Source organism: Streptomyces sp. NPDC088116 (genome assembly GCF_044741745.1).
Classification (GTDB): Bacteria; Actinomycetota; Actinomycetes; order Streptomycetales; family Streptomycetaceae; genus Streptomyces.
Map to the genome: position 1 here is coordinate 918,095 of NZ_JBIUTF010000003.1, position 176,851 is coordinate 1,094,945.

Here is a 176,851-nt window from a genome sequence, read left to right on the forward strand (position 1 = left end):
GGGGGGGGGGGTTTTTGGGGGGGGGGGGGGGGGGGCCCCCCCCCCCCCCCGCCCCCCCCCCCCCCCCCCCGGGGGGGCCCCGCCCCCCCCCCCCCCCCCCCCCCCCCCACGACCGCACATGCGTCACCACATGCGTCACCACACGCGTCGTTCAGAGCACCGAGAGCAGCTCCGTCGTGAACTCCTCGGTGCTCGCCGTGCCACCGAGGTCGCCCGTACGGACCGTGGACTTGGCCAGTACGGCCGCGATCGCGTCCGTGACCTGCGCGGCGGCCTCGGGATGGCCGAGATGGTCGAGCATGAGGGCCGCGGACCAGATGGCGCCGAGCGGATTGGCGACGCCCCGTCCCGCGATATCGGGAGCCGACCCGTGCACGGGCTCGAACATCGAGGGGAAATCGCGTGTGGGATTGAGATTCCCGGACGGGGCGATACCGATGCTGCCCGCCACGGCGGCGGCCAGATCGCTGAGGATGTCGCCGAAGAGATTCGATCCGACGACGACATCGAACCGCTCCGGTTGCAGCACGAACTTGGCGGCGAGCGCGTCGATGTGCTCCTGGTCCCAGGACACCCCCGGGTGGTGGGCGGCGCGCTCGGCCACCAACTCGTCCCAGAACGGCATTGTGTGCACGATGCCGTTGGACTTGGTCGCCGAGGTGAGCCGGCCGCCGCGACGGGCGGCGAGGCCGAACGCGTAGTCCAGCACGCGGTTGACCCCGACGCGGGTGAACACCGCCTCCTGCACGGCCATTTCCTCCGGCAGGCCGCGGTTCATCCGGCCGCCGATCTCGCTGTACTCGCCCTCGACGTTCTCCCGGACCACCACGAAGTCGACGGCACCGGGCTCGGCCGTGCGCAGCGGGCTCCGCACCCCTTCGAAGACCCGGATGGGCCGCAGATTGACGTACTGCTGGAAGCCGCGGCGGATCGGGATGAGCAGGCCCCACAGCGAGGCATGGTCAGGGACGCCCGGGTAGCCGACCGCGCCGAGGAGGATCGCGTCATGCTCGCGGAGCTGATCGAGACCGTCGTCGGGCATCATCGCGCCCTCGCGCAGATAGCGTTCGCAGGACCAGTCGAAGGACCGGTAGGTGAAGGTGATCCCGTGCCGGGCACCGACGGCGTCCAGGACACGGCGGGCCGCCGGTACGACTTCGGTACCGATGCCGTCACCGGGGATCAGGGCAATGCGATGGTTCGTCATGTCCCGTATTGGAGCAACCGACCCCGTGCCGCGTCCAAGACGCAGAACGCATATGTCTTATAGGGGTTCGTTATCCGTCCCGCGCGCCGCAGTGGGCCCCGTTGGCCGTGCCCGTCGCGCACTCCAGGAACGCGCGGGCGGCGGGAGTGAGTGTCGTACGCCTGCTGACCAGGGCGATCCGCAGGCCGGTCGCGGGCTCGATCTCCAGCACCCGTGCGCCGGCCTGCTCCGCGAAGCCCCGCCAGGCGTCGGCGACCACGGTCATCCCCACACCGCTCAGCACCAGCGGCAGAATCGCGATCCGGTGCTCGGTCTCCACCACGAACGTCAGGTCCACGCCCGCCGCGCGCAGGCCGTCCACGTACGCGCGCATCCCGCTGCCCCGCTGGCCGACGATGAGCCGCTGCCCCGAGAGCTGTTCGTGCCGTACCACCGAACCGGGCGGGAACGGCCCGTCCGGGGGAGTGAGGAGGACGAACCTCTGCTCCGTGAGGGGATACGAGCGCACCTCGCCCTCCGGCAGCGGTCCCGGCGTGGCGACCAGCCCCAGCTCGGACACGCCCGTGCGCACCATGTCGGTCACATCGCGCGGCGTGAAGGCCGCCTGCACCACCACCGACACCGCCGGATGGGCCCGTGTGAAGCGGTGGATCAGGCCCGTCAGAGGCTCGATCGCCTGGGAGGGCGAGGAGGCGACATCGACGCGCCCGGAACGCAGCCCGTGTACGGACTCCACCCCGGCCCGCGCCAGCTGGAGACTCCGTACGGCGTTGCGGGCGGGCTCGATCAGGGCCGTCCCCGCCTCCGTGAGAACGGCACGCCGGCCGATCCGGTGGAACAGATCACTGCCCAGGTCGCGCTCCAGCGCCCGGACGGACTGGGAGAGGGACGGCTGGGAGAGATGGAGCGCGGTCGCGGCCCGGTTGAAGCCGCCGTGGTCGACCACGGCCAGGAAATACTCCAGCTGCCTGACATCCACCGCACGGCCTCCCGGCACACTGATCCGACACCTTCCCCCGGGCACCCTCATAGGACATGCCTATATGCATGGTCGTCAATCCGTCTTGGACGCGCCAGGCCGGGGCTGCTGTGATCGCTCCATGAGCGATCTGCTGCCCGCCACGTTCTCCCGCGCGACCGTGGACGCCGACGGTGTCCGGATCCACACCCGTGTCGGCGGCGAGGGGCCGCCCGTCCTGCTGTTGCACGGCTATCCGCAGACGCATCTGATCTGGCACCACGTGGCGCCGCTGCTCGCGGCCACCCACACGGTCGTCCTCACGGATCTGCGCGGATACGGCGACAGCGACAAGCCCCCGTCCGGTCCGGACCACGAGGACCGTGAGGACCACGCGGCCTACGCGAAGCGGACGATGGCGCGCGACCAGTTGCTGGTGATGCGCGAACTGGGCTTCGACCGCTTCGCCGTCGCCGGTCACGACCGAGGAGGCCGGGTCGCCCACCGTCTCGCGCTGGACCATCCGGAGGCCGTCACGGCCCTCGCCGTCCTCGACATCGTGCCGACGCGCCATGCCTTCCGTCATGCCGACGCCGACTTCGGGCGTGGCTACTACCACTGGTTCTTCCTGGCCGCCGGCAACGGCATCCCGGAGCATCTCATCGGCCAGGACCCGGACTTCTGGGTCCGTACGCGGATGGGCGCCCGCCACCGCGGCGGTACCCCGTTCACGCCCGCCGCGCTCGACGAGTACGTCCGCTGCTTCTCCGACCCGGCCGCGATCCACGCCTCCTGCGAGGACTACCGCGCCGCTGCCGGCATCGACCTCGCGCACGACGACGAGGACGCCGCCGCAGGAAGGCGGATCGCCTGTCCGGTGCTGGCGCTGTGGGGTGGACACAGCTTTGTCGGGCGGCACTACGACGTTGCGTCCGTCTGGCGTGAGTACGCCGACGACGTGCGGGGACACGCGCTGCCGTGCGACCACTATCTGCCCGAGGAGGCTCCCGGCCCGACCGCCGAACACCTCGCCGCGTTCCTGCGCGATCCGTCCAGGACGGCCACCGGGCCCGCCTGACCGGCGTGCGCCCAGGGTGGCTCAGAGGCCGGCCGGCTCCACCTCCAGGAACCGCCGTCGCCGCGGGCCCCGGTACAGCAGGGCCTCCCATCCCAGGCGGCCCAGCGCGGCGGCGCACGCGGTCAGGGCCCGCTCCTCCTCCTGGGCGGCGCCGCTGCCGTGCGGGCCGAGCCACTCCACCCGGGCGGTGCCGGTCTCCTCGCCGGGGCCGACGCGGAACCCGGTGGCCGTCCGCCGCCCCGAGGTGTCCACGGCCGACGGCGCCATGCCGGACGCCTCCAGCGCCAGCGCGACGGCCCGTACCGGACGCTGCCGCTCCCAGGGGGCCGGTACGGACGCCGGGTCACCGGCGCCGGTGTGCGTCAGGCGCCGGATCTGCAGCAATCCCTCGAAGGCCACCCGGACTTCGGCCGCCCGCGCCTGTGGCGTCCCTGCGGCCGCCGGGCCGTCACCTGTGGCCGCCTCGAAGCCGCCGGGCCGTTCCGTCTCGTCTCCAGCCGTCGTCATCCGCGCCGCCGTCGCCTCTCCGCCGTGTGCCCGACTGAGCTGTGTGCCCGACCAGGTCGTGTGCCCGACCGGGCCGTGTGCCCGGACCGACAGGAGACCCCGACCGGACGGGGGGCGCCGGTCGGGGTCGTCGAAGGGAGAGTGCGGATGGCGGTCGCCTCGCGGCGGTAGGCTCCATGGGGCTTCAGCCGAACGATCTTCCCCATGGGCGATTCTCATATGGGGCCCGGGGACTCAGTTCCATCCACACCCTCACTGAGTCCAACGGCTGCCCACCGGCGAATGTTCCCGGCCCGGACGATCAGGTCGGAAGGACCCAGATGGGGTTCGAGTAGAACCAGAGGTCCTTCCACGGGTCGGCGTCCCCCGGCACATCGGCCGCGGGACCCACCGGGTCGACCTTGGCACCGTTCAGCCCCACCGCGGTGCGGTTGCCGTCCGTGCCGCGCAGCCGGACGTACAGCGGCCCGGAGACCCGGCCGAGCCGGTAGGTCAGCCGGACGGTGCCCTTCGACTTGTTGACCTCGAAGGACTTGACGACCCCGGCGGTCGGCGCGGTGAAGGTGTCCCGGTCCTCGACCGGCCCGGTGACCTGGCCCTGGATGACGTCGACCCGGGCCAGTGTCGGTATGAACTGCGCCCAGTTGGCCCCGTTGGCCAGTGCGATGCCGATGCTCAGCTCGACCTCCGTACCGCGCTTGACGCGCAGCGCTCCGCCGAGCGTGGCCCAGCGTCCGCCGCCCTGGAGACGGGCGTCCAGGCCACTGATCAGGCCACCGTGGTCGACCCAGATCCGGCCCGCCCGCATGGCGTCCATGACCGCCGCGTACGAGAACCGCTCGGCGCCGACATGCGTACGGCTGTAGTGGCCCGGCCAGTAGTCGTTCTGCGCGAGGTCGAGCCCGTCGCCGTACACCGGTTCGGCGTGCTTGCCGTTGGCCGCGAAGTCGTCGTCGGGACCCACCACGGAGGGCTCGGCGTAGACGTTGTGCGAATCGGAGTTGGCGGTGATCCACCAGGGCTTTCCCTCGGCCAGGAGGCTGTCCCAGAGGCCGCCGACCGTCGAGGTCATCCAGTCGAAGCCGCCCCAGGTGCGGTAGCTCTCCGCGGGGTAGGCGGCGAAGGAGTTGGCGCCGGGACCGTTCCCGTAGAGGCCGCGGGCCCCGCCGCTGCCCTTCGGCTTGGGCAGTCCGCCCGCCTGGTGCCCGGGGGCGCCTTCCATGCCGATCGCGATCCGGTGGCCGTCCGAGGTGGCGTCGCGCCAGCCGCGGATCTCGTGGGGCGAGTCGATGCCCTGGCGGGCCGGGTGGTTGGCGAGCATCAGGATGTCGTCGACCTTGCGGCGGCGTACCTGGTCGGCGAGGAACCGCAGGCCGGAGATGGCCAGGGCCTCGTTCGTGGGAGCGGACGTGCTCGGGTGGAGGCTGCCGTCGTAGTCGGTCTCGAACTTCTTGAGCACCTCCACCTCGCCCTGGCCGGGATGCACGAAGACGGTGGCGTGCTCGGCGCCTGGGATGTTCCACTCCAGGCCCTGGAAGACGAGCTGGTCCCGGTGGTCGTCGCGGGCTTCCTTGATGTCGGGATTGACCTTGTCGACACCGATCTTGGCGTGTGTCTCGCTGCCGTGGTCGGTGATGACCATCCAGTCCAGTCCGTGCCGCGCGCCCTGCCGCACCTGGTCGGCGACGCGGTACTTGCCGTCACTGCTGTACTGCGTGTGGATGTGGTGGTCGCCCGCCAGCCACAGGAAGCCGTTGCTCCTGCCCCGGCCGCCGGCCCCGCCCGGACCGCTCGTCTGCGCGGCGGCGGCCGCGGAGGCGGCGCCGCCCAGCACGCTCGCCCCCGCCAGGCCCGCGCCGAGAAGACCGGCGCGGCGCACCATCGAACGGCGGGAGAGCTGGCCGGGGGACAGTTCGCCGTCCGGCACGCTCAGGTCGAGGGCCGGGGGCAGCGGTTCCGCGTCCGCCGGGGTGTCGTGCGTGTGGTGCGTGTGACCGTGCGGGTGGTGATGGCCGTGGCCCATTTCCTGCTCCTCGCCGATGCCAGTGATGCCCAGCGGGACAGATGTTCGAGTGGCGGGGTGAAGGCCCGGTGAAGGCAGTGTGTACGAGGAATGTTGAATGCGGTACGAGATGCCGTGCGGCCGGGCGGAGTGGCGGCGGTGATGGTAAAGCCGCGACGGTTCCTCGGAGTTGGCGACAGGGCGGGACGGTACGGCCGGCCTCGCGGCGGGTTCCGTGATGGGCGCGGACGCCTGAATCCGCGCAGCTATACATCACATGTATACGTGGTGTGTATAGTGCTTCGCATGTCACTCGGCCATGCCCTGTCCGGGCCCTCGCGTCCGGAGTTCCGCGCGACGTAGCGACCGAACGGTCCTCGTTCGCCGCCTTTCCCGACCCGCCCTTTCCTGACCCACGCGTTCCCGACTCCCGCGTTCCCGACCCACGCTCACGCCACCGGTGCCCGCCGCGTGCGCCGTCCCCGGGTGTGCCCCGGTGCGGCTCGGTGTCGATCCGCCACGGCCCCTCCAGGGGCCGCTCACCCTCAGGTAGAGGGATTTGTCATGCCATGGAACATATCGAGACTCGGCTCGCGTACGGCCGGCACCCTGGTGGCGGTCGCGTCGCTCGGCCTGATGGTCGGCGGCTGTACCTCGTACGACACCTACTCGGCCGCCGACGTCAGAAACGGGGCCGAGGACGGGGTGAAAATCAAGGCCGGGGTGAAGGCCGAAGCCGGTGCGGTCGACTGCGGGAAGGCGAAGTGCATCGCCCTTACGTTTGACGCCGGCCCCTGCGAACACACGCCTCGGCTGCTGGACATCCTCAAGAAGGAGAAGGTGCCCGCGACCTTCTTCCTGCTCGGCAAGAACCATGTCGACCGGTACCCCGACCTCGTACGCCGCATCGCGGACGAGGGCCACGAGGTGGCCAACCACACCTGGTCGCACCAGATCCTGACGGACCGTAGCTCCGCCGAGGTGCGCGAGGAACTCTCCCGTACGCAGAACGCCATCGAGAAGCTCACCGGCAGGAAGCCCACGCTGATGCGCCCTCCGCAGGGCCGTACCGACAACGATGTCTCGGATGTCAGCCGCGAACTCGGTCTCGCGCAGATCATGTGGAGCACCACCGCCAAGGACTACTCGACGACGGACTCCGCCCTCATCGAGGAGCGCACTCTCGACCAGGCGGACCGGGACGGCGTCATCCTGCTGCACGACATCTACGACGGCACCGTGCCCGCCGTTCCCGGGATCATCGGGGAGCTGAAGAGGCGCGGCTACACCTTTGTGACGGTTCCCCAGCTGATGGCGCCGGGACGCGCCGAGCCGGGAAAGGTCTACAAGCCCTGAGGGCGGGTGCCGCGGGCGCCCCGGTCGAGAGCGCTTCGCCGTGTCCCGCGCACCGTCGCAGCCAAGGGGCATAGGCCAGGAGGACCGCCAACGGTCAGTGGCTGCCCGTCAGTTCACCGCTGAGTGTCTTGTGCAGTCGCTCGCTGGGCTGGTTCAGCCCGGTGATCTCGACCGTCTTGCCACGCTGTGCGTACTTGGCCGTGACGGTGTCGAGCGCCGCGACGGAGGAGGCGTCCCAGACGTGGGTGGCGGAGAGGTCGATGACGACCCTCTGCGGGTCGTTCGCGTAGTCGAAGCGGGTGACGAGCTCGTTGGAGGACGCGAAGAACAGCTCACCGGTGACCGAGTACACGACCGACTTCCCGTCGGGGTCGGTCACGGCGGTGACATCGGCTGTACGGGCGACCCGCCTGGTGAAGATGACCATGGCGGTGACGGTGCCGACGACAACGCCGATGGCGAGATTCTGGGTGGCGACGACACAGACGACGGTGACCAGCATGACCGCGATCTCACCGACGGGCAGGCGCTTGAGTGTCCCCGGTGCGATCGAGTGCCAGTCGAACGTGGCGAACGAGACCATCACCATGACCGCGACCAGGGCGGCCATCGGGATCTCGGAGACGACCGGCCCGAACACGATGCACAGCACCATCAGGAACGCGCCGGCGAGGAAGGTCGACAGCCGGGTGCGCGCGCCCGACACCCGGACATTGATCATCGTCTGCCCGATCATGGCGCAGCCGCCCATGCCGCCGAAGAAGCCGGTGACGATATTGGCGATGCCCTGCCCGACGGACTCGCGGGTCTTGCTGGAAGGGGTGTCCGTGATGTCGTCGACCAGCCGCGCGGTCATCAGGGACTCCATCAGCCCGACCAGGGCCATCGCCAGCGCGTACGGCGCCACGGTGGTGAGTGTGTCCAGGGTGAAGGGAACATCGGGCAGCCCCGGCACCGGCAGGGACGAGGGCAGCGCGCCACGGTCCCCGACGGTGGGGACCGCGATACCGGCGGCGAGAGTGATCGCCGTCAGGATGACGATGGAGACCAGCGGCGCCGGGACCACCTTGGTGACCTTCGGCAGGAGCGTCATGAGCGTCAGTCCGCCGACGAAGAGCGGGTAGACCGCCCAGGGCACGTCACGGAGTTCGGGTATCTGCGTCATGAAGATCAGGACGGCCAGCGAGTTGACGAAGCCGACCATCACGCTGCGCGGTACGAACCGCATCAGCCTGGCGACGCCCAGCGCCCCGAGCGCGATCTGGAAGACACCGGCGAGGATGACACAGGCGATCAGATAACCCAGTCCGTGTTCGCGGTTGAGCGGTGCGGTGACCAGGGCGACGGCGCCGGTCGCCGCGGAGATCATCGCGGGGCGCCCGCCCACGACCGCGATGGTGACGGCCATGGTGAACGAGGCGAACAGGCCGACGCTCGGGTCGACGCCGGCGATGATCGAGAAGGAGATCGCCTCGGGGATCAGGGCCAGTGCGACCACCAGTCCGCCCAGCACCTCCGTACGCAGCACCTTGGGTGAGCGGGACCAGGACGGGCGGAAGGCGCGCAGCCGCGCGGCGGTGGACGGTACGGAAGTGGACAAGGGAGGCAACCTGACGTGTTCGCGCTGTACGTGCTGTGTGTGGTGTTCGGCAGCGGCACGGCGTGGCTGCCCCCGGCCCGGCCGACTCTACCCTAACGTTAGGGTAGAGATGAGTGCGGGCCGTACCGGCCGGGCGGGCGTCGGGCCGTACCGGCGGCGCGAGCACAGGAGCGGAAAGGGTCGGGATCCCAGGCGTGGACTTCGAACACATCATGCGTATCGGCGAGGTGGCCGCGCGTACCGAACTGTCCCTGCGGACCATCCGGCACTACGAGGAGACCGGGCTCGTCACCCCCTCCGCCCGCTCCCAGGGCGGCTTCCGTCTCTACACGGACTCCGATGTGGCCCGGCTGATGGTGATCCGCCGTATGAAACCCCTGGGGTTCTCGTTGGACGAGATGCGCGCGCTGCTCGCCGCCACGGACCGGCTCGACGCCGACGAGCCGCTCACCCCGGCCGAGCGCGACGAACTGCTGTCGCGCGTGGGTCGGTTCGAGCAGGTCACCGCCGAACGGATGGCCGACCTGCGGACCCAGCTGGCGCGGGCCGAGGAGTTCGCCGCCACGCTGCGCGAGCGGACCGCGCCGCGCGACGGCTGACCGCGCGACGGTTGACCGCCCGGCGTACAGGCCGGACAGAGGGCCGGTCAGGAGCAGGTCAGGACGGGAACTCGTCCGCCGGTACCTGACTGGTCGTGGCGTTGCCGCCGATCGTCTTCTGCAACGAGAAGGTCAGCACGGTGTACTGCGTGCCGCCGGTGACCTGGACGGTTCTGAAGTTCGCCTTGTCGTCGAACTTCTCGAAGCTGCAATCGCGGGTGAAGGACCTCTTCGCGGAACTCCAGTCCTCGCCCGCGCTGAAGTACACCGTGTACGTGCCGTCGCCGACGCGCCGCACCGTCGTGCTGGATCCCTTGCGGATGTACACGGTGAAGGTGGCCCGCTTGCCGCGCGTCAGGGACACCACCGCGTCGGAATCGGTGCCGTTGTCGATGGTCAGCCGGCCCAGCCCGCCTCGCCAACTGTCCTTCACGAAAGACCCGTTGCCGAGCCGGCGCTTTTTCGGCTGCTCGGTCCGGGGCAGCTTCAGGTGTACGGGATAGCCGAGGCCGTCCAGGGTGCTTCCGGCGTCCCGTACGGGCTGGAGGCCGTCGGCCGCGCCCAGTTCGACGCGTGGCGAGGTGGCGCACCGGCCCTCGTCCGCCTGCGCGTCGGTGAGACTCCGCCCCAGGCCGCGCAGCGAGGCGGCGAGATCGGCGTTGCCGGTGAGGGCGTCGTCCGGTGTCTCGGTGGTGTCCAACTGGGCGGCGGCGGTGACCGCTGCGGTGGCGGCCGTACCGAGGGCCTTGTTGAGCGCACCGCCCTCGTGCGCGCGGTCGACGGCGCGCAGGGCCTTGTCGAGCGGGCCGAGGGTGGTGTCGAGCGCGCGCCGGTACGCGACGGGGTCGACGGACGGCGTCGGGCTCGGCGCGGGAGCGGACGTGCTCGCCGAGGCCGGAGAACCCTGGCCGCCGTTGTCACCCCCTGAACCGCCCGAGTCGCACGCGGTCAGTGATAACGCGAGTGTCACGACCACGCTCAACGCGGTGGCCTTTCCCGATGCGCGCGCACACGAATGTCTCACCCTGGTGCCCCCCGATCCCCCGTCGGCACCGGTGGAGTGCCGAATGTCCAGACTTCTCCGATGTGTGAGGACTGTCAAGATGCCCGGACGGCGGCCCCGCCGCTTTCCGCCGGAGACGAGGCGGTGGCAGCGACGGCGACGGTGGCAGTGGCGGGGGAGGAGGACCGGTCGTACCGTGAAAATGCGACTGACTCGAAATGACCTGCGGTCGGACGGGCGGCGGCGTTATGGCGAAGAGCGATGAGGGCTTCGGGGGGATCATCTGCAGTCATCTGGCGGATGTCGAGATGGTGACACCGGACAGCGAGGACAGCTGTCCCGAATGCGTCGCCCTCGGCGACAGCTGGGTTCACCTGCGGGAATGCCAGGGCTGCGGACACATCGGCTGCTGCGACTCGTCCAAGAACAAGCATGCGACCGCGCACCATGCCGCGTCCGGTCACCCGCTCATCCGGTCGTACGAACCCGGTGAGGGCTGGTGGTGGTGCTACGAGGACGAGGTGGTCTTCGAGGTCGAGGGAGTTCCGCCGGTGCGGCCGGCCTGACACGGGCGCTCCGCGTGAGGCCGGCCCGGCGCTCCGGAGGCGAGGACGCGGCTCAAGATCCTTGGGTTCGTCGAGCCCGCTAGCCCCGCCTCAGTACGTTCGGTTCGTTCAGCCCGGTGTCACGGTGAACAGCGCCCCGTCCGGGTCGCGCAGCGTCGCCTCGCGCAGGGCGGGTGAGGCGTCCGGCGGGGAGACCAGCGAGCCGCCGCCGTTCAGAGCCGCCGAAACGGAAGCGGATACCTCGGGCACGCGGTAATACACATGCCACCGGGGCCGGATCTGCGGGTCGGGGGTGGCCCGCACACCGCCGTCACGGATCTTGGCGACCACCTGGTCGTCCTGCCGCAGCACCGCGTGATCCTCTTCGTGTACGAGTGTGAAACCGTCCTCCGTCTCGGGCGCCCAGCCGAGTACCTGGCTGTAGAACCGGGCGGCGTCGGCGGTGTCGCGCGTACGCAGCTCCAGCCAGGCGGGCGCGCTGCCGCGGCCCACCGTCCAGTCGGACCGTACCGCCCCTTCCCAGATGCCGAAGGCAGCGCCGTCGGGGTCCGTGGCCAGGGCGGCCCGGCCCGAATGGAAGGCGAGTGGCCCCACCGCGACGGTGGCGCCCCGTTCCCTGATCCGGGCCGCAGCGGCGTCCACGTCGGACACGGCGAAGTACGGCGTCCAGGAGACGGCGACCTGGAGCGAGGAGGCCAGCGCCCCGATGCCCGCGACCGGCAGACCGTCGGACAGGGCGACGCAGAAATCGTCCCCGAGTCCCGCGCGCCGGTAGGTCCAGCCCAGGACATCGCCGTAGAAAGCCTGGGAGGCGGACATCTCACGCGACAGAAGGGTCACCCAGCAGGGAGCCCCCGCCACTGTCCGCGAGTCCATTTTTTCCTGCTGCACACCGTTCACTCCGCCCACGTCCGACTCTCGATTGTCCAAGGTCCTGTCCGGCCGGTCTCCGCCGGCCGGACAGGACCTTGGCTGTCACTGTCACTACGTGTTGCCGCTGATCGTCGTCTCTACTCTGCCAGGCCGTGCACTGTTTCGTTTCTGTGCGCAGTCGTAACGGCTCTGTCCGTAGCCGACGGAGCGAGGGCGAACGGCCACGGCGGCCGTACATCCCTCTCAAGGACGTACGGCCGCCGTGATGTTCCGGTAAGCGGCCGGCTGTGGACCGCGGCCGGGAGGGTCAGCGCGTGGCGGCGGCGAGGGCCGCGTCCGCCTTCGCGCGGGTGGGCTGCCACAGCGTGGTGACCGGCTCCCAGACCTCGATGCCCCCGGGCGATCCCAGCGAGGCCCCGTCGAATCGTGTGCCGTGGTGCGACGGGTCGCCCGCGACCGTCAGGTGGGCGACGGTACGGGGAGCCTCGGCCGACGGGTCGACCGTACGCACCGAGGCGTACGCGGACCCTCCGGCGGCGAGCCGGTAGGGCGAGCTCTCCACCGGCGGTACGGGCTGGGCCGCGCCGTCCAGGTCTCCGAAGGTGACGGTCGGAATGCGGTCGACGACGCAGGCCCGGCCGCTCTTGTTGGTGACGCTGATACGGACCGTATCGGCCGCGTCGGACCGCGTCGCCGTCACGGTGACCGAACCCTCGCCGCAGGTGGCGGCCGCCGGGGCGGAGAGGGAGTCGGGCGCGGAGACGGCGGCCGAGGCGCCGGTCGCGGTCAGGAGCACGGTGAGAGAGGCTGCCGCGGCGGCGAGAGCAGGACGCGTACGCATGGATGGTTCCCCGTTTCGGTGTTTCGGTGACCCGTCGATCGAAGGACTGCTGGGTCGGCGGGTCGGCGGATCGGTCGAGCGCGGCGCAGCGCCGGACGCGGGTGCCTCCGGCTGTGGTCGTGCTGTGCCGTCTGCCTGAGATGACCAGCGGACGGGCCTGGTGGTTGTACGGAGCGGCGGTATTCGATCAGGGGATTCCGGCAGCCACGTCACGCCCCTCCGGCGTCGTCGTTCCGCCGGTCGTCCCGTCCGGTGTTCCGCCCCGTGTCCTGTCCGGTGTCCTGCTCGGCGCCGGTCGCCGAGGTGGCGGCGTGCGCGGGCGCGCGCTCCCGGCCACCGGGATGACGATCCCGCCAGAACCAGAAGACGGCGGTGGACACGAGGGCCCAGCCCGTCAGGACCAGGAAGGGGAACACATGCTGTGCGCTGCCGAAGTACACGGCGGTGTGCTGGGCGTTGACCGAGGCTCCCGGCGGCAGCCAGCGTCCGATGTGGCCCAGCAGCGACGGCAACAGCGGCCAGGAGACGGCACCTCCGGAGGACGGGTTGCCCAGCAGCACCAACAGCCCCCAGGTCGGAAGCATCGCCCACCGCCCCATCAGGGTGTTGAACATGGTGAAGACCATGCCGGTGGTGAACATGGTGAACGCCAGGATCAGCCATGACTCCACGAACGGGAGATCGAGCGCGCCGAGCCACCAGTCCACCACCGCGGCGATGGCGAAACCACCGAGCAGCGCGTAGGCGACGATGAACGCGATCCGCTCCGCCGGATCGAGGCCGCGCGCGTGGATGCTCAGCTGAATGGCGCCGAGGAAACCGATGACCACGGACGCGAGCGAGATGTAGAAGAGCGCCAGCCCCCGCGGATCCCCCTCCGGGAGAGGCTTGATGTCGCGGATGGTCAACGGGACGTGCACGGCCTTGGCCACCGCGGAAGCCGTATCCGTCAGCACCTGCGCCACGGAGGCCCCGGCGGCGCCGGCCACGTCGAACCCCGCACCGCCCTCGCGGAACGTCAGGATCGCGAAGACTTCCTGCTGCTCCACCCCGCGGCGCGCCGCCGTGTCCGTCGCGTAGCGGCGGAGTTCGAGCGAGGCCTTGAGCTCCTTCTCCATGCCGTTCACAAAGGCGATGGCACCCGGTGTGCCGGTGGGGCCGACCACGGCGGCGGGGATACGGCGGGGCGTCGGATTCGCCATGTTGTACGTGTACGAACCCGCGAAGAGTCCGGCCGCCGCGGCGAGGATGAACAGCAGGACGGTCGCGGGGAGGAAGGGCGACGCGGTGAAGGCGGCCCATCGGCCGGCCATGGTCGGGTGCCTGCCGTGGGCGCCGCCCGAGTGCGGACGGCCTTCATGATCCGGGTCCATGGAGGCACCGTAAACCACGCATATCGGGAATTCCGCCGGACAGGCGCTAGCGCAGCAGCAGTTGAAGTCCGCCCAGGACGGTCGCCGCGATCACCAGCCGGTCGAAGAGCCGTTGGTCGATCCGGTCCACACAGGCCTTGCCTATGAGCGCACCCGGGAGGACGAAGAGCACGAGGGCTGCGTCCAGCAGCAGGGACCGGGCATCGATCAGGCCGAGCCCCACGCTGAACGGCACCTTGGACGTGTTGACGATCAGGAAGAACCACGCTGATGTGCCGAGGAAGCCGAGTTTCCTGAAGCCCGCGGAGAGCAGATACAGCGACAGGACGGGGCCGCCCGCGTTGGCGACCATGGTGGTGAATCCGCCGAGCACACCGTACGCACGGGCCTTGAGCCGCCCGCCGGCCGACGCCCCGGCGTCGTCGCTCTCCGCGGGCCCGGACATGTCCCGGCCGTCGCTGTTCCCGGCCTCCTTCGCCTCGCTCGCATCCTTTGTGCCCGTGGCTTCCTTCACGCCGCGACGGCGCCACATCGTGACACCGGCCATCAGCAGCAGGATCGCCCCGATCGAGGTGCGGACGGCGGCGTCGTCGGCCCAGAACAGGAACACCGTACCCACGACGACGCCCGCGGCCACTGCCGGGAACAGCCGCCACAGGGTCGGCCAGTGCGCGTGCCGCCGGTAGGTGAGAACGGCCAGCGCATCGCCGAAGATCAGAATGGGCAGCAGCACGCCCGTCGACTCACGGGCCGGCAGAACGGCCGCGAATACGGCCAGACTGACCGTATTCGCGCCGCTCACCGCGGTCTTCGAGAAGCCGACGAGCGCTGCCGCCGCGGCGAGCGCGGCGAATCCCCACCATGTGATGTCCATGCGACAACCGATGCTAAGCCCTGCTGTCGGCGCGGGATCGGGCAGGTGCTTCCAGCCGACCAGCGGGCCGTGAGCCGTTACGGCGGAAAATCAATCCTGGTGACCCCACCCGGGTCCGTAGACTCCGCGACGCCGTACGACACGTCGTACGGGTCGCACACCACGAGTTGACGGGTTGGGAGAACGACATGCGGGCCACCGGACGACCGATCATCGACCTGCTGTCCCGGTACCGGCCGCGGGACCCGGCCGAGGCCGCCGACATCCTCCGCGTACGCGCACTCGCGGAGAGCGCCGCCGATCCGTGGTCCCGCTCCATCCCCCTTCACACGACGGCGTCCGCGCTGATCGTGCACCCCGGGAGCGGACGGGTGCTGATGCGCTGGCACGCGCGGCAGAAATCCTGGCTGCAGGTCGGGGGCCACGGCGACCCGGGAGAGAGCGATCCGCTCGACATCGCGCTGCGCGAGGCCCGCGAGGAGACCGGTCTCGGCGACCTCGTTCCGTATCCCGACGGGTGCGCCGTGCAGGTGGTGATCGTGCCGGTCGCCGCGGGCGGTGACGAGCCCGCCCATCAACACGCCGACCTGCGCTTCGTCCTGTCCACGGCGGAACCGGACGCGGCCCGCCCGGAGAAGCCGGACGCCCCACTGCGCTGGATGACCCCGTCCGAGGCCCGGGAACACACCGCCGAGCCCAATGTCCGCGAGGGACTGCGGCGCGTGGAGCGGCTGTTGGCGCAGGCGGAGCACGGCTGACGAGCCGGAGGACGGACGAGCGGGCACAGACGTACGGTACGGACCGGCCCTGCTCACACCGGGGAGGCGTCCGCCACCGGCGCCAGCGCGAAGAGGCACGCGGCGCCCGCCACCAGCACGGCCGCCAGGCCGACCACCCCCGCCAGTGTCACCTGGAGCAGCAGCGCTCCGGTGGCCGCTCCGGCGAACATGGCCAGCAGCGAACCCACCTTGCGGTGCGGCTCGGTGCCGGTCCCCGCCCCGAGCACGCTCTGCGCGGTGAGGGCGGTGAGGGTCTGCGTGAGCACGGTCGTCGTGAGATCCCGTGGAGCCAGCAGACGCACTGTCGCGTTCTGGAGACCGCAACAGGCACCCAGCAGGGCGATGATCACCAGCAACAGCCGCCCCTCGGGGCGCAGGACACCGGTGCCGAGCAGCAGCGCCGTCAGGGTGAGCCCACCGGCCTGGCCGGCGAAGGCGCCACCGAGCCAGAGCCGTGGCCTCGCGCCGAGGAGCTTGCTGAGCTGGCCACCGAGGAACGCCCCCAGCACGAAGGTCACCATCGCCACGATCGGCGCCACCACCGGCAGCCCGTATCCGTGCGCGACGGAGAACCCGAGAAAGACGACGTTGCCGGTCATGTTGGCGACGAAGACATGCCCCAGCCGCAGAAAGCTCACCGCGTCCACCAAGCCGGTCGCGAACGTCATGACCAGGAGCGCCCCCACGGCCCATCGTCGGTCGACGGGAAGTTCCTCGGGCACGGCGACACCTTCTTGCTTTCCTTCGGGGCTCAAAGCAGCCCACACCCTAGCTCCGGCGCGGCGGCCCGCTCGTTGTCACCACGCAGGTCGCCGCTGTCGGCACATGAGGTAGGAAGAACGCGAGCGGGTATGGCCGCCATGTCCGAACGCAGCGAAGGAGAAACTCCGTGCCCCACACACCTGGACGCCCCGATGCCCCCGTCGCACCAGATGCTCCCGCCGCCTCCGCCGCTCGGGTCGCTCCGGTGATACGGAACTGGGCCGGCAACATCACCTTCAACGCGGCACGCGTACACACCCCTTCGTCCGTCGAGCGGCTGCGGGAGATCGTCGCCGGGAGCCGTTCGGTGCGCGCGCTGGGCAGCGGCCATTCGTTCAACACCATCGCGGACACGCACGGTGATCTGGTCTCGGTGGCCGCACTGCCCCGGATCGTGGAGGTGGACGAGGCGGCGGCCACGGTCACGGTCGGCGCGGGCCTGCGCTTCGCCCAGTTCACCGGTGCCGTACACGAAGCGGGTCTGGCGCTGCACAACCTCGGCTCGCTCCCGCACATCTCGGTCGCCGGAGCCTGCTCCACCGGAACCCATGGCGGGGGCCTCGGCAACGGCACGCTGGCCTCGGCGGTGCGTGCGCTGGAACTCGTCACGGCTGATGGCGAGTTGCTCCGGCTCGACCGGAGCGATGCGGACTTCGCGGGAGCCGTGGTCGCCCTGGGCGCGGCCGGAATCGTCACCCGTATGACGCTCGACCTCGTGCCGGGGTACGAGATCCGGCAGTGGGCGTACGAAGGGCTCGCGCACGGGCAACTGCGCGAGCGGTTCGACGAGGTACTCTGCGCCGCCTACAGCGTGAGTCTCTTCACCAGCTGGCGGACCGCGCGAGTGGAGCAGGTGTGGCTGAAGCAGCGTGTCGGCGACGGTGATCCGGGGCCCGCACCGGTCAACTGGCTCGGCGCCACGCTCGCGGACGGCCCCCGCCACCCGGTCCCCGGCATGGACCCGGCGACCTGCACCGAGCAGTCCGGTGTTCCCGGGCCCTGGCACGAACGGCTGCCGCACTTCCGGCCCGAGTTCACGCCGAGCAGCGGCGAGGAGTTGCAGAGCGAATACTTCGTCGCGCGGGAGGACGGCCTCGCGGCCTTCGACGCGCTGACCCGGATCGCCGAGCGCATCGCGCCGGTCCTCCAGATCGGGGAGATCCGGACCGTCGCGGCGGACACCCTGTGGCTGAGCCCGGCGTACGGACGCGATTCGGTGGCCTTCCACTTCACCTGGGTCCCGGACACCGCCGCCGTGACGCCGGTGCTCGACGCCATCGAGGAGGCGCTGGCACCGTTCGGCGTGCGACCGCACTGGGGAAAGCTGTTCACGATGGGCCCGGAGCGGGTGAGAGGGCTGTACGAGCGCTACGCGGACTTCGAGGCACTGACGGCGAGGCTCGATCCCCGGGGCACCTTCCGCAACGACCTGGTGGACCGGTACTTCCCCGGCGGCCGTGGATGACACCGAGTGCCCGGAGGCCGGCGCCCCCCAGTGACGGCGCCCGGCGGATCCGGACGTTCAGCGCTCCGCGAAGCGTGCCAGCACGGTCATCGTCGGGCGGAGATTCCGTACGCCGGGGATGAGGCGCCCGACCGGGGCCATGGCGCCGAAGTACACGCCCTGGCCCCGGGGGAGCGGGACTTCGCGTACGTCCCTGATCCGGGGATGGGCGCCGTACACCTTGTGCAGCTCACCGGCGTTCATGCCCCACGGCATCGGGGGTGTGGTGTATCCCTGGGCGTTCCTCATCGCGCCGTTCACAGTGGCGGCGCTGAACCACCTCGGCACCGCGTCGAAGACGAGTGACCCACCGGCGAAACGCTCCGCGCAGGTGGCGATCAGCTCCCGGACCTCCGGAGGCCGCAGGTACATCAACAGACCCTGGGCGGTGACCAGTACCCCCTCCGCCGTGCCGACCTCGGCGAGCCACGCCGGATCGAGCACGGAGCAGGCGAGGGTACGGCGCCGCTCGCCGTCGGGCAGCAACTGCCGCCGGACGGCGACCGTTTCCGGGAGGTCGATGCCGATCCACCTCATCCGGCCGTTGTCCACGCGCCAGAACTGGGTCTCAGCCCCTCGCCCAGGGCGACGACCGTGCCGGCCGGATGTTCGGCGAGGAAGTCCCGCACCACGGAGTCGAAGGTACGCACGCGCAGCGCCTGTCCCTGGGCGAGGAAGGGGCTTGCCGGACCGAAGGTCTCGGCGAACGGATAGCCGACCGTGCCGACGAGTTCCACCGCCTTGGGATCCTGGAGCACCGGGGCCGGCTGCCGCGCCGCGAACGCGCGATGGTAGAGATTCCACAGCAGTGTCTCGGGGACACCGGTGAGTGTGACGGCCTGCTTCTTTCCGTGGTCCATGGCGGGATACTCCCGTACTCGGCTCTCTCGTGCGACCGTTCGGGCCCCGTACGGATCGCAGCGGCCCACGTGCCGGGCGACGGGACGGCGGGGACGACCGGGTGCGGACGGGCCGAAACATGGCCGGATTTACCAGGGATAATCCTTGTATCGAAGCCTCGGAGGCGGTGTCGATGAGGCAGTCTGCTCGTGTGAGCACGAACTCAGAAGAGGCAGCGGACGAGGCATTCGACGACGCGGCGGCCCGGCGGCTGCTGGAGCTGGGACAGCGCGAGGAGGCGCTGCGGCGCGAGTACCCGGTGGACGGCCCGGCGTGGGAGCGTACGGCGGTCTCGCACTACACCGCGTACGCCGCGATGCTCCACGAGGACCGGGGCTGGCGGCAGCTCTTTCCGGCCCTTCCCACCGAGGACGAGGCGCGGACGGATCTCCGTGACGTCCTGCGTGTACGGGCCCTGGACGGGGGCGAGTTGGGCCCGCGCTTCGAGCGAGCGGCCGAGGCGGTGGCGGACGGCGAGGACCAGGTGATCATCGGTGACGACGTGTACCGGCTCGTACGCGTCGAGGAGACCGTGATCATGACCGACCACGGTCCGCAGACACCACAGCGGCATGACCGGGAGTTCCCGGCGATGCTCGACGAGCGACCGGGGCCCCGGGGGCCGGGACGGCCTCTGGACCGCTGACCGCGCGCGACACCGGCGTGGTGCCCGTCCCACGGCGCATCGGCCGTCGGGACTCTCCGCCGACGGTGGGCGGCGCGGTCACCGTGTCCGTCCACGATGACCGCTGCCCGGCGTGCGGCACCCGACAGGACACGCCCTACCGGGCGGACCGGATCGGGATGCGGGCCGCCGAGAACTGCACGGGCAGGGAGACCGGGACCCGGGTCCAGGGCGACAGACGCCAGGCCACCTTGTCGGCCGGGATGCTGAGCATCATGTCCGGCAGCAGGTGCAGAGCGGTGTTCACCGCGGTACGGGTGATCAGCCGCGCGGGCACCTGCGCCGGGCATACATGAGGGCCGGCCGAGAAGGCCAGATGCGCCCGGTTGCCCGGGTCTCCCGCGCTGTCCTCGTCGGGCCGGATCGCCGGATCGTCGTTGGCGGCGGCGATCCCCAGGATCAGTACGTCACCGCGCCGGATGAGCCGGCCGCCCAACTCCGTGTCGCGCAGCGCGTACCGGGCCGGCATGTTGTTCATCGGGGGATCGCGCCACAGCGCCTCGTCGAGTGCGTCGTCCACACCGAGCCGGCCACCGTGCAGCCGGGCGGCGAACCGCGGGTCGGTGAGCATCAGCCGGAGCGTGTGGGAGATCCAGGCGTTGACCCCCTCGGTACCTGAGGAGATCATCACCACCATCGACTGGAGGCGTTCCGCTTCGCTGTTGAGATTCGGGTGGTTGATGAAGGCCGTGGTGAGATCGTCGGTCGGGTTGTTCTGCCGCTCGCGCAGCGTGTCGATCAGGATTTCCTCGAAATGACGGTTGCCGTCCTGCGAATCGCCCGCGCTGCCGAACAGCGCGATGAGCGCGCGCCGAAGCTCCTGGCCCTCGGTGCTGTCGAGCCCGAACAACGACGCGATGGACAACAACGGCACGATCGTCGCGTACTCGCTCACCAGGTCCGCCCGGCCGTGCTGGGAGAACTCCGCGATCAGCTCCGTACACACCGACTCGACCTGGCGGCGTGCCCTGCGCTGGTCGATGCGTGCGACCCCGTCGTCCAGCGGCTGACGCAGCCGGCGGTGCTCGGGGCCGTCGGCCCCGACCACATTGGCCCGCCAGGCCATCATCGGGAGCAGTCCCGAACGCGGCGAGACCACACCGTCTTTGAGATCCCGCCAGTTACGGGCGTCGCGGGAGTAGACCTGCTCCTGGCGGGTGATGGTCAGCAGTTCCCGGTAGCCCATGACGAGCCAGGCGTGTACGCCCGGCTCCAGCTCCACCTTGGCCACATTGCCCCAGTCCTCACGCAGCCGGCGGTAGACCTCGCGAGGCTCGGTCGCACCGGTCGCCGTGGACAGGGGCAGCAGGTCCGTACCGTAGTCGTGCACGGGACATTCCGGCGGCGGGGAGTGCGGGGAGACACTGTTCATGAGGCGGTCTCCCTGGCCCGCACGGCGCCGACGTTCAGTACGTATTCGACCAGGCTGATCAGCGAGTTCACCGACGGGGTGCGCTCCCGTGCGTCGCACATCACCACGGGTGTCGTCGGCAAGAGGTCGAGCGCGCGCCGTAGTTCCTCCGGTCCGTACACCTCACTGTCGGGGAACTGGTTGACGGCGACCGCGAACGGCAGCCCGCGCAGCTCCAGTTGTTCCAGGACGTCGAAGCTGTCCTCCAGCCTGCGGGTGTCCACGATCACGAGCACACCGAGAGCGCCCTCCGCGAGCCCGTCCCACAGATCCCAGAACCGCCGCTGCCCCGGGGTGCCGAACAGGTAGAGGACGAGGCGGGAGTTGAGGGTGATCCTGCCGAAGTCCATGGCGACGGTGGTGGTGGTCTTGGTGTCCGTGCAGGCCAGGTCGTCCACGCCGACACTGGCCTCGGTCATCACCTCCTCGGTGCGCAGCGGTTCGATCTCGCTGACAGAGCCGACCAGTGTGGTCTTCCCGACGCCGAACGCGCCCACCACGAGGATCTTGACGGCCTGCTGGACAGTGTCGGGCAAATAGCGGTCAGCGGAGCCGACGGAGACCATCCAGTACCTCCTGAAGCAGTTGCGATTCGGGCAGAACAGCCTGGGGAATGCTGGAACGCGCCGACAGATGACCGCTGTCGACGAGATCGGATGCCAGCACCTTCACCAGGCTGACCGGCAGTTCGAGATGGGCGGCGGCCTCCGCGAGGGACAGCAGCCGCTCGCACATCCGCACCAGCGCGCGTTCCTCCCGTGTCGCGGAGACCGGCAGCTCGGGCACGGGATCCGCCGCGATGAGGAGGGCCTCGATACCTACGGTGTTACTGCTGGGTCGGGAGCGCCCCTTGGTGATGACATAAGGACGTAACGCACTGGCCGCGTATTCACCGTCCGGCCCACTCACCGAGCGGATTCCCGTCGGGGCGGACTGCTCAGGTTCCCGGCACCGATCTTCATGACCTGCGCCTGCATCTGCCGGGCGACCAGTTTCGGATCCACCACGGGGCCGGTCACCACCCCGAGATGGGCGCCCTTCGCGCTCCGCATGAACAGAAATCCGCCGTTGAACTCCACCATCTGCTGACGGACGGCTCCGCCCTCCTCACCGAACTCCCGTCCCAGGCTGCGCGCGAGGGACTGCAGGCCCGAACAGTTCGCCGACAGACGGTCGGCGGAGTCCCGGTCCATCCCCTCGGAACTGGCCAGGAGCAGACCGTCCGCGCTGAAGACGATCACCTCTCGTACCCCGGGCACCGCGGCGACCTCAGCGATCATCCAGCCGCGCTGCTCCGGGTTCTCCACATAACTCATGCTCAGCTCTGTCCTTCCGGGGAATCGGCGGTGGGGGAGGAAGGGCCGTCCTGGCCCTCGTACAGAACGGAGCCGGACGGCGGGGCGGACTGGCCGCCCTCGAGGAACTGCTCCATCCAGTCACCGGCCTCCTCCGGTGTGCCCGGCGGTGTGACGGCGGTGGGAGCCGCCTCGACCGCGGGAGCGTATTCGTCGCGTCGCGAACGGCGCTGGGGCAGCCGGGGCACGGCCTGTCCGGGATCTGACGGCGCCTCGGGTCCCGCGGTGCCCAGGATCACCGAGCCGGCGACCGGCGGTACGGCGGCGGTCACCGCCAGGCGTCCGGTGAGAGCCGGTCCGAACGGGGTACGGACCGTGTCGGGCGGAGAAGCGGGATGCGGTAACCGGGGCGTCGGGGGCGCGGACCGGACGGGCGGCGCCGTACCGGCGGGGGCGAGCGTCTCCAGCGCGTGCGCCGGGACCAGGACCACGGCGCGGATACCGCCGTACGGCGAGGGCCCCAGGTCCACGTCGAAGCCGTGCCGGTCGGCGAAGCGGCCGACGACGGCGAAGCCGGTCTGCGGGATCTCGCCGACCTCGCCGACGCCCAGGAGGCGGCGGCCGGAGACGATTTCGCGTGCCTCGGACAGCCGGTACTCGTCCATGCCCAGTCCACCGTCGTCCACTTCGACGACCGCGCCGCGCTGCACCGTACGCACGGTCACGGGCACACCCGTGCGTGGCGGTGAGTACTCGGTGGCGTTGGCGAGCAACTCCGCCAGGAGGTGGATGAGCGGTTCGACGATCGACGGTGTGACACCGACGTCCGGGTCGCCGGTGACCTCGATACGGTTGAAGGCCACGATCCGCCCGGAGGCGGCCCGGACCACGTCCACCATCGCCAGCGGCTTCTGCCACTGCTGTCCGGGCCACTCGCCGCACAGCACCTTGAGGCTCTGCGCGTGCCGGGCCTGCTGCGTCGCCGCGTGGTCCACGCGCATCGTGGTCTCGAGGAGATCGGCGTCGCCGGGGTGGCGGTCGGCCAGTCCGGTCACCGCGGCCTGGATCCGGTGGGCCGAGGTCTGGACCCGGCTCGCCAGCTCGACCAGCGCCAGCCGCTGCGACTCCTCGCGGTTGTCGACCGCCTCGGAGACCTCGGTCAGGAGCCGGTCGAACCACTCCGCCACCGCCTCGCCCAGCCACTCACCGCTGTGTACCGGTGCGGGAATCTTCGTCCGGGTGAGCGCGGCGGGAAGCCGCTCCTTGACGAGATGTTCCACTTCCTCCCGGACCACTTCGGTCTGCTGATGGGCGCGTTGCTCGAGATACGACCGCCAGCCGGCGTCGCGCCGGGCGGCGTCGGCCTCCCGCCCCCGGATCTCGTCCCGGTAGCGGGCCACGTCGGACTCGGCGCGCTGGTGCTGTGCGCGCAGGCTCGCCAGAGCGATCAGCACGAGCAGGGCAACCACGCCGTACGCCACGGCCGCACCGGCATCGAAGTGCGCGATGGGCACCACTGATCCGGAGAACGCGGCGAGGGCGACCACCAGTACGGTCGGCCAAAGCCACTGCGACCTGCGGGACTGAGGAGAGGGCGCGGGGGAACGTGCCATGGAAAACCTTCGAGTTGGCTGAGAATCATGGTCTGGCGGATATCACCCGGAAGTCGTCACGGGGAGCGAAGGCGGCGCGAGGGCAGTATGACTGCCGGGTGCGAGGGCATCGGGCAGTGGGCTCTGTCGGTTTCACCACGGCCTTGTGACTTGATCATGAGATCAACTATCTCTTCACCAGATGTTGTTGGCAGAGCGTATCCCCGACCGGCCACCACCGGCGGCACATGAATAATTCGGAGAAGCGGGAAACCATGCCGCGAGACTCACCTATTCGGCTTGGTACTCGGGGTGATTCGCGGGGGGTCGCGTTTTTGTTCCCAGGGTGACAGGGAGGGGAATGGTTGACGAATGAGCAAAGAAAAGGCAAAAGCGGCAGAGGTGCTTCCGGATAATACGCGGAAGAGACGCAACACAAGAATCACAGGAAGCGCGTGCGCAACAGAAATCACATGGAGAGGAAAGGGAAGGACACCGGCATGGTGAGCGCCCGCCGGCGGTCCCGTGCGGGCTTCGCGTGACCTCGTGCCGCCTCCTGCGGCTGATCGGGGCGGCGGGTGATTCGCGGGCCGGACGAGAGGCGCGATCACTTACGGTGAGAGCCTGCCGGGCCCTTGGGTGACGGCCGCTCAGGACGCCGACGGGTAACCGCTGGGGGACGTGAGGGGCCCGCGGGCGCCGGGTGCCTGGTGGTACAGGAAGGAATGGGTCGCCAGTGGTTCTGAAGACGTTCAGGTGGTCGTTCGCGGTCACCGCCGCCGGCCTCGCGGTCGGGGGACTCTACGACGGCTGGGCCGCATTGGGGATCGTCGCCGTCCTGGCGGTCCTGGAGGTCTCGCTGTCCTTCGACAACGCGGTGATCAACGCCGGGATCCTGAAGAGGATGAGCGCCTTCTGGCAGACCATCTTCCTCACGATCGGCGTGCTGATCGCGGTCTTCGGCATGCGGCTCGTCTTTCCTGTCCTGATCGTCGCGATCACCGCCAGGATCGGCCCCGTCGAGGCGGTCGAACTGGCGCTGAACGACAAGGACAGGTACCAGCAGCTGGTGACCGACGCGCATCCGTCGATCGCCGCCTTCGGTGGTGTCTTCCTGCTGATGATCTTCCTCAACTTCATTTTCGAGGACCGCGACATCAAGTGGCAGGCATGGCTGGAGCGGCCCCTGGCCAAGCTCGGCAAGGTCGACATGCTCGCGGTCTGCATCGCGCTGGTCGTCCTGCTCGTCGCGTCGATGACGGTCGCCACCCACGCCCATCAGCACGGCGGTGAACACGCCGACAAGGCCCAGACGGTACTGACCTCCGGCGTCGCGGGCCTCATCACCTATCTGGTGGTGAGCGGTCTCTCCAGCTTCTTCGAGAACCGGATCGAGGAAGAGGAGGAACGCGGGGACGAGGCCGAGAAGGCCGCCGAGACAACGGCCGCCGCGAGGAACGGCGCCGGGAGCGGTTCGGTGGCCGCGCTGACCGGCAGGGCCGCGTTCTTCACGTTCCTCTACCTGGAGGTCATCGACGCGTCGTTCTCGTTCGACGGTGTCATCGGCGCCTTCGCCATCACCAACGACATCGTGCTGATGGCCCTCGGCCTGGGCATCGGCGCCATGTACGTCCGGTCGCTCACCGTCTACCTGGTCCGCCAGGGGACTCTGGACGACTACGTCTACCTGGAGCACGGAGCGCACTACGCGATCGGCGCGCTCGCCGTGATCCTTCTCGTCACCATCCAGTACGAGATCAGCGAGATCGTCACCGGTCTCGTCGGAGTCGTCCTGATCGGCTGGTCCTTCTGGTCCTCGGTCCGCCGCAACGCCCGCCACACGCGCGACGCCGCACCACACGATCCGGCAGAGCGCGACACCCCGTAAACGGTCCGCCCGGGTCTCCGATCCGGCGCCGGGGCCGCGTCAGGCGGTCGTGACGGTGAACAGGCCGCCGTCGGGGTCACGGACCGTGACCTCACGCCCGCCGCGGGCGGTGACCGGTGAGGCGAGGACGACGCCTCCGGCGGCGCCGGCCGCCCCGGCCGCCGCGTCCACGTCGGCCACCCGGAAGGACACATGCCACCGGGGCCGGACCTGCGGGTCGGGGGCGCTCTCGACCGCCCCGCCGCGCAACGCCGCGACCATGTGCGTACCGTCGCGCACCAGCACCTGCTCGTTCTCGTACCGGACCTCGCAGCTGTCCCGTTCCTCCGACCCCCAGTCGAGGACCTGCCCGTAGAAGATGGCGGCGGCGAACGCGTCCCGGGTCCGCAGTTCCAGCCGGGCGGGCCCACTGCCCTGCCCCACGGACCAGCCGGGGATCGTCCGTCCTTCCCAGAGCCCGAACACGGCGCCGTCCGGGTCGGCGGCGAGAACGGCGCGGCCGGTGTTCATGGCGAGGGGCCCCACGGCCACGGTGGCGCCTCGCTCCCGGACCCGGGCGGTGGTCGCGTCGGCGTCGTCCACCACGAAGTACGGAGTCCACGCGACGGCGGCCTGAAGGCTGGAGGCAAGCGCTCCCATACCCGCGACGGGCTCCCCGTCGGCGAGCGCGACGGAGAACTCGTCGCCCAACGACGTGGGCCGGAAGGACCAGCCGAGGACCGCACCGTAGAACTCCTGGGAGGCCTGGAGATCACGGGCCATCAGACTCACCCAGCACGGGGCCCCGGGCACGGGATGACGTGACGCCGGCATGCTCTGGTCCACACTCCTTTCGCGTCGTGGGCGGGACGGACCTGGTCCGGCCCCCGTGGTCATGCTTCCCCCGGCCGTGCCACCGCGCATGTCGGCACGGCCGGAGACGGAGCCGGGGTCCCGAGGTTTCAGCCCATGGCCCGGTCGAGGTTGATCGCCGAGCTGATCAGGGCGAGATGGGTGAACGCCTGCGGGAAGTTGCCCAGGTGCTCACCGGTGAGCCCGATCTGCTCCGCGTACAGGCCCACATGGTTGGCGTAGGTGAACATCTTCTCCAGCGCCAGCCGTGCCTGTTCCACCTCGCCGCTGCGGGCGAGCGCCTCCACCCACCAGAACGAGCAGATGGAGAAGGTGCCCTCGGTGCCGTCCAGGCCGTCGGGGGCCTGCTCAGGGTCGTAACGGAACACCAGGCTGTCCACCACCAGCCGGCCCGCGATGGCGTCGACGGTGGACAGGAACCGCGGATCCACCGGCGAGACGAACTTGACCATGGGCATCAGCAGCAGCGAGGCGTCCAGGATGTTCTCGGGAGGAGTGCCGGCGTCCGCGGACAGGCGCTGGACGAAGGTGCACGCCTGCGGATCCCAGCCACGCGCCATGATCTGGTGGTAGATCTGGTCACGGACGGAGGTCCAGCGGCCCAGGTCGCCGGGCAGGCCGCGCTGGCGCGCCATCCTGATCATGCGCTCGACCGCGACCCAGCACATGAGCCGCGAATAGGTGTGGTGCTGCCGGCCGGCCCGGGTCTCCCAGATGCTCTGGTCGACGCTGTCCCAGTGCTCCAGCAGCCAGTCCAGAATGGCGCAGAGATCCGTCCAGCTCTCGTGCGAGATACCCGCGCCGTATTTGTTGAACAGGTAGATCGAGTCGATCAGTTCGCCGTAGATGTCCAGTTGCCGCTGACCGCTTGCGTTGTTCCCGGTACGGACCGGGCGCGAGCCCCGGTAGCCCTCCAGATGCTCGAGCGTCTCCTCGGGGAGATCGGCGTTCCCGTCGATGGAGTACACGACGCGCAGCGGGCCCTCGCGGCCGTCGGTCGCCGAGCGCAGGCGCTCGGTCAGCCAGTCCATGAACCCCTGGGCCTCCTGGGTGAATCCCAGCCGCAACAGCGCGTACAGCGAGAAGGCGGCATCGCGGATCCACACGTACCGGTAGTCCCAGTTGCGCGCGCCGCCCACCTGTTCGGGCAGTCCGAGAGTGGGCGCGGCGACGATGGCACCGGTCGGCTCGTGGGTCAGCATCTTGAGGGTCAGCGCCGAGCGGTGGACCATCTCCCGCCAGCGGCCGGTGTACATGGACTGGCTCAGCCAGCGGCGCCAGAAGGCCACGGTGGCTTCGAAGAGCTCTTCGGCGGTCTCGGCGTCGACCGTGCCCGTACCGGAGCCCTCCGGGCCCGAGAAGTCCGAGGCGCCGGGGCAGCCGGAGGCGTCGGTCGTTTCGAGGACGAACAGCGCCGTCTCGCCCTCGGACAGGTCGAACTCCGCGTGGGCGTCGGTGTCGTCGAGGTCCAGCCCGACGGACGCCCGCAGCAGGAGAGTGAGGGACTCGCCGGTGAACCGCACGCCGTCGGGTGTCCGGTCCAGCCGGTGCCGGTCCCGGCCGTAGTCCATGCGCGGTGCGATGCGCACGGCCAGCCGCATCCGCCCGCGTACGTTGACCACCCGCCGGACGAGCCGCTGCCGGTGCCCGGGGTCCCGCTCCCGCCGGATCGGCATGAAGTCCTGGACCTCCACGATGCCGTCGGGGGTGAGCATCCGGGTGATCAGGATGTTGGTGTCGGGGAAGTAGAACTGGTCACAGGTGGCGCTCTCGTACATCGGCTCCATGGTCCAGAAGCCGCCCCGCCGTGCGTCGAGCAGAGCCCCGAAGACACTGGGGGAGTCGAAGCGGGGCACGCAGAACCAGTCGATACGGCCGTCGGTGCCCACCAGGGCGGCGGTGCGCAGGTCGCCGATCAGGCCGTGCCCGGCGATCGGCAGATACTCCTCGCCCCACTCGCCCCGGGGCCGTGACGTCGTCTCCTGATCGTCCTGGTTCATCCCGTCGAGTCTCGCGCACGGGCGGTGTGCCCGCACGCCGGTTCACGTCGTCGTACGGCCCCGGGACGCCGTGCCGGTCCGGTGTGTCACGCGGATGTCTGCCCGTGGCCGGGTTCACCGCCGGCGGTGCCGTTGATCTTCTCGATCGCCTGCCGCGCGTGCTCACCGGGTGTGCGGGCCGTCAGGGACGAGACGCTGGAGGCCGCGGCGGGCGGCGCGGCGGTGGGCAGCGCGGCGGACGGTGTGGCGGCCGGTGCGGTGGCCGGCCAGTCCTGTGCGGGCTTCGCGTGGTGGGCGGTCCGGGTGCGCAGCCGGTGGCTCGCGGCTTCGTCGAGGCTGACGGGACGCTTGATCTGGGCGGCGAGCCGGCTGGCCTCCTGTCCCAGCGCGGCAACGTCCTCCCACGCCAGCCGCACCACCAGACGGAGTTCGGCCTCCCCGCCGGGGAGAGCGTGGAGCGGGGCGTTGACGGGGTCGTTCATGAGCGGGTCCTCCGGGTCTCGGGCGGGCGGACCTGGCGGGGAAGGCCGCGCACCGGAACAGATACGGGTACGCAGAGGGATACGGGCATGTCCCCCGGCGCGTTCACCCGCCGCGGCGATGATCCGCGACGGGCCCGCGAAGCCGGTGAGAGGTCGGCGTCAGCAGGTCCGCAGCAGGTCGGGTGCGTCATTCGGGGGCCGGCGGGGCAGGACCGGCCCGGCGCCCCCGTACCCGCAGGAGCATGAGGACGGACGCCAGAGCCGCGAGGGCGCACCAGGTGGAGATGAACTCCAGGCGCCACAGCGCCGCGCAGAGGACCGCGCCGCACGCCACGACCACGCCCAGCAGCCGTACCGCCGGATCAGCGCCCAGGAGCAGGGAGCCGACGGTGGCCAGGAGGTAGCCCACCACGACCAGGGGGGCGTACGGCACGTCGAGGGCGTATCCGACGGTGTGGCCCCGGACCTCGGCTGTGACCGTCCGGGTGGCGAGACAGTACGCGAGCCATGCGGCGGTGACGCACCCGGCGGCCACCGGGACCAGCAGCCGGCGCCGGGCCTGTGGCGGGGCGGCGAGCAGCACGCCGAGCGGCACCCACACCGGCGGCAGGGGCAGGGCGACGACCGCCCACGCGAGGGTGGCCGGGCCCGCGCCGCCGCCGGAGCGCCACACGACCGACTCGACGATCTGATGGGCGCCGAGGAGCAGCGGCAGCGCGGCGAGCGGCAGGTCGCGCGCCCGGCGCACCCGCGCGACGCAGACCACGCCGATCGTGGCGATACCGGCGCCCGCCACGAGATCGGCCGTCGCGCTCCAGCACATGAGGCCACCCAGAAGCATCGGCAACGAGGAACCATCAGATAACGCGTATCGCGCGCCCTGCGCGACCCGGTGCCCGGACGCGGTGTTCGTGTCGGCCGTGGAATCCTCCGTGTGAACCTCCGGCTCCAGTGCGCGGAAATCTGGTCCGCCGGTCACAGATATACCTCTCCTGGGAGGGCAGCGTTTCCGCCGGTTCCCGGATATCTGCGTTCGCCGGTGCAGAATTCAGCCCGAAGTGCGGTGAGGATTTATGCCGTGACAGGTGGAGCGATAACACCAGCCGTACCCGCCCGCTTGCACCGTGCTACTGTTGATCTCAGTTGCGTTTGTGGTTCCCAAAGACTTCAAGTGCTCTTACCGGCTCAATGTGCTGGTGGGTGCGCTTTTGTATTTCCGGTGTTGTTTTCCGGACGGGGTAATCATCGCGGCGATGCGGGGTTCGCACAGTGCGGGCCCCCGGGCAATGCCCCGAAGGAGATTTCAGACATGGCCAGTGGCACCGTGAAGTGGTTCAACGCCGAAAAGGGCTTCGGCTTCATCGAGCAGGACGGCGGCGGCGCCGACGTCTTCGCGCACTACTCGAACATCGCGACCCAGGGCTTCCGTGAGCTCCAGGAAGGCCAGAAGGTCACCTTCGACGTCACGCAGGGCCAGAAGGGCCCGCAGGCGGAGAACATCGTTCCCGCCTGACGCCGGTCGAATGACGTAGCTGGGGCCCGCACCTTGAGATGCGGGCCCCAGCTCGTTGCTTTGTACGGAGCGCGCCGACGTGGCTCCGTTTCGGTATGCAATCCGGCTCGTTCTTGCGATTCTTCGTGCGGTTGTTTCCTGCCAGGAATTCTCGATACGTGCCGCATCGAGAAAGGTTCTGAATGAACCGCACAGCACGCACGAACGACCGTTACTCCCGTACGCGTACGGGTGGACCCGCCGGCTCAGGTTCGAGCAGGGGCGGCCGATTCGGTTCGCAGGCTCCGAACCGGTCGGGTTCGCAGGGCCGTTCGGGAGCCCCCGGCCGTTCCGGCGGCTACGGGCGCAGGTCCGCGGCGCCGAAGGAGTTCGCTCTGCCGGTCACCATCACCCCGGCCCTGCCCGCGGTGGCGTCCTTCGCCGAACTGGACTTTCCGGCCGAGCTGTTGGGGGTGCTCACCGGCCTCGGGGTCAACGAGCCCTTCCCGATCCAGGCGGCCACGCTGCCGAACTCGCTGGCCGGACGTGACGTCCTGGGCCGGGGGCGTACGGGATCGGGCAAGACCCTCGCATTCGGCCTGGCCATGCTCGTCCGCACCGCCGGGCAGCGCGCCCAGCCCCGCCAGCCGCTGGCCCTGGTCCTCGTCCCGACGCGGGAGCTGGCGCAGCAGGTCACCGACGCGCTCACGCCGTACGCCCGTTCGCTGAAGCTGCGGCTGGCGACGGTCGTCGGGGGCATGTCCATCGGGCGGCAGGCCAGTGCGCTGCGTGGCGGGGCCGAGATCGTCGTCGCCACCCCGGGGCGTCTGAAGGACCTGATCGAGCGTGGTGACTGCCGCCTGGACCGGGTGGCCATCACCGTGCTGGACGAGGCCGACCAGATGGCCGACATGGGCTTCATGCCCCAGGTCACCGAGCTGCTCGACCAGGTGCGCACCGACGGGCAGCGGATGCTGTTCTCGGCGACCCTGGACCGTAACGTCGACCTCCTGGTGCGGCGCTACCTGCACGACCCGGTGGTCCACTCGGTCGACCCGTCGGCGGGGGCGGTCACCACGATGGAGCACCACGTCCTGCATGTGCACGGCGCGGACAAGTACGCGACCACGACCGAGATCGCGGCCCGTGACGGGCGGGTGCTGATGTTCCTGGACACCAAGCACGCCGTCGACCGGCTGACCGAGCACCTGCTGAACAGCGGTGTACGGGCTGCCGCGCTGCACGGCGGCAAGTCCCAGCCCCAGCGCACCCGTACCCTGACCCAGTTCAAGAACGGTCATGTCACGGTGCTGGTGGCCACCAATGTCGCGGCACGCGGTATCCATGTCGACAACCTCGACCTCGTCGTCAACGTCGACCCGCCGAGCGACCACAAGGACTACCTGCACCGGGGCGGCCGTACCGCCCGCGCGGGCGAGTCCGGCAGTGTCGTCACCCTGGTGCTGCCCAACCAGCGCCGCGAGATGAGCCGTCTGATGGCGGACGCCGGCATCACTCCGCAGACCACCCAGGTCCGCTCCGGCGAGGCCGAGTTGAGCCGGATCACGGGTGCCCAGGCGCCCTCGGGTGTTCCTGTCACCGTGAGCACGCCGGCCCCCGAGCGGGCCAAGCGCGGTTCCGGCCCGTCGCGTGGCCGTGGCGGCCGGTCCGGCAGTCAGGGCCGCCGTTCCTCCGCGTCCGCCAAGGGACGTACGGGCACCTCGCCGGGCCAGTCCTCGCGCGGCAACGCCGCGTAGGCATCGGCGCGTTCGGGTCCTTCGGACCGCGCCGCGAATCACGGAAGAGCCCCGGTACCAGTCGGTACCGGGGCGGGGTGAGCGGATCGACGGGGTGCCGCGGCCGGTCTCAGCCGTCGGAGTAGCTGAAGTCTCCTGCCGTCCAGGCGCTCACGTCCTTGATGGCGATGCGGTACATCCCGCCGGTCTCGGGGATGCCCACACTGCCCTGAAGAATGCGCGCGACGTGGAAGTGCAGATGGGTGGGCGGTTCGTCCCGCTGCCGCGAGCGGGCGCGGGCACGGGCCGATGTGAAGATGGCGGCGAACGGGCCCAGTTGCGCCGAGTCCGCCAGCACCTCGGCCACGCGCTCCCTCCAGACCACTTCGGGAGCCAGCCGTCCTGTGATGACGGCTCCTTGGACGACCACGGTGAGAGACATCTGATTGCTTTGCTCGGACTCCACCGTGGCGGCGATGTCAACAAGCAGATGATCAGGCTTCGACATGGGCGCCGACTCTACTACGCGGGCGTGCCGGTGGGGCCGGGCCCCGGCCGGTCAGGGAAGGTGTTTCGCGCGGGTGATCCGCGTCAGGTGGTAGTAGTCGGCGACGCATTCGGCCGGCCACGTCCGGTGTCCGCCGCCGAGGAACGGCTCTGTCATCCCGCCGACCGACAGCGGTTTGTACGGGAGTACCCGCGCGCCGTGCGCCGCCCGCATGCGCAGCCACCGGTCCTGGTGGTCCCACTGTTCGGCCCGTACCCGCATGTCGTGGCCCAACCGGTCCAGGGGGACGGTCAGTTGGGCGCAGGTGGCCACGCACACCACCACCGCGGACGCGGTCACCAGGCCCGTATGCCGGGCGCGGCGTCGTAGCGCGCGGCCCAGAAGGGCTCCGGCGCCGGTGAGCAACAGGACGTACAGCAGGAGGTAGTCGTTCCACGTCCGTGACGCCTGCACCACCCCGGCACCGAAGAGGGGATAGGTGATGACGGTGCAGAGACAGCCGGAGACGAGGAAGGTGAGGGCGCCGGCGGAGATCAGGAGGAGCGGGCGGCACGGCAGCAGCACCGGCGTACGCGCCCCGGGGCTCTGCTCCTGGCCCGGCTTCCGGTTCCGGTCGGCCCGGCTCCCGCCGCGGACCGGCAGCCCCAGCAGTCCCAACAGCACTCCGGCCGCGAACACACCGGCGTACTGCCAGGTCGATGCGACGGTCCCCAGGATCTCCGTGAAGGCCCGCAGGGATCGCCCCAGCGAGTCGGGCGCGAACATGGAGATGGTGCCCGCGCCGTACCGCGCACGCCGGTTGGCCGACCCCGGCGAGGTGAGCAGGACAAGGGTCCCGACGGCGATCCCGGCCATGCCGGTCAGACACCAGGCGCGCGCGTAGGCCCGTACGGGCGCGGTGAGGGTTCTGCCGCTGAGGAGAACCACCGCGCAGAGCACCACCAGGGAGACGGCCGAGGTCTCCTCCGAGAGTGTGCCGATGAAGCAGCCTGTGACGAACGCGGCGGTGAGAGCCGCCGTCCTGCCGCCGCGCGAGCGGGCCCACCGCAGAGGAAGCGCGCAGGCGCAGGCCAGTACGGGGGCCATGGTGTGCGAGACGGATGAGGCGGGCCAGTAGAACGTCTTGTAGGTGTTGGGTGTCGCGAGGAGAAACACCGCTGTCATCAGGGACGCGACGAGCAGCGGGAAACCGTGTGGCACCGTCCGGCCGGCCAGGCGCAGGAACAGAAGGGTCACGGACCACAACAGACCCAGCATCAGGGCGCCGCTGACCAGCCCGAACCACTGGTGGCCGGCGACCCCGGACTTCGCGTACAGCCCGACCAGCAGACCGTTGCCGAGGCGGCCGTTGTCCGTGAGGTAGAACCGCCCCACCAGACCGGCGATGCCGTGGTCACGCACACCGGGCAGAAAACACCACTCGTCCGCGCCCGGACGGACGTGCCGGCCGAGCCATGAGGCGCGGCCGAGGAGGCCGAGGGACAGCAGCGCGAGCCCCAGTGTCCAGAAGGCCGCCCCTGAACGCGTCCTTCCGTCACGGCTGTTCCGCCGGCCCGGTGGGAACACCGGGGAAAGGGCGGACTTCATGACTCCGAACGCGCTTGCCCGACGGACGACGCCGACGGACCGCCGGACGGCAACGGGGCCGGGGACGCGTCCGTTTCGCGGACGACATAGTGCGGGCGGTGTTTTGTCTCGTGATAGATCCGGCCCACGTATTCCCCGATGACGCCGAGCGTGGCGAGCTGGATTCCGCTCAGCCCCACGATGCCGGTCATCAAACTGGTGTAGCCCGGTGCGTCGACACCGTTCAGGGCGACATTCGTGATGATCCACAGGGCATAGGCGAGGGCGGAGAGGAAGAGCCACAGACCGGTGTGGATCGCCAGGCGCAGCGGACGGCTGTTGAAGGAGAGCAGCCCGTCGATGCCGTAGTTGAGCAGATTCCGGCCGCCCCACTTGGAATGCCCGGCCGCGCGTCGGACATTGCGGTAGGTGAAGCCGGCCGTGTCGAATCCGATCCAGGAGAAGATTCCCTTGGAGAATCTGTTGCTCTCCGGCAGGGACAGCACACTGTCCACCGCGTGACGCGACAGCAGCCTGAAATCACCGGCCCCGTCGACCACTTCCACGTCCATGCAGCGTCGCACCAGCTGGTAATAGACCCTGCTCAGCACGGTGCGCAGGACGCCCTCACCCGTGCGGTCGCGTTGTGCCACGACCTGGTCGTAGCCGTGCCGGTGCAATTCCAGCATGCGGGGGACCAATTCGGGCGGGTGCTGGAGGTCGGCGTCCATGAGAACCACCGCCTCGCCCCGGGACATCCGCAGTCCGGCGAGTATGGCGGCTTCCTTGCCGAAATTGCGGCTGAACGAGGTGTAACGGACCCGCGGGTCCGATCGGGCGAGCTCCCGCAACTGCCACCGGGTCCGGTCGCGGCTGCCGTCGTCCACGTAACAGATCTCAAACGTCTGCCCGGTCGGTTCGAGGGCGGTGACCAGCGCGGCGTGAAAGGCCTCGATCACCTCGGTCTCGTTGAAACACGGTACGACGACTGAAACCTGAAGCATGGTCATCTCGCTCCACGTGCCCGTGCCAGTTGGCATTCCCAGGGTTGAGAGGGTGTCCGGCGTCGCTCGCACCATGATCCGGATCTGTCACGGAATGAGGTGGGCGAGTCTTCGAAGTGCCTGGGGATTCACCGCACGCGTATCGGTGCCGACGGAGTGCGTGTCCGTGGAAAGAGGGGTGATGGATTCTTCCTCACTCTTCTTCCTCCGGTTTCGTGCCGTATATCCGATGCCGTGGCAACCATAGGATTTATCGATCTTCCGCTCAAGTGTCGCGGCGGCATGGCGCGAAGTGGCTGGAACGTTGCCTCGGGAGCGCGTGGTGGTGTGGGGGGTGGTGGTTTGTCCGACAACAGGCCGACCGTCGTCGGATGGGTGGTCAGGGCGTGTTGTCGTTGGTCTGGGTGGGTACGCCTGGCATGCGGGTGTACGTGAGAGGGTCTCTGCCGCACCGACGGGTGCGCCAGTGGGTTTGTCACACCGTGTAGGCGCTTCCGGGCGGACGCTCGCATGGGGCATCATGGTTGCTGTGACCTTGAGCACAGTCCTTGCTCCGGGGGAAGACTTCGCATTTCACGGGCATGTCGGAGCGATATCCCACGCGTGATGCCGGGATGTCGGAGCTGGAAAAGGTCCGTTTACTGCCCGCTCATTAAATATCGCCTGCTACGGATTGTGTACCGATAATCGGCGGATCGTAACTTGTCGCGGAGCGTGACCAGTTGACCCTGAGCGAGCACAGCCAGTTGACTACCGACCAGTCAACTTCCCCTCGATTCGGGAGACGTCATGCGGATGCCGGGATCCGGCGAGCCCCTTGGGATCGTGTTGCCGAAATCGGTCATCGCGGTCAATCCGCTGCACCGTTCGTCACCACGTCTGACGGCTGTGGCCGCTCGTGCCGGGGCACTGAGTGTGCTGGAACTGCCTGTTGGCGACCCCAGGGGCGTCGCCGACACACTGGAGCGGACCTGCCGCTGGTCGACACTGCCGTTCGGCGTCCGGATTCGGCCCGGCTGCACTGCCACCGTCGCCGACCTGCCCGATCTCGTGGACACGGTCCTGCTCGCGGACCCCGGGCGGTCGCCCGAGGAGTTCGCCGGCCGACGGGTTCTGGTGGAAGTGACCGACCTGGCGGGCGCGCTCGACGCCTCCGGGACGGGAGCCGGGGACGGGCAGGGCGGCGGAGCCGCCGGACTGATCGTCCGCGGCGCCGAGAGCGGGGGCCGGGCCGGTGAGCTGAGCACCTTCGTCCTGCTCCAGCAGGTGCTGGCCAACTCCTCCGTCACACTGCCGGTCTGGGCCTGCGGAGGCATCGGGCCGCACACCGCCGCCGCCGCTGTCGCCGGAGGCGCGGCGGGCGTGGTGCTCGACACCCAGCTCGCGCTGTACGACGACGCGGGCCTGCCGACGGAGATCACCGGAGCGCTCACCGGCCTCGACGGCTCCGAGACCGTGCTGCACCACGGGATGCGGGTACTGCGCCGGCGTGGCCCCGGTGCCCCCGAACTCCCGGACGACGCAGGGGAGTTCGCTGCCATGATCGGCGGCGACGATCTCCGGACACAGTTCCTCCCCGTCGGCCAGGACGCCTTCCTCGCCGCCACCTTCACCAGTCGCTGGGCCACGGTGGGGGAAGCGGTCCGGGGCATCCGCGCGGCGATCGCCGCCGCGGTCGAGGACGACGCACCCGCCGCCGCGCTGGCCGCCGGATCGGCGGGAGCCCAGGCGCTGGGCACGCGGCTGCCGATCGCCCAGGGGCCGATGACCCGGGTCAGCGACGAGCCCGACTTCGCCGCGGCCGTCGCGGCCGGGGGCGGGCTGCCGTTCCTCGCGCTGGCCCTCGCGAGCGCGGACCGTACCCGGACGATGCTGGAGCGCACACGCGACGCCCTCGGGGACGCCCCGTGGGGCGTCGGTGTGCTCGGCTTCGCCGACGAGGAGATCAAGGCCGCCCAACTGGAGGTCGTACGGGAGCTGAGGCCGACCCACGCGATCATCGCGGGCGGCAGGCCCGCCCAGGCCGCGGCCCTGGAGGCGGAAGGCATCACCACCTTCCTGCATGTCCCCTCGCCGGGACTGCTGCGGCAGTTCCTCGCGGCCGGCGCGCGCCGGTTCATCTTCGAGGGCGCCGAGTGCGGCGGCCATGTGGGGCCGCGCAACAGCTTCCCGCTGTGGGAGGCCCAGACCGACATCCTGCTCGACTTCATCGCGGAAGCCGGCGCGGAAGCGGCCACCGGACTGACGGTGCTGTTCGCGGGCGGTATCCACGACGAACGCTCGGCAGCCATGGCCGCCGCCCTCGCCGCCCCGCTGACCCGCGCCGGAGCCGGCTTCGGCGTGCTGATGGGCACCGCGTACCTCTTCACCGAGGAAGCGGTCGATGCGGGCGCCATCCAACCGCTCTTCCAGCGGCAGATCGTCGACGCCGAGCGGACCGATCTGCTGGAGACCGCGCCGGGCCACGCCACCCGCTGCGCGCACAGCGCCATCACCGAGGACTTCGCCGGTCGCAAGGACCAACTGCGCGCACAGGGCGTGCCCGACCGCGAGATCTGGGAACACCTGGAGAAGTTCAACGTCGGCCGGCTGCGCCTCGCCAGCAAGGGGATCGAACGGGTCGGCGACGAACTGCGGCCGGTCGACGAGGAGCGTCAGGCGGACGAAGGCATGTTCATGGCGGGAGAGGTCTGCGTGCTGCGCGACTCCCGCACCACCGTCGCCGCGCTCCACACGTCCGTCGCCGACGGGGCCGCGGGATGGCTGCGCACCCGGGCCGCCGAACTCCGCGGCGAACTGGGCCTCGACACCGACAACACCGAGGAGCCCGCCCCCGAGCCGCTGCGCGTCGCAGTGGTGGGCATGGCGGGCATGTTCCCCGGCGCCCCGGACGTGGCCGAGTTCTGGGCCAACATCGTCGCGGGCAAGGACTGTGTGACCGAGGTCCCGGCCCACCGCTGGGACCCGGAGCGGTACTACGCGCCGGACGGCGACGGCGAACGCACCCCGTCGCGCTGGGGAGGCTTCCTGCCGGAGATCCCCTTCGACCCGCTGCGCTACGGCATACCGCCGGCCTCGCTGGCCGCCGTCGAACCCGTACAGCTGCTCGCGCTGGAGGCCGCGCGGCGCGCGCTGTCCGACGCGGGCTACGAGGGCGCGGGCACGGACCACGCCCGTACCTCCGTGGTGTTCGGCGCGGAAGCGGGCAGCGACCTGTCCAACGCGACCACCCTGCGCACCGTGCTCCCCGGCTATCTCGGCACCATCCCGCCCGCGCTCGACGAGCAGCTGCCCCGGCTGACCGAGGACTCCTTCCCCGGGATGCTCGCCAACGTCATCGCCGGGCGGATCGCCAACCGGCTCGACCTCGGAGGCGCCAACTACACCGTCGACGCCGCCTGCGCGTCCTCGCTCACCGCCGTGGACGTGGCCTGCAAGGAACTGGTCACCGGCACCAGTGACCTGGTGCTGTGCGGCGGCGCCGACCTGCACAACGGCATCAACGACTATCTGCTGTTCTCGTCCGTGCACGCGCTGTCCCCGACAGGCCGCTCCGCCACCTTCGACGGCGACGCCGACGGCATCGCGCTCGGCGAGGGCGTGGCCTGTGTGGTCCTCAAGCGGCTGGCCGACGCCGAGCGCGACGGGGACCGGATCTACGCCGTGATCGACGGTGTCGGCAGCGCGAGCGACGGCCGCGCCCTGGGGCTGACCGCGCCCCGGCCGGCCGGACAGCGCGCCGCGCTCACCCGTGCCTACCGCAACGCCGGGATCTCCCCCGCCGACGTGGGCCTGGTCGAGGCGCACGGCACCGGTACGGTAGTCGGCGACCGCACCGAACTGACCACGCTGACCGAGGTGTTCACCGAATCCGGTGCCCGGCCCGGCAGTTGTGCGGTCGGCTCGGTGAAGTCCCAGATCGGTCACACCAAGTGCGCGGCAGGACTGGCCGGACTGATCAAGACCACACTGGCGCTGTACCACGGGGTGAAACCGCCCACCCTGCACCTGCGGCAGCCCAACGCGGCCTGGGAGGGCGAGAGCAGCCCCTTCGCCTTCCACACCGCCGCCCGGCCGTGGGCCGCCGAGCCCGCGGACCGCATCGCCGGTGTGAGTGCCTTCGGCTTCGGCGGCACGAACTTCCATGTGGTCCTGCGCGCGTACGACCAGCCGCCGCCCGCCCACACGCTGGACGCGTGGCCGGCCGAGCTCTTCACCTTCCGGGGCCGGGACGCCGAGGCGGCCCGGCGGGCCGCGCGAGCCCTGCTGGACCTCGTACAGCGCGGCGGACAGTGGCGCCTGCGGGACTACGCCGCACACACGTCCCGCCGCAGTGACCAGGCCGCCGTCCGGGGTGAGCGGGTACGGATCGCCGTGGTCGCGGACAGCCTCGCCGGGCTGCCGGAACTGCTGCGCCGGGCGGCCGACGGAGAGCACGACCCGGCGAACGGCATCCACGCCGCGACCACCGAGGACACGGGCACCGGCGAGGACACCGGCACCGGCGAACTGGCCTTCCTCTTCCCCGGACAGGGCAGCCAGCGCCCCGGCATGCTCGCCGAACTCTTCGTCACCTTCCCCGAGTTGCAGCGCTACCTCCAGCTCGGCGCGCGCTGGGCGGACGCCCTCTACCCTCCGGCCGCCTTCGACGAGCAGGGGAAGGCCGGCCAGCTGGCCCGCATCACCGACACGGCCGTCGCCCAGCCCGCGCTCGGCGTGGTCGAACTCGCCTCGGCGGAGCTGCTGGCCACGCTGGGCGTACGGCCGGCCATGGCGGCGGGACACAGCTACGGCGAACTCGTCGCGCTCGGTGTGGCCGGCGCGCTCGCGCCGGGTGACGTCCTCAGCGCCAGCGCCGCGCGCGCCGAGGCCATCCTGGCCCAGGTCGAGGGGCGCGACGCCGGCACGATGGCGGCCGTCACCGCCACGCCCGAGCAGGTCGAGGAGGTCCTGCGGCAGGCCGGACTCGCCGAGGACGTCGTCGCCGCCAACCGCAACTCGCCCCAGCAGACCGTCATCTCCGGACCGACGCAGCCGATGGACGCCGCGGTGGCACGACTGCGGGACGCCGGTCACCCGGTCAAGCAGCTCCAGGTGGCCTGCGCCTTCCACAGTCCGCTGCTGGCCGGAGCGGGCGACGCGTTCGCCGAGCGGCTGGACGGCATGACCATCTACGAGCCGGGCTTCGACGTCTGGGCCAACCGCACGGCCACGGCGTACACGGCGGATCCCGCGGCGGTGCGGGCCGGGCTCGCCGAGCAGATCGGCGCGCCCGTACGGTTCACCGAACAGATCGAGGCCATGTACGCCGCGGGCGCCCGGGTCTTCGCCGAGGTGGGGCCGGGCCGCGTGCTGACCGGGCTGGTCTCCGCAGTCCTCGGTGACCGCCCGCACCAGGCGATTCCCCTGGACGGCGGCCGGGGAGCCGGACTGCCCGGCCTCCTCACCGCACTGGCCCGACTCGCCGTCAGCGGTGTCGACGTCCGCACCGGCCGGCTCTTCCAGGGCCGGGACGCGGTGGACCCGGAGACCACGGTCCCCGAGCGGCCCGCAGGCTGGACCGTGGACGGCCAGCTCCTCCGTCGCGCCGACGGAACGATTCCCCCCAACGCCCTGCACCCCGCCCGACCCGTTACGGAGCTGATCGTGCCGGAGAACCACACCCCCCACGGCGCGCCGGCGTCCGGCCCGGACGCACTCGTCGCCGAATTCCTGCGCACCAGCAGAGACTTGGTCGCGGCACAGCGCGATGTGATGCTCAGCTACCTGGGCGGCCCCGTGGCGGCCCCGGCCGGGCAGCCCCTCGCGCCCCTCGCCCACGCCGCCGCCCCGATGGCCCTCCCGGCCGCGCCGCTCTCATCCGCCCCGGGGACGGCTCTCGCCGTGCCCACCGCCGAGGCCGCGCCCGTGGCGGCTGCGGTGAGTGCCGCGCTGGACCGTGAGTCGGTGCTGGCGTCGGTGTTGGGTGTGGTGGCGGAGCGTACGGGTTATCCGGTGGACATGATCGAGCCGGATCTGGATCTGGAGGCGGATCTGAGTGTGGATTCGATCAAGCGGACGGAGATCGCGGGTGAACTCGCCATCCGTCTGGGCCTGCCGATGGACGGCGGCGCGGATCTGGACGGGCTGAGCGCCGCCCGTACCGCCTCGGGCATCGCCACACTGCTCGTCACCGCGTTCGGTGAGCGGGCCACGCCGGTGCCGGTCGCCGCGCCCGTGGCGGCTGCGGTGAGTGCCGCGCCGGATCGTGAGTCGGTGCTGGCGTCGGTGTTGGGTGTGGTGGCGGAGCGTACGGGTTATCCGGTGGACATGATCGAGCCGGATCTGGATCTGGAGGCGGATCTGAGTGTGGATTCGATCAAGCGGACGGAGATCGCGGGTGAACTCGCCATCCGTCTGGGCCTGCCGATGGACGGCGGCGCGGATCTGGACGGGCTGAGCGCCGCCCGTACGGCCTCGGGCATCGCCACGCTGCTCCTCACCCGGCTCGGCGGCCCGGCCGCCGGCCCGGCGGATGTCTCCCCGGGAGGCGCCGTGACCACGGCCCCCGCGCCCGGCGGGCCCCAGGCCGAGATCCTGCCCCCGCAACGGCTGGAGTTCACCGAGGCCGAGCTGCCCGAGGTGACCGGCACCATCGAGAGCGGGAGTACGGTCCTGCTGCTGGGCGGCGGCGAACTGGCCCCGGTCGTGGCCGAGCGGCTGCGCGCCGCCGGTGCCAGGCCCGAACTCGTACCGGCCGGAGAGCTGCCCGGGACGGGAACCACCGCCGACGCCGTGGTTCACCTGGACGCGCTCGATGCCGACGACGCCCCCCTGCCCGAAGCGTTCCCGCTGTTCCAGGCCGTGCTGGCCGGCGCTCCCCGCCGGCTGCTCGCCGTCGAGCGCAGGACCGAAGGCGCCGCCAGCGGACTGCGCGGCTTCTTCCGCAGCGTCGCCCGCGAGTACCCGGACCTCACCGCGACCGTGGTCGAGGTCGGGGCGGACGCCGGCCCGGAGGCGGTGGCCGAGGCACTCGTCACCGAACTCGCCGCCACCGACCGCGAGCCCGTCGTCCTCACGGACGGGGGCGCCCGGCGTGCGCTGCGGCTGACCCCCACCGACCTGGGGCCGCTGGCCGCCACCGGCGCGGGCCCGGCGGGTGACGGTGTGGCGGAGGCCGAGGCGGCCGGGCTCGACCGCGACTCGGTCGTCCTGCTGGTCGGCGGCGCCCGTGGGATCACGGCGCGGTTCGCCCGTACGATCGCCACCGTCAGCCGGTGCCGGATCGAGCTGATGGGCCGTACGCCGGTGCCCGCCCGCACGGAGGACCCGGCGACCGCCGGGGCCGTGGACCGGAACGGGCTGCGAGCGGCCTTCCTCGCCGCCGGGCTCACCTCGCCCGCCGAGGTCGAGCGCCGGGTGTCCGCCGTACTCGCGGAGCGCGAGGTGCGCGGCACGCTCGACGGGCTGCGGGCGCTCGGCAGCGAGGTGCGTTACCACTGCGTCGATGTGCTCGACGCGGAGGCGGTAGGGGCCACGGTGAAGGACATCCACGCCGAGTACGGCAGGCTCGACGGTGTCGTCTACGCGGCCGGAGTCATCGAGGACAAGCTGATCGCCGAGAAGCCGGTCGACTCGTTCCGCCGGGTCTTCACCACCAAGGTGGGCGGCGCGCGGGCGGTGCTCGACGCCGTCGACACACTGCCCGACGGGCCCCGCTTCGCGGTCCTGTTCGGCAGCATCGCCGCCGCGCTGGGAAACCGCGGCCAGTGCGACTACGCCGCCGCCAACGACGCGCTGGAAGAGCTGGGACGGCGCTGGTCCACCGAGGAGCGCCGGGGCCTCACCGTGCACTGGGGGCCATGGGCCGCGGCCGAGACCAACGGCGGCATGGTGACGCCCGAGCTGATGCGCTCGTACGCGGCCCGTGGCATCAAGCTGATCGACCCCGAGGAAGGGCCGCTGAGTCTGCTGCGCGAACTCGCCTGGGGCGCGCCCTCGGTGCACGCGACGGTCTACACCGCGTCGGGCTGGTGACCCCGGTGGACTCCCGTACACCGGCGAACGCCCGTCCCCCCGCCGGCTCGACCACGCCCGTCGCCATCGTCGGCATGGATGTGTTCTTCCCGGGCGCCAGAGACCTGGACAGTTACTGGCACAACATCGTCAACGGTGTCGACTCGATCACCGAAGTGCCCGCCGACCGCTGGGACGAGGAGTTCTACGCGCCCGACGGGCCCCGGCGCAGCGACCGGATGTACTGCCGGCGCGGCGGGTTCGTCGACCAGGACGCCGAGTTCGACGTCACCCGGTTCGGCATCATGCCCACCTCCGTACCGGGCACCGAGCCGGACCAGCTGATCGCACTGGAGGTCGCCCACCGCTCTCTGGTGGACGCCGGAGGAGACCCCGCGCTCCCCACCGACCGGGAGCGCGTCGGGATCGTCCTGGGCCGGGGCGGCTATCTGACGCCCGGCCTGGTCCGGCTCGACCAGCGGGTGCGCACCGCGAACCAGCTCGTGCGTACGCTCCGTGAGCTGGCGCCCGAACTCGGCGAGGACCGGCTGGAGGAGGTACGGACGGCCTTCGCCGGACAACTCGGCCCGGAACGGCCGGAGTCGGCGATCGGTCTCGTACCCAACCTGGCCGCCTCGCGGGTCGCCAACCGGCTCGATCTGCGGGGTCCCGCCTACACCGTGGACGCCGCCTGCGCGTCCTCACTGGTGGCGGTGGACCACGCGGTACGTGAACTGGCCTCCGGGCGCTGTGACGTGATGCTGGCCGGAGGTGTGCATCACTGCCACGACATCACGCTGTGGAGTGTGTTCAGCCAGCTCGGGGCGTTGTCGCCGAGCGAGCGGATCCGGCCGCTGCACCGGGACGCCGACGGCGTCCTCATCGGTGAGGGCACCGGCGTCGTGGTGCTCAAGCGGCTGGCGGACGCGGAGCGCGACGGCGACCGGATCTATGCCGTGGTGTCCGGCACGGGGGTGGCCGGGGACGGCCGCTCGGCCAGCCTGTTCAACCCCGACCCGGGCGGCCAGGTCCGCGCGGTCCGGCAGGCCTGGAACGCGGCGGGCCTCGACCCGCGCGCGGCCGACGCACTCGGACTGCTGGAGGCGCACGGCACCGCCACCCCGGCCGGTGACGGCGCCGAACTGACCACGCTGGCCGAGGTGTTCGGACCGGCCGCCGGAGACGAACGGGCCGCCATCGGCTCGGTGAAGTCGATGATCGGCCACACCATGCCGGCCGCCGGGATCGCCGGACTCATCAAGGCGGCACTCGCCATCCACCACGGTGTGCTGCCCCCGACCCTGCACTGCGACGAGCCGAACCCCGCGCTCGACGCCACCCGGTTCGCCCCGCTGGCGACGGCCCGGCCGTGGGCGAGTCCCGCCACCGGTGTTCCGCGCAGGGCGGGTGTCAACGCCTTCGGCTTCGGTGGCATCAACGCCCATGTCGTCCTGGAACAGTCGGCCACCTCGCCACTCCCGCGCACCGCGCGCACGGTCGTGACCGAGCCGGAACGGGTGCTGCGGCTCGCCGCACACCATCCCTCGGAGCTGGCCGCGCTGCTGGCCGCCGACGACGCGGCGGTCCTGGCGGGCGGACTCGACGAGCGCGCGGACCCGGCGGCGGCCGGCCCTGTCCGCCTGGGCATCGTCGACCCGACCGCGCGCCGGCTGAAGCTGGCGCGCAAGGCCGTGGGCAAGGGCGTCGCCTGGCGCGGACGCAGCGATGTGTGGTTCACCCCGAGCCCCCTGCTCGGACCGGGCGGCGGGCGGACCGCGTTCGTCTTCCCCGGGCTCGAAGCCGAGTTCGAGGCCCAAGTGGGCGAACTGGCCGAGCGGTTCGGCCTCGCCTGGACACCGGGCGAGGACGCCCGGGTCGGCGATGTGGGGCGGCACGGTGCCGCGGTGTTCCAGCTCGGACGGCTGCTCGACACCGCGCTGCGCAGGCTCGCCGTGGTCCCCGACGCGGTCGCCGGGCACAGTGTGGGCGAGTGGACCGCCATGGCCTGCGGCGGCATCCACGCGGCGGACGAGGTCGACACCTTCCTCGCCGGATTCGACCCGGACGCGCTGCGCGTGCCCGGCGCGGTGTTCGGCGTGCTCGGCATGCCCGCCGAACAGGTGCTCGCCGAACTGGCCGACCGCGACGATGTGGTGCTCTCGCACGACAACGCGCCGAACCAGTCGATGATCTGCGGTCCCCAGGAGGCCGTCGGCGACCTCGTCCAACGGCTGCGGCAGCGGGGTGTGATCGGCCAGGTGCTGCCGTTCCGCTCCGGCTTCCACACTCCGATGCTCGCCCCGTACCTGGCCCCGATCCGGCAGGCGGCCGAGACGTACACCCTGCACCCGCAGACCACGCCGGTGTGGTCGGCGACGACCGCCGCGCTCTATCCGGCCGAACCCGGTGCCGTACGCGAGCTGTTCGTCCGGCACCTGCTCGAACCGGTGCGGTTCCGGCAGCTGATCTCCGCGATGCACGACGCGGGGTACCGCGCGTTCATCCAGCTCGGCGCCGGTCAGCTCGGCTCGCTGATCGACGACACCCTGGCCGGCCAGGACCGGCTGGTGGTCTCCGCGCACTCCACGGCACGGGACAGCCTGGCGCAGCTGCGCCGGGTGGTCACCGCGCTGTGGGTGGACGGCGCGGCGCCCGACGTGGGCCCGCTGCTCGGACGCACGGCGGATACGGCCGCGACGACCGCCGCCGTGAGCGTCCGGCCGTCGCGTCCGGGCGTACGGCTCGACCTCGGCGGGGCGTTGGTGTCGCTGCCGGAGGAGACCCGGAAGGCGTTCGCCGCGATCGTGCCCCGGCCGGCCGTTCCCGCTCACGTTCCGGCTCCCGCCGCCGCTGTCGCCGACGGTGGGGCACTGGAGCTGCTGGAGCGGGCGGGGAGCAGGTTCCCCGTCGCGGCCGAGCTGTCCGCGCTCCTGAACGACACGGCCTCCGTGGCGAACGAACTCATCGACGCCGGCGCCAGGGCAGGTGCCGGTGCCACGCCCCGCGCCCTACGAGCGGCGGCCCCACCGGCACCTGTACGAGTCCCGGCACCCGTGCAGGCGCCCGCCGCCGCTCCGGCCGAGGTTCCTCAGGCGCTGCGCGTGGACGTCGCCGAGATGCCGTACCTCCTCGACCACTGCTTCTTCCGGCAGCGGCCCGGATGGCCCGACGAAGCCGACCGCTGGCCGATCGTGCCCGCCACCACGGTGATCGGGCACCTCATGGAGATCGCCGAACGGGCCGTGCCCGGCATGCGCGCGGTCGCGGTCCACGACGTGCGGCTGCTGAAGTGGATCGAGGCCATTCCGGCCGCCGATGTGCCGGTGGCGCTACGGCAGTTGGCCCCCGACCGGGTCGAGGTGAGCCTGACCGGCTTCTCCCGCGCGGTGGTCGAACTGGCGGCCCGTCACACTCCGCCGCCGGATGCCTGGGCGGTGGACCCGGCCACCGAGCGAGTGCCCGCCCTGCGGGCCGAACAGCTCTACAGCGAGCGGTGGATGTTCCACGGCCCGCGCTTCCAGGGCGTCAGCGAACTGACCGCGATCGGTGACCGGCATGTGCGGGGCATCCTCACCGCGCCACAGGCTCCCGGAGCCCTGCTGGACAACGTCGGTCAGCTGCTGGGCTACTGGATCATGGCGACGCTCACCGAGCGCACCACCGTCTTTCCCATGGGGATGGAGCACATCACCTTCCACGGCCCCGCCCCGAGGCCGGGGGAGCGGCTGACCTGCACGATCCGGATCACCGATGTCACCGACACCACGCTCGCGGCGGACATGCAACTCGTCCACGCCGGCCGGGTCTGGGCGGAGTTCACGGGCTGGCAGGACCGCCGGTTCGACACCGATCCCACCATCCGCGCGGTGGACCGTTTTCCCGGTGAGAACACACTGTCCGCGCAGCGGCCCCAGGGCTGGACGGTGGTGCACGAGCGCTGGCCGGACCTGGCGACCCGTGAGCTGATCATGCGCAATATGCTCGGTGGCGCCGAACGCGCCCGGTACGGCGAGCTTCCGCCCGTCCGCAGGCGCCAGTGGCTGCTCGGCAGGATCGCGGCCAAGGACGCGGTGCGAGGATTGTTGTGGCGGGAGGGCGCGGGCGAGATCTACCCGGCCGAGATCGCCGTACGCAACGACGACGACGGGCGTCCCGTGGTCGAGGGGGTGCACGGGCGCGAGGTGGGCGAGGTGACCGTGTCGATCGCCCACCGCAACGAGATGGGTGTCGCCCTCGCCCGGCGCGGACCGTGCGGCATCGACATCGAGGAGATCGCCGAGCGGCCGAGATCCACCGCCGCGATGGCGTGCGACGCGCCTGAACTGGCCCTTCTCGACCAGATGGTGGCCAAGACGCCCGGCAGCGGACCGGTCTGGTTCACCCGGTTCTGGGCGGCCAAGGAGGCCGTCGCCAAGGCACGGGGAACCGGCCTGCGCGGCCGGCCGGCGGAGTTCCGTGTGGTGGCCGCCGACACGGACCGGCTGCGGGTGGAGACCCAGGGCCGGTCGTACGAGGTGAGCGTGCAGGAGGTGGCCAATCCGGACGGGCTGCCCGAGCGGCGGTACATCGTCGCCTGGACCGACGGCGAGGAGACGACCGGTGACACACGTGATGTGACCTACGCGAGTGACGCGACGATCAGTGACACGGAGACCGGTGACACCGGACCCGGCACCACGACGACAGGAGAGTTCTGATGAGCACTGAGGCGATCGAGTTCACGGCGGCGGAACCCCTGGGGGTTGACGGCGCGGCCGTGCTGGCCGACATCACGGACATGCTGCGGGAGCTGCTGGAGGAGGGCGGTCTCGACGACGTCGAGATCGCCCGTGAGACCACCTTCCACGACGATCTCGAACTGGAGAGCATCGACCTGGTGACGCTCGCCGGCGTACTGCGCGAGCACTACGGCGACCGGGTCAACCTCGCGCTGTTCATCGCCGATCTCGAACTCGACGAGATCATCGCGCTCACCGTCGGCGAGCTGGTGGACTATGTCGTGGCATCGCTGCGCGCCACCGCCACGGCCGACACCACCGCCGCCGGTGCCGACGTCCACGGGCAGGTCTGAGCGATGGCCAAGATTCGTACCGGCGAGATCACCACCCATGTGCAGCGGCTCCCCGCCGCCACCCGGCCGGCGGACGGGAGTGAGCCGTCGGTCGTGGTGTTCGTGCACGGCCTGCTCACCGACAGCCTGGCCAGTTACTACTTCACCCTCGGCCCGGCCTTCGCCGAAGCCGGCTTCGACGTGATCATGTACGACCTGCGGGGGCACGGCCGCAGCGACCGGCCGGCCGCCGGCTACCGGCTGGAGTCCTTCGTGGGCGACCTCGTCGGGCTGCTCGACGCACTGGGTGAGACCCGCCGGGTGCACCTGGTCGGCAACTCCTTCGGCGGCACGATCGCGGCCGGAACCGCCGCATGGCACCCCGACCGGGTCGCCACCGTCACCATGATCGAGTCCGAGCCCCCCGTCGAGGAGTGGACCCGGCACATGGCCGCCGGTCTCGACGACGCCAAGAGCCAGCTCTGCCGCGAGGATGTCATCGGCTGGATCTCGGACCACCACGGCGCGCACACCGCACGCCTCTCCCGGGGCGCGAGCCGTATCCTGCGGACCACCACACTCGCCGAGGACGTCCCCGCCGGCCGTGTCATCGACGACGATCTCTCCGCGCTCGGCTGCCCCGTCCTGGCGATCTTCGGAGACGAGTCGGGTCTGAGCGGACAAGTACCGGACCTCGAACGCAAGTTGCTCTCGTGCCGCACGGTGGTCCTGACCGAGCAGGGGCACTCCGTGCTGGTCGAACGGACCGAGGAGACCCGGGACCTGGTCCTGGAGTGGGTACGCGAACACACGCTCGTAGAGGCGGTGCGGTGACCCGTTTCCTGCTCGTCGTCCCCCCGCTGGTCGGGCATGTCAACCCGCTCGTGGCGGTGGCGAACGAACTCTCGGGCCGGGGCCACCAGGTGGCGTGGGCGGGCCACGCCGACCAGATCCACCGCCTCGCGGGCGCAGACGCCACGGCGTTCGACTGCGCGATGCCCTCGGACGGACTGAGCAGGCCGCCGGGTCTGACCGGGCCCGCCGCGTTCCGGTTCCTGTGGGCGGAGTTCTTCGTCCCGCTGGCCGATCTGATGGCGCCGGGCATCGACGCCGCGATCGACGCGTTCCGGCCGGACGTGATCCTCACCGACCAGCACGCCGTGGCGGGCGCGCTCGTCGCCGAACGCCGGGGCATTCCGTACGCCACCTCCGCCACCACCTCGGCCGAACTCATCGACCCACTGGCCGGGATGCCCAAGGTGGGCGCCTGGCTGAGCGAGCTGCTCGGCGCCCTGCGCGGACGGATCGGAGACCCGGCGCGGACGGCGGACCCCCGGTTCTCCCCGTACGGTGTCATCGCGTTCACCGGACGCGAGCTGCTGGGCGACGCGCCGCTGCCGAACGAGCGGGTGCACCTGGTCGGACCGTCCATCGCGGCCCGCGCCGGGCATGGGGACTTCCCCTGGGAATGGCTGGACCGCGAGCCCGCCCCCGACCTCGGCACGGTGCTCGTCTCGCTCGGTACGGCCAACGCGGACGCGGGCGGCCGGTTCCTCACCGAGGCGGTCACCGCGCTGGACCGGCTCGGCGACCGGGTGCGGGCCGTGGTGGTCGACCCCGGCCGCACGCTCCACGAGGCCTCGGTGCCGGTGCCGCCCAACGTGCTCGTACGCGAGCATGTGCCTCAACTCGACCTGCTGGAAAGGGTCGACGCCGTCGTCTGCCACGCGGGACACAACACCGTGTGCGAGACGCTCTGGCACGGGCTGCCGCTCGTACTCGCCCCGATCCGTGACGACCAGCCCATCGTCGCCCGGCAGGTGGCCGACGCGGGCGCGGCCGTGCGCGTCCGTTTCAGCCGGGTGGACGCCACCCGGCTGGGCGCGGCGATCGAGACCGTACTGGACGCGAGCAGCGGGCACCGGGCGGCGGCCGAGGCGCTCGGACGCTCCTTCCGCGCCGCGGGCGGCCATGTGGCCGCGGCCGGGCACCTGGAGCAGCTCGCCGCGCGGCACTCGGACACGCACGCGGATGCGGACACGCACGCGGATGTGGATGCGGATACGAGTACGGACACGTACGCAGCCGCGCACACCGGCACACGCCCGCACGTGCCCGAGCCCCACTGAACACCTCCTGACGGGACCTCTCCCGACCGGACGCCTCCCCCCGACCGGCCATCTCACGATCCGCGACCCCGGGACCTCCCATGACAACGGCTCCACAATCCTCCGAGGCGGCCGAGCCCTCTCCGCCACCCGTCACCGCCCCACTGCGCGTGCTGCTGCGCTACGCCCGTCCGCACCGCAAGGTGCTGGCCGCCACCCTGCTGCTCGTCCTGGCGGCCAGCGGCGCCGGGCTGGTGCAGCCACTGGTGGCGCAGCACGTTCTCGACGGGCTGAGCGACGGGAGCGGGGTACTCGGCCCGGTGCTGCTGCTGGCAGCACTGGTCGTCGTGGGCGCCGGGCTCACCGGTCTCCAGTCGTGGTGGCAGCAGCGGACCTCGGAACGGGTGGTCCGGCAGATCCGCCGCGACCTGGTGTTCCGGCTGATCCGGCTGCGCGTGCCCGAACTGGACCGCCGCCCGCCCGGCGACCTGATCTCCCGGGTCACCTCCGACAGCGCCCTCGTGCAGAACGCCGCCACGGAGGGGCTGGTGATGGTCGCCAACGGGGTGCTCAGCATCCTGGGCGCGGTGGTCCTCATGGGCATGCTGCACCTGGGACTCCTCGGAGTGACCGCCGGGGTGCTGATCGCCGTCGCCCTGGTCATGCTGCTCATCCTGCCCCGTATCCGGGAGGCGGTGGCGCGCGCCCAGGAGTCGGTCGGCGCGGTGGGCGCCGCGCTGGACCGCACGCTCGGATCCGCCAGGACCGTGAAGGCCAACGGCGCCGAACACCGCGAGACCGAACGCGCGGGAGAGGCGATCGAGGGCGCGTACCGGGCCGGTCTGTACGGCGCCCGCTATGTGGCGCTGGTGAAGGTCCTGTCAGGGGTGTCCATCCAGGCCGCGTTCCTCGCCGTACTGGGGGTGGGCGGGGCGCTGGTGGCCGCCGGTGAACTCGACGCGTCCGCGCTGATCGCCTTCCTGCTGTACGTGTTCTACCTGGCGAGCCCGGTCGGCTCCCTGGTGGCCGGACTGAGCATGCTGCAACAGGGGCTCGGCGCGGTCGGCCGTATCGAGCAGGTCAAGCACATGCCGGTCGAGGACGACGTCGACCCGCCGGGACCCGGGACAACCGCGCGGGCCGACGGAACCGTGGGAGCCGAGGAAACGCGTCCGTCCGGCGCGCCACCGGTCGAGTTCAGGGACGTACGGTTCTCCTACCCCGGCCGGGGCCCCGCCCTGCGCGGGATCTCGTACACCGTCGCGGGCGGCACCCAGACCGCGCTGGTCGGACTGTCCGGCGCGGGCAAGACCACGATGTTCGCCCTGCTGCAACGCTTCCACGAACCGTCGGGCGGTCAGATCCGCATCGGCGGGGTGGACATCGCCACCCTGCCCCGGGCGGAGGTGCGCCGGCGCATCGCGTACGTGGAGCAGGAATCGCCGGTCATGGCGGGCACCATCGAGGACAACCTCCGCTACGCGGCGCCCGATGTGTCGGGGGAGGAGATCGCGGAGGTCCTGCGGCAGACCCGTCTCGACCTGCTGATCGAGCGTCTGCCCGACGGTCTGCGCACCGAGGTGGGCAACCGCGGCGTCACCCTGTCGGGCGGCGAGCGGCAGCGGCTGGCCATCGCGCGCGCCCTGCTGCGCCGGCCGGAGGTGCTGCTGCTCGACGAGGCCACCGCCCAGCTCGACGCGAGCAACGAGCAGGCGCTGCGGGAGGCGGTGGACCAGGCGGCCCGGCGCTGCACGGTGATCCTGATCGCGCACCGGCTGTCCACGGTGACCGGGGCGGACCAGATCGTGGTGCTCGAACACGGTCTCGTGCGTGCGGCGGGATCCCATACGGAGCTGGTGGAGAGCGATGTGCTGTACCGCGAACTCGCCTCCTCCCAGATGCTGGTCAGCGAATCGGATGAGGGCGTGAGGGACATCGGCGAGATCGGTTCGGCCGGCGACGTGGACGATGTCGGCGAACTCGCCAGGGCGCCGCGCTGACACAACGCGGTGCCCTGGCGCCGCGCTGACACAACGCGGCTGACAAGTGGCGTGGCATGAGTGAGGGCGTTCCGCTTTCTTTGCGGAACGCCCTCACCTGTCAGTTGTGGCCCCGGATCAGCCGGTCAGGGCGTTCAGAGCGGGCAGGTAGCCGTCGCGGTGGCCCGCGGCGTTCGGGTGGTAGGACTCGTTGATCTTGTCCCACTCGAGGCTGGTGACCCAGGTGGGGCCGCTCGAGCAGATGGAGTGGGCGTCGAATGACGACCGCGGGTCGAGAAAGGTGAATCCGGCCTCGGCCGCACGGGCGGACGTGACATCCGCCAGCGTGTCCGCCGCCGAATTCATGGCCGAGCGTTCGGCGTCGCTCAGGCCGAGTATTCCGCAGGAACCCTGAAGGGTATAAAGCCGGGGATAACCGACGACAATGACTCTCGCCTGGGGTGCGGCGGCACGCACCGCCGCATAGGTCTGGGTGAGCGCGGGGGACAGGGTGGTCCCCGCGGCCTGCTTCGCGGTCTCGACGCTGTTGATGCAGTCCTGGTCGTCCAGGGTGAGGATGCACTGGGTGAGGATGTCCACGAAGCCGACGTCGTTGCCGCCGACCTGGATCGTCACCAGTGTGGTGTCGGCGGTGAGTTGGGGCACCTGCGAGGCGAGGACCTCGGCGGTGGTCGCGCCGGAGCAGGACGCCTCCACGAAGGCGACCGAGGAATGCTGGGCCGCCCACAGGCGCGGGTAGGCCAGCGGACCCCGGCGGCACGCGTCGCCGGGGTTGTCGTACGTCCGCGTGCCGGGGGCCGTCGCGTAGGAGTCCCCCAGGGCCACGTATTTGCCGTCGGCCGCGTGTGCCGACGGCGATATCGTGGCGGTCAGGAGAAATGCTGAGAGAGCGGCCAAAAGTACCTTGTGTGTGCGCACGGAAAGACTCCTCCAAGGGCGCGGGAATGGGGCACCACTTGGATAGCAGTTCAGCGCGTCACATCGATGCTTCGGTCAATGAATAACTGATGACGACTCAAACTGTATGTGAATGGCGGTGGCCACCAGGCCGCGCTCGGCGATCCAGCGGCCCGAAAACGTGTCGAAACGCCGCCCTCCCACGACCGGGCCGGGTACCAGGAGCCGGGCGTGGAAGGTCCGTTCCGCCGGATCCATGTCGATATCCGCCTCGCTGAAGTCGAGTTCGAGTCCGGTGAGCGGATACCACACCTTGAAGACGCTCTCCTTGGCGCTGAAGATCAGCCGGTCCCAGCTGACTTCGGGGTGACGTGCCGTCAGGGAGGCGATCCGGGTGCGTTCGGACGGGAGCGTGATGGTTTCCAGTACTCCCTCCGGCAGCGGCGCGTTCGGTTCGGCGTCGATACCCAGCGCCGCCGTCGCGGCGGACTTGGCCACAACGGCGGCGCGGTACCCGTCGCAGTGCGTCATGCTGCCGACGATGCCCTCGGGCCACTGCGGCGCGCCACGCCGGTTGGGCAGGAGCGGTACGGGCGGCTGCCCCAGGCTGCGCAGCGCGCGCCGTGCCAGGATCCGTACGGTCGTGAACTCCCGCTGCCGCTTCGGAACCGCCTTCGCGACCAGGGCCTTCTCCTGCGGGAACATCTCGTCGCCCGGCTCCGGGGCGTGTTCGCCGTAGGCCACTTCGGCCGCCACCTCGGCGGGCAGTATCCGCTCGATCATCGGGTGCTCCCCGCGGCCGGCTCGGGCAGGATCTGTCGCAGTGGCTGTCGCGGTGGCCGTTTGCGCCATTCGCGCGGATAGCCGATCGAGACCTCTTCGAAGCGCACACCGTCGTACGTCGTGACCCGCGGAATGTGCAGATGGCCGTAGACCACGGCGGCGGCCCGGAAGCGTACGTGCCAGTCGGCGGTCAGCTCCGTGCCGCACCACTGCGCGAACTCCGGGTAGTACAGCACCCGGGTGGGCTCACGTACCAGCGGCCAGTGGTTGACGAGGACCGTGCGCAGGGACGGGTCGACGGCGGACAGTCGCCGTTCGGTCTCCGCGACCCGGGCCCGGCACCAGTCGTCCCTGCTCTCGTAGGGGTCCGGGTGGAGGAAGTACTCGTCGGTGCAGACCACACCCGCCTCGGTCGCCACTCGCAGCGACTCCTCTTTGGTGGTGGTACCGGGGGCCCGGAACGTGTAGTCGTAGAGCGCGAACAGGGGAGCGATCACCACGGGTCCTCCGGCGCCCGTCCATACGGGATAGGGGTCTTCGGGGGTGACGACCCCCAACCCCCGGCACATCTCGACCAGTTGCAGATAGCGCTTCTCGCCGCGCAGTTGGCACGGGTCCTGGGGGTGGGCCCACAGTTCGTGGTTGCCGGGAGTCCAGATCACCTTGGCGAACCGGTCGCTGAGCAGACGCAGCGCCCATTCGATGTCCTCGAACTTCTCGGCGACATCACCCGCGACGATCAGCCAGTCCTCGTCCGACTCCGGTCGCAGTGTCTCGATCAGCGCGCGGTTGTCGGCGTGGACGACATGCAGATCGCTGACGGCCAGGAGTTTTCCCTCGGGCACAATTCCGTCCTTCTCACTCGGGCTCGAACGCCGACCCGGCCGGTCCTGCGGTGCGGGACGCGACGCGGGTCGGTGCGGTGCGGGTGCGGTGCGGGTGCGGTGGTGCGGGTCGGTACGGGCGTACGGGGGCGGTGGTACGGGCGCGGCCCGCGGGGAGTCAAGGCTTGCAAAGGCCCACGGGCGGGCGTCGCGCTTCCTGTGCGTGGATCAGTTCGCCGTGAGTGCCTCGCTCGACCGTACGTCCGGATTGCATGACCACGATGATATCGAGGCAGCGAAAGGTGAACAGTTCAGGTGGTGTGCGACCGTGAATCCGGCCCTGCCCAAGGGATTCAGGGGATGTGGTGCGCGCCGTATGTCCGTTCCGTCGCGCGGGCATGGCGCGCAGTGGCCTTTGTCTCCCCCGGGGCATGCCACTCAAGCGCGGTCAATCACGCGGAAATGGGCGCGGCAACACCCTCATGTGTGACAGACGGGCCGGTCCCGCCTTGACCCCTCCGGTTCACTCCAACAAGGATGTCGTGTCATGACGACGTCCACTGAAGAGAGCCTTTGGTCACGGTGCTTCCACCCCGCACCGGACAGCCCGAGGCAGGTTTTCTGTTTTCCGCACGCAGGCGGCTCGGCGTCCTTCTACTTTCCGGTCTCCGCCCAACTGTCCTCCGTGGCCGAGGTATTCGCGGTGCAGTACCCGGGCCGCCAGGACCGGCGCAACGAGAAAAGCCCCGACGACATCGGGGTCATGGCCGACCGGATCTACGCGGCACTGCGCAAGCGGCTCCACGAGCGCCCGACGACGTTCTTCGGCCACAGCATGGGCGCGGTCCTCGCGTTCGAGGTCACGCGGCGGTTCGAGGCCGACGGTGGTGAGCTCTCGCATCTGTTCGTCTCTGGCCGGCGCGCGCCGTCGCGTCACCGCGACGAGACGGTGCATCTCCGCGATGACAGGGGGATCGTCGCGGAGCTGAAGGACATGGCGGCCACGAACGTCGCGCTTCTCGACGACGAGGAGATGCTGCGCATGATCCTGCCGACCGTACGGAGCGACTACCGGGCCATCGAGACCTACCGGTGCGAGCCGGGGGCGGTGGTCCGTGCCCCCGTCTCCGCGCTGACCGGTGACAGCGACCGGAAGACCTCGCTGGACGAGGCCGAGGACTGGCGTGCGCACACCACGGGAGCGTTCGACCTGAAGGTCTACCCCGGCGGTCACTTCTACCTGAACTCCCAGGCTCCCGCCGTGATCGCGCTCCTGCGCGCACACCTGTCGACGGGCGGTCGCGCCCCGGAAGGCCAATCCCTGAGCGGCTGAACCCGGGCGGCCCGGCTCTCGGACTCCCGGACTCTGCGACAACCGGACTCTGCGACAACCGGACCGACGGTGACTGTGTCACCGTCGGTCCGTCCACCGTCCCGGAGCGGGCGGACACCCGGTACGCCGGCCGCGTGCGGTGGCCGGTGGCCGTACCGCTCAGCTCTGAGGAGCCTGGTAGAGGCCGCGGCCCGCGCGGTGGGCGCGTGAGGTGCCGACCAGACGGTCGAGCGTGCTGCGCACGGCGTTGATGCTGCCGGGCGTCGCGTCGCGTCCCAGGGCCGAAGCCACATCGCGGGCCCGGACAGGGGTGCTGCCGGACCGGGCCAGGATCTCCAGGATCTGCTCGGTGAGGCCGCCGGCCTGCGTGTCACCGTCCTGCTGTGCGTCGGCGGTCCCCTTGGCGGCGGTCTTCTTGCCGTCCGTGGTCTTCTTGCCGTCCGCCGGCTTGTCCGTGACGGCGGTGGCAGCCTTCTTCGCCGTGGCGGGCTTCGAGGACTTGGGTGTCGCGGCCTTCTTCGCCGGGCGCTGCTTCGCCTCCTTGGACGCGCCGGTCTTCGTGCCCCGGCTCGTGCCCGCCGCGCGCTCCGACCCCGTGGCCGCCTTGGTGGTCTTGGCGGCCTTGCCACGTACGGACGGGGCCGTCTCCTCCTCGGAGCGCGGCTGCGGTACGGCCGCATCGGCGGCCGCGGCCGGCTCACTCGCGACGCCGGTCTCGTCCGGTGTCCCGGCGTCCGGTGCCACCGTCGTTACCCCCGGGTGCGGGCCGAGGGACAGTGCCTGGAGAGCACCCAGTGCGGTGCGTACCGACTCCAGCCGCTCGGTGACGGTGGCCAGTTCCTTCTCAAGTGACTGCTGCTGTGCTTCGAGTTGAGGGAGCTCGCCCTGGAGCAGAACAGTGGTCGATTCGATGCTGCTCGGGCTGTCGGATACGGATGTCATGGTGAGTGTCGCCCTTTCATTCCGGGCCACCACTGTTGACCCTGTCGGTGGCCGCTGTACAGCAGACTAGAGTCTGTTGCGTTGTGGCTGGTAACGAGTGGCGACTTCTCTTTGGTGCCCCACAGCCCCGATTCCGGGGGATTCCGGTGCACGACGTGTCATGTGACATAGCGTCAGAAACTTTTGGCGAAGACCGGTGCGTGCCCTGCGACGGCTGGAGGGCGCTGCCATGGACACCGTTGTGAAGTGACGTCGATGCATGGCCTGATAGCTCAACTTGCCTATGGATAAAGGCTGTTGAAATTCGACGGCACTGTGTGACGGTCGCACCTCGGAGCCGGATCGTGCTCGCTTCCACCGCCCTTCCGCTCCAGGCGCGTGGTGATCCGTCCGGGTGTCCGTCCACCGAGGGAGTCGCGCGCGCGGGTCCGATGTCTCACGGTGCGATATTCCGGTGACGTCCGGAATACATACGGACATCTGCGCGTAATGGAACTGCAGCTCGAATGACAACCAGGACTGTTACCGTCGAAGGGCGCGGTCGCCGCTGCCCGCCGGTCTGATGTGTTCACTCTCTGTGACCGGTCGCACAAGGAGGCCTGTGTACGCTTCACGCTTCGCCCGCCGATTCCGTTCCGCCCGTCGTCCCGTGCCCGCCTGGCTCGCCCACCCGCTCGGCTGGCGTTCGGGCCCCATTCCCTGGACGGCCGTACTGCGCGGTGCCATGAGCGCGGGGCCGCTGCTGGCTCTGGGGTCCATGACGGGCCGGCCGGGCTTCGGTGTCCTCGCCGGGCTGGGAGCGATGCTGGCCGGTGTCAACGACCGACCGGGCACCCGCCGCACCGGCGTGGTGCACATCGGCCTGCCGGCGGCCGCGGGCTCCCTGGGCCTGCTGTGCGGCAGTCTGCTCGAGGACTCCGGGAGCCGCTGGGCCGCCGTGCCCGCGCTCTTCGTCGTGGGCTGGATCTCGGGCGCGCTGAGCGTGGGAGGTCCCGTCTGGTCGGCCGCGTGCATGCAGATGCTGGTCACCGCGGCCATCGGGGCCGGAATGCCGATACCCGGCCCCGCCTGGCTCAAGGCCCTGTGCTACCTGGGCGGCGCCGGCTGGCTCCTGCTGCTCCGGTTCCTCCTGCGCGCCCCGCGCTGGAAGGGCACCTGGCGCGTTGGCGAGCGGGAGGCCGTCGCCGCGGTCTTCGACGCGCTCGCCGACGCGCTCCACGCCCTCGGTGGACCGGACGCCGAGCCCGCCCGCCGTCGGCTGACCGCCGCCCAGCAGCGCGCCGACGAGGCGCTGCGGCTGATGCGGCTGCTGTCCTGGCCGAGGTGGCGCCGCGGCTCGGGCGCCACCCAGGCGGACATGATCACAGAACGCTTCGGCGCGGCCACCGCACTGTGCGAAGCCGGGATAGCGCTGCTGTGGGAGGGCAGGCCGCTGCCCCACCAGGTGGCCGAAGGGCCCCGCCGGCTCGCCGCGGCCGTACGGGAGGACTCCACCCCCGGCGCGCTGTCGAGCCCCGCCTCCGACTCGGTCCAGCGTGGCGCGTTCGACCAAGCCCTGCTGGCCGTCGCGGTGACCTTCGACCGTACGGTCCCGGGCCGTGAGCCGGCCCCGGACCAGGACGACTCGCTCGCGACAGCGCCGGCGCCGCCCCAGGCCGACGAGCGGGACGCGGACCACTCGGGCGCCCGGCAGACGGCGCCCGGCACGGTCCGTACGCCGATGTTCCGCACGCCGACGTCCCGGCCGTGGCGAGGGCGCCTGTTCGCGCCCGCACGGCGGGAGTACGGGCTGCGCGTGGCGTTGTGTGTCTCCATCAGTACCGCCGTCGCGCTCACCCTGCACCAGGTCCACTGGTACTGGCTCCCGGCCACCGCCGCCTTCCTGGTCAAGCCCGACATGGGACCGCTCTTCTCCCGGGTGGTGAACCGCGTCGCGGGCACCGCCATGGGTGTCCTCGCGTTCACCCTGGCCATGGCGGGTCCCGGTGGCACCTGGTGGCTGATCGCGGTGGTCGTGACCGGCGGCGCCATGATCCCGGTGGCCACGCGCCACTTCGGGTTCCAGACCGCGGTGATCACGCTGCTGGTGCTGTCGTTCCTCTACGCGGTGGGTGACACCGAGGCGACCTGGTCGCGGCTGCTGGACACGGCACTGGCCTGCGGTGTCGTGCTGCTCGTCGGCCATCTCCCGCACCTGACGGATCCGGGCATACGGGTCGGCCACCGCTTCGCCGTCGCCCTGCGCTGCACGGAACGGTATCTGCGCCACGTACTCGACGGCCCGGCGACGCCCGGCGCCCCCTCCCTGCCTCGCGGAGCGGACGCCCAGGCCATCGCGTTGCGGCACGCCGCGTACCGCGCGCTCGCCGAGGCGCGGGCCGCCGCGGAGACGGCCGGGGCCGAGTGGCCGGGCCCGCGCCGCACGCACCGGCACGACTGGCTCGCCGTGATGGCACGGGCGGAGCGCATCGTCGACGCCGCCACGGTGTGCGCCGTACGCGTCGAGCACGGGGTGCCGATGCCCTCACCGGCCGAGGTACGCGGTGTGACCACGGCGCTGTCCGAAATGGCCGACATCCTGGAGAGCGGCCGCGTCACGGAGTCCATCACCCTGCCCGAGACCCCGCAGGACTGCCGGTCGCTGCGGGACGTCATGACGCATCTGGACGGCATCCGCGCCCTGACGACCGCGGCCTGAGGCCGCCGGGAGGCGGCACTGCACCCACGGCACTGCACCCACGGCACTGCACCCACGGCACTGCACCCACCGCGTCCCCGCCGTGTCAGGCCGATGCGCGGCGGACCAGTTCGGTGGGGAGGATGACCGTGGACGCGTCCTCCCCACCGATCTGGGCGAGCAGCACCCGTACCATCTCCGCGCTGATGCGGTCCCAGGGCTGGCGGATCGTGGTGAGCGGCGGCCTGGTGTCCAGGGCGGCGGGCGAGTCGTCGAAGCCGCCCACCGCGACATCGTCGGGTACCCGGCGCCCGGCGTGGTGGAGCGCGGTGAGAACACCCTGCGCCATGAGGTCGGACGCGACGAACACCGCGTCCAGGTCAGGGGCGCGCCTCAGCAGTTCCGCGGTACCCGACTCGCCACTGGCCCGGCTGTAGTCCCCGGAGACGATGAGCCGCTCGTCGGGTTCGATGCCGGCCTCGGCGAGGATCTCCCGGTAACCGGCCAGCCGCTCGGTGCCGCCCGGGGTGTCCAGCGGCCCGGTCACGGTGGCGATGCGCCGGCGTCCGGTCCGCACCAGATGGCGCACCATCTCCCGCGCGCCGTCCCGGTCGTCGGCGGCCACGTAACCGACCTTCGAACTCTGCCCGAGCGGTTTGCCGCAGGCGACCAACGGAACGCGTGCCGCGCGCAGTTGCTCGGCGACCGGGTCGCCCCAGTGGCTGGACACCAGCAGGACACCGTCCACATGACCGGAGGTGATGTACCGCGTGATCCGTCGCCGTTCGTCCTTCGTACCCGCGATCATCAGCAGCAGCGGGATGTCGTGGCGGGCCAGCGCCTGGGTGCATCCGCGCAGCAGCACATTGAAGTTGGGATCCTCGAAGAACCGCTCCTGCGGCTCGGTGAGCAGGAACGCGACCGAGTCCGAGCGGCCCGTGATCAGGCTGCGCGCGTGCCGGTTGACGACGTAACCGGTTTTGCGGATGGCGGTGTTGACCGCTTCCTCCGCCGACGGACTCACATAGTGGCCGCCGTTGAGTACGCGCGAGACGGTGCCCCGGGAGACACCGGCCTCCCGTGCCACGTCGTGGATCGTGGGCGGCTTGCGCCGGCCGTTGCTGCCCGTACGGCTCATACCTGCTGTTCCCTCGTGATCGTGCCTGTCGCGTCAGGACTTTACGGCCCCGGACAGCAGATCCAGGCTCCAGAACCGCTGGATGACCAGGAACAGCGCGATCAGGGGCAGCACCGCGAGCAGCGCGCCGGTGATCACCAGAGTGTAGAGGGCAGGTGTGTTGGAGCCCTGTTGGAGCAGGGTGTACAGGCCGAGTGTGACGGGGAACTTCCGGTCGTCGCCGAGCATGATGTACGGCAGCAGGAAGTTGTTCCAGATGGCCACGAACTGGAAGAGGAACACCGTCACCAGTCCCGGCAGCATCATCGGCAGTGCCACCGACCGGAAGATCCGCCACTCGCCGCCCCCGTCCATCCGGCCCGCCTCCACCACATCGGGCGGTACGGCCGCGGCCGCGTAGATCCGGGCGAGGTAGACGCCGTACGGCGAGAGGATCAGCGGGAGCAGTACCGACAGATAGCTGTCGGCCATGTCGGCCTTCGCCATCAGCAGATACTGCGGTACGGCGAGGATCACCGGCGGCATCAGCACACCGGCGAGCAGCACGTTGAAGATGCCCTCCCGGCCGCGGAAGCGGTAGACCGCGAGCGCGTACCCGCTGAGCGCGGACACCCCGGTCGACAGCAGGGCGCCGAGCCCCGCGTAGAAGAGGGAGTTGAGCATCCACCGCCAGTACACACCGTCGCGGTACGCGGACAGGTCGGCGACGTTGTCGGCGAAGCCGGTGCCGGGCAGGAGGGTGAAGGTCGAGAACAGCTCCCGCCCGGACTTGGTGGAGGCGATCACGATCCAGACCACCGGCAGCAGGCAGTACAGGGCACCGAGCAGCAGTGCGATGGTCGGTACCCAGGCGATACGGCGCCGGTCGGTTGCGCGGCCGGGGCGCCGCGGCTCCGGCCGTGTAGCCGGGGTGGTGCCGGCGGCGGACGCGGTACGGCGGGTGGTGAGAGCGGTCATGGGGTCTCTCCCCGGTTCGAACGGGAGCCCACGGTCCTGAGGAAGCCGAAGGACAGCACAAGGGTGATGGCCGCTATGACCACCGAGGTGGCGGCCGCCGAGTAGATGTCTCCCCTGACGAAAGCGTCCTGGTACACCTTCATCAGCGGGGACCAGGTGGTGGACAGCGAGTTGGTCAGCGGTTTGAGCGTGGTGGGTTCGCTGAACACCTGGAGGGTCGCGATGATCGAGAAGAAGAAGGTCAGCACCAGCGACGGGGCGACGATCGGGATCTTGATCCGCAGGGCCGTCTGGAACTGTGAGCACCCGTCGAGCCTGGCCGCCTCGTAGATCTCGGCGGGTATGGAGCGCAGCGAGGTGTAGATGACGATCATGTTGAAGCCGGTGCCGCCCCACAGAGCGATATTGGCCAGGGCCACGAAGAGCGGCCCGCCGTCCAGCAGATCCGGTTGTGGCAGCCCCGCCCTCTGAAGCAGGTAGTGGAACGGGCTGACGTCCGGCAGGTAGAGGAAGCCCCACATCAGCGCGGCGATCACCCCGGGGACGGCGTACGGCAGGAAGATCGCGAGCCGGGAGAAGCCACCGAGCCGGGTGCGCTCGGCGTCCAGCATCAACGCCAGGACCAGGGCGAGTCCGAGCATCGAGGGCACCACGATCGCGCCGTAGCCCAGCACCCGCAGGGAGCTGGCGAGCAGTTCGGAGTCGGACAGCGCGCCGGTGTAGTTGGACAGCCCGGCCCACACCTCCTCGCGTGCGCCCCGGCCGAGTCCCAGCCCCTTCACCTCGACCTTGCGCAGGCTCAGATAGAGGGCGTAGCCGATGGGCAGGGCGAAGAAGAGCGCGAACAGGACGAGGGCGGGGAGGAGGAACGCGTACGGGGCGCCGCGTACCCTCCGGCCGGCGCGTCCCCGGCCGACGGGAGCCGGTGGGGCCTGAGAGGTTCCGGATGCGCCCGGTGCGCGGCCGGAGCCGGGCACCGGGCGGGTGTCTGCGGCCTTCACCCCGTGACCTCGAAGCCCTGCTTCTCCAGATCGCCGACGGTGGCCCGCTGCATGGTGGCGAGGGCCCCGGGGAAGTCCGACCTGTTCTTGGCGGCCTGCGCGAAGGAGTCGCGGAAGACGGTGTACGCGACGTTCACATTCGGGCCCCACGCGGAGGGCGCGGTGGTCTTCGCGATCTCGGCGGCCTTCGCGTAGAAGTCCGGCTGGTTCGGGAAGAAGCCGGGGGCCGCGCTGAGCGCGCCGCCGGTCTGGGCGGCGGTGGCGGCCGGGTAGATGCCGCCCTCCTTCACCAGTGCGGCCAGCGCCTCGCTGTCGGTGTTCAGCCAGCTCGCGAACCGTGCGGCGGCCTTCTTGTGTTTCGAGTCGGTGGTGACACCGGTGGACGAGCCGCCCCAACTGCCGGTGGCGTGCTGTCCCTTGCTCCACTGCGGCAGTGGTGCCATGGCCCACTTGCCCTGGGTGCCGGGCGCCGCTGTCGTCAGGGTGCCCGGCGCCCACACCGCGCTCACCCAGGCGATCTGCTTGCCCGTGTCGAGCGCCTTGTTCCAGGCAGGGGTGTACATGGGCTGGTTGTCGATGGCGCCCTCCGCGACCAGATCACCCCAGAAGCCCGCGACCTTCTTCGTGGCGGCGTCGTCGATCGCGACGTTCCAGGTCTCGCCCTTGGTGGTCCACCACCGGGCGCCCGCCTGCTGTGCGAGACCGGCGAAGAGGCCCGCGTCGTTGCTGGAGAACGTGGTCAGCGCCTTGGACGGGTCCTTCTTCTTCAGGGCGCGCGCGGTCTTCGCGAAGTCGTCCCAGGTCTCCGGGACCGTCAGGCCGTACTTCTTGAACAGATCCTCGCGGTAGTAGAACATCATCGGCCCGGAGTCCTGCGGGACCGCGTAGACGGCGTCGGTGCCGAGAGTGGTCTGCTGCCAGACGCCCGGAGCGAACTTCCCCTCGACGCCGGAGACTTCGGAGGAGACGTCCGCCAGCACATCGTTGCTGACGAGGGTCGGCAGCGCCTGGTACTCGGCCTGCACCAGATCCGGGGCCTTCTTCGCCTTGGCCGCGGTGATGATCTTGGTGACGAGGTCGTCCCCGGAGGCCTGCTTCTTGACCGTCACCGTGATGCCGGTCTTCTTGCCCTCCGTCGCGTTCCAGAGGCCGGCGACCTTGTCCATGCCGGGTGCCCAGGCCCAGTAGGTGAGCGAGGCGGGACCACTGGACTCCGCGTCGCCGTCGTCGCCCGAGCCGCAGGCGGCGAGGGTGGTGACGCCGAGCGCGAGGGTGAGGGACGTGGCCACGAGGCGCCGTCGCGTCGTGAATTGCATGGTGTTACTCCCCTGACGAAGGTCTCCGCGATGAGTGCGACCGACCGGCCATGCTCTGTGAGCGTTCACAGTAGAGAAACTTTCCGGACACTTGTCAATGGTTGTTCCTGTGCGCTTATGTTGGCTCTGCGTCGCCGCCTCAGTGTGTGCACGTTCCCAGACCGTGTATCAACCGTCCCGTTGCAGTACAGGAGGCATCCATGCCGGATACCGCGCCCGAGGGCCTGGGAGGACTCGCGTTCGGCGGGGACTACAACCCCGAACAATGGCCGGAGGACGTCTGGTCGGAGGACGTCCGTCTCATGCGCGAGGCCGGCGTCACCCTGGTGAGCATCGGGATCTTCTCCTGGGCCCTGCTCGAACCCGAGCCGGGCCGCTACGACTTCGGCCGGCTGGACCGGATCGTCGCCCTGCTGCACGAGAACGGCATCCGGATCGACCTCGGCACCCCCACCGTCGCCCCGCCCGCGTGGTTCTACCGCGCCCACCCGGAGGCGCTCCCCGTGAGCCGGGAGGGCATGCGGTACGCGTTCGGCTCGCGCGGCGCGATCTGCCACAGCTCGACGGCGTACCGCACGGCCGCCGCGGCCATCACCGAGCAGCTCGTCCGCCGCTACGGCAGCCACCCGGCGCTGGCGCTCTGGCACGTCCACAACGAGTACGGCGTCCCCGTCAGCGCCTGCTACTGCGAGAACTGCGCCGCCCACTTCCGCCGCTGGCTGTCCACCACGTACGAGACCGTCGACGGGGTCAACGAGGCATGGGGCACGGCCTTCTGGGGCCAGAGCTACGGATCCCTCGAGGAGATCGAGCCGCCCCGCGCCACCCCCACCGTGTGCAATCCCGCGCACCTGCTCGACTACGCTCGCTTCGCCGACGCCACCATGCGGGAGAACTTCGTACGGGAACGCGACATCCTGCACCGGCTCTCCCCGGGCATCCCGGTCACCACCAACTTCATGACCGCCCTCAGCCAGTGCGACTCCGTCGACTACTGGGCCTGGGGGCGGGAGGTGGACCTGGTCACCAACGACCACTACCTCATCACCGACGGCCGGCGGACCCAGGTGAACCTCGCCATGACCGCCGACCTCACCCGCTCCGTGGCGGGCGGCGCCCCCTGGCTGCTGCTCGAACACTCCACCAGCGGAGTCAGCTGGCAGCCCCGCAACCCGGCCAAGGCCCCGGGCCAGATGGCCAGGAACAGCCTCGCCCATGTGGCCCGCGGCTCCGACGGCGCGATGTTCTTCCAGTGGCGCCAGTCCCGGCGCGGCGCCGAGAAGTTCCACTCGTCGATGCTGCCGCACGCCGGCACCGACAGCCGTGTCTGGCGCGAGGTCGTCCGTCTCGGCGCCGACCTGGACAGTCTGGCGCCACTGCGGGGTACGAGAACGGTCGCCGACGCCGCCATGCTCTGGGACTGGCAGTCCTGGTGGGCCCAGCGGCTGGAGTGGCGGCCGAGCGAGGACCACGACGCCCGCGAACGGGCCGACAGCTTCTACGAGGCGCTCTACGACCGGCATCTCACCATCGACTTCGCCCACCCGGAAGCCGATCTGTCGGCCTACCCGCTCGTCGTGGTGCCCGCCCTCTACCTCGCGAGCGAGGCCACCGGCCGCAATCTGCGGACGTACGTCGAGAACGGCGGCACCCTGGTCGTCTCGTACTTCTCCGGCATCGTCGACGAGCACGACGCCGTCCACCCCGGCGCCTACCCGGGCGTCCTGCGGGACGTACTCGGCCTGACCGTCGAGGAGTTCTCGCCCCTCGGCGAAGGCGAGCGGGTCCGGATCACCGCGGCCGACGGCTCCGAACTGACCGGAGACGTCTGGAGCGAGTTCGTGGTCCCGCGCGGCGCCGAGACGCTCTGGACGTACGCGGACGGACTCGCCGCCGGTCAACCGGCCATCACCCGGCACCGGCTGGGCCGGGGGACCGCCTGGTACATCTCCACCCGGCTTGCGCCCGGCGCCCTCGACACGGTCCTCGGCCCCGCCGCGGAGGACGCCGGCCTGGCGCCGCGCACCGATCTGCCGCGCGACGTCGAGGTGGTGCGGCGCTCCGGCGAGAGCGGCGAGTACGTCTTCGTCGTCAACCACACCGGGACGGACACCAAGGTGCCCCTGCCCGGCCACGGAACCGAACTCCTCACCGGCGAACGGGCCGCGGGCCGGCTCGCGCTGCCGGCCGGAGCGGTGGGTGTCGTGCGCCTCGACAGCTGAACCCCACCCGTCCCACCCCTGACCTCCCGGGCCGCGCCTGTCATTTCGCGGCGCGGCCCGGGAGCACCACCGTTTCCCCCGCATACGGTCGAAGGGACATCGACGATGCACTCCGCACACCGCCCATGGCGCAGACCGCTCGGAGCCATGGCCATATCCGCGCTCGGCGCGCTGCTCCTGACCGCCCTGCCCGCCCACGCACAGGCACAGCCGCCGGCGACGCCACAGGCCAAGGCCGCCGCCACCCTCACCAACGCCGGATTCGAGACCGACGGAACCGGTACGAGCACCCCGTCCGGCTGGAGCACCTACTCGGCGGGCGGCCAGAACACCGCCTCCTTCACGGAGGCCGGAGGCTACAGCGGCAGCCACCGGCTCACCCACTGGTCGGCGTCGGCCTACAAGGTCGAGACGTACCAGTACCTGACCGGACTGACCGACGGGAACTACACCCTCAGCGCCCGGGTCCGCTCCAGCGGCGGTCAGAACGCCACCTACATCGCCCTGCGCGGCTGTGGCGGCACCGAACAGCGCACCGATCTTCCGCCGACGCCGAACGGTCAGTGGATCCGCCTCGTGACCTCGGTGAACGTCCGTGGCGGGGCCTGCACCATCAGCCTCAACTCCGATGCCCACGCCGGGGAATGGGCCAACTTCGACGATCTCACCCTCACTCCGGGATCGACGGGCCTGTCCGTCAAGGGCGGTGACCTCTCGACACTCGCGAAGAACGAGGCCTTCGGAGCCGCCTACCGCACCGCCGACGGTACGAGCGGCAACGCCCTGGGCATACTGCGCGGCGCCGGAATGAACTACGCGCGGCTCAAGGTCTGGGTGAACCCGGCCGACGGCTACAACGACAAGAAGCATGTCCTCGCGATGGCCACGCGGATCAAGGCCCAGGGGATGAAGCTCCTGGTCGACTTCCACTACTCGGACCGCTGGGCCGACCCCGGCCAGCAGAACAAGCCGGCCGCCTGGGCCTCGCACTCGTACAGCCAGCTGCGCACCGACGTCTACAACCACACCTTCGACGTCCTGAACGCTCTCAAGGCGCAGGGCACCACCGCCGACATGGTCCAGATCGGCAACGAGACCAACGCCGGCATGCTGTGGCCGGAGGGTTCCACCGACAACTGGACCCAGCTCGCCGGTCTGCTCACCTCGGGCGCCCAGGCGGCGAAGGCCGTCTCCTCCGCCACCCAGGTCGCCCTGCATCTGGCCAAGGGCGGCGACAACGCCGGCACCCGCTGGTGGTTCGACCAGGCGGTGGCGCGCGGTGTGCCGTTCGACGTCATCGCCCTGTCGTACTACGGCTACTGGCACGGGCCGCTCTCGGATCTTCAGACGAATCTGGACGATGTGTCGGCGCGCTACGGGAAGCCGGTGCTCGTGGCGGAGACCGCCTACGCGCACACCCTCGCCAACGACGACTTCCTGGCGAACAACGTGTCCTCGGCCGGTCAGCTGCCGGCCGGCTACCCGGCGACACCGGCCGGTCAGGCGGCCAACCTCCGGGACGTGATGAATGTCGTGGAGGCGGTCCCGGGCGGCCGTGGCCTGGGGATCGTCTACTGGGAACCGGCGTGGACGGCGGTCCGGGGGAGTGGCTGGGACCCGCAGGACCCCGCCTCCGGAAACGCCTGGGAGAACCAGGCGCTCTTCGGCTACGACGACAGACTGCTGCCCGCGGCGGGCTGGTTCGGACACCGGTAGGAGGAGCGCGCGGCAGCGGCTGGTGCCCCTCCCGGCGAACACCGCCGGGAGGGGCACCGGCGACGACACGTCCCCCGGCGGACCGGAACAACCGGATCCGCCGGGGGACGCATCAGTGTTCCCGCACGGTGAGTTGACGTGACGTCAGTTGACGAAGATGCTCGGGCTTCCGGACTGGCCGGTGTCCTTGACCGGTCCGTACTTGGCGGAGAAGTAGCTGGACGACGGGCAGGTGATGGGCCCTCCCGACTTGCTGAACAACTGGTTGGCGAACGTGATGGAGTTGTCCGTGTTCGATGTGGTGCCGTTGAGACCCGTCGAGGTGTAGGTGCAGGTCGTCAGGCCGAGCAGGGTGTTGAGCTTGACGGTCGTCTGCACCCCGCCGCCGACCCCCACCGTGAGCGGCCCGCCGGAGGTGACCGATGTGACGGCCGGCAGTTTCTCGACCGTGATGCTCTGGACCCCGGTGGTGCCCAGGATGTTGGACGTGCAGCCGCCGAAGGTCTGTGCCGTGAGTGACTCGGTGGCGGTGCCCGGGGCGGCCGGATTGTCCGTCACGGTGGCGGTGAACCCGGAAGCGGTGCAGGTGATGCCGGTGGTTCCGCCGACGGCGGTGCGGATCGCGACGGTCGTACCGGCGCTCAGTGACGAGCTCAGCACGTCCCCGACGGCGACGGCCGGACCGGCGGCGCTGCCGTAGGTGAGTACATTGCCCGCGGCGGGCGCGGCCCCGGTGGCGAAGGCCTGCCCGGCGGCGAGGAGAGCGGCCGCCGCGGTGAAGCCGGCGGTGGCGAGAACAGTGCGTCGTGCACCCATACGAAGTCCCTTTCGCGAGTGGAGGTGTTGGCGTGCGCGCGGTGGCGGGCCCGGGGACGGCCGGGCCGGACACGATGTCCGGCGCGGTGTGACCCACTGCGGCTCTGCCGTGGGTCACACACCCGCCGCGGCTGCGCCGCGCGCGTCGTCAATGGCGCAGGACGGTGGAGGCCGGGATCAGCGATGAGGGCGTTCAGCGCCGGTGAGGCGCTGGTGACGAAGAGAGAAGGTCTGCCCTCGGTGGCCGGGACGGCGCATCCACCTGGAGGGTGTCCGGGTCCTGGAGCACGGGGGAGGAGCGGAAGTGGAACAGGCCCGGCGCCACGGACCTGTTCCACGCCACGGACGAGTGCGGCACAGAAGGAAACCCAAGAGGGTTGTAGACCTGTCCGACGGATGGAGTCAAGAGTCCGAGAGCAAAGTGACCGAGGGAAGTTACCCGCGGTACTCAGACGTCAGAGGCGCTGTCATAAGTACACACATGATCAACACCCAATATTCACAAGGTAGTTGACCCCGTCCATACCTGGGAGTAACTTTCGGGTCGACTCCCACGGCCGCGCCGGTGACACACCCCGAGGGACCCTGTCGGCGCCGGGAGCTGTCCGCGCCAGGACTTCGCCGCTCAAGCTCGTTCCGGTCACCACATCTTCAGGAGCAGCTCATGGCCACGTCCGAAGTCACCGGCGGTGAAACGCCGGAGACAACACTACGGCGGGGGAGAGTGCGGTTCCGCCGCGCCGCGCTCATGGGCGTACCCGCGCTCGCCGCGGCCGCCACTCTCGTGATCCTCACCGCGCAGGGCGCGATCGCCGCCCAGTTCGCCATCTCCGGCATGCCCTTCACCGTCACCGCGGACCGCATGGACGGCAAGGGCTTCGAGCAGTTCGGCGGCATGGACAACATGGCGGAGGGGAGTCCCAACGCCGGCGACACCGGCGGGCAGGTCCTCGTGGTGGTCTCCGCCATCAAGACCGCCAAACTGACCAAACTGTGCCAGAGCGTCGAACTCGGCGGCACCTACCTGCACATCACCGCGGGCGACAAGGGCACGCCCGTGACCGCGACCGATCTGACGACCGACTCGACCGTCCTCACGGGCGACACCGCGGACTTCGACAACATCGAGATCGGCGGGGACGCCAGCACCTTCGACAAGGCGGGCGTCAAGGGACCCCTGGGTGTCTTCGGCCAGCAGGCCGACACGGTCACCATCACCAAGCTGCGGCAGACCAACTGGGCGACCACGGCTGCCAAGTTCCGGCTGCCCAACCTCCACCTCGGCTTCAGTTCCAAGGGCTGCTGAGCGTGGATCCTCGCGAAACGGATCCCCCGGCCGGGACAGCCGTTCCGGCCGGGGGCCGCCGCCCCGTGCGCTCCTTCAGGGCCTGGCGCAGGCGCCGCCCCTTCTGGGGCGGACTTCTCCTGCTGCTCGGCGGCGGTGAGATCCTGCTCACCGAGCAGGCATCCATCTCGGTCGTCCTGCAAGCGGGCGCGGGAGGCATCGCGGCCTATCTGCTCCCGCTGGTGATGGCCGTGTGCGGACTCCTCGTACTGCTGAACCCCGCCCAGCGGCTGTTCTACTCGGTCGTCGGCGTCCTGGTCTCGCTGGGCACCTGGGTCACCTCCAACCTCGGCGGGTTCTTCGTCGGTCTGCTGCTCGGCCTCATCGGCAGTTCTCTGGCCTTCGGCTGGCTGCCCGACCAGGAGCCGCGCCACTGGAGGCGACGGTCACACCGCGAGACGGTGTGACACCTGGACCGTCCGGCTTCCGGCGCCGGGTCAGCGGTCGCTCGACGAGGTAGTGGGAGGCGAGGGCCGCGGCGAAACTGGCGGCGACGGTGGCGGGCCCGTGCCAGGCGGCGTCCACCCCCAGGTCGGAGATGAGCCGGCCGATCGGGTAATGCCACAGGTAGAGGCCGTAGCTGAGGTTCTGTCCGATCCAGACCAGCGGCGCCAGGGACAGCATCCGGGACATCCGGGCGCGCGGCCGCAGTTCCAGCGCGGCCACCACCGTGGCCGACAGGACGGCGGCCACCAGGAAACCGACGGTGTACCAGGGCATCGACCAGGCGCCGGACCCGGTCAGCGGCACCTGCCAGACGATCAGGGCCAGTACCGCGAGCGCGGGCCAGGCCAGCCGGCCCGACCACCGCGCCAGCGCGGCGAGCCGCCGGTCCTCGCTGTGCAGCCGGGCGACCACCACGGCCAGCAGCGCACCGACCAGCAGTTGGTCGGCGCGGGTGTCCATCCCGTTGTAGATACGGTGTGCCGCGCTCGGGCTCCACAGGACGAAGCGCCACACCAGGGGCAGCAGGCACAGCGCCGCCGTGCAGAGCAGCACGGTACGCGCCCCGACCCGGCGCAGGAGCAGCAGCAGAATCGGCGGCCAGAGCAGATAGAACTGCTCCTCCACGCTCAGCGACCAGGTGTGGGAGAGGAGCGAGGTGTCGCTGGAGTAGGCACCGGGCTGCGCCGCCCGGACGATGTTCATCAGGAACGTGGCGGACAGGACGACGGCCGCCCAGGCGTTGTCGAAGCCGGGCAGCCGGGTGGTGAGGGCCAGTACGGCGCACACGGCGCAGACGGCCAGCAGGGCCGGGACCAGCCGGAGCCAGCGTCGCCAGTAGAAACCGCGCAGGGCGACATCGCCGGTACGGGCGAACTCCGCCAGCAGCAGCCGGGTGATGACGAAGCCGCTGATGGTGAAGAAGACATCCACACCGAGGGAGCCACCCGGCAGCAGGTCCGGCTCCAGGTGGTAGACCATGACCAGCGCCACGGCCACCGCCCGCAGCCCGTCCACCCCCCGCACCCGTCGGCCGCGCAGCGCGGAGGGGAAACCTCGCCCGCCCCGGTCGGGGCGGCCTTCCCGGTACAGCCGCCCGCCCACGCGTACCGGGATGAGGTCCCACGCGAGAGAGGGCCGGACGCCTTCGCGACCGGCCCGTTGAGGCAGTTGCAGGGTGCTGCCGCCCGGTCTGTCCGGGCCGCTCGCGCTCTCCTCTTCCGTCGCTCCGGGCACCGCCGTCCCAGCTGTCGCTTCCGTCGTCCGAGTGCTGTCCATCTACAGCCCGTGCCCGCAAAGCGAACGGGCACGCGGGAGTTCATCGAATCCTCAGAAAGCGCGTACGTGCCCGACCCGGACGCACTGTACGGTTCGGCTTCGGCGGCGGCGCGGACGCGGTTCTACTTGAGCGGCTCCGCGAACAGCGGGACGACCTTCTCCAGCGCGTACGCCACCGAGAGCACCGAGTCCGTCGCGAAGGCCGAGCTGAGGTTCTCGTCGTCGAACACCACGGAGCGGCCGGCCTTGACGGACGGGACCGCCTTGTACAGGGGATCATCGCTGATCTTCTTGGCGTCGACCCCGATGGGGGCCATCACCGTCAGATCGGCGTCGAGCAGGTCGAGGTTCTCGCGGGAGACGGTGATGGAGAACGAGTCGTCGGCCTTGGCGTCGACAGCGGGGCTGTTCGTGAAACCGAGGCGTTCGACGAAGTCGACACGGCCCGTGCCGCGCACATAGGCGCCGAACGCGCTGCCGGTCCGGGAGCCCAAGGCGATCGTCTTGCCCTTGAACTCGGGGTGGGCCGCGACGGCGGCCGCGAACTTCTTCTCGGTCGCGGAGATGAGCCGCTTGCCCTTGTCGGCGACGCCGAGGGCGGCCGAGATCATCTCGGTCTGCTTCTCCCACGAGATCTTGTACTGATCGCCGCCCTTGGGGACGCCTATGGTGGGGGCGATCTTGCTCAGTGTGTCGTAACGCTCCTGCGCACCACTGGACTTGGTGTCCAGGATGAGATCGGGCTCGAGGGCCGCGATCTTCTCGAACTCGGGCTCCAGTGTGCCGATCATCTGCGGGCTCTTCTTGTAGAGGCCCTTGGCCCACGGGCCCGTCCCGTCGCCGCCGAACGCCAGCCAGTCGCTCGCTCCGACGGGCCGCACCCCCAGCGCCAGGGTGGCTTCCGCGTCGCCCCAGCCCAACGCGACGACACGCTTGGGCTGCTGCTTGACGGTCACGTCACCGAACTTGGTCGCGATCGTGACGGGGAACGCGCCCGACGCCGCGCCCGACGCGCTGTCCGGCGAGGTGTCGTCCGACGACGACGTACCGCAGGCGGTCAATCCCAGGACGAGGGCGGTGAGAACGGCCCACAACGCCACAGGGGCCGGACGCGAACGACGGACCGGGGCAGCGGAGTGAACAGAGGGAGCTGGAGACATTCTTCGCATTCGCATGTATTTAGGTTAGCCTAACCTGGGTTACTTCAAGGCTGCGGGGCTCCGCTCTTGCGGCGTCTCGCCGATGATGTGGTGACGACCGATGGGCACGATCATCGGAGTTCCCGAGGCGGGATCCTCGGTGACCGAGCACCGCATCCCGAACACGTCGGAGACCAGCTCCGCCGTCACGGTCTCCGTCGGAGCCCCCTGCGCCACGATCCGCCCGTCCTTCATGGCGATCAGGTGATCGGCGTAGCGGCAGGCCAGATTGAGGTCGTGCAGGACCACCACGGTGGTGGAGCCGTACTCACGGTTGAGGTCGGTCAGCAGGTCGAGTACGTCGAGCTGGTGGCTGATGTCGAGATACGTGGTCGGCTCGTCCAGCAGAAGGATGTCCGTACGCTGGGACAGCGCCATGGCGATCCACACCCGCTGCCGCTGGCCGCCCGACAGTTCGTCGACCGGCCGCGCCGCGAGCTCCAGCACATCGGTGGCCAACAGGGCCTGCGCCACCGCCGTGTCGTCCTCGGCCGTCCAGCGCCGGAACCATCCCTGGTGCGGATACCGGCCCCGGCCCACCAGATCGCTCACCGTGATGCCGTCGGGCGCCACCGGGCTCTGCGGCAGGATGCCGAGGACCGCGGCGACCTCTTTGGTCGGCATCTCCTGGATGCTCCTGCCGTCGAGGAGCACGCTCCCCGAGGAAGGCGCCAGCAGCCGGGCCATCGAGCGCAACAGGGTTGATTTCCCACAGGCGTTGGGGCCGACGATCATGGTGATCCGGCCCGGCGGTATGTCGACACTCAGCCCGCTGACGACCTCACGCCCGTCGTAGCCGAGCCGGAGGTCCCGCGCCTGGAGAGTGTGCTCCGCACTCATGTGCAGATCCTTCCGTTCCATCATTCATCCGCCCCTGCCCACCCGGTTCGCGCGGGCCAGAAGCCACAGCAGATACGGCGCACCGATCACACTCGTCACCACACCCACCGGGAACTGGGTGGACCCCAGCAGGTGCTGTGCGGCGAAGTCCGCGACGAGCACGATCAACGCCCCGGTCAGGGCGGCGGGCAGCAGCGAGGCGCCCCGGCGCGGTACGAGTCGCCGGGCGATCGGCGCGGACACGAACGCCACGAAGGCCACCGGACCGGCCGCGGCCGTCGCCACCCCGGTGAGCGTCACGGCGCAGGCGAGCAGGACCAGCCGACCGCGCTCCACCCGGCTGCCGAGCCCCACCGCCGTCTCGTCGCCCAGTTGCAGCGCGCGCAGGGAACGCGCCGCGAGGAATGTCAGCGGTACGAGCACCGCCATGGCTCCCACGAGCGGCCACAGCTGGTTCCAGGAACGGCCGTTGAGGCTTCCCGTCAGCCATGCCAGCGCGTTCTGCGCCACGGCCACGTCGGAGCTGGTCATCAGGTGCGAGATCATGCTGGACAGTGCCGCGCCGACGCCGATGCCGATCAGTACGAGCCGGTATCCGCTCACGCCTCCGCGCCACGCGAGCGAGTAGATCGCCGCGGCGGCCAGTACGGCCCCGAGCAGAGCGGCGGCCGAGAGCGCGTAGCCGCCGGCGCCGAAGGCCACACTGGCCAGGACCGCGGCGGCGCTGGCGCCCGAGCTGATACCGATCACATCGGGGCTGGCCAGCGGGTTGCGCAGCAAGGTCTGGAACACCATGCCCGAGAGGCCGAACGCGGCTCCGACGAAGATCCCGATCAGCGCCCGGGGCAGCCGCAGTTCGAGGATGACGAACCGTGAACCGGCGTCGCCTCCGCCGAACAGGGTGGCCACCACATCGGCCGCCGGGACGACCAGGTCTCCGAAGGCCAGGGTCGTGCACAGGGCGGCCAGTACGGCGGCCAGCAGCGCGACGGTGACGGCGGTGGAACGGGCCCGGCCGGCCCGGCGAACGCGGGCGACCTCCCGTACCGCGCCGGCCAGCCGGTCCTCCGGCGACCCGCCGGCCGCAATCCGGCCCTGCGGCGATCCGCCGTCGGGGCTCCGGTCCTCGCCGGTACGGCTCACGGCTTCCTGGGGCACCGGCCCTGCCAACTCCCTCACAGCTCAGCCAGGTTGCGACGACGCACCAGGACGATGAAAGGCACGGCGCCCACCACCGCGGTCACGATCCCGACCTGTACCTCGCCGGGCCGGCCGATGAACCGGCCCGCGACATCCGACACCAGGATCAGCGCGGGCGCCAGCAGCGCGCTGTACGGCAGGATCCATCGGTAGTCGGGGCCGGTGATCATCCGGGACGCGTGCGCGATGACGAGGCCCACGAAGCCGATGGGCCCGGCGATCGTGGTGGCCGCGCCGCACAGCAGCACCACGGCGGCGGCCGACAGCAGCCGGGCCACGCCCACCCGCTGCCCCAGCGCCCGCGCGATGTCGTCCCCCAGTGACAGGGCGTTGAGCTGCGGCCCCAGTGTGAGGGCGAACAGCACTCCCACCGCGATGAACGGCGCCGCCTGCCACAGCACTTCGGCATCCCGGCCGGACAGCGAGCCGACCTTCCAGAAGCGGAACCGGTCGAAGACCTCGCGGTCCGTCAGCAGGATCGCCGTGGTCAGCGAGGTGAGGACGGCGGTGGTCGCCGCCCCGGCCAGAGCGAGTTTCACGGGCGTGGCGCCCTCCCGGCCCAGCGAGCCGACGCTGTACACCAGTACGGCGGCGACGAGCGCGCCGATGAATCCGAACCAGATGTACTGGGACGGAGACGTGAAACCGAGTATCCCGATCCCGAACACGACGGCCACCGAGGCGCCCGAGTTGACCCCGAGGATGCCCGGGTCGGCCAGCGGGTTACGGGCGACCCCCTGCATGACCGCTCCGGCGAGCCCCAGGGCGGCTCCCGTCAGCAGGCCCGCGACCGTACGCGGAATACGCTCCTCCCGCACGACCAGTTGGGCCCTGTCGGACAGGTCCGGGTCGAACACCGCGCGCAGGACGTCGTTCACGGTGATGTGTTCTGAGCCGAACAGCAGGCTGGCCCAGCTCGCGGCGACGAGCACCAGCGCCGTCAGCAGCAGGCCCACGGCGAGCCGGGGACGACCGCGGGCCGGGCGGCGGGGCCCGTGTGCCGGCGGATCCGACGGCCCGTCCGTCAGCGTGCCCGTCCGGGACTGCGCGCTCACGCCCCGCCGGCTCTCGAATAGAGCGCGCCACCGTGCATCTGAACTGCCCTCACTGTGCATTTCCGCAAGCGGGTGCCCGCCGCACGGAGCCCTCTGTCTCTCGTAAGTAAGGGGAGCCTAACATCGCTGACCCGCTCTTCTGCCACCCCTGTTCAGGAGAAACCGTCGTACCGGACGGCGCGGCGGTGCGGGAACGGAACCGCCCACCCGGCCGATGGCGCGCGACGGTACGGACCCGCCGGACGGCCGGCCCGGGAGCGCCGAGGGCGCCCGAGGTTTTTTCCGCGAGGTTCCGAAGTTTTTGTTATCCGGCCCCGCCGCGCCACGTCTCCCAGAGGAACGCACACCCCACCGCGACAGGAGCGCACCTCATGGGCCGCGACAACAAGCACAGGATCAGCCGCCGCAGCATGCTCCAGATAGCCGGCGGACTGGCCGTGGCCGGAGCCGCGGGCGGCGTCACCGCCGCCATGACGGGAGACAGGGCCGACGCCGCGCCGACGACCTTCACCCACCCGGGCATGCTGCACGCCCACGGGGAACTCAACCGGGCCAAGGTCAGGGTCAAAGCGGGCTCCCAGCCCTGGACCGCGGGCTGGAACCGGCTCGTTGCCAACACCCACGCACAGAGCACCTGGACGCCACGGCCGACCGCCACGATCATCCGAGGCGGCGCCGGCCAGAACTACCCGCAGCTCTACAACGACATCCACGCCGCCTACCAGAACGCGCTGCGCTGGAGGACCGCCGGAACCACCGCACACGGAGACACCGCCCGGGACATCCTCAACGCCTGGTCGGCCACCCTCACCACACTGACCGGCAACGCCGACCGCTTCCTGGCCGCGGGCCTCTACGGCTACCAGTTCGCCAACGCCGCCGAGTTGATGCGCGACTACCCGGGCTTCGACCTGAAGCGCTTCCAGCGGATGCTGCTCGACGTCTTCTACCCGCTGAACGACCAGTTCCTCAAGGGACACAACGACGCCTGCGTCAGCAACTACTGGGCGAACTGGGACCTGTGCACCATGAACTCGATCCTGGCCATCGGCATCCTCTGCGACGACACCGCCACGTTCGACCAGGCCGTCGACTACTTCAAGAACGGCGAGGGAAACGGCTCCATCAAGAACGCCGTTCCCTTCCTCCACCCCGACGGCCTCGGCCAGTGGCAGGAGAGCGGACGGGACCAGGGCCACACCGTGATGGGCATCGGCCAGATGGGCGCCTTCTGCGAGATGGCCTGGAACCAGGGCGTCGATCTGTACGGGTACGACGACAACCGGTTCATGAAGGGCGCCGAATACGTCGCCAAGTACAACCTCGGCCACAGCGTGCCGTTCACCACCTACACCTGGGGCACCGGCACCAACTGCGCCCGCCGGGAGCAGACCGTCGTCTCCCCGGCCGGCCGCGGCCAGATCCGCCCGGTGTGGGAGCTGCTCCACAACCACTACGCCAAGCGCCGTCGGCTGTCCGTCCCCCACATCACGGCGAGCGCGGCGGCCGTGCGTCCCGAAGGGGGCGGCGGTGACTACGGCTCCACCAGCGGCGGCTTCGACCAACTCGGCTTCGGCACACTGCTCTGCTCCCGCTGAGCGTCCGCCGGATCTCCGTTGTCCGGACGGACCCTGACGTCTCCCGTCCGGCATGATCGACTGAGGGCACGAGGTACGGAGCAGGTGTGGACGACCGTCAACGGCGAAACAGGGTCAGCGCGGCGCGGGCCGGGGACCGGCAGGCTCTCGACGACCTCATATCGGAACATCTGCCCCTGATATACAACGTCGTGGGGCGTGCGCTGGTCGGCCACGCGGACGTCGACGACGTCGTACAGGAGACGATGCTCCGTGCCGTCGACGGCATCGAGGGACTCCGTGACCCCGGCAGCTTCCGGTCCTGGCTGGTGGCGATCGCCATGCGGCAGGTACGGGACCGGGCCCGCAGCCGGGCGACCGCGCTGGCGCGCAGCACCGAGCCGCTCACGGCGGAGCGCGAACCGGCCGACGCCGGCTCCGACTTCGTGGACCTCACCGTCCTGCGGCTCGGTCTGGACGGACAGCGCAAGGAGGTCGCCGAGGCCACCCGCTGGCTCGACGCCGACGACCGGGAACTGCTCGCGCTGTGGTGGCAGGAGGTCGCGGGGGAGCTGACTCGCCGCGAACTGGCCGAGACACAGGGGCTGACCAGGCAGCACGCCGCCGTCCGCGTACAGCGCATGAAGGCACAGCTGGAAACGGCGCGCGGGGTCGTCCGCGCGCTGGACGCCGATCCGCGCTGCCGGGGGCTGGCCGACCTGCTCCTCGGCTGGGACGGCCTGCCCGGCTCCGTATGGCGCAAGCGGATCGCCCGGCATCTGCGGGAGTGCTCCGCGTGCGGCGGCAGCCGGCCCGGACTGGTGCCCGCGGAACGGCTGCTGGTCGGGCTCGCCCTCGTACCGCTGCCGGCCGGATTCGCCCTGCACGCCCTGCCGGGGCTGCTCGGCGGGGGAGGGGCCGCCGCCATGTCACCGGTGGCCCTGGCCACCGACCCCGTCGGGTGGCCGACGCAGCTGGCACGGACCGTGCTGGACCTGATCACCAAACCGGCTGTCGCGGCGACCGCCGGAGTGACCCTGGTGGCCGGGGGCGCGTACGTGGTGCGGGACCACGACCGGCAGCCCCCGCAGGCCGCGCCCACGGCGACCCCCGTCCCCACTTCCGAGACCCGTACGCAATCTCCCGCACCCCGGCCGTCCTGGACGGCCGCCCCCTCACCGACCGCTTCCCCGTCACCGTCGCCCCGGCCCTCACCGCCGCCCGGGTACGGATCCACCGTGGACGCCGCGGACCCGGCACCCGATCCGCTCCGGGCCCCGGGCCCCTTGCCCCGCCGCCCCGAGAGCGGTATCCGCAGCTCGGCCGGTGCCAAGGCGGTGATGGTGCACAACGGCGACACGGTGACGCTCAGCGGCAGCGGATACTTCCTGGTCCGCTGGCAGATCATGCCCGGCCAACGCGCCGGCGCGCTCACCATGCCCACCTGGACCGGCCTGCGGGGAAAGCTCTTCCACGCCGCCTCGGGCGGCGGCAAACGGATGGACGACGAGCAGCCGGGCCAAGGGGCCGGCCCGCACACCGCGATGGGCAGCCCGGCCACCGGCTTCGCCGTCCTGCCCGCAGGCGCCCAGCAGATGTGGCAGAACGAGTACTTCTACGTCGACGGCTCCGTCACGCTCCACCAGAACGAGAGCCAGGCCGACTACAACCTCATCGTCATGCCGGCCTCCTGGGATTCGGTGACACAGGACATCCAGCAGCCACCGGGTCCGGGCGGCCCGCTGCGCCACGGACTGGTGCGCGACACCGGAACCGACACCGCGCCGGTCCCGCAGTACCTCACCCGCGCGAACCCGCCGAATCCCGGCGACGTCCCGCGGCAATCGAAGGTCGACTAGGTCCTGTCGGGCCGGCCCGGGGCGTCCGGGGCGGTGGATCGCAAGGCGCCGGGGCGTCCGCGGGGTGGTTTCCGGTGGGCGTTTCGGCAACGCGGCGAGGTGCGCGCCGGGCGTTGCGGGCGGTGCGCGCCGGCGTTCCGGGCCCGGCGAAGATCGACCGGACAGGACCCAGGTGTATTGATCAGGGCCTGGGCCGGCTTCGACCGGGCGGCGGGGCGGTGTCCCGTACGACGACATGGGTGCCCAGCATGATGTGCTGGGCACCGGTGTACCGGTCGCGGTCGAGCGCGAGGCGGACCGCGGTGCGCCCCAGTTCCTCCTGCGGCACATGCACCGTGGTGAGGGCGGGAAAGAGGTCGGAGGCGAGCGGGATGTCGTCGTACCCCACGAGCGCCACGTCCTCGGGGACCCGCAGCCCCGCCGCGCGCAGTCCGTGCAGGGCTCCGGCCGCCACGACATCGGTGGCCGCCATGACCGCGGTGAACCCGGCCTCGCGGCCGAGGAGTTCACGTACCGCCCGGCGACCGTACTCCCGGCTGAACTCTCCCGGCAGAATCAGCGCCGGATCGGGCAGGAGTCCGTACGCCTGGTGGGCCCGGGTGAAGCCGTTGAGGCGCTGACTGCTCGTCACCAGCCCCTTAACCGCGCCGAGATAGGCGATCCGGCGGTGGCCGGAGGCCAGCAGATGGCTGGTCGCCGCGTACGCCCCGCCCTCGTTGTCGTACTCCACGACGGTGGCGGGGGCGTCGACGGCGGCCAGCGGCGGCCGGCCGACCAGCACCAGCCGCGACCCCGCGCGGTCCAACGCACGGGCGTAGTGGGCCAGCCGCCCCTCGTACTCCTCGTTCTCCCACGCCCCGCCGACGACGATGACGGCGTCGGCGTTCTGCTCCCGCATGAGCTCGATGATCAGGAACACCTGGTCCGGCTCGGCGTCCGTCGTGCAGAGCATGCACAGCCGGCCCTCGGCCTTGGCCTGCTGCTCGACACCGCGCGCGATATGGGCGTAGAAGGCGCCGGTGACATCGTCGACCAGGAAGGCGACCGACTTGGTGGCTCCTCCCGACAGCGCCCTGGCCTGGGCGTTGACGACGTAGTCGAGTTCGCGCATCGCGCGCAGCACCCTGGTCCGGGTCGCGGAGGCCACCGGGTACGTGCCGCCGAGAACCCGGGAGACGGTCGCGGGGGACACTCCCGCGCGTGCGGCGACATCCCGTACCGTCGCGCGTTCCGCGTTGTCGGATGTCAGTTTCCTGCCCAAATCAGCTACTCTCCCGCGCCACGCACCCGACAGTGCGCCCACGATAGCGCCAGGCGCGGCACGTCAGCCGGTCGCGGCGGGCGCGAGGGGAGGGAGGGCGCCTGCCGAACGGCGCACCTCGGTACGGTCCGAGGCCACCGCCGCGCGGGACTCCCCAGGGGGCCCGCGCTCGCGTCGACTCCAGGGTTTTATCCGCTGGTACGACACCAGTACCCCCACTAGTATCTGCGGGTCACGCACACGGAAGGGCGGGGGCACGGGTGCCGGGGATCGTACGCACGCACAACGGCGACGTCCGGGAACGGCTCGACAACGACCCGGACACCGACTCATCCTCGCGCCCGCGTCGACGCGGCGGCGCCCGGCCTTGACAACGAAAGCAGGAGAGTACGTTGAAGAAACCGCCCTATCTCGCCGCCGACCGTCGCTACGCCGATATGCGGTACGAGCGCAGCGGCCGCAGCGGAGTGCGGCTGCCGGTGGTCTCCCTCGGCCTGTGGCACAACTTCGGTGACACCGCTCCGCTGGAGAACCAGCGAGCGGTGCTGCGCCACGCCTTCGACCGGGGCATCACCCACTTCGATCTCGCCAACAACTACGGCCCGCCGTACGGCGGCGCCGAGGCGAACTTCGGCACGCTCTACACACAGGACTTCCGTCCGTACCGCGACGAGCTGTTCATCTCGACCAAGGCGGGCAACGACATGTGGCCCGGCCCGTACGGTGAGTTCGGCTCGCGGAAGCATATGCTGGCCGGCCTCGACCAGTCGCTGGCCCGGATGGCCCTCGACTACGTCGATGTCTTCTACTCCCACCGCTACGACCCCGACACTCCGCTGGAAGAGACGATGGGGGCGCTGGACTCGTCCGTACGGCAGGGCAAGGCCCTGTACGCCGGTCTCTCCAACTACCCGCCGGAGCAGATGCGGCAGGCGGCCGAGATCCTCAAGGGCCTCGGTACGCCGCTGCTGATCAACCAGCACGCGTACAACATGCTGAACCGCGAGATCGAGCACAACGGCCTGATCGCCGCCTCCGCCGGGGTGGGGGCCGGAGTCATCGCGTACTCACCGCTCGCCCAGGGGCAGTTGACGGATCGTTACCTCAACGGGGTGCCCGCCGACTCGCGGATGGCCGTCGGCCACTTCCTCAAGCGGGACGAGCTCAGCGACGAGAAGCTCACGCTGCTGCACGCCCTGAACAAGGCGGCGGGGGAGCGCGGCCAGACGCTGGCCCAGCTGGCGCTGGGCTGGGTGCTGCGCGACGCGCGTGTCACCTCGGTGGTCGTCGGCGCCAGCAGTGTCGGGCAGCTGGAGCAGAACCTCGAGGTGCTGGACGCGGCGCCACTCGAAGAGCAGGAACTCGCCCGTATCGAGGGCCTGTTGGCCGACTTCGAGGCATCCCTGGCATAGTTCCGGGCACGGGCGGTGGCGACGAGAGACCCGCCGAGCCCGACGTCCGCTCCGGTGGCCCTTCCGCATGTGACATCCGTGCGGGAGGGCCACCGTCGTGTGTGCCGCGAACGGGCAGGCGAAATTCTCGGATTCGGTGTCCGCCGGAGACAGCGCGCTGATGTCCGGGCATCATGGATACCGGTTTCTATCCCCCCACGGCGCGCACCCGGGACACCGTCCAGCCGCACAGGGACGGCGGCCGTTCTCCCGGCAAGCGACCGCGCGCTCTCGATGGATCCGAGTCCTCGGACACCCGCCCGATCGGAGAGAAGATCTCAATGAGCCGCAGCAGTGCACACGGAACGAGCCGTCGCGCGATACTGAAGGCCGCGTCAGGAGTCGCCCTGGCAGGGACGGTGGGCTCACTCGCCACGGCCGCCCTCGGCGGTTCTGCCCAAGCCGCCCCCGCCGTCTTCACGCACCCCGGCATGCTGAACGCCTTCGGTGAACTCAACCGGGCGAAGGTACGGGTCGCCGCCGGGAACGACCCCTGGCTGGCCGGCTGGAACCGGCTGACCGCCAACTCGCACGCACAATCGGGATGGAGGGCCAGGCCCCAGGCCACGGTCGTCCGCGGCGGCACCGGCGAGAACTACGGAACCCTGTACAACGACATCCACGCCGCCTACCAGAACGCGCTGCGCTGGAAGATCGGCGGGACCGGCGCACACGGTGACACGGCCCGGGACATCCTCAACGCCTGGTCGGCCACCCTCACCATGGTCACCGGCAACGCCGACCGGTTCCTCGCGGCCGGGATCTACGGCTGGCAGTTCGCCCAGGCCGCCGAACTGATGCGCGGCTACTCCGGGTTCGACCTCGACCGCTTCCGGCGGATGATGGTGAACGTGTTCTACCCGCTCAACAACCAGTTCCTCAACCAGCACAACGACGCCTGTATCACCAACTACTGGGCCAACTGGGACCTGTGCAACATGGCCTCGATCATGGCCATCGGCATTCTCGGCGACGACGGCGCCAAGTACGACCAGGCCGTCGACTACTTCAAGAACGGCGCGGGCAACGGCGCGATCCGGAAGGCGATCCCGTTCGTCTACGACGACCAGGGACTTGCCCAGTGGCAGGAGTCCGGCCGGGACCAGGGGCACACCATGATGGGCATGGGCCAGCTGGGCGCGATCTGCGAGATGGCCTGGAACCAGGGTGACGACCTGTACGGCTACGACGGCAACCGCTTCATGAAGGCCGCCCAGTACGTCGCCACGTACAACCTCGGCCAGGACGTCCCGTTCACCAAGTACACCTGGGGCAGCGGCCAGAACTGCGCGTACAACGAACACACCGCCCTCTCCTCCGCGAGCCGGGGCCAGACACGGCCTGTATGGGACATGCTGCACTACCACTACGCGCGCCGCCGCGGCCTGTCCGTCCCGTACATCACCGCCATGGCCGAACTCGGCCGTCCCGAGGGCGGCGGCGGGGACTACGGTTCGACCAGCGGCGGCTTCGACCAACTGGGCTACGGCACGCTGCTGTACGCCAAGTAGCCGGACGGCGCCGTGCGGGGGCGCCGGAGCGCGGAACTCCCCGGCCCCCGCATGCCATCCGGAGCCCGGGGCACACCTCGACAGCGGCCGGTCAACTCCCTCCAGCAGGAAGGGCGTTGTTCAGAGCACGTCCGCCAGCGGGCCCCGCAACCGTTCCCGGACGTGCAGCGCTGTCCGCGCGGCATCGCGCCCGCCGACGTCCACGACCACCACGTTCCACGGTGTCGTCGCCAGCAGACGCAGGCTCAGCTCCGTTTCGCGGCGCAGATGGTCGGCCGCCGACGCCAGATCCGTGACGGTATATGTCCCGGGGGAGCCGCTCAGCCTGCCGACGTACCAGTCCGCCCACGACGGGCCTTCCCGCTCGACCGCGCGGCGCAGCGCGGTCTCCGGGTCGTCCCGCAGATACACCACGGTCACCCGGGTCGGCTCGACGGCCTCCGCCACCTCGTGTACGACCCGGGCGATCGCCGTTTCGTCGTGTCCCCAGGCCATCAGGGACGGGATGTACGGCAGCAGGGCGTCCGCCACCACCACATCCACACCGTCCGCACGGGTCTGTTCGGCGTAGATCCGGGTGGCGTCCACCAGCGTCCGGGGCCGCACACTGCCACTGCCGCCCGAGAACTCCCCGGCCACGGCGCGGAATGCGGCACGGGTGAGGATGTCCGCCTCCCGGAAGTGGTCGACGAGGGCCCCGCTCTCGCCGATCCAGCGCGCCAGCTCGTCGCAGAGGGTCGACTTGCCCACGCCAGGACTGCTGCCCACCACGGAGATCAAATGTTGTGACATGGGAACAGCCTCGCACGGGGCGAGGGCTGTCCGGGCCGGTGAGGCGGGACCGTAACGGCAAACGCCACGCACGCGTGTGCGGGCGGCAGCGGTCGGCATTCAGCCAATGTGGAATCGTCCCTTGTCTCCCCTTCCATCCCCACGCAGAGCGAGTTAGCGTGACGGTGAGTTAATTGCTTTTGTTAGGTAACTCGTGTGCCCAGCCACTCCCGTCCGCCCGGCTGGCCCTCTCCCGTGGAACCTCGCCCGCCGTCAAGCGCGAAGGAGACCCTCCGGTGACCGTCACCGAACACACCCCGCACCTCAACGCGCCCGCCACTCGCGGCAGTTGCCCCTTCGCCCCGCCGCCTGCCTACGAGCAGGCACGCGAGGAGTCCCCCATCACCCGGGTGACGCTGTGGGACGGCTCCCAGTGCTGGCTGATCACCCGTTACGAGGACGTCCGGGCGGTCCTGGGTGATGCGAGGATCAGTTCCGACGCCACCCGGCCCGGATTCCCCTTCCTCAGCGCCGGCCGCAAGAAGGTCGCGGCGCTTTCGGGGCCGGGCAGCTTCATCAGGATGGACGACCCGGCCCATGCCCGGCTGCGCCGCATGCTCACCGCCGACTTCATGGTCAAGAGGATCGAAGCGATGCGCCCCGAGATCCAGCGCATCACCGACGACCTGCTGGACCGTATGACCGAGGGCCGCAGCTCAGCGGACCTGGTGTCGGAGTTCGCGCTGCCGCTGCCGTCCCTGGTGATCTGCCGGTTGCTGGGCGTGCCCTACGAGGACCACGCGTACTTCCAGGCGCGCAGCCAGGTCCTGTTGGACGAGCGTTCGGCGCCGGAGGAGATGAGCGAGGCCATGGACGACCTCGGCGAGTATCTCAGCCGGCTGGCGAAGGAGAAGGAACGCGAACCGGACGACGGCATCATCGGCCGGCTGATGGCCCGGGGTGAGCTCAGCGCCGCCGACGCGGCTTCCATGGGGCGGCTGTTGCTGATCGCCGGACATGAGACCACCGCGAACATGACCGCCCTGTCGGTGCTCAGCCTGCTGCGCGAACCGGACCAGCTGGCCCGGCTGCGGGAAGACCCCTCGCTGATCAAGGGCGCGGTGGAGGAACTGCTGCGCTACCTGAGCATCGTGCACACCGGGCTGCCCCGCGCGGTCACCGAGGACATCACCGTGGGCGGCCGGACCATCCGCGCGGGGGAGGGGGTGCTGTGCGTCATCAACGTGGCCAACCGGGACGAGGACGTCTTCCCCGCCGGGGCGGACCTCGACGTGGAACGCGACGCGCGCCGCCACGTCGCGTTCGGCTTCGGCGTCCATCAGTGTCTCGGCCAGCCCCTCGCCCGTGTCGAGCTGCAAGTGGCCCTGGAAACAGTCATCCGCCGCCTGCCGGAGCTGCGGCTCACCGTGCCCTTCGAGGACATCCGTTTCCGGGACGACATGCTCGTGTACGGAGTCCACGCGCTCCCGGTGGCCTGGTGACCGCCGACGAGGGGAGGGGAATCGTGCGCGTCGACCTGGATCAGGACAAGTGCTGTGGAGCGGGCCAGTGCGTCCTCACGGCCCCCGAGGTGTTCGATCAGCGCGACGACGACGGAATCGCGTTCGTCCTCACCGAGCGGCCGCCGGCCGCACTGCACGAGCGGGTACGGGAGGCCGCGCTCCTCTGCCCGGCGGGCGCGATCCAACTGGCGCCGCAGTGAGCCGAATCCGTCGGACACCCCGCTGACGGCGCCTCAACCGCCCAGGCCCGGTACGCCCCCGGACATCGCCGGGCCGTACCGGGCCCGCGCCGTCGGCCGCCCCGCCGCGCCCGGTGAGACGATTGGCCCGGGAGGCATCATGAGTGATGAAGAAGGCGACCACGACGTACCGCGCCTGCGGCTCAACCTCTACATCGAAACGCTCAAGGCCCGTATGCCGGCGGCCCAGTACACGCTCCTCATGGACATCATCCGCATGTGGGCCGAGCACGGCGGCGGCACGATCCGCGTGCGGATGGACGATGACGAGAAGGAGTTGTTCACCACCGAGGTGAAGCGCGAGATGCTCACGCTCATGGGGCTGATCGGAGCCCTGGAGCCCGGCCACGAAGACCGGGCCGACCACGTCGTCGCCGACCTGGGCGACGGTGAACACACCAGCGGGGCGCTGACGCTGGTGCCCGCCGACGTGGCCGCCGACCCCGAGCGGCTGCGCGCGATGCGTGAACAGCTCGACGCGCGGGCGGGCCGGCGCGACAGCGACACGGCAGAGGTCGAAGCCATCGCGCGGGCCAGCGGAATGCTGCCCGACAGCGAGACCTGAGCGGGCCATTCGGGAAACCCCTGAACTGCTGCGCCCTCATGAGGTAATGCACCGCTCGGCACTTATGAGGGTCCGCGCTCGGCACTTATGAGGTTCCGCACCGCTCGCCGGCCCGGCCCACCGGTCGCCGCACATCAAAGGGAACCTCAACAGACGGTAAATCCCGGACAGGGCCGCCCAGGAACGCCTTCCGGGGAATTTCCGCGCGCGCATTCCGGGACCGTGGAGCAGTCGCCGGAACACCTCGGCGACCAGCCCTGACGGCTGACCGATCCAGGGCGGGGAATAGCGCAATCCCGCCTGGGTATGCGAACCGCCGGCCGGGACCGACACGCGGTTCCCGGCACTGTTCACGTCGATATGGATCAGGCAGGGGAATAATGCGTCACGCCAATTCCGCCCTGCGGACGGGATGAAATGAGGACTGGACCCCGGAAGCGCTCGGCCCCACGAAGGGGCAGGCCGCAAGGCGTCGGAGGCAATACCGCGAGCGACCGTCTGCTCCGCATCCTGGTACGGCGGCGCAAACAGTCGCTGAGCGCCGAGGATGTGACGATCACAGACAAGCCCGAAGTGCGCCGGGCGGTGTCCGCCGCAGCGCTGGGCAACACCATGGAGTGGTTCGACTTCGGCGTATACGCCTATCTGGCAGGCACCCTCGGAGAAGTCTTCTTCCCGTCGAGTTCGCCCGCGACCCAGGTCGTATCCGCTTTCGCCACCTTCGCCGCGGCATTCCTCGTCCGGCCGCTCGGCGGACTGGTATTCGGCCCGCTCGGCGACCGTATCGGCCGTAAACGCGTACTCGCCGCCACCATGATCATGATGGCGATCAGCACCTTCGCCGTCGGTTTCCTGCCGGGCTACGCCACCATCGGCTTCGCCGCGCCCGTCCTGTTGCTGGTCTGCCGTCTCGTACAGGGCTTCTCCACCGGCGGTGAATACGCCGGCGCCACCACGTACATCGCCGAGTACGCACCGGACAAGCGGCGCGGATTCCTGGGCAGTTGGCTCGACTTCGGCACCTTCGTCGGCTATTCGCTCGGCTCGGGCATCGTCACCGTACTCACGGCCGCCCTCGGCGAGGACGGCATGGTGGACTGGGGCTGGCGGATTCCCTTCCTGATCGCCGGGCCGCTGGGCCTGATCGGCCTGTACATGCGGCTACGGCTGGAGGAGACCCCGGCCTTCCAGCGGGAGGCCGAACAGGCCCGGCGCGAGGCGGAAGAGAGCGGCGGCGACGAGGACCCGACGGAGGCGGCCCGGCAGTCCGGCCAGGGCCGGCTGAAGGAGATCTTCACCCGGCACTGGGAGGCCGTGCTGATCTGCATGGGCCTGGTGCTGCTCTACAACGTCACCAACTACATGGTGACCTCGTACCTGCCCACCTTCATGACCGAGACCCTCGGCCAGGACGCGCTCACCGCCCAGTTGCTGGTACTCGGCACGATGATCGTGGTGGCGCTCACCATCACGGTCGTGGGCCGTACGTCCGACCGCTGGGGCCGTCGGCCGGTCTTCATGGCGGGCAGCGTCGCGCTGGTCGTGCTGGCCGTGCCCGCTGTCCTCCTCATCCGGGCCGGTGGCATCCTGCTGCCCGCCTTCGGCTGTCTGATCCTCGGACTGCTGCTGGTGTGCTTCGCCGGTACGTCGGCGTCCACCCTGCCCGCGCTCTTCCCCACCCGGCTGCGCTACGGGGCCCTGTCGATCTCCTTCAACATCTCCGTGTCCCTCTTCGGCGGCACGACACCGCTGTTCGTCTCCGGCCTGGTGGAGTTGACCGGCAGTGAGATGGTTCCCGCGTACTACCTGATGGCCGCGGGGGTCATCGGCTTCATCGCCACGTTCTTCCTGCACGAGACGGCCGGCAAGCCGCTGCGGGGATCTGGCCCGATGGTGGAGAGCACCGAACAGGCGCAGGCGCTGGTCGCGGACAGCCGCGTCGAGGCCAGGCGCCGGGCCCGGGACGTCTGGATCCGGCTGCGGCACCCATGGCCACGCCACGACGACAAGGAAGAGCAAGCACGGTGACGCGCGCGGGATCGCGCTCGTACCGGACGTGAGCGACCCCGCGCCAGGTGCCGAAGGTGGCACCCGGCGCGGGGTCGTATACGGAGTGTTTCCCCGCCCAATGCCCGGGGAACATACGGCCGTCGGCCGTTCAGCGATCGCCGGACACGGAGGCCGGCTCCGGGGGCGTCTCGGCGCCGGCGGACTTCGTGAGGGCGGCAGGCTGTCCGGCGGCGGGAGTCGCGGGCGGTTCGGGGGTGTCGGAGTCCTCGTGCCCGGCGAGCACCCGCTTGGCCTTCGCCGTGTCCAGCGCGCCTTCCCACCGCGAGACGGCGAAGACCGCGACACAGTTGCCGAGCAGGTTGGTGACGACCCGCATCGAGTCCATGATCCGGTCCACACCGAGCAGCAGGGCGACCGCTCCGGCCGGGATGACGCCGAGCGCCGAGGCCGTCGCGGACAGTGCGAGGAACGCCGAACCGGGCACCCCCGCCATGCCCTTGCTGGTGAGCATCAGCACGAGCACCACCGTGATCTGCTGTCCGATGCTCAGATGCACGTCGACGGCCTGCGCGATGAACAGGGTGCCGATGGAGAGGTAGATCGACGCGCCGTCGAGGTTGAACGAGTAACCGGTGGGCAGCACGAGCCCGACCGCGTCGTCCCGGCAGCCCGCCGCCCGCAGCTTCTGCATCATGCGCGGCATGACGGTCTCGCTGGAGGCCGTACCGAGAGCGAGCAGCAACTCCTCGCGGGTGTAACGGACGAACTTCCACAGGCTCAGCCCGGTGACGGCCTTGAGCGCGACGGCCAGCAGCACCAGGAACAGCATCGCGACGCCGTAACAGACCGCGATCAGTTCGCCGTATGTCGACAGAGCCCCGAGGCCGTACTCGCCGACCAGGTGGGCGGCGGCGCCGAAGACGGCGAGCGGTGCGAGCCGCATGACGAACCCGACGACCGCGAAGACGACCTCCTGCGCCTGCTCGATGGCCGGGAGGATGGCCGGCACCTTCGTCTTCCCCAGGTGCAGCACGGCCGCGCCGACCAGGCAGGCCAGCACCAGGACCTGGAGCAGTGAGTTCTCCGCGAAGGCGCCGATGGCGCTGTCCGGCAGGGCATCCAGGATGAACTGCGTCGTCGACGGCAGCTGGCCGCCCTCGGTCTTGCCCTCCACCGCGGAGGCGTCGAGCGAGGCCGGGTCGACATGCATGCCCGTGCCGGGGCTGGTCAGGTTGGCGGCCAGCAGCCCGACGAGCAGCGCCAGTGTGGTGGCCACCTCGAACCAGATCAGCGCCTTGAGACCGATCCGCCCGAACGCCTTGAGGTCACCGGCTTTGGCGATGCCCGCCACGACGACGCAGAAGACGAGCGGGGCGATCATCGCCTTGATGAGCCGGATGAAGCCGTCGCCGAGCGGCTGAACGGCCGTCCCGACGTCCGGCCACAGCCGGCCCACCGTGATTCCGAGCACAAGGGCGCAGACGACCTGCGTGAACAGCGAGATACGCAGCAGCCTGGCAGCGCGCCGGGCCAGAGATGGGGCCACCTGCGGCACAGTTACTCCTCCAGTCAAAGGTTCTGTCATGCGGAAGATCTTTTCCGACCAGCGCCACTATGGACGGAAGAGAATTTCCGGAGAAGTGCTCCGTGTTACAAGCAGGAAAAAGATGGGGCCCGTCGAGCTGCTGACGCGGTGGGGTGGGCGGCTCGTACGGCCGACTTCCGCCGTTGACATGTACGTTACGAAACGCAATATTGAGAGCGCTCTCAAGCACGCTCAGGCACTCTCAGCCGTCGTAACCGTGTGAACGGTGTGAAGGGGAACAGAACCATGTGGGACATCAGCCGTCCGAGGCGGACGCCCGCGAGACACCGGCCCGCCAAATGGCTCGTTCGCGCCACCCCACTGGCCGCCGCCGTGATGACCCTCGTCCTGGGCGCCTCCTCCGCCGTGGCCGCCCCGGTGACCGAGGAATGGACGGGAAGCTCGCCGTACTTCCGCCAGACATCGGCCTCCGGCGGCACGGCGCGGAACGTGTCCGTGACCGGAGCCAACGACGGCAAGGCGCTCGAACTCCGGCTCAACGCCCGCCCCGGTACCGGCCCCGGCAACGGTGTGGAAATCTCCAGCAACAGCGCCACCTATCAGTACGGCACCTACGGCACCCGCATCAAGACGGCGGACTGCACCGGGCTGGGCCGGGTGGGAGTGGTCACCGGTACGTTCACGTACTCCACCGACCACTCGGACGCCAACGGCAACGGCCTGCCGGACAACGACGAGATCGACGTCGAGGTGCTCTGCGCGCAGCCCAACGTCGTCTGGCTCACGCTGTGGACCGACTACAACGACGCCAACGCCGCGGTACGGAAGATCTCCCGCGCGATCGACATGCGCACCGGCAGGGTGCTGTACAACTGCTACGTCGAACAGCTGGGCGGCGACTGCCGGCCCGAGCAGGCCGGGGAGAACAGCCCCGCGAGCGTCACGCCCGTGCCCGGCTTCGACTCCTCGACCCAGTTCCGTACCTTCATGTTCGACTGGCAGGCGGACCGGGTGACCTTCTGGAGCTACGACAACAGCGGCAACCGGATCACCCTGTGGGACTACAGCGGGCCGACCGCGCGCATCCCGCACAAGCCGTCGGCCTTCATGCAGAACGTCTGGCACACCGGCGACTGGGACCCGCTGGACGGCCCGGCGCACAATCAGCCCCAGACGGCCGTCCCGGCCTTCGTCGACTCCACCACCCTGCCGCGCTGACAAGCCGGATCGCCGCCCGGCCTGCCAGGCCGGGCGGTGGTCACTTGCTCAGCACGTTCGCTCCCACGATGCACAGCCCGAGGAGCACGTCCACGCCACCGGCCCGGCAGGACGCCGCCCAGCCCCGTCCCGCGACGCGCGACGCCCACAACCCCCAACCGAACAGCGCCACCGTGTTGAGGGTCAGGGCGACATCGATCGCCGTGTCCTCGTCCCACCACCCCGCGTACGCGCCGAGCAGCAGCGCCACGGTCGGGAGCACGGCGGCCACCAGCGGCCATTCGGTCAGTACCGACCGTACGGTGGCGGCCATGACGCGAGCGCTGTCGGCGGTCTGGTGGACGATGGCATGGGCATAGCCGTGCGCGGCGGCCGACGCCACCGCCGCCAGCAGCACCCACACCGCGTCGTACCCGGGATCCTGCGCTCCGCCGTCGTGCCCCAGGGCCGCCGCGAGCACACTGGCGAGCACCGTGCCGTACACGCCGCCGAACAGCAGCCGCTGCAACGGTCCGGCGAACCGGCCGGGGCGCGCGGGCGCAGGGGCAGGGGGGTTGTCGGGCACGGCGCCGCCTCCCGGGACGAAGAGATCATTCCGCTCCGGGAGATGTAACAGCATGCCGGGCGGATCCTCTCGGACCTACGCCGACGGCGCCCTTCGAAGACGAGTGCTACGCCCGGAGCCAGTCGGCCAGGAGCCGGTTGACCTCGTCGGGGCGCTCCTGCTGGATCCAGTGCCCGCAGCCTTCGAGGATGTGCGAGGAGACCAGGCCGGGCAGGGTGGTCGGATAGTTCTTGATGGCGTCGGCCATCCATGTGGTGGAGGCGTCGCGGTCCCCGCCGATGAACAGCGAGCGCTGGGTGAGGGGTGTCCCGTCCCACGCGGCGAGATCCTCCCAGTCCCGGTCCACGTTGCGGTAGCGGTTGAGCGCTCCCGCCAGTCCCGTCCGCTCGAACTCCTCGGCGTAGAAGTCGAGATCGGCCTCGGAGAGCCAGGAGGGGAGGACCTCGCGGGGGAAACGGTCGGAGAGTCTCCCACCCGCCGGGACGGTGAAAACGCTGCCGTTGTCGGGCGGCGGGGGCGCGTCGCCCGAGATCCCGGCGTAGAACCCCGCGAGCCACGCGCGGACATCGGGCTCGATCTCCGCCTCGGCACGGCCGGGTTCCTGGAAGTAGCCGACGTAGAACTCCTCGGCTCCTCCGGCGTGGGCGAACGCCTCGGTCGGCCGTGGGCCGCCCCTGGGTGTGTAAGGGACGCTGAGCAGCGCCACGCCGGTGAAGACGTCGGGCCGCAGCAGCGCCGAGTTGGCGGCGATGGGGGAGCCCCAGTCGTGCCCCACGATCGTCGCGGTCCGTTCGCCGAGGGCCCGCACGACTCCCACGTTGTCGGCGACATGCGCCAGCATCCGGTACGCCTCCACCTCGCGGGGCTTCGACGAACGTCCGTAGCCGCGCACGTCGATGGCCACCGCGCGAAAGCCCGCCGCCGCTATCGCCGGGAGCTGGTGGCGCCACGAGTACCAGGACTCGGGAAAGCCGTGGACCAGGAGGACCAGGGGGCCTGTGCCCTGTTCCGCCACATGGATACGGCCACCGGGAACCTCCACCAGCCGGTGCTTCACATTCAGTGCCGGGGCGGACGCCCGTGCTCGGTCCGCCTCGGGGTGCCCGGACGAAGGCGTGGGCCCAGGCGAAGGCGTGGACTCGGACATGGATCCTCCTCGATGATCCCAACGGCGGTCGTGCCGGTGGTGTGCGGCGGCGGGCCAACTGTCCACCCGTACGCGCGAGGCCGCGACCGGTGCCCGCGGCCTCGCGGCGGGCACACGGTGATCATTCGCCGGTGGGCAGCTCCGGGACAAGATTCTTTGCCGGTACGGCAAACCGAGGCGCCCGCGCCACCCTTGCGTCCTTCACGGCAGAGGCATGTCCTCGCCGAAGAGCCGGCGGAAGGTGGCGCGGTGGTTGGCCCGTACGTGCGCCAGGGCGCTCGCGCGCGCCCGCTCGGCGTCGCCGGAGGCGATGGCCTCGTACAGCGCCCGGTGCTCGTCGAGGAGTCTGGGCCACTGTTCGTTGCGCCGGTTGAGCCAGCGCAGCCGCCCTTCGACCGGTTCCATGACGGAGATGAGCAGACTGTTGCCCGCCATGGCCAGGACGCGGTCGTGGAAGCGGGTGTTGATATCGGTGATCCGCTCGGCGTCCCGGGTCCGGGTGGCGGTCGCCGCGTGATCGAGCAGTTCCGCCAGCTCGGCGAGGCTGTCACGGTCCGCACGGGCGGCGGCCAGTCCGGCGGCGTAGACCTCCAAGGCCTCACGGAGTTCGAAGAGTTCATTGACGTCGGCGGGGGTGAGCCGGCGCACCACCGTACGGCGCGGGGTCTCGAACAGGACGAAGCCTTCGGCGACCAGCGCCCGGATGGCCTCGCGCACCGGGACCCGGGAAACCCCGAAGCGGTCGGCGAGTTCGCGTTCGACGAGCCGGTCACCGGGGCGCAGCAGCCCGGCGATGATGTCCTGCCGCAGTGTGGCGAGCACGCGCTCGCGTACGGCCCCCAGAGGTTCGGCGGTGGTCATGTCTCCCATGATCCCCGACTCGGCGGGTGTTTTACCGAGCCGTAACGGCCGGGACATGGCGTGCGGTGCTCGGAAGGCGGAGCATGATTGCGCGCTTGGTATACCAAACAAACTCGGCGTGCCGCCGAGCCGTGCCGTACAACCGCCCCGCCCGAGCGCGCCGTTCTCCGTCCCCTCACCGGGAGGCTCCTCCGTGTCCCTCGCAGACCGTGCCGAAGCCGTCGGCACCACCGTGTCCGCTCCCGATCCCCGGCTCACCAACGAAGACCTGGCTCCCGCCACCACGCGTAAATGGAAGGTCTTCGACCTCTTCGCGCTGTGGATGTCCGACGTCCACAACCTCGGCAACTACACCTTCGCCGCCGGGCTCCTGGTGCTCGGCATGAACGTCTGGCAGATATTCACCTCCCTCCTCGTCGGCTTCGTCCTCATCTACGCCGGGATGAACCTGATGGGCCGCGTCGGCCAACGGCACGGCGTCCCCTTCCCCGTGGTCAGCCGCATCAGCTTCGGTGTCTGGGGCGCCAACATCCCCGCCCTGATCCGCGCCGTCATCGCCATCATGTGGTACGGAATACAGACCTATCTGGCTTCCGTCGCCGTCAATGTGATGCTGCTCGCGGCGATACCGGACCTGGTCTCCTGGACGGAGCACTCCTTCCTCGGACTCGACGCCCTCGGCTGGACCTCGTTCCTCGTTCTCTGGGTCGTCCAGGCGCTCATCATCAGCCGCGGCATGGAATCGGTCCGCAAGTTCCAGGACTTCTGCGGTCCAGCGATCTGGCTGGTGATGATCGTGCTCGCCGTGTGGATCCTCTCCAAGGCCGGCTGGACGATATCGCTCACGTCCACGCCGAACCCGGTCTCCACCGGGGAGCAGTTCCGCCAGTGGTTCGGCGCGATCGGTCTGATTCTCGCGACCTACGGGACGCTCATGCTCAACTTCTGCGACTTCTCACGCTTCGCGCCCGACTACCGCACCGTCAAACGCGGCAACTTCTGGGGCCTGCCCATCAACTCGACGGCGTTCGTCATCGTTTCCGTTATCGTCACGGCCGGGTCCATCGAGGTCTTCGGGGAGGCGATCACCGACCCCGCCCTGCTTGTCGCGAAGGTCGGCAACACATGGGTACTGGTGCTGGGCGCACTCACCTTCGCCATCGCCACCATGGGCGTCAACATCGTCGCCAACTTCGTCTCACCCGCGTACGACCTGGCCAATGTCTGGCCGCAGAAGATCACCTTCAGGACCGGCGGAATGATCAGCACGGTCGCCGCGCTGCTCGTCACCCCCTGGAACCTCTACTCCAACCCCGATGTCGTCAACTACTTCCTCGGTGGTCTCGGCGCCTTCCTCGGCCCGCTGTTCGGCGTGATCATCGTCGACTACTACTGGGTGAAGCGTGGCCGCGTCGACGTCGGCCAGCTCTTCGACGCACGGCCGGAGTCCCGCTACTACTACCGCAAGGGCTTCAACCCCAAGGCCCTCTGGGCGTTCCTGCCGACGGCCCTCGTCGCCGCCATGTTCGCGCTCGTACCGTACTTCGGTGACATCGCGCCGTACTCGTGGTTCATCGGCACGGTCGCGGCCGCCGCCCTCTACTCGGCACTCTGCCGGGCCGAACGCGCGCAGGCCCTCGCCGACGAAACCCAGGCCGTCGCCGACGAAACGGCGGAGGCCTGATCGGGGTGCGGATCGTCGTCACCAACTGCAACACGACCCGCGCCATGACCGACGAGATCGTACGGGGCGCCCGAGCGGCGGCCGGCGCGGACACCACCGTCATCGGACTCACCCCCACCTGGGGGCCCGAATCCGCGGAGGGCTGGCTCGACAGCCATCTGTCCGCGGCGGCCGTCCTCGAGGCCTTGCACCGATACCAGGAGCCGTACGACGCCGTGGTCATGGCCGGGTTCGGCGAGCACGGCCGCGAGGGTGCCCGCGAACTCCTCGACGTGCCCGTCGTCGACATCACGGAGGCCGCCGCCCACCTGGCCTGTCTGCTGGGGCGGCGGTACGGGGTGGTCACCACCCTCGACCGGACCCGCGGCCAGATCGAGGACAGCCTGCACACCGCCGGCGTCGCCGCGCACTGCGCCGCCGTGGTCGGCACCGGCCTCGGGGTACTGGACCTCGGCGACGAGGAGCGCACCACGCGGGCATTCCTCGCCGCCGCCGAGCGTGCCCGGGACGCGGGCGCCGAGGTGCTCGTGCTCGGCTGCGCGGGCATGACCGGGCTCCAGCGCACCCTGGGGGACCGGCTGGGCATGCCGGTCGTCGACGGCGTCGCCGCGGCCGTCAAGCTCGCCGAGTCGCTGGTGGCGCTGCGCCTTCGCACGAGCCGTGCGGGCAGCTACGACCGCCCCCGCCCCAAACGGCGCACCTGGCCCTCGCCCGCGCCTCGGTGACCCGTACCAGATGGTGATGGCGGGGGATCGGGTGGGACAGCCGGTTGGGCCGGTCGGGTCAGGTGGTGGTGCTGAAGGCGTCGACGCCGGTGAGCTGGGCGGAGAGCGCCCACAGACGGGCGGCCTCTTCGGGGTCGGTCGCCCAGTCGCGCACGCCGCTCGTCAACACGGCGTCGCCCGTGGTGCGTTCCGCGATGTCGCAGTCCTCGCAGTAGACACCGCCCCTGCCCGCCAGATGTGGGGAGGTCGCCGCCCAGACATGGGTCGCGGCGCCCTGTGCGGGCGTCTTGATCGTGGGGTCCATCGGGTTGCCGTTCTCGTCGATCCAGCCGGCGGCGATCATCTCCTCCCTGGGCACATGGCGGCCCAGGGAGGTGAGGATGACACCGGGATGCAGCGAGAAGGCCCGGACTCCGGAATCCCGGCCGAGCGCGTCGAGTTGTACGGCGAACAGCGCGTTGGCCGTCTTCGCCTGGCCGTAGGCCTGCCACTTGTCGTAGCCACGCTCGAACTGGACATCGTCCCAGCGGATGCCGGAGAGCTGGTGGCCGTTGGAGGACACCGAGACGACGCGGGCCCCGCCGCGCGCGAGCGCCGGCCAGAGCCGGTTGGCGAGTGCGTAATGGCCGAGGTGGTTGGTGGCGAACTGTGCCTCCAGCCCGGCGCCGACACGGGTCTCGGGGCAGGCCATGATGCCCGCGTTGTTGATGAGCAGGTCGACATCGCGCTCCGAGGCGAGGAACCGCTCGGCGAAGGAGCGCACGCTGCCCAGATCGGCGAGGTCGAGGTCGTCCACCTCCACGCCGTCGATACCGTCGACCGCCTCCTGGGCGGCCGCGCGCCGCCGTGCCGGTACGACCACCCGCGCTCCGGCGCCGGCCAGCGCGCGGGTGGTCTCCAGGCCGAGGCCCGAGTGGCCGCCGGTGACGATCGCGAGCTTCCCGGAGAGGTCGATGCCGTGCAGGACGTCGTCTGTCGTGGACCGGGCGCCGAATCCGGATCCGAGCCTGTGCTGTTCTGTGTTCATGCGTCGGAGGCTACGAATGGGAGCGCGCTCCAGGGCAAGCCGACGCGGGCCGGAAAGCTGTGCTGTACGGAAACCGTGTGCCGCGCTGGGCCGGGTGGCGCTGACGGCGGTCGCCGCGTGGGCCGCGTACACCCGCGGAGCCTCCGGCCTCCCGGCCTCCCGCGCCGGGGGACCTCCGTTACGAGGGTCCCGCTGGAGGGCGGACACGGATCCATTCCCTCTCACACCACGACCGGCAGTGCTTCCAGCCCCCGGATCACGAAGTTCGGTTTGCGGACCGGCTCGGCGGCCGGGCTCAGCCCCGGGGCCAGGTCCAGCAGCGCTTCCATGGACGCGGTCAGTTCGATACGGGCCAGTGGGGCACCGATGCAGTAGTGGATGCCCGCGCTGAAGGAGATGTGCGGGTTGTCGCGGCGGGCCAGATCCAGGACGTCCGGGGTGGCGAAGGCCGACGGATCGTGGTTGGCGGAGCCGAAGAGCAGGGCGACCTCGGATCCGCGCGGGACGGTCGTCCCACCGATCTCGATCTCGTCGAGGACCCACCGTTCGAACAGCTGGAGCGGTGTGTCGAAGCGCAGCAACTCCTCGACAGCCGTGGGCAGCAGGGCCCGGTCCGCACGCAGTGCGGCGAGCTGCCCGGGATGACGGAACAGCGCGTGCCAGCCGTTGACCGTGGCGTTGACCGTCGCCTCGTGTCCGGCGTTGAGCAGCAGCGCGCAAGTGGCGACCATTTCCGCCCCGGTCAGCTTCTCGCCCCCGTCGACGGCGGCGATCAGCCCCGAGATCAGGTCCTCGCCGGGCTTCTCCCGCCGTACGGCGATGAGTTCACGCAGATACGCGGAGAATTCCCGCGACGCGGTGACCGCGCGGCGGGCCGTCTCCTCCCGCGGGTTCAGCTCGTACATCGCGCAGATCGCCGCCGACCACGGTCGCAGCAACGGCCGGTCCGCCTCGGGGACACCCAGCATTTCGGCGATGACGGCGACCGGCAGCGGCTCGGCGACGGCCGTCAGCAGATCACCCCCGCCCTGCTCCACGAGCCGGCCCGCCAACTCGGCCGCCAGCCGCCGTACATACGGCTTGAGCCGTTCGACCGTACGCGCGGTGAACGCCTTCGACACCAGACGCCGGATACGGGTGTGGTCCGGCGGTTCCAGCTCCAGCATCCCGTGGTCGTTCAGCTCGTGGAACGGCTCATGGCCGGGCTCAGGGGCGCTCTTCCCGAACTCCTCGTGCGTGAAGCGGTGTTCGTAAGAACGTCCGAGCCGCCGGTCCCGCAACAACGCCGACACGTCCGCGTGGTGCGGCACGAGCCACTGATCACTCGGCTCGTAGTAGAGCACCCGGCCACGGCCCCGCAGCTCGGCGTAGGCCGGGTAGGGATCGGCGAGGAACGCGGGCGAACGAGGAGCGAAGCCGGAGTCGGACACCCCAGGACGGTAACCGGCGGCGGGGCGGGGATCCAGAGGGCAGGACAGCGCATACGTCGAGGAGCGCGGACGCTTCGACCGACACGCGGCGGCGTGCGTGTCGATGGCGGCAGGGGGCCCGGCCCGGCGTCGGGCCCCGGTGCCCGCGCGACGGCGCGGGGCACCGGGGACATCGGACGGCTCCGGGGCCGGGTCGCCCGGTGGTCAGAGCGAGAGGGCGGCCAGCCGTCGCCGGTCCTGGGGGGAGGAACGCCGGTCCAGCCGCTCTTCCAGACGATCCCGGGCCGCGTCGTAGCGGTCGGCGGAGACGAGTGCGTACAGCAGGGTCTCCTCGACGATCTCGCGCTGCGCGGCGCTGCCGCCGACGCTCGGGAGCCGCGGCAGGAGGCGCTCCAATCCCTGTGCCGCCTCGGTCCAGTGCTCTTCGAGGATGTCTTCGAACGCCACGCACAACGGGGCGATGACGCTCCGTTGCACCTCGTCCGCGCGCAGGGCGTGGACCCGCAGTCGCCGCAGCCCCGGCAGGTCGCCCGCGGCCGTGAAGGCGATGGCGGCGTGCAGGGCGACGAACGCGTTGGCCGGACGCTCCAGGACGTCCGAGGGAGCCGTGTCCAGGATGTCGCCGATCGGGAACGGGCCCTGCCACGCGCCCGCCAGCCGGGCCCGCCACAGTAGGGAACCGGAGTCGACCAGCGCACGGACCCCGTGCACCTTCCCGGGAGACAGCTGCTCCGCCCACCGGCGGCGGACCGCCGCCTTGTCCCCGAGGGCGAGTTCGTGCAGGGCGGCGTGCCAGGAGAAGTGCGCCCGGTGTGTCCCGCCCCGGCCCTGATGGGCCAGCCATCGCTCGAGTCGCTCACGGCCCGCCTCGTGGTCGCCGCGCTCGTAGTGCACATGGGCCAGCGCGTGCATCGCGTGCCCGGAGGCGGGTTCGTCGGCCAGGGCCTGCGTGGCCAGGGCCCCGGCTTCGTCGTAACGCCCCTCCTCCTGGCGCATGAACGCGAGCAGCGAGGTGTGGAACCACCTGCCCCCGTGGGCCGGAGCGGTCCGCTCGAGCACGCGGAGCGCCGCGGTGCCGTCGAGATCGCTCAGACCGGAGAAGGCGATGGTGGGCACCGCGACGGCGAGCGCCAGCACATCACCCGGGTAGTCCTCCAAGTGGCGCAGCAGGGCGGCGTCACCGTCCGCGGGCGTGTGCAGGACACGGCGGGAGACGACGTCCACGAAGGAGCGTTCGTAGTCGTCGGCCCGCTCGCGCACCGCGCGCCGGGCGTCGGCCAGTGCGCGCGAGACGTCGACATCCGCCCCGCACTCATGCCCGACGAGCGCGAGCGCCGCGTGGGCGAGGGCGAATCCGGGGTCGAGCGCCGCGGCGCGGCGGAACGCCTGCGGGGCCCCGGCCCGGACCTTCAGCAGCCGGTCCGTTCCCAGGCGGTAGGCGGCCGCTGCGGCCGCGTGGGTGCTGAGCGGGAAACCCGAGGCGTCCGCGGGCCGACGCGTTGGGCGCCGGGCGCGGCCGCCGGCGGTGGTGAAGGCGGGGGCGGGGGCGGTCCACGGGCCGAGGGCGTCCTCGGCGACGGCGGCGGCCTGTACACGGATCTCCGGGATGGCGGTCGTCTCCCACAACTCGCCGCGCCGGGGAGCGCCGAGGGTCCACAGGGCGCGCGTGGCGCGGCCGTCGGCACCCCGCAGCCGTCCGTGGTCGGTGGAGACCCCCATGTTCAGCGGGCCGAGCACCGCGGCGCCCTGGTCGAGCAGGCTTCGCCACAGCGGGTCGGCCGTGTCGGACAGCCGCAGGCCCGGCCCCGTACAGTCCACCACCCAGCCCACGGACAGCGTTCGCGGGCCGTCGCCGGTGGTGAGGGAGACCGTCAACGACCCGTCGGGCCGCACCGATGCGGAAGTGAGCTGCCCCTGGTACGTCCGCATCCGCCGGGTGCGGCGCATGCGCCCCACCGCCTCCGCGGTGGCCGGGGGCATGCGGTGGCGGTGGGTGTTCCACAGGGAACCGTCCCGCTTCACGAACTCGGTTCGTTCCATGGCGGACATCGCTGCCCATATCTCGGTCGTGACCGGACGCAGCCCGTCCACCGCGGGCCGCCAGTCGCCGTGGGTACGCATGACTCCGCCGATGTGCCGGCGTACCGCGGCCCGCAGCCCGGTCAGGGACAGGCCGTGGAGCGGCGTCTCGCACGCGGCGGCGGGCAGCGGGTTCACCGCGTGCGCCTGCGGCAGCCTTCCGCCACGGGACACGGCGTGCACCGCGCGGCCGGGACGGTCGAGCAGCAGGGCGATGTCCACCGAGGTCAGCCCCGTACCCACGAGGAGTACGTCCTCCTTGCGCCCCGGACGCAGCGCGGCCTCCAGCGCGCCCGGCGCCCAAGGGTCGGCGATGAAGCGGTCGTTGCCGCGCAGGCCCGGCGGCGCCCACTCGGCGCTCGCGCCTGTGGGTCCGGTCGCCAGCACCACGCGATGGGCGACGACGGTGCGCCCGTCGGCGAGTTCCAGCCGGGCCGACGTCTCCCCGCCGGGGCTGGTGGTCCAGTTGCAGCCGGTGGCCCGGGTGCGCAGCCGGCGGACGGTGACGACACCCTGCGCCGCCATGATGGCTCGTCCGAGGGTGTCGGCGAGGTAGGCGCCGTAGCGGTAGCGCTCCGCGAAGTCGGTGCTCCGCACGCCCGGTTCACCGTGGTGGCACAGCCACCGCACGAAGTGCGCCGGATCGTCGGGGTAACAACTCATGTTTCCCGCGGGCACATTGAGGCGGTGGCGCGGATCGAGGGTGGAATAGGCGGTGCCGCGACCTGCCTCCGGGGCCGGGTCGATCAGCAGGAGTTCAAAGGGTATTCGGCGGCGTGCGGCGGTCTCGCAGAGCTGGATCGCCACCAGCGCACCGGCGGCACCCGCCCCCACCACGGCGATGATCTTCTTACCCGGCTCTGACGGTGTACACGGCCCTGGCGATGCCATGTGATGCCTCCTGCCCTCCCCGGAGCCGACGGCCGAGCCGGAACGGATGCTCCGTGTGCGCCCCCGCGCGGGTGCGCGGTGGGCTCGCCCGCCGTGCGGCCCTGGAGGCCGTAGATGGATGTGACGCTCACGCACGCGGTACCGTACTCAACTAAGTTCACCAATTCAATAAACAATGTGAACTGGTGAGAAAACACTGAGGACCTCTTGCCGACACTGGTTCCGCGCCCGAGTCGGTGGTATGGGGCCCGGCCGGTGACCCGGACGTGCGTGATACGTTGCCGTGGTGCGGATCACAGCCAAGTCGGACTACGCCGTCCGTGCGATGGCCGAATTGGCGGCTGCGGAGGGCTCTCCTCTGACTGCCGAGCAGGTGGCGACCCGCCAGGACATTCCCTTGCGTTTCCTCTTCGGCATCCTGCGAGAGCTGCGCTTGGCTCACCTGGTGCGCAGCGTGCGGGGCCCGGAGGGGGGATACCTTCTGGCGCGTCCGGCGAAGGAGATCACCCTCGCCGACGCGATCCGCGCGGTGGACGGCCCGCTGGCCAATGTGCGCGACGTGGGCCTGAGCGGTCTGGAGTACCCGGGAGCGGCGGCCGTGCTCCCGGATGTGTGGCGCGCGGTGCGGACGAGTCTGCGACAGGTGCTGGAGAAGACCACGTTCGCGGACCTGGCCGCCGGTGAACTGCCCCCGCTGGTCCAGGCGCGGGCGCGCGAATACCGCGACGACGTCCGCCACTACGACACGTGAGCCGGGCGGCGCGTCGGTCGCTGAACGCGATCGCGTCGACTGCGCCCGCGCCGCCCTTTTGATGCCGAGGCCGACGACTGTCACGTGCTGCGGGGCGTGAACGGCTTGCGCTCCACCAGGTCCTCGGGTCGATGGCGGCTGCCTCGGCCGAATATTACCTAGCGCCTGCAAATATTGCTGTAGAGTCTATTGCGCTTGCGCAAGCGCAATGTCCGGAGAGTGAAGCAGAGCAGGAGCACGATGATGACTCGTACACCCCAGGAGATCTTCGAGGACCACGGCCGCCGGCTCGGCACCGGCGACCTGGACCTCATCAGTGGCAACTACGCGCAGGACGCCGTCCTCATCACCCCGGACGGCATCCTGCGGGGTCGGGAAGGGGTCAAGCGGGGTATCGGCAGGCTCCTGGCCGATCTCCCCGATGCCGACTGGGACTTGAAGCCGCAGTTCGCCGACGGCGTCCTCCTCCTGGAGTGGTCGGCTGCCGGTCCCACGGCCAGGGTGGATGACGGTGTGGACACGTTCGTCTTTCGGGACGGGGCCATCCAGGCCCAGACCGTCCGGTACACCCTGAACACTCCGTAGCGCACCACTGCGCCGCCAGGCCGGCGGACCGGTGTGCGGAAGGGGCGCCGACCGGTCCGCGGCCGAAGGCGGAATGCGCCACCACGCTGAGTGGGCGTCAGGTACTTTCGGTGTCCGCTGCGAGGATCAGGTGGTCGGCGCCTTCTTTGATGACCAGGTCCATCAGGTGGGGGAAGCGCCGGTCGAGGTCGTCCTTGCGCAGTGTGTTGACGCGAAGAGTGCCGGCGTCGTGCTGCCGGATGAGGCCGGCCTCGCGCAGGTACTTCCCCTCCCCGTGGCATTCTCGTCCTCGGAGTACCTATACGAAGGCGTATACGGGCGAGTTGAGCGAGGAGCACACCACGGTGCGAGTGTTGTTCGCCGGCCCTGGTCAGGCCGGTCACCTTTTCCCGATGATTCCCACCGCCCAGGCGCTGCGTTCGGCCGGGCACGACGTCCTGTTCGGTGCCTTGCCTCCGGTCGACCTGTTGCGGCCGGCCGGGCTTCCCGCGGTCGAGGTGGGTGACGGATCGACGCTCATGGACGCCTTCCGCCAGGAGTTCGACGGCCCCGTCCCGTACGTGGACGAGGGGCAGCCCCGGGAGGAGAGGATGCGGATCGCGGTGCGCGGCTTCGTCCGGCACGGCAGGACCGCGGTCCCCGGTCTGCTGCGGCTGGCCGAGGCGTGGCGCCCGGACATCCTCGTGCACGACGCGTTCCATGCCGGCGCCCCGCTCGTCGCGGCGGCGCTGGGGATCCCCACCGTGGTGCACAACTTCGGTGTCACATCCGGGCCGGCGCCGGCCGGTCTGATGGCTGCCGAGTTGGCCGACGACTACCGGGCCCACGGAGTGACCGCACCGGCCGACCGTACCGTCCTCGACGTGGTGCCGGCCTCGCTCGGCGGCGACGGCACCGGCTGGCGAGTCCGATACGTCCCGTTCAACGGCGCCGGCGTGGTCCCGGCGGACCTGGCCGGTGGCCGGGGCGGAGAACGGCGGCGGGTCGCGGTCACGCTCGGCACGGTGTTGACGGAGATGGACGGCGTACGGTCCATCGTCCGGCTGATCGAGCACGCGGCGGCGGTCGACGCGGAGTTCCTGCTCGCCATCGGCGGCGCCGACCTCGCGCCGCTCGGCACGCTGCCGCCGAACGTACGGCCGCTGCCGTGGGTTCCGCTCGCCCAGTTGCTGGAAGCCTCCGACGCCATCATCCACCACGGCGGTTCGGGGACGATGATGACGGCCGCATCCGTCGGCACCCCGCAACTGATCCTTCCGCAGGGCGCCGACCACTTCGAGAACGCCGCCGTGGCCGAGGCGTCGGGCTTCGCCCTGCGCGCCACCGCCGACGCCGTGGACGGTGATCTGCTCGACACTCTGCTGAACGACGACGGTCTGCGAAAGGCGGCCGTCGCCCTGCGCGCCGAGATCGAGGCCCTTCCGTCGCCCGCGGCGCTGGTCCCCGACTTCGAGGCCCTGGCCGCCGCCCGCTGAGCCACCGCGGTCGGCCCCGGCGGTCCGGCGTCGCAGAGACGTCGGCCGCCGCGTTCCTCGACCGGGGCATGGGTGTGCGGTGTCGCGTGAGCCGGACCGCCCGGCCTGGTGCGATCACCGACGCGGATGCGCATGCCGCCACACCGCCGGCCGCCCGCAGACACGGCAGCGCGGCGCCCGTCGCGGACGCCGGAGCCGTGGGTGGGTGCCGGACTCCCAGGAACGCGGTTCCTGAGAACATCGTGGCCTGGTCCCGCGTACGTCGGGGCGCGACCGTGGAGCCATGAACACGAACGCGACACCGCACCCCTTCGTCGGCATGTGGGTGACGGCAGACGGCCACATCCGTCAGGAGCTTCTCCCGGACGGCCGTTACGACGAGGCCCGTGGCAACCGGCGGAGCGCCTACACCGGCAGCTACACCGTCACCGGCAACCACATCGACTACGTCGACGACACCGGCTTCACCGCCACCGGCGACGTCCGGGACGGCGTGCTCTTCCACGAGCACCTCGTCCTCCATCGGGAGGACGCCGACCGGCCGATGACCTCGCGGTAGTCAGCGCCGGGCCCGGCACGAGGGCGGGCCCGCCGCCGGTGTGGAAACCTCTCCGTCCCCTGTACGGGGCTCCTCCACGTCTGCCGCGGCCCCCTGCCCGCCCCGGGTTCCTCGTATCCGATCGCCTACGTCACCGTGAAGGCCGCTCGAGTGTCCGGCCGTACGCACAGCAGAGGTAACCGACATGGAGAGCCTGGAACTGATCGTTGTCGTCGCCGTCGGTGTCCTGGCGACGGGCCGGCTCTCGCGCCGTACCGGCCTGAGTGAACCCCTGCTGCTGCTCGGCGCGGGCTGCCTCGTGGGGCTGACCCCGTCCTTCGCCTCGTTCACGCTGTCCCCCGAGGTCGTACTGTTCCTCTTTCTGCCGGCCCTGCTGTACTGGGAGGCACTGACCTCCTCGGTGCGCGAGATCCGCTCCAACTTCCGCAGCATCGCCCTGCAGTCCACCGGGCTGGTCCTGGCCACGGCCGTCGCCGTCGCCGCCGTGGCCCACGCGTGGGGCTACGGCTGGCCCATCGCCTTCGTACTCGGCGCGGTCCTGGCTCCCACCGACGCCGCGGCCGTCGCGGCCGTGGCCAAGGCCATGCCACGCCGCATCCTGACGGTGCTGCGCACCGAGAGCCTGCTGAACGACGGGACCGCTCTGGTGCTGCTCGCCGTGACCATCGAGGTCGTCACCGACGAGCAACCCTTCTCCTGGTCCGGTACGGCCCTCGCCCTCGTCGAGTCCTACGCCGGCGGAATCCTGATCGGTGCCGCGGTCGCCCTGCTCCTGATCCCGGTCAGGCGCCGGCTGCCCGAGCCGCTGCTCCACAGTGTGCTGAGCGTCGCCACCCCCTTCCTCGCCTACCTGCCCGCCGAACTCCTGCACGTGTCCGGCGTCCTCGCCGTCGTCACCTGCGGCCTCGTGACCACCCGGTTCGGCCCTCGCGTCATCGGTTCCGACGCCCGCATCCAGGCCGTCGCCTTCTGGGAAGTGGCCAGCCACCTGCTCAACAGCGCTCTGTTCATCCTCGTCGGTATGCAACTGCCCGGCGCGGTCGGGGCGTTGACCTCGGTCTCCCTGGTGCGGGCGACGGTCGCCGCGGTCGCGGTATGCGTCGCCGTGATCGGGACACGGCTGCTGTGGTTCTACTCGGTTCCCTACCTGGTCAGGTTGCTGGACCGGCGCTCCCAGCAGCGTGAGCGGCGCATCACCGCCCCTCAGCGACTGCCACTGGCGTGGGCGGGGATGCGCGGAGCCATCTCACTCGCCGCGGCGCTGACCGTGCCCGCCGTGAGCGCCGAGGGGCATGCCGTCGGACAACGCGACGCCGTCGTGTTCATCACGACCGTCGTCATCGTCGTCACCCTCGCGTTCCTCGGTCCCACGCTGCCGACAGTGGTCCGCCGGGCCGGCTTCCCCGAGGACGACGGCGAGGCCGCGGAAGTCGGCCTCGCCCGGCGCCACATGAGCAGTGCCGCCTTGGCCGCGCTGCCGGGGTTGGCGCGGCGGTTCGGGGTCCCCGAGGCGGACACCCTCCGCATGGTTCAGGACATCGAGGAGCGTACGGTCCCCGCTCCCGGCTCCGCACGGCGCCGCGAGAGCGTGCGGCGCCTCGAACTCGCCCTGCTTCGGATCAAGCGGGACACACTCACGGACCTGCGTGACGCCGACCGTATCGACGACATCGTCCTGCGCACCGTTCAGGAAGTGCTCGATGCGCAGGAGGTCCGTCTAAGAAGACCGTGACGAACGGCCCGTCCGAGACCGGGCGTCGGCCAGTCGGAGCGAAGACGAACCGCGGGCGGGCCATGGGTGCGCCGCACCTAGGGAAACCGCGGCCTGGTTCCCGCGCGGGCACGGATCGAGTCTTGGACCAGAACCGCCTTGGCCGCCGAAAGCAGTTCGGCCCGGTCTCGACTCCACCCGAAAGGCCCGCCATGAACACCGACGACACCACCGGCGCCGGACTTCTGGAGCTACTGCGACGCCAGTCCACCGACCCACGTCGACGCATCCTGTTCACCGGCGCCACCATCGTCACGATGGACCCGGCCGTGGGCATCCTGCGCAACAGCGACCTGCTCGTCGAGGGCGAGGCCATCGCCGCGATCGGCCCGAACCTGACCGCGGACGGAGCGGTGACCATCGACGCCTCCGGAACGATCCTGGCCCCCGGCCTCGTCGACACCCACCGGCACGCCTGGGAGGCCCAGCTGCGCCGGATCATGCCCGATGTCGACGACCTCGGCGGCTACGTGATGGCGACCCTGGCCGGCTACGCCACCGTCTACCGGCCCGAGGACATGTACATCGGTACCAGACTGGCGGCGCTGACCGCGATCGACAGCGGCATCACCACCATGCTCGACTTCTCGCACAACTCCCGTACCCGCGAGCACTCCGACGCGGCGATCGAGGCCCTGCGGGACACCGGTATCCGCGGGGTGCACGCCTCGATGGGACCGCACTTCGGGGAGTGGGACCGTCAGTGGCCCGCCGATCTTACCCGCCTCAAGGACGAGTACTTCAGCGGTGACGACCAACTGCTCACCCTCCGCCTGGCGGCACTGGCCACCGACGAGATCGCCGGCCCCGCCCTCGCCTACGGCCCTGAACTCGCCCGCACCGCGGCCGACCTGGGGATCGGTGTCAGCGTCGACGCGGTCTTCGGCGCAACTTCGTCGGAGGCCGTGTTGTCCTGGGAGAGGAACGGCATCCTCGGCCCCGATGTCACCCTGATCCACGCCACCGGCCTGACCGCCGAGGCATGGAAGGCGATGGGGGAGTCCGGCACGACGGTCGCCCTGGCGCCCACCTCGGACGCGCAGATCGGTCTGGAAACAGCGATCCCCGCGGTGGACGAGGCGCTCGCCGCCGGTATTCGCCCCGGCCTGAGCATCGACGTCGAAGTCGCCCTCGCCAGCGACATGTTCACGCAGATGCGCGCCCTGCTCGCGATCCAGCGGATGCGTGCGGTCAACGCCGCCTACGCAACCGGCGGTGCTCTCTCCCGTATCACCACGCACGACGTCCTGGACTTCGCCACACTCCAGGGCGCGCGCACCAACGGCCTCGGCGACGTCACCGGCTCCCTCACCCCGGGCAAGAAGGCCGACCTGCTGGTCGTCCAGGCCGAGGACCTCAACAACATGCCCCTCAACGACCCCGTCGGCACCCTCGTGCTGGGCTCCGACGCACGCAACATCACCGCCGTCCTCGTCAACGGCCGGCCCCGCAAGTGGAACGGCCAGGTCCTCGACGTGAACCTCCCCGCACTGCGCGGCGAGGTCAACGCCTCGCGCACCCATGTGCTCGACACACACGCAGGCCGCCCGCGGTGAAGTCCGCGATACGGCCTCGGGCGCACTGCCGGTGATCCTGGCACGGTCGGTGAGGGAGGTCCGTCTCCGCGCCGACGCGTCATGGCGGGGGAGGAACAGCCGAGCGCTGTTCTCCCCCGCCATGACGGGACGGACTTCAGATGGCCTGGGCGGTGGGCAGGATGGTGATCTCGGTGAGGTTGACGTGGCGCGGCACGGCGGCCATGAAGGCGACGGTCTCGGCGATGTCGGCGCTCTGGAGGACATCGATGTCGTGGATGAGGTCGGCCATCAGCTTGGAGGCGTCCGGGTCGGTGACGTGGTCGGGGAGTTCGGTGTCGACCATGCCGGGTTCGATGGTGGCGACGCGGACCATCTTGGGACCGAGTTCGACGCGGAGCAGCCGGGTGAGGTGGCTGATGTAGGCCTTGGTGCCGGAGTAGACGGAGAACTTCGCAAGGATGCGGGTGGCCGCGATGGACGAGGTGTTGATCAGGTCGGCGGGCCTGCCCTGGGCGGCGGAGTCCGTCAGGTGGGGGAGGAACGCGGAGATGACGTTCATCAGGCCGGTGATGTTGAGGTCGATCTGGCGCTGCCATTCGTCGACCTTCAGCTCCTCGATACCGGAGATGAGCTGGACGCCGGCGTTGTTGAACACGAGGTCGGCCTTGCCGAAGCGTTCGGCGACCTGCTGGGCGGCGGCTTGGACGGCGTCGCGGTCGGTGACATCGACGGCCAGGGCGAGCGCGGTGCCACCGGCGGCCTCGATGTTCTCGACCAGGCTGTCGAGGCGCTCCTTGCGCCGGGCCAGCACGACCACCGTGGCGCCGAGCCCGGCGAGGCGTTCGGCGGTGACGGCACCCATGCCGCTGGAGGCGCCGGAGACGACAGCGACACGGCCGGCGAGGGGAGTGCCGGTGAGCAGAACAGCAGACATCACGAAACCTCAATCTCTTCGATCGGAAGGTGGGGGAGAGCTCTTTGAACGGGAGGCGGGGAGAGGGGGATCGGGGCGATGCCCGGACGGGCCAGGTCCTCCCGCCCGGCCGGGCATCGCCCCGAGAAGGCCGCGGGCGCCGAACACGATGGCGCCCGGCGGTTGCGTCAGGCGGCGTCGCCGTGTGCGGTGGCGGCGGACTTCTCGCGCCACGGAGCGAGATCGTCCTGCGTCTGCTGGTGCTTGACCTCGAGCCGCTCGATGGTGTCGCGCCCGAGGTAGAGGTGCGTGGGCAGCTTCTCGGTGGAAGCGACCTCGACGATGAGGGCGGCGCCCTTGACCGGGTCGCCGAGCTGCGCGTGGTTGGCCCGGTCGATCCAGTCCAGCGTCACGTGCGCGGGAGTGTCGTCATAGTCGGCGATACGGTTCGCGGCGACCGACAGGGAGCTGGCGTCGAGGAAGTCGGTGCGGAAGACTCCCGGCTCGACCACCATCGACTGGATCCCGAACGGGGCCATCTCGGCGGAGAGCGCCTCGCTGATGCCGGCGACGGCGAACTTCGACGCGCAGTACAGGCTGACACCGGGCTCCCCCTCGAATCCCGACCGGGAGCCGATGTGCACCAGCCGGCCCGATCCCTGCTCGCGCATGACGGGCAGTACGGCGCGGGTGACGTTGATCAGGCCGAAGACATTGAGGTCGAACAGCGACCGGGCCTCCGCGTCGGTGATCTCCTCCAACGCGCCGAGCAAGCCGCGGCCGGCGTTGTTGACCAGGACGTCGATGCCACCGAACCGGTCCACGGCGGCCTCGACCGCCTGCGGGATGCTGTCGTTGTCCGTGACGTCCAGGGCGACAGCGAAGACCCGGTCGGAGTTCTTCAGATCGGCCGGCACGCGTTCCGGGTTTCGGACGGCGACGACGACGTTGTGACCGCCGGCCAGAGTGGCGCGGGCGATTTCGGCACCGATTCCGCGGGAGGCACCGGTGACAAACCACGTAGCCATGGGGAAAACCTCTTTCGTTGCTTCCCCTTTTCGGGGATTTCCTGTTGCCGTATGTGAGTGTGCCTGTCGGCTTCGGCGCTATGAAGGCCGCGCTTTTCCTGGGAGTCCCACACCCAGGAAACGAGGCGGGCCCGGAAAACCCGCATGTCAATGACCTCGTCATGGCGACAACCTCGTACGGCGAAGGCATGCCCGAACCGCGACGGGTCGCTCCCTGTCATGCCTGTGTCCGGGCGAAGTGCCGGGCACCGAGCCGTGAACTCCGACGCTCCTCGGCGAGGTGCGCCTTTTCATTGACCTTATGGACCGAATTCTGGGCGCCGTCGAAAGGAATGCGCGGTAACGGCTCGGTTCTTCCCGCCCGCGCGTCCTGCCGGGGCGCGGGCGTGTCCCGGCGAAGACGGTCTTCCTGCGGCCCTCCGGCTCAGGCGTCGTGTGCGGGATCCTGCTGGTGAGGCACTTCGGGCGCGCCGATGGAGCCCAGCAGGGCCAGGCCGTCGGCGGAGGGGGAGCCGGGCTCGGCGTGCAGGACCACGAGTTGCTGTCCCGGAGCACTGCGGATGTCGAGGACCTCATGCCGTAACTCCAGCTCTCCCACGCCGGAGTGGTGCACCTGCTTGACGTCGTAGGCCGGGACCCGGGCGTACTCGCGTGCCCACAGGGAACGGAACTCGCGGCTGCGCACCGACAGTTCGCCGACCAGCTCCAGCACGCGGGGATCCTCGGGGGCGCTCGCGGCAGTTTGCTGAAGGCCGGCGACCGCGCGAAGCCTGGCCCGCTCCGCGTTTCTGTAGAAGGCCTTCGCCGCGGGGTCCAGGAAGAGCATGCGCAGTACGTTGTCGCGTTGCGCGAAATCACGGTAGAGAGCATTGGCCAAGGCGTTGGCGACCAGCAGATCCTGCGCGTGCCCGAGGACGAAGGCCGGCGTCCCGGTCCAGCTTTCGATCAGTTGCCGCAGGTGCGGGCGGACACGCTCGACCCGGAAGGGGGACTTCGTACGGCGGGTCGCCGGCCGGGCCAGCCGGAAGAGTTCCCGCTTGTCCGCTTCCCCGAGCCGCAGCACACGGGCCAAGGCCTCCAGTACCCGGAGCGAGGGGCTGATTTCCCGGCCCTGCTCGAGTCGGCTGTAGTAGCTCGGGCTGACACCCGCGAGCGCCGCGACCTCGTCGCGTCGCAAGCCGGGCACTCGTCGCCGTCCGGCACTGGGCAGTCCCGCGCCCGCGGGGCTGAGGCGGTCCCTGTGGAAGCGGAGGAACCGACCCAGCCCTTCTGCCGGGTCAGGGCGCGTATCGCTGCACATACTGCCGAGGTTAGGCGGACAACGCCTGGAAGAGTTCTGACGACGGTGGGTGCATTGCACCCAGGAATGCCGCACCTCGGATGTGCGGGAAACGAAGGAGGAGGGAGTCACACGGCCCGGAAAATCCCACTGCTCAAGCCCCGCGAACTACTCTGTGTGAAAGGCGTGCGACGTGGAGCCATGCCACTCGACCACCACTTCTCATCGACCGAGAACCCTCTAGTATTGCACTATGAGTAAAGGGACGCCTTTGGGTGATTTCCTCAGAGCCCGCCGAGAAGCCTTGAAGCCGTACGACGTCGGTCTCCCCGAACACGGGCGACGCCGGGTGCCGGGACTGCGCAGAGAGGAAGTCGCGCTGCTCGCCGGGGTCAGTTCCGACTACTACATCAGGCTGGAACAGGGGCGCGAGAACAGTCCGTCCCCGCAGGTGCTCGACGCCGTGGCGCAAGCGCTGAAACTGGACGCACAGGCCACCGACCATCTCAACCGCCTCTGCCTCACCGCCTCCCAGCGCCCACGCGACTGGGGTGGCACGGACGTCGGGCAACAGTTGTTGCAGCTGATGGACGGATGGGAGCACACGCCGGCCTTCGTGGTCGGCCCGGCCCTCGACATCATGGCGGGCAACTCCCTTGCCACGGCTCTGCACAGCGGGTTCGACCAGTTCGACAACCTCGCCCGCATGGTGTTCGTCGACCCGGCGGGGCGCGACTTCTACCAGGAATGGGAGCGGGCCGCGCACTCCTGTGTCGCCGAGATCAGGGCAGCCTACGGCCATGATCCCGAGTCGGCCCGCATCGCCGAGGTCGTGGCGGAACTGTCCGCCCAGAGCGAGGAGTTCGCCGAGATCTGGCGCATGCACGAAGTCAAGAGCAAGTCCCAGGAAGGCAAGCATCTCAAGCACCCCCTGGTCGGAGACCTGCACATCAAGTTCGCGGCTTTCACGGTCAACGGGGCGTCGCATCAGCAACTGGTGGTCTACCAGGCCGAACCGGCCAGCCCGACGGCGGCCGCCTTCGAGACGCTGAGGGCGGCCGCCGCTGTGCCCAGGCAGGCCGAGGCGGCTGTGTCCGTGGCCGACTTCACCGTCAGGGAGCGGTAGCGGCGAACGTGGCCTGGTGAGACCGGGGCGGGGGCTGGTCCGGCCCGCACCCAGCAACAACGCGGCCGCACCGCTCGTGGCCGAATCCTCCGCCAACTTCGAGTGCGGCGTCGCCGACAGCGGCCTCATGGCCCGTACCGCCTCTTTCTTGCGGCAGGCGGCTCCCCTGGACGGGCGCGTATGCACTCCTGCCGCAGTACGAGTCGACCGTCCGGTCACGCGTCGAGATTCGAACGTACGCAATGGGTACGCACAATGTGCGTGATTCATACGTGAGATGCCTGTTTCACGGTACGGTGAGGGGAGGAGGTGTTCCATGTCGGAACTGTTCGACGCGGTCGACGCGTTGATCGCGTCCGCGTCCCCGCTGCCGCCGCCCGCGGAGCGCAAGCGGCTGCGTGCCGCGCACGGACTGACGCTGGAACAGGTGGCCGGTGCACTGAAGGTGCGGCGCGCGACCGTCAGCGGCTGGGAGAGTGGCAAGACGGAACCGAGGCCCCCGGAGCGCGAGGCGTACGCACGTCTGCTCAGGCAACTCGCCGAGCTTTACCCCGCCTCCCAGGCCCGGAGGGGGGAGGACGTCGAAAACGTCACCACGGCTGCGAAGATCGCCGTCGCTCCCCAGCCGCCGCAGGCTCCGGCAGGTCCCCCGCCTCACGCTGCGGCACCCGGCGAGGACACGGCGGCGCCCGAGGCGCCCGCCGCGCCCGCGCCGCGCGAGACCGAGCCCGCCGACGCGCGAACACCGCCCACAGGTCCGGCGCCGGGCGATGCGACCACGGCCGCTGGACAGAACACCCCGCAGCGCTCTGTACGCTCCACCGCGTCCCGTCCGGCGGCCCCGGCCAGGCCGTCGTGGACGTCGCGGCGTCCCGGTGCCAAGAAGGCCGCGACGAGGCCCGCGGCCCCGGCCGCCGTCGACCCGCGCTTCGAGAACGGCCCGCTCGCGGTCGTCGACGTCGCCGACGGGAAGGTCTCCGCGTACTGCGTCGGCGGTCTGGTCCTGGACGTGCCCGCCAAGTCGATTCCCGCTCTGGTCGACTGGACCCTGTCCGAGGCGAAGCTGGGCGCGCCCAAGCTGAGCGGGCCGGGGAAGGACGCGGACCCGCTGCTCGTATTCACCGAGGCAGCGTGCGACCGTTACGGGCTGCCGCTCCACCTCACCGCGGACGAGCAACTCGCCGGGCGGCTCCCTGCGGACCACAAGGTCATCGCACAACTGGTGCGCGCGGACTGGAAACTGACCAAGCGCGGGTTCGGGCCGTGGGCCCGGATCTACCGCCCGGCGCAGGGAGCGGAGCGCTCCTGCGTACAACTGTGCATCCCGTCGTGGCAGGCGCTCGCCAGCCGCGACTGGGGCGACGCGGGGCGGCTGCCGCCGGCAGAACTGGCCCGGCTCCTGGGGGTGTACGCGACCCGGGTGATGACACCGCGCGGATCCACCGCAGTGACCGGCCTGGAACTGATGACCGCGCTGCACCCGCCGACCAGGGCGAGCGAGCCGGACGGTACGGGCAGGCGGCACTCCGAGCACAACCCGGGCTCTCTGGGCAAGGACCCCGTGGACTGCGCGCCGTGCGAGGCCCCCGACGGACACCCGCTCCTCAAGGACCTGCCGCGCTTCCACCGCCGTACCCCGGCGGAGGTCCTGGCGGAGGAGGCGTACGACTGGGCGCGTCCCCTCACCGACGAGGAATGTCTGCGCCCGCACCTGGTGGGCATCGACGTGAACATGGCGTTCGCCGCCGGGGCGAACGGACTGATCGTCGGCCTCGGCGCGCCAACGCACGTCAAGGAACCGGTGTTCGATCCGAAGCTGCCCGGCTCCTGGCTGGTCGACCTGAGTCACGTCGACCTGTCCCGGGTGAAGCAGGGCAAGGAATGGGTGGAGCTGGACGGATCGCTTCTGCCCAGCCCGTTCACGCCGAAGGGCGAGCGGCCCGAGGGTCCGGCCTGGTACGCGACGCCGACCGTCGCCTACGCGGTGGAGCTCGGCTACGACGTCACGCCGAGCGAGGCGTATGTCCGCTACGACAACGGCCGCTACCTGGACGGCTGGTACAACCGGCTGCGCGATGCCTACATCGACACGATGGCCGATCTGGGCGTGGGCGCGGACCTGGCGCCGCGGGAGTTCCTCGCGGCGCGGGCCGGCTACCGCGAGCGCGACCCGGAACTGGCGATCGTCGTGGACGCGATCAAGGCGACGATGAAGCACGGCATCGGCAAGTTGCGCGAACGGCCCCGGGGCGAGGGCTGGCGCCCCGGCGAGCCGTGGCGGGCCCTGTCCCGGCCCACCTGGCGCCCGGACATCCGCTTCGCCGTCATCGCCCGCACGCGGATCAACATGCACCGCAAGCTGGTCAAGCACGCGGCGTTCACCGGGCAGTACCCGGTCGCGATCCTCTCGGACTGCGCCGTGTACGCGGCCGGCGGCCCCTCGCCGCTCGACTTCCTGCCCTACCGGGAGGGCAAGCCGCTTCCGGGCGGCTGGCGGATCGGCGTCAGCCCCGGGATGGTCAAGCACGAGGGCACCCAGACCACCCTGTGGGGCGAGGGCGTGCGCGAGCAGTTCGAGGCTCCGGAGCTCAACCTCGCCCGCTACATCAGGGACGGGCAGGTCACCAACAAGGACGACGGAGAGTAGCGCGCGATGAGCATGTTCGGGGACAGCCTGGACAAGGCGGTGCAGAAGGCGTTCACCCGCCCGATCCCGAAGTCGGCCGGCGCGCAGATGCGGTACCTGGTCAGGCAGTTCAAGGGCACGAAGGCCGTCGCTCAGCTTCTGCGGGTGTCCCAGCGCACCGTGGAGCGGTACGTGAAGGACCAGATCAGGAAGCCTCGCCCGGACCTCGCCGCGCGCCTGGAGCGCGAGGTGAAGGCCCGGTGGCAGCCACGGATCAGGGAGAAGGCCAAGCAGAACGCGGCGGCCACCGGGGGCATCGTCATCGACACCCGCGCCCGGCTCGGCTACACCGCCCCCATCGGCACCACCGACCAGGACCGGATCCGCCACCTCACCGTCGCCCTGCCCCCGCACCACGCCGCCCGCCTCTTCGACGCCCAGGCCCGGGGCGTGGGCGACGAGGACCTCCGGAAGATCGCCGCCGAAGCCCTCAAGGAGGTCTACTTCCAGGACGACGGCCGCCGGGCCGGGAGCCTGGAGGAGGTCCGCTTCACCGACCTACAGCACCTCGACTTCGACCTGTAGGTCACCGAACAGCGGTGAGGGACCCGATCGTCGTGGTGGTCGGGGATCCCCGCCAACCGGTCGGGGATCCCGGGCGGTTCCGGCATGGCGCCAAGTCGAGGCGCGTTGCGCCCGGATGCGGTGGCCGACTGCCTGTCGACGACGCCCCTGTGGCTGCCGGCGTACGCGGTCGGGGCGGCCGTACTGGTGGCTCTGGGCGCGTGGTGCCTCGACCGAGCCCGGGTGAGGAGAGAACTGGCCGCGGCCGGCCGGAAACCTCCACGTCAGGGCTGAGCGGTCGCCCGAACACGACAGAACGGAAATGACCGACCGTCGGAGCGCACCCCTTCCTGGCGACGGCCACGCACGCGACGGTGCCCGTGGGCTACCGGGCGACGCGGCCAACTCGACTGCCCAGTGGCCGGTTGGGGCGCTCGGTCACACCGCCTGTGGCTGACACGCGGCCGGCCCGACGCGTCGGCGACTGCCAGACTCGCCCCGTGCGGATGATCATCGAGAACATGGCCGACAGCCTGGCCGAGGTGCCCGGCGTGGTCGGAGTGATGCTCGGCGGCAGCCGGGCACGCGGAGAGCACCGGCCGGAATCGGACTGGGATCTGGGCGTCTACCACCGTGGCGGGCTCGATCTCGCCGCGTTGCGCGCGTTGGCCGGAGACGAGGTGGAGGTGGCCGGCCCGGGTGACTGGGGGCCCTGGGTGAACGGTGGTGCGTGGCTACGGGCCGACGGCGCGCCGGTGGACTGGATCCTGCGGGACCTGGACCGGGTCGAGCGGGTGTGGGCGGACTGCCGCGCGGGCCGGTACGAGGTGGGCGTGCAAGCGGGGCATCCGCTCGGGTTCTGGTCGCCGTGCTACGCGGGCGAGGTGGCGCTCGGCCAGGTGCTGACCGACCCGAGCGGCGAACTGACGGACCTTCGGCGCCGGACCACGACCTACCCCGAGCCGCTGCGCGAGGCGTTGACGGCGGGGGCCTGGGAGGCGGAGTTCCTCGTCGACGCCGCGGCGAAGGGCGCGGACCGGGCGGACACGCTCTACGTATCGCTCTGCCTGTCCCGGGCCGTGGGCGTTCTGGTGCAGGCGATGTTCGCCGAGGACCGGCGTTGGTGCCTCAACGAGAAGGGCGCGCTCGCTGTCGCCGAGACGATGCCGGGGCGCCGACCGGTTTCGGCCCGCGAGTCCGCGGCTTGCTGGGGGCGCCCGGCGAGAGTACGAAGTCGCCGGCCGCAACGGTGACCGAGGCACGGGCGCTCGTCGAGGAGGCCCTCCCCGAGCTGAGGCGCCGCACCGAGTAGCGACAGCCCTCGTGCCCAGGACTCCCGCACACCGCGGAAGCACCCTGCGCCAAGACCTACCGTGGGAACCATGCTGAACCGCGTAGCCGTTCTGTCGGACATCCACGCAGTCCTGCCGGCCTTGGAGGCCGTACTCTCCGAACCGGACGTCGCCACCGCCGATCGCATCGTACTCACCGGCGACATCACCGCCGGCCCGCAACCGACCGAGGTTCTCGACCTGTTGACCGGTCTCGGCGACCGTGCCCTCTGGATCAGTGGCAACGCTGACCGGGAACTCGTCGAATACCGCCGTGGGCAACGCGACACGATCCCCGACCCGATCGCACCCTGGGCGGCCGAGCAGCTCAGCGAGGACCATCTCGACCTTCTCGGCTCGTTGCCACGATCGCTCTCGCTGCCCGTGCGTGGCCTGGGGAACGTGCTGTTCTGCCATGCCACCCCCCGTGACGACGCGGAGGTCGTCCTGGTCGACTCCCGACTCGACCGCTGGAAGGAAGTCTTCGGCGGACTCGCCACCGACATCCGTACCGTGGTCTGTGGCCACACCCACATGCCGTTCGTCCGTCTCGCGCACGGCCGACTGGTGATCAACCCCGGGAGTGTCGGGATGCCTTACGGGAGAACCGGAGCGCACTGGGCGATCGTGGGTCCGGGTGTCGAACTGCGAACCACGAACTTCGACATCGAGGCCGCCGTGGCCCGGGTCAGCCGGAATTCGTCGTACCCCGAAATCACCGAGTGGGCCGACTACTTCCTGCACGCTCGCGCCACCGACACAGACGCCCTGGAAGCCTTCGCCCCACAGGACGGGCGCGACCACGCACCATGACGGCCACCCCCGTCCATGACAGCGCCCAGCTGCTCCCTGCCGGCCCCGATCCCGCAAGGGAGGCCGGCGGAGAGCATGAGCCGTACACGAACATGAACGGCCCCCGGAGGCCCGGGAGGCACCCCGATCCCTCGATCGCTATCGGACGAGAGTCTCGGACAGGGCCCACAGCCGGGCCGCGTTGTCCCGGTCCAGCGCGTACGGCGCGACGCCGGTGACGGCACCGGCTCGTTCGGCGACGGGCTCGGACTGCGCACAGTCCTCGAAATAGCGGCCCGTGATGCCCTCCACCGTCGGCGAGGCGGCCAACAGCACCGAGGTCGCGGCGCCCTGCGCCACAGACTTCTGCGGTGGCAACGCGATGTCGCCCGAGGCGAGGAAGTCGGTCACCTGCTGCGGGTCCATGTGCCGGGCCAGGGACGTCCCGCCGACGTTGCCCGGCATCAGAGCGTTGGCCGTGATGCCGTCGTCGGCCCATCGCTCGGCGGCAGCGACGGCGAACAGGATGTTCGCGCTCTTCGACTGTCCGTAGGAGGTCCATGGGTCGTAGGGGCGGAAACGGTAGTCCAGGTCGTCGAAGACGACCGGCGAGAAGAGGTGGCCGATGGAACTCACCGAGACGATCCGCGCGCCCTCCGCCGCTGTGAGTGCCGAGTGGAGGCCGACGGTGAGGGCGAAATGGCCCAGGTGGTTGACGGCGAACTGCGTCTCCCGGCCGTCAGGTGTGCGGATGAGTTCCGGCGGGGCCATCACTCCGGCATTGTTGACCAGGATGTCCAACGGGCCGCGCCAGGCCGTCACGAACGCCGCGACCGTCGACCGGTCGGCCAGGTCGAGCTGCCCGACTGTCAACTGTCCTGATGTGGAAGGCAGTTCTGCCTTCAGGCGCGCCGCCACGCGGGCCCCCGCGTCGGTGTCCCGCACGGCCAGGGTGACGTCCGCGCCCGCCGAGGCGAGCGCTCGGGCCGTCTCCACGCCGATTCCGGAACTGGCTCCGGTCACCACGGCCCGGCGGCCGTGCAGGTCGACACCGTCGATTACCTCGGCGGCGGTGGTGCTTGCCCCGAACGGGTGAGAGGTCTGAGGTACGGACATGAGGTGGGTCTCCTGCACTGGTGAGAATGGTGGGCCGCAATGTGTGCGGCTGACTTGTCGATCGTGTTCGGCGCCCCGGCGACGAGTGTTGGTCGTAGGGCACGGCCGGGTCGCACCCGGGACGGCGTGTCCGCCCTCTCTCAGCCGTTGAGCGTCCCCATCGGCTCGGGTGCGTGGCGGTCGCCGTTGACGACGCCGGCGGCCCGGTGGAACGCGCTCATGCCCGTGCGGCCGAGGCCCTGGGCTGCGACTGTCAGGCCGTGGCTGCCCCGTGCGAGGTGTTCCATCAGGGTTTCCTTGGTCCGTAACTAACTGGATAGATACATACCTTAGGTCTGCTGGTTCGGTCATGTCAATAACTAGATAGTTACTTGTTAGGATGGCAGGCATGCCACGGGACTCCAGCGCCACCAAGACCCGGCTGCTCGACGCCGCCTTCACCGAATTCGCCGCCCACGGCATCGCCGGTGCCCGGGTGGACCGGATCGCGGAGGCCGCGGGGGCGAACAAGCGGCTGATCTACGTCTACTTCGGCAACAAAGAGCAACTGTTCGACGAGGTCCTGCGACGGGCACTGAGGGCGGGCGCCGAGTCGGTGCCGTTCGGCGTCGATGACCTGCCCGGATACGCAGGTGCGATCTTCGACCACCTCATCGCCCGGCCGGACCTGATGCGCCTGCGCCTGTGGAAACTGCTGGAGCGCCCCTCCGTCATCGGACTCGAACAGGACGCCTTCCAACGTAAGACCGCCGAAGTGGCCGACGCGCAGCGACGTGGCGAGGTCGCCGAGGAGATGGAGCCCGTCGATCTCCTGACGATGGTTCTCGCCGCTGCGCAGGCGTGGTTCTGGGCCGCGGAGGGCACCGCCCCCGAGGAGGTCAGCCAATCCTGGTCGCCCCAGCGGCTGGCCCTGCACCGCTCGGCAGTCGTCGAGGCCGCCCGCCGGATGAGCGAGCCGAAGACCGCCGGCGGATAGCAACCCCCTGGGGCACGCGCTCACGGCGTACGGCGGGTCTGCCCCGGTGCCGTCGCATGTGGCGCGGCAGCGGGACTTGGCGGAGAAGCGGCCTCGGAAGCCGCTGCAGAGCTCGCTTCGCCACCACGGCTGCGGCATGGACGCGGTCGAAGGTCACATGCCCCTTCGCCTCACTCCGCCGGATGGCCTGGACGAGCCCGGCGGTGGCACGCGCCAGTGCGTGAGGTCCTCAAGGGGGCCGCTTCGATGCGGGTTCATGTTGCCCTGTTGCTCGGCCTCACCGGGCGGAGTGCCGACCGGACAGGACCCAGTCGGCACCCGCGTCCCTGCGTCAGCCGTGTTGGGCCCGGTCGTACACCTGCTCGGCCGTGGCTCCCAGCACTTCTCCCTGCATCTCGGTCGGTGTCAGGGAGTCCAGCGAACTGTTGACCGAGACCAGGGTGCCTTTGCCCGTGGTGGCGTTGAAGTCGGCCAGCCACGGGCCGCCGCTGGAGCCGCCGCTCATGTCGCAGGGGATGGCCTGCAGGCCGCTCTGCTTCTTCGCCGTACCGACGCAGTGGAGGAGTTCCTCGCCGAGCTGCGGGCGGGTGGCGGAGTAGCCGAAGGAGGAGATGGTGCCGCCGACGGGACGGTTGAACGCGATGTCCTGGCCGCCCACGACGTCGGTGAGCTTGCGTCCGCTCGCGTCGGCGTCGACGACCAGCGCGGACAGATCGTCGGTGGACTCCGTCTCCCAGCTGTGCGGGGTCGCGGCGGTGCGGACCGCGAACGCGCCGTACGGCTTACTGCCCTTGTTGTGGCCGGGGACGAACACCATCGAGAAGTTGGTGTTCCCGGGGGAGGAGCCCCGGCGCACGCAGTGTGCCGCGGTCATCACGGTGGAGCGGTTGGCGCTGTTCACGGCTGTGGCCGTGCACCAGGTGTCGGCGCCGTTCGCGTTGACGAAGAAGAGCCGCCCCACGGTCTTCAACGCGGTGCCCTTCCACGGCTTGGCCTTCGGTCCGGTCGGACCGAGGTCCACGGACTTCCCGACGGCCTTTATACGGGCGGGAGTCCAGTAGGCGAGGGCTTCCTGGCGCTCCTTGGTGGTGTAGGACATGACGGAGACCGGGTCGGCCGAGGCGGCACGGGCCTGGCCGGCCGCGGCCGTCGCCGGGATCGGGGCGGCGAGGACGAGTGCCGTACCGGCCACGGCGAGTCCCGTGGCCCGGCCGCGAAGGCGCCGGATCGCGGAAGTGGATGTCTCGGGCATGGCGGATGGTCTCCTCGGCGGGTGCGGGCTGGGGCTGTCGGTGCGCTCTGCAAGAGAGGAGATCCCGTCCGTTCGGTTGCGCTGTCGACGATCTGTGACACAAGTGCGCGAATACGCGACGTGCGCGTGGCTGTGGACCCACCGGCGTTCTGGAGGCCGCCGCCGCCCATGTCGAAGCTCTGCCATGGTTGGATCGCACGACGATGGCGACCCAGGTAGAATTGATCGGTGACCAAGAAACAAGCCGCCGCTGCTCGAACCAAGGTCGGCATCACGCTCGATCGTGTTGTCAGGGCCGCATTCGATGTCCTGCAAAGAGACGGCATTGCCAAACTGTCCACTCGGGCGATAGCGGCCGAACTCGATGTCAGGATGAATACGGTCATGTGGCACATCCGGACGAAGGATCGGCTGCTTGACCTGATGGCGGAATCCATCATGGGTGAGGTTGACCTGGAAAACCTGCATGGCGGGTGGCGCGAGCAAGTGGCAGAATTGCTCGGCCGCTTGCGGCAGGCAATGCTCGGACACCGGGACGGCGCCTTGATCGTCGCTGGAACTTTTCCCGTCGAACCGAACACGTTGGCCTTTTCCGACCGCCTGGTGACCGTTCTCTTCGACGGTTGTCCCACGCGGGAGTCGGCCGCATGGACATCCTGGAGTCTTTTCTATTTCACGCTCGGCCTCGTTCAAGAGGAGCAGGCGACACCGACCGCGCTCCACGATCGCCTGCGGGAATCGGTGAATGAGCAGAACTTCCCAGGTCTTCATTCGGTGCTGGAGGACTACATTTCCATCGATTACAACGAGCGCTTCAATTTCGGAATCGAGCAGATCCTTCAATCGGCTCCGACGACCAAACCGCGAAGCCGTTCAGAGAGCTGAAGGTGTGGGGCCGACCCGCTCCCTGACCTTGCCGGCGCGATGTCTCGCCAAGGTGAGGCCGGTCTCGGCGAGGCATCCATCGACGAGCTCGCTGCGGCACTGGATTGTCCGGCGACGGGGGAGCGAGGGCGGGGGAGCGAGGACGGGAGCGTCCCCACCCCGGACAAACGGGGGTGGGGACGCTCCCGTCCCATGTGCGGGCGGTGGGCGGAGTCATCGAGAATCCGGCCCACGTCCTCGTAAGCGCCGTCGTGCCTCAGGACCCGAACGCGATCTTGGACACGTTGTCCCAACGCTGCCACTCGTCGAGCCGCGCCTCGTACTCCTTGGTGATCGCCTCCAGCGGCCCTTGACCGAAAAAGATCCGCAAGGGCGGCTGCTCCGCATCGACCACCGTAAGAATCGCCGCCCGCGTCGCACTCGGATCGCCGCGCCGTGCGGATATCCGCGTCATGCCCGCACGGAAATCGTCATACGCAGGAAGACGCTCGGACTGCACTGCGGAAGGCCCCGCCCAGTCGGTGGCGTACCCGCCCGGCTCGATCAGGGTGACCTTGATGCCGAAATCCTTCACCTCGGCGGCGAGGCTCGCGGTGAAGCCTTCCAGGGCGAACTTGGACGCGTGGTAGATGCCGAGACCGGGCAGTGACAAGACGCCCGCGATGGAGGACACCTGGATGATGTGGCCGGATCCGCGGGCGCGCAGGTGCGGCAGTACCGCCTGGGTGACCCACAGTGCGCCGAACAGATTGGCCTCCATCTGGTCGCGGGCCTGCTGCTCGCTCACTTCCTCGATCATGCCGAACAGGCCATAACCTGCATTGTTGATGACGATGTCAAGACCGCCGAACTTGTCGATCGCCTGCTGCACGGTATTGAACACCGCCGCGCGGTCGGCAAGGTCGAGTTGCAGCGGCAGGACCGCGTCGCCGTACTTCTCGACCAGGTCTTCGAAGGCGGATTCGGAGCGGCTGGTCGTGGCGACCCGGTCGCCACGTTCGAGCGCGGCTTCCGCCCATTCCCGGCCGAATCCCTTCGAGGCTCCGGTGATGAACCATGTCTTCGGCATGTCTTTTCTCCTGGGGTGAATCTCTGACGACTTGACTGATCAGGACGGATCTGCTGAAAGGCGAGGCCTTCGATTTCGATGTGGCGATCCGGTCCCCCCTCGACGCACTGGGCATCGTGCGTGTGCTCGCGGTAGGGGATCGAGTTGTTCCGAAAGGTCGAAAAGTTCCCCGCGGAGACAAACGCACCACGTATGGAGCGCCACTGCCGCCTATCGGCCGCCGACCCCACGTGCTGCGCCTGGAGCCCGAGATCGACGCGCAGGGGCTCGGACTGCTGTCGCCTCTTGATCGATGACCAACGAGTCCAGTGAACTTGGTCGGCGACCAAGATGTCAACCCGTGTGGGCGGGCTGTGCGCATCGACCCCGTCGGGCTCCCGATTGCCGGATCCGCGACGCAGGGGCGCACGCCGGCCGGTGTGCGGAGGCCGTGCCTGTCGGGCGCACTCCCCGCGTGGTCGCGGTGGTGCCCGCAGGCTGTTCTTGTGCAGCGACCAAGAGTCGCGGTACGGTTCTTGTGCAGCGAACAAGAAGCCTTTTGAGATGGAGATCGATGAGATGGGCGTAATCGAAAAAGACGTCGTCATCGTGGGGGCCGGAGCCGTCGGCCTGAGTCTTGCCGTGCAGCTCGGTCGCCTGGGTGTGTCCTGCCTGGCGGTCGACCGGCGCGAAGCGACGAGCGATCACCCGCGAGCCCGTGGCGTCAACCCCCGAACGGCCGAACTGATGCGTCAATGGGGCATGGAGGACGTCATCCGCCGCAACGCGTTGCCTTCGGAGGATTTCTCCTTCTCCTACCGACGCGGAACACTGCTCGGTTACGAGTACGGCCGGACGGTCACGGACGACGGGTCCGATGTGCCGAGCCCGATGCCGCGGCTCTTGGTTCCGCAGGACATCATCGAAGATGAACTGCGGTTGCGTGCCAGGGAGTCGGCCGAGGTGCGCCTACAGGCCGAGGTCGTGGACTTCGAGGAGAACGCGACCGGCGTGCAGACCACCATTCGCGATCTGCGCACTGGCGAAATCCATCAAACGCGCAGCCGCTACCTGATCGGCGCCGACGGCGCGATGAGCATGGTGCGTCAGCGACTGGGAATCGAGATCGAGGGCAACCCGCTGCTTGGCTACTGGCTCGGGATGTACTGGAAGAGCACGGACCCCCGTCTGTGGGAGGCCTACCGTGAGCGCCCCGGCATCGGCATCTACGCGATTGATGCCGATGACGTCGTTGCCTTTTCCGTGGTCGACCGAACGGACCGGTGGCTGACGTTCAGGGTCCTGCCGCCGACGGAGACCCGGCCGGCGGCGCCGTCGAACGAGGAGGCCCTCCGCATCATCCGAAAGGCTGTCGGCTACTCGGACCTCGACCTGAACCTGATCAACGTGGCGGTCTGGCGAGTGAGTGCCCAGATCGCGCAGTCCTACCGGCAGGGCCGTGTCTTCCTCGCGGGCGACGCCGCACACCTGCTGCCGCATACCGGCGGGCTCGGCATGAACACCGGGATTCAGGACGCCCACAACCTCGCGTGGAAGCTCGGACTGGTGCTGCGTGGGTACGCCGACCCGTCATTGCTGGACACCTACGAGGCCGAACGCCGGCCGGTGGCGCAACAGAACGCCGACTGGTCGATGGGAAACAACGACACACTCAAGCGCATCATCTCCTCGGCCCTCGCCGAGGACCAACCGGCTGTCACGAAGGCAATCGACGCCGAGAACGCACACATTCGTCAGGAAGGCGCCGAACTGGGTTTCGCTTATGCCTCCCGCGCGATTGTCGGCGATGGTTCGGTCCCGCCGGCCCCCAGTCAGACCGTGTACACGCCCACCGCGGTGCCCGGTTGTCGTGCGCCGCATGTGTGGCTCGACGATCACGGCGTCCGGATGTCGAGTATCGATCTCCTGCACTCGCGATTCGTCGTTCTGGCCGGGCCGGAAGGGCGAGCGTGGACTGACGCCGCGGCCGTGATGGCCGACGGCACGGACGTGCCGATCATCGGCCGCACCATCGGGCGGGACGCCGACCTCACCGACACCGATGGCGATTTCCTCGAAACGTACGGCATCTCCGCCAGCGGCGCCGTGCTTGTCCGCCCGGATGGTCACGTCGCCTGGCGTGCCTCCGCCATCGACGGTACCGACACGGCTCCGCTGGCCGAGGCCCTTGAGCTGGTTCTCGGAAGGCCGGTCCGCGCTTCGGTGGTTTCGAGCCACGGCTCGATCACGGTGGGACGGAACGTGCCTGATCCGGTGGCTCGGTGAGCCGCCGACTACCCCCTGAGGAGGACGTATGCGTGCCGTACGAGTGAGACAACCTGGCGGTCCCGAGGTCATCGAGTTCGTGGAGACCCATGACCCGGCTCCCAGCAGCGGCGAGTTGCTGGTCTCGGTCGCCCTGGCGGGGGTGAACTACGTTGACACCTACTTCCGTTCCGGCGTCTACCCGAAGGCCCCGCCGTTCGGACTCGGCACCGAGGGCATCGGCACCGTCATAGAAGTAGGCCCGGACGTGACCGGCTTCGCCGCCGGGGACCGCGTCGCCTGGTGCGACGCGCAGAACAGCTACGCCGAACTGGTGGCCGTGCCCGCCCGCCGTGCGGTGCGCGTTCCCGACGGAATCCCTGACGAACTCGCCGTCGGCGCACTGTTGCAGGGCATGACAGCCCATTTCCTGGTGGACTCCACCTACCCGGTGGCCCCGGGCGAGTCGATCCTGGTGCACGCGGCTGCCGGCGGCGTTGGCCTGCTCCTCACCCAGATGGCCGCCCGACGCGGCGCTCGGGTGATCGGCACGGTGTCCACCGAGGAGAAGGCCGAACTGGCCAGGGGTGCCGGCGCCGCCGAGGTGATCCGGTACGACCGGAGCCAGGACCTGGCCGCCGAGGTGCATGCGCTGACCGATGGGCTAGGGGTCCCTGTCGTCTACGACGGCGTCGGCAGGACCACGTTCAACGCGAGTCTGGCCAGCCTGAAGAAGCGGGGGACGATGGTGCTCTTCGGGGCGGCCAGTGGCCCGGTGCCACCGCTCGATCCGCAGTGGCTCAACGCCGGTGGTTCGCTGTACCTCACCCGGCCGTCGCTCTATCACTACATCGACACTCGCGCGGAACTGGACCATCACGCGAGCGCGGTCTTCGGCGCGGTCCTGGACGGCACGCTGAACATCAGAGTCGGCCATGAGTACCCGTTGGCAGAGGCTCGGCGGGCCCACGAGGACCTGCAAGGGCGACGCACGGCGGGGAAGCTGCTGCTGCGCGTCTGACCCGGACCCGCGAGAGCGGGGAAGTCGGCAGCAGGGCTCTGGCCGGAACCTGTCGATGACCCGGGCGAGTTTCGGCCCGAGCCCCGTGCATGAGAGTTGACCGCCGTTCTTCACGAAGCCGCCCGACAGGAACCCAGCGTTATTTCCGGGCACGAAAGGATCACCCTCCGGCCATGAACGCGACTGTGCGTTATCGGGATTTCTTCCACGACATGTATACGTGGGTCTCCGGCCTGTGCGACGCCGAGAAGCACAGCACCCTCGACGAGATTCACCGCTTCTGGGCAGATGACGGACGGATCATCACCTATGGCCGAGTCACGGCGGTTGGCATCGAGGCCTTGCGGAAGCACTTCGAAGCCTTTCCCCAGCGATACGACAAGGTGGAGATCCGCGAGCCGTACTACAAGTACCTGGAGTCGGGAGATGAAGTTGTCATCGAGTACGACATCCTGATCTGCGCGCGAGACCACGAAGTTGACGTCACCACCGGAGAAGCCGCCCGACAGGAACTCCGCGTAATGGTGATCTTCTCCCTCACCGACGGCAAGATCTCGGAAATGCGTGAGGTTGCCGCCGTCAAGGCGGGAGATGCCTGACCGTCACCGTGATTCGACCGCCGCATTCCTGAGGCTGGTCTGTGTTCCAGTCCAATAGATCTACGGCCTGGGGCCCGAAAGGACCCCGGGCCGGCCCCACCTGTTCCAAGTGCGGGTGGATCTGGGTGAACAGGCCCCCGCAGCAGACGACCATCCCCAGTTCGGCGATGGTCTTGAGGTCGACCGACCGTACCGTCAGAGAAGGCGTCGATAGTCGATCGTCATTCCGACCGAGTAGGGCAGCCACCATCCCTGCCTGGTGGGCCAGTTGAGGAGATTCATGGGTGCGGCTTCGGGCCCGGCCGGCTTCCACACGCGTTCGCGGCCTTCGGCGCATCGCAGTCAGCGCACGGGGGCCAGCCCCGGTCAGGGTGTCCATCCGTCAGGAGACGGTGGGGCCGGAGGCCACCGGCCCGAGCAGCGCGGGCTCGGTTGAACCACCGCCACGTCCGACAGGCAGCCCCGCCCAGGGCCACCGCCGGCGCGAGTCCACCAGGACCTTGCCGGAGTCATGCACCGCCCGCGGCTTGCGCCGCGGTGCCGACGCCGTCGATATCGCCGTGTCCAGCCCGGCCTTGCGGACGGTCTCCATCAGCAGCACCCCGCTGGCCTACGAGACCCCGGCGCGTCCACCGACAAGCCGACCACCGCAAGGCCCGCGACTCCCGGCTGCGTACGGTGCGCGAGCTTGAGTTTCAGATGAACTGCTACGAGTTCGCCGCGCGCGTGATCGAAACGGGGGTGGCGATGGGGAGTACGTGGGCTGTACGTCGCGGCCTGTCGCAGCCTGGGAAGACGCAGATCAGCTGCCCGCGCCGCGTGCCGGTGCATCCTCACACTGGCCTTGGCGTGTGGAACGTCAGGCAGCAGGCCGCAGCCGTACGGGGAGGGTCTGGTGGCCGTTGCTGATCAGGGAGGGGACCGGTGTCAGATCGGCGGCGGGAAGGGCGAGTTCGATGTCGGGGAACCGTTCGAACAGCATCTTGAGTGCGGTGGCGACTTCGAGGCGGGCGAGGGGCGCGCCGAGGCAGAAGTGCACGCCGTGACCGAAGGCGAGGTGTTCTTTCGATGTCCGGGTGACGTCGAAGTGGTCGGCGGACTCGCCATGCCAGTCGGGGTGGCGGTTGGCTGCGGCGTAGGAGGCGAGGATCGCCTCGCCCTTGGCGATGGTCTGACCGCCGGCCAGGGGAATGTCCTCGAGCGCGTAGCGCAACGGGAGGTGAGCGATGGCGGGTTCGTGCCGCAGGGTCTCCTCGACGATGTCGCTCCAGGTGGCGCGGCCGTCCCGGAGGTGTCCGAGGTGGCGGCGGTCGGTCAGCAGGGCGGTGATGGCCTGGTCGATGACGTTGACAGTGGTCTCGTACCCGGCGCTGATCATCAGCAGCAGTGTGTCGCGTAATTCCTCGTCCGCGAGGGCGTCGCCGTCGCCTTCGTCGTCGCGGGCGGCGATGAGCAGAGAGGTCATGTCGTCGCTGGGCTCGGCGCGCTTGCCCGCGATCAGTCGGTCCAGGGCCTGATGCAGAGTGGCCGTGTTCGCCGTGGCCTGCTCGGCGGTGAGGGTGGTGTCGAAGACGCCGTCGACCATAGCGCGGAACGCGCCACGCTGATCGTCGGGAACGCCCATGAGCTGACCGATCACGGCGATCGGCAGCGGGTAGGCGAGTTTTTCACGCAAGTCGGCGATCTCCCCGGCAGGCAGGGAGTCGAGGCCGTCGAGAATCGCGATGACGAACGCTTCGATGACGGATTGCAGGGGCTGAATACGGCGGGCGCTGAGCGCGGGGGCGATCATGCGGCGCAGCCTGCGGTGGTCACCGCCATACGCGGTGAACATGTTCTTCACCGAGATCCACAGGGCGAGCGGCCAATGGGCGACGGCGTCGTCGTAGGCAGGCCAGTGGGCGCGGGCATCCTTGGAGACCGCCGGGCTGGTGAGGAGGTCTTTGAGGAGCTGGGGGTCGGAGACGGACCAGGCGGTCACGCCGAGGATGTCCACCCGGGCGGCCGGGCCGCGAGCACGCAGGGCCTGGTGCTCGGCGTAACGGTCGGATCCGGTGGGGTCCAGGACGAGTTCAGGCTGCTCGGACACGGGAGGTCTCCTTCAGCGAGAGGTGACGAAGGCGACGGTAAGGGATTCCAGGGCGCGGTGGAAAGGGCCCGGTCGCCGGGGCAGTTTGTTGGCGCGGACGGCGAAGTCGACCTCACGAAGGCGTCCGGGAATGCCGCGAAGGACCGCGCGTCCGTGTCTGGGAATACCTGACCGGCACCTCCCAACACCCCGGCGGCATGCGCCCGATCAGTGCCGCCTTCCGCATGCGGGGGACCGGAGGTGTGAACCCCATCTTCCAGTGCCGGGTGACGGGCGATGACTTCGGACGGCCACAGCAGGCGCTGCCGTAGCGTCTTGGCTCCGGGCGGTCCGCGGCGAGGGCCGGCCGGCCTGGGAGTCCAGGTCATCAGGCTCCGCGGCCCGCGTGACGTCCAACGCTGGCTACAAGGCCCGCCCTCGACCGACAGCCGCCGAGGAAGCCTCTCGTGATCCCCCACAGCCGCCCCGTGATCAACGAATCCGACCGCGCCCAGCAGACCGGTGTCCCATCGCCACCAAGGCACCCTCCGCAATCCCCGGCGGGCGCACGACGACAGCTACGGCGCCTCGCCGCGTTGTCGGAACGTCCACATACATCCAGTGTGCGGACGCCCCTCCGCCTTGCGATGCACTGCATCTGACGCCGCACGCTGATCCACCAGGGATTACGGGACAGCCCTTAGCTGTCGGAGCGGAATGCGCCGTGGACGCGCAGGTTGCCCTGGATCGCCACCTGGTCGTCGTTGACGTGCATGAGCCAGTCAGTCCCGTTGCGGACCGACAAGTGCCCGTTGGCGTTCACCTTCCCGATGAACAGCGAGTCCTCCTGGACGCGCAGGCCGCCGTTGACCGATATCTGGCCGTCTTTGGTGTGCATGAGCCAGTCGCCGCCGTTGCGGACTGACAGGTGCCCGTCGGCGTTCACCTTCCCCTCGAACTGCGACTCCCCGTGCACGACGAGTTTGAACTGGTTGTCCTCGGTGGTGAGCTTGCCCCTGACTGTCAGGTCGCCCGCGTGGACCGCACCCCCGACCACCAGATTCCGCATCGGCCGCAGATCGCCGTTGACGGTGAGGTCACCTCCGGCGACGACGTTCCCGGCGGCGTTCACCTCGCCCTCGGCGTCCAGTCGGCCGTGGACGACCAGGCGGGGCGGACCGTCCTGCGTCTCCAGCACGTTGTCGATCGTCAGGCCGCCCTGGAGGGTGAGGCGTTCTTCGACCTGGGCCCGGCGGGTGACCAGGTCGTCCAGGTCTGCCTTGGCGGCTGCGACGGTTCCCCACTGATGGTTTCCGGCGCCTTGGTACACGTTCAGCCCGGCGGATGGGAAGGCGATCCATCCGTCGTCGGCTGTGCGGCCCTGCACCCACGCGGTGTTGATGCCGTTCATATCCGCCCTGTCGCCGGCGACGGTGCCCCACGCCTGCTTTCCGTCCTTGCGCACGTTCACGCCGGACTGCGGGAACTCGGCCCAGCCCTTGCCGCCGTCGCGGTCGCCGACCCACGGGGTGTTCACGCCGTTCGCGGCGCTGACCTTGTCAGCCGTGACGGTACCCAAGTCGCTTCCCGCGCCATGACCGACCGTGATCCCGGTGGGCGGGAACTGGATCCAGCCGGCGTCCTCGCCGCGGCCTTGCACCGACTCGGTGATGACGCTGTCGACGTCGGCCTTGGCGGCCGTGATGGTGCCAGGCGCGTTGGAGTCGTTGTGGATCTGTGCGCCTTGTGCGGTGAAGGTGATCCGCCCCTTGTCCGTGGTGCCCTCGGCCCACGGGGTGTGGAGTCCGTTGGTGGCGGTGACGCTCTCGAACTCGGGGCTGCGCAGATGGACGGTGGTGGTGAGGATGTACTCCGGCGGCTGCTGCTGCGGTGACGAGGCGGCTGTCAGGGTGTAGGTGGCGTCCCGTATCGGCTCCTCGCCCGCCGCCGGGGTCCACTCCCAGCCGGTCCCGACCCTGTGCGGGGCGTTTTTTGAGGGGCCGTCCGGTCCATGGACCTGATAGGTGAAGGTGTCGGATCCCTCCCACCGCAGGACGACGCTCTTGCCCGCGGCCACCAGAGACTGCTTCGGACGGAAGTTGCGCGGCGCCTTGGGAGCCTGCTTCAGCAGGCTCAGCATCACGGGGGAGTCCTGCTTCCACGGACCATTCCACACCGTCTCTGTCACCTGCAGCAGGACCGGCCCCGGCGTGCTGGAGACCGGGAAGCCCTCCAGCGCCAGGATCATGGAACCGCTCGCCTTGAGGTACGTGGTGGGCTGGGGGGTCACGGTGAAGACACCTGTCGTGGCGTCCCAGTTGGTCAGCGGCTCTTCCCCCGGCTTCCTCGCCTTGTCCGGCAGGACCCGAGCCGTGATCGCCTTCGGATCGGACGTCAGGGCATCCTCCTGTTGCCCGAAGGGCACACGTACCGTGAGGGAAACCCAGGCCATGTCCTGGTCCTTCGGGTTGGAGACGACGATGTAAACCGCTCCCTTGGACGTTCCGCCCGCTTCCGACACCTGGAGCGGAGCCGGGTCGGTGAGGATGCTGTAAACAAGAAAAGCCACCGCTGAAACCCCCCTGGATTCTGCTGCGCGTGCGCGCCCGTCTTCACGAGCCAGGTCCTGTCCCGTCGATCTTGTCGGATCAGCCCGGGGCGGGGGGGGGGGGGGGGGGGGCGGGGCGCCCCCCCCCCCCCCCCCCCCCGGGCCCGGCAAAGATCGGCCGGACAGGACCTGGTCCTCGTATGGTCCATACCGCTGTCCCGCCGGACAACCCATGAACCGCGATGCGCCGTAACCGGCGCGAACCAGACTTAAACTGGCTGAAATAGGGATTACCGACGTTCCGGTGCAAGCCCGTCAGAGCGAGGCCGGTCGCGAGCACCCATCGACTCCGCCGGCTCGAAGAAGCCCCCGCAGCAGGTGGATCCCCGCACCATCAATCCCGCGGGATTTCCTGTGCGCCGGCTGCGCCCGGATTTCCCGCACAGGCCCGGGGCACTCGAACGGAGACACCGTAACCCCGACGGAACCGGGCGTCCGACACCCGAAGATCGCGCAGCGGGTACTGGTACCTGCTCGTCACTTTGCACCGCACCCCGCTGCCCTGACATGCCCCCTGGCGGTCGCTGGGCGGGCGGGTGTCCGTCCAGAGGATGACGCCGCGCCCGGGATGGTACTTCCGGCGGGTCCGGGTTCGGTCCCTGCGGGTGAGGGGCGGGCTGACCTTTGCATTCGAGAATGATGTCGAATCGTCCGCCGAGGCGCGGCTACTGCGAGCTGCCGCCCTGGGCGTGTCGCGTCGAAGGGGTTCACGGCCGGCCGGCTGCACTTCCGTGACGCATCGACCACTTCCTCGCCAACTGGCCGGAGACTGCTGTGAGAACCACCACCGGGTACCCGCTGACGAAGAGCTGTCTGTGCGCCGCGGCGCGTGAGACGGTGACCGTGTTCGGCGAGGGGCCTCCCGCCGCGCCGGCCGGCCGCGGCCGCTCGCTCGCCCCCGTAGGGCGGCTGATTGCGGCACGGTCGGCATGACGGACGCATACCTGCTGCCGATCCGTACGGCCGCGCTGCTCTTTCCCGTGCTGGCTCTCCTGATGTTCGTGCCGACGGCGATCGTCCTCTACCGGCGGCACGGCGTGATGACCCGCTGGCGGGTGCTGTCGCTGTACGGCGGTGTGTACTGCGCGCTGACCGCCTTCTGTATGACGATCGTGCCGCTGCCGAAGTCGTCAGTGAACGTCTGCAAGGCGTTTCCAACCTTCGCCGAACCCCAGCTCACACCGGGTGTCGCATTCTCCGACATCTGGAAGGAGGCACACCACCGCGTCACCCTCGACGCGTTGATCCTGCACAACTCGGCCTTCTGGCAGACCGTGTTCAACCTGATCCTGCTGCTGCCGCTCGGGGCGCTCGTACGGATCCACTTCCGCCGCGGCCTCAGCGCGGCCACGGCGGCCGGGTGTGCGGGATCGCTGTTCTTCGAACTGACCCAGTACAGCGGGTTGTGGGGCCTCTACGAGTGCCCCTACCGCCTCTTCGCCGTCGACGATCTCATCGTCAATACGGCGGGTGCCGCCTTGGGATGGGTGGTAGCCGGGCCTCTGGTACGGGTGCTGCCTGCCCTGGACGCCCTGGACGACCGCGCATTGGCCGTCGGCCGGGTGCCCATCGGTCGCCGCTTGGTCGCGCTGCTGGTGGATGTGACAGGTGTCCAGCTGCTGATCGGTGTTGTCGCCGGAATCTCAGCGGTTGTGCCCGAAGCGGGGGCGGTGCTCTGGGTGCCGCCGGCCGTCTTCGCACTGTGGTTTGTCGTCATCCCGTGGCGGACCGGCGCGACGCCGGGCAAGCACCTGCTGCTGCTGCGGCTGGCCACGGCGGAGGGCGGACGCCCGAGCCTCGCCCAATTCGCACTTCGCGCCGTGGTGCTCAGTCCCCCACTGGTAGTCATCGGGGGAGCGGCCCCTTCTGCTGCGGTCGCGGGACTCACCGTCGGTCCGGTCCTTGTCGACCGCTCCGGCTCACCTACCAACACCTCCGCGCTGCTCGAGATGACGGGCGTGATGGGCTACCGGGCGGTGTCCTACGTCCTGACGACCAGCACGGGGATCGTCCTGCTGTTCCTCCTGGCCGGCTGCCTGACCCTGATCGGTGCCTATGCGAGGGCCGTCTGCCGTCACCCTTCAGGGCTGGGGCCGCACGAAACCCTCTCCGGTGTACAGAACCACGCCCGTACCCACACGCGGGCACGGACCCGACCGGACACACCTGGCTCGCCCGATGCGCCCGACATGGCCCCGCCGGCCGCAGCGGAGGACGCCCACACAAGCAGGTGACCCTCTCGCGCCTTTGCCCGTACGCCTCCGACGCGGGACGTGTCTGTACGCTCCCGCCCTTGCTCGCAATCCTCAGCCGGTCCGGGCAGCGGGTGGGCCGTTGCGAGGCTGTAGCCAGTCCGTCGCGGAGCAACCCTCGCCGCCGTTTCCAGACAGCATCCCGGGTTGACTTTTGGTCGCTGACCAATTTCACTGAACATGCAACTTGGTCAGTGACCAACATGGGAGGTGGGGAAAGATGACCGGAGTCAAGGCGCTGATCTCCGGCGCCGGGGCCGCAGGCATGGCGCTCACGCACGGGCCGGCGCGGTACGGAGCACAGGTCAGGGTCGTCGAGCCGGCTTCGGCGCGCCGCGCCGACGGGCAGCTGATCGACCTCCGCGGCTGCGGGTGCGACGTGGTCGCCCAGGCGGGCCTGAGTGAGGCCGGTGGGCCGGGGCGGAGGGGGACGTCGTCGCCGGGCTGCGGGCGCACGAGGAGCGGCTGCGGTCGTGGATCACCCAAATCCAGCGGATCGGGCAGGGCGACGGCGGGAGCGCTGCCGCTCGGCGAGCTGCCGCCGGCCGACCAGATCCGGCTGCCGATCGGCCTCACGCTGCCCGACTGCGCCCCCTACGAGAGGACACGACCGTGATCGAGCATGTCGACCCGCCCGCGCTGGCCCCTCCGTTCGGCGAGCTCTACCACCATCTCGCGATCGTCCGCTCGGGAGCCGTCGTCGCGATCGCAGGACAGATCGCCCTGGACACCGAGGGCAGACTCGTCGGCGAAGGCGATCACGCCGCCCAGGCCGAGCAGGCGTTCCGTAACGTCGCCGCCGCACTGACTGCGGTCGGTTGCGGCCCACGTGACCTGTTGAAGAACACCATCCACGTCGTGGGGCACCGCCCCGAACTGGTCGAGCCGATCTTCGCGGCGGGCCGACGGGCCTTCGGCGGCGACTGGCCCCGTACGGCCAGCACGCTCATCGGCGTCCAGGCACTCGGACGGCCCGAATGGCTCATCGAGGTCGACGGTCTGGCCGTCATCCCCGCGAACTCCCCGACCACTCAGCGCAGTTGGGGAGCGCCTACACCAACCGGCACCGAGGAACACGGGAGCACGATTTGATGGCCGCGAAGACAGGGTTCATCACCGGCGCGTCCAAGGCCCGCTGTGGGGCACGAAGGCCGCGCTGACGCCCGGCGGGCGGCCTCACGGGCAGCGCGTGCGGGGGCCGAGTCGGTCCCGGTGAAGCGGTGCCCGCGTAGTGCCAGGCCGATGGCCTGCGTGGCAATGCCTCAGTCCAACGGATCGAACGCGCAGGCCACAGGCTCACGAGCCACTCCGTTGAGGTCGCTGGTCCAGCCGCCCCAGCGGGGCATGATCAGGGTGAATCCTGTGCGCACGATGCGGCGGGCGACGGTGCGGCTGAGGGTGCGGCGGTCGGTGTCCGTGGTGGTTTCGGCGGCTCGGGTGCGCCAGCGTTTCGTGCGAGGGCGAGGTCGCCGTTCGTTTCGCGGGCGAGCTGGGTGGTGGGGTGGTAGCGGGGGGGAGTTGTTCGGCGAGGTCGGGGCCGAGCAGCGGGGTGCACAGGCAGGCGATGAAGAATCCGGCGTCGTGGCGTTCGAGGTCGCTGAGCAGAGCGCGCGTGCTGGTCAGCAGGACCCCGGCGCCGTCGATCTGGGGGAACGCTTGGTCGAGTGCGGTCTCGATCGCTGTGGCGTCGGCGCGGTCGCCTTCGGTGGGCTCGTGGTGGAGGGCGAGTTGGAGGTCGAGGTCGGAGACTGCGGGGATGGCGGTGCCGCGCGGGATGCTGCCGTAGATGTAGGCGCTGTGCAGCCGGGCGCTGTCGAATGTCTCGGCGATCTGAGTGCGGGCGGCGTCGACGACGGGGGTGAACGCTGCCGGTACTCGGTCCACCAGTGCGCCTTCGCGTGCGATCGTTCCGTCGTGGGCCGGCCCTTGTTCACTCATGAGGCCACTGTGCCTGCTGCCGCCGTGTGTTGCCGAGCCGGCTTCCGAGGTGAGGACTGGCGACGGCCTACCGGTGCTGTCGAGGAAGTCGCGTACGGCGGGCACGTTCTGGCGCGCGGTGAGTCCGGTCTTCAGGCCGGTAACGAATCCGTGTGAGGAGACGACCCCAGCCGAGGACCCTCACGGCCTGGCCGTCTCAGTTCTCGGGCGTAGTCCCGGCGTTTGCCTCTGCGGCCAGCTCCCGTACCGCGGCCGGCAGTTCCTCGTCGTGTGCCAGCCGGGCCAGCGCCTCGTGGCTGCCCGGTACTTCGGGGGTGAGACGGAGCAGCCATACGGCCTGTTCCGCGGCCATGCCCCGGCGCGCGTACCGTTCCGCGAGGTCGATCGCCCAGGGGGCGAGTGCCGTGGTGTCGTCGACCATCAGGCCGCACCAGCGCATGACCTCTTGCGCGATCCAGGCGCGGATGCGGCGGGTCCAGCGGGCCGTGAAGTCCGTGGTGTCCAGCCCCGTCCGCGCGCACCGCGCCTCGGCCTCGGCCATCCGCTCCCGGGTCACGTCGCGCGCGTACGGCATGAGGGCCCGCAGCACGCATCGGGCCTCGACCCAGTCGGGCAGGGCCTCCCCCTCGCAGAGGTCCTTCGCGCGGACCTCGGGAGGCGGCTCCGGCGCGGCGAGGGGTCCCTCCGGGAGGCAGGCCTCCAGTACCGCGCGGGCGAGCGCGAGGTTCTCCGGGCTCTCCGCGGTATTAGGCGGCCAGCCGAAGCCGGTGGCCCAGGAGTACGGGACGGCCCGCACCGCCCCGGGGAGCAGCGGCGCCTCGCCGTTCCCGCCGTCGGTCGTCGTCACGACACCCTCCATCGAACTCCTGGGATCCTTGTCCAGTGCCGTGACCGCATAGGTTCACCGGGTTGGATGGTTTACAGGTGGTTGAAGTAAAAGTTGACGAGCCGGTCGACGGCGGCGTCGACGTACTCGGGCTCGTCGTACATCTCGTAGTGGCCGGCGCCGTCGATCACCATGAGGTCGACCGGGTTGGGTGCCAGCTTCCACAACTGCATGCCGGACTCGTAGGAGCCGGTGTTGCCGGTGCGTCCGGCGAGGATGACCTGTAGCGGTTGGGTCATGAGCTGGTCGACCAGGTGATACGCGTCGTAGCCCAGCAATAGCGAGTCGCCGCGCGAGAGGCGGCGGTTCGTGGAGTGTTCGTTCCTGCCCCGCTCGGTGCGGTAGTAGGTGATTGCCTGGGTCGTGTCGATATCGGTCAGCCCGGCTGCTGTGGCTTCCTCCAGGGTGTCGGGCAGCCAGTTCACGCGGGCCGGCTCGCCGGAGCGGGCCTCTTCGATGCGCGCGTCGGCCATGGTGTCGAGCGCGGCCGCCGCGCCGTCCGGCTGGAACCCGCGGAACGAGGTGCCCATGTTGCCGGGGACGACCGTGCCGACCGCCTTGATGCGGTGGTCCGTGCGGGCGGTGTGCACGGCGTAGCCTCCGCCGGCGCAGATGCCGAGGACGCCGATGCGTTCCGGGGCGATGCCGGGGGTCGTGGTGAGCGCGTCGATCGCGTAGGAGATGTCTTCGCCGCGGCGGTAGGGGTCTTCGAGGTCGCGGGGCTCTCCGCCGCTCTGACCTTGATGGGCGGGGTCGAACACGAGCGCCGCGATGCCGCCGGTGGCGAGGCGGGATGCGTAGGTGGCGCCGATCTGTTCCTTCACGCTGCTGCCGGGCGTGGAGAGCACCACGGCGCGCAGTGGCGACGCTTTGTCGGTGCTGTCGGGCAGGTAGAGGTCGGCTGCGAGATCGACCGGTCCGCGCGGGATCGTGATGTGCTGAAGCATCTGATGGCGCCTTTCGCGTAGGCATTTGTTCCATAACTGTCCAGTACGAAATGCCCTCTGGTACAGTTTGGAACTAATTCAGAACTGTACCACCTGGGCGGATGGAGGAGCTTGCGTGGCGGTTGACGGGGCGCAGCTGTGGACGCTGAACCAGCGTCTGCTGAGCGTCGTGATGGATGCCTGCAGCGCTGAACTGGCCGAGCTTGGGCTGGAGACGAAGGAGTTCTTCGTGCTGGCCGAGGCGGCCGCTTCGCCGTACCCTGCCGAACTCGCGGCGGCGCTGATGATCCCGAAAGCGAGCGTGACGGTCTACGTCCGCAACCTCGTCGCAAAGGGGTTCCTGCGGCGCGAGATCGACGACGAGGACCTGCGGCGGCATCGGCTCATCCTGACTGCCGAGGGCGAGGCGGCGCGGGACCGCGCACTCTCGGCGCTCGCGGCGGAATTCGACCGCAGGCTGGCGAGGATTACCCCGCAGGACCGCACCGATCTGCAGCGCATCCTTCTTGAGATGCTCAAGTCGCCAAAATGAGGCCACGGTGACGGGCGGTTGGCCTTCCCCGGCGAATGACTTACCCGCTGGCGCGCCCGCCTCAGCGGACGCCCTTCTCGCTTCGGATGCGAGCGCGTTCCCTCCCCTCACCCAGTTCGACTCCATCCTCACCGCGGCCGCGCCCGAACTCGCCGGGCACGCCCAGGCCGTGAAGTTCGGCGCGGACTCGACGTCGCCGCGGTCTTCCCTCAACTGGGCCCATTGGCGAGCCCGGCGCTCCGGTTGCATCCCCGCCCTGGTTCTCCGTCGCCGTACGGCAGTTCGGTCGGAGGGCCGCTGCTGTGGCCTGCCAGAGAGTCGTGGCCGTACTGCGACAAGTGGCACGAAAGTCCGCCCGCACCCCTGCTGCCCGTCGCCCAGCTGTACGCACGTGACGTACCCCTGCTGCGACTGCCCGGACGGACCGATCTGCTCCAGGTGCTGTGGTGTCCCTTCGAGCGCTCGCCGGAATACAAGCCTCCGACCGCGCTGTTCTGGCGAACCGCTGCCGACGTCATCCGATGCCAATCACCTGCAGCTCTACGTCTGCCCGGAGTTCCATTCGCACACCGACCTGATCCAATAACCCGTTGCTGGAGTCCTCCGCGACACCATGTACATCACGGAGTAGGGCCCGCTCGGCCAGGCGTCACCGTGTCCCTGTCACGGTAAGTGCCTGGCGCTCACGCCTGTGCATTACGACCCACCGGCCGCCTCTCCGCAGCAGCAACTGCCGTCGCTGCTGCCGCATCCCGTGCACCCGATGGGCTGGTACGACACCGAGCAGAAGCACTCGCAGCACGTGCCGCACCGCGCACACTCGAGCGCCAGGAGCACGAGCTCAACGCGGGAGAACGGCACACCCCCTGCACTCCGGATCCGTGCCTGACGCTGTCGAGGATCTTGGAATCCGAAGGTGCTTATCATGATGGGCATGCCGAGTAAGTTTGTCCGTTTTCCGTGCTCGGAGGGCCGGTGCGCTGGCTGGTGGTTTGGCGGAGAGCGCGTCGTCGACGTCGAGAACGTGCCACCGGCTCCGTCCCAGGGACATCAGCGGCCACCACCGGCCGTACGAGTAAGAAGGAGAAACCAGCATGGCGATTCAGCGGATGGACAACGTCGGCATCGTCGTCGAGGACATGGATGCCGCCATCGCGTTCTTCGTGGAACTCGGTATGGAGCTGGAGGGCAGGGCGGAGGTCGAGGGCCTCTTCGCGGACCAGTGCACCGGACTCGACGGCGTCCGCTGTGACATCGCGATGGTCCGGACCCCGGACGGTCACAGCCGGCTCGAGCTGGCGAAGTACCGCAGTCCCGCGGCGATCAGCGCCGGACCGCGCAACCGGCCGCACAACACTCTGGGCACGCACCGCGTCATGTTCGCCGTCGACGACATCGAGGACACCGTTGCCCGCTTGCGCCCTCATGGCGCCGAACTCGTCGGCGAGATCGCCCGGTTCGAGGACAGCTATCTGCTCTGCTACCTCCGCGGCCCGGAGGGCATCATCGTCGGACTGGCCGAGCAACTGCGCTGAGAGTGCGGGCTCCCCGGTCTTGCTGGTCCCGCTGGCGAAAGTGCACACGTGCCCGGTGCGAGGCGCAGAGATGCGGCTCCTGGAATCCGGGTCAGGACTTCGAGGTCCAGACGCCGTGTGATGCCTACTGGCCGCCGCCGTAGCCGGTGACGTCAGCACGCCCGCGGATCAGGGCGAGGCGTATCGACGGGTGCCGTGGGTGACGCCACCCGCCCCCCACGGTGGCGAAGGGCGTCTACGGTGAGCTGCGGGGCGGCGGATAGCCTGCGGGCATGGCGATGACGGGGAAGCGACGGGTCCTGTACCGGCAGGGCAGCGGATTCTGGCGGATGACGGCGAAGTGGGTTCTGGTCTTCGGGGTCCTGTACCTGCTGGACGGCGGGCTGCTCCGGTCATGGGGCGACGCTCTGGTCTGGCCGATGATCGGGATCCTGCTGTGGGTGCCGCTCGGTATCGGCGTCGTCTGGTACCCGAAGAAGGACCAGCGCGTCGAGCTGACGGCGCGTGAACTGCGGGTGCGGCGCAAGCGGCTGCCGATGGAGAAGGTGAACCTGCTGCACGTGGCGCGGCTGTGGCTGGAGGGGCAGTCAACCGCGGACGACCAGCCGGTGCTGGAATGGACACGGTTCGACCGGGTGGTGTGGGTGCCACTGCGGGACGGCCGGGCGTTCGGCGTGGAGTTCCGCGACCCGGCCGCGTTCGCCAAGGTTTTCGGCGCCTTCGCGGTCGCGGCGTGCGGTGGGCCCGACATCGTCCGCGCGAGGGCCGCAGCGGAGACCTACCCGGATCCGCTCCCGATGCGGCCCCGCCCCGCCGACGACGCAGGCTCCAGGCTGGACCTCCTGGACATCTTCAACTGACAGCCGGAAACGCTGGGCGAGGTGAGCCGCCGGTGGTCGACACCGCCGTCCCTCGTGCGCTACGTCGACGTAGGTTTTCTCCCCGGACGACCGCGGCCAGTGCCTGGTGAAGAGCGCCTCACCCGCGCCGACGCCCGGAGAGTGTCTTTCCTGCCCCGCGAACTCCTCCGACATCCAGTTCGAGTCCCGGACCGAGCAGCAGCCCCAGGAATGGCTCTCGCGCTCCTCATTACGGGCCGCCATCGAGGGCACCATCAACGAGTTCGTCAACGGCCACAGCCTGCGGCAGTGCCGCTACCGCAGCGAAGAGAAGGCCCACGTCCAGCACATCCTTACCGCCATCGTGGTCAACCTCGAACGCATCGGCGCCCGCCTGCCGCCAGCTCCATTCCGGCAGCCCCGGAACCCAACTGCCCCCAGGGCTTCCTTGACCGGCAGTACATCCGCCGGCCCCGGTCCTGGCGCGTCGCCACCCGCCCTGCTGGCTGACCTGATCGTTCTCAGGTTGTCGGTCGCTTTGCGTAAGTGATCGGGGAACGGTCGTGCGACCGTTCATCGAGTGGAAGACTCGCCGGCTACTCGGCGGCCGCCCGGCAGGCGGTCACCGCAGTTCTGCCAGTCAGGCTGGACACGCAATCCTCCAGGTCACCGGTCTATCCGACGTAACAGGACGCTCGGACGGCGTCCGAGGCTTCGCCACCGTTACGTCGTGGGCCAGGGACTCGGGCCAGTCCTCCTCGCCTTTCCCGAGCGCCAACCAGGACGGTACGCGGGAACGCACGGTTCATCTGAGGTGTTTTTCACTCGAGGAAGGCAGCCGCTCGGCAGGCCTCTCGGATGATCAACTGCGGCGGCCCACTGTCCGTAAAGCCAGAACGGCGATTCAGAACCCGAGGATGGGGCGGGACGCTTCGTCATACCGCCTCGACTCAGTGCCGCCAGAGCCGCGTAAGGCGCTGTGACACCCGCTCGGCGGAAATGCGTGACTGCCGGCCTGTACCACCCGGACATCGAGGTCGTACGGCGGGCGTCGACGACGAGCGTGCTTTGACCGTCACCGCTTTGGTGATTCTGGTAGTGCCGCCCCCTGGACTGCGGCATCGTCGTCTCCGGCGCCCCGGATCCGGGGCGCGTTCGGCACAGGTGAAGCGGTTGGAAGGGCGGGTGCCATGGGTGAGCGGGAGACCTGGACGACGGAGGAGTTCGGTGCATCGCACGAGGGCGCGGTCGGTGTGCTCCTGGCCGACGGCACCGTTCCGGACCCCGTCTTCCTGGCAATGAGTTCCGGTGGGGGCGGACGATCGGTCTCGCAGTGGAGCTTCTACGACGGGCGCCTGGCGCACGGACCTCGGGCGGCCGCGCTGCGCGCGGTGTGTTCCTGTGGCTGGACCGGCACAGAGCACCGACTCGACTGGGACGAGATCGGCGAACAGAAACTGCTCGACGCGGGTTTGGCAGCGCCGGACGCATGCTGCCAGGAGTGGGATGAGCACACCGATCAGGTAGAGATGTCCGCCATTCCTCTGCCGGAGACATTCACCGCTCTCCTGGCCCAGGTGGAAGAAGAGATCGGGAAGCTCGCGAAGACCTCACCGCTGGCAGCGCTGCGAGCAGCCCGCCGACTGGAGGTAACCGCCGTGGAGACCGGCTACTGGCCGGCCCACGATGCCCGGCAGGACGCGACCACCGAACAGGCAGCCGCCGCCCTCGGGCTGGATCAGAACGCGGCACGGAGGCTGGTGGCCCGCTTCGGCCGCTGGAGCCCTTACCGCTGAACACCTTTCCAGCTGGAATACACCGGAGGCCTACTACGCGGCACGGATAGCCTGCGTGAATGAAGCGGATTCAGCGGACCGCCGGTGTGATCGTCGGTTCAGCGGTGGGTGATGCGCTGGGAGGCCCGTTTGAGTTCGGCCCCCAGGGGGCGTTCTCCGCGCGGTTCCCCGTGCCTGGTGGCGGCGGTGAGATGAGCGGAGGCGGTGGCTGGGACCCGGGCGAGGCCACCGACGATACGCAGATGGCCGTGCTGGTCGCGGAGTCCCTGCTCGAGCGGGGCGGACTGGACCTGCCGGACGTCTTCGCCCGGTTCCGGCGATGGGCCGCCTCGGACCCCAAGGACATCGGCTTGCAGACCGAAGACGTCCTGACCAACGGCATGCCCTGGGACCTCGCCGCCGCAACCCATTTCCAGGTCAACCAGCGAGCTGCGGGAAACGGCTCCTTGATGCGGGCCGCGACCTCCGCGGTCTACTTCGCGTCTGCCGGCCGAGAGGCCACCATGGACGCGGCGCGCCGCATCGCCGCCCTCACCCACGGCGACCGTGCCGCCTGGGAAGGCACCGCCATCTTCCACGAACTCATCCGCGTCACGCTCGAAGACACCGACCCCCTCACCGCGCTCCCGGACATCCTGGCCCTCATCCACCCCGACCACCGTGGCCGTTACGCCATAGTTCTCGCGCCTGACTGGCATCCCGATCAGGCGACCGAGTTCAACGGTGCCGTCTGGCCCTGTCTGGGCTCCGCCGTCTGGGCCCTGCGCACCACCACCAGCTTCCAAGACGCGATACGCGCGGCCATCGACCTCGGCGGTGACACGGATACCGTCGCCGCGGTCACCGGAGGCATAGCGGGCGCTTACTACGGACTGGACACGATCCCCGCCCGCTGGACCCAGCCACTCCACGTGCCCCTCCCCGGATTCGACGGACGGGTGCTGCACCTGCCAGACCTGCTCCACCTCGCACACCGCCTCGGAGACTGAACCGGTCCTGGACCAGCACCGGATCATGCCCACAAAGTGTCGCCTCTCGACAGTCCAGCAGCCCACTCTGGGCCGAAACTGGAACCGGCTACTCACGAATGAGGACCTGCACCCCAGCTGGATCTGAGTAACCTGGCGGCTGTGCGGCGCCGGCCGCCCGTATGGGATGAGGACATGAACGCATCAACTTCCGTGTCCGCTCGCCCGGTGCAGTCCCCGTCGCCGAGGGACCGCACCCGGTTGTGGGCCTCCGTGGCCGCCTTCCTGTTCGTGCCGGCGGCCGTGGCGACCGGCATCCTGACGCTGGCCTCGGAGCGGGCCTCCCGGTGCCTGACCTACGGCGAGCAGTGCGCCCCGGGACTGCCCGGCTGGCTGTTCGAGTGGAGCGCCGGCCTCGGTGCGGTGGCGCTCCTCGTCGCACTGGTGGCGCCGGCCGTGCGGGTGCGCCAGGCGGCGCTCGCCGTCCAGGTTCTCGCCGAGGCCGCCGCCTTGGTGGTCATCCTCAGCCACGCGTGATCCTTTAAGGAGCGGGCGTGAGCGCGTCCAGAACAGCGGGGACCCGCCGGTTCAGCGAGGACCCGCCGTTCTGCGGCGTCGGCAGAAAGTCCCGCCGCCGTGCGCAAGGGCTTCGGCCACGCGGGCGGGGCGATACTGATCGTGAGAGTCACCCCGCCGCCGGGCCGGCCTCGGACGCGGGCCCGGTTGGTGGGGACGCACCTTTGTCGATGTCTCCGAGGGGAGCCGATCATGACCACGGCGAAAGACCTGTTCATCATCGCCATGGACCTGAAGCATTCCGTGGGACAGGGCGATCTGTCCCTCGCACTCGCGGGGGCAGAGCTGATCGATCTCATCGGTGCGGGGGCGGTCGCCGTGGACGGCGACCGCATCGTGCCGGGTGGACAGCCGACGCTGGACGATCGGTTCATGGGCGAGGCTGCGGCAGGGCTCACTCGGCAGGCGCCCTACGAGCGGATCGAGGACTGGCTGTGGCGCCGGGGCCGAGACCTCTCGGCCGCGTACCAGGCCGCCCTGGAGGAGAACGGTGAGCTGAAGCCGCAGCGAAGCGGCCGGTTGTCCTTCGGCTCGGAACGCGTGGAACCGGTCGATACGCCCGCGCGCCGCCGTGCGGCCGACCGCTGGAAAGAGAAGGAACCCGTCCTGGCCGCCCTCGCCTCGGTCGTGGGCATCGACGACGAACGATCCGACGACGAACGATCCGACGACGAGCCCGGCCTCGATGACGAGGCGGTGACGACCGTGCTGGCCGCTGTCCACGACGCCGTGATGGAGCTGGAGGCCGTACGCCAGAGGCGGACCATCGAGAACGCGGCCTTCGCCAACCTCTGGCGCGGACCGTGAGCCGAGCCCGCCTTCGAGGGCGCGGTCGAGTCCCACGGTGACGGTGAGCGGTCGCAGGGCCGTCGGGCGGTGCCTACGGCATGTCCGTGGACCAGTTCCGGTCATGCGCGCGCGGCCTGCCCCTGGAAACTCGGTGTGCGTCCGGCCCACAGCCTGACTGGTGGTGTCTCATGAGACACCACCAGGTCCGGAGAGTGACGGCTACCGCACCCTGGTCTTCGCCCGCCCGCCGCCGAACACCCAGTCCAGGCGTGGCACGGACTCAGGGGCCGGCGCTTTCGTGCGGGCGGCCGGATACGCCTTTTAGAGGGGTTCGGCGGCCCGCAGGAGGTCCTGCGGAAGGTAGGGGGATTCGACGCGGATCGCCCAGCCGCGGCGACGGGCGTGGCACGCCAGGGCGAGGATGTCGAGGTTGACGGAAGCGTCCGGATCGTCGGCGCGGTCGGCGACCCGGTAGTAATCGCGGTGCGCTTCGAGCGCGTCGGCCAGGGCCAGGTTGAAGCTCTCCTCGTCGCCCTCCACCAGTTGCGACAGCAGCACGGCCGGCGGCATGGCGAAGCCCCAGTCCTTGGCCCTCTCCGCCTGCTCCAACGCCCGCTGCGCGGCCGCTTCGGGATCGGCGCACTTCAGGTAGGCGTGGAGGGCTTCGCGGTACGCGCTGAAGGCGGAGCCGTCCGGGCCGGCGAAGGCGGGGCCGGTGAGGATGAGGGGGGCGAGGTCCTCACGTGCGCCGGTGATCAGGGCGAAGGCGACGGCCCGCTGCCAGTTGCCGGCGCCGATCTCCCTGCCCCGGTCGGCCGGGTAGCAGAGCATGCGTCCGTCGACGCTCACCTCGGCCCGGGTGCCCGGTTCCGCGAGGCCGATGTGGAACAAGGCCGCCCCCATCTGGGAGGCCAGCCTGAGGGTCGCGCGCTGTGTGTCGGTGACACTGCCGGGGTTCCCCGCCCGCCACTTGAAGAGACGCTCCTGATCACCCATGGCTCTGCCGAGCCGCCAGACGGCGGGAGGTTCTCCGCCGACAGAGGTGAACGCCTCCTGGAGGGATTCCTCGTACAGGGCCGTGACCCGCGTGTCCACGGTCCGCTCGCAGGGCGGCCGTTCCACCACCAGCAAGCCCGCGGCGAGCGCGGCGACCGCGTCCGGCCGCCGGTTCCGGCCGAATGCCGAGACACGGGGACCTCGCGTCTCGAAGCCGGTGACCAGCGCGTGCGGCAGGTACTCGGTGTGGACGGCGGGCGCCCAGCCCAGAGACCGGTAGGCGAACGCGGAAAGGGCGATGGGGACGAGCGGCAGAAGAGTCTTGGGGGAGGCCGCGGGGCCGTGCGCGGCAACGTACCCGACCAGGAGGTCGGCCAGCGCGGCGTCGAAGGCTTCCCGGTCTTCGGCGGCCAGAGCGCGCAACGTGCGCAGCGCGGCGCTGTCCGGGCGGTCCAGGACGGGCTCGCCGCTCTCCTGGGCGCGGATACGGACGCGGTCCAGGGCCGCGTCGACGGCGGTGAGCTTGGCCTGCGCGCTCGGCGGGTACTCCTCTTCGTCGCCAGTGTCGTCCAGGACCACGGCCGCCAGCCCCGTGGCGAGTTCCCCGGCGGGCGTGCCCTGCGCGTGCGCGACGAACTTCCCCCGGGCGAAGAGGAAGGCATCGCCGTGGAACCTGGCCTTGTCCCTGAGGACCGTCATGCAGAGCGCGTCGATCCATTTCCCGGGCGTGACGCTCTCCGCGGGGGCGTCCTCGCCCGGGTCGTAGCTCATGCCGAAGTTCACGTAGTTCAGGAAGACCTGGAAGCTGCGGTGCGGGTGGTACGCCGCGTAGGCGACGGCGCCGGCCGCGGCCTCCGAGGCGTCCTTCAGCGCCGCCTGGGCCTCCGCCGTCGCGAGGTCGGGTGTCTCGACGGAGAGCGCCCCCAGGTAGTCGAGGAACTCCTCGGCGATGTATTGCCACTCGTAGGTGGTCATACGTCCGGCCTTCGACATGGACCGCACCCGGCCTCCGATGCGGTGGGTGAAGTCCTCACGCGCCGCTGACACGGCGGCCCCGTCCACCTGGTGACGCTCTATTCGCACTGCCGAACTCCTTGATCGAATCTCCACGACAGCCTAGGCGCAAGGTCTGACAGGCCGGCGGCTGCCGGGCACTCGGTCGTGGTCGGGCCATGGGGCATGCCTCTTTACACACGGGCGTGACGGGGTTACGGACTGTCGTGTACCGCTCGCAAACCTGACGGAGGGCAGCGCGCCGCGCGCCCGCCGTTCGTACGGTCGGATCGGCTCACTCCGCTGGGATGGGGCTGGCGGGCAGGGTGATGGGCAGGAGAGGCGGCGGACCATCTGATGGTTGTCGGTCAGGGAGTGTGTTCTGAATCCGGCGGCGAAAGAGGAGTCGGCGGTCTTGAACTCGACCAGCGTCGCGGTGTCCCAGGCCGCCGCGTGCTCGATCACCGCCAGCACTCATCGGCCTGCTCGAGGCCGGTCCCGTCCGGCGATCAGCGTTGGCCGTCCGCGCAGTCGGCCGTGCCGTCGGGGCCGCCCGCGCGACTGGCCGAACTCTTCAGGATCGGTCTTGCCCGATGGGGCACGTGGCCGCGTGTTCCAGAATTCCGGAACGCGCGCGTGCCGTAGGTTCGGTCCCCTGCGCGTTTCCCCGGTTCGGTGCCTCAGCCAGGGATTCGCGGCGGCGTCCCGCTGACGCCCGCGTTCAACCACTGCCCGGGGAGGGGTTTCGCGGTCTCCTGTGCCGGCGTCGTATGAGGTGTGTCGCCAGTGTGGCGGGGACCACGGTGAAGGCGAGAGCGGCCAGCCAGAGGCTCTCGCTGAGCCAGTACGCGCCGATGCCGAAGATCGCGGCGAGAACGCCCAACATCCAGTCCAGTGTGTTGGACCGTGCGGCCCTCCGGCCGGACGGCCGATGGCTCGGGGTGGCGGGGAACTGCTCCCGCAGTGCGACGGTCGGCCATCCGTCGCCGGCACCGGCCAGCAGCCAGGTCGGGTCCATGTGCTGCCATCGCTCGAAATCGGCGATCAGCCCGTCGATCGGCCCACCCGGGGCGGTGGTGTGGCCGGTGTCGATACGGGTCAGGTCGGCCAAGGTCTCAGTGAACAGCAGGCGCATGTCACCTTCACCGTCATGGGCCAACGCCTCCGTCCGCAGCAGCACGTACGGACCGAACCGGGTGTCGACGAGTGCGGCGAACGCGTCGAAGACGGGCGAGAATCCCGGGCCGACCCGGCTGGTCAGAGCGGGTTGCCGGGCGCGCAGGCGCGACAGCGCAGTCTGCTGGTCGACCACCAGGTACGGGTAGGTGGCCTCGCCCCACTGGCTCAGTAGCTCCGTGTGCTCGTCGGTGCCGGTGTCCTGGGTGTCGGCGATCCTCGCTTCCAGGAGGTCTCCGGGGCCGAACATCGCCCACCACAGCAGCGGCGGCCAGTTCTTGGCCTCCAGTTCGGCCGCCCCGTCGAAGAAACCGGCCCATTCACCCGCCGACCCGTCCGGCATGCGAGGTTGTCGGGCACTGTCCAGATAGACGCGAAGACTCATGAGCGGTTCCCCCACTTTCCCTTGCGGATGCCCCGGCACCGGGCGGCCACGGAGCATCCGCCGGACCTCAGCACACAGTAGGGACCGAGAGCACAGCAGCCCAACCCCACAATCCACTGAAACAGTCCTAGCCCGTGGCCGCTCAGGCAGTGATGACGCAACCTTCGTCCCAGTGCCACCACTCACGGCGGCTCCAGCTGAGACTCACAGTGAAATTGGTCGCGGTCGCCGTGCTGGCGATGACGACGTCCGCCCCCGCAGACAGCGAGATCCCGAACTCCAGGGCCATCTCGTCAGGCGGCACGGCGAGTTCCCGGAACCTTCCGACGAAGTACTCCGCCACCGGCCGTACGGTGTCCAGCATCTTCCCGAGCGACCGCCCAGCGCGGGCGACCGAGCCACCGCGGCCCACCCGGATCGCCGACTCGTCCACTTCACGGATCTGAATCCGGATGACCTCTTCAGTGCCCTCGTCCAACGGCACTTCGCTTAGGCGTCGGTGAGGAGGGGGTCGTACGGGGTGCCCGTGCGACGGCCCGCCATGAAGGAGAGGAAGTCGCCCACGAAGGCGCTCCGGCCGTAGGCGCCGTGCATGGTGGTGAGGTCGTGGTGGAAGGCGGTGCGGAAGAGGGTTCGGTATTCGTCCGCGTCGATGCTCCCGTTGCGGTCCTTGTCGGTGGCGTCGAAGAGGACCTCGGCGACGCGGATGAGCGCGGGTCCGGCGAGAGAGGGGACGCCGGTGGCGTACTCCTCGGCGCTGACGCGGCCGTCGCCGTCCGTGTCGAGGGCGGCCTGGAGCTCGCGCCACCAGGCGGCGAAGGCGTCGTAGAGCCGGGTCTCCTGGGGTTCGTCCAGGTCGAGGCGGGTGGAGAGTTCGCGTGCCATGGCGGCGAGGTCGGGCCAGTCGAGGTGGCCGTCGCCGGTCTGGTCCAGCACTCGGAGGAAGAACTCCTGCGCCGGGCGTCGGTTCTCTTCTGTGCTCGCCGAGGGTGCCGGGTCGGGGTAGGTATTGGCGCTCAGTGGTGTGAGGAGGCGGAGCAGGGCCGATGCCTGCTTCATACGGGCGCGCAGGGCGGTTACGGTGCGGGCGCGGGGGTCGTCGCTGTCGGGCGGGAGTGAGAGGGCTTCGATAATGCTTTCGGCGTTGATCCAGCCCTCGGGCAGGAATCGGGCGAGCCCGGCGGCGTGGTAGGCGCCCTGCATGAGGGCTGGCGCGCCAGGCATCTCGGGCAGGCCGGCCCGGCGCCGGTAGGACTCGGGGAGCGAGGCGACGGTGATCGCGCCGAGGAGCGGACCGGCCACGGCGCGGCCGGCCGCCCACAGCGTCGGCGCGCCGTCGAGCAGCGCGGGGGCGGGCAGGTGGTCGAAGAGCCGGTAGAGGATGACGCGGGCCGCCTCGGTGTTCTCCAGCTCGTTTTCGACGACCCGGTCGAAGTATCGCCAGAAGTCGTTCAGGTCCTCGGGGAGTTCCGCGGCGTCGCCGTCGAGCGCGGCGAGGAACGCGCGGTACTCGGCGTACATCCGCTCCATCGTGTCCTGGCCGAGCGGCTGGCCACTCAGCCGGCACATGGTGACGGCGCTCTCGAAGAGGGTGGCGACCACCCAGGCGCGGGTGGCGCGGTCCATAGCGTCGTAGGCGCGGCCGCGGGGGTCGGAGCCGCTCATGCGGGCGTGCAGCCGGTTGAGTCGGGCGGCCTCCCGTTCGCGTACCGCTGGGTCGGTGCCGAACATGCGCCGCATGCTGAGGAAGGTGTTGCGCAGCCGGCGCCAGGGGTGGGCGACGAAGGTCGAGTTGTCGACGAGGGCGGCGCCGATCTGTGGGTGAGCGGCCTCCAGTACGGTGGCGCGGATTATGGCCAGGGCCCAGCGCGGGTCGTCGAAGAAGGCGCTGAACTGCGATTTCGGGCCGAACAGAGATGCCTCGTCGGCTGTTTGCGTGGTGTCGGTGGTCATGACGGGTCTCCGTTCGTCCGGGCGGGTATGCCGCCGAAGCGGCGGTCACGGCGCCGGTAGGTGTGCAGGCAGGCGAGGAAGTCGGGAGCCCGGAAGTCCGGCCAGAGCACTTCGGGGAAGACCCACTCGGCGTAGGCGACCTGCCAGAGCATGAAGTTGGAGATGCGCTGTTCACCGGAGGTGCGGATGGCCAGGTCTACGTCGGGAGTGTCGGGGAAAGGGAGGTGGTCCGCGAAGAGTTGCTCGGTCAGCTCGTCGGCGGGTGTTCCGCTGCGGATCAGTGACCTTGCGGCCTCGACGATGTCCCGGCGCCCGCCGTGGTCGAAGGCGACGGTGAGTGTCATCCCCTGGTTGTCGGTGGTCAGTGCCGCCAAGTCGTGGAGGTCTCGGGCCAGTTCGCGGGGGATGCGTGGGTCGGTGACGCCGAGGAAACGGCAGCGGATGCCGCGCGCGAGGAGCAGTGGTGCGTGCTTGCGCACGGCCCGGCGCACCAGACGCATCAGGAATTCGACCTCGGTGCCTGGGCGGTTCCAGTTCTCGGTGGAGAAGGCGTACAGGCTGAGCCACTCCACGCCGGAGCCCCGGGCCGCCTCGATGACGTCGATGACGGCGGCCTCCGCGGCCCGGTGGCCTGCGCTGCGGGGAAGTGAACGGCGCTGTGCCCAGCGGCCGTTGCCGTCCATCACGCAGGCCACGTGCCGCGGCCCCGCACGCGCCGCCCCCTCGTCCCGCTGCTGCTCGCCGGGTCCGTCACCGTACTGTCGCCCGTCCTGCCGGTCCTCTGTCACCGCGCGTGCGCGCGGGACGCCATGGTCTGTCACGCCCGGCCCCTGCCTGGAGCGGTATGACCGGTCGTACCGTGCTCGGTCCCGCCCACTCTGCCTCGCTGCTGCTGCCTCGCCCACGCCCCACCGGCGCGTTCCCTCCCGGGAGTCTGACAGCGCGAAATGGCCCTGACCGGCCGGACGAGTGACCGTCACCCTTGACTCGTACGTTCGAATCTGTCCGAGTGCTAGAGCACCGGACTCGCGCGCTTCGCGTAAGCCGAAGCGCCGGAGATGATCGGCGTATGACGGAGATGATCGGCGTATGACGGAGATCGTTCTGATGTCGGATCCGAGGGTTGCCGCCGTGCCGGTGGAGGAGTGCGGAGAGCGCCTGGTGGATGTCCGGGCCGACGGCTCTTTGCTGGTCGATACGCGCAAGGAAGACCAGACGGGAACCTTCGGTCTCATCCGCGAGGGGTTTGTCGACCGTCTCATCAAGGCCCAGGAGTCGCTGCCACGGTGGTTGCGGCTGCTCGTGGTCGAGGGATACCGGCTTCCCTCGGTCCAGCAGCGGTACTTCGTGGAGTATGCCGCCGGGCTCCGGGGCCGCCCACCCGCACTGGCCCTCGGCGCAGATTCGCTCAGCCGCCGGCCGGTACGTGTCACCTCCGGAAATCGCGCCGCACAGCGCTGGGGCGGCCGTCGATCTGCCCCTCGCCGGCGCGGCCGGCCGTGAACTCGACCTGGGCACCCGGATGAACGCGAGTCCGGAGGAGAGCGACGGCGCCTGCTGCACCGCCGCCGGAAATATCAGTGAGCGGGCGCGCGCCCACCGCGAGATTCTGGGGGCGGCTCTGACCGCTGTGGACCTGGTGAACTCGACCAGTACTGCCTGCGCGCCGACACCATCACCGCCTACGTCGACGCCGCCGTCGCCCAGCTCCAGGCTGAGGGCCACGGCCGAACCTGCCTATCGGCAGGAACGGCCCGATCAACTTCCACTCGTCGTCCGCAAGTTCCCTACGCGCCACGCCTGAGATCTCTGCCGGCTGACCTGCCCCGCTGGTGAGTGACGTCCCACACCTTGATCACACCTGGAACGGGCCGGTCTTCAGGCACGGTTGTAGGTGAGGAAAGCCGCCCCGCTGTCCAGGATGGTGTGGTCCGTGAGGTTCCAGACGCGCGGGTCGAAGGCGGCCGTGCGGCCGAAGAGGGGGACGCCGGTGCCGGTGGTCAGCGGGCCCAGTTTGACAATGAGCTGGTCGATCTCGCCGTACAGGGCGCCCGCCAACTTGCCACCGCCGATCAGCCAGATGTCCTTGCCGTCCTCCTGCTTCAGCTCCCGAACCTTCGCCACTGGGTCGCCAGTGACCAACTCCACGGCCGGGTCGGGGCTCTCGACCAGGGTGGTGGAGAACACCAGGTGCCGCAGGTGCGGGTAGGCGTCCGTGATACCGGCGTCCAGGCCGATCTCGTACGACTTGCGTCCCTCAAGGACGGTGTCGAAGTGTGTGCCCTCTGCGGTGATGGACAGTGCCTCCCTGGCCGGGGCGGGCAGGGTCTCGGGGTACTCGGCGGCCAGGTGCCGCACATAGTCATCGGGGACCGGCCAGAAGCCGTCAGGTCCTGTGGGGTTGGCGCCGTCGGGCCCGGCGATGAAACCGTCGAGGGTAACGGCAATGTAGTACACGAGCTTGCGCACGGAGCGTCCCTTGTGGGTCGGCAGGTCGGTCGCCCTCCGACCGGTCGGCCGACGGGTGCCTCAATAATCACCGCGCATCTGAACTGGGACAATACCCGGCTGCGGAGCATCCACGGCTCTGAGCTCTACCGTGACCGGCACTCGGCGGAACGCTGCATCAGCGGGATCCTCCATCCCGCATGATCACGACTGGAGACAGGCCCTGGCAGGGCTTGGTCATGTTGGTGCGGGGTCCGGCATGTCGCGGTGTCAGGTGGGGCAGGTGCTGGTCCAGGTCGCGAGAAGTGTCTTCAGCTCGCGGACGACTCGGTAGAGGCTCAGGCCGAAGCCGTCTCTTTTGGGGATCGGTTCAGTCGCTGCAGGGTGCAGAAGGCGTGGGCGACCGGGACGAGGGTGACGTGGTGGTGCCAGCCTGGCAGGTTCGGCCTTCGAAGTGGGCCAGGCCGAGGGCTTGTTCCATCTCGCGGTAGTCGTTCTCGATGCGCCAGCGGAGCTTCGCGGTGCGCACGAGAACGGGCAGCGGGGTGGTCTCGGGCAGGTTGGAGAGCCAGAACTGCACGGGCTCGTCCTGGTCGGCGGGCCATTCGGCCAGCAGCCGGCGGACCGGAAGCTCGGGGCCTGCTGTGGCCTTGCGGATCTCACGTCCGGCGGGCCGGATCCGCAGGGCCACGAAGCGCGAATACATGCGCTTGAATCCGGTGTTTCCGCTTGCGCGGTGGTTGTGGTCGAGATGCCCACTGCGTAGTCGAGACCGCGTTCTTCCAGGCCGAGCCGGAAGGCGGCGGTGTCCCCGTAGCCGCCGTCGGCGATGTCCTGGGGCACCTCGATGCCCCAGGACCGCGTCTCGTCGATCATGTCGAGGGCCGGCTGCCACTTCTCGACGTGCCCCATCTGGGCAGGAATAGCGCACTTGTCGCGACGGGCCACCTTGGCCGGATCAGCTTTCGGCGAGGCGGGATCCCAGCTCCCAAGCAGGAACAGACGCCAGTTGACCGCCGCCGAGGCGCTGTTGGAAGCCAGGTGCAGCGAAACCCCGGCCTGGCAGTTGGTGACCTTGTCCGCGGTGCCGGTGTACTGCCGGATCACGCACGCCGACGCGTCTCCGTCCTTGAGGAACCCGGTGTCATCGATGACCAGCGCGGTGGGTCTGATGACCGGCTGTATGCGCCAGGCCAGACGGGCCCGCACATGCGCCGCGTCCCACGGGCTGGAGGTGACGAAATGGGCCAGGGCCTGCCGGTTCCCGTCCTCGCCCAGCCGGGCGCCATCGGCTCCACCGACTTGCGCCCGCCCTCCAGCAGCAGGCCCCGCCCCGCCGCCGCTGACCCGCCCGCGCGAACGGCTCGAAGATCTCCGCCGCGAAGTCCTCCAGATCAGACCGGACCGCGGCCAACTCCTCACCCAGCACACTCGATCAACGACACGACCGATCAAGAAGACACGCCGTCACGGACCGCACATGACCAAGCCCTACTAGAAGCTTAAATTCCTTGCCAAGGATGAAGGGAGTCGCTTATTGTCATGCGTGGCGCGGAGTTTCCGTGTCTCGCGTATTCTGGGGGGATCAGTAATTCATGAAGCGTAGATTCGCCTTAACTGGCGCTGTCGCCGCCGGGCTTCTCATGCTGTCGAGTGGAAATGCATGGGCGGGGACGAATATAGTGAACGTATACACTACGGATGACAATTCCGGTGGCGCGGGCTCGTTTGTGGCCAATGGTGATCTAACGCAGGTCTGCGATGCGCAGGCAGACGGGTACTCGGCAGTGGCCTACCTGCGTCGTCATGACGGTCCGCTCTGGAAGACGGTCGTCGCCGCAGGGGTCAACACTTGCGAGTCGGAATCTATAAACATCCCGGAAGGGGAGAGGCTGACGCTCACTGTCTGCTTGAGAAAGGGCGGTGAAGACTCCTTCTGTCGAACTAAGGGTGGCGGAGTCGCTTAGCTTGCTGTCGTGGATTGATGCTCGCGTTTTGTGGAGCGGGGGCGGGTATTCCGTTTTTGTGGTGGTGGGCGGCCATCGACGGGTGGTCTGTGCCCCGGGAGCAGCCTTCGAGAAACTTTTTGAGGATGCCTTGTCGTCGGGTCCCTTCTGCTCCGTCGTCGGCGGTGTGTGCTTGGCTGTCGCCGGTGTACCGCATCGTGCGTGCCGCCGATGACGGTGTACCGCATCGTGCGTGCCGCTGATGACGGTGTACCGCATCGTGCGTACCAGTGCGGGCACGGGCGGTGTCGTTCACTCGTGGCCGCCGCACCGGTGCGCATCGCCGGGGTGTACGGCGTTCCCGGTGTGTACACGCAGGGTGATGGTGTGCGGAGCCGGTGCGGTGGGCCGCACCGGTCGCCGGGAGTTCACTGCACCTGGCGCGCACCTCTTGTCCGGCCTCGTTACCGCCTGCATCGCTTCTGATCCGCGTTCGCTACGGCCCGCATCGTCCTCTTATGTGTGCGTGATGCTGTGTATCGGCGGGAGAGTTCTCCCTCTGGTCTTCAACTCGGGTGCGCTCACGCTGTGTCGATGGTGCGCATCGTGGTGTGGTGTGCATCGTGGTGTGCACCGCCCGGTGGGGGTGTGCGGTGCATCGTGCACAACTCATCGCGCTGCGTCGCCTGGTGTGCACCGGTGCGCCGCCGGCTCCCGGTGTGGTGCGCGCGTGGTGCGGCGCGACCGCCGGGTGGGGGTTCTACGATCCGCTCGTGGGACAGCCCCTGGCACAGAAGGCTGCCAAGGCGGTGCGTGGCCAGCAGCCGAAGAAGCGGCCCGGCAAGACGCAGCGCGAGGCGATCAAGCGGGTGCAGGCGGTGAAGAAGGCGGGCGGCGGGAAGCCGGCCGCGGCGAAGGCCGCGGTGAAGAAGGCGCTGCCGCTGCCGCGCGGCTCGCTCCGGGCCGGGTACCCGGGCACCTGGCCGGCCTGTTTCAAGGGCTACGCCAAGGGTGAGGGCGTCACGAAGGTGACCGGGGGCTGGGGGACACTCCGGCTGCGGGCCCCGGCAGATGTCGGCCGCCGAGAGGGAGTTCGCCCGGAACAGGGCCCGGATCGGGAGTGGCGAGACCTACCGCGTCCAGAAGCCCTCGGACTGGCGTCGCGGTGCCTCGCCGTCCAGCACGCGTCCCGCCCGCTGAACAAGGTTCGGGCGGTGTGGTGTCGGCCACGGACGAATGCCGTGGTCAAGGTGTGGTCAAGGGTTAAATCGGATACCACGGGCTGCGGTGAGCGGAGTGTGGTCAAGGGGTGATCGAGCAGGGTGGCATCTGTCCCGCACGCGAGGCAGATGCGCGCGGGACAGACGAACGCCGCCCATCCCGGCCCGGCCGCGGGGCGGGGGAAGGGGGGGCTTCGGGGTGTTGGTGTGGGTGGAGGTGGCGTTCACCGGGTACTGGCGGCAGTCGTCCGGGGAGAACTCGGCGTCGGCGTAGGACACGAGGAGGGCGGCGTCGACCAGCGGTGGCTCACCTTGCTCTGCGGGCAGGTGACCTGCTTGTCAGCTCGGGAACTACGCAGCCGGTACGGGAGCGAATGCACGTCACGGATCTCCGAAGTCGCGGGTCCCTACCGTGCCGCCAGTCCGGCGAGTGTTTTCGCAGAGGTTCGGGGGTGGCCGGTCTCTGCCCCGTGCGTGGTCCGTGGGGCGTTGGACCGTGACGTGGATGGCCGGGGGGCCTTTGGAAACGGTCAGGGGGCGATCCCCACGCCGTCGATCCGGCTCCACGCCCGTTCCTGTGTCGCGGTCATGGCGGGCCAGGCGAGGCCGCCGGGCCGGGGCAGGATCCGCGAGGCGTACGGCGCGGGGTGGAAGGCCGGGTCGTAGAAACACCCGCTGCCGTAGCTTTGGTCGAAGTCTTCGCAGGAGGCTGCGACCGAGCGCGGGGTCGGTTTGTGTCCGTCGCGTACCCAGGTGTTCAGAGCCGCAAGGGAGTTGGCGTACTCGGAGTCGCTCAGCGCGCTGTGTTCGGTCTCTTTCGTGAAGGTCTGGACGAGGTTGCCGTTCCTGCCGGCGCCCTGAAGAGTGGCGCGGTAGGCCGCCTCGTGCTCGACGAAGGCCGTCGGGTCGCCGGCCGCGTGCAGGGTGAGGACCGGGATGGAGACCTTGCCGGTGAGGTCGCTGTCGTAGGAGAGATCGCGACGCGCGGTGGGGTCGGCCGAGAACCGCTCGACACCCGCGTTGAGCGCTTTGTCGTCGTGAGAACCCGTGTACCGCACGCCCTGGTTGCTGAAGGGGTTGCGGCCGCCGAGCCGGCTGGAGACGATGTCCCGGAAGGTGAAGGTGGAGAACTGCAGATGTGACTCGAGCGAGCGCTCCGGGATGTGAGTGACGGCGAGGACGTCGTCGAGGTTGCGCTGCTGCAGCGCGGTCCGGTCCCCGGGGTCGGAGTCGTACCCGGTGCACTCCCGCAGGCGGGCACGGAGTCCGTTGCTCGTCAGGGTGGAGTCCGCGCGCAGCCCCTGCCACAGCGGGTACTGCGGCTCGGTGGGCCGGGGGTGATTGCGGCAGTAGTACTGGTAGACCACTCGTAGGTCGGCACGGTAGTCGTAGCCGCGCGAGCCGCCGCCGAGGACGCCGTTCGTCAGCAGCGCGCCGTCGTAGGCACCAGGCCGTGCTCCGTAGGTCTCCGCGACCTTGGCGGCGACGTTGCCGCCCCAGGACTGGCCGTGCACATAGGTCCGCTTCGGCTTGCCGAACTCCGAGACGAACAGGCGGCGCACGTTGTCGGTGTCGGCGGCGGCCATCCGAGTCCCGTAGCCACCGCGGCGGTAGGAGGAGGCGGCCCAGGCGTATCCCTCGTCGACCATCACCGCCCAGCGCTCCAGATCGTCGGTGCTGCGGGACGGGTCCGAGGAGTCGCCGAGATCGGGGCCTCCGTGTGCGTGTACGACGAGGGATCCGTTCCAGCGGGCCGGAACGGCCACCGTGTAGTACGCCCCGTTGCTGTCCTGGCCGGTATAGCACTTCGCTTTCCCGGCCAGATTGGGCGGGCAGGTGGTTGCCGCGGGCTGTGTGGGCTGTGTGGTCTGTGCCTGCGGCACGGGGGCGTTGCCGAGCGTACCGAGGAGTGTTACGGCGAGCCCGACGGCCAGCACTGCCGGACGGCAGCGATGGGCCGAGAGTCGTCGACGAGCCGGTACGGGCATGTCAAGGGTGTTCAAGGAGCGGCTCCTGAGGATGCGCTGCGCGAAATTGCGCTGCGATCCGGGATGTTAGGAAGCACCGTGTGTGGGGACTACCCGTTGGTCATTGCGTTCATATTGTTCGCTTCCCCGCCCAGGGCATCCCGCCCTGATGCCGCGCGTCCCGCTGCGCTGTCACTGTGCCGTCCGCGCCGGTGCGGTGGTTCGGGAGGAGCTGGACACCGCGACCGTCGTGCCGGGCCGCAGGACGAGGTCGCCGCGCACCAGCACGTGGCGATGCCCGGACTGTTGCTCGCGGGCCAGGACACCGATCCCGGCCGCCCGGAGCCGCAGGACGAGCCCCGGCCGACGATCGAGTTGACGGGGCTGCGGGCCCCGAAGGCGTCGCGTACGGATGTGGAGCCCTGGACTTCACCGCCGAGCAGCTGCGCCACATGCAGAACGCCTCCACGAAGGCCGGCGGCGGAGTCCGCGTAAGAACGAAGACGTACGCCGACCGGGAGGACATTCCCGCACCGTGTGAGGACGACCGGCGGGCGCACGGTCCGCAGCAGAGCCCGCCGCGCACCCTGGGCGGGAAAGCCGCCGCTGAGCGCACGCGAGACGCACCGGGGATGCGTCGCATCCGCCACGGTGCGGCACGCGCCGCGCCGCAACAGCCCGGCCCGACCCTGGGCGGGAGGGCCGCCGCTGAGCGCACGCGAGACGCACCGGGGATGCGTCGCATCCGCCACGGTGCGGCACGCGCCGCGCCGATACGCGCCGGTGCGCAGTGGCGGGGCCGGACGGTGCGCGCCGGCGCGTATCCGAAGCGCACGACCGCGCTCGGTGCGCGCACTTCAGCTTCGGTCGCGACGACATGCAGCTCCTTCTGGAGGCGATCGGCAGCCCGCGCCGCGAAGCCGCCGATGCTCCTCGCGAGCAAGAGGAGTTCAAGGTCCGCCAGGGGGAGTGCAAGGCACAGCTGCGGCGGGCGGCCGAGCAGAAGGCGGCTGAGGGTGGGGCCCGTCGCCCCGCCTGCGCCTTGTGCGGGATGAAGTTGGCCGAGGACCGGTGGAAGGCAGCTGTGGCGTAGCCGAAGCCGGGAGCGCGGTGGCACCTGTCCTTGTGTGACTCGTGCGAGGACCGGGCCGTAGCGGCCGATCAGCAGGTCGACCGCGAGCGCCAGGGGCAGGACCAGGCCGTGCCCGAGCAGAAGGCCGGTGGCCGGCTCTCGCGTGTGCGTGCCTGACCGGGGTGAGCCTTCCCACCCGCGGCGCGGGCAAGCCCAAGGGGCCGCGGGGAAAGCCCGTGTTGTCGGTGGCGGCCGGGAGGCCGGGACGCATGGACAGGGATGTTGACGGCCGGCCGGAGCTTGGCCGAGGACCTCCGTGCCTCGGTCGAAAACAGCTTCTGAGGCGCGGAGGAACCACGTCCCTTCTACTGGTCCGGTTTTGTTATGGAGGGTGTGCCCGTTCCCCTCATGCAGTCGTGGCCGGACAGTCTGCCGTGAGGGTCTGACCGGCACGCTCGCTTCAGGTACGTGGACGTACCGAGGTGGCGGGAGTGGGGCCGTCGGGGCGGACCGTGATGCCGAACAGCGTTTTCGTCGGGGTGGCGGAGAAGGCCAGGGTGTGGGCCGGCAGCAGGTGTTCAAGGAGGACGGTCGATTCGCGGAGCGCGAACTGGAGACCGAGGCAGGCGCGGGGACCGATACCGAAGGGGAAGTAGGCTCCCGGGTGGGCGGGCCGGCCGTCGGGGGCGGTGAAGCGCTCGGGGCCGAAGTGCTCCGGGTCCGGCCACAGTCCGGGGTCGCGGTGCGTGAGGTACGGGCAGACCAGGATGTCGGTCCCCGCCTCGACGGTGTACCCGGCGAGGGTGTCGTCCTCGGTGGCGTGACGCGGCAGGATCCAGGCGGACGGGTAGAGCCGGAGTGTCTCGTGGACCAGGGCCTGAACGGCCTGGCGACGCTGCTCCGAGCCCTCGCCGCCGGTGGCGAGGGCTTGTTCGCGGGCGCCGGGGTGCCGGTCGAGGAGCAGATAGAGCCAGGTCAGGGTGGTGGCGGTGGTCTCGTGCCCGGCCACCAGCAGCGTGACCATCTCGTCGCGGATCAGCCGGTCGGTGTACTCGGGGCGCTCGGCGGCGGCGTCGGTCAGAACGTGCAGAAGGCCGGGCCCGTCGGGACCGGCCGCCCCGCTGCGGGCGGCCTCGACGGCGTGCCGGGCGACCGCGTCGATCCGGGCGAGATCGGCGGCGACGGCGTCTTGGGCATCGGTCACGTCGGCGGGCAGCGTGGGGAGGGCGGTCGCCACGGCGGCCACGGCGTCCAGTTCGCGCTCGGTCCCGTCGTCCAGGGGGTGTCCGGTGAGGGAGCGCCAGATCGCGTCCAGGGCGAAGCGGCGCATCTCGCGCCCGACGTCGAAGGTCTGTCCGGTACGGGCGTAACCGTCCCAGCGTCCGGCGGTGGTCCGGGCGGCCTCGGTGATCCGGTGTTCGTAGCGGCGCATGCCGGGACCGGTGAACTGGGACTGCAGCAGGCGGCGTTGGGACTTCCAGGCCGCACCGGTGGCGGAGAGGACTCCGTCACCGATCAGCAGTCGGGCGCGATGGGAGCGCTTGACGTACCGGTCCGGGTGCCGGGCGAGTACATGCTGTACGGCCCCCGGGTCGGTGACGAGAACGGTGGGGGCCGCCCCGACGCGGAACGCGGCGACACCGCCGAGCCGCTCGCGCACCCGGGACAGCAGCTCGAGCAGTTCACCGCCCTCCGACCGCCACTGCCGCACGAGTTCGGGCTCGGCCTCGGGGACGGCTCGTCCCGTTCCGGGGACCTGCGTGAGGGAGTCGGAGGTGGCTTCGGCGTCCAAGGGTCCTCTCCTGGTCAACGGTGCTCGGCCCTGACGGAGCAGTCAGCCACGGACTTTACGGGAGTGGGCGAAGCCGCGGGACGCAAATCTCGGCGGATACCTCGGCGCACACCTCCAGCCGCAGCTGACCTCATCCCAACCTGCCCGGACCCGGCCTGGCATCAGCGACGGTGACGCCGGTGCCGGTGCGCCTTCAGTACCTCGTAGTTCCAGGTGGAGCGCTGCTGCGCCGGTGCGCGTCCGGGGGGAAACACCGAGTTGTCCGGCGATGGCGGGGAACCGCGGGTGCATCTGCCGGTCGCCGACCGTGACCAGGGCCGACAGCAGCGGCTCACTCCGATCGCGGTCGTCGTCGACGTGCCACAACAGGACGCTCTCGTCATCACGGTGCAGACGCGGAAGGGCGGGCAGGCGCTTGCGGACCGCCGACCACGTGATGGTGGCCCCGGCCCGAGTGGTCTGCTCCAGCAACGGCCGCAGGTCGGTCGCGAGTTCCGTGAGCCGTCCTGCCTCCGGAAACCCCGGCTGACCGTTCCCAGGAAACAGACGCACTTCCGCGGGGACTCGGGCGGAGCATCGTGCGGCCTCCGGTGCGGGCGGCGCCGCCCTCACCGGAGGCCGCACCGGGTCCGGAAGGAGGACACGAGGCGTGTCGGAGGACCACACCGTCCTCGGCGGTACGACGAGCCTGCTCGGAGGCCGACCGCTTCTTGCGCCTCTGGCGCGGCACAGGCGGAGCCTCGATCGGCTGCGGGCGCACCTCCTGCGCGGCCAGCACCTCCTGCGCGGCCAGGCGCCGCTCCTCCTCCTGCCACCGGCGCGAGCCCAGCACCTCCTTGAGACCCTTCAGCCGGGCCCGCTGCTCCGGGGTCTCGCGCGGTGGAGCCTGGGATGTCTGATGCCGGGCCCACGCGAACAGCTGCGTCGCCTTGGCCACGTCAAAGCGATCGATCGCACGCTGCAGTTCGGTGAGCGTGCCGTTCAGCGAACGGCGGATCGTCGCGATGTCCATCGCACTCAGATCCGGACGACCTGTCGTCCGGCGCCGGAAACCGGTCTGCCATGCTGTCCCGCCACTGAGCCGCACCCGTCCGTTCGACAAGAGCCGATCCCCCCACCCCTGGAACCACGCCGTGCCGCTGATCCGTCACTACCCGCTCAACGTGAGCCACAACTCCGACGCGTACAAGAGCGCTTCGCGACACACCGGATCATCCGGCTTCGCGGCGCTGGATTCCTGGGCGGCATCGGACAAGAGACATGTTGCTGAGTTCTGGGAGCGCGCCGGTACCTGCTTGCGGCCGTCTCGTGTCCTGGTCGGCTCGGAGCAAGGTGATCATGGCCCCGGACTCCTGATCTCTGCCCCCGGCAGCAAACTGACCGCCAGGGGCAGGTCCGGAGCGCCGCAGGCGTAATCCCGACACCGAAGGCGCCGCCGCGTACCTCGCCGTCCGACGACCTCACCACCGAAACCGACCACTCGAGAGGACTCAACACCTGATGTCCATATGGCCTTCGATCGTTGCCGTACTCGGTACCCTCGCCGGTGCCCTGACCGCCGGACTCCTCCAGCACCGATCGGCACGTACGGCACGCGCCGAGGAACGCGCCGACAGCCACCGCCAGGACCAGCTCGGCGCCGTAACCGACTTCGCGGCAGCCCTGGACGCGCACCGCTCGGTGCTCTTCCACCGGGAGCGTCTGGCCCTGACCGAGGCAGGCACCGAGCATCAGCTGGAGGCCCAGACGAGGTCCCACGACACCCGGGCGGCAATCACCGCGCCCCACCTTCGCCTTCAGGTCCTGGTCCCCGAGCTGGCCGGCCCCGCCCAACAGGCCGCGGATGCCACGTACGCACTGCGCAAGGCCGTCGGTCAGACCGAGCTGGACGCCCGGCGGCATGCGGCCAAGGAAGATTCCACCGCCTTCATCGCCGCGGCCGCCACGCTGCTGGGCCCCAACGACCGTTGACTGAGGATGACCACTGCCAGTGTCCTCGCCGTCCGGGCGTGCCGGTCCCGTGCGCCCTGCAACACTCGTGCGTTCCGGTGGCGGGTGTGGCCGTACTCGTTTCGCAGGGGGCGTCGGCAGGTCTTCGACGGGATCTGGTGGCGTGCTCGCACTGGCTCGCCCTGGCGAGGCATACCTGAGCGGTACGGTCCGTGGGAGACGGCATACACCCTGTTCCGTCGCTGGCAGATCGACGGCGCAGGGGCCAGAATATTGAAGAAGCTGCAGGTCAAGGCCGATGCTGCCGGACACATAGAGTGGGAGGTGTCGGTCGATTCCACGACATGTCGAGCCCATCAACACGCCGCCGGCGCTCGCAAAAAAAGGGGGCTGCCGATCGAGTCCGGACGAGTCCGGACGGCCTGGCGGCCTGGCGGCTGAGCCGGACGACCCGGCACTCGGCCGCTCGCGCGGCGGCCCGACCACCAAGATTCACCTTGCTGTCGGCGCCTCCTTTCACGTTCTGGCTGTTGTGGTCACTGCTGGACAGCGGGCGGATGCCCCGGTGTTCACCGAGGTCATGGACCGCATCCGCGTTCCGTGGATCGGCGGCGGACATCCGCGCGCCCGACCCGCTCACGTCCTCGCCGACCGCGCCTACTCGTCTCGAAGAATCCGTGAGTGCCTGCGCCGCCGGCAGATCCCGCACACCATTGCGGAGAGACGTGACCAGGCCGGACACCGCAGATGCCGAGGTTCGACCGGTGGCCGCCCGCCCGGCTTCGACCGTGAGCAATACAAGGCCAGACATAAAGCCGAGTGCCGGACAGGGCTCCTCAAGCAGGCGCGAGGCGTCGCGACACGCTACGAGAAATTCACCATCCGCTACGAAGCCACCATCCAACTCACCTTGGTACGCCAGGCACTGTGACCACATCTCAATCGCGCCGCAGGTGCAGTTCAGCGGCTGGACTACAGTTGACGCGCATGCCCGATCTCTTCGGAATCAACCATCTGACGCTGTCCACGACCGACCTCGACCGGCTCGTGGCGTACTACACGGACTTGCTCGGAGCGGCGCTTGCATTCGAGCGCGCTGCAACCCATTCCGAGCCTCGGATCGCAGTCATCGATGTCGGCGGGGATGACCACCTGATGATCGTCGAAACCGCTACCGCCCCCACCACTGATCTCGATCCCCTCAGCAATGCGGGATGGGGGCTGCGTGTGGGAACATACGCGCAGCTGTGTGAGGTTCGCGAGCAAATCCTGGGTGCCGGGTGGCCGGTCGGACAGATCGCGACACTGCCCACGCAGTGGACGATGACAGCTCGCGATCCCGATGGACGCCCTGTGGATGTTCGAGCCCATCGCCCACGCACCGTATCGCTGTCACGAACCACTGACTAACGGCTGCCCAGACTTTCAAAACACGTCTGAGGACCGACAGGGTCAATGGATGCCGTGGCTGGGGCTGGACCTGGTGTTCTGGGTGCCGTCGACGGTGCAGATCGTGTGGGTGCTGATGGGTGACGAGCGGGGTGTGGGTTGGGTTCTGGGGCCTTGGCCGTCGTGTCGTCGGCGAGGGTGCGCACGACGGAGGCGTAGTAGTCGAAGTGGTCGGCGGTGACGTGGAGTTCCGGCGGGCGGGCGCGGGGAGTTTGCTGGCTTCTGCGTATTCCAGCTCGACGAGCCGGTCGATGCTCTTCCGTGTGCTGGCCGCAATGGGTTTGAGGATCCGGGAGCGTTCTGTGGTGGTCGTCCGTCGCCATGTCGTCTGGGCTTGGTGGGCGGCGGGGACGGCCTGTTCGACGTCCTCGGCGGAGCCGTTGGCAATGCGGAGTACGAGTTCGCCGTCGTGGGGGCTGGTGGAGTCCAGGTGGCGGCCCGAGGCGGGGCGGCATCGGGTGGCCGCCGGTCCAGTGCTCGAAGTGCGGGGATGGTGTTCATGATGTTCTCTGTTCTTGTGGTCTGGACTCCAGGGGGATCGAACGGCCGGGGCGTTGGCTTCGGCGGTCTCATCGACGTGTCATGGCAGTCGGTGCACGGCTTTGGACGGCGAGGCAGCTGGTGTCGCGTCGGGCGGTCTGTTCGATCTGCAGGGTCCGGCTCCGAATCCCGTGGTGAGGAAGGACGTTGGTGTCGGTGCGGTCGATGTCGCCGTAGGAACGACGCGGTTCAGCCCGATGGCCGTCGGGCATTCCGTCGGCGGGTGGGCCGGTTCGGATGCGGGTGGACATCCACCCGCATCCGAAAACGGCCCGGGTTCACGCTTGCGGGATGCGACCCGGGGATGCGACCCGGGGATGCGACCCGGGGGTGTCCGGCTGGGGGAGGCAGTGCCCCGAACTGCTCGACGTGGGCGTCGCCGGTGACCGGTTGCTCCTGGTAGGTGCCGCGCACCGATGAGTCGGCCTCGTTGATTCCTGGTGTGAACGGGTGGTTGGCCTGGATTTCCTGGGGGACGGGTTTGGCGGGCACCGCCGGCTTGGTGTTCAGGCTGGGGATTGTGACGGTCCACTTGCGGGCGTAGCGCTGGCCGGTCGTGGGGCTGGTTTCGAAGTGGGTGGTATGCGGGGCGAGCGGATTGACCGAGACGACGTGGTGCAGGTCCACTTGTGCAGCGTGTCCCAGTTCCAGTTGCCCCATTGGCGGTCGGGCCAGGAGGTGCCGGTGACGTGCTTGGTCGAGCCGTCCAGTGTGAGGGTGCCGGTGGTCTGCAGGTTGGGGAGCGAGTAGTGGTGGTGGCTGGTTTCGTCGAGGAAGGGGAACAGGCCCGTACCGTTGTTGTACAGCGTGGGACCGAGGGCCTTCAGCTTGAGGTCCAGGGTCCCCTTGCCCTGAGGCAGTTCCGCCTTCAGGTGCATGGCGTCGAGCGGGCCGCACAGTGATGACGTTCGGCATCCGGACATCGAGCTTGCCGGCAGACGCGCTGAACTGGTGGGCTTGAACACCTTCTGCTCCAGCGTGTACGCCCCGCTCTCTTCATCCGTGATGGAGATCCGTGTGATGCCCTTGCGGCTGAGCTGCACCTCGTAGCTGTGCTTGTGCCCGCGGGTCTCGATGGGCCCGACGGTGTACCGCCGTTCCTGCTGGGCTCTCGGGTGCCGCCTGGTCGGCGGGTATGCGGACGAATGTGGGGAAGCCCGGTCCGGTGCCCGGACCGGGCTGCGATGCCTCCTGCGAAGCGGTGTGTGCGTGGCTGCTTGTGGTGTTGGCCGCAGCAGGCGTTCCACCGGAGCCTGCGGTGGCGAGTCCGGCAAGGGGCCATTGCCCTGTGTCCGTGGACCCGGTTCCGTGGACCCGGTTCCTTGTGTGCACCGTTTTTCCTCTCGTGACGGGTTCTGGTCCGCGGTGACTTCCGTGCCCTCGCCTGGCGAGTCCGGCCGTTGAGGCCGGCTCGTCACCCGTCGGGGGATTCGGTCGTGACCGTCACGGCCAGGTATGGCGCGCTCTTATGGCGCGACTGTCCGCCGGCCGACAGCTACCAATGCGGGGGCCGGGTACGTCTAGTGCGTGCGTGACAAGGAGTCGCGCGCCCGGCCGCGCACGATCTCGGCCAGGCGGGCAGCCTGCTCATCCACGGCTTGGGGTCCGTTGCCGGTCAGCAGGCAGTGGCCGGCGTCCCAGACCACCTTGGCGGCCGAGGGGTTGAGGGTGAGGTTGACGTCGTATCCGGCGTCCTTGAGTGCCTCGTCGATGTAGTAGGTCAGGCGGGTGCGTTCGCCGGGCACCTTGGGGTACTGGAATCCGAGCATCGCCTTTTCGCCGTACTTGGGGACGGTGGTGATCCGTGCGCCCTTGAAGGCGTGGTCGGGATCGGTCGTGACCTTCCCATCGCCGTCGATCCGGTGGCGCGCCGAGGTGAGGGCGACGGGGGCGTGGCAGATGAGGGAGATCGGGATGTCGGTCTCGCGCAGTGTGTGGAGCAGTTCCCCCATCCAGGGGTTGTCGTTGAAGTCGACCATCGGGGCGTGTCCGCCGGGCATGTGCACGAAGGCCAGGTCCGCCAGCGAGAAGCCGGATGCGGGATCGCGGTGCCGCTGGATCAGCTGAGGGATGGACAGGTACTGGCGCTGCGGCAGTGCGTCGAAGCCGGCGACGGCATCGTCCCGGACGGAGATGGCTTCCGCGTCCGTCCTGGGGAGCGGTTCGGAGACCGGGATGCGGCCCAGAAGCCGGTGGGCGAGGGCGAGTTCGCTCTCACGGCGCTTGAGGAGGTCCGGGTTCTTCTCGCGCAGCTTCTCGGGGCCGAACCTCTGGACTCCGCTCTGAATGGTGGTGCGGGCGGTGGCGGTACCGAGGTTTCCGCCGGCCTGGAAGTTGAGAGCGAGTCCGTTGACGTCGAGCTGCGGCAGCCGGCCGTCCGGCGTGGCCAGGATGAAGTCGTAGTCCCTCTCGAACTCCGCCATCACGGCGGCGAGTTCGACGAGGAAGAACCCGGTCGGTATCCCGGGGTGGCCGGCGGGTTCGCTCAGCGGGAGCACGCGTGCCGACGACAGGACGATCAGGGCCTTGGGCCGCGGGGTGGTGGACTCAGTCATGGTCTTTCCTTCTCTTCGGAGTCGGCTTCGGAGCGGGGGGCTTTCACGCCGGCACGCCGGACGGGCGTTTGACGAGCGCGTCGAAGGCGCGGTCCGGCAGCAGCCGGCTGAGGTAAATGAGGGGGCGCGCTCCGAAACCGAGGTGGTAGCGGGTGCGCGGCCGCCTTGGCCACGGCCTTGCCGATGACAGTGGCGGGTGAGGCCGTGCGGGTGCCGGGCTGTGAGCTTCACTCAAGGGACGTGGCACTCGCGTCGGCCTGCTCGCCGTACGGTCCGGGGGAGGAGGCGGCACGCAGCTTGCCGGCCGCGATCGCACCCCAGTCGGTCTGGATGGAGCCGGGCTCGATGAGTACGACGTCGATGCCGAACCGCTTGAGTTCCAGGCGCAGCGCGTCGCTGAGGCCTTCGACGGTGTACTTGCCGGCGTGGTAACAGGCCCCCATGGGGAGTGACGAATCGGCCGCCCATCGAGCTGATGTTCACGATGGTGCCGCTTCGCTGGGCGCGCATGTGCGGCAGGACCAGCCGGGTCGGCCGCGCCAGTGTGAACACATTCACCTCGATCTGCGCGCGGGCCTCTTCCATGGGAACGTCCTCCAGCGCGCCGTACAGGCCGTAGCCCGCGTTGTTGACGAGGACGTCGATGCGGCCCTGGGCCGCGATGACCCCGGCGATCGCGTTGCTGACCGAGGTCACACCGGTGACGTCGAGTGAGAGCGTTCGCACGCCTGACGCCGCCAGGCCGTTCATCCGGTCGGTGCGGCGGGCCGCGCCGTAGGCGATGAAGCCGGCCCTCTGGAGCTGAGAGCGGCGGCTTCGCCGATGCCTGAGAAGGCACCGGTGACCGGGGCTGCTTTTTTCGTCATTGCCGTTCCTTGCGAGTCGTGTCCCAGCGCGCCGGCGCTGTGAAGCGGTGAGGCTCGGGGCGGAGGCCCGTCCAGAGCGACCGGCGGTTTCCGTCCCGCCTAACAGACCGGCGGGCTTAGAGCATAAGAGACCTTCGGTCTCTACACAAGGGACCGGCGGTCTGTAGCATGTGGACATGAACACGTTCCAGCGCGCCAGAAACGAGGAGCAGCGCGAAGTACGCCGCCGGAGCATCCTGGAGACAGCGGCGACCATGCTCAGCGAGATGCCGGTCTCAGCCGTGAGCCTCAACGAGCTCAGCCGCCGCGTGGGACTGGCGAAGTCCAACGTCATGCGCTACTTCGAATCGCGAGAGGCGGTCCTGCTGGACCTCCTGGAGAGCCTGACCCGCGATTTCCTGGCAGAGGTGGTCGATCAGCTCCCCGCCAGCGTCGACCGGACAGGTTCCGCGATCACGAGAGCCGAGTCGGTGGCATCAGGCCTGGCCACATCGTTCGCATCCCGGGAGATGCTCTGCGAACTGCTCAGCGCCCAGACCGGCATCCTCGAGCACAATGTCTCCGCCGAGGTGGCCGCGAGATACAAGCAGGGGGCCCACGACGGTCTCACCGGTCTGGCAGGCATGCTGCAGGAGATCCTGCCCGAGCTCGGCGACCGAAAGGCCGCCGAAGCGGCCGGCATGACGATCGTTCTCGTCGGAGCGTTGTGGACGCACAGCCATCCGGCGGAGGCCGTGCGTGCCGCCTACGCCAACGATCCGAGTCTCGTCTTCCTCCGTACACCCTTCGCCGCGACGCTCGAACGTTCGATCACGGTCTACCTGACCGGCCTGCTGGCCAATTCCGACCGGTGATCCCGGCCGAAGCGACCGGGCGCGGACTCCAGCACAGCGCTGGCAGAGCTCCCGCGTCGCCGTGGTTTGTCATGTCCGGCCCTCTGCCCGGAGAGATATGACCGGTCATACCGTGTTCCGTCCCGCCCAATTCTGCCTCGCTGCTGCCTCGCCCACGCCCCACCGGCGTGTTCCTTCCCGGGAGTCTGACAGCGCGAGTGGGTCCTGACCGGCCGGACGAGTAGCCGTCACCCTTGACTCGTAGATTCGAATCTGTCGGAGTGTTGGAGCGGTGAACTCGCGTACAGCGAGCGTCTTCACAGGCATCGAGACCGTCGCCCCGATCATGGGCACGCGATTCTGGGTTCCTGCGGTCGAGATTACTGCCGAGGACGTGACGATCGGCTTCGGCCAGGGCCGCACGCCGGCCGGATCGGCCGATCCACAAACCAGCACACAGAGCGTTCAGACATCGACAGCCCCACGGCACGTCAACCCCGGCAAACACCCGAGCAGTTCGCCCCCGACAGCACACATCACCAGCACGGCATCGTCATACGGTGTGCACCGCGTCTCGGCCGCCTTCCGCTGCACACATGGGTTTGCAGCCACCGCGGCCAGGCTCCATAACGTTGCTGTACGTCGGAACGATGAAAACCACAGCCCATACAGACACATAGATAGCCACCTCTGCCCCGATCCGGGCTGGCCAGACAGAAACGGGCCACACGCCCCTCGCTGATCATTTGACGCTCGGGCAGTTCACAGAACACCACCGCCTCCACTGGACACGCCGACACGCGGCCCAGCCGACGCGACAGTCCAGTGAACGTCCGGCTCCCTATGGCAGCCGGACATTCAGCGCAACGAGTCGGGGAGTGCGGTGAACAGCGGGATCCGCCTGACACCTCGGCGGCTCTTTCACCCCGCCCACACGCCCCCGCCCACCCCCCCGGCCATGGACGAACGAGCCCAGACGTGACAGACATTCCCATCCACCGGGAAGCGGGCCCAGAAGAAACTGAACACCTCATTCCAGCTCGTCCCGCCCACCGCGCGACGCCCCCATACCCATGGTCCCCAAGAGGCACCGACCCAAGGAAAAGCCAACGGAAAACACCCACAGGAGGGACAACCACGGCACATCCGCTGCCGCTGCACAACCGTCAGCGCGCTGCGCCATGATGTCCGGCATGGTCACACCGCTCGAGCACCCCACAACCCGTCCTCCAGGCCGCCCCACGCTGCGCCCGGACCAGGAACGAGGACTGCGGGCCACTGTCCGGCACGTGCGCCGCCCGCACACCCGAGCCCTGTACGTGGCGGCCACAGGCACGGGAAAGACCCTGCTATCGATTCGGGCCGCCGACGAGCTGGCGGCGAGACTGATCCTGATCGTCGTCCCCACACTGGACCTGGCCGCACAAACCGCGCTCGCATGGCGCCGCGACGGCCATCACGAGCACATGGTGATCGTGTCCTCGATGGACACCGCCGCACACGACGCACTCGCCACCCGCAGAGTCGGCTCCGCGAGCAGCCCCCAAGCACTAGCCGCGCTCATGTCGGCCGTGGGAGAGAAGGACGACCAACTCCCCGCCCTGACAGTGATTTCCACCTACAACTCACTGGACAAGATCGAGGATACTCAGCACACCACCTACCAAGTGCCGCCGTTCGACCTCGCAATCATGGACGAAGCACACCGCATCGCAGGCCGGGCGGACAAGAAATGGGCCATGATCAACGACGCAACGCGGATCCGCGCCGACCGTCGCCTCTACATGACCGCCACCCCGCGCAGCTTCGCCGCCCCCGACCTCGCCAACTCCGCCAGCACGGCCCGCCACCGACCGCAGACCACCCCCAAGCCGGACGCCGATGCCACCGCGAACAGCATGGACAACGAGGCCGTCTACGGAAAGAAAATCTTCGAGTATCCCCTGGCACAAGCAATCGCCGACGGCATTGCCGCGGACTACCGCATCGTGGTCCCCACCATCACCGACACCGAACTCCGCGCCCTTCTCAACCTTCCCGTCCCCGGCACGCCCACAGCCGACACGGAGCCCGAGAACGCGCTACGCACCACCGCTCTGCACCTCGCCGTCCTGAACGCCATGGCCAAGCACTCCATGCGCCGGGTCCTGGTCTTCTTCCACCTCGTCGAAGACTCCATCCGTTTCACCCGCGAACTACCCCACACCCTGCGCCGTCTCCACAAAGCCGACCCGCACTGCTACCCCGGACTCGACCCCGACGTGTTCATCGTCCACGGCGACCACACTGCCGACGAGCGCTCAGACATCTTCGCTCGCTTCGCCACCGCCCCCCGCGCGATCCTCACCAACGCCAAAGTGATCGCCGAAGGCATCGACATCCCCAGCGTCGACGCCGTCGTCTTCGCCGACCCCACCAGCAGCATCACCCGCTGCGTCCAAGGCCTCGGCCGCGCCCTGCGCCTGGACGTCTCCGGCAAGACCGCCAGCCTCATCATCCCCGTCTGCATCCCGCCGGGCGACAACCCCGAGAACATCCTCGGCACCGCCTACGAACCCGTCTGGGCGATCACCACCGCCCTGGCCAGCCACGACCACCGCATCCTGGAGCGCCTCCCCAACAAGGCCAACCGACTGCCCACAGAGACCAGCCGCATCATCCAGCACCGCTGGCACTTCGACTTCACCATCCACCCCGAACGCATCGCCCGCGCCATGGACCTCATCTCCTTCAACCCTCGCGGACCCGTCTCACGCTCCCGCCGCGAAGGCCTCGCCGCCGCCCAGGCATTCCACGACCTCCACGGCCACCTCGACATCCCCACCGACCACACCGACACCGTCGGCTTTGAACTCGGCCGCTTCATCACCACCATGCGCGACACCCACCACACCGGCCGCCTGGCGCGCCCGCCTCACCGCCGCCCACGACTACCACCGCACCCACGGCCACCTCGCCGCACCAGCCACCAGCCAGATCGGCGCCTGGCTCGCCGAACAGCGCCATCTCGCGGCCAAGAACAGACTCGACACCGCCCGCGCCCATGCCCTGACCACGCTGGACCCCGACTGGCGCCTGCCCCACGGAGCCGACTGGCACCGCAAGTACCACCTGCTCCGCGCCCATCTCGCCGACGGCGCCGACCCGACAACCCTCACCCGCGACACCCTTCTCGCCGGCGTGAAGATCGGCTCCTGGCTGCACCGCCAGCTCACCACCTGGCATACCCTCCACCCCGGCCAGCACTACCTGATGACCACCCTCGGCCTGAACCCCCACAACAACCCACTCGCCCCCACACACCGCACCCGCCGCACCTTCGAACAGACCATCCAACTCCTTGAACTCTTCCTCCACCGCGAAGGCCGCGCCCCCACCGCCCGCGAAGACATCCGCGCCGACGGCGACACCGTCAGGATCGGCGCCTGGCTCGCCAAGGCCCGCACCAAGCACCGGGCCGGCCAACTCCCCGACGAACAAGCCCGCTTGGTCGCCGCACTGTTCGACGGCGACTGGACCGCCGAAGACGCTCCTCCAGCAGCCCTCGCGTAGCAGCCGCCTTCACCGGAGAGCCGGCGCCGGGCTCCTGTTCTCCGCACACCGGCGGGGACCTGACCTGAAGTGACCACACAGTCCCCTGCGGCCCGGCCGTCGCGTTCCGCTACAACCTTGGCGAACCGGACGCCGAGGCAGTCGCCAGCCGTCCGGACCGGCACGACGCATGCCCCCACCGCAGAGCAGTCCGCGCACGCGCATGCCAGCGGGTTCACCGCCCTGGGCGATCGCCTCGTAGAAGCCCCACGCCGTACGTATCCACCCCGTTCTCACGTCGTCGTACGCTTTGCCGCAGAGCGGGCACACGACAGGCAGGGCATAGCCGCTAGTTCGTGGCACCTGTCGCCGAGCCGCTGTCGCCGGTTGGACAGCAGCTCGACCTCGATTACGTCGACAGCGACGACCGTGCCGGTCGCGCCAAGCGGGTGAGACGATTACGGAGATCGACCAGGACCGTGAGGCCGACGTCCCGCGGATCGATCGGATTCCCGCCCTTCACGTTGTCGCGCAGGCGTACCAGGGTGTCCCATCCCGACGCTCCTGAAGCTGCCCTGACGGTGCAGCGACGGTACGGAGAGTACGGTACGAGCCCCGCACAGGCGGTGGCAGCTGGACGCGGACGCCAACCAGGCACTGGAGCACCTGAACCCGCATGGCGCTCCGGAGGCGGGCCCCAGCGCAACGGCGGTACGGCCGTGGGCCGGGGTGATACGGCGCGCAGTTTGCGGGCAGCGGCGAACCGGAGAGAGCGTACGCGCCGGCTCATGCGGTGGTGATCCGGTGCTGAGGGCAAGCCCTGTACGGAGAGCGGGAAGAAGCCTGGCCGCGTGCCGTATACACCGGGCCGCAGACACTAACCCCGACGCTGAACTGGATAGTTGACGGGCAAGCGGGGCGGGATGCGGTCGTCTTCCCCGAGACGGCGGCCGTCACGGACACGCTGCCGGACCCGACCATGGCTCCCGGACTCTTCACCCAGCCCGGGAGCCAAGATCGATTGTCAGTGGCGGGTGAGACGGTAGGAGCATCACGTCGGAAAGAGAGAGAGCTGCCATGTCCGGAAACCAGAACTACATCAATCACGTTGCTCTCGTACTGGACGCCAGCTCGTCCATGTCGCACCTGAACCGCAAGGTCGTCGAAGTCGCCGACCAACAGATCGCCTATCTCGCCCGCCGATCGAGGGAACTGGACCAGGAAACCCGGGTCACGGTGTACGTCTTCGCAGACAAGGCAGAGTGCGTCATCTACGACAAGGACGTGCTGCGAATGCCGTCGCTGAAGCAGCTCTATCGGGTCGGCGGAATGACGGCACTGCTGGCGGCCGCACTGAAGTCACAACGGGAGCTGGCGCAGACAGCTCAACTGTACGGCGACCACAGCTTCCTGACGTTCGTACTCACCGACGGGCAGGAGAACGCAAGTCACCGCTGCCCGGACGCCCCTACCAGGGATCCGCGTGAACTGGTTCAGGCCGTGGCCAAAATGATCGAGACACAGAAGGACAACTGGACGCTGGCCGTCCTTGTACCGGACCAGATGGGCAAGCACGAGGCCATGCGGTGCGGTTTCCCGAAAGAAAACATCGCCATCTGGGACGCCACGAGCACCCAAGGTCTGGAGGAGGCCGGGCAGGTCATCCGCCAGGCAACCGAGAAATTCATGGTGGGCCGCGCTCAGGGCATCCGGGGATCGCGGACGGTGTTCTCCGCAGGTGCGGAAGCCGTCAACAAGGACACCGTCAAGGCAGCCGGTCTCACCCCAGCCAATTCGTCGGAGTACCAGCTGATTCCGGTAGCGCGTGACGCAGCGATCCGGGACTGGGTCATCGAATGCGGGCACACCTACCGTACCGGTGGTGCGTTCTACCAGCTGAGCAAGTCGGAGAAGATCCAGGCCAAGAAGCAGATCGCGGTGCTGGAAAAGAAGACGGACCGGGTGTACACGGGCCCCGAGGCCCGAGCCCTGCTCGGCCTGCCGGACGTGGAAGTGCGCGTCACACCGGACCACAACGACGACTTCACGATCTTCGTCCAGAGCACCAGCGTGAACCGGAAGCTCATAGCACACACGCGACTCCTGCTCATGATCTGACGCCTTACAAACCCCGCCGGGGCCCGGAGCCTTCGTCGTCCCGGCCACCCACCACCAACAGAGCCGGCGACTGCCAACGCAGCGCAGGAGTACGCGTTGCTGCGACCGCAAGGCCACCATGACCATGCCGAAACGAATCCGCGCCGCCCTTTCCACACGCCGCCACCGTCGGGCACCAACCGCCCCAGCCTCATAGATCCGGAAACAGACGCCGACCGACCTGCGAGCCGAAGGACTTGAGCGTCTGAGCACGCACCACCTGCCAGACGACCGCATCCAGCATCACCACCTGCCGCGCCTCGTGCCCAAGACCGGTGATTCGTCTGGTAGATGATCTTCGGCACGCATCGATCAGTAAGAGAGTCCTATGAGGCACCCGGAAGGGCCTGCGGATAGGCCCACGTAACGGTACTTACGCCGTGTCCTACACGAGGTTCAGCGGCTCAACTCTTTACCGGCGCTGAATCGCTCGAGTTATGCGACTTGCTTCCCGTGCAGTTACACCCACCACGTGTACGCTCCACTCTTCAACAAAGAGTGGAGCGACAGTGCAGCACGCCCCGCCTCCAAAGGGGGACACAACGAAGAACCGGATCTAACGAAAATTTTTCAAGAAGGAAGCACGAGCCACCCATGCCGTTCGCACCTGGAGTCCTGCGGCCAATTGCTATGAGCAGCTGTCAAAAAGGAGGCACATCTGGCTGTTGAGAGACCGGAGGTGTCACTCCAGAAACTTCACCCTCCGAACCCAGCTTGTCGATCCGCGACCGGATCGCACTGGGCTGACGCCCAAAGCGCTCCGCCAACTCCTTGACGGTGCTTCCTGTGTCACGCATGTCCAACAGGCGCTCGTCGTCCTCCGGCGACCATCTCTGATACGCCTTGGGGTGATGCTGCCGCACACCCTCCACCGTGTACTTACGTGAATCCACAGAGGCAAGAGCCCCTTGAGTTTCCACCGAAACCAAGACTTCAACGGGATAACTGCAGACCTCAACCCCCGCCAACCAGAAAGTTACTGACACACCTTCAAACGTCATCACATCTGCCTCCATATCCAAGGCTCGACGCATGACATCAGGGTCATCAGGATCAGCAAGGAAGTCCGTGAACCGTAAGCGCATAATAGAAGCGGCCATGGACACGATCATGCCGAATGCCACCCCGGCACACAACATCCCCACCCCATTCTGTAGCCAGCAGGCCCCGCTTGCGGGGCCAAGGCAGGGGAGCGAAGCGGACCTGCCCAGTCGAGTTCGCAACGCGGACTCGACAAGTGCCCTGCAACGCAGGGCACTTCACTTTGTTGGGATCCGCAACGCGGATCCCAACCGCCGGCTTGCCGGCAAGAGCCTCGCTACGCGAGGCTCGATCCGCTACGCGGATCGGTTCGTGCCCCGCAACGCGGGGCACTTTCGCTTGGAGCCTGCGCAGCAGGCTCTTACCCGCTCCGCGGGG

General features: G+C 69.8%; 138 protein-coding genes and 11 pseudogenes. 73 read left to right on the forward strand and 76 right to left on the reverse strand.

The window, feature by feature from the left end; translation table 11 throughout:
- Window positions 1–151 precede the first annotated feature (151 nt).
- Window positions 152–1,207: a tartrate dehydrogenase gene (locus tag ACIOJD_RS16315; protein ID WP_401913510.1), complete on the reverse strand. Its 1,056-nt coding sequence runs from the start codon at window positions 1,205–1,207 to the stop codon at window positions 152–154.
- A 70-nt stretch (window positions 1,208–1,277) separates the two neighbouring features.
- Window positions 1,278–2,186, reverse strand: coding sequence for a LysR family transcriptional regulator (locus ACIOJD_RS16320; protein ID WP_401913512.1), 909 nt, complete (start codon window positions 2,184–2,186; stop codon window positions 1,278–1,280).
- Between the two features lie 121 nt (window positions 2,187–2,307).
- Between ACIOJD_RS16320 and ACIOJD_RS16325 the strand changes: the two genes are divergently transcribed.
- On the forward strand, window positions 2,308–3,243 hold the full coding sequence (locus ACIOJD_RS16325; protein WP_401913515.1) for an alpha/beta fold hydrolase: 936 nt from the start codon (window positions 2,308–2,310) through the stop codon (window positions 3,241–3,243).
- Between the two features lie 21 nt (window positions 3,244–3,264).
- Here ACIOJD_RS16325 and ACIOJD_RS16330 read toward each other — a convergent pair whose 3' ends face one another.
- Window positions 3,265–3,750, reverse strand: coding sequence for a hypothetical protein (locus ACIOJD_RS16330; RefSeq protein WP_401913518.1), 486 nt, complete (start codon window positions 3,748–3,750; stop codon window positions 3,265–3,267).
- A 301-nt stretch (window positions 3,751–4,051) separates the two neighbouring features.
- Window positions 4,052–5,773 (reverse strand): PHP domain-containing protein, encoded by a 1,722-nt coding sequence (locus ACIOJD_RS16335; RefSeq protein WP_401913521.1) that lies wholly within the window; start codon window positions 5,771–5,773, stop codon window positions 4,052–4,054.
- A gap of 543 nt (window positions 5,774–6,316) precedes the next feature.
- On the opposite strand from ACIOJD_RS16335, the gene ACIOJD_RS16340 reads away from it, so the two are divergent.
- The gene (locus ACIOJD_RS16340) at window positions 6,317–7,108 is read left to right on the forward strand and encodes a polysaccharide deacetylase family protein (protein ID WP_401913524.1); all 792 of its coding nucleotides are present in this window, start codon (window positions 6,317–6,319) and stop codon (window positions 7,106–7,108) included.
- A 94-nt stretch (window positions 7,109–7,202) separates the two neighbouring features.
- Here ACIOJD_RS16340 and ACIOJD_RS16345 read toward each other — a convergent pair whose 3' ends face one another.
- Window positions 7,203–8,708 carry a SulP family inorganic anion transporter gene (locus tag ACIOJD_RS16345; RefSeq protein ID WP_401913526.1) on the reverse strand — a complete coding sequence of 502 codons (1,506 nt, stop codon included), beginning with the start codon at window positions 8,706–8,708 and terminating at the stop codon, window positions 7,203–7,205.
- 212 nt (window positions 8,709–8,920) lie between these two features.
- On the opposite strand from ACIOJD_RS16345, the gene ACIOJD_RS16350 reads away from it, so the two are divergent.
- A complete protein-coding gene (locus tag ACIOJD_RS16350; RefSeq protein ID WP_401913925.1) occupies window positions 8,921–9,307 on the forward strand; it encodes a MerR family transcriptional regulator in 387 nt (128 codons plus the stop codon).
- A gap of 58 nt (window positions 9,308–9,365) precedes the next feature.
- On the opposite strand, the gene ACIOJD_RS16355 is transcribed toward ACIOJD_RS16350, so the two are convergent.
- Window positions 9,366–10,277, reverse strand: coding sequence for a hypothetical protein (locus ACIOJD_RS16355; protein ID WP_401913528.1), 912 nt, complete (start codon window positions 10,275–10,277; stop codon window positions 9,366–9,368).
- Window positions 10,278–10,558: 281 nt separating this feature from the next.
- On the opposite strand from ACIOJD_RS16355, the gene ACIOJD_RS16360 reads away from it, so the two are divergent.
- Window positions 10,559–10,876 carry a UBP-type zinc finger domain-containing protein gene (locus tag ACIOJD_RS16360; protein ID WP_401913531.1) on the forward strand — a complete coding sequence of 106 codons (318 nt, stop codon included), beginning with the start codon at window positions 10,559–10,561 and terminating at the stop codon, window positions 10,874–10,876.
- Window positions 10,877–10,984: 108 nt separating this feature from the next.
- Here the strand turns inward: ACIOJD_RS16360 and ACIOJD_RS16365 are convergent, their stop codons facing one another.
- The 4 genes from ACIOJD_RS16365 to ACIOJD_RS16380 all read right to left on the reverse strand — a co-directional run bounded on the left by ACIOJD_RS16365 (window position 10,985) and on the right by ACIOJD_RS16380 (window position 14,837).
- Window positions 10,985–11,695, reverse strand: a complete 711-nt coding sequence (locus tag ACIOJD_RS16365) for a VOC family protein (protein WP_401913534.1) — start codon at window positions 11,693–11,695, stop codon at window positions 10,985–10,987.
- Between the two features lie 361 nt (window positions 11,696–12,056).
- Window positions 12,057–12,590 (reverse strand): DUF4232 domain-containing protein, encoded by a 534-nt coding sequence (locus tag ACIOJD_RS16370; RefSeq protein WP_401913536.1) that lies wholly within the window; start codon window positions 12,588–12,590, stop codon window positions 12,057–12,059.
- A 209-nt stretch (window positions 12,591–12,799) separates the two neighbouring features.
- The gene (locus tag ACIOJD_RS16375) at window positions 12,800–13,963 is read right to left on the reverse strand and encodes an ABC transporter permease (RefSeq protein ID WP_401913539.1); all 1,164 of its coding nucleotides are present in this window, start codon (window positions 13,961–13,963) and stop codon (window positions 12,800–12,802) included.
- Between the two features lie 46 nt (window positions 13,964–14,009).
- Window positions 14,010–14,837 carry a sulfite exporter TauE/SafE family protein gene (locus tag ACIOJD_RS16380; RefSeq protein WP_401913540.1) on the reverse strand — a complete coding sequence of 276 codons (828 nt, stop codon included), beginning with the start codon at window positions 14,835–14,837 and terminating at the stop codon, window positions 14,010–14,012.
- A gap of 188 nt (window positions 14,838–15,025) precedes the next feature.
- On the opposite strand from ACIOJD_RS16380, the gene ACIOJD_RS16385 reads away from it, so the two are divergent.
- Window positions 15,026–15,595: an NUDIX hydrolase gene (locus ACIOJD_RS16385; protein ID WP_401913543.1), complete on the forward strand. Its 570-nt coding sequence runs from the start codon at window positions 15,026–15,028 to the stop codon at window positions 15,593–15,595.
- A 53-nt stretch (window positions 15,596–15,648) separates the two neighbouring features.
- On the opposite strand, the gene ACIOJD_RS16390 is transcribed toward ACIOJD_RS16385, so the two are convergent.
- Window positions 15,649–16,338: a YoaK family protein gene (locus ACIOJD_RS16390; RefSeq protein WP_401913546.1), complete on the reverse strand. Its 690-nt coding sequence runs from the start codon at window positions 16,336–16,338 to the stop codon at window positions 15,649–15,651.
- A gap of 245 nt (window positions 16,339–16,583) precedes the next feature.
- Between ACIOJD_RS16390 and ACIOJD_RS16395 the strand changes: the two genes are divergently transcribed.
- Window positions 16,584–17,843: an FAD-binding protein gene (locus ACIOJD_RS16395; protein ID WP_401913928.1), complete on the forward strand. Its 1,260-nt coding sequence runs from the start codon at window positions 16,584–16,586 to the stop codon at window positions 17,841–17,843.
- A gap of 57 nt (window positions 17,844–17,900) precedes the next feature.
- Here the strand turns inward: ACIOJD_RS16395 and ACIOJD_RS16400 are convergent, their stop codons facing one another.
- Both ACIOJD_RS16400 and ACIOJD_RS16405 read right to left on the reverse strand, forming a co-directional pair.
- A complete protein-coding gene (locus ACIOJD_RS16400; RefSeq protein WP_401913549.1) occupies window positions 17,901–18,419 on the reverse strand; it encodes a class I SAM-dependent methyltransferase in 519 nt (172 codons plus the stop codon).
- Window positions 18,416–18,742, reverse strand: a complete 327-nt coding sequence (locus ACIOJD_RS16405; RefSeq protein WP_401913552.1) for a hypothetical protein — start codon at window positions 18,740–18,742, stop codon at window positions 18,416–18,418. Before ACIOJD_RS16405 ends, ACIOJD_RS16400 begins: the two co-directional genes overlap by 4 nt.
- 191 nt (window positions 18,743–18,933) lie before the next feature.
- Here ACIOJD_RS16405 and ACIOJD_RS16410 point away from each other — a divergent pair, with 191 nt between their 5' ends.
- A complete protein-coding gene (locus ACIOJD_RS16410; RefSeq protein ID WP_401913554.1) occupies window positions 18,934–19,428 on the forward strand; it encodes a DUF5954 family protein in 495 nt (164 codons plus the stop codon).
- Between the two features lie 136 nt (window positions 19,429–19,564).
- Here the strand turns inward: ACIOJD_RS16410 and ACIOJD_RS16415 are convergent, their stop codons facing one another.
- Genes ACIOJD_RS16415 through ACIOJD_RS16435 form a run of 5 tightly spaced genes read right to left on the reverse strand, consistent with a single transcriptional unit; the run spans window position 19,565 to window position 23,786 of the window.
- Window positions 19,565–20,839, reverse strand: coding sequence for a cytochrome P450 (locus ACIOJD_RS16415; protein ID WP_401913557.1), 1,275 nt, complete (start codon window positions 20,837–20,839; stop codon window positions 19,565–19,567).
- Window positions 20,836–21,444: a GTP-binding protein gene (locus ACIOJD_RS16420; protein ID WP_401913559.1), complete on the reverse strand. Its 609-nt coding sequence runs from the start codon at window positions 21,442–21,444 to the stop codon at window positions 20,836–20,838. The genes ACIOJD_RS16415 and ACIOJD_RS16420 overlap by 4 nt, the downstream gene beginning before the upstream one ends.
- The gene (locus tag ACIOJD_RS16425) at window positions 21,422–21,787 is read right to left on the reverse strand and encodes a DUF742 domain-containing protein (RefSeq protein ID WP_401890854.1); all 366 of its coding nucleotides are present in this window, start codon (window positions 21,785–21,787) and stop codon (window positions 21,422–21,424) included. Before ACIOJD_RS16425 ends, ACIOJD_RS16420 begins: the two co-directional genes overlap by 23 nt.
- Window positions 21,784–22,194 (reverse strand): roadblock/LC7 domain-containing protein, encoded by a 411-nt coding sequence (locus ACIOJD_RS16430; protein ID WP_401890856.1) that lies wholly within the window; start codon window positions 22,192–22,194, stop codon window positions 21,784–21,786. The genes ACIOJD_RS16425 and ACIOJD_RS16430 overlap by 4 nt, the downstream gene beginning before the upstream one ends.
- Window positions 22,195–22,196: 2 nt before the next feature.
- Window positions 22,197–23,786, reverse strand: coding sequence for an ATP-binding protein (locus ACIOJD_RS16435; RefSeq protein ID WP_401913562.1), 1,590 nt, complete (start codon window positions 23,784–23,786; stop codon window positions 22,197–22,199).
- A gap of 715 nt (window positions 23,787–24,501) precedes the next feature.
- Between ACIOJD_RS16435 and ACIOJD_RS16440 the strand changes: the two genes are divergently transcribed.
- Window positions 24,502–25,653: a DUF475 domain-containing protein gene (locus ACIOJD_RS16440; RefSeq protein ID WP_401913564.1), complete on the forward strand. Its 1,152-nt coding sequence runs from the start codon at window positions 24,502–24,504 to the stop codon at window positions 25,651–25,653.
- Window positions 25,654–25,692: 39 nt separating this feature from the next.
- Here ACIOJD_RS16440 and ACIOJD_RS16445 read toward each other — a convergent pair whose 3' ends face one another.
- The 4 genes from ACIOJD_RS16445 to ACIOJD_RS16460 form a co-directional block, all read right to left on the reverse strand.
- On the reverse strand, window positions 25,693–26,415 hold the full coding sequence (locus ACIOJD_RS16445; protein WP_401913567.1) for a VOC family protein: 723 nt from the start codon (window positions 26,413–26,415) through the stop codon (window positions 25,693–25,695).
- A gap of 179 nt (window positions 26,416–26,594) precedes the next feature.
- Window positions 26,595–28,505 (reverse strand): glycoside hydrolase family 15 protein, encoded by a 1,911-nt coding sequence (locus ACIOJD_RS16450; RefSeq protein ID WP_401913569.1) that lies wholly within the window; start codon window positions 28,503–28,505, stop codon window positions 26,595–26,597.
- Between the two features lie 86 nt (window positions 28,506–28,591).
- Window positions 28,592–28,987 carry a hypothetical protein gene (locus ACIOJD_RS16455; RefSeq protein WP_401913572.1) on the reverse strand — a complete coding sequence of 132 codons (396 nt, stop codon included), beginning with the start codon at window positions 28,985–28,987 and terminating at the stop codon, window positions 28,592–28,594.
- 187 nt (window positions 28,988–29,174) lie between these two features.
- Complete coding sequence (locus ACIOJD_RS16460) at window positions 29,175–29,810, reverse strand: DUF6629 family protein (protein WP_401913930.1); 636 nt, start codon at window positions 29,808–29,810, stop codon at window positions 29,175–29,177.
- Window positions 29,811–30,296: 486 nt separating this feature from the next.
- On the opposite strand from ACIOJD_RS16460, the gene ACIOJD_RS16465 reads away from it, so the two are divergent.
- Both ACIOJD_RS16465 and ACIOJD_RS16470 read left to right on the forward strand, forming a co-directional pair.
- Window positions 30,297–30,500 (forward strand): cold-shock protein, encoded by a 204-nt coding sequence (locus tag ACIOJD_RS16465; protein ID WP_069779708.1) that lies wholly within the window; start codon window positions 30,297–30,299, stop codon window positions 30,498–30,500.
- Window positions 30,501–30,682: 182 nt separating this feature from the next.
- Window positions 30,683–32,236: a DEAD/DEAH box helicase gene (locus ACIOJD_RS16470; protein WP_401913575.1), complete on the forward strand. Its 1,554-nt coding sequence runs from the start codon at window positions 30,683–30,685 to the stop codon at window positions 32,234–32,236.
- 109 nt (window positions 32,237–32,345) lie between these two features.
- Here ACIOJD_RS16470 and ACIOJD_RS16475 read toward each other — a convergent pair whose 3' ends face one another.
- The 3 genes from ACIOJD_RS16475 to ACIOJD_RS16485 are packed head-to-tail and all read right to left on the reverse strand — an operon-like array spanning window position 32,346 to window position 35,293.
- A complete protein-coding gene (locus tag ACIOJD_RS16475) occupies window positions 32,346–32,723 on the reverse strand; it encodes a hypothetical protein (RefSeq protein ID WP_401913577.1) in 378 nt (125 codons plus the stop codon).
- Window positions 32,724–32,774: 51 nt separating this feature from the next.
- Window positions 32,775–34,310 (reverse strand): DUF6056 family protein, encoded by a 1,536-nt coding sequence (locus ACIOJD_RS16480; protein WP_401913580.1) that lies wholly within the window; start codon window positions 34,308–34,310, stop codon window positions 32,775–32,777.
- Window positions 34,307–35,293: a glycosyltransferase family 2 protein gene (locus ACIOJD_RS16485; RefSeq protein ID WP_401913583.1), complete on the reverse strand. Its 987-nt coding sequence runs from the start codon at window positions 35,291–35,293 to the stop codon at window positions 34,307–34,309. Before ACIOJD_RS16485 ends, ACIOJD_RS16480 begins: the two co-directional genes overlap by 4 nt.
- 789 nt (window positions 35,294–36,082) lie before the next feature.
- Between ACIOJD_RS16485 and ACIOJD_RS16490 the strand changes: the two genes are divergently transcribed.
- The 6 genes from ACIOJD_RS16490 to ACIOJD_RS16515 all read left to right on the forward strand — a co-directional run bounded on the left by ACIOJD_RS16490 (window position 36,083) and on the right by ACIOJD_RS16515 (window position 52,446).
- Window positions 36,083–43,309 (forward strand): SDR family NAD(P)-dependent oxidoreductase, encoded by a 7,227-nt coding sequence (locus tag ACIOJD_RS16490; protein ID WP_401913586.1) that lies wholly within the window; start codon window positions 36,083–36,085, stop codon window positions 43,307–43,309.
- A gap of 74 nt (window positions 43,310–43,383) precedes the next feature.
- The gene (locus ACIOJD_RS16495) at window positions 43,384–47,985 is read left to right on the forward strand and encodes a beta-ketoacyl synthase N-terminal-like domain-containing protein (RefSeq protein WP_401913932.1); all 4,602 of its coding nucleotides are present in this window, start codon (window positions 43,384–43,386) and stop codon (window positions 47,983–47,985) included.
- Entirely contained in the window at window positions 47,985–48,359 is a 375-nt protein-coding gene (locus ACIOJD_RS16500; protein WP_401913589.1) for an acyl carrier protein, read from the forward strand. The genes ACIOJD_RS16495 and ACIOJD_RS16500 overlap by 1 nt, the downstream gene beginning before the upstream one ends.
- A gap of 3 nt (window positions 48,360–48,362) precedes the next feature.
- Window positions 48,363–49,172, forward strand: coding sequence for an alpha/beta fold hydrolase (locus ACIOJD_RS16505; protein ID WP_401913591.1), 810 nt, complete (start codon window positions 48,363–48,365; stop codon window positions 49,170–49,172).
- On the forward strand, window positions 49,169–50,467 hold the full coding sequence (locus tag ACIOJD_RS16510) for a glycosyltransferase (protein ID WP_401913593.1): 1,299 nt from the start codon (window positions 49,169–49,171) through the stop codon (window positions 50,465–50,467). The genes ACIOJD_RS16505 and ACIOJD_RS16510 overlap by 4 nt, the downstream gene beginning before the upstream one ends.
- Window positions 50,468–50,547: 80 nt before the next feature.
- Window positions 50,548–52,446, forward strand: coding sequence for an ABC transporter ATP-binding protein (locus ACIOJD_RS16515; RefSeq protein ID WP_401913596.1), 1,899 nt, complete (start codon window positions 50,548–50,550; stop codon window positions 52,444–52,446).
- Window positions 52,447–52,563: 117 nt separating this feature from the next.
- Here the strand turns inward: ACIOJD_RS16515 and ACIOJD_RS16520 are convergent, their stop codons facing one another.
- The 3 genes from ACIOJD_RS16520 to ACIOJD_RS16530 form a co-directional block, all read right to left on the reverse strand.
- Entirely contained in the window at window positions 52,564–53,364 is an 801-nt protein-coding gene (locus ACIOJD_RS16520) for an SGNH/GDSL hydrolase family protein (protein ID WP_401913599.1), read from the reverse strand.
- A 75-nt stretch (window positions 53,365–53,439) separates the two neighbouring features.
- Window positions 53,440–54,126 carry a 4'-phosphopantetheinyl transferase gene (locus ACIOJD_RS16525; protein WP_401913602.1) on the reverse strand — a complete coding sequence of 229 codons (687 nt, stop codon included), beginning with the start codon at window positions 54,124–54,126 and terminating at the stop codon, window positions 53,440–53,442.
- Window positions 54,123–54,971, reverse strand: a complete 849-nt coding sequence (locus tag ACIOJD_RS16530) for a metallophosphoesterase family protein (RefSeq protein WP_401913605.1) — start codon at window positions 54,969–54,971, stop codon at window positions 54,123–54,125. Before ACIOJD_RS16530 ends, ACIOJD_RS16525 begins: the two co-directional genes overlap by 4 nt.
- Before the next feature lie 526 nt (window positions 54,972–55,497).
- Here ACIOJD_RS16530 and ACIOJD_RS16535 point away from each other — a divergent pair.
- Window positions 55,498–56,283, forward strand: a complete 786-nt coding sequence (locus tag ACIOJD_RS16535; RefSeq protein ID WP_401913607.1) for a thioesterase II family protein — start codon at window positions 55,498–55,500, stop codon at window positions 56,281–56,283.
- Window positions 56,284–56,442: 159 nt separating this feature from the next.
- Here ACIOJD_RS16535 and ACIOJD_RS16540 read toward each other — a convergent pair whose 3' ends face one another.
- Entirely contained in the window at window positions 56,443–57,225 is a 783-nt protein-coding gene (locus ACIOJD_RS16540; protein WP_401913610.1) for a hypothetical protein, read from the reverse strand.
- Window positions 57,226–57,826: 601 nt separating this feature from the next.
- Between ACIOJD_RS16540 and ACIOJD_RS16545 the strand changes: the two genes are divergently transcribed.
- A complete protein-coding gene (locus tag ACIOJD_RS16545; protein WP_401913612.1) occupies window positions 57,827–59,923 on the forward strand; it encodes an FUSC family protein in 2,097 nt (698 codons plus the stop codon).
- 85 nt (window positions 59,924–60,008) lie between these two features.
- Here the strand turns inward: ACIOJD_RS16545 and ACIOJD_RS16550 are convergent, their stop codons facing one another.
- From ACIOJD_RS16550 to ACIOJD_RS16565, 4 genes are read right to left on the reverse strand one after another with little or no spacing between them, the layout of a single operon-like run.
- Window positions 60,009–61,040, reverse strand: a complete 1,032-nt coding sequence (locus ACIOJD_RS16550) for a LacI family DNA-binding transcriptional regulator (protein WP_401913615.1) — start codon at window positions 61,038–61,040, stop codon at window positions 60,009–60,011.
- A 33-nt stretch (window positions 61,041–61,073) separates the two neighbouring features.
- The gene (locus tag ACIOJD_RS16555) at window positions 61,074–61,997 is read right to left on the reverse strand and encodes a carbohydrate ABC transporter permease (RefSeq protein WP_401913618.1); all 924 of its coding nucleotides are present in this window, start codon (window positions 61,995–61,997) and stop codon (window positions 61,074–61,076) included.
- Window positions 61,994–62,998, reverse strand: coding sequence for a carbohydrate ABC transporter permease (locus ACIOJD_RS16560; RefSeq protein ID WP_401913620.1), 1,005 nt, complete (start codon window positions 62,996–62,998; stop codon window positions 61,994–61,996). The genes ACIOJD_RS16555 and ACIOJD_RS16560 overlap by 4 nt, the downstream gene beginning before the upstream one ends.
- The gene (locus tag ACIOJD_RS16565) at window positions 62,995–64,314 is read right to left on the reverse strand and encodes an ABC transporter substrate-binding protein (protein ID WP_401913623.1); all 1,320 of its coding nucleotides are present in this window, start codon (window positions 64,312–64,314) and stop codon (window positions 62,995–62,997) included. The genes ACIOJD_RS16560 and ACIOJD_RS16565 overlap by 4 nt, the downstream gene beginning before the upstream one ends.
- A gap of 200 nt (window positions 64,315–64,514) precedes the next feature.
- Between ACIOJD_RS16565 and ACIOJD_RS16570 the strand changes: the two genes are divergently transcribed.
- Window positions 64,515–66,536 carry a beta-galactosidase gene (locus ACIOJD_RS16570; protein ID WP_401913626.1) on the forward strand — a complete coding sequence of 674 codons (2,022 nt, stop codon included), beginning with the start codon at window positions 64,515–64,517 and terminating at the stop codon, window positions 66,534–66,536.
- 147 nt (window positions 66,537–66,683) lie between these two features.
- Window positions 66,684–68,252, forward strand: coding sequence for an arabinogalactan endo-beta-1,4-galactanase (locus ACIOJD_RS16575; protein WP_401913629.1), 1,569 nt, complete (start codon window positions 66,684–66,686; stop codon window positions 68,250–68,252).
- 144 nt (window positions 68,253–68,396) lie between these two features.
- On the opposite strand, the gene ACIOJD_RS16580 is transcribed toward ACIOJD_RS16575, so the two are convergent.
- On the reverse strand, window positions 68,397–69,068 hold the full coding sequence (locus ACIOJD_RS16580) for a Tat pathway signal sequence domain protein (RefSeq protein WP_401913632.1): 672 nt from the start codon (window positions 69,066–69,068) through the stop codon (window positions 68,397–68,399).
- Between the two features lie 664 nt (window positions 69,069–69,732).
- Between ACIOJD_RS16580 and ACIOJD_RS16585 the strand changes: the two genes are divergently transcribed.
- Window positions 69,733–70,374 carry a DUF6230 family protein gene (locus ACIOJD_RS16585; RefSeq protein WP_401913635.1) on the forward strand — a complete coding sequence of 214 codons (642 nt, stop codon included), beginning with the start codon at window positions 69,733–69,735 and terminating at the stop codon, window positions 70,372–70,374.
- 2 nt (window positions 70,375–70,376) lie between these two features.
- The gene (locus ACIOJD_RS16590) at window positions 70,377–70,820 is read left to right on the forward strand and encodes a DUF6114 domain-containing protein (RefSeq protein WP_401913637.1); all 444 of its coding nucleotides are present in this window, start codon (window positions 70,377–70,379) and stop codon (window positions 70,818–70,820) included.
- Here the strand turns inward: ACIOJD_RS16590 and ACIOJD_RS16595 are convergent.
- The 5 genes from ACIOJD_RS16595 to ACIOJD_RS16615 form a co-directional block, all read right to left on the reverse strand.
- Window positions 70,735–72,135, reverse strand: a complete 1,401-nt coding sequence (locus ACIOJD_RS16595) for an acyltransferase family protein (RefSeq protein ID WP_401913640.1) — start codon at window positions 72,133–72,135, stop codon at window positions 70,735–70,737. The two genes, ACIOJD_RS16590 and ACIOJD_RS16595, sit on opposite strands and share 86 nt — an antisense overlap.
- Window positions 72,136–72,257: 122 nt before the next feature.
- Window positions 72,258–73,295, reverse strand: a complete 1,038-nt coding sequence (locus ACIOJD_RS16600; RefSeq protein ID WP_401913642.1) for an iron-siderophore ABC transporter substrate-binding protein — start codon at window positions 73,293–73,295, stop codon at window positions 72,258–72,260.
- A gap of 39 nt (window positions 73,296–73,334) precedes the next feature.
- A complete protein-coding gene (locus ACIOJD_RS16605) occupies window positions 73,335–74,174 on the reverse strand; it encodes an ABC transporter ATP-binding protein (RefSeq protein ID WP_401913644.1) in 840 nt (279 codons plus the stop codon).
- Between the two features lie 24 nt (window positions 74,175–74,198).
- On the reverse strand, window positions 74,199–75,263 hold the full coding sequence (locus ACIOJD_RS16610) for a FecCD family ABC transporter permease (protein ID WP_401913935.1): 1,065 nt from the start codon (window positions 75,261–75,263) through the stop codon (window positions 74,199–74,201).
- Window positions 75,264–75,349: 86 nt separating this feature from the next.
- Complete coding sequence (locus ACIOJD_RS16615; protein ID WP_401913646.1) at window positions 75,350–76,489, reverse strand: FecCD family ABC transporter permease; 1,140 nt, start codon at window positions 76,487–76,489, stop codon at window positions 75,350–75,352.
- Between the two features lie 311 nt (window positions 76,490–76,800).
- Here ACIOJD_RS16615 and ACIOJD_RS16620 point away from each other — a divergent pair, with 311 nt between their 5' ends.
- Together ACIOJD_RS16620 and ACIOJD_RS16625 are read left to right on the forward strand one after the other, a co-directional pair.
- Window positions 76,801–78,027, forward strand: coding sequence for an alginate lyase family protein (locus ACIOJD_RS16620; RefSeq protein ID WP_401913649.1), 1,227 nt, complete (start codon window positions 76,801–76,803; stop codon window positions 78,025–78,027).
- A gap of 86 nt (window positions 78,028–78,113) precedes the next feature.
- A complete protein-coding gene (locus ACIOJD_RS16625; protein WP_401913652.1) occupies window positions 78,114–79,865 on the forward strand; it encodes an RNA polymerase sigma factor in 1,752 nt (583 codons plus the stop codon).
- Window positions 79,866–80,046: 181 nt separating this feature from the next.
- Here the strand turns inward: ACIOJD_RS16625 and ACIOJD_RS16630 are convergent, their stop codons facing one another.
- On the reverse strand, window positions 80,047–81,126 hold the full coding sequence (locus tag ACIOJD_RS16630; protein ID WP_401913655.1) for a LacI family DNA-binding transcriptional regulator: 1,080 nt from the start codon (window positions 81,124–81,126) through the stop codon (window positions 80,047–80,049).
- A 437-nt stretch (window positions 81,127–81,563) separates the two neighbouring features.
- On the opposite strand from ACIOJD_RS16630, the gene ACIOJD_RS16635 reads away from it, so the two are divergent.
- Together ACIOJD_RS16635 and ACIOJD_RS16640 are read left to right on the forward strand one after the other, a co-directional pair.
- On the forward strand, window positions 81,564–82,538 hold the full coding sequence (locus ACIOJD_RS16635) for an aldo/keto reductase (RefSeq protein WP_401913937.1): 975 nt from the start codon (window positions 81,564–81,566) through the stop codon (window positions 82,536–82,538).
- Window positions 82,539–82,858: 320 nt separating this feature from the next.
- On the forward strand, window positions 82,859–84,088 hold the full coding sequence (locus ACIOJD_RS16640) for an alginate lyase family protein (protein WP_401913658.1): 1,230 nt from the start codon (window positions 82,859–82,861) through the stop codon (window positions 84,086–84,088).
- Between the two features lie 120 nt (window positions 84,089–84,208).
- Here ACIOJD_RS16640 and ACIOJD_RS16645 read toward each other — a convergent pair whose 3' ends face one another.
- The gene (locus tag ACIOJD_RS16645; RefSeq protein ID WP_401913661.1) at window positions 84,209–84,880 is read right to left on the reverse strand and encodes a hypothetical protein; all 672 of its coding nucleotides are present in this window, start codon (window positions 84,878–84,880) and stop codon (window positions 84,209–84,211) included.
- 275 nt (window positions 84,881–85,155) lie between these two features.
- Here ACIOJD_RS16645 and ACIOJD_RS16650 point away from each other — a divergent pair, with 275 nt between their 5' ends.
- The 4 genes from ACIOJD_RS16650 to proP all read left to right on the forward strand — a co-directional run bounded on the left by ACIOJD_RS16650 (window position 85,156) and on the right by proP (window position 89,214).
- Window positions 85,156–86,361, forward strand: coding sequence for a cytochrome P450 (locus ACIOJD_RS16650; RefSeq protein WP_401913663.1), 1,206 nt, complete (start codon window positions 85,156–85,158; stop codon window positions 86,359–86,361).
- 23 nt (window positions 86,362–86,384) lie between these two features.
- Window positions 86,385–86,582 (forward strand): ferredoxin, encoded by a 198-nt coding sequence (locus ACIOJD_RS16655; protein WP_401913665.1) that lies wholly within the window; start codon window positions 86,385–86,387, stop codon window positions 86,580–86,582.
- A gap of 139 nt (window positions 86,583–86,721) precedes the next feature.
- On the forward strand, window positions 86,722–87,186 hold the full coding sequence (locus tag ACIOJD_RS16660) for a hypothetical protein (protein ID WP_401913668.1): 465 nt from the start codon (window positions 86,722–86,724) through the stop codon (window positions 87,184–87,186).
- A 498-nt stretch (window positions 87,187–87,684) separates the two neighbouring features.
- The gene (gene proP, locus ACIOJD_RS16665; protein ID WP_401913939.1) at window positions 87,685–89,214 is read left to right on the forward strand and encodes a glycine betaine/L-proline transporter ProP; all 1,530 of its coding nucleotides are present in this window, start codon (window positions 87,685–87,687) and stop codon (window positions 89,212–89,214) included.
- 130 nt (window positions 89,215–89,344) lie between these two features.
- Here the strand turns inward: proP and ACIOJD_RS16670 are convergent, their stop codons facing one another.
- Window positions 89,345–90,751 carry a cation:dicarboxylate symporter family transporter gene (locus tag ACIOJD_RS16670; RefSeq protein ID WP_401913670.1) on the reverse strand — a complete coding sequence of 469 codons (1,407 nt, stop codon included), beginning with the start codon at window positions 90,749–90,751 and terminating at the stop codon, window positions 89,345–89,347.
- Window positions 90,752–91,027: 276 nt separating this feature from the next.
- Here ACIOJD_RS16670 and ACIOJD_RS16675 point away from each other — a divergent pair, with 276 nt between their 5' ends.
- Entirely contained in the window at window positions 91,028–91,960 is a 933-nt protein-coding gene (locus ACIOJD_RS16675) for a glycoside hydrolase family 16 protein (RefSeq protein ID WP_401913672.1), read from the forward strand.
- A 40-nt stretch (window positions 91,961–92,000) separates the two neighbouring features.
- Here ACIOJD_RS16675 and ACIOJD_RS16680 read toward each other — a convergent pair whose 3' ends face one another.
- The 3 genes from ACIOJD_RS16680 to ACIOJD_RS16690 all read right to left on the reverse strand — a co-directional run bounded on the left by ACIOJD_RS16680 (window position 92,001) and on the right by ACIOJD_RS16690 (window position 94,533).
- On the reverse strand, window positions 92,001–92,525 hold the full coding sequence (locus ACIOJD_RS16680) for a hypothetical protein (RefSeq protein ID WP_401913674.1): 525 nt from the start codon (window positions 92,523–92,525) through the stop codon (window positions 92,001–92,003).
- Between the two features lie 106 nt (window positions 92,526–92,631).
- Entirely contained in the window at window positions 92,632–93,672 is a 1,041-nt protein-coding gene (locus ACIOJD_RS16685; RefSeq protein ID WP_401913677.1) for an alpha/beta fold hydrolase, read from the reverse strand.
- A 201-nt stretch (window positions 93,673–93,873) separates the two neighbouring features.
- A complete protein-coding gene (locus tag ACIOJD_RS16690) occupies window positions 93,874–94,533 on the reverse strand; it encodes a GntR family transcriptional regulator (RefSeq protein WP_401913679.1) in 660 nt (219 codons plus the stop codon).
- A gap of 193 nt (window positions 94,534–94,726) precedes the next feature.
- On the opposite strand from ACIOJD_RS16690, the gene ACIOJD_RS16695 reads away from it, so the two are divergent.
- Both ACIOJD_RS16695 and ACIOJD_RS16700 read left to right on the forward strand, forming a co-directional pair.
- Window positions 94,727–96,217, forward strand: coding sequence for an NCS1 family nucleobase:cation symporter-1 (locus ACIOJD_RS16695; protein WP_401913682.1), 1,491 nt, complete (start codon window positions 94,727–94,729; stop codon window positions 96,215–96,217).
- 5 nt (window positions 96,218–96,222) lie between these two features.
- Complete coding sequence (locus tag ACIOJD_RS16700; protein ID WP_401913685.1) at window positions 96,223–96,942, forward strand: aspartate/glutamate racemase family protein; 720 nt, start codon at window positions 96,223–96,225, stop codon at window positions 96,940–96,942.
- 58 nt (window positions 96,943–97,000) lie between these two features.
- Here the strand turns inward: ACIOJD_RS16700 and ACIOJD_RS16705 are convergent, their stop codons facing one another.
- The 3 genes from ACIOJD_RS16705 to ACIOJD_RS16715 all read right to left on the reverse strand — a co-directional run bounded on the left by ACIOJD_RS16705 (window position 97,001) and on the right by ACIOJD_RS16715 (window position 102,369).
- The gene (locus ACIOJD_RS16705) at window positions 97,001–97,969 is read right to left on the reverse strand and encodes an SDR family NAD(P)-dependent oxidoreductase (protein ID WP_401913688.1); all 969 of its coding nucleotides are present in this window, start codon (window positions 97,967–97,969) and stop codon (window positions 97,001–97,003) included.
- A 221-nt stretch (window positions 97,970–98,190) separates the two neighbouring features.
- On the reverse strand, window positions 98,191–99,399 hold the full coding sequence (locus ACIOJD_RS16710; RefSeq protein WP_401913691.1) for a cytochrome P450: 1,209 nt from the start codon (window positions 99,397–99,399) through the stop codon (window positions 98,191–98,193).
- A gap of 204 nt (window positions 99,400–99,603) precedes the next feature.
- Complete coding sequence (locus ACIOJD_RS16715) at window positions 99,604–102,369, reverse strand: FAD/NAD(P)-binding protein (protein ID WP_401913693.1); 2,766 nt, start codon at window positions 102,367–102,369, stop codon at window positions 99,604–99,606.
- A 286-nt stretch (window positions 102,370–102,655) separates the two neighbouring features.
- On the opposite strand from ACIOJD_RS16715, the gene ACIOJD_RS16720 reads away from it, so the two are divergent.
- From ACIOJD_RS16720 to ACIOJD_RS16745, 6 genes are all read left to right on the forward strand, one after another.
- Window positions 102,656–103,120, forward strand: coding sequence for an RrF2 family transcriptional regulator (locus ACIOJD_RS16720; protein WP_401913696.1), 465 nt, complete (start codon window positions 102,656–102,658; stop codon window positions 103,118–103,120).
- A 243-nt stretch (window positions 103,121–103,363) separates the two neighbouring features.
- Window positions 103,364–103,705 (forward strand): nuclear transport factor 2 family protein, encoded by a 342-nt coding sequence (locus ACIOJD_RS16725; RefSeq protein WP_401913699.1) that lies wholly within the window; start codon window positions 103,364–103,366, stop codon window positions 103,703–103,705.
- A gap of 392 nt (window positions 103,706–104,097) precedes the next feature.
- Window positions 104,098–105,180, forward strand: a complete 1,083-nt coding sequence (locus ACIOJD_RS16730) for a glycosyltransferase (RefSeq protein ID WP_401913702.1) — start codon at window positions 104,098–104,100, stop codon at window positions 105,178–105,180.
- 283 nt (window positions 105,181–105,463) lie between these two features.
- Window positions 105,464–105,739 carry an Atu4866 domain-containing protein gene (locus tag ACIOJD_RS16735; protein ID WP_401913705.1) on the forward strand — a complete coding sequence of 92 codons (276 nt, stop codon included), beginning with the start codon at window positions 105,464–105,466 and terminating at the stop codon, window positions 105,737–105,739.
- 184 nt (window positions 105,740–105,923) lie between these two features.
- Window positions 105,924–107,471 carry a Na+/H+ antiporter gene (locus ACIOJD_RS16740; RefSeq protein ID WP_401913708.1) on the forward strand — a complete coding sequence of 516 codons (1,548 nt, stop codon included), beginning with the start codon at window positions 105,924–105,926 and terminating at the stop codon, window positions 107,469–107,471.
- A gap of 191 nt (window positions 107,472–107,662) precedes the next feature.
- Entirely contained in the window at window positions 107,663–109,066 is a 1,404-nt protein-coding gene (locus tag ACIOJD_RS16745; RefSeq protein ID WP_401913710.1) for an amidohydrolase family protein, read from the forward strand.
- Window positions 109,067–109,202: 136 nt separating this feature from the next.
- Here ACIOJD_RS16745 and ACIOJD_RS16750 read toward each other — a convergent pair whose 3' ends face one another.
- From ACIOJD_RS16750 to ACIOJD_RS16760, 3 genes are all read right to left on the reverse strand, one after another.
- Window positions 109,203–109,982 (reverse strand): SDR family oxidoreductase, encoded by a 780-nt coding sequence (locus ACIOJD_RS16750; RefSeq protein WP_401913713.1) that lies wholly within the window; start codon window positions 109,980–109,982, stop codon window positions 109,203–109,205.
- A 167-nt stretch (window positions 109,983–110,149) separates the two neighbouring features.
- Complete coding sequence (locus ACIOJD_RS16755) at window positions 110,150–110,989, reverse strand: SDR family NAD(P)-dependent oxidoreductase (RefSeq protein ID WP_401913716.1); 840 nt, start codon at window positions 110,987–110,989, stop codon at window positions 110,150–110,152.
- Between the two features lie 424 nt (window positions 110,990–111,413).
- Window positions 111,414–112,289, reverse strand: coding sequence for a helix-turn-helix domain-containing protein (locus ACIOJD_RS16760; protein WP_401913719.1), 876 nt, complete (start codon window positions 112,287–112,289; stop codon window positions 111,414–111,416).
- A 232-nt stretch (window positions 112,290–112,521) separates the two neighbouring features.
- On the opposite strand from ACIOJD_RS16760, the gene ACIOJD_RS16765 reads away from it, so the two are divergent.
- The 5 genes and pseudogenes from ACIOJD_RS16765 (at window position 112,522) to ACIOJD_RS16785 (ending at window position 118,728) form a co-directional block, all read left to right on the forward strand.
- Complete coding sequence (locus tag ACIOJD_RS16765) at window positions 112,522–113,394, forward strand: helix-turn-helix transcriptional regulator (protein ID WP_401913722.1); 873 nt, start codon at window positions 112,522–112,524, stop codon at window positions 113,392–113,394.
- Window positions 113,395–113,710: 316 nt separating this feature from the next.
- On the forward strand, window positions 113,711–116,041 hold the full coding sequence (gene tap, locus ACIOJD_RS16770) for a telomere-associated protein Tap (protein ID WP_401913726.1): 2,331 nt from the start codon (window positions 113,711–113,713) through the stop codon (window positions 116,039–116,041).
- 6 nt (window positions 116,042–116,047) lie between these two features.
- Window positions 116,048–116,605: a telomere-protecting terminal protein Tpg gene (gene tpg / locus ACIOJD_RS16775; RefSeq protein WP_401913729.1), complete on the forward strand. Its 558-nt coding sequence runs from the start codon at window positions 116,048–116,050 to the stop codon at window positions 116,603–116,605.
- A 485-nt stretch (window positions 116,606–117,090) separates the two neighbouring features.
- Window positions 117,091–117,896: pseudogene (locus tag ACIOJD_RS16780) on the forward strand (nucleotidyltransferase domain-containing protein).
- A 70-nt stretch (window positions 117,897–117,966) separates the two neighbouring features.
- On the forward strand, window positions 117,967–118,728 hold the full coding sequence (locus tag ACIOJD_RS16785) for a metallophosphoesterase family protein (protein ID WP_401913732.1): 762 nt from the start codon (window positions 117,967–117,969) through the stop codon (window positions 118,726–118,728).
- A 138-nt stretch (window positions 118,729–118,866) separates the two neighbouring features.
- On the opposite strand, the gene ACIOJD_RS16790 is transcribed toward ACIOJD_RS16785, so the two are convergent.
- Both ACIOJD_RS16790 and ACIOJD_RS16795 read right to left on the reverse strand, forming a co-directional pair.
- Window positions 118,867–119,823 carry an SDR family NAD(P)-dependent oxidoreductase gene (locus ACIOJD_RS16790; protein ID WP_401913735.1) on the reverse strand — a complete coding sequence of 319 codons (957 nt, stop codon included), beginning with the start codon at window positions 119,821–119,823 and terminating at the stop codon, window positions 118,867–118,869.
- A gap of 140 nt (window positions 119,824–119,963) precedes the next feature.
- Window positions 119,964–120,110, reverse strand: coding sequence for a hypothetical protein (locus ACIOJD_RS16795; protein ID WP_401913738.1), 147 nt, complete (start codon window positions 120,108–120,110; stop codon window positions 119,964–119,966).
- Between the two features lie 101 nt (window positions 120,111–120,211).
- Here ACIOJD_RS16795 and ACIOJD_RS16800 point away from each other — a divergent pair, with 101 nt between their 5' ends.
- Window positions 120,212–120,799 (forward strand): TetR family transcriptional regulator, encoded by a 588-nt coding sequence (locus ACIOJD_RS16800; protein WP_401913741.1) that lies wholly within the window; start codon window positions 120,212–120,214, stop codon window positions 120,797–120,799.
- 331 nt (window positions 120,800–121,130) lie between these two features.
- Here ACIOJD_RS16800 and ACIOJD_RS16805 read toward each other — a convergent pair whose 3' ends face one another.
- Entirely contained in the window at window positions 121,131–122,051 is a 921-nt protein-coding gene (locus tag ACIOJD_RS16805) for a trypsin-like serine peptidase (protein WP_401913743.1), read from the reverse strand.
- Between the two features lie 228 nt (window positions 122,052–122,279).
- On the opposite strand from ACIOJD_RS16805, the gene ACIOJD_RS16810 reads away from it, so the two are divergent.
- On the forward strand, window positions 122,280–122,936 hold the full coding sequence (locus ACIOJD_RS16810) for a TetR/AcrR family transcriptional regulator C-terminal domain-containing protein (RefSeq protein ID WP_401913746.1): 657 nt from the start codon (window positions 122,280–122,282) through the stop codon (window positions 122,934–122,936).
- 256 nt (window positions 122,937–123,192) lie between these two features.
- Here ACIOJD_RS16810 and ACIOJD_RS16815 read toward each other — a convergent pair whose 3' ends face one another.
- Window positions 123,193–124,005, reverse strand: coding sequence for an SDR family oxidoreductase (locus tag ACIOJD_RS16815; RefSeq protein ID WP_401913749.1), 813 nt, complete (start codon window positions 124,003–124,005; stop codon window positions 123,193–123,195).
- A gap of 543 nt (window positions 124,006–124,548) precedes the next feature.
- On the opposite strand from ACIOJD_RS16815, the gene ACIOJD_RS16820 reads away from it, so the two are divergent.
- The 3 genes from ACIOJD_RS16820 (at window position 124,549) to ACIOJD_RS16830 (ending at window position 127,869) form a co-directional block, all read left to right on the forward strand.
- Complete coding sequence (locus ACIOJD_RS16820; protein WP_401913752.1) at window positions 124,549–126,270, forward strand: FAD-dependent monooxygenase; 1,722 nt, start codon at window positions 124,549–124,551, stop codon at window positions 126,268–126,270.
- Between the two features lie 28 nt (window positions 126,271–126,298).
- On the forward strand, window positions 126,299–127,270 hold the full coding sequence (locus ACIOJD_RS16825) for a quinone oxidoreductase family protein (protein WP_401913754.1): 972 nt from the start codon (window positions 126,299–126,301) through the stop codon (window positions 127,268–127,270).
- 173 nt (window positions 127,271–127,443) lie between these two features.
- Window positions 127,444–127,869, forward strand: coding sequence for a nuclear transport factor 2 family protein (locus ACIOJD_RS16830; protein WP_401913757.1), 426 nt, complete (start codon window positions 127,444–127,446; stop codon window positions 127,867–127,869).
- A gap of 288 nt (window positions 127,870–128,157) precedes the next feature.
- Here ACIOJD_RS16830 and ACIOJD_RS16835 read toward each other — a convergent pair.
- The 3 genes and pseudogenes from ACIOJD_RS16835 to ACIOJD_RS16845 all read right to left on the reverse strand — a co-directional run.
- Window positions 128,158–128,479: pseudogene (locus ACIOJD_RS16835) on the reverse strand (IS1380 family transposase); the annotation flags it as partial.
- 249 nt (window positions 128,480–128,728) lie between these two features.
- Window positions 128,729–129,958 carry a cytochrome P450 gene (locus ACIOJD_RS16840; RefSeq protein WP_401913760.1) on the reverse strand — a complete coding sequence of 410 codons (1,230 nt, stop codon included), beginning with the start codon at window positions 129,956–129,958 and terminating at the stop codon, window positions 128,729–128,731.
- 679 nt (window positions 129,959–130,637) lie between these two features.
- Window positions 130,638–132,506 (reverse strand): polymer-forming cytoskeletal protein, encoded by a 1,869-nt coding sequence (locus tag ACIOJD_RS16845; protein ID WP_401913763.1) that lies wholly within the window; start codon window positions 132,504–132,506, stop codon window positions 130,638–130,640.
- Between the two features lie 968 nt (window positions 132,507–133,474).
- Between ACIOJD_RS16845 and ACIOJD_RS16850 the strand changes: the two genes are divergently transcribed.
- The 3 genes from ACIOJD_RS16850 (at window position 133,475) to ACIOJD_RS16860 (ending at window position 135,889) form a co-directional block, all read left to right on the forward strand.
- Window positions 133,475–134,779 carry a VanZ family protein gene (locus ACIOJD_RS16850; protein WP_401913766.1) on the forward strand — a complete coding sequence of 435 codons (1,305 nt, stop codon included), beginning with the start codon at window positions 133,475–133,477 and terminating at the stop codon, window positions 134,777–134,779.
- Window positions 134,780–135,017: 238 nt separating this feature from the next.
- Window positions 135,018–135,413: a hypothetical protein gene (locus ACIOJD_RS16855; RefSeq protein ID WP_401913769.1), complete on the forward strand. Its 396-nt coding sequence runs from the start codon at window positions 135,018–135,020 to the stop codon at window positions 135,411–135,413.
- Window positions 135,410–135,889 (forward strand): RidA family protein, encoded by a 480-nt coding sequence (locus ACIOJD_RS16860; protein ID WP_401913772.1) that lies wholly within the window; start codon window positions 135,410–135,412, stop codon window positions 135,887–135,889. Before ACIOJD_RS16855 ends, ACIOJD_RS16860 begins: the two co-directional genes overlap by 4 nt.
- A 218-nt stretch (window positions 135,890–136,107) precedes the next feature.
- Here ACIOJD_RS16860 and ACIOJD_RS16865 read toward each other — a convergent pair.
- From ACIOJD_RS16865 to ACIOJD_RS16875, 3 genes and pseudogenes are all read right to left on the reverse strand, one after another.
- A pseudogene (locus tag ACIOJD_RS16865) lies at window positions 136,108–136,735 on the reverse strand (nucleotidyltransferase); the annotation flags it as partial.
- A 196-nt stretch (window positions 136,736–136,931) separates the two neighbouring features.
- Window positions 136,932–137,582: a hypothetical protein gene (locus ACIOJD_RS16870; RefSeq protein ID WP_401913774.1), complete on the reverse strand. Its 651-nt coding sequence runs from the start codon at window positions 137,580–137,582 to the stop codon at window positions 136,932–136,934.
- Window positions 137,583–137,653: 71 nt separating this feature from the next.
- Window positions 137,654–138,568, reverse strand: a complete 915-nt coding sequence (locus tag ACIOJD_RS16875) for an alpha/beta hydrolase (protein ID WP_401913777.1) — start codon at window positions 138,566–138,568, stop codon at window positions 137,654–137,656.
- Between the two features lie 115 nt (window positions 138,569–138,683).
- On the opposite strand from ACIOJD_RS16875, the gene ACIOJD_RS16880 reads away from it, so the two are divergent.
- From ACIOJD_RS16880 to ACIOJD_RS16920, 9 genes and pseudogenes are all read left to right on the forward strand, one after another.
- Window positions 138,684–139,100, forward strand: a complete 417-nt coding sequence (locus ACIOJD_RS16880) for a MarR family winged helix-turn-helix transcriptional regulator (protein ID WP_401913780.1) — start codon at window positions 138,684–138,686, stop codon at window positions 139,098–139,100.
- A gap of 213 nt (window positions 139,101–139,313) precedes the next feature.
- Window positions 139,314–139,616: pseudogene (locus ACIOJD_RS16885) on the forward strand (hypothetical protein); the annotation flags it as partial.
- Between the two features lie 578 nt (window positions 139,617–140,194).
- Window positions 140,195–140,635 carry a VOC family protein gene (locus tag ACIOJD_RS16890; RefSeq protein WP_401913783.1) on the forward strand — a complete coding sequence of 147 codons (441 nt, stop codon included), beginning with the start codon at window positions 140,195–140,197 and terminating at the stop codon, window positions 140,633–140,635.
- Between the two features lie 272 nt (window positions 140,636–140,907).
- Window positions 140,908–141,495 carry a hypothetical protein gene (locus ACIOJD_RS16895; protein ID WP_401913785.1) on the forward strand — a complete coding sequence of 196 codons (588 nt, stop codon included), beginning with the start codon at window positions 140,908–140,910 and terminating at the stop codon, window positions 141,493–141,495.
- 106 nt (window positions 141,496–141,601) lie between these two features.
- Window positions 141,602–142,024 carry a transposase gene (locus tag ACIOJD_RS16900; protein ID WP_401913788.1) on the forward strand — a complete coding sequence of 141 codons (423 nt, stop codon included), beginning with the start codon at window positions 141,602–141,604 and terminating at the stop codon, window positions 142,022–142,024.
- A gap of 640 nt (window positions 142,025–142,664) precedes the next feature.
- Window positions 142,665–143,270 (forward strand): hypothetical protein, encoded by a 606-nt coding sequence (locus ACIOJD_RS16905; protein ID WP_401913791.1) that lies wholly within the window; start codon window positions 142,665–142,667, stop codon window positions 143,268–143,270.
- A gap of 59 nt (window positions 143,271–143,329) precedes the next feature.
- Window positions 143,330–144,259, forward strand: a complete 930-nt coding sequence (locus ACIOJD_RS16910; protein WP_401913793.1) for an ADP-ribosylglycohydrolase family protein — start codon at window positions 143,330–143,332, stop codon at window positions 144,257–144,259.
- 174 nt (window positions 144,260–144,433) lie between these two features.
- A complete protein-coding gene (locus ACIOJD_RS16915) occupies window positions 144,434–144,775 on the forward strand; it encodes a hypothetical protein (RefSeq protein ID WP_401913796.1) in 342 nt (113 codons plus the stop codon).
- Window positions 144,776–145,006: 231 nt separating this feature from the next.
- Window positions 145,007–145,621 (forward strand): GPP34 family phosphoprotein, encoded by a 615-nt coding sequence (locus tag ACIOJD_RS16920; protein WP_401913799.1) that lies wholly within the window; start codon window positions 145,007–145,009, stop codon window positions 145,619–145,621.
- A 303-nt stretch (window positions 145,622–145,924) separates the two neighbouring features.
- Here ACIOJD_RS16920 and ACIOJD_RS16925 read toward each other — a convergent pair whose 3' ends face one another.
- The 5 genes from ACIOJD_RS16925 to uppS all read right to left on the reverse strand — a co-directional run bounded on the left by ACIOJD_RS16925 (window position 145,925) and on the right by uppS (window position 151,789).
- Window positions 145,925–147,661: an Imm49 family immunity protein gene (locus ACIOJD_RS16925; RefSeq protein WP_401913941.1), complete on the reverse strand. Its 1,737-nt coding sequence runs from the start codon at window positions 147,659–147,661 to the stop codon at window positions 145,925–145,927.
- A gap of 652 nt (window positions 147,662–148,313) precedes the next feature.
- Complete coding sequence (locus tag ACIOJD_RS16930; protein ID WP_401913802.1) at window positions 148,314–149,153, reverse strand: hypothetical protein; 840 nt, start codon at window positions 149,151–149,153, stop codon at window positions 148,314–148,316.
- A 142-nt stretch (window positions 149,154–149,295) separates the two neighbouring features.
- Window positions 149,296–149,637 (reverse strand): CU044_2847 family protein, encoded by a 342-nt coding sequence (locus tag ACIOJD_RS16935; protein WP_401913804.1) that lies wholly within the window; start codon window positions 149,635–149,637, stop codon window positions 149,296–149,298.
- Window positions 149,638–149,642: 5 nt separating this feature from the next.
- Window positions 149,643–151,106, reverse strand: coding sequence for an oxygenase MpaB family protein (locus ACIOJD_RS16940; RefSeq protein ID WP_401913807.1), 1,464 nt, complete (start codon window positions 151,104–151,106; stop codon window positions 149,643–149,645).
- Window positions 151,103–151,789, reverse strand: coding sequence for a polyprenyl diphosphate synthase (uppS, locus tag ACIOJD_RS16945; protein WP_401913944.1), 687 nt, complete (start codon window positions 151,787–151,789; stop codon window positions 151,103–151,105). The genes ACIOJD_RS16940 and uppS overlap by 4 nt, the downstream gene beginning before the upstream one ends.
- A gap of 406 nt (window positions 151,790–152,195) precedes the next feature.
- On the opposite strand from uppS, the pseudogene ACIOJD_RS16950 reads away from it, so the two are divergent.
- Window positions 152,196–152,751, forward strand: a pseudogene (locus ACIOJD_RS16950) (dipeptidase); the annotation flags it as partial.
- Window positions 152,752–152,984: 233 nt separating this feature from the next.
- Here the strand turns inward: ACIOJD_RS16950 and ACIOJD_RS16955 are convergent.
- Both ACIOJD_RS16955 and ACIOJD_RS16960 read right to left on the reverse strand, forming a co-directional pair.
- Window positions 152,985–153,575: a dihydrofolate reductase family protein gene (locus tag ACIOJD_RS16955; protein WP_401913810.1), complete on the reverse strand. Its 591-nt coding sequence runs from the start codon at window positions 153,573–153,575 to the stop codon at window positions 152,985–152,987.
- A 317-nt stretch (window positions 153,576–153,892) separates the two neighbouring features.
- Window positions 153,893–154,983, reverse strand: a pseudogene (locus tag ACIOJD_RS16960) (IS701 family transposase).
- A 1,290-nt stretch (window positions 154,984–156,273) separates the two neighbouring features.
- Here ACIOJD_RS16960 and ACIOJD_RS16965 point away from each other — a divergent pair.
- Window positions 156,274–156,813: a hypothetical protein gene (locus ACIOJD_RS16965; RefSeq protein ID WP_401913812.1), complete on the forward strand. Its 540-nt coding sequence runs from the start codon at window positions 156,274–156,276 to the stop codon at window positions 156,811–156,813.
- Window positions 156,814–157,250: 437 nt separating this feature from the next.
- On the opposite strand, the gene ACIOJD_RS16970 is transcribed toward ACIOJD_RS16965, so the two are convergent.
- Window positions 157,251–158,708 carry an alpha/beta hydrolase family protein gene (locus tag ACIOJD_RS16970; protein WP_401913947.1) on the reverse strand — a complete coding sequence of 486 codons (1,458 nt, stop codon included), beginning with the start codon at window positions 158,706–158,708 and terminating at the stop codon, window positions 157,251–157,253.
- 856 nt (window positions 158,709–159,564) lie between these two features.
- Here ACIOJD_RS16970 and ACIOJD_RS16975 point away from each other — a divergent pair.
- A complete protein-coding gene (locus ACIOJD_RS16975) occupies window positions 159,565–159,780 on the forward strand; it encodes a hypothetical protein (RefSeq protein ID WP_401913814.1) in 216 nt (71 codons plus the stop codon).
- Window positions 159,781–159,810: 30 nt separating this feature from the next.
- Window positions 159,811–159,936, forward strand: a complete 126-nt coding sequence (locus tag ACIOJD_RS16980; protein ID WP_401913817.1) for a hypothetical protein — start codon at window positions 159,811–159,813, stop codon at window positions 159,934–159,936.
- Between the two features lie 283 nt (window positions 159,937–160,219).
- Here the strand turns inward: ACIOJD_RS16980 and ACIOJD_RS16985 are convergent, their stop codons facing one another.
- The gene (locus ACIOJD_RS16985) at window positions 160,220–161,551 is read right to left on the reverse strand and encodes a cytochrome P450 (protein WP_401913819.1); all 1,332 of its coding nucleotides are present in this window, start codon (window positions 161,549–161,551) and stop codon (window positions 160,220–160,222) included.
- Between the two features lie 1,500 nt (window positions 161,552–163,051).
- Here ACIOJD_RS16985 and ACIOJD_RS16990 point away from each other — a divergent pair.
- The 3 genes and pseudogenes from ACIOJD_RS16990 to ACIOJD_RS17000 all read left to right on the forward strand — a co-directional run bounded on the left by ACIOJD_RS16990 (window position 163,052) and on the right by ACIOJD_RS17000 (window position 164,911).
- Complete coding sequence (locus ACIOJD_RS16990; RefSeq protein ID WP_401913822.1) at window positions 163,052–163,522, forward strand: hypothetical protein; 471 nt, start codon at window positions 163,052–163,054, stop codon at window positions 163,520–163,522.
- 84 nt (window positions 163,523–163,606) lie between these two features.
- Window positions 163,607–164,432, forward strand: a pseudogene (locus ACIOJD_RS16995) (IS5 family transposase).
- A 56-nt stretch (window positions 164,433–164,488) separates the two neighbouring features.
- Complete coding sequence (locus ACIOJD_RS17000) at window positions 164,489–164,911, forward strand: VOC family protein (protein ID WP_401913825.1); 423 nt, start codon at window positions 164,489–164,491, stop codon at window positions 164,909–164,911.
- A 292-nt stretch (window positions 164,912–165,203) separates the two neighbouring features.
- On the opposite strand, the pseudogene ACIOJD_RS17005 reads toward ACIOJD_RS17000, so the two are convergent.
- The 5 genes and pseudogenes from ACIOJD_RS17005 to ACIOJD_RS17025 form a co-directional block, all read right to left on the reverse strand.
- A pseudogene (locus ACIOJD_RS17005) lies at window positions 165,204–165,380 on the reverse strand (aldehyde dehydrogenase family protein); the annotation flags it as partial.
- Between the two features lie 616 nt (window positions 165,381–165,996).
- Complete coding sequence (locus ACIOJD_RS17010) at window positions 165,997–166,533, reverse strand: lipocalin-like domain-containing protein (protein WP_401913828.1); 537 nt, start codon at window positions 166,531–166,533, stop codon at window positions 165,997–165,999.
- 477 nt (window positions 166,534–167,010) lie between these two features.
- On the reverse strand, window positions 167,011–168,045 hold the full coding sequence (locus ACIOJD_RS17015; protein WP_401913831.1) for a hypothetical protein: 1,035 nt from the start codon (window positions 168,043–168,045) through the stop codon (window positions 167,011–167,013).
- A gap of 227 nt (window positions 168,046–168,272) precedes the next feature.
- Window positions 168,273–168,488, reverse strand: a complete 216-nt coding sequence (locus ACIOJD_RS17020) for an SDR family NAD(P)-dependent oxidoreductase (protein WP_401913833.1) — start codon at window positions 168,486–168,488, stop codon at window positions 168,273–168,275.
- A 58-nt stretch (window positions 168,489–168,546) separates the two neighbouring features.
- Window positions 168,547–169,167 (reverse strand): annotated as a pseudogene (locus tag ACIOJD_RS17025) (SDR family NAD(P)-dependent oxidoreductase); the annotation flags it as partial.
- Here ACIOJD_RS17025 and ACIOJD_RS17030 point away from each other — a divergent pair.
- The 5 genes and pseudogenes from ACIOJD_RS17030 (at window position 169,088) to ACIOJD_RS17050 (ending at window position 175,393) form a co-directional block, all read left to right on the forward strand.
- On the forward strand, window positions 169,088–169,765 hold the full coding sequence (locus ACIOJD_RS17030; RefSeq protein WP_401913835.1) for a TetR family transcriptional regulator: 678 nt from the start codon (window positions 169,088–169,090) through the stop codon (window positions 169,763–169,765). The pseudogene ACIOJD_RS17025 and the gene ACIOJD_RS17030 sit on opposite strands and share 80 nt — an antisense overlap.
- A 1,172-nt stretch (window positions 169,766–170,937) precedes the next feature.
- Window positions 170,938–172,617, forward strand: a pseudogene (locus ACIOJD_RS17035) (DEAD/DEAH box helicase family protein); the annotation flags it as partial.
- A pseudogene (locus ACIOJD_RS17040) lies at window positions 172,592–172,747 on the forward strand (helicase associated domain-containing protein); the annotation flags it as partial. The pseudogenes ACIOJD_RS17035 and ACIOJD_RS17040, both read left to right, overlap by 26 nt.
- A 249-nt stretch (window positions 172,748–172,996) precedes the next feature.
- On the forward strand, window positions 172,997–173,296 hold the full coding sequence (locus tag ACIOJD_RS17045; protein WP_401913948.1) for a hypothetical protein: 300 nt from the start codon (window positions 172,997–172,999) through the stop codon (window positions 173,294–173,296).
- 1,056 nt (window positions 173,297–174,352) lie between these two features.
- Window positions 174,353–175,393, forward strand: coding sequence for a VWA domain-containing protein (locus tag ACIOJD_RS17050; RefSeq protein ID WP_401913837.1), 1,041 nt, complete (start codon window positions 174,353–174,355; stop codon window positions 175,391–175,393).
- Between the two features lie 680 nt (window positions 175,394–176,073).
- Here the strand turns inward: ACIOJD_RS17050 and ACIOJD_RS17055 are convergent.
- Window positions 176,074–176,532, reverse strand: a complete 459-nt coding sequence (locus tag ACIOJD_RS17055) for a hypothetical protein (protein ID WP_401913840.1) — start codon at window positions 176,530–176,532, stop codon at window positions 176,074–176,076.
- Between the last annotated feature and the right edge of the window lie 319 nt (window positions 176,533–176,851).

What these genes read in the sequence shown, in the direction of transcription:
- ACIOJD_RS16315 (WP_401913510.1), bottom strand. Translation starts at nt 1,207, where the DNA reads ATGACGAACCATCGCATTGCCCTGATCCCCGGTGACGGCATCGGTACC.
- ACIOJD_RS16325 (WP_401913515.1), top strand. Translation starts at nt 2,308, where the DNA reads ATGAGCGATCTGCTGCCCGCCACGTTCTCCCGCGCGACCGTGGACGCC.
- ACIOJD_RS16330 (WP_401913518.1), bottom strand. Translation starts at nt 3,750, where the DNA reads ATGACGACGGCTGGAGACGAGACGGAACGGCCCGGCGGCTTCGAGGCG.
- ACIOJD_RS16335 (WP_401913521.1), bottom strand. Translation starts at nt 5,773, where the DNA reads ATGGGCCACGGCCATCACCACCCGCACGGTCACACGCACCACACGCAC.
- ACIOJD_RS16340 (WP_401913524.1), top strand. Translation starts at nt 6,317, where the DNA reads ATGCCATGGAACATATCGAGACTCGGCTCGCGTACGGCCGGCACCCTG.
- ACIOJD_RS16350 (WP_401913925.1), top strand. Translation starts at nt 8,921, where the DNA reads ATGCGTATCGGCGAGGTGGCCGCGCGTACCGAACTGTCCCTGCGGACC.
- ACIOJD_RS16360 (WP_401913531.1), top strand. Translation starts at nt 10,559, where the DNA reads ATGGCGAAGAGCGATGAGGGCTTCGGGGGGATCATCTGCAGTCATCTG.
- ACIOJD_RS16365 (WP_401913534.1), bottom strand. Translation starts at nt 11,695, where the DNA reads ATGTCCGCCTCCCAGGCTTTCTACGGCGATGTCCTGGGCTGGACCTAC.
- ACIOJD_RS16370 (WP_401913536.1), bottom strand. Translation starts at nt 12,590, where the DNA reads ATGCGTACGCGTCCTGCTCTCGCCGCCGCGGCAGCCTCTCTCACCGTG.
- ACIOJD_RS16375 (WP_401913539.1), bottom strand. Translation starts at nt 13,963, where the DNA reads ATGGACCCGGATCATGAAGGCCGTCCGCACTCGGGCGGCGCCCACGGC.
- ACIOJD_RS16380 (WP_401913540.1), bottom strand. Translation starts at nt 14,837, where the DNA reads ATGGACATCACATGGTGGGGATTCGCCGCGCTCGCCGCGGCGGCAGCG.
- ACIOJD_RS16385 (WP_401913543.1), top strand. Translation starts at nt 15,026, where the DNA reads ATGCGGGCCACCGGACGACCGATCATCGACCTGCTGTCCCGGTACCGG.
- ACIOJD_RS16400 (WP_401913549.1), bottom strand. Translation starts at nt 18,419, where the DNA reads ATGAGGTGGATCGGCATCGACCTCCCGGAAACGGTCGCCGTCCGGCGG.
- ACIOJD_RS16405 (WP_401913552.1), bottom strand. Translation starts at nt 18,742, where the DNA reads ATGGACCACGGAAAGAAGCAGGCCGTCACACTCACCGGTGTCCCCGAG.
- ACIOJD_RS16415 (WP_401913557.1), bottom strand. Translation starts at nt 20,839, where the DNA reads ATGAACAGTGTCTCCCCGCACTCCCCGCCGCCGGAATGTCCCGTGCAC.
- ACIOJD_RS16420 (WP_401913559.1), bottom strand. Translation starts at nt 21,444, where the DNA reads ATGGTCTCCGTCGGCTCCGCTGACCGCTATTTGCCCGACACTGTCCAG.
- ACIOJD_RS16430 (WP_401890856.1), bottom strand. Translation starts at nt 22,194, where the DNA reads ATGAGTTATGTGGAGAACCCGGAGCAGCGCGGCTGGATGATCGCTGAG.
- ACIOJD_RS16435 (WP_401913562.1), bottom strand. Translation starts at nt 23,786, where the DNA reads ATGGCACGTTCCCCCGCGCCCTCTCCTCAGTCCCGCAGGTCGCAGTGG.
- ACIOJD_RS16445 (WP_401913567.1), bottom strand. Translation starts at nt 26,415, where the DNA reads ATGGCCCGTGATCTCCAGGCCTCCCAGGAGTTCTACGGTGCGGTCCTC.
- ACIOJD_RS16450 (WP_401913569.1), bottom strand. Translation starts at nt 28,505, where the DNA reads ATGAACCAGGACGATCAGGAGACGACGTCACGGCCCCGGGGCGAGTGG.
- ACIOJD_RS16455 (WP_401913572.1), bottom strand. Translation starts at nt 28,987, where the DNA reads ATGAACGACCCCGTCAACGCCCCGCTCCACGCTCTCCCCGGCGGGGAG.
- ACIOJD_RS16460 (WP_401913930.1), bottom strand. Translation starts at nt 29,810, where the DNA reads ATGTGCTGGAGCGCGACGGCCGATCTCGTGGCGGGCGCCGGTATCGCC.
- ACIOJD_RS16465 (WP_069779708.1), top strand. Translation starts at nt 30,297, where the DNA reads ATGGCCAGTGGCACCGTGAAGTGGTTCAACGCCGAAAAGGGCTTCGGC.
- ACIOJD_RS16470 (WP_401913575.1), top strand. Translation starts at nt 30,683, where the DNA reads ATGAACCGCACAGCACGCACGAACGACCGTTACTCCCGTACGCGTACG.
- ACIOJD_RS16475 (WP_401913577.1), bottom strand. Translation starts at nt 32,723, where the DNA reads ATGTCGAAGCCTGATCATCTGCTTGTTGACATCGCCGCCACGGTGGAG.
- ACIOJD_RS16480 (WP_401913580.1), bottom strand. Translation starts at nt 34,310, where the DNA reads ATGAAGTCCGCCCTTTCCCCGGTGTTCCCACCGGGCCGGCGGAACAGC.
- ACIOJD_RS16485 (WP_401913583.1), bottom strand. Translation starts at nt 35,293, where the DNA reads ATGCTTCAGGTTTCAGTCGTCGTACCGTGTTTCAACGAGACCGAGGTG.
- ACIOJD_RS16490 (WP_401913586.1), top strand. Translation starts at nt 36,083, where the DNA reads ATGCGGATGCCGGGATCCGGCGAGCCCCTTGGGATCGTGTTGCCGAAA.
- ACIOJD_RS16495 (WP_401913932.1), top strand. Translation starts at nt 43,384, where the DNA reads ATGGATGTGTTCTTCCCGGGCGCCAGAGACCTGGACAGTTACTGGCAC.
- ACIOJD_RS16500 (WP_401913589.1), top strand. Translation starts at nt 47,985, where the DNA reads ATGAGCACTGAGGCGATCGAGTTCACGGCGGCGGAACCCCTGGGGGTT.
- ACIOJD_RS16505 (WP_401913591.1), top strand. Translation starts at nt 48,363, where the DNA reads ATGGCCAAGATTCGTACCGGCGAGATCACCACCCATGTGCAGCGGCTC.
- ACIOJD_RS16515 (WP_401913596.1), top strand. Translation starts at nt 50,548, where the DNA reads ATGACAACGGCTCCACAATCCTCCGAGGCGGCCGAGCCCTCTCCGCCA.
- ACIOJD_RS16525 (WP_401913602.1), bottom strand. Translation starts at nt 54,126, where the DNA reads ATGATCGAGCGGATACTGCCCGCCGAGGTGGCGGCCGAAGTGGCCTAC.
- ACIOJD_RS16535 (WP_401913607.1), top strand. Translation starts at nt 55,498, where the DNA reads ATGACGACGTCCACTGAAGAGAGCCTTTGGTCACGGTGCTTCCACCCC.
- ACIOJD_RS16540 (WP_401913610.1), bottom strand. Translation starts at nt 57,225, where the DNA reads ATGACATCCGTATCCGACAGCCCGAGCAGCATCGAATCGACCACTGTT.
- ACIOJD_RS16550 (WP_401913615.1), bottom strand. Translation starts at nt 61,040, where the DNA reads ATGAGCCGTACGGGCAGCAACGGCCGGCGCAAGCCGCCCACGATCCAC.
- ACIOJD_RS16555 (WP_401913618.1), bottom strand. Translation starts at nt 61,997, where the DNA reads ATGACCGCTCTCACCACCCGCCGTACCGCGTCCGCCGCCGGCACCACC.
- ACIOJD_RS16565 (WP_401913623.1), bottom strand. Translation starts at nt 64,314, where the DNA reads ATGCAATTCACGACGCGACGGCGCCTCGTGGCCACGTCCCTCACCCTC.
- ACIOJD_RS16570 (WP_401913626.1), top strand. Translation starts at nt 64,515, where the DNA reads ATGCCGGATACCGCGCCCGAGGGCCTGGGAGGACTCGCGTTCGGCGGG.
- ACIOJD_RS16575 (WP_401913629.1), top strand. Translation starts at nt 66,684, where the DNA reads ATGGCCATATCCGCGCTCGGCGCGCTGCTCCTGACCGCCCTGCCCGCC.
- ACIOJD_RS16580 (WP_401913632.1), bottom strand. Translation starts at nt 69,068, where the DNA reads ATGGGTGCACGACGCACTGTTCTCGCCACCGCCGGCTTCACCGCGGCG.
- ACIOJD_RS16585 (WP_401913635.1), top strand. Translation starts at nt 69,733, where the DNA reads ATGGCCACGTCCGAAGTCACCGGCGGTGAAACGCCGGAGACAACACTA.
- ACIOJD_RS16595 (WP_401913640.1), bottom strand. Translation starts at nt 72,135, where the DNA reads ATGGACAGCACTCGGACGACGGAAGCGACAGCTGGGACGGCGGTGCCC.
- ACIOJD_RS16600 (WP_401913642.1), bottom strand. Translation starts at nt 73,295, where the DNA reads ATGTCTCCAGCTCCCTCTGTTCACTCCGCTGCCCCGGTCCGTCGTTCG.
- ACIOJD_RS16605 (WP_401913644.1), bottom strand. Translation starts at nt 74,174, where the DNA reads ATGAGTGCGGAGCACACTCTCCAGGCGCGGGACCTCCGGCTCGGCTAC.
- ACIOJD_RS16615 (WP_401913646.1), bottom strand. Translation starts at nt 76,489, where the DNA reads ATGCACAGTGAGGGCAGTTCAGATGCACGGTGGCGCGCTCTATTCGAG.
- ACIOJD_RS16620 (WP_401913649.1), top strand. Translation starts at nt 76,801, where the DNA reads ATGGGCCGCGACAACAAGCACAGGATCAGCCGCCGCAGCATGCTCCAG.
- ACIOJD_RS16635 (WP_401913937.1), top strand. Translation starts at nt 81,564, where the DNA reads ATGCGGTACGAGCGCAGCGGCCGCAGCGGAGTGCGGCTGCCGGTGGTC.
- ACIOJD_RS16640 (WP_401913658.1), top strand. Translation starts at nt 82,859, where the DNA reads ATGAGCCGCAGCAGTGCACACGGAACGAGCCGTCGCGCGATACTGAAG.
- ACIOJD_RS16645 (WP_401913661.1), bottom strand. Translation starts at nt 84,880, where the DNA reads ATGTCACAACATTTGATCTCCGTGGTGGGCAGCAGTCCTGGCGTGGGC.
- ACIOJD_RS16660 (WP_401913668.1), top strand. Translation starts at nt 86,722, where the DNA reads ATGAGTGATGAAGAAGGCGACCACGACGTACCGCGCCTGCGGCTCAAC.
- ACIOJD_RS16675 (WP_401913672.1), top strand. Translation starts at nt 91,028, where the DNA reads ATGTGGGACATCAGCCGTCCGAGGCGGACGCCCGCGAGACACCGGCCC.
- ACIOJD_RS16685 (WP_401913677.1), bottom strand. Translation starts at nt 93,672, where the DNA reads ATGTCCGAGTCCACGCCTTCGCCTGGGCCCACGCCTTCGTCCGGGCAC.
- ACIOJD_RS16690 (WP_401913679.1), bottom strand. Translation starts at nt 94,533, where the DNA reads ATGACCACCGCCGAACCTCTGGGGGCCGTACGCGAGCGCGTGCTCGCC.
- ACIOJD_RS16705 (WP_401913688.1), bottom strand. Translation starts at nt 97,969, where the DNA reads ATGAACACAGAACAGCACAGGCTCGGATCCGGATTCGGCGCCCGGTCC.
- ACIOJD_RS16715 (WP_401913693.1), bottom strand. Translation starts at nt 102,369, where the DNA reads ATGGCATCGCCAGGGCCGTGTACACCGTCAGAGCCGGGTAAGAAGATC.
- ACIOJD_RS16725 (WP_401913699.1), top strand. Translation starts at nt 103,364, where the DNA reads ATGACTCGTACACCCCAGGAGATCTTCGAGGACCACGGCCGCCGGCTC.
- ACIOJD_RS16730 (WP_401913702.1), top strand. Translation starts at nt 104,098, where the DNA reads ATGATTCCCACCGCCCAGGCGCTGCGTTCGGCCGGGCACGACGTCCTG.
- ACIOJD_RS16735 (WP_401913705.1), top strand. Translation starts at nt 105,464, where the DNA reads ATGAACACGAACGCGACACCGCACCCCTTCGTCGGCATGTGGGTGACG.
- ACIOJD_RS16740 (WP_401913708.1), top strand. Translation starts at nt 105,924, where the DNA reads ATGGAGAGCCTGGAACTGATCGTTGTCGTCGCCGTCGGTGTCCTGGCG.
- ACIOJD_RS16745 (WP_401913710.1), top strand. Translation starts at nt 107,663, where the DNA reads ATGAACACCGACGACACCACCGGCGCCGGACTTCTGGAGCTACTGCGA.
- ACIOJD_RS16750 (WP_401913713.1), bottom strand. Translation starts at nt 109,982, where the DNA reads ATGTCTGCTGTTCTGCTCACCGGCACTCCCCTCGCCGGCCGTGTCGCT.
- ACIOJD_RS16755 (WP_401913716.1), bottom strand. Translation starts at nt 110,989, where the DNA reads ATGGCTACGTGGTTTGTCACCGGTGCCTCCCGCGGAATCGGTGCCGAA.
- ACIOJD_RS16760 (WP_401913719.1), bottom strand. Translation starts at nt 112,289, where the DNA reads ATGTGCAGCGATACGCGCCCTGACCCGGCAGAAGGGCTGGGTCGGTTC.
- ACIOJD_RS16765 (WP_401913722.1), top strand. Translation starts at nt 112,522, where the DNA reads ATGAGTAAAGGGACGCCTTTGGGTGATTTCCTCAGAGCCCGCCGAGAA.
- tap (WP_401913726.1), top strand. Translation starts at nt 113,711, where the DNA reads ATGTCGGAACTGTTCGACGCGGTCGACGCGTTGATCGCGTCCGCGTCC.
- tpg (WP_401913729.1), top strand. Translation starts at nt 116,048, where the DNA reads ATGAGCATGTTCGGGGACAGCCTGGACAAGGCGGTGCAGAAGGCGTTC.
- ACIOJD_RS16785 (WP_401913732.1), top strand. Translation starts at nt 117,967, where the DNA reads ATGCTGAACCGCGTAGCCGTTCTGTCGGACATCCACGCAGTCCTGCCG.
- ACIOJD_RS16790 (WP_401913735.1), bottom strand. Translation starts at nt 119,823, where the DNA reads ATGTCCGTACCTCAGACCTCTCACCCGTTCGGGGCAAGCACCACCGCC.
- ACIOJD_RS16795 (WP_401913738.1), bottom strand. Translation starts at nt 120,110, where the DNA reads ATGGAACACCTCGCACGGGGCAGCCACGGCCTGACAGTCGCAGCCCAG.
- ACIOJD_RS16800 (WP_401913741.1), top strand. Translation starts at nt 120,212, where the DNA reads ATGCCACGGGACTCCAGCGCCACCAAGACCCGGCTGCTCGACGCCGCC.
- ACIOJD_RS16805 (WP_401913743.1), bottom strand. Translation starts at nt 122,051, where the DNA reads ATGCCCGAGACATCCACTTCCGCGATCCGGCGCCTTCGCGGCCGGGCC.
- ACIOJD_RS16815 (WP_401913749.1), bottom strand. Translation starts at nt 124,005, where the DNA reads ATGCCGAAGACATGGTTCATCACCGGAGCCTCGAAGGGATTCGGCCGG.
- ACIOJD_RS16820 (WP_401913752.1), top strand. Translation starts at nt 124,549, where the DNA reads ATGGAGATCGATGAGATGGGCGTAATCGAAAAAGACGTCGTCATCGTG.
- ACIOJD_RS16825 (WP_401913754.1), top strand. Translation starts at nt 126,299, where the DNA reads ATGCGTGCCGTACGAGTGAGACAACCTGGCGGTCCCGAGGTCATCGAG.
- ACIOJD_RS16830 (WP_401913757.1), top strand. Translation starts at nt 127,444, where the DNA reads ATGAACGCGACTGTGCGTTATCGGGATTTCTTCCACGACATGTATACG.
- ACIOJD_RS16850 (WP_401913766.1), top strand. Translation starts at nt 133,475, where the DNA reads ATGACGGACGCATACCTGCTGCCGATCCGTACGGCCGCGCTGCTCTTT.
- ACIOJD_RS16855 (WP_401913769.1), top strand. Translation starts at nt 135,018, where the DNA reads ATGACCGGAGTCAAGGCGCTGATCTCCGGCGCCGGGGCCGCAGGCATG.
- ACIOJD_RS16875 (WP_401913777.1), bottom strand. Translation starts at nt 138,568, where the DNA reads ATGCTTCAGCACATCACGATCCCGCGCGGACCGGTCGATCTCGCAGCC.
- ACIOJD_RS16890 (WP_401913783.1), top strand. Translation starts at nt 140,195, where the DNA reads ATGGCGATTCAGCGGATGGACAACGTCGGCATCGTCGTCGAGGACATG.
- ACIOJD_RS16895 (WP_401913785.1), top strand. Translation starts at nt 140,908, where the DNA reads ATGGCGATGACGGGGAAGCGACGGGTCCTGTACCGGCAGGGCAGCGGA.
- ACIOJD_RS16905 (WP_401913791.1), top strand. Translation starts at nt 142,665, where the DNA reads ATGGGTGAGCGGGAGACCTGGACGACGGAGGAGTTCGGTGCATCGCAC.
- ACIOJD_RS16910 (WP_401913793.1), top strand. Translation starts at nt 143,330, where the DNA reads ATGAAGCGGATTCAGCGGACCGCCGGTGTGATCGTCGGTTCAGCGGTG.
- ACIOJD_RS16915 (WP_401913796.1), top strand. Translation starts at nt 144,434, where the DNA reads ATGAACGCATCAACTTCCGTGTCCGCTCGCCCGGTGCAGTCCCCGTCG.
- ACIOJD_RS16920 (WP_401913799.1), top strand. Translation starts at nt 145,007, where the DNA reads ATGACCACGGCGAAAGACCTGTTCATCATCGCCATGGACCTGAAGCAT.
- ACIOJD_RS16930 (WP_401913802.1), bottom strand. Translation starts at nt 149,153, where the DNA reads ATGAGTCTTCGCGTCTATCTGGACAGTGCCCGACAACCTCGCATGCCG.
- ACIOJD_RS16940 (WP_401913807.1), bottom strand. Translation starts at nt 151,106, where the DNA reads ATGACCACCGACACCACGCAAACAGCCGACGAGGCATCTCTGTTCGGC.
- uppS (WP_401913944.1), bottom strand. Translation starts at nt 151,789, where the DNA reads ATGGACGGCAACGGCCGCTGGGCACAGCGCCGTTCACTTCCCCGCAGC.
- ACIOJD_RS16970 (WP_401913947.1), bottom strand. Translation starts at nt 158,708, where the DNA reads ATGCCCGTACCGGCTCGTCGACGACTCTCGGCCCATCGCTGCCGTCCG.
- ACIOJD_RS16975 (WP_401913814.1), top strand. Translation starts at nt 159,565, where the DNA reads ATGCAGCTCCTTCTGGAGGCGATCGGCAGCCCGCGCCGCGAAGCCGCC.
- ACIOJD_RS16990 (WP_401913822.1), top strand. Translation starts at nt 163,052, where the DNA reads ATGTCCATATGGCCTTCGATCGTTGCCGTACTCGGTACCCTCGCCGGT.
- ACIOJD_RS17000 (WP_401913825.1), top strand. Translation starts at nt 164,489, where the DNA reads ATGCCCGATCTCTTCGGAATCAACCATCTGACGCTGTCCACGACCGAC.
- ACIOJD_RS17015 (WP_401913831.1), bottom strand. Translation starts at nt 168,045, where the DNA reads ATGACTGAGTCCACCACCCCGCGGCCCAAGGCCCTGATCGTCCTGTCG.
- ACIOJD_RS17020 (WP_401913833.1), bottom strand. Translation starts at nt 168,488, where the DNA reads ATGGGGGCCTGTTACCACGCCGGCAAGTACACCGTCGAAGGCCTCAGC.
- ACIOJD_RS17030 (WP_401913835.1), top strand. Translation starts at nt 169,088, where the DNA reads ATGAACACGTTCCAGCGCGCCAGAAACGAGGAGCAGCGCGAAGTACGC.
- ACIOJD_RS17045 (WP_401913948.1), top strand. Translation starts at nt 172,997, where the DNA reads ATGACCACCCTCGGCCTGAACCCCCACAACAACCCACTCGCCCCCACA.
- ACIOJD_RS17050 (WP_401913837.1), top strand. Translation starts at nt 174,353, where the DNA reads ATGTCCGGAAACCAGAACTACATCAATCACGTTGCTCTCGTACTGGAC.
- ACIOJD_RS17055 (WP_401913840.1), bottom strand. Translation starts at nt 176,532, where the DNA reads ATGGCCGCTTCTATTATGCGCTTACGGTTCACGGACTTCCTTGCTGAT.